Source organism: Novispirillum itersonii (genome assembly GCF_014205675.1).
GTDB lineage: Bacteria > Pseudomonadota > Alphaproteobacteria > Rhodospirillales > Rhodospirillaceae > Novispirillum > Novispirillum itersonii_A.
The window spans coordinates 1-226,474 of sequence record NZ_JACIIX010000004.1; the positions used below are offsets into that span (position 1 = coordinate 1).

Here is a 226,474-nt window from a genome sequence, read left to right on the forward strand (position 1 = left end):
GCCGACGCGAACGCCGTCACCACCGCCAGCGGGTTGGAGCGGGCCGCGTCGTCGAAGGACCGTCGCAGCGTCTTGCCGTCGATGGCGATCACACCCTCTCCGGCTGCCCCCAGCTCATTGAGGAAGCGCCCGAAACACGCCGCAAAAGCCGCCGGGTCAAGCAGCCGAAAAATGCGCGAGAAGGTGTCGTGGCTTGGCACCCCATGCTCCAGCCGCAGGAACTCGCGGAACAAGTCCTCTCGGTCCACGGCAAAGTCAGCAAAATCCGAGCAGCTTTCCGCTCCGCACACTGTCGCCGTCAGCGCAATCGTCAATATCTCAAGAAGATCATGCCGTGTGGCATTGCCGGTCCGAGGGTCCGGCAGCGCGTCGAACGCCTTGTCAAACCATGACATCAGGGGGGCTCCTGCCTTCGCTGAGGGAGCCCCCTAAAGAATCCTTTTTAGCGCTCAGCGCTACTCGCTTCTTTCAAATGCGATGACCGTGGCCCCGGTTTCGACCGGATCTCCGGGAAAAACGGCAGGGAGATCTGCCCGCATGGGGAGGTGGAATCCGCGCTGGCATCATTGCTGACGATTGGGGCGTTCTGATGGCGGGGTATGTGGAATATTATACTTGATTAAAAAAGTCGGTTATAATGAATGGCGCGGGTCTGATCCGCTGTGTGGCTGTGTTCGTATTGTGTTTTGCATCGAACCGCTGAGCCGTTCGCGAAGAGTTTAAAAATTAATTCGCGAAAAATTTTCCCTTTGATAAATCCTGCAAATTTCATTCAGGAAGCATTCAGGTTCATCCCTGTAGACAGGTACCATGAATTCGGCGGTGAACCGGTCGGCCTCAGGTGGCGTATAGGTTCATGAACTGATGGAGATGGAGGGTTATCCCATGGCAAAATCTGGTGTGAGCATTCCTATGATTGCCGCAGAGGGTGGGTTGACCCGGTACATGGACCAGATCAAGCGCTTCCCGCTGCTGAGCCCTGAGGAAGAGCAGGATCTGGCGCACCGGTACCGTGACAGTGGAGAGGAAGAGGCCGGTCACCGTCTGGTGACCAGTCACCTCCGGCTGGTGGCGCGTATTGCCATGGGCTACCGCTTCTATGGCCTGCCGATGACGGACCTGATCTCTGAAGGCAATGTCGGCCTGCTGCGGGCAGTGAACAAGTTTGAACCGGAAAAAGGGTTCCGTCTCGCCACCTACGCGATGTGGTGGATCAAGGCCTCGATCAACGAATACGTCCTCAGCTCGTGGTCACTGGTGAAGGTCGGGACCGTGGCGGCACAGAAGAAGCTGTTCTTCAACCTGCGCCGCCTGAAGGCCCAGCTTGGCGTCTATGACGACACCAATCTGACCCGGGAGCAGGCTGACTGGATCGCCGAAGAGCTTTCCGTTCCGGTGGATGAAGTGTTCAGCATGAACCAGCGGCTGTCCCGTCAGGACACCTCGCTGAACCTTCCGGTCGGTGAGGAAGGCGACATGCAGCGGATGGATCTGCTGGTCGATGACCGTGCCGATCAGGAAGAGGTTCTCGGAAATCAGCAGGAACGACGCCTCGGCACCGTTCTGCTGCGGGATGCGATGGAGCAGCTGAACGACCGTGAGCGGCATATCATTACCGAGCGCCGTCTGCGGTCTTCGCCGATCACTCTGGAAGATCTCGGCCGTCACTATGGCATTTCGCGGGAGCGGGTCCGGCAGATTGAAAACCGGGCGTTCTCCAAGCTCCAGTCGGCAGTCCGCAAGGCTGCCGAAGCCCTCGAAGGGCGGGGTCGCCGGATTGAGTGTGCCCCGGTCTGATTGCCCCTGTCTGATGCGTTTGGTGTCTGATGTGTCTGGTCCATGAGGGGCCGGGGCGGCGTCTGCCGGAGCGGACAAGGCCCCGGGTGTCAGGTGTACCCTGTTTGGTCATCACTGGGGGCTGATTCCTTGCACGGGATCGGCCCCTTTTTTACGGGGCTCTGCATCCCGCACCGCTTTCCCCTTGCCGGAAATCGCGCTGCCCACCACAGTGGGCGGACCTGCCGGGGTGTCAGGCAAGGCCTGAAGCGTGCGGGCTGGCAGGGAATGAAAAGCGCGGAACGGGAGACGCGGCAATGAAACTGGTTACGGCGATCATCAAGCCCTTCAAGCTGGAAGATGTGCGCGAGGCGCTGGGCGAGATCGGCATTCAGGGGATGACGGTCAGCGAGGTTAAGGGCTACGGGCGGCAGCGCGGCCAGACTGAGATTTACCGTGGCGCGGAATATGTCGTGAATTTCCTGCCCAAGGTCCGGCTGGAGATCGTCGTCAATGATGATCTGGCCGATAAGGTGGTGGAAACCATTCAGGCAACAGCCCGGTCCGGTAAGATCGGGGATGGCAAGATTTTCGTGATGGATATCGGGCGGGCGGTGCGGATCCGCACCGGGGAGCAGGACGAAGAGGCCCTGTAACCTCCTCATCCCTTTTTGCTGAAGGCGGGTTCCGGCGGGGCAATGCTCCGACCGGGCCTGTCAGTCCTGTTTCCCGGGGAGGTGCCCGGTAGGGGGATGGCGGGGCGTCTTCAGCGGCTGAAGCAGCAGGCGGACCGGGGCCTGATCGTGTGGCGACCGAAAGTCGGGCAGCCCGACAGCCATCGTCTCCTGCGGCTGGCGCGGGGTATGGCGCAGGGTCCCGGCCAGACGGTCCCAGAGGGACAGGCAGAAGCCAAAGTTGCTGTCTGTCTCCTGCCGCTCCGGGGAGTGATGAATCCGGTGCAGGTCCGGCGTGATCACCAGCAGGCGCAAAAACCGGTCCAGCCGCTGCGGCAGCCGGATGTTGGCATGAGTCATCAGGGCCGTGGAGCTGAGAAGGATCTCGAAGGTGACGATTGCCGTGGCGGGAATGCCGAGCAGAATGACCGCCCCACTTTTCAGCAACAGCGAAAGCAAGATTTCCACCGGATGAAAGCGGACCGCTGTGGTGGCGTCCATTTCCGGATCGCTGTGATGGACACGGTGCAGGCGCCACAGCCATGGCAGATGATGGAAGATCAGGTGTTGTGCCCAGATCATGCCATCCAGCAGGACCACGGACACCCAGAATGGCAGAAGGTCCGGCAGCGGAACCAGCCGGAACAGACCGTTTCCGGCCTGCTCGGCCCATAACGCTGCGGCAACCGGCGACAGGCTGCTGATGGCCTGCCCGCACAGGCTGCCCAGAGCGCTCAGGCTGAGATTGCCGACCCAACGCGGCTGCCGGTGCTGTTTTGTGTTGCGGCGGGGCCACAGGGTCTCTGCGGTCATCAGGCAGAGCAGAAGCCCGATGAACAGGAAGAGGCGGGTGGCCGGAAGAGACGGGAGAACGTCGGTCATTGAAGTCAGTGAACGGTATTTTCTGTCTGCCGACAAGAAAAACACGCTGTCATGCGACGTGTAAGACCATGGTATGACGCATAATCGGTTGCAGCGGCGGCGCAGCTGTGCGACGACAGGGGGGCAGTTTGGCATGCCAGCGGGGAGAGATCTGAACGTGGCCGACGAGATTGCGCAGAACAGCCTTGACGGTATTGACCTTCTGGCACCTCTGTCCCCGGATGAGCGGGCAGCCGTGGCCCGTCAGTGCCGCTGGCGGCGTTATGCTCCGCAGGAACAGATCATCGACCGCCAGAGTCAGAACCGCGATGTCTATCTGGTGATCAAGGGATCCGTCCGGATCGTTATCTATTCCCTTTCGGGCAAAGAGCTGACGCTGGACGATCTGGGGGCCGGATATTATTTCGGTGAACTGGCCGCCATCGACGGTCATCCCCGTTCCGCCAGCGTGATGGCACTGGTGGAGACACAGGTGGCGGTGCTGCCTGCGGAAGTCTTCATGCGGTTGGTGACCACCCATGAGGGGATGATGCATATGCTGCTGAAGCGGCTGGCATCCATGGTCCGGACCTCGACGGACCGCATCATTGATCTGTCAACGCTGGGGGCCAATAACCGGGTCCATGCGGAGCTGTTGCGTCAGGCCCGGGTCGCCGGGATCGGCGACGATGGCAGCGCCGTACTGTCGCCGATTCCGGTTCACGGTGATATCGCCAGCCGGGTTTCCACAACCCGTGAAACGGTTGCCCGGGTGCTGAACGATCTGGCCCGCCAGCGTCTGGTGCGGCGGGACCGCGACGCGCTGGTGATTCTCGATGTCGAAAAGCTGGAAGAGATCGTGGAAAGCGTGCGGGGGGAATAACTCCCGGGGGGGGCTTCACGGCTCCGCTTTAGGCCTTCCTCATCGTGCCGGGAGGGCACAAAAAAACCCCGCCGAGTGAGGCGGGGTTTTTGTTGGTGCAGAACAGAGGCTTACTGCCCCATTTCCACGCCTTTTTCCTCGAACAGCTTGGCGAGGTCGCCGCTGGCGGCCATCTCGCGGACGATGTCGCAGCCACCGACGAACTCACCCTTGACGTACAGCTGCGGGAAGGTCGGCCAGGAGGAATATTCCTTCAGGCCCTGACGCATGTCGTCATTTTCCAGAATGTTGACGGTCTTGTACTTCACGCCGAAATGGTTCAGCACCTGCACCACGGCGGCGGAAAAGCCGCACTGCGGAAACATGGCGCTGCCCTTCATGAACAGAAGCACCGGGTTGGCGTCAACTTCAGCCTGAATCTGCTGGAAGAGCGGATTATCCGACATTCTATGTCGCCTTTCGCATGGGCCGGATGAACACCATCCGGGTCAGTAACGGTTGGGTGAGGATATGCGGGGCAAAACCGCCGCCGTCAATAGCTTTGCCGCAGTTGCCCTGCCTTGACTGCTGTCAAGCAGTCTCTGTGCCGGGGGTTTTGCGACGGAGCAGTGGCAGGGAATAGACCACCACGCCAGCCCAGATCAGGCCGAAGGTGATGGCGTGGGCGGTTGTAAAGGGCTCGCGGAAAACAAGGACGGCAACGGCAAGCTGGACTGTCGGGCTCATGTACTGCATCAGGCCGAGGGTGGAAAGGCGGAGGGTGCGGGCACCGACCCCGAACAGATACAGGGGCAGCGCGGTCCACAGCGGGCAACCGATGGCGAGAAGGGCCAGCAGATGCCAGTCAGCCCCCGGCAGCAGCAGCCCGGAGAAGAAACCGGCACCGAGGCTTTCCTTCCAGAGCAGCCAGCCAATCGCAAAGGGGGTCAGCAGCAGGGTTTCAACAAACAGGCCGGTCAGGCTGTCTGCCGGAGCCATTTTGCGGATCAGCCCATAGATGCCAAAAGTCAGGGCCAGAGACAGGGTAATCCACGGCAGTTTTCCCAGACCGGCAATCATCACGCCGACACCGGCGCAGACCAGAAGGACGGCAAGACCTTGCTGGCGGGAGAACCGTTCCTTGAGAAAAACTGCGCCAAGAGCAAGCGTCACCAGCGGGAAAACGTAGTATCCAAGGCTTCCATACAGGGCCTGATGGGAGTTGATGGCATAAACAAAAATAAGCCAGTTCACCGAGACCATTACGGCGGAAGAAGTGAAGACGACAAGCCGCCTCGGGGTCCGGAGGATCTCCAGAACCTGCGCCGGGCGGTTTCCGCGCAGCATGAACGGCAGCATTGCCAGCACGCTCCACAGGATGCGGTGGCTGATGATCTCATCCGGGGGCAATGCCGCCAGAGACCGGAAGAACAGACCGGATCCACCCCACAGGCAATAGGCGCCAAGGGCGGCCAGAAGTCCGGTCCGCTGGGAGGGAGAATGGGCAGAAGACATGGGGAGTCATCCGAGAGGGCAGGGGAACCACACCTACCGGAAGCGGAATAAATCGCAAGGTTTTTTGGGGTGCAGAGCTTTCAGGATGGAGGATTTTCTTAAAGTAAGAGATTAAAAAACTAATCTATTGATCTGTTTTAAATCATATATATATCAATCGCATGGTTCTGCTAAGGGCAACAAAACCGGAGTCTCACCCCGGATCGCGGCGATCCGGGAAATCACCCGGTTTTCTCCGTTGCGGCAAACCGTTCCGGTCTCGTAGGCGATAACCTGCAAGGGATATGTGCGCTCAAGCAGCTCCCCGGCGCGTAAGAGATGGTCGGGGTTTCTGGGGCGACCGAAGTGTTCATTCCCTTGGGCAAATGTTTCGTACAGCAGGATTCCGCCGGGGGAGACGGCCTCGATCAGGGCGGGGAAAAGCGGCCGGTGCAGGTAGTTGGTGACGATCACCGCATCAAAGGCCCCGGGGGGAAAAGGCCAGGACATGCCCGGGCCGTCACCCGGCATTTCCAGATCATGGGCAATCACGGTGGCTCGCCCGGTCAGGTCGGCAACACCGGAAGGGTCGCGGTCTATGAAGGTGACGTCGCAGCCTGAGTCCAGAAACAGCCGACCATGCCGCCCGCGGCCGCAGGCAACATCGATGACGCGGGAGCCCGGTGGGATCAGTGAGGAAAACCGCCGGATCCATCCGGACGGGGGCAGGGCCGGGGCCGGGTGCTGACTTTGGCTTGTCATGATGCCTCATGATGGTTAAATGCTTGTCTCCCCGGCCTTGGGCCGGGGGCGGATGCAAGGGCGATGACGACCGCAGATGATCAAGTACGAACTGCTGTGCGAGCATGACCATACCTTTGAAAGCTGGTTCCGTGACAGTGCGGCCTACGACCGCATGGCGGAGCAGGGGGTATTGCAGTGCCCGGAGTGCGGCAGTACCCGCGTTTCCAAGGCGCTGATGGCACCGCGTCTGGCCCGGAAGAAGGGCCATGATGACCGGGAGGATGCCCGCCGACGGAGCGCCGCGGCAACGGCAGCGGCCGTTGTCGGCCAGATGGCTGCTGCTGCCCCGAAGATCCCTGCGGAGGCCGGAGGGGAGATGCCGGACCCTGCTGCGGTGCGGCAGGTGCTGCGGACCGTCAAGGCCTATGTTGAGCAGAACTTTGATTATGTTGGGAATACCTTCGCCGAGGAAGCCCGTAAGATTCACTACGGCGAAAGCGATGCCCGTGCTATTTATGGCGAAGCAACGCCGGAAGAGCAGGCGTCTTTGCAGGAGGAAGGGGTAGAAATTTACACCCTGCCAGTCCCGCAGGATGATGCCTGAGCCTTGTTCCGGTGTTGGTGTGAAGTGCGGAAACGGCTGAAATCGGGGGATTTCCAAGGGCAGGCCGTTTTCATGACACGGGCGCGGATGGGTGGCTTGCCTGCCTGCCGCCGGAAAAGCTAATCGGGGAGGATGGCGTGACAGGCGCCATCAGCAGGCAACAATCATGAACCAACCCGCATTTACCCTGAAGCCGGTCCTGTTTGTCCTGGGGGAGCTGCTGGCCATTCTGGGCGTGTTCATGGTCGTGCCGGGCCTTGTGGATGCCTGGTCCGGCGATGCCGACTGGATGGGGTTTTTCATCGCCGGTGGCTTCACCGCGCTGATTGGTCTGATGCTGGTGTTTGCCAATTTCGAGCGCCACCTGACCCTCAACCGCCGTCAGGCCTTTCTGTTGACCGTCTTGTCGTGGGTGGGGATTTCCGCTTTTTCGGCGATGCCCTTCACTTTCTCCCGCCTGTCCCTGAGTTATACCGATGCCCTGTTTGAGGCCGTTTCCGGGTTGACCACCACGGGATCTACCGTGATCACCGGTCTGGACGTGGCCCCGCCAGGAATTCTGCTGTGGCGCTCGCTGCTGCACTGGCTGGGGGGGATCGGGATTGTGGTGATGGCCATCTCCCTGCTGCCGTTCCTGCGGGTCGGCGGGATGCAGCTGTTTAAGATGGAAAGTTCCGACACCAACGATAAGGTCGTGGCCCGTGTCAGTCAGTTCACTCTGTCTCTGGTGCTGATCTACGCCGGGTTGACCGCCCTGTGCTGTGTGGCGCTGGTTCTGGCCGGTATGACGTTTTTCGAGGCCATTAACCATGCGATGGCGACCATTTCCACCGGCGGTTTCTCAACCTCGGATGCCTCTGTCGGGCATTTCAACAGTCTGGCGGTAAACTGGATCATTATCATCTTCATGATTGCCGGTGGCCTGCCGATCACCCTGTTCATCCGCGCCCTGCGTGGCGGTGGCTTCTCTGCGTTCAATGAGACGCAGGTCCGTGGTTTTCTGATTTTTGCACTGTTCGCGACGCTGGTGCTGACCGGGGAGCAGGTTTTCCGGGGGGCGGAGGATGTGTTTGCCACCTTCACCCATGTTGCGTTCATGGTGGTGACGATTGTGACCACCACCGGGTTTGCCAGTACGGATTATACCCTGTGGGGGCATTTTGCCGTGGCCTGTGCCTTTGCGCTGACGTTCGTCGGGGCCTGCACCGGATCAACCGCCGGGGGGATCAAGATCTTCCGGTTCCAGATTGCCTGGAAGCTGTATCGCTCCCATATTCACCGGCTGATCAGCCCCAACGCGGTCGAGGTGGCCCGGTTCGGGGATCGCCGCATTACCGAAGACGTTTCCGCCTCGGTGATGCTGTTCTTCTTCGTTTACATCGGCACCGTCGGGGCGATTACCCTGTTTCTGGCCTCTGTGGGGCTGGATTGGGTGACGGCGGTCAGCGGTGCGGCAACGGCGGTGGGCAACGTTGGCCCCGGCCTTGGCAACATCATCGGGCCAGCCGGTAATTTTCAGGCGCTGCCGGATGCCGCCAAATGGGCGCTGTCCTTGGGGATGCTGTTGGGCCGTCTGGAGTTTTTCTCCATTCTGGTCCTGCTATCAGCTCGGTTCTGGAAGGCCTGAGGGGGAATGCTGTATCACTGGAAGGGGTGTTGCGCCCCTTCCGTCAGTGGGTTTTCTCAACAACCACGCTCAGCTGACTGTTCCACACCGGGGTCAGGGTTTTGTCTGCGACGGTGATTTCCGTGACCCCGATGTTTCTGCCGATGATGAACAGGCGGTTTGCGCCCTGAAGGTAAACATCAGCCACTTCCGGATGGGACAGAATAACCGCCTGCCCCGGCTGGGTCAGCCGGATCACCTCGATGGTGCCGACCACCACTTCCATATCTTCCCGCAGATTGGGGTCGATGATCGGTTCTTTCTGCTTCATCTTCTCCCACGGCATCATGAATTCCTGCGCCGAAACCCCGGAGAACGGGGCCAGCAGCAGGAGAATGCTCAGGCATGTTGCTGTGGTGCGGACCGCGCGGGCCATGGGCCGGTTCCCTTCTGTTGCCGGAAATTCCGGGCACTATCATCCAAAAATATTAAAAACACGGCAACAGCGGCGATGCCTGCGTTGAGAAAACCGCCGTCTTGGCCTATAAGGCCCACAGTTTCCCTCCCGGCAGGTCACAGCAGACAGGATAGCAGACATGATTCCTCGTTACTCCCGCCCCGAAATGGTCGCCATCTGGGATCCGGCCAACAAGTTCAAGATCTGGTTTGAGATTGAAGCCTATGCCTGTGATGCGCAGGCCAAGCTGGGGGTGATTCCGGAAAGCGCCGCCAAGGCGGTGTGGGAACGCGGCAATAAGCCCTATACCCCGGAACGGATCGCCCGGATTGATGAGATTGAGGCCGTCACCAAGCATGACGTCATCGCCTTCACCACCGAGCTGGCCGAACACATCGGGGATGACGCCCGTTTCGTCCATCAGGGCATGACCTCTTCCGACGTGCTGGATACCTGTCTGGCCGTGCAGATGGTGCAGGCCGCCGATCTGCTGCTGAAGGATATGGACGCCCTTCTGGCCGCGCTGAAGACCCGGGCGATGGAACACAAGCTGACCGTCTGCATGGGGCGCAGCCACGGCATCCATGCCGAGCCGGTGACGATGGGGCTGAAGTTTGCCGGGTTCCATGCTGAATTCCAGCGTGGGCGGGAACGCCTGCTGCGCGCCCGCGAAAACATTGCCACCTGCGCCATTTCCGGTGCGGTCGGCACCTTCGCCAATATCGACCCGTTCGTCGAAGAATATGTGGCGGAAAAGCTGGGTCTGAAGCCGGAGCCGCTGTCCACTCAGGTGATTCCGCGTGACCGTCACGCTGAATACTTCGCGGCCATGGGCGTGGTCGCCTCGTCGATCGAACGGGCGGCGACCGAGATCCGCCACCTCCAGCGCACGGAAGTGCGTGAGGCTGAGGAGTTCTTCTCCAAGGGGCAGAAGGGCAGCTCGGCGATGCCGCACAAGCGCAATCCGGTGCTGACTGAAAACCTGACCGGTCTGGCCCGGATCGTCCGTTCCGCCGTGGTGCCGGCCCTGGAAAACGTTGCCCTGTGGCACGAGCGTGATATCAGCCACTCCTCGGTGGAGCGGATGATCGGCCCTGATGCCACCATCACCCTCGACTTTGCTCTGGCCCGCCTGACCAATGTGATCGCCAATCTGGTGCTTTATCCGGATGCGATCGACCGCAATCTGAACCAGATGGGTGGTCTGGTGTTCAGCCAGCGTGTGCTGTTGGCCCTGACGCAGGCCGGTGTCAGCCGCGAGGACTCTTACCGTCTGGTGCAGCGCAATGCCATGAAGGTATGGGAAGGCCAGGGGGATCTGCTGTCGATCCTGAAGCAGGATGACGAAGTGACCGCGCGCATTCCGGTGCCGCAGCTGACTGAGCTGTTTGACCTTGGCTATCACACCAAGCATGTCGACACCATTTTCCGCCGTGTCTTCGGCGAAGCCTGAGCGTGTTTTCCCCCGGACGGCCATGCTGTCCGGGGGGACCACATACAAAAAGGGCCAGCTCCATAACGGGGCTGGCCCTTGTGTTATTTACGGACCGCAGAGGACAGATCAGCGGGCGGCATCGCCGTAGATCTGATCGCGGGCAATCGCCATCATCTTTTCCAGTTTGATGCGCAGACGGCCTTCGGTCATTTCAACGTTGTGATCGGTCAGGTCTTTCAGGACCTTGCGGATCACATCGTCATCGCCGGGCTCTTCCAGATCGGCGGCGACCACGGCGCGGGCATAGGCATCGGCGTCGGCAACGCCCATGGTCTCGGCAGCCCACAGGCCCAGCAGTTTGTTACGGCGGGCCCGGGCCCGGAATTCCAGTTCCTGATCCAGCTTGAACTTGGCTTCGAAAGCCTGTTCGCGATCGTGGAAGGCGTCAGCCATGGTGCGCGTTTCCTCGGATTAAACTATATGATACCGGTTTTCCCGGCTAAAAACGGGTCCGTTATACCCTTTGGGCTGCCGGTTCGGTACTTCTTTTTATGCAGTCTGCGGTTTTGGCGCGACAGGCGTTCAACAGGCGGCGGTCTGCGGAGGAACTGCGATGTGTACAGTTGTCATCCTGCGTCGCCCCGGGCATGCGTGGCCGGTCCTGATCGGGGCTAACCGCGATGAGATGCGGGACCGTCCGGTTCTGCCTCCGGGGCGTCACTGGGCCGACCGGCCGGAGGTGACAGCCGGTCAGGATCTGTTGGCCGGTGGGTCGTGGATGGGGCTGAATGATCATGGTGTCATGGCGGCAATCCTGAACCGGTTCGGCACGCTGGGGCCTGCCGCCGACAAGCGGTCCCGCGGTGAGCTGGTTCTGGAGGCCTTGGATCATGCTGATGCTGCCGACGCCGTCATGGCGCTGGCAGAGCTGGATGGCCGGGCTTACCGCCCGTTCAACATGATTGTCGCCGACAACACCCACGGGTGGTGGCTGCGCCATGCCGACCGGGCTGACGGAATTATCGAGGCGTTGCCGTTGCCGGATGGCCTGTCAATGATCACAGGATTTGATCTGAACGATACCGGGGCGGATCCGCGTCTTCGCCATAATCTGCCTGCGTTCCACGCGGCGGCGGTGCCGGAGCCGGAGGCGGGCAGCTGGTCGGGTTGGATGTCCCTGCTGGCCAGCCGCGATGCGGGCGGGGCGGAGAATGATCCCCGCACCGCCATGTGTTTTCTGCGGCCGAATGGGTTCGGGACGGTTTCATCCAGCCTGATGGCTCTTCCGGCCGTGGGGGCGGCGGACCCGGCGGTGTGGCTCTATGCGGCCGGACCGCCGGATCAGGCGGAATGGACACCTGTCCCGATGATGGGGCCGGGCTGAGGCCGGTCAGGCGCGGCCGGGGCGGGCAACCACCAGCACTTCGACGGTCGTTTCCGGAGCCCGCAGCTGAAGGCGGCTGGCGCCGACAACATCGGTCAGCCAGAATACGCCGTCGTCGGTGGTGCAGCGGTAAACCAGCGCGGGGGTGCCATCAAGGGCGCTGACCGGCCCGAAAGCGGTGTTGTGGGGAACGCCGGTCAGGGTCAGGGGGGCGAGGGTGGTGCGGACCATGGTGTGGTCTCCTTATGGCTTTTGTTGTTTGTTTTGGTTTTGCTTGTTTGTGGGGTGGTGTCAGGGGCAGGGTTCTGTGGGGAATGTGCGCACCCTGTACGCTCTTAATATGCGCATACAGTGCGCAAAATTCAATAGACATTATGCACTAAGTGCGCCTAAAGTTGCCACCGGTACCGTGAGTTCCTTCGGGAAACACAGTACATCCCTGTTTTGAAATGACTTCTTGATGCTCTGCCTGCATCATACAGTCCTCTGCCCTTTTTGACCGGAGCGCCGCATGGCTACGATGTCACCGAAGGATTTCCGCCGCTGGCGTAAGGCGATGGATCTGTCGCAGAAAGATGCCGCCGAAGCCCTTGGCCTGAAACGCCGGGTCGTCCAGTATTACGAAAAGGGCGAGCGGGACGGCGAAAGCGTTGATATCCCTAAATATGTCCGCCTTGCCTGCTACGCCCTGATGCAAGGGGTGAAGGACTATAAGGGGCCGCCGAAGGATGAGGCGGACGAGAGTGTGGCGGCTGCCGAATCGGATGTGGTTGAGCCCGCGAAGGCTGAGGCCGTTACCGGCCCGGCCCCGGTCAAGGAAAAACCGGGCAGGGCACCGGGGAAGGGCAGGGTCCGTAAAGCCGCAGGAAAGGCCGCCACGCCAGCACCGGCGGGCAATGTGGAAGATTCTGTCTGAAACCGGATCTTTTGAGTCATTCCCGGACCGAATGGCTGTTCTTCTGTCATAAAGCGCGTCGCAATCATTGTCGGGCGGGCCGACACCTGCTATACCGCACTCGAATCAGGAGACAATGCGCGGTCAGGCTATCGGTTTTACAGCCGCGCGGTCGTCTTTCCCCTCAGTTCATCCGGTCGCGGCGGGGTGTGCCGCTGCCGGGACCACAGCCGGACACCGCTCCATGGTACGTCGCAAGCAGATTTACGAAGGCAAGGCCAAGATCCTGTTCGAAGGGCCGGAGCCGGGGACCATCGTTCAGTACTTCAAGGATGATGCCACTGCCTTCAACAATCAGAAGAAGGGCACCATCACCGGGAAAGGGGTGCTGAATAACCGCATCACCGAGTACCTGTTCCAGAAGCTGGGCGAAATCGGCGTGCCGACCCACTTTATCCGTCGCCTGAACATGCGGGAGCAGCTGGTGCGGGAAGTGGAGATCATCCCGATCGAAGTGGTGATCCGTAACATTGCCGCGGGTTCGATCAGCAAGCGTTTCGCGATTCCGGAAGGCACACAGCTGCCGCGTTCCATCGTCGAGTACTATTACAAGAACGATGCCCTCGGCGATCCGCTGGTGTCGGAAGAGCATGTCACGGCTTTCGGCTGGGCAACCATCCAGGAACTCGACGAGATCCTGTCCCTCAGCCTGCGCGTCAATGACTACCTGTCCGGTCTGTTCCTCGGCATCGGCCTGAAGCTGGTTGACTTCAAGCTGGAATTTGGCCGGGTGCAGCACGAAAACGGGGAAGTGCAGATCATTCTGGCTGACGAGATCAGCCCGGATAACTGCCGCCTGTGGGACACCAAGACCAACGAGAAGATGGATAAGGACCGCTTCCGCCGCGATATGGGCGGTGTGGAAGAGGCTTATCAGGAAGTTGCCCGTCGCCTCGGCATCATGCCGGAAGGTGGCCCGCGTGATATGCCGGGTCCGGCAACCATGCAGTAAAGACGACAGGGGCCGCCGTGCGCGGCCCCTTCGCCTATTGTTCCCCCTGTTTCTCCCCCTTTCCATTTTTTGATCTTTCCTGACGAGAGGATTTTCCCGTGAAGGCCAAGGTACACGTCACTCTGAAGAACGGCGTTCTCGACCCGCAGGGCAAGGCGATTCAGCATGCTCTGGGTTCGCTCGGTTTCTCTGGCGTCGATGACGTGCGCCAGGGCAAGTACATTGAACTCGATCTGGCGGAAACCGATGCCGCCAAGGCCCGTGAGGCCGTCGAGCGGATGTGCAAGGAACTGCTCGCCAATACCGTGATCGAGAACTACGCCATCTCCATCGAGGGCTGATCGGCGCGGATGCCGGAGGCGGAGCCGGAGGATGTTCCGTGGCTCGCCGACCCCCTGCGCTGACTTCTCAATCCACTGATATTGAAGCGAGACGTGACATGAAAGCCGCCGTCATTGTCTTCCCTGGTTCCAACTGCGACCGTGACCTCGCAGTGGCCTTGGAAAAAAGTTCGGGCAAGGCCCCGATCATGCTGTGGCACCGGGAAACCGAAGTGCCGCAGGGTCTTGACCTGATCGCCGTCCCCGGCGGGTTCTCCTACGGGGATTACCTGCGGTCCGGCGCCATGGCCGCCCACAGCCCGGTGATGCGTGAAGTGAAGCGCATGGCCGAAAAGGGCGTGCGCGTTCTGGGCGTCTGCAACGGCTTCCAGATCCTGACCGAAGCCGGTCTGCTGCCCGGTGCGCTGATGCGCAACCGTGACCTGAAGTTCATCTGCCGCGATGTGCACCTGAAGGTCGAAAACACCGAAACCGCCTTCACCCGCCCTTACACCAAGGGGCAAGTGGTGCGTTTCCCGGTCGCCCATCATGACGGCAACTTCTTTGCCGATGACGAGCTGCTGAAGCGGATTGAGGGCAACGGGCAGGTTGCCTTCCGCTATGCCGGTGCCGATGGCACGGTCTCCGACGCCACCAACATCAACGGCAGCCGTAACAACATTGCCGGGATCGTCAACGGGAAGGGCACCGTGCTCGGCATGATGCCGCACCCGGAACGCCTGATCGAGCCGAAGCTTGGCGGCGCTGACGGCAAGCCGATGTTTGACGCTCTGGTGGAGGCCCTGTCGTAATGAGCAAGATCACCCCTGAAATCGTCGCTCAGCACGGGCTGACCGCCGATGAATACAAGCTCGTGCTCGACATTATGGGCCGCGAGCCGAACCTGACCGAACTGGGCATCTTCTCGGTGATGTGGTCGGAGCACTGCTCCTACAAGTCTTCGAAGAAGTGGCTGAAGACCCTGCCGACCAAGGCGCCGTGGGTCATCTGCGGTCCGGGTGAAAACGCCGGTGTCATCGACATCGGGGAAAATCTGGCCGCCATCTTCAAGATGGAAAGCCACAACCACCCGTCGTTCATCGAACCCTATCAGGGTGCGGCGACCGGTGTCGGCGGCATTCTGCGCGACGTGTTCACCATGGGGGCCCGTCCGGTCGCCAACCTGAACGCCCTGCGTTTTGGCTCGCCGGACCACGCCAAGACCCGCCATCTGGTGTCCGGCGTGGTGTCGGGCATCGGTGGTTATGGCAACTGCGTCGGCGTGCCGACCGTTGGCGGGGAAGTGAACTTCCACTCCTCCTACAACGGCAACATCCTCGTCAACGCCATGACCGTTGGCGTCGCCCAGCAGGATAAGATTTTCTATTCCGCCGCTGCCGGGATCGGCAATCCGGTGGTGTATGTCGGCTCCAAGACCGGCCGCGACGGTATTCATGGGGCCACCATGGCCTCGGCGGAATTCAATGCGGATTCCGAGGAAAAGCGCCCGACCGTGCAGGTCGGCGACCCGTTCACCGAAAAACTGCTGATCGAAGCCTGCATGGAACTGATGGCCACCGATGCCATCGTCGCCATTCAGGACATGGGCGCTGCCGGTCTGACCTCCTCCTCCTTCGAAATGGCGTCCAAGGGCGGCATGGGCGTGGAGCTGGAGCTGGACAAGGTGCCGATGCGTGAAACCGGCATGACCCCGTATGAGCTGATGCTCTCGGAGTCGCAGGAACGCATGCTGATGGTGCTGGTGCCCGGCAAGGAAGACATGGCCCGCGCCATCTTCGAAAAGTGGGAACTGGACTTTGCCGTTATCGGCACCCTGACCGATACCGGCCGGATGGTGCTGAAGTGGCACGGCGAAGTGGTCGGTGACCTGCCGATTGATCCGCTGGCCGCTGCCAGCCCGGAATATGACCGTCCGTGGATTCCGACCCCGAAGGCACCGGAAGTTCAGCCGTCTGACGTGACCGAGCTGGCGTGGAACGAGGCTCTGGCCCGTCTGATCGCCTCGCCGGACCTCGCCAGCCGCCGCTGGATCTGGGAACAGTACGACCACATGGTGATGGGCGACACCGTCGGCCGCCCGGGTGGCGATGCCAGTGTGGTGCGCCTGCACAGGTCCAACCGTGGTCTGGCCGTGACCACAGACTGCACCCCGCGTTATGTGAAGGCCGATCCGGTCGAGGGCGGCAAGCAGGCCGTGGCCGAAACCTGGCGTAACATCACCGCCGTCGGTGGCCGTCCGCTGGCGATCACCGACAACATGAACTTCGGCAACCCGGAAAAGCCGGAGATCATGGGCCAGTTCGTCGGGGCCTGTCAGGGCATCGGCGAAGCCTGTATCGCGCTGGACTATCCGGTCGTGTCGGGCAACGTCTCGCTGTACAACGAAACCGCCGGTCAGGCCATTCTGCCGACCCCGGCCATCGGTGGCGTCGGTCTGGTTGATGACCTCGACAAGACTGCCAGCATTCCGTTCAAGGCCGAAGGTCAGGTTCTGGTGCTGTTCGGGCAGGGCGATCGCAAGGGCTGGCTGGGTCAGTCCCTGTACCTGCGTGAAATCGCCGGTCGTGAAGAAGGTGCTCCGCCGCCGGTGGATCTGGTGCTGGAACGCAAGGTCGGTGACTTTGTCCGTGGCGTGATCACGGCGAGTGATACCAATACCGTGCATGACATTGCCGATGGCGGTCTGCTGGTGGCGGTTGCCGAAATGGCGATGTCCTCGGGCATCGGCGCGGCGTTGACCGTCGATTTCGGCGGCCCGCTGCATGCGGCGCTGTTCGGTGAAGATCAGGCCCGTTATGTGGTTGCCGTTGATGCCGCGAAGGTTGATGCGGTGCTGGCGCAGGCTGCCGCTGCCGGGGTTCCGGCGGTGAAGATCGGCGTCACCGGCGGTGATGCTCTGTCGGTCAACGGTGGTGTTGCCGTGCCGGTTAAGGCCCTGCGCGATGCCAACGAAGCCTGGTTGCCTGAGTACATGTCCCACGGTGCCTGATGTGGCACCCCCTCCGGCTCCATGATGGGACCGGGGGAGGGATTACCCCTTGCTGATGCCCCGTCCGATGGCTATCTCCAGTGCGTCAGCACCGGCCATCGGGCGGGGCATCTGCCGTTCCGGCCCTCCGTTTCGGCTCCCTGTTCCGGCCCGTTGCATTTCCTGCTGCCGTTCAGCGGGGAAAACAGTGTAGTCTTAGAAGCGGTTATCTAACCGCATAAAACCAAATGCGCTTCAGAGGGAGACAGACCATGGCCATGGATGCCGCCGATATCGAAAAGATGATCAAGGAAGCGCTGCCGGATGCCGATGTGACCATCGAAGACCTGCGGGGCGATGGCGATCACTATGCCGCGCTGGTGATTTCCAAGGAGTTTGTCGGCAAGAGCCGCGTGCAGCAGCACCAGATGGTTTATGCCGCGCTGAAGGGAAAGATGGGCGGGGAACTGCATGCGTTGGCGTTGCAGACGCAGGCCCCGGCCTGATTTTCCGCAGAATACCCGGATGAATGCAGGGGCGGGCAGCCATGGGTGCCCGCCCTTTTGAAACAGGCGGATCCCGGGACATCTGTTCCGGGGTGATAAAGGATCAGGGCTTTGGTTCATCAGGTCTTTGACCGTCGGGCGGTATCCCGGCATCAGGCCCGCGCCGCAGGGGCCTTTCAGGAGTTCTCCTTTCTGGCGGAAGAGGTTGCCGACCGTTTGACCGAGCGCCTTGAGGATATCACCCGCAGCTTTCCCATTGCGGTTGATCTCGGCAGCCACGGCGGACTTCTGGCCCCACGCCTGCGCGGGCAGCACGGCATTGAGACCCTGATTTCCACCGATCTGGCCCCGGCCTTTGCAGCCCGGAGCCGTGGCCCTGCCGTGGCCTGCGATGAAGAAGCGCTGCCGTTTGCCAGCGGAACGCTGGATCTGGTCCTGTCCTCGCTGGCCCTGCATTGGGTCAATGACCTTCCGGGGGCTTTCGTCCAGATCCGTCAGGCGCTGAAGCCGGATGGCCTGTTCATCGGGGCCATGCTGGGGGGGGAAACCCTCAAGGAGCTGCGGGAGTGTCTGGTTGATGCCGAAGTTGAGCTTGAGGGGGGGCTGTCACCCCGCACATCCCCGCTGACCGATGTGCGGGATCTGGGGATGCTGTTGCAGCGGGCTGGCTTTGCCCTGCCGGTGGTTGATACCGACCGCATCACCGTCACCTATGGCTCCGCCCTGAAGCTGATGCAGGATCTGCGCGGCATGGGGGAAAGCAATGCCGTGTTGGAGCGGCGGAAAACCTTTTCCCGCCGGAACACCCTGCTGCGGGCGGCGCAGCTGTATCATGAGCGGTATGCGGGCCCTGACGGCCGGATTACCGCAACCTTTCAGGTGCTGTGGATGCTGGGCTGGGCCCCGGCAGAGAATCAGCCGCAGCCGAAGAAACCGGGCAGTGCCACCCACAGCCTTGCCGAAGCCCTGGGGGCGCAGGTCTGCGGTGTGGAGGCGTCCAGCCCTCTCGACGACACCAGCGGAAACGGCTAGGGTATTTGCATGCAATTCTCAACAGACCTGATCTCCGGCACCCTGATCAAGCGGTACAAGCGGTTTATGGCCGATGTTACGCTGGATGACGGGACCGTGGTGACCGCCCACACCGCCAATTCGGGCTCTATGCTCGGCTGCTCAACCCCGGGGTCGCGGGTGTGGCTGTCGCCAGCCAGCAACCCGGAGCGCAAGCTGAAGTACACCTGGGAAATGGTGGAGGTGGACGGGGCCCTGATCGGCGTTAACACCAGCCATCCCAATGCACTGGCGGCTGAGGCGATTCAGGCCGGTGCCATTGCCGAACTGACCGGTTACACCGGCCTGAAGCGGGAAGTGAAATACGGCAAGAACAGCCGCATTGATGTTTTCCTGACCGCAGACGGGCGCCCGGACTGCTATGTCGAGGTGAAGAACGTCACTCTGTTCCGGGATATGGCGGGCGGGCAGGGGGTTGCCCTGTTCCCCGATGCCGTCACCGAACGCGGGGCCAAGCATCTTCAGGAACTTTCCGATATGGTGGCTGAAGGCAAGCGGGCGGTGATGCTGTATATGGTGCAGCGGTCAGCGGTCGGGCTGGAACGGTTTGCCATTGCGGAAGACATTGATCCGACTTATGCCGAAGCCCTGCGCCGTGCCCGTGCCGCCGGTGTGGAGGCGCTCTGTTACACCTGCACTCTCAGTCCGCTGGGGATTGATGTTGGTGCGCCCCTGCCGGTTACCGTATAAACCGACGGTGCCCGTATCCATCTGTTTTTTGATCTGCTGAAAGCTGACTCCCGATGACCCGATCTGCCCGCCGCTCCGAAATCACCCTGCATGGCCCGGAAGGCTTCGCTGCCATGCGGGAAGCCGGACGCGTTGCCGCCGAGCTGCTTGACCACCTGACCCCCCATATCGTTCCGGGGATTACCACGGCGGCGATTGATGATCTGGTGGTGGCCTGGACTCAGGAGCGGAAGGTCCCGAACGGGCCGTTCGGATACCGGGGGTTTCCGCGTTCGGTCTGCACATCGGTCAACCATGTCGTCTGTCACGGGATCCCCGGTGATAAGAAACTGGATGATGGCGATATCATCAACATTGACGTCACCCCGATCGTCAATGGCTGGTATGGCGATACCAGCCGCATGTATTACGTCGGCAATCCCGGGGTTAAGGCCCGCAAGCTGGTGGAAGTGACCTACGAGTGCCTGATGCGGGGGATTGAGGCGGCTAAGCCCGGGGCGACGCTGGGCGATATCGGCCATGCCATTCAGACCTATGCCGAAGACAACCGCTTCTCGGTGGTCAAGGACTTCTGCGGGCATGGCGTCGGGCAGGTGTTCCACTGCGAACCGAGCGTGCTGCACTATGGCTCGCCCGGCACCGGGCTGGAACTGAAGCCGGGGATGATTTTCACCATCGAGCCGATGATCAATTCCGGCAAGGCCGATACGAAAGTTCTGGCCGACGGCTGGACCGCCGTGACCAAGGATCGGTCGCTGTCCGCCCAGTTTGAGCACACCATCGGCATTACCGAGGACGGCTGTGAAATTTTCACGCTGTCGCCGAAGGGCTGGCATTGCCCGCCGTATGCCTGATCTGCTGCCCGGATCCTTCCGATGTCTGAGACACCTGCCCCCCTTCACGCTGGCCACCGGCAGCGCCTGAAAGAACGCTTTCTCGCGTCCGTCCGGGCTGAAGCGCCGGAGGGGTTGCAGGATTATGAATATCTGGAGCTGCTGCTGTTCCTCGGGATTCCCCGCAAGGATGTCAAACCTCTGGCGAAGCAGCTGCTGGCCCGGTTCGGGTCTGTCGGGGCGGTGCTGACAGCGGAGCCGGATCAGCTGATTCCGATCACCGGTGAGTCCGCCGCCGTGGCCCTGAAGGCCGCCGCTGCGGCGGCACAATGGATGTTGCGGGAAGAGGTGGTCGGGCGGCCGATCCTCGGCTCGTGGGACCGGTTGCTTGATTACCTGCATGCAACGATGGCCTTCCGCGAAAAGGAGTGCTTCCGGCTGCTGTTTCTGGATCGTAAGAACAGATTGATCGCCGATGAGTTGCAACAGAAGGGGACCATCGACCACACGCCGGTATATCCGCGGGAAGTGGTGAAGCGGGCCTTGGATCTGGCCGCCAGTGCCATCATTCTGGTGCATAACCACCCCAGCGGCGACCCGCAGCCGTCGAAAGGGGATATCGCCATGACCCGGCAGATCCGTGATGCGGCGTTGCCTTTGGGGGTGATCGTTCACGATCACATCATTCTGTCGCCAACCGGCTACACGTCGTTTAAATCTGACGGATTGCTGTGAATTTTACGAATTTTCTTGTCGACCCGCCGCGTGGAGAGTAAGTAGCCGTAGTGGCAGTTTTGGGCAGCATGGGGTCAGTGCGTAAGATGTCCGGCTTAAGCGATACGACTTTCGGTCTGGTGCAGATTATTGAGCGTCTGCACCGCCATTATCTTGATGTCCTGCGGACCGAGCTACGGCGGCTGGGGATCGAAGAGATCAACGCGGTGCAGGCTCTGCTGCTGGCCAATATCGGAACCGAGGAAGTGGTGATCCGGGACCTGAAAGATCGCGGCTATTATCATGGCTCCAACGTTTCCTATAACATCAAAAAGCTGACGGAACTCGGCTATATCGGGCAGGAGCGTTGCTCCCACGACCGGCGGGCGATCCGGGTTGGCCTGACCGATAAGGGCATGGATCTGTGTGAGCGGATGCGGGAACTCCAGAAGCATCTGAGCGCCGAGATGGACGCTCTGGGCCTGCCGGATGCCAAGCTGACCGATGCCATGCGCGATCTGGAGACCGTGGAACGCTGCTGGACCGACTTTATCCGCTACGGGCGGCGCTGAGCCGGGTTTGCACAGCAGCGGGGTGAGGGCAGATGCTGTCTCCCGTCAGGCCGATCCTGCGGTTTGCTCTCAGCCTGATTATGCCGCATCGCTGCCTGCGGTGCGGCGAGACGGTGGGGGCGGCACCGGGGCTGTGTGCGGTCTGTTTTTCCAAAGTTGACTTTCTGGGAGAGGAAGGCTGCCCCTGCTGCGGGGTTTCCGTTCCTCAGCCCGGCCTGCTGTGCGGTGCCTGCCTGAAGCAGCCCCCGGTCTGGAGCCGGGCGCGCTCGGCATTTTCCTATACACCGGCCAGCCGGGACCTGATCCTGCGTTTCAAACATGCGGACGCCACCCATATGGCGCCAGTTCTGGCGGCCTGGCTGCACCGCGCCGGCGGAGCTCTCCTTCCGGAGGCCGATCTGCTGGTGCCGGTCCCTCTGCATTGGCGACGCCTGTTTTTCCGGCGGTACAATCAGTCGGCTCTTCTGGCCCGGCACCTTTCGGCCCTGTGTGGGGTGCCGGCCGATGTGACCGTTCTGAAACGGATCCGCCATACCACCCCACAGGGAACCCTGCGCCGGGGCCAGCGGCAAGACAATGTGCGCACGGCCTTCCGTGTGACTGTGCCATCCCGGGTGGCGGGAAAGCGGATTGTTCTGCTGGATGATGTTCTGACGACCGGCGCCACCGTGTCGGCCTGTGCCCGTGCCCTGCGGGCGGCGGGGGCGGCGGATGTGGCGGTGCTGACGCTGGCGCGGGTGATGCGGCCATAGGGCGGGGCATGCACCCGGTGCGCGGCAGCCTTGCCGCCGGGCTTTCACCTTTTCCTGTGGCCGCAAACTCTCTACAGTCAGGGTGTTTTTATGACGCCAACTCCCCGACCGACAGGACTGACGATGGCTTCTATCGAAATTTATACGTGGTCGCATTGCCCCTACTGCATCCGGGCCAAGGCCCTGCTGGACCGGAAGGGGGCTGCCTACACCGAGATTGACGTGCTGCACGACAGCGTCCGCAAAGCGGAAATGGAACAGCGGGCCGGGCGGACGTCCGTTCCGCAGATTTTCATCGATGGCAGGCACATCGGTGGCTGCGATGACCTGCATGCGCTGGATGCCAAGGGCGGCCTTGATCCGCTGCTGGGGGCGTAAATACCATGACCAAGGGTGCTTTTACCGCTGCCTGCATTCAGGTCAATGCGCTGAACGACATGACGGCGAATATCGCCGAAGCCGAACGGCTGATCCGTCTCGCGAAAGAGAAGGGTGCCGATATGGTGTTCATGCCGGAAAACGTGGTGATGATGGAATGGGGAAAGGCCAATATTCTGGCCAAAGCCTATTCTGAGGAAGACCATCCCGGTCTGGCCCGGTTCCGGGCGCTGGCGAAGGAACTGAACCTGTGGCTGCACTGCGGTACGCTGGCGATCCGGGTTGATGGCGGTGACCGGGTGGCCAACCGCACCTATGTGGTCAATCCGGTGGGGGAGGTTGTGGCCTCCTACGACAAGATTCACATGTTTGATGTCGATCTTGATAACGGTGAAAGCTACCGGGAATCAGCGACCTTCCGCCCCGGCGAAAGCATGACGGTGGTGGATCTGCCGTGGGGCCGTCTGGGGCTGGCGGTGTGCTATGATATCCGCTTTCCGTATCTGTTCCGGGCGTTGGCCAAGGGCGGGGCGGATTTCCTGACCATTCCGGCCGCCTTCACCAAGGTGACCGGCGAGGCGCATTGGCACATCCTGCAACGGGCCCGCGCCATTGAAACCGGCTGTTATGTGATCAGCCCGGCCCAGACCGGCACCCACATCAATGACCGGAAGACCTACGGCCATGCGGTGATTGTTGACCCGTGGGGCGATGTGCTGGCCGATGCCGGGACCGAGCCGGGGCTGATCATGGCCCGCATTGATGCCGCCAAGGTGGCTGAGGTCCGTGGCAAGGTGCCCAGCCTCCAGCATGACCGGCCGGTGTGCTGAGGCAAAACTGTCTGCGCAGACAAAAGGCTGCCCTGTCAAAACGGGGCAGCCTTTTGTCTGATCCGGCCTGTCTTATTCGGCGGGAACTGCCGTCAGCAGATAGTTCACCGACAGGTCGCCGGTCAGAGACCAGCTGTTTTCCAGCGGATTGAAGGTCAGGCCCTTCAGGCTGTTGACCTCAAGCCCCCCGGCGCGCAGACCGGCGGCGAACTCACTGGGCTTCAGGAATTTCTTCCAGTCGTGGGTACCGCGCGGCAGCCAGCGCAGGATATATTCCGCCCCGATTTTCGCCATGACCAGAGACTTCATGGTCCGGTTCATAGTAGCGCCGACCAGCATGCCGCCGGGCTTGACCAGCCGGGCGCAGGTGGTCAGAAACAGGTCAACATCGGCGACGTGCTCCACCACTTCCATGCACAGCACGACGTCGAATTTTTCTCCTGCTGCCGCCAGATCCTCGGCCAGACAGGCGCGGTAATCAATATCCAGTCCGACCTTCTCCGCGTGGACGGAGGCGGTGCCGATGTTCTTGGCCGTGGCATCAATGCCGGTGACGGCAAAGCCCAGACGGCGCATCGGTTCCGACAGCAGGCCGCCGCCGCAGCCGATATCGACGAGGGACAGCCCGGTGAACGGCTGATCGGCAGCGATCTCCCGCCCGAAACGGGTGGCGGCCGCATCGCGGATAAACTCCAGCCGGACCGGATTAAAGGTATGAAGCGGCTTGAACTTTCCGTTGGGATCCCACCAGGAGTCCGCCATGGCTTCAAACTTGGCCACTTCTTCCGGTGAAGCGGTGGTGCGGACATCGGCCATCGGCTACTCCTTTCATTATACTTTTGACACGGAATGCGCCGGGCAATCCTTGCGTCAGGCAGGGTGACAGAGTATGTATACCCGCCCGCCGGTTACGGCAACCGATGGCGCATGATTTTTGATCTGTTGAAGGGATCGCTTCCCATGGCCCGCATTGTAATGAAGTTCGGCGGCACGTCGGTCGGTGATGTTGACCGTATCAAAAACGTGGCCCGCCGTGTCAAAGCCGAGGTGGACGCAGGCAACGAGGTGGCCGTGGTTGTGTCGGCCATGTCGGGCGAGACGAATAAACTGGTCGCCTATTGCCGCGAGATCGCGCCGCTGCATGATGCGCGCGAATACGATGCGGTGGTCGCGACCGGCGAACAGGTGACCATCGGCCTGCTGGCGCTGGCGTTGCAGGAAATCGGCGTCAATGCCCGGTCGTGGATGGGCTGGCAGATTCCGATCCGCACCGACGGTGCCCATTCCAAGGCCCGCATCACCGAGATCGAGACGGATGATCTGATCCGGCGGATGCAGGACGGTCAGGTGGCGGTTGTCGCCGGGTTCCAGGGCATCGGCCCGGATAACCGGGTGACCACGCTGGGCCGTGGCGGCTCCGATACGTCGGCAGTGGCGCTGGCGGCGGCCCTGAAGGCGGATATCTGCGACATTTACACCGATGTCGACGGGGTTTACACCACCGATCCGCGGATTGTCGCCAAGGCCCGCAAGCTTGATAAGATCACCTACGAGGAAATGCTGGAAAGCGCGTCCCTTGGCGCCAAGGTCCTGCAGGTCCGTTCGGTTGAAATGGCGATGAAGCATGGCGTGCGGGTGCAGGTCCGCTCCAGCTTCTCCGACGCCCCCGGCACCATCATTTGCGATGAGGAAGAAATCGTGGAACAGGAACTCGTCAGCGGCATCGCCTATTCCCGTGACGAAGCCAAGATCACCCTGGTGAAGGTCGCTGACCGCCCGGGCGTGGCTGCGGCCATTTTCGGTCCGCTGACCGCGGCCAACATCAACGTCGACATGATTGTGCAGAACGTTTCGCACGGTGGCGGTGCCACCGACATGACCTTCACCGTCTCCAAGGGCGATCTCGACCGTGCCGTCAAGGTGCTGGCCGAAAAGAAGGGCGAGCTGGGCTATGAAGACCTGTGGGCTGATGCCAATGTGGTCAAGGTGTCGGTGATCGGCGTCGGCATGCGCAGCCATGCCGGTGTGGCGCAGACCATGTTCCAGGCTCTGTCGGCCAAGGGCATCAACATTCAGGTGATCTCGACCTCCGAAATCAAGGTTTCGGTCCTGATCGCCGAGGAATACACCGAACTGGCCGTCCGTGCCCTGCATACCGCCTACGGGATGGATGCGGCGTAACAGCCTGCCGGAACCCTAAAAACACAATAAACCTTGATAAAGAGGGCAAGCATGGACGCACAGGCGCAACTCTCCTCGCTGTGGAGCCGGGGCCGGGATTTTCTTGGGACGGAGGTCGCTATTCTCGGCGGCGCGATGTCCTGGGTCTCGGAACGCCATCTGGTGGCGGCGATCTCCAACGCCGGGGGCTTCGGGGTTATCGCCTGTGGGTCCATGTCGCCCGACCTTCTTGATGCCGAGATCAAGGGCACGCAGGCCCTGACGGTGAAGCCGTTTGGCGTCAACCTGATCACCATGCATCCGCAGCTGGATGCCCTGATTGACGTCTGCCTTGCCAACAAGGTGTCGCATGTGGTGCTGGCCGGTGGCCTGCCCAGCGGTGCGTCGATCAAGCGGGCCAAGGATGGCGGTGCCAAGGTGATCTGCTTTGCTCCGGCGGTGGTGCTGGCGAAAAAGCTGGTCCGCTCCGGCGCTGATGCGCTGGTGATCGAGGGATCGGAAGCCGGTGGTCATATCGGGCCGGTGGCGACCAGTGTGCTGGCGCAGGAAATCCTGCCGGTGATCCGCGATGTTCCGGTGTTCGTGGCTGGCGGAATCGGGCGTGGCGAGGCCATCGTTTCCTATCTGGAGATGGGGGCGGCGGGGGTGCAGCTTGGCACCCGATTCGTCTGTGCGACGGAATGTATTGCCCACGAGAACTTCAAGAAGGCCTTCCTGAAGGCCAATGCCCGGGACGCGATGCCGACCGTGCAGCTGGATGCCCGTTTCCCGGTGATTCCGGTGCGGGCGCTGGTTAATAAGGGCACGGACCTGTTCATGGAAACCCAGCGGGTGGTGATCGAGCGCTTCAATAAGGGTGAGCTCGATCAGAAAGAAGCCCAGCTGGAGATTGAACATTTCTGGGCCGGGGCGCTGCGCCGGGCCGTGATTGATGGCGATATCGAGAATGGTTCGGTGATGGCCGGTCAGAGTGTTGGACTTGTGACCCAGGAACAGCCTACAGTGGATATCATTAAAGAGCTGGTTGATCAGGCTGTTACCGCGTTGCAGCTGCGGGCGGCCTCCTGAGGCTGCCGCTTTCCAGCACTGACCCTTCGCCGGAAAGGAGGCGGGCAGAATGACCACAGACGCCGACATCGCACGCCGCCTGCTGGCCCGCCTGCGGGACGTCATGGCCGGGACCGGGGATACCCAGACCCGGCTCGATAAGGTCACCCATGCCATTGCCGACTCTTTCCGGGCGGATGTGTGTTCCATCTACGTCATGCGTGCCGGGGAAGTGCTGGAGCTGTTTTCCACCGAAGGTCTGAAGCAGACTGCGGTGCACCAGACCCGCCTGCGCGTCGGTGAAGGTCTGGTCGGCGAGGTGGCGGCCCATGGCCGGGCGGTGGCTCTGGCGGATGCGTGGTCGCATCCATCGTTCGCCTATCGCCCGGAAACCGGTGAAGAACTGTTCCATTCCTTCGTCGGGGTGCCGGTGGTGCGCGGGTCGCGCGTGATCGGCGTTCTGGTCGTCCAGAACCGCGAGGAACGGGTCTATTCTGACGTCGAGGTCGAGACGCTTGAAACCATTTCGATGGTTGTGGCGGAACTGATGGCGACGGCGGAGGTGGTCAGCCGTGACGAACTGATTCCGGCTGACGGGATCGGTCTGCTGCCGCTGCGTCTGGAAGGGGCCGGTCTGGCCCCCGGTGTCGGTATCGGCACCGTGGTGCTGCACCAGCCGCAGATCCGCGTCAAAAAGCTGGTGGCGGAAGACCCGGAGCTGGAGCTGGAGCGGCTGAAAACCGCCCTGTCGGCCCTGCGCACGCAGGTCGATGCCATGCTGGCGGCGGACGACGCCAGCGACACCGATTTTCTTGATGTTCTTCATGCCTACCGGATGTTCGCGCAGGACAACGGCTGGCGGAACAAAATGTCTGATGCCATCCGCACCGGCCTGACGGCCGAGGCGGCGGTGGTGAAGGTGCATGACGACACCCGCGTGCGCATGCAGCAGGTGACGGATCCCTATCTGCGCGAACGCCTGCACGATCTGGAAGATCTGGCCAACCGTCTGCTCAGTCATCTGGTGGGGGAAGACGGGCAGGGTGGAGCCCGTGATCTGCCGGATGATGCCATTCTGATCTGCCGTAATCTGGGGCCGACGGAGCTTCTTGACTACGACCGCACCAAACTCCGTGGTCTGGTGATGGAAGAAGGCTCCCGCACCATGCATGCGGTGATTGTTGCCAAGGCACTGGGAATTCCCGTGGTGGCCCGGATTGAGAACATTTTCTCGATCGTCGAACCTTGGGACCCGGTGATCATTGACGGCACCCACGGGCAGGTTTTTGTCCGTCCGTCGGAGGATGTGCGGCGGCAGTTCACCAAGTCCCTGAAAGTCTATCGTCGGAAGCAGGCTGAATACGCCCAGCTCCGGGATGTTCCGGCGGTGTCGCTGGACGGCACGGAAGTGTCGCTGATGCTGAATGCCGGGCTGATGATCGACCTGCCGCATCTGGATGAAACCGGGGCCAGCGGAATTGGTCTGTACCGGACTGAACTGCCGTTCATGGCCCGCCCCTCGCTGCCGGATGTATCGTCGCAGCGGGCCCTGTATTCCAAAATTCTGGATCAGGCCAACGGTCGCCCGGTGGTGTTCCGGACCCTTGATGTCGGGTCTGACAAGGTTCTGCCGTACTGGCATGGCACCCCGGAAGATAACCCGGCCATGGGCTGGCGGTCGATCCGCATCACGCTGGACCGCCCGGCAATCCTGCGCGAACAGCTGCGGGCGCTGATTCAGGCGGCCAGCGGGCGGGAACTGCGGGTGATGTTCCCGATGGTTGCCGAAGTGGATGAACTGCTCCAGTCGAAGAAAATCCTGAAAATGGAGCTGGAAGAGCAGGCGGGAGCCGGGTTTATCCCGCAGTCGCTGAAGGTTGGCACCATGCTGGAGGTTCCGGCGCTGGTCTGGCAGCTCAAGGCACTGTTGCCGGAAATCGACTTTCTGTCTGTCGGCTCCAACGACCTGATGCAGTTTCTGTTCGCCTGCGACCGGGGCAATCCGCGCATGTCGGAGCGGTATGACGTGCTGTCTCCTGCGGCCCTGAGTGTGCTGAAGCAGATTATCGATGCCTGTAACGAGGCCGGAGTAAGTTGCTCGGTCTGCGGTGAGATGGCAGGGCGTCCGCTGGAGGCGGTGACGCTGGCGGCGCTGGGGGTGAAGACCCTGTCGATGTCGGCCTCCGGCCTTGGCCCGGTCAAAGTGGCGTTGCGCTCTGCCGATCTGGGTCGGGTGCGCGATTATGTCACACAGCAGCTGCAAACGGCCCCGCATTCCCTGCGGTCCCGGTTGCGGAACTATGCGGTGGACATGGGCATCCGCCTCAGCTGACCACGGGCGGCACCTCTGTGGGTGATTATTGTTTTAATTCATGATCGTGTCATGGCGGATGCCCGTCCGGCGCAGCGGTAACTGTTGCGGCGGCTGGGGGCATTTGTTAGCGTTGCCCTCGCAAGTTAAACGGGCCTGAAAGCGGGCTCAGCACCGGGATCATCAGAATGACCGCTGAAAACCAGATGACGGGAAAAACCGGAGAAGTCGGCCGCCTGCTGAAGGCTGCGCGGGAGGAAAGCCGCCAGAACCTCCGCGATGTGGCAGAGCGCCTGCGGATCCGGTACCAGTTTCTGGAAGCGATCGAAGAGGGCCGGTATCAGGATCTTCCCGGGGCTGCCTATGCCAACGGGTTTGTCCGGGCCTATGCTGAATATCTCGGCCTTGACGGGCTTGAGATCGCCCGCCGTTTCAAGGAAGAGGGCGCGGTCGGCAAGGTCGGGAATGAACTGTCTTTTCCGGTCCCGGCTGCTGAAAGCGGTCTGCCGTCCCGGTCCCTGCTTCTGGCAGGGGTGGCGATGTTGGGCGTTGTTTACGGTGTGTGGCATTATGTCGGCAGCCCCGACAAGCCCTTGGCCGACGTGGTGCAGGATATCCCGGACCGGATTGCCGCGCTGATGCGCAGCACCCCGGATGCGGAAGATGCGCTGAAGCGGGAACCGGTGATTGCTCCGGCCTCCCAGAGCCCGGCTCCGGCCCCGCAGGTTGCCGTCGCCCCGGCAGCGCCGCCTGCTCCGGTAACCCCGGTGGTTGCCCCGGTGGTTGTTCCTCCGGCACCGCCGCCGCCTGCGGCTCCGGCAAAACCGGCGCATTCGGAAACGGCACAGGAACCGATCAGCACTGCTGAGGCTGATATTGAGCCTCCGGCTGAGGAGCACGAAGATCCGCCTGCCGCCGTGGCTCCGCTGCCTGCCCCGACGGCGGCCCTGCCATCAGTTCCGGCAGCCCCCGCAACGGGGTCAGCTCCGGCGGTTCTTCCGGCGGTGAAGCCCGTGGTTCCGCCCTCAGCGGCGCATCCGTCTTCTCCGGCGACCCCTCCTGCTCCGGCTGCCGTCCCGGCCGCAAAGCCGGTCACGGCTGCCCCTGTTTCCGTTCCGGCGGTGCCTCCGGCCTCCGCTCCGGCCTCCGCTCCGGCGGCGCAGACCGCAGCCGCACCTGCCAAGCCGACAGCACAGTCGCCCGCTCCAGTTGTGCCTCCGGCTCCGGCCGCTGCGGGGAAGCCTGTTACGGCACCTGCCTCTCCTCTGGCGGCGCTTCCGTCCCAACCCTCTGCTGCACCGACGCCACCGGCTCCGGCGGCCGCCTCTCCGGCTCTCGCAGCCACCCCGGCGCGGGTTGAACCGACCACGGCCCCGGTGGAACGGCAGGGAACCGATGCGGGCGCGGATGGGGCTTCCTCTCAGGGCCGGGTCTTCGGCGAGGAAAACGGCGGGGCCCGTGTCGTCCTCCGGGCCCGGGCTGACTCCTGGGTTCAGGTCCGCAACGCTGACGGTCTGCTGATGAGCCGCCTGCTGCGCAAGGGCGACAGCTACATGGTTCCCAACCAAGGGGGGCTGGAGCTGATGACCGGGAACGCCGGAGGTCTGGATATCGTGGTCGATGGCAAGACATTGCCGACGCTGGGGAAGGCGGGGGAAGTGCGGAAAGGGATTCCGTTGCAGCCCGAGGCCCTGAAGGCGGGTGCCGCTCAATAATCGGGAACACCCGGGCCGTATTCTCCTGCGACAGGGGCGGTCCGGGGTTCCGCCCGGACCGGGGACAGGCTATATAGCGCGTGTCCCCGGTGTCGTCGGCCCCTGTGCCGTCGGGTCCGGGGCAAACTCCCCGTCGCGTTCACAGCAGGCCCGTCATGAGCAGCGCTCCCGAATACCGTCAGATTCTCCGCCGTAAGTCGCGCCAGATTTTTGTGGGTTCGGTCCCGGTTGGCGGTGGTGCACCGATTTCGGTGCAGACCATGACCAATACCCTGACCCATGATGTGAAAGGGACGCTGGCCCAGATCCTGAAGTCGGCGGAAGCCGGGGCGGATATTGTCCGGGTGTCTTGCCCGGATGAGGCGTCAACGGCGGCGCTGAAGGAAATCGTCCGGGAATCCCCGGTGCCGATCGTGGCGGATATTCACTTCCACTATAAGCGTGCGATTGAGGCTGCCGAGGCCGGAGCTGCCTGCCTGCGGATCAATCCCGGTAACATCGGGTCAGAGCAGCGGGTGCGGGACGTCATCAAGGCGGCCAAGGATTACAACTGCTCGATGCGGATCGGTGTCAATGCCGGGTCGCTGGAGCGGGATCTTCTGGAGCAGTTCGGCGAACCGAACCCGGCGGCGATGGTGGAAAGCGCCCGTCGCCATATCCGCATTCTGGAAGACAACGACTTCTTCAATTTCAAGATCAGCGTCAAGGCTTCTGACGTGTTTCTGGCGGTTGCCGCCTATCAGGAACTGGCCGAAGCCTGCGATTATCCGCTGCACCTTGGCATCACCGAGGCCGGGGGCCTGCGCGGCGGCACCGTCAAGTCCTCCATCGGGCTCGGCATGCTGCTGTGGTCCGGCATCGGCGATACCATCCGGGTGTCGCTGTCGGCCCCGCCGGAAGAGGAAGTGAAGGTCGGCTTCGATATCCTGAAGTCGCTGGATCTGCGCCATCGTGGGGTGCGGGTGGTGTCCTGCCCGTCCTGTGCCCGGCAGGGGTTTGACGTGATCAAGACGGTGGCGATGCTGGAAGACCGCGTCGCCCATATCCAGACCCCGATCACCCTGTCGATCATCGGCTGTATCGTCAATGGCCCCGGCGAGGCGCGGGAAACCGACATCGGCCTGACCGGCGGCGGCAACGGCACCCACATGGTCTATCTGGCCGGACGGCAGGATCACCAGACCAGCACCGAGCAGATGGTCGATCATCTGGTGGAGCTGATTGAAAAGAAGGCTGCGGCGGTGGAAGCGGCCAAGGCCGAGGCGGCAATGGCGGCTGACAAGCCGTCTGCCGCAGAATAATATCTTTCTTTATTTGTTTCTCAGATAACGGAGTACGGATCGTGGCTTCCCTGCAACCTGTTCGTGGTACGCATGACCTCCTGTTCGAAGACATGCGCCGCCATCACGCCGTGATCGAACGGGCGAAGGGCATTGCCGGTCTGTATGGCTTCGAAGAGGTCATCACCCCGATCTTTGAATTCACCGAGGTGTTCACCCGCACCATCGGAGAAACCTCGGACATCGTTTCCAAGGAAATGTATGCCTTTGAACGGTCCGGCGATCAGCTCTGTCTGCGCCCGGAAGGGACGGCGGGCGTCTGCCGGGCGTTCGTTTCCAACGGGTTGCAGCAGCAGGTGCCGTTCAAGGCGTTCTATGCCGGGCCGATGTTCCGCTACGAACGCCCGCAGAAGGGCCGTCAACGCCAGTTCCACCAGATCGGGGTGGAGCTGATCGGTGCCGATACCCCGAAGGCGGATGTGGAAGTACTGGTTCTCGCCTCGCACATTCTTGATGCGCTTGGCCTGAAAGGGCAGGTGACGCTGGAGCTGAACACGCTGGGCGATACCGCCAGCCGGGCCGCTTACCGTGACCGTCTGGTGGAATTCCTGACCCCGTACCGCAATGATCTGTCCGACGACAGCAAGGTGCGGCTGGACAAGAACCCGCTGCGGATTCTGGATTCCAAGGATGAAGGCGACCGCCGCCTGATCGCCGAGGCCCCGAAGATGGAAGAGAGCCTGAATGCGGAATCCCGCGCTTTCTTCGAGACCGTTCAGGCTGGCCTGACCGCCCATGGCATTTCCTATGTGGTCAACCCGAAGCTGGTGCGCGGTCTGGATTATTACTGTCACACCGCCTTTGAATTCGTCACCACCGCCCTTGGGGCGCAGGGGACGGTTCTGGCCGGTGGCCGGTATGATGGCCTGATCGAGGCCATGGGCGGTCCCTCCACCCCCGGCGTTGGCTGGGCCGGTGGCATCGAACGTCTGGCCCTGTTGCTGGCTGATGTGCCGGGTAAGGCCCGCCCGATTGCTGTCATCCCGATGGGGGATGCGGCGGAAGGGGAAGCCGATGCCATCACCGGCCGTCTGCGCCGGGCCGGGTATGCGGTGGATCTGGCCTATTCCGGCAACATGAAAAAACGGATGAAGCGGGCCAACACCGTCAACGCCCGGGTCGCCGTAATCCTCGGCGAGGATGAGCTGAAGCAGGGTGCGGCGGCGGTCCGTGATCTGGACAGCGGCGAGCAGGTTCTGGTGCCGCTGGCGGCTCTGGAAACGGATCTCGCCCGGTTCCGCTAGGATCGGGCAGGGGCCGGAGGGATGACCCACCGCGCCGCCGCCCGGCTCTGCATTGTCGGCCTCAACCACCGGTCCAGCGCCCTGTCCCTGCGGGACGCGCTGGCGGTGGATGACCCGGTCATGCCGCAGGCCCTGTCGGAGGCGCGGGCCCTTGGCCTGACCGATACTATTCTGTTGTCCACCTGTGACCGGGTGGAACTGATTGGCTGCGGGGATGACAGTGCAGCCACCCTTGCCGCCATGACCCGTTTTTTTGCCAGCCGGGCCGGACGGGATGAAACCGATCTGGCCGGGCATGTCTATGCCCTGACCGGGGTTGATGCCCTGCGGCATCTGTTCGCGGTGGCGGCATCGCTCGACAGCATGATTGTCGGGGAGCCGCACGTACTGGGGCAGGTGAAGGCCGCCCATCGCATGGCGCGGGATGCCGGTCTTCTCAGTGGCGATCTGGATACCTGCGTGCAGGCGGCTTTTTCCGCGGCCAAGCGGGTCCGGCACGAAACCACCATCGCGGAAGGTCCGGTTTCGGTCACCTCGTCTGCGGTGCAGACGGCCCGGGACCTGTTCGGTGATCTGAAGCGCTGTACGGTCCTGCTGGCCGGGGGGGCCGATATCGGCCCCCTGACGGTGGAGGCTCTTCAGGCCGCCGGTGTGCAGCGCCTGATGGTCACCGCCCGCCGTCCGGTGCGGGCTGAACAGATTGCCCGGACCCTTGGCGGCCAACCTGTGCCGTTTGATCAGGTGTCCCGGCTGATTGCCGAGGCGGATGTGGTGGTGACCTCCATCGGCAGCCGGACCCCGGCGGTAACGCCGGAAGCGGTGACCGCCGCCCTGAAGCAGCGGCGGCAAAAGCCGATCCTGTTTCTGGATGTCGGCGTTCCCGGCGATGTGGAACCGGCAGTCAACCGTATCTCCAACGCATTTCTCTATGATCTGGAAGATCTGGAGCGGGTGGCCCATCAGGGCCTGTCCCGGCGGGAGGCCGCAACCTCGGCAGCGTGGGGGATCATCACCGCTGAAGTCGAAGGTTTCCTGAAGGCGCAGGCGGAGCGGGCCGCCGTTCCCGCTATTGCGGCTTTGCACCGGCTGTTTGAGGCGGAGCGGCAGCGGATTTTGCATGACGGGCACCCCGATGCGGAAAAAGCCACCCACCTGTTGGTGGCGCGGCTGCTGCACGGTCCGTCGGAGGTTCTGCGTCATCTGGCGGCAGGATCGGCGGAGGAACGGGCGCAGGCGGCACAGGCCGAGGCGCTTCTGCTGCGGCTGTTCCAGCCTTCCGGCGCGATACGACACCGGGGCGGCACGGCTCCGGCGGACAATGAAGACGAAGGATGACACCGCGTGTCTCTGGATGAAAAGCTGACCCGGGTTCTGGCCCGGCATGATGAACTGAGCGATCTGCTGGCCCACGACCCGAAGGCCGATATCGCGAAGCTGTCGAAAGAGCTGTCGGATCTTGATCCGGTGGTGGAGCAGATCCGTGCCTTCCGCAAGGTTCAGGCCGACTTTGCCGATGCCGAGGCCCTGATGGCCGACCCGGACATGAAGGATCTGGCGGAGGAAGAGTTCCATCGCCTGAAGAAGCTGATCCCGGAGATGGAGCAGGCCGTCCGTCTGGCCTTGCTGCCGAAGGATGAGGTGGATGAGCGCAACGCCATTCTGGAAGTCCGGGCTGGAACCGGGGGCGAGGAAGCCGCCCTGTTCGCCGCCAGTCTGCTGCGGATGTATGAGCGTTATGCGGCCAGTAAAGGCTGGCGGTTTGAGGTGATGGACGTCAACGAGACCGGATTGGGAGGATATAAGGAAGCGGTGGCCCAGATTACCGGGCGCAACGTTTTCGGTCGCCTGAAGTATGAGTCCGGTGCCCATCGGGTGCAACGGGTGCCAGAGACGGAATCCGGCGGCCGGATCCACACCTCGGCGGCGACGGTGGCAGTGCTGCCGGAGGCGCAGGAGGTTGACGTGCAGATCAATGAAAATGATCTGCGGATTGACACCTACCGCTCGCAGGGAGCCGGGGGGCAGCATGTGAACACCACCGATTCCGCAGTCCGCATCACCCATGTCCCGACCGGCGTGGTCGTGGCCTGTCAGGAAGAGCGCAGCCAGATCAAGAACCGCGCCAAGGCGATGTCGATGCTGCGGGCGAAACTGTATGACGAGCAGCGGCGGCGGCTGGATGCCGAGCGCTCGGCGGACCGGCGGTCGCAGGTCGGCTCCGGGGACCGCTCGGAACGGATCCGCACCTATAACTTCCCGCAGGGCCGGGTGACCGACCACCGCATCAACCTGACCAGTTACACCCTTGAAAAGGTGATGCAGGGCGAAGGTCTGGATGACTTCATCGACGCCCTGACCGCCGAGGATCAGGCCAGCCGTCTGGCGGAGCTGGACTGATGGTTACGGTTGCCGCCGCCGTTTCGGCGTTGACGCCCCGCTTTGCCGCCGCCGGAATTGACACCGCGCGGCTGGATGCCCGGCTGCTGGTGGCGGCGGTGGCGGGGATCCGGGCGCAGGATATTTTGCTGCGGCCGGATCTGGAGCTGACGGTGGAGGCGGAGGAGCGTCTGGCGGAGTTTGCCCGGCGGCGGGAGGGGCGGGAGCCTGTCAGCCGCATTCTGGGGGCCCGGGGGTTCTGGACACTGGATCTGGAAGTCGGGGGGGCAACCCTTGATCCCCGCCCTGACACAGAAACCGTCATTGAAGTGGTGCTGGAGCGCCGGAAGACGCCACCGGGCCGGATCCTTGATCTTGGCACCGGCACCGGGGCCATCCTTCTGGCACTGCTCAGCGAGTATCCGCAGGCGGTCGGGGTTGGGACCGACCTGATGCCTGCTGCGGTCGATCTTGCCCGCCGCAATGCCGCCCGCTGTGGTCTGGGCGGGCGGGCTGAGTTTCTTCTGGGCAGCTGGACGGATGGCGTTACCGGCCCCTTCGAGGTGGTTGTGTCCAATCCCCCGTATATTCCGGCGGCGGACATCCCGGTACTGGAGCCGGAGGTCCGGAACCATGACCCCCTGACCGCATTGGTCGGGGAGGATGAGGATGGCCTCGGCTGCTACCGGATCCTGATCCCGAAAGCGGTGGCGGTTTTGGCCCCCGGCGGCCTTCTCGTGCTGGAAGTCGGGATCGGGCAGGCTCCGGCGGTTACTGACCTGATGAATGCGGCAGGCTTTGAGCATCTTCAGGTCCGGGCCGATCTGGGTGGGGTTGACCGCTGTGTTTCCGGGCTTTTGCCCTCCTGAGACCGATGGGAGAGGCCGCAGGACCCAATCCATTAAAAAAATCAGTCAAAGATGCAAAAAGAGCTTGGAACCCGGTCCCCGCCCGCTTAGGGTAGCGAAATGCGGCGCCGAAACCGACAGGGGCGCGCAACCAAGCCAATTCCACACAGACAGGCAGCCCCGATGACAGATCCTGTCATGATGGCGGGATTGTTCTGGGCAGACGGACTGATGGTCCCTCTGCCGGGCTGGCTTCAGGATAAAAGCCCCCTGCACCGGCGCCACATACCATTCATCTCCCTGTGAGATCGCCCCCCGCCGCCAGCGCGGCGGGATCATGGGTTCCGCGAGGAAACCGGCGGGGAACGGCTGTGTTAACGCGGTCTGCCCTTTTTTGTGGTGGCAGCCGCCTGCATGATGTTGACGGAGTCATGAAGTCAGGCTCGAACAATAAAGGCCGCATGCGCGGCCGGAACAACAATCCGCCCCCCAAAGGGCGTGGTCCGTCCCGCAATCACGTTTACGACAGCAACGGCCCCGGCATCCGGGTGCGCGGTAACGCCCATCAGGTGGTCGAGAAATATCAGGCCCTTGCCCGCGATGCGGCGGCACAGGGTGACCGTGTGCTGATGGAAAACTACCTCCAGCACGCCGAGCATTACTACCGTATCATCGTCGCGATGAACCAGAACAACCCGCAACGGGTGATCCATCTGGTCGATCAGGCTCAGCTGGGCGACAGCCCGGATGACTTCTATGATGAAACCGAAGAGGCGGTGGTGGAGCCGATCGGTGCCGCCACCGCATCGCTGATGGCTGCCGGGCAGTCCCATTCCGTTGCCAGTGATGACGGTTCTTACGGAGATGGCGACGGCTACGAGACTGAAGAAGGCTATCGCCGGGACAATCGTGGCAACCGGGGTGAATACCGTGACCGGGGTGACCGGCAAGGGAACGACCGGCAGGGCAACGATCGACAGGGCGGTGACCGGCAGGGTGACCGTCGCGACCGCAACCGTCCGCGCGGGGAAGGCGGTGACAACCGTGAAGGCCGCCGCGACCGGGATAATCGTGATAACCGGGACCGGGATACCCGGACGGATCGGCCTGAACGGGGTGACCGCGATAACCGGGATCGGGGTGAAGGCCGCGATTTCGAACGTCGCCGCGATCGCAACCGCAACCGCCGGGATCCGCAGCCGTCTGACGCCCCCGAGGGCGTGACCGACATCGCCGCCGTTACCGAGGCCCCGGCTCCGATTAATGCTCCGGTTATGGTTGAGGCTCCGGCTGTGGCGGCTCCGGCCGTTGCGCCGAAAGAGGAGCCGGTGGCTGTGGTCCCGGCCCCGGCTGAAGCCCCGCCGACCGTGCAGCAGGATGCTGAGGCGGCCCCGGTCAAGGCTCCGCGCCGTCGCCGGACACCGGCTGCCGCAGTGGTGGAGGAGGCCGCTCCTGCGGCTGCTCCGGCAGAAGCCGCCCCGGTTGCCGCCGCTGCTGAGGACGGTGCCGAACCGGTGAAAAAGCCGCGTCGTCGCCGTGTTGCCACTCCGGAAGCCACTGAGGGCTGATCCGGTCACAGGCAAGACAAAAGACAGTAAAAAAAGGCCGGAGAGCATTTCTCCGGCCTTTTTGTTCAGGACGTTTCCGTGATTCGCCGGGGTCACGCTGTCGGAACAAGGGCTTGGGGGCAAGCCTCCGGGCCTTGGGTCAGCGCTCGACGGGGCCGTGGATCACCACCGGATCCCCCAGACGGATGTCTCCGCCCTCAATCACCCGGGCGTAAACGCCGAAGCAGCTGTGGCCAAACCCTTTTTTCAGGGTCAGCGGAACATTGATGTCGATACTTCCGCTGTCGAGGTCAACGCTGGTGGCCGTGCAGCGGCCGATCTTTTCCTTCACCCACAGCCGGGTGGAGCCGATGCTGATATCGCAGCCGATCCAGTTGAACTCATCCCACGCTGCCGGGCCGCTGACGGTGACGTTGCCGCGGAACCGGCGCATGTCGAGAGGCCGACCGGCCACCCGTTCCAGATCCGCCAGACTGGCCGAGTTCAGCAGGGCCACCACCGGCTCATCATGGTCGGAGAAAACCACGCTGTCGCCGCCGTCAATCACCTTCGGCGTCCCCCGGACCTCATCCTTCAGGAAGGCGGTCAGAAAGTCAGACAGCCGGGTCCGTCCGATCGGGCTGCCGATATTGGCCGAGGCCACTTTGCGGCCATCCCGTTCGATGGTCAGGGTGGTGGTGGCTTCGTCCCACACGGTGGTCAGGGCGGCCAGACGCGGGTTTTTCGCCAGCATCAGGAAGTTTTTCTTGGCCAGCCATTCCGGGGCGGCGGCATCAATGGCCGTCGATCCGTGGGCGATGGCAAAGCGGCGGTCTCCGACCATCCCCTGACCCGGCCGCAGGGCGGCGGAGGAGAGGGGTTCCGGGCTCAGTCCCTTGACGGGATAGCGGTAAAGCTGTGTGACAGTGTTCATGATGTCCGATCATTTGCCGCGACGCAGCGTAAGTCAACGGACTAGAGCGGTTCCAGCCAAAGAAAAATGCGATTTGCGGCGGCTCGCGATGTCTTTTGCAAATACCCCTTGCAGGGGAAGGGAGACCGCCTATCTCAAGGACTGTGGTATACTGTCGTTGTGACGGTAAACCGGGGTTGCCGAGACCGGGGCCCCACCCGTATGTCGCTCATTCCGAGGGCAAGAGATCATGAATTTTGAGACTTTTACCGACCGTGCCAAGGGGTTCATTCAGGCGGCGCAGACCATTGCGCTGCGCGAGGGCCATCAGCAGGTTACGCCGGAACATCTTCTGAAGGCGCTGCTGGATGACCGCGAGGGTGTGGCATCCGGGCTTCTGACCAAGGCCGGGGCCTCGGTCGATGCCCTGCGCCAGAAAAACGATGAGACCGTCAACCGCCTGCCGAAGGTGGAAGGCGCCAACCAGATGTATTACTCGCAGCCGCTGTCGCGGGTGCTGGTAATGGCGCAGGACATGGCGGAGAAGGCGGGAGACAGCTTTGTCACCGCTGAATATCTGCTTCTGGCTCTGGCATCCTATCCCGGGACCGACGCCGGAACGGCGATGAAGCAGGCCGGTGTCACCGTCAACGGCCTGAATGCCGCCATCAAGGAGATGCGGAAGGGCCGCACCGCTGACAGCGCCGGGGCGGAAGGCCAGTATGACGCCCTGAAGAAATATGCCCGGGACCTGACGCAGGCGGCGCGGGATGGCAAGCTGGATCCGGTGATCGGCCGGGATGAGGAAATCCGGCGGGCGATTCAGGTGCTGTCCCGGCGGACCAAGAACAACCCGGTGCTGATCGGGGAGCCTGGTGTCGGCAAGACCGCCGTGGTCGAAGGGCTGGCGCTGCGGATCGTCAATGGCGATGTCCCGGAATCACTGGTCGGCAAGACCCTGATGGTGCTGGACCTCGGCTCGCTGATCGCCGGGGCCAAGTTCCGCGGAGAATTCGAAGAACGCCTGAAAGCGGTTCTGAACGAGGTGACGGCAGCCGAAGGCGGCATCATCCTGTTTATTGATGAAATGCATACGCTGGTCGGGGCGGGGAAGGGCGACGGCGCGATGGATGCCGCCAACCTGATCAAACCGGCGCTGGCCCGTGGGGAACTGCATTGCGTCGGCGCGACCACCCTTGATGAATACCGCAAGCATGTGGAGAAGGACGCGGCGCTGGCCCGCCGGTTCCAGCCGGTGTTCGTCAACGAACCAAGCGTTGAGGATACCGTTTCGATCCTGCGCGGGATTAAGGAAAAATACGAACTGCACCACGGGGTGCGGATCGCCGATGCGGCGCTGGTGTCGGCAGCGACCCTGTCCAACCGCTATATCGCTGACCGCTTCCTGCCCGACAAGGCGATCGACCTTGTCGATGAGGCCTCCAGCCGTCTGCGCATGGAAGTGGATTCCAAGCCGGAGGATCTGGATGAGCTGGACCGCCGGGTGATCCAGCTGAAGATCGAACGCGAGGCCCTGAAACGGGAAACCGACGAGGCGTCTCACGACCGGCTGGAAAAGCTGGAAAAGGAACTGGCCGACCTTGAAGAGAAATCAGCAGCGCTGACCGCCCGCTGGCAGGCCGAGAAGGATGTTCTGGCCGGGGCGACCCGCCTGAAGGAAAGTCTGGATCAGGCCCGTCTGGAGCTGGATCAGGCCCGTCTGGAGCTGGATCAGGCCCTGCGCAACAGCCAGTACGAACGGGCCGGGGAGTTGCAGTATGCCGTTATTCCGGCCCTGCAACGGAAGCTGGACATCGCCGAGGACCGTCAGGGCAAGGGCGGGCTGGTGCAGGAAACCGTCACCCCGGAACTGATTGCCGCCGTGGTGTCCCGCTGGACCGGGATCCCCGTTGATAAGATGCTGGAAGGGGAGCGTGATAAGCTGCTGCGGATGGAGCAGGCCCTGTCCCGCCGGGTGATTGGTCAGTCGGAGGCGGTGACGGCGGTGGCCAATGCCGTCCGTCGGTCGCGGGCCGGGCTGGGGGATCCCAACCGTCCGATCGGGTCTTTCCTGTTCCTCGGCCCGACCGGGGTCGGGAAGACCGAGCTGACCAAGGCGCTGGCTGCTTTTCTGTTCGATGACGAAACGGCGATGGTCCGGATTGATATGTCGGAATTTATGGAAAAGCATGCGGTGTCGCGCCTGATCGGGGCCCCTCCCGGCTACGTCGGTTACGAGGAAGGCGGAACCCTGTCGGAGGCGGTTCGGCGGCGGCCCTATCAGGTGGTGCTGTTTGACGAAGTGGAAAAGGCCCATCCGGATGTCTTCAACGTGCTGTTGCAGGTGCTGGACGATGGCCGCCTGACTGACGGACAGGGGCATACGGTCGATTTCCGGAATACTCTGATCATCCTGACCTCCAACCTTGGGGCGGAAATTCTGGCGCATCAGCCGGAAGATCAGGACTCTTCGGCAGTTCGTGGCGAGGTGATGGAGGTGGTCCGGGCTTCGTTCCGGCCGGAATTCCTGAACCGGCTGGACGAAGTCCTGCTGTTCCACCGTCTGGGGCGGACCCATATGTCCGGCATTGTTGATATTCAGCTTTCGCGTCTCCGTCAGCGTCTGGTGGACCGCAAGATGGAGCTGGAGATTGATGACAAGGGCCTGCACTGGCTGGCCGATAAAGGCTATGACCCGGTCTACGGGGCACGTCCCCTGAAGCGGGTGATCCAGCGGCATCTGGAAAATCCGCTGGCGATGCTGCTGCTGGAAGGGGCGATCCGCGATGGCGGGATTATTCACGTCAGCGCACAGGACGGGCGGCTGACTATCAATGGCACTCCGGTGGTGGTGGATCTGGATACCGCGCCGACCCCACCGACCCGGGCGGTCCACTGAGTGTGAAACCTTAAAAAAGGGGAGCAGGGAATTGTCTCTGCTCCCCTTTTTTCTTTACTCTGAAACCGGCATCATCACGGTTGCCACGGCCTGACAGGCGATGCCTTCCCCGCGCCCGGTAAAGCCGAGCTGTTCGGTGGTGGTGGCCTTGACGCTGACCTGGGCGGCGGAGATCCCCATGGTGTCCGCCAGCCGCTGTACCATCGCCAGCCGGTGCGGGCCGATTTTCGGCATCTCGCAGATTAACGTCAGGTCCACATTGCTGATCCGCCCGCCGCAGGCGGTGATCAGGGTGGCGGCATGGCGCAGAAAAATGTCGGACGGTGCGCCTTTCCAGCGCATATCGGTTGGCGGGAAGTGTTTGCCGATATCCCCAGCTCCGATTGCCCCATACAGGGCATCGGCCAGCGCATGGATCCCGACATCGGCATCGGAGTGTCCGGCCAGCCCATGGGTATGCGGAACCTCCAGTCCACAAAGGGTTACGAAGGTTCCTTCGCAGAAGGCATGCACATCAAATCCGCTTCCGGTCCGGGGCTCCAGCAGAGTCGGGGCCTGATGATCCAACCCGGAGAGGTCATCGCGGGTGGTCACCTTCAGGGTTCCGGGGTCGCCTTCGACCATCACCACCGTTCCGCCTGCCGCTTCCAGAACGGCGGCGTCATCAGTTAGGGCGCGGTCGGCGAAGTGGCGGTGGGCGGCAAGAATTTCGGCAAACCGGAAGGCCTGTGGGGTCTGGGCCCGCCACAGGCCTTCCCGTGGCTGTGTGGCGACGATGCGCCGGTCACCGTCCACTTTCTTCACCGTATCCACCACCGGCAGGCCGGGAATTGCACCGGCTGTTTCCTTCAGGGCGGTCAGCAGGCTGTCAATCACCCGGCGGCTGATGAACGGTCGGGCGGCATCATGGATCAGAACAGCATCAAAGTTCTTTCCATCAAGGGCTTCCAGTCCTTTTCTCACACTGTCCTGACGTTCAGCGCCGCCATGCACCGGCGGTAGAACGGTCAATCCGGCGGCGGCGACCTCGTACAGGGCCTGATCGTCGGGGTGGATGACCGTCACCACCCCCCGGACCGCCGGATGGGCGCAGAAGGCTGCCAGACTGTGCCGCAGCAGCGGTTGACCGTTCAGGGGCAGATACTGTTTCGGAATGGTGGATCCAAAGCGCGATCCGCGCCCGGCGGCAACGACGACAACGGCAACTTTCATGGCGGACACGTCCGGTGGCAGGCGAAGAAAGAGGGCGCCACTTTACCGCCTTCCCCTTGGCGGGCAAGACCGGTGTTTGGATGTTGCTGTCAGGTTGTCTTTATGGCGGAACCGGGTATGATCGCGCCATGTCCGCAGAAACTCTTCATTCCCTGACGGCCCTTGCCACTCTGCTGCCCGCCGTACTGCTGACGTTTCGCCCCGGGGCGAAGCGGGGCATGGCTTTTTGGGCCAGTCTTGGTCTGGCCCTGACCGGGACCACGGCCCAAAGTGCGTTTGTGCTGCGGGCGGGCTGGGTCAGCGGCCTTGCCCCGGCCCTGTGGGTGGTGATTGCCATTACCTGGGCGATGTTCCTGATCGGCGCGGTGATCCTGCGGCAGGGCTGGCGGCTGATGCCGCTGCTGGCACCTTACCTGCTGTTGCTCGGGCTGTTTGCTACGGTGTGGCAGCATGCGGTGGGTAAGCCGCTGACAATGGAATTCCCCACCGGCTGGGTGGTCCTGCATATTGCCGTCGGGGTGATGACCTACGCCTTCCTGACCTTTTCGGCGGTGGCGGCCTGCGCCGCCTTCATTCAGGAACGGGCGCTGAAACGCAAGCAGCCCAATGCCTTCAGCCGCCAGCTTCCTTCTGTGGCTGACAGCGAACATCTGTCCACCTCCATGTTGATCCATTCCGAAGTGGTTCTGGGGGTCGGTCTGCTCTCCGGGATGGCGGTGGAGTGGATGGAGCGGCACCGGCTGCTGACGCTGGATCACAAGACGACCCTGAGCATTCTGGCCTTTCTGGTGATCGGGGCGCTGTTGGCGGCCAAACGGCTGATCGGTACCCGGGGGCGGGTGGCAGCGCGGATTGTGCTGTTCGCGTACCTGCTGCTGACCCTTGCCTATCCCGGGGTGAAGTTCGTCAGCGAAGTTCTCCTCAGCCGCGCGTAAAAGCGGGGGTGGTGCGGGTGCCATTTTTTTTGGCGTCCCCCGGGTGCTTTTTCATTGCGCTGATCGCTTCTGCCTAATTACCATGCATGGTCTTGCAGGTGTGTTCCGTCTGGCGGTCTGGTGACCGGCCGACCCTTTTTTTGGATGACTGTTCCGGCTATGTCCCTTCTGCCAGCCCTGAAGATCGGCCCTCTGGTGATCGACCATCCGGCCCTGATGGCCCCGATGTCCGGGGTGACTGACCGTCCGTTCCGGCGGCTGGCCCATCGTTTCGGGGCCGGATTGGTCTATTCGGAGATGATCGCCAGCAGCCAGATGATCCGTGCCCACGCCGACACCCTGCGGATGAGCACCCCCTGTGACGACGAATTCCCGATGGCGGTGCAGCTGGCGGGGAACGAGCCGGAGGTGATGGCCGAGGCGGCGAAGATGAATGCGGATCGGGGCGCCGCCCTGATTGACATCAACATGGGTTGCCCGGTGAAGAAGGTGGTCAAGGGCTATGCCGGATCGGCCCTGATGAAGGACGAGATCCTTGCCGGGCGGATTATGGAAGCGGTGGCGAAGGCGGTATCTGTTCCGGTGACGGTCAAGATGCGTCTGGGCTGGGATGCCGATCACCTCAACGCTCCGTCTCTGGCCCGGATCGCTGAAAACAGCGGCATGCGGATGGTGACGGTCCATGGCCGCACCCGCTGCCAGATGTATACCGGCACCGCCGACTGGACACAGGTGCGGGCGGTGAAACAGGCCATTTCGCTGCCGGTGACGGTCAACGGCGATATTCTGGATGTTGAAACGGCCCGGCAGGCATTGGAACAGTCCGGGGCTGACGCGGTGATGATCGGGCGGGGGGCGCAGGGGCGCCCGTGGCTGCTCGGCCAGATCGGGGCCGCCCTGCGCTATGGCGCGGCCCCGCAGGAGCCTTCCGTGGCGGAACGGCTGGAAATCCTGCTGGAACATTTTGATGAGATCCTCGTCCACTATGGGCGGGAAAAGGGCCTGCGGGTGGCGCGGAAGCATGTTGCCTGGGGGATCCATGGTCTGCCCGGCAGCAAGGACTTCCGCGAAACCTTCCAGACCGAGGACTGCGCCGACACCGCCCGCCGCAAGATCGTTGATTTTATGTCAGCGCAGGGCGGCGGCGGTGACCGGCAGCAGGCGGCATAAGGGGGAACGATGAGCGACAGGACACCACAGGCGCGCATCGGCGCGGATCTGGGGGCGGTGCTTTCCACCCTGCCCAATGCCATTCTGGTGATTGATGACCGCACGGTCATCCGCGATGCCAATCTGTCGGCGGAACAGCTGTTTGAGGCCAGCGCCACCATGCTGCGCGACCGCCGTCTGGATGAGCTTCTGCCGGCGGATTCGATTGTCTGCGCGCTGGTGCGGCAGTCTCTGGAAACCGGAAGCCCGGTGTCGCAGCACGGGGCGGTGCTGGATTCCCTGCGCACCGGCCAGCGGGAAGTGACCTTGCAGGTTTCGCCGATGGTGGACCGCTCCGGCTGGGTGGTCTTGTCGATTGTCGAACATACTCTGGCGATGAAGATCGGGCAGCAATTGGTCCATCGCGGCGCGGCACGCTCGGTGACGGCGATGCTAGCCCACGAGATCAAAAACCCGCTGTCGGGCATCCGGGGGGCGGCCCAGCTGCTGGAGATGGTGGTCAGCGAGGAAGATAAGACCCTGACCAAGCTGATCCGGGACGAGACGGACCGGATTGTCAAACTGGTTGAGCGGATGGAGGTGTTCTCCGATGAACGGCCGCTGGAACGGACGCCGGTCAACATCCATGAGGTTCTGGAGCATGTCCGCCGGGTTGCCGAGAACGGCTTTGGCCGGGCTGTGCGATTTATTGAGCGTTATGATCCGTCGCTGCCGCCGGTCTCCGGCAACCGCGACCAGCTGATTCAGGTGTTCCTCAATCTGGTCAAGAATGCGGCGGAGGCCTGCCCGGAGGAGGGGGGGGAAGTGGTGATCAGCACCGCCTACCAGCATGGGGTCCGTGTCGCCCTGCCGGGGGCGCGGACGATGATGAGCCTGCCGCTGGTGGTCGCCGTGCAGGATAACGGCAGCGGCATCCCGGAAGACCTGCGGGAAAACCTGTTTGATCCGTTCATCACCAGCAAGCCGAAGGGCTCCGGCCTTGGTCTGCCGCTGGTGGCCAAACTGATCAATGATCATGGCGGGATCGTTGAGTTTGAGAGTACCCCCCGGCGCACCGTCTTCAAGGTGATGCTGCCAATTGTCCGCAGCCGCCCGGCCCCGGATTGGGCCGCCCCTGCCTCCACTACTGGAAATGCCACCCGATGAGCAGCACCATCCTCGTTGCCGATGACGACCACGGGATCCGGACCGTTCTGACGCAGGCCCTGACCCGGGCGGGCTATGATGTGCGGACCACCAGCAACGCCGCCACCCTGTGGCGCTGGGTCAGTGATGGCGATGGCGATCTGGTGATCACCGATGTGGTGATGCCTGATGAAAACGGGCTGGACCTGCTGCCGCGGATCAAAAAGTTGCGCCCGGACCTGCGGGTGATTGTGATGAGTGTGCAGAACACCCTGCTGACGGCGGTGAAGGCCAACGAGCGCGGGGCGTTTGAATATCTGCCGAAGCCGTTTGACCTTCAGGAACTGGTGGCGGTGGTGCGCCGGGCCCTGTCCCTGCCCAAATCGGCCCCTTCCGCCGCGGCGGTGGCCGAGGACGAGGAACGCCTGCCCCTGATCGGCCGCTCCACGGCGATGCAGGATATTTACCGCACGCTGGCCCGCCTGATGAACACCGATCTGACGGTGATGATCACCGGGGAATCCGGGACCGGGAAGGAACTGGTGGCCCGCGCGCTGCATGAATACGGCAAGCGCCGCAACGGCCCGTTCGTGGCACTGAATATGGCGGCGATCCCCCGGGAACTGATTGAGTCGGAGCTGTTCGGCCACGAGCGCGGGGCCTTCACCGGGGCCACCGCCCGGGCACAGGGCCGGTTTGAACAGGCCGAGGGCGGAACGCTGTTTCTCGATGAGATCGGCGATATGCCGATTGAGGCGCAGACCCGCCTGCTGCGGGTTCTTCAGCAGGGCGAATACACCACGGTCGGCGGCCGGTCGGCGATCAAGACCAATGTCCGCATTGTGGCGGCCACCCACCGGGACCTGACCCAGCTGATCCGGCAGGGCCTGTTCCGCGAGGATCTTTACTACCGCCTGAATGTGGTGCCGATCCGCCTGCCGCCGCTGCGGGAGCGGTCGGAGGATATCCCGGAGCTGGCCCGGCATTTCCTCAGCAAGGTTGCCGAGGAAGGGCTGCCCCTGAAGGCCATGGACAATGCGGCGATGGAGCGCCTGAAGCGCCACCGCTGGCCGGGCAACGTCCGTGAACTGGAAAACCTGATCCGCCGTCTGGCGGCCCTGCATGCCGAGGAAGTGATTCCGCTGGATGCGGTGGAGATGGAGCTGGTTAATCTGGAGGCTCCGCCGCCGCAGCAGGGGGATGTCAACGAAGGCCTGTCCGAGACCATCGAGCGGCATCTGCGGGCTTACTTCGATGCCCATCCGGGCAGTCTGCCGCCAAGCGGCCTGTATGACCGGATCCTGCGGGAGATGGAGCGCCCGCTGATTGCCCTGACGCTGGAGGCGACCCGGGGCAACCAGATCCGCGCCGCGCAGGTTTTGGGCTTGAATCGCAACACATTGCGCAAGAAGATCAAGGATCTTGAAATTTCCGGGCTGAAGGGCCTGAAGTAATCCGATGTTGCAGGCCCTCAGCCAGCTGATGAAGTCCCCCCGGTTCCTTATGCGCCTTGGGGTGTGGGGGCGGCGTATGCATCTGGGGCGGAAACTGGCGATTGGCCTGACGCTGGCGGCGCTGACCTCGGGCATTGCCACCTATGGGGTGATGACCGGGGTCTGGGCACCATCCAACCCGGATTCCAATGCCCTGCTGGTGCTGATCAATCTGGATCTGGTGCTGCTGCTGATTCTGGCGGCGGTGGTTGCCCGCCGGTTGATCCGGCTGTGGCTGGACCGGCGCAGCGGTGGGGCCGGGACCCGCCTGCATCTGCGCTTCGTCGGCCTGTTCAGCGCGGTGGCGGTGACCCCGGCGATTCTGATGGCAGTGTTTTCGGCCCTGTTTTTTGATATTTCGATCCAGTCATGGTTCGGCGAGCGGGTGCGGACCGCCCTGTCCGAATCACAGGCGGTGGCACAGTCTTACCTGCGGGAACACCAGCAGCAGATTGCCGGACAGGCGCTGGTGGTGGCGAATGACCTGCAACGCAACTGGGCCCGGCTGTCGCTGTCCCAGCAGAATCTGGAACGGTTTCTGGCCAGTCAGGGCAATCTGCGCGGGCTGACGGAAATTGTCGTCTTCGACACCGCCGGGAAAGTGCAGGCCCGGGCGGGGTATACCTTCTCGCTTCAGTTTGAGGATGTGCCGTTCTGGGCGATTGAACGGGCGCAGAACGGGGAAGTGGCGGTCCTGACCAGCGAGAACGACGACCGGGTCCGGGCGCTGATGAAGCTCGATACCTTCCCGGAGCTGTACCTGTATGTCGGGCGGTTTGTTGACCAGTCGGTCATCCAACATATTTCCCGCACCAACCGGGCGGTGAAGGATTACCAGTCCCTCCAGACCGGCCGGTCTGACCTTGTGATCAAGTTCTCGCTGATTTTCGTGGTGGTGGCGCTGCTGCTGCTGTTTGCGGCGGTCTGGGTCGGCCTGAGTATCGCCACCCGCCTGACCCGCCCGATCGGGGAACTGATTGATGCCGCCGAGCGGATGCGCACGGGAGACCTGTCGGTCCGGGTGTCCGAGATGACGGCCTCAGATGAGATCGCCGCCCTGTCACGGGCCTTTAACCGCATGTCCCGGCAGATTTTCTCCCAGCAGCAGGACCTGCTGAACACCAACCGGGTTCTCGATGAACGGAACCGCTTTACGGAAACCGTTCTTGCCGGAATGACCGCCGGGGTGATCTCCATCGCACCGGACAGTACCATCACGCTGGTCAACCGGTCGGCATCACAGCTTCTGCATCTGGAGCCGGAAGCGTTGGTCGGCTGTCCGCTGGCTGACTGCCTGCCGGAATTCGTTGATCTGCTGGAACAGGCGACCCGGCGGGAGGACCTGACGGCCCAGACCCAGATGGAGCTGACCCGCGATGGCAGCCGCCGGATCCTGCTGGTCCGGGCGGCGGGGGAAAGCCTGTCGGGGGAAGTGATCGGTACGGTGTTCACCTTTGATGACATCACCGCCCTTCAGGCCGCTCAGCGCACCGCCGCCTGGGCGGATGTTGCCCGCCGGATTGCCCATGAAATCAAAAACCCGCTGACGCCGATCCAGCTGTCAGCGGAACGTCTGGAACGGAAATACCTCAGGCAGATTGCCGAGGATCCGGAAACCTTTTCGCTCTGCACCAAGACGATCATCCGCCATGTCGGCGACATCGGCCGGATGGTGGATGAGTTTTCCTCATTCGCCCGGATGCCGCAGCCGGTGATGCGGGCGGAAAATCTGAATGAACTGCTGTATCAGGCTGTTTTTCTCCAGAGGACCGCGTATCCTGCCATCACCTTTACGCTGGAGCAGCCGGAGACGCCGGTGCGCTTGCTCTGTGACGGGCGGTTGCTGGTGCAGGCCTTCACCAACCTGTTGAAAAATGCGGTCGAGGCGATTGATGGGCGGGATAGCCCGGTTGATCCGGGGCGGATTGCGGTGGTGATGCGGGCTGATCTGCTGGAGGCGCAGCAGGTGCGCCAGATCCGTATTTCCATCACCGATAATGGCAAGGGGCTGCCGAAGGAAAACCGCTCCCGCCTGACGGAACCGTATGTGACGACCCGGGCCAAGGGGACAGGTCTTGGACTGGCCATCGTCAAGAAAGTTATGGAAGACCATGGGGCTGATCTGATACTTGAAGATGCAGAGGGGGGAGGGGCGCGCATCAGCGTGCTTCTGAGCAGTCCAATGGAAACAGAACCGTCTTTGACTGAAAACACTGGCAGCGTGACCGACCATGGCGCGTGAAATTCTCATTGTTGATGATGAGGCGGATATCCGCCTGATGCTCTCCGGTATTCTGGAGGATGAGGGATACGTCACGCGGGAAGCCGGATCCGCCGAGGCGGCCCTGTCTGCGGTGAACGAGCGTCGCCCCGGGCTGGTTCTGCTGGATATCTGGCTTGAAGGCTCGAAAATGGACGGGCTGGAGGTTCTGGAAACCATCCGCCGCGATCATCCGGATGTACCGGTGGTCATGATGTCCGGGCACGGCAATATCGAGACGGCGGTTTCCTCGCTGCGCCGGGGAGCTTACGACTTCATCGAGAAGCCGTTCAAGACCGACCGCCTTCTGGTGACGGTTGAGCGCGCGATCGAAACCACGGAGCTGAAGCGCGAAAATCAGCAGCTGAAGTCTGTTGCCGGCGGCCCTGATGATCTGCATGGCACTTCCACCGCTATCAATCAGGTCCGCAATGCCATTGCCAAGGTCGCCCCGTCCGGCTCGCGGGTGCTGATCACCGGCCCGGCCGGATCGGGGAAGGAAGTGGCGGCGCGGATGTTGCACGCCAAATCCCGGCGGGCCAATGGTCCGTTTGTTGTCGTCAACTGCGCGGCGATGCATCCGGACCGGATGGAGACCGAGCTGTTCGGCACCGATGGTGAAGGCCCGGCGCGGAAAGTCGGGTTCTTCGAACAGGCGCACGGCGGAACCCTCCTGCTGGACGAGGTGGCTGATATGCCGCTGGAAACGCAGGGGAAGATCGTCCGTGTCTTGCAGGATCAGGTATTTGAGCGCGTTGGTGGAAACACCCGGGTTTCGGTGGATGTGCGGGTGATTGCCACCACCACTCGGGACCTGCAAAGCGCGATTGTGTCCGGCGATTTCCGCGAAGATCTGTATTATCGGCTGAACGTGGTGCCGCTGAAACTTCCGGCGCTGCGGGAACGGCGGGATGACATTCCGGTTCTGGCTGCCCATATGATGGAGCGGGCGGCGGTGGCGACGGGGACAACCCCCCGGCGGATCGGGGATGATGCGATGGCGGCGCTTCAGGCCTATGACTGGCCGGGCAATGTGCGTCAGCTCCGGAATGTGATTGACTGGCTGCTGATTATGGTGCCGGGCGATAACCGCGATCCGATCCGGGCTGAAAATCTGCCGGCCGAGATCGGTTCGATTGCTCCGGCGGTGTTGCGGCTGGAAAACTCGACGGAAATCATGGCACTGCCCCTGCGGGAAGCCCGGGAAATGTTCGAGCGGGAATATCTGTTGGCGCAGGTCACCCGGTTTAACAACAATATTTCCCGCACCGCTGAATTCGTGGGGATGGAACGCTCCGCCCTGCACCGGAAGCTGAAGTCGCTGGGGGTGACCGGCGATGAAAAACCAAAGGCATAAGGCCCGCAGCCCGTCCGCTGACGATTACAGGAACTCTGACAGATGAAAGTCTTGATCTGCGGGGCCGGACAGGTCGGCCACAATATCGCACGCTATCTGGCAGCGGAAAAAACCAACGATATCACGGTCATCGATCAAAGACCTGAACTGATCCGCAAGATTCAGGATACGCTGGATGTCAAGGCCGTGGTCGGCCATGCCAGTCACCCGGATGTTCTGGAGCAGGCCGGGGCCCGTGATGCCGATATGCTGATTGCCGTCACCTATGCGGACGAGGTCAATATGGTGGCCTGTCAGGTGGCGCACTCTCTGTTCAATGTGCCGACCAAGATAGCCCGTGTCCGCAACCAGTCCTATCTTGACCCGGTGTGGGGGACTCTGTTCTGCCGGGAACATCTGCCGATTGACGTGATCATCAGTCCGGAAATTGAAGTGGCGCGGGCCGTCATTCGCCGCCTGAAGGTGCCGGGGGCGACGGATATCATCCCGCTGGCCGACAATAAGGTGCAGCTGATCGGGGTGCGCTGCCATGAGCAGACGCCGGTGGTCAATACCCCCCTGCGGCAGCTTTCGGCTCTGTTCCCCGATCTTCAGCTGGTGGTGATCGGCATTGTCCGCGATGACGTTGCCATCGTTCCGGCGTCGGAAGATCAGATGCTTCCGGGGGATCAGGTCTATTTCGTGGTCTCCACCGCCCATGTCGCCCGGGCGATGGAAGCCTTCGGGCAGGTTACCGGCGATACCCGGCGGGTGCTGATCCTCGGCGGCGGAAACATCGGCCAGTTTCTGGCCCAGTCGCTGGAAAAGAACCACCCGCAGATCTCTGCCAAGCTGATCGAGGTCAATAAGGAGCGCGCCGAGGCCGTCGCCCGTGGCCTGAACCGCACGGTGGTGCTGAACGGGGACGTTCTGGACCTTGACCTGCTACAGGAGGCCAATATCGGGTCCGTCGAGGCGGTGGTCGCCGTGACCAACGATGACGAGACCAATATCCTCGCCTCGCTGCTGGCCAAGCGCTATGGTGCCAAACGGGCGATCACCCTGCTGAACAAGACCGCCTATAACTCTCTGGTCAATCCGCTGTCGATTGATGTGGTGGTCAATCCGCGGTCGATCACGGTCTCCAACATCCTGCTGCATGTGCGGCGCGGCCGGATCCATTCGGTGCATTCCCTGCACGAGGGATTCGGGGAACTGATCGAGGCGGATGCCATGGAAACGTCGCCGCTGGTCGGCAAGCCGGTCAAGGATGTGAAGCTGCCCAACGGGGTGGTGCTGGGGGCGGTGGTGCGTGGGGATACGGTGATCACCCCGCGCGGGACGACGGTGATTGAAACCGGTGACCGGGTGGTGCTGTTTGCCGCTGCGGATGCGGTGAAGAAAGTGGAAAAAATGTTTTCCGTCCGACTGGAATACTTCTGATGGCTGCTGTGTCCTTCCCCCGGGCCGTCCTGTTCGACTGGGATAATACGCTGGTTGATACCTGGCCCTGCCTGATCGCCGCCCTGAACCGGACGCTGGTGAAGATGGGGCAGGAGCCGTGGACGGAAGCCTATGCCCGGGTTCATATCGCCAAATCCCTGCGCGACAGCTTTCCGGAGATGTTCGGGGCGCGGTGGGAGGAGGCGAGGGACTTTTTCTATAAATCCTTCGCGGAAATCCATCTGGAACAGCTGGTTCCGCTCAGCAGTGCGAAGGCGGTGCTGGAGGAGTTGCAGGGGCTTGGTGTCTGGATCTCCGTCGTCAGCAACAAAACCGGCACCTTCCTGCGGCAGGAGGCTGACCATCTCGGCTGGACCCCCTTGTTCCGCCATCTGGTCGGGGCGGGAGATGCCGAGCGGGATAAGCCGGATCTGGCCCCGGTGACCATGGCGCTGGAAGGATCCGGGATTGTGCCGGGGCGCGATGTCTGGTTTGTCGGTGACAACCGCATCGATATGGAATGCGGGCATGGGGCCGGATGCTGGCCGGTGCTGATCAACCCCGATCCCCCGGGAGGCGATCACTTCGTGCCCTACACTCCCGGGCAGGTATTTCGCAGTTGCGATGAGTTTCTTATCTTCTTGCGAAATCTTGCAGTTTCCAAGTGACCTTAGAAATGATACCAAAGGAGCCCCGGATGCGTGATGCCGGGGTTTAAGCCGGATGCTCCGGCAACACACGACCCCTACAGGGGCAACAATAATCAGCGGAAGGTGTGAAGACATGTCGAATGAAAAGACACAGAACGTGCAGGATGTTTTCCTCAATTATATCCGCAAGAACAAGACTCCTGTGACCGTGTTCCTGGTGAACGGGGTTAAGTTGCAGGGTATTGTCACGTGGTTCGATAACTTCTCGCTGCTGCTGCGTCGGGACGGGCATACTCAGCTTGTTTACAAGCATGCCATTTCCACCATCATGCCGGGCGGTCCGATTCAATTGTTTGAACCCAACAAGGATGATGGCGACGCCTGAGGCGGCCAACCCTTGTCCGGGGCTCTGAAAGTTTCCGAGTGTCTGAAGACTCGCGTAATGCTCCCGTAAAAGCGTGTGTGATCCACCCGGCCCTGCGAAAAGGGCCGGGGGTTTCCATGCGTGATCCGCAGGCCCGGCTTGAAGAAGCCGTTGGCCTTGCCCTCGCCATCAACCTTGACATCGTTCTGTCAGAAGTGGTGCCGGTTTCGGCGCTCAAGCCTGCCACCTATCTGGGGGGTGGTGCGGTCGAGCGTCTGGCACAGGAACTTGCTGACGCCGATATCAGCGTTGTCATCATGGACTGCCACCTGACCCCGGTGCAGCAGCGTAATCTGGAACGGGACTGGAAGGTGAAGGTCATTGACCGCACCGGCCTGATCCTTGAAATCTTCGGGGAGCGTGCCCGCACCCGCGAAGGTCAGCTTCAGGTGGAACTGGCCCATCTCAACTATCAACGGTCCCGTCTTGTCCGGTCGTGGACCCACCTTGAGCGTCAGCGGGGCGGCTTCGGCTTCCTTGGTGGTCCGGGGGAAAGCCAGATTGAAATTGACCGCCGCCTGATCGGTGAGCGGGTTGCCCGCCTGCGGAAGGAGCTGGAAGAGGTCAAACGGACCCGCCATCTGCACCGTCAGGCGCGTCGTCGGGTGCCGTACCCGATCGTGGCGCTGGTTGGCTATACCAACGCCGGAAAATCGTCCCTGTTCAATACCATGACCAAGGCCGAGGTCTTCGCAGAGGATCTTCTGTTCGCGACGCTGGACCCGACCATGCGGGCTCTGGAGCTGCCATCAGGCCGTAAGATCATCCTGTCCGATACCGTCGGCTTCGTCTCTGACCTGCCGCATGAACTGGTTGCCGCTTTCCATGCGACGTTGGAAGAGGTGCTGGAAGCGGACGTGGTGGTTCACGTCCGCGACATCGCTCACCCCGACAGCGAAGCCCAGAAGGCGGATGTAGAGCGGGTTCTGAAGCAGGAACTGGGGCTGGAAGAGGAGGTCGAGCACGGCCTTCTGGAAGCCCTGAACAAGATCGACCTGCTGGATGAGGATGGCCTGACCGAGGTGCGGACCCTTGGCAGCCGCAGTGACTCACTGGTACCGGTTTCCGCCCGCACCGGCGAAGGGCTGGACCGGCTGATGCGGACCATCGACGAGCGTCTGAATCTCGCCCGGGTGGTGCTGGAAGTGACGGTGCCGGTGCAGGATGGGGCAACGCAGGCATGGCTGTACCGCCGTGGCGAAGTGCTGTCGCGCACCGATGCTGATGATGTGGTGACGTTTCTGGTCCGCCTTGATCAGGCTGATGCCGGACGGTTCTCCGAACGGCGGGAGAAAGAGGATGCCTGGGCCTCCGGTCCATGGGATTCCCTTGCCCAGCAGGCTGACGGCGACACAACACCCTGAGCCCGGGTTTCCGCCGGGAATAAGCAGGAGGGCCCGTTCCGATGGCAACGACCGCCGCCCAGACCCGTTGGCGGAACCGGAACCGTTTCAGCAAAAAACAGCTGAACGTGATGGCCCGTCTGGAAACCCATCAGGCCCTTGAAGACATCGCCTCTGCCTTTGCCCTGCGGGGCAAGGCGGAGGCGGTGACGTTTTCCTGCTTCGTGCTCCGCTGGCTGATGCAGCAGCAGGACCTGAATGAGGAAGCCCGCCGTCTGCTTGCGTTATTGACCGAGTCCTATCATAACGACCGGGATATTTACGCTCCCTGATTCTCTGGCTGACGGTTCCGATGATCCCGCCTTTTGACCATGTTGCCGCCCTGATCCGGGATGTCGCCCATCGGGAAATCCTGCCGCGCTTCAAAACGCTGGGGGCGGAAGCGATTCATGCCAAATCCCACGCCAATGATCTGGTGACGGATGCCGATCTGGCAGCCGAAAAGGCACTGACGGCCGGTCTGCTTGCTCTGCTGCCCGGATCGCGGGTGGTGGGGGAGGAAAGCGCCTATGACGATCCGGCGCTGCTGGACCGGCTGCGGGACGCAGGCTGGATCTGGATCGTCGATCCGGTTGATGGCACATCCAATTTTGTGCATGGCCGACCCACGTTTGCCGTGGCGGTGGCGTTGGTACGGGATGGCCAGACCGTGGCCGGATGGCTGTATGCGCCGATTGGCGATGAAATGATCCATGCTGAACTGGGCAAGGGAAGCTGGAGCGCGGACCGCAGGCTGACCGTGGGCGCACCGGACCGCCCCCTGTCGGCGCTGACCGGCAATGCGGGATATCGAGTTCCCGCGGCCCTTCAGGGGCGGATCGGGCAGCAGATGCGCCATGGCAGTGCCGCCCATGATTACATGGCGATTGCGACCGGACGGATGGATTTCGCGGTGTTCCGCCGCCTGATGCCGTGGGATCACGCGGCGGGCGTCCTGATCTGTCAGGAGGCCGGGGCCTACGTTGCCCTGCTGGATGGCAGGCCCTATGCCCCCAGCATCCGCGAAGGCGCCATCCTGACGGCACCGGGGATCATCCCCTGGCAGCAGATGGCAGCCGCCCTGAAGCCCTGAAACGCTTCAGCCCTGACAGCAAAAAGCCCCGCCAGATGATCTGACGGGGCTTTTCTATGGCTTCAGAACGGATTACTTCGCGTTCTTGAAGTTTTCGTTGACGAAATCCCAGTTGACCAGATGGTCGAGGAAGGTCGCCAGGAAGTCCGGACGGCGGTTCTGGAAATCCAGATAGTAGGCATGTTCCCACACGTCGCAGGTCAGCAGCGCGGTCTGGCCGTGCACCATCGGGGTTTCGGCGTTCGGGGTCTTGGTGATCTTCAGTTCACCGTTTTCGACCACCAGCCAGGCCCAGCCGGAACCGAACTGGGTGGCGCCAGCCTGCTTGAAGGCATCCTTGAAGGCATCATAGGAACCGAAGGCGGCGTTGATGGCATCGGCAATCGCACCGGTCGGGGCGCCGCCGCCATTCGGCTTCATGCAGTTCCAGAAGAAGGTGTGGTTCCACACCTGCGCGGCGTTGTTGAACACGCCGGCGTTCTTGTCCTTCCAGGAGGACAGAATCACGTCTTCCAGCGCGGCATCGGCCTGCGGGCTGTCCTTCAGGAGGTTGTTCAGGTTCACCACATAAGCGTTGTGGTGCTTGCCATGATGGAAGTCGAAGGTCTGGGCCGACATATGGGGCTCCAGAGCGGTCTTGTCATACGGCAGGGCCGGAAGTTCAAAAGCCATAACAAACCTCTCTCTATCCACGAAGGTCCCGGCAGGCTGTGTGCTGCGGAGATGGCGAAAACATAGGGGGAGAGTCGGCTTTTGTGAAGCCCGGAGTTTGAAGAATCCCAGAGATTGAACGGTTCAGCAGGTTTTTTGCATGTTCGGAAACCATAGTGGTTTCAGTAGACACCAAGACCGGCTTTGCTGTTGAAAAGGTTCTAACTTTTTAAAAACAGGGCATTTTCTTCGAACGGGCATCATCTACGTGATTGGTACAGCTCACGGTCGAAGGTGCCGTATTACCGCCAGCGCAGCCATCCGGCCGGAGCGGGCTGCCCCTTCGAGGGTACAGGGTAATCCGGTCTGTACCCAGTCTCCGGCCAGCCACAGGGTTTCCGGCCACCCGGAGACGGTGGGGCGGGTCTGTGGGCGCAGGCGGTCGGTGTCCGGGGTTTGCAGCAGGGTGGCCCGGCGTTCGGTCAGCAGGCGGGCGTCCGCCGGGCACCGTAGGGGAAGGTCGGGATAAACCTGCCGGATCTCCCGCCACACGGTCCCCGGAAGATCTGGATCCGCGAGAAGATCCGCCCGGGGAGCACTGATGGTGACGGCACAGTGGCCGGGGCGGCGGAGGATCCATTCCGCTGCCCCGCCGCACAGGCCGGTGAGCTCCGCCAGAATCTCCGGCCCCCGGTCCGGCATGGGATAGTGCAGGTTCAGGATCGGACTTTGCGGCAGATCGGGCAGCAGATCGGGCAACAGGCGGTGGGCCTGCGCCGGATCGATTGCTAAAATCACCGGATCCCGACCGCAAAAAACCGGCCCGGCGGGGCCAGACAGGCGAAGCCCCTCCGGGGTCTGCTGAAGTTCAGAAACCGCAGACCGCAGGCGGATTTCTACCCCGGCGGCAGACAGGGCCTCGGTCAGGGGCGTAATCAGATCCTGCTCCAGAGATGTGCGGCACAGCAGCGGGGACAGGGCCTGACCACCCCGATAGAGGCTGTCCCGGAGGGTGCGGCGCAGCAGGGGCAGAGAAGCGATCTCTGCCGGAGTGTTGAGTAGTGCAACCGTCAAAGGGCCGATCAGACGGCGTCCGGCGACAGACCGGAGATCCAGAGCTGCCCCGACTGTGTCGGCACGGCTGGTTTCCAGCGTCAGCAGAGCGCGCAGATGGCCGGTCAGGCCCAGCCCGGCCACCCGGCGGGTGGGGTCCAGCAGCCACCCCGGCCAACGTCCGGCACCGGGATAGAGGTTCCAGTCCGTTCCCTCTGCCAGATCCCGGAAGCGGAACCGGGGCGGCAGCCGGATCCAGTCTTCAGCCCGGCCATAGCGGCGGATCAGGCCGCAGACCGTGTCATTCCCGGACAGAAGCAGATGGGTGCCCCGGTCCCGGCGCGGCGCTCCGGGGGCCGGAGACCAGCCCCCGCACCGGCCGCCGGGGCGGCTGTTAGCATCATACAGGCGGGGGCGCAGCCCCTGCTCCTGAAGGAACAGGGCGGCGCTCAATCCGGCCAGTCCGGCCCCGATGATGTGCACCGATGTCATCGCCAGCTGTCCACGAGGGTACGGGTAGCAACCCGGATCAACCGCCATCGCGGGATCCTGACCGGATTCCTCAGGACGGATGGAGAGAACCCCCGGTGACAGAGTTCCCGTAAAAGATCCTGATAAATCAGAATAAACCCGGTGGCGGCGGCCATCTTCCGCTGCCGCTGACGGGGCAGGGTCGCCCGTTGCATCAAACACTGCCGGAACAGCCGCCCGGCTTCTGCCGCCAGCTCTTCCGGGGCCATTCCGGCGGGAAGATAGCAGCGGCCCCGGTCCCGGTCTTCGGCGAGATCCCGCAGGATGTTGGTGTATTGCAGGGCGCGCCCGGCGGCCTGCGCAAAACCGGGCGGGTCGGAGGGCGGGAAGCCGCTCAGGCACAGGATCAGGGTTCCGACCGCACCGGCAACCCGGTCGCAATACCGGTTCAGTTCCGCCTGCGACGGATGGGACAGCGGATTGGTAATATCCTGCTGGCATCCTTCAATCACCGCCAGCAGGGCAGGCATGGGCAGGTCATACCGCTGCCGCAGGGCAAAAACGGCCCGGGCCAGCACCGGATCATCCGGGTTTTCTCCACTGTCGAGCGCCCTCTGCCAGACCTGCAACCGGGCAAGCCCTCCGCCGGATCCATCGTCGGCGCAATCGTCAACGGCCCGGCAGTACAGATACAGAATGGTCAGGGACTGCCGCAGCGCCGGAGGCAACAGGAAGATCAGATGCCGGAAGCTGGATCCGCTGCGGTGCAGGCGCGGGGCGAGGGCTTTCGCGAAGGAACGGAGATCCGAGGTCATGCCCGCCACCGTAGCCGCAGAAACAGAAAGAGGCCATGGCCGACGGCGGCAGACAGGCTGAAAAAGCCAAAGTGCGGGGGCTGGCGCCAGTCTCTCCGCCGCCGCAGCAGCCCGGCCAGCCGGTCGGCGCAGGCCAGTGTCACCGCCGCCTGAAAGGCAAGGCGGGGATCGCGGATCTGCCGGATCAGGGGGCGGGCGGCGGTCAGGAGCGGGCGGGTTTCCGCCAGCATCCGGGCCAGCACCGGGGCCGGATCCTGCCCGGCCTCCCTCAGCCAGTCCAGTGGCAGATAACTGCGGCCAAGGGTCTGCCGGTCGGCCTCGGCATCGCCGATATGATTCAGCAGTTGCAGGGCGGTGCACAGGGCGTCGGCGGCAGCGGCGGCGTGCTGATCGTCCCCGTCATGCAGGATCAGCAGCATCCGCCCGACCGGAGCCGAGGACCGGCGGGCAGAATGCAGGGTCGCGGCCCAATCCGGGCAGGGTGGGTTGGCGCAGTCTTCGGCAAAGGCATCAATCAGGGCTTCAGCGCAGGGGGCAATCTGTGTCGGCAGGGCGGATGCGGCCTGCCGGAAGGCTGACAGGGCGGCCCTCTTTTCCGGGACCGGAAGGCCGGGCGCATCCGCCAGATCGTCAGCCGCCCTGACCAGCTGATAGAACCGCCGGACCGTGGGCCGGTGCCGCCGGGCCAGCAGCATCGCCACCGGAAACGCCTCGTCAGACTCTGTCTTTCCGGCAGAGGAAACAGGAAGCCTGCAAGGGGCAGCAGCACTCTTTGATTGACCGGACTGATTAAAAAGTGTCATTCGGGGATCCCTATTCCGCCGCGCATCCCTATATACCGGGAAGACGGCGGGTCCGGCACGGCCGGGTCCTGCGGATACTCTTGTGCCAGACGATAAACGAGCCCCCCTGTCGATGACCACCCCCGTTCTGTCTTCCATTGCCGACGACCTGCGTCAGCGTGACCCGGACCGCTTCTTCACCAGCCTGCTGGCCCCGGCTGACCGTCGGGATGACCTGATGGCGCTCTATGCACTGGATGCCGAACTGCGGCAGATCCGGGCGCTGGTGTCGGAACCGATGCTGGGCCGGATACGCCTGCAATGGTGGTTCGAGCGGGTGTCGGCCTTGCAGACCGGAGAGGAACAGCCGAGCGGCCCGCCGCTGATGTATGCGCTGGATGCGCTGATCCACCGCACACCGATGCCGGAAAAACGCTTCTGCGACTATTTCTGTGGCCGCAGTAATGACATGGAGGAAGCGCCGATCCTCGATACGGCATTCTTCCAGCACTATACGCAAGGGGTGGGCGGCAGTCTGGCGGTGCTGGCTTACCGCGTGCTCGGCGGTGATTTCGATCATCCTGCGGCCGAGGCTGCCCGCCTCAGCGGCGCGGTGTGGGAAACCGCCTATGTTCTGCGGTCGGTGCTTCAGCACAGCCAGAAAGGTATTATGATGCTGCCGCTGGCGGATCTGCCGGAAGCGATCCTGTCTTCCAGTGATATTGACAGCCCGGAGGCGGTGCGGTCTTTGGGGCCGCTGATGGTGCAGCTGGCGCAGCAAGGACTGGATCAGGCCCGGCAGGCCCGGGCCCTGTGCCCACGCCCGCCGGAAGGAACGCTGGCGGCATTTCTGCCGATGGTCATCGCCGAGGCGTGGCTGACCCGGCTGGTGCGCAATGGCGGTGATCTGCTGGATGCCCGGCTGGCCCTGCCGCACCGCCGCCCGCTGGTGATGCTGTGGCGGCGGATGCGGGGGGTCTACTAGGAGATTCCTGATCCATCCCTGAGCCCCCCGTCTCCGAAGCGCCCCGGCTGATCAGCCAAGGGCGATGCCCTGACGTCCGGCGAGATCCTGAATATACTGCCACGCCACGCGGCCGGAGCGGCTGCCCCGGGTCATTGCCCATTCCACCGCTTCGCGCTTCAGGTCTTCTTCGCTGATCGTCAGGCCAAAAGCCGCGACATAGCCCCGCAGGACATCGAAGTAGGTATCCTGATTGAAGTTGTGGAAGCCAAGCCACAGGCCGAAGCGGTCAGACAGGGAAACCTTTTCCTCCACCGCTTCCCCGGCATGGATCGCCGTGGACTGTTCGTTCTCGATCATCTGCCGGGACAGCAGATGGCGGCGGTTGGAGGTGGCATAGAAGATCACGTTCTTCGGGCGGCCTTCGACCCCACCTTCCAGAACCGCCTTCAGGGATTTATAGCTGTTGTCATCCTGATCGAAAGACAGGTCATCGCAGAACAGGATGCAGGGGCGACCGCTGGAACGCAGCAGGGTCAGCAGCTGCGGCAGGGTGGGGATGTCTTCCCGGTGGATTTCCACCAGCGCCAGCCGTCCGTCGGTGGCGGCATTGACAGCGGCATGCACCGCCTTGACGAGGGAGCTTTTGCCGGTGCCGCGTGCCCCCCACAGCAGGGCATTGTTGGCCGGAAGGCCTTTTGTGAAGCGCAGGGTGTTGTCAAACAGTTGCTGCTGTTGCAGTTCAACACCTTTCAGCAGCCCGATATCAACACGGTTGACCTGTAGGATCGGTTCCAGCCACTGGCGGTCAGCATGCCAGACGAAGGCGTCGGCCGTGTTCAGGTCGTTGGCGGGCAGGGCCGGAGGGGCCAGCCGTTCGAGGGCTGACGCGATCCGTTCCAGAACGGGCAGAAGATCGGGGTTGAAGGTGGTCACTGGCAACCTCATCTGATGCGGAACAGGGGCGGGGACGGTAACACAGCCCTCCGGGCTTTCCCAAGGGGGGTTCTGTGGGAAACCGCAGGGGCAATCATGGGAATGTTGCTGATTTAAGATGTCTGCACCTGATTGCCCTTCAGGCGGCATGTCCTCCGGTTTGGCTTTGCTTTCGCGTATTGTCCCGGTATAGTCCCGCCAACCCGTATCCCTCCGGCACGCGTGGCCTGTTGTGGCCCGCCGGGGGCTGACTGACCCAGTGGAGATTTCCTGATGTTCATTTCGCCAGCCTATGCTCAGGCCGCTGCTGCCCCGGGTGCCGAAGCCGGTCTCATGCAGTTTGCGCCGCTGGTTCTGATCTTTATCGTCTTCTACTTCCTGCTGATCCGTCCGCAGCAGAAGCGCATGAAGGCCCACAAGGAGATGCTGTCTGCCGTCAACCGCGGTGACCGTGTTGTGACCAACGGCGGCATCGTCGGCGTGGTGCAGAAGGTGAACGAAGGCGAGAACGAGCTGGTCGTTGAAATCGCCGAGGGCGTGAAGGTGACCGTGATGCGCGACATGATCGCCGCCGTCACCTCCAAGACCAAGCCGGTTTCCGGTCAGCCGGCGGCTCCGGCCAATGATGCCAAGACCGAAGAAAAGCCGAGCGGCCTGAAGAAGCTGTTCGGCGGCAAGTAAGACCGGCCCGGTCTGTTGCCCGTCTGAAAAAAAGGAAGGTCGTGCCGCTGGCGCGGCCTTCTTTTTTGCTCCATATCTGCGGGGCTTCCTCCGTCCTTCCTGTCTGGGACTGCCGCCATGAAAAATTCCTCCTCCGGCTTTATGGATATCACCCCGGCGATCCCGGAAGGGCGGCAGGTGATCAGTGCCTATGGCGATGGCCGGTTCCGGATTTCCGGAACGGTGTGGGAGCAGCCGGTGCTGGTGTTTCCGACCCGGACCATTCCGTGGGAGGTCAGCACCCTCTCTGATGTCACGGAAGACAGTCTGGCCGCCGTTTTTAGCGCTGATCCGGCGGTGGAGGTGCTGCTGCTGAGCACCGGCCTGAAGATGGCCCTGCCGCCGCCAGCCCTGCGGCAGGCCTTGCAGGCGCGGGGGCTGGCCTTTGATGTAATGGATACCGGGGCCGCCTGCCGGACCTATAACGTGCTGGTGGCGGAAGACCGCCGGGTGGCGGTGGCCCTGCTGCCGGTGTGATCCCGGCCGGGATATAAGACAGAAAAAGGCGGCTCCCGGCGGGCCGCCTTTTTCTGTCTATCGTTCCTCCTGATCCGGCCGGATCAGGAATGCATGGACTTCAGGAATTCACCGACCCGGCTGTCCAGACCGCTGGCCTGACCGGACATGCTGTCCGCCGCATGCTTGACCGTATTTGCCGCCGATTCCGCCTGATCGCTGACCGTCAGCACCGCGTCCATATCGTTGGCCATGCCGTGGCTGTCGTCTGATGCCTTGGAGACGGAAACCCGGATCTGCTGGGTGAAAGCGCTCTGGTCTGCCACGGCGGAGGAAATGGCGGTGGTGATCTGTTCCATCTCGGCGATGGTTCCGGCCACCTGTTCAATCACCTGCGCCGCCTCGGTGGAAGCCTCCTGCACATTGCGGATCAGGGTGCCGATGTCTTCCGTCGCGGTACTGGTCTGGTGCGCCAGCTGTTTCACCTCGTTGGCAACCACGGCGAACCCTTTGCCGATTTCTCCGGCGCGGGCGGCCTCGATGGTGGCATTCAGCGCCAGCAGATTGGTCTGATTGGCGATGGAGGAAATCAGGCGGGTGGCCTCGCCGATCCGGCTGACCGCATCTTCCAGCCCGGTGATGACCAGTCCGGCTTCCCGGGCCTGCTGAACGGCGCGTTCGGCGACGGTGGTGGCATCATGCACCCGCTGCTCAATCCCCTCGATCACCTGCACCAGTTGCGCGGTGGCCGAATGGATGGTCTGGACGTTGTTAATGGTCTGGCGCACCGCTTCCGATGCCGCACCGGACCGCTGACGGACATCACCGACCGAAGACGTCATGCCATGGGCGGCTGTCGCAAGCCGGGCGGCGGCCATCTGTACCACCTGTGCCACGCCTTTGACCTCCTTCTCGAAGTCGTCGGCCAGCTGCACATAGGAAGAGACGTCATCCCAGTTGATCATCGCCCCCAGAAAACGCCCGGAGCGGTCGTAAATGGCGCTGACGGTGCTTTCCACCGTGACATCCCCACGCCGGAACTTGACGGCATAGGGAAGCTGTGCCGGATCGGCCAGACGGTCGGGGATCACCGCCGGATTATCGAGGAACACAGACACCGGCTTCCCGACAATCTCTTCCGCCGGGCAGCCGATGTGATCCTGCATCCGCTTCAGCAGGGCAATCGCCGCATCGTTGGCATAGGTGATGGTCTGCCCCTGCGGGTCGCACAGCATGACGCGGGCGGGCTGTACCCCAACCATCTGCCGCAGGCGGTAGGCTTCCGACACCGAGGTTTTCAGGGTGCCGAGGGCCCGCGCCATGCTGCCGATCTCATCCCGCCGCCCCATGCCGGGGACGTGGGTGGCGTCATCCCCTCCGGCAAGGTCCAGCAGGGCAGCGCTGATGGCATTGATCGGGCGGTAAATGGAATTGGCAATTGCCATCGACAGGGCGGCAATCAGCAGGGCGACGGCCACCGCCCCGATCAGCATGATCCGCTTGGTGACGGCGCGGCCGGTTTCGGCATCCCGCTCCGCTTCGGCGGCGTGGCTGCCAGCGGTGGTGATCGCGGCATCGGCCAGTCCGGTCAGGGTCCGCAGGGTCTGCTGAAGGCTCTCCAGCGATGTTTTCCGGCGGTTGACCGCCTCGGTATAGCTTTTCAGGGCTTTGGAATAGCGGGTGATTTCGCCGGACAGCGCGGTTTTGGTCTCCTGCCCGAAGGAGAACCCGAAAATCTGGAAGTCCAGCTCATTGGCTGTTTTTTTCAGTTTTCCGAGGCTGTCATCATTGGGATCGATCAGAAACTGCTGCTCAAACCGTTTCAGCCGTTGCAGAACCCCCATCAGGCTGCCGACATTCGGCCATTGGGAGAATTCCGTTTCGATGGCGGCCACCGGTTTCGACAGGTCCCCCCGGATCCCGGTGTCGGCGGACAGGCCGATGGCCAGCGTCTGATCGGCATAGGCGGTGAAGGCGTCTTCCGAACGGTTCAGCATCTCCTGCATCTGTTGCAGGGCATCGGTCATGCCGGAGGCGGCGATGTCGGCCTGCGTGAAGCCGAGGGCCCGGTCGATATCAGCCCGGGCGGTTGCCAGCTCTTCCGAAAAATCCTTCCGGGCCTGATCCGGGGCCTGCGTGAAGCGGGTCACCGCCAGCTCCATCCCGACGATATGGCGCTGTGCTTCCCGGGTGGCGGTGGCAAGAGAGGCCATCACCGTGCTGCGGATGCGTAAGGAATCCTGTGCCGCATCGCTGATGAAATGAACGGCTCCACCACCGATCAGCCCCAGCATTCCGAGGCCAAAGATCAGATAGATACGGACCGCGATGGGAAACCGGGCCCAGAATGACTGCGATCCGCCGTCACGGGGCGGACGGGTACGGGCGGAAGGGGATGCCTGCATCGTCATAATCCAAAAGTCGAAGCCTGCCGCCCGTCCTCTCCCCCCCTGGGAGACCGACTGCCAGCAGGCCCGACCGGATGTGACTCCGTCGCCCCTGACCCGCTGCTAACGGCGGGCGCAGAGTATGCGTTCGCGCATGCACATAACGGTTAATCTTCCATGAAACCTATCGACAACCTGTCATGTCGTCTAATCAGGGGGTTGGAAATTCTATCCGAGGTCGTAATTATCGTGGAGGGGATCCGGTCAGGGTCCGCAGGCGTTCAATCAGGGCCGGAACGGCATCGGGCGTGACCCCGTTGAGAAGATCATGACCGACAATGCGCAGGTTGGGGCCAACCGAGCAGTAGCCAAGGCAGGGGCCGGTTTCCACCCGGACCTGCCCGTCAAGACCGGCCTCTGTCAGGGCCGAGCGCAGGGCGGTGAGGGTCTCGGCCGAGCCCTTGCGGTGGCAGCAGTCGGCGTATTGGGAATACCGGTTGGTCTGGCATGACAGAATGCGGATCGCTGCCATATTTTGCGACATCTTTGGCCCCATAGTCTGGCCCGGCGGGTCTGGTCTCAGCCGGGCTGTCCCGATTAGGTTTCCCCTGCATCAGTTTACCCTGTAGCATCGTCCTCAAGCAGTAGAAAAGACTGCATAATCACAGAAGGCAGTGTGATGACCGACTCCCCGAGCGCTTCCCCTCCCGACGGGGCCAAAACCCCGATTGTCCGCATAACTCTCGGGGCGCGGCTGAAGGCCTATCTGTTCGCCGGGATGCTGGTGACGGCCCCGGTGGCGGTGACGCTGTATATCGCCTGGAACCTGATCAGCTTTGTCGATGAAAAAGTCGGCAGTGTGCTGCCACACGGCTATTCCCCCAACGACTACCTGCCATTTTCCATCCCTGGGGTTGGCCTGCTGGTGCTGCTGGTGTTTCTGGTGCTGGTCGGCATGCTGGCAGCCGGTTTCCTTGGTCGTTTCGTGATCGGCCTGAGTGAATCAATCTTGGCCAGAATGCCGGTGGTGCGCAGCATTTACTCGGCGGTGAAACAGATTTTTGAAACTGTGCTGAAATCTCAGTCCAATGCCTTCCGGCAGGTGGTGCTGGTGCAGTTTCCCCACCCGGGGGCGTGGACGCTGGGCCTGATCTCCGGCTCCACTCAGGGCGAGGTGGCGGAAAAACTGGGACAGCACCATGGCGGAGCATCGCTGGTGACGGTTTTTGTACCGACCACCCCCAACCCGACCAGCGGCTACATCCTGTTTGTCCGCGAAACGGATGTGATCGCGCTGGATATGACCGTCGATGACGGGCTGAAGTTCGTCGTCTCCGGTGGGATCGTTACCCCGCCGATGCGCGACAAAATCGCCGAATATGAAAAGAACGCGGTTCCCTGAGGCGATTGGGGGGCGTCAGCCGGAACGCAGGGTCTTCACCGCCGCATCCCGCTCAAACAGATACAGCAGGGTACGCAGGGCCGGGCCGCGCGGCCCGCTGAGGTCGGGGTCCCGCAGGCAGATCAGCCGGGCATCATCCCGCGCCGTCGCCAGAAGCTCCCCATGCACCGCCAGATCGGCGACCCGGAATTCCGGCAGGCCGCTCTGGCGGGTGCCCAGCACCTCGCCGCCGCCGCGCAGGCGCAGGTCTTCTTCGGCGATCAGGAAGCCATCCTCGCTCTGGCGCATGATTTCCAGCCGGGCCTTGCCGGTTTCTGACAGGGGGCCGCCATACAGCAGCAGGCAGGTGGAGGCCTTGTCGCCGCGCCCGATCCGGCCCCGCAACTGATGCAGCTGAGCCAGCCCGAACCGTTCGGCATGTTCAATCACCATCACCGTCGCCGCCGGAACGTTGACGCCGACCTCAATCACCGTGGTGGCGACCAGCACATCCAGCCCGTCACCGGAGAAAGCCGCCATCACCGCATCTTTCTCGGCGGCCTTCATCTTGCCATGCACCAGCCCGATCCGGGAGCCATAAAGGTCCTGAAGGACAGCATGCCGCTCCTCGGCAGCGGCCAGATCACTGGTCTCGCTTTCTTCCACCAGCGGGCAGACCCAGTAAACCTTGGCCCCGGCGGCGACGGCCCGGCCAACCCCGGCCATCACCTCTTCCAGCCGGGACAGGGAAACCAGCCGGGTGTCCACCGGTTTCCGGCCCGGCGGCTTTTCATCCAGTTTCGAAACGTCCATGTCGCCGTACAGCGTCAGGGTCAGGGTCCGGGGGATTGGCGTGGCGGTCATCACCAGCACGTCGGTCATCCGGCCCTTGGCCGTCAGCTCCAGCCGCTGCTGCACCCCAAAGCGGTGCTGTTCGTCAATCACCGCCAGCCCGAGATCGCGGAACTGGACATCGCTCTGGAACAGGGCATGGGTGCCGACCAGAATATCAATCTCTCCCGCCGCCAGCGCCTCCAGCAGGGCGGCACGGGGCTTCCCCTTATCCCGCCCGGTCAACACCGCCAGCCGGATGCCGATCGCTTCGGCCAGCGGGTGAAGCGTTTCGGCATGCTGACGGGCAAGAATTTCTGTGGGTGCCATCAGCGCCGCCTGACTGCCGCATTCCACGGCATTCAGCATCGCCATCAGCGCCACCACTGTCTTTCCGCTGCCGACATCCCCCTGCACCAGCCGTAACATCCGCTGCGGCGTCTGCATGTCGACATAGATTTCCTCAAGAGAGCGGCTCTGGGCTCCGGTCAGGGAAAAGGGCAGGGCGGCGGCGGCGGCGGCGCGCAGGCGGCCATCCCCGGCAAAGCTGCGGCCGGAGATGGCGCGGCTGGCATTGCGGACCAGCAGCAGGGCCAGCTGGTTGGCGAGAAGTTCATCATAGGCCAGACGCTGCCGGGCCGGGGTCAGGGCTGACAGGTCATCCTCTCCGGCCGGGCTGTGGGCGGTGCGCAGGGCCTCCGTCCAGCCCGGCCAGTTCTGCCGGGCCTGATAAGCGGGGTCCAGCCATTCCGGCAGATCCGGGACCCGGGCGAGGGCGGAGCGGGCGCATTTGGCCGCCACCTTGCCGACGATCCCGGCGGTCAGCGGGTAGACCGGCTCGACGGTCTGGATTTCCTCCCGCTTCGCCGGGCTGACCACATGGTCCGGGTGCGGCATCTGCCGTTCCCCGCCGAACACTTCCACCCGGCCCGAAATCACCACGGTGGCCCCGACCGGCAGGGTGCGTTCCAGCCAGTCGGCGCGCGGATGGAAGTAGGTGAGGGTGATGAAGCCGCTGTGATCCCGGCAGCGCACCCGGTATGGGCTGCGGCTGCGCGGCGGCGGCGGATAATGGGTATCCACCTGCACGGTCAGGGTGGCGATCCGGCCATCCGGGGCCTCGGCCACCGCCGGGGAATAACGGCGGTCAATCAGCCCGACCGGCAGGTGCCACAGGGCATCCACCACATGCTCCCCGCCGACCAGCCGGGCATAGAGCGGGGCCAGCCGCTTGCCCAGTCCGGGCAGGCTTTCGAGGGGGGAAAACAGAGGATAAAGGCTTTCCGGGCGCATGGTTCCGTTCGGGGCTTTCCTGAAAGGTCGGAACGCTTTATACCAGCATCAGGAAAAAATGGAACAAATGCAGGACGGATTTCCATGGCTGACCAGACCCACGCCCCGCTTGACCTGTCCACCCTGCCGGAACGCCGCAAGCGCCTGCTGTACCGCAGCACCCACCGTGGCATGAAGGAAGCCGATGTGCTGCTCGGCGGGTTCGTCACGGCCCATATCGGTACCCTGTCCGATGATCAGCTCGACCGGCTGGAAACCCTGCTGGAGGAACTCGACGTTGATATCATGGACTGGGTGATCGGCAAGCGTCCGGTGCCGCCGCAGTTTGATACCGATGTCTATCAGATGATCCTTGCCTTCAAGCCGTATGCTGACTGATCTGCTCCCGGCTGCTTCGCATCCCTGACCATTCTGTTTCGCTGATTGAGGACTCCCCCGTGTCCGCTGACCAGACCTTCCGCTTTGCCTCGCTGTTGCCTGCCCGCCTGCCTGCCGCCGTTGCCCATGGGCCGCAGCGCCTCGCCCTTGGCGGCGTCCCGGAAGGGTTTGATGCCCTGCTGCTGGCAGCCCTGCATCAGGATGGACTGGCGGCTGATATCCTGCACGTCTGCCGGGATGACGTGCGGCTGGCGACGCTGGCCTCGGCGCTGCGGGCCCTGCGGCCGGGGGCGGCGGTGCTGGAGTTTCCGGCGTGGGACTGTGTGCCCTATGACCGGGCCTCGCCGAGTGTGGAAGTGGTCGGGCGGCGGGTGGATACCCTGACCCGGCTGGCCGGGCCGCGCCCGAAGGGGGAGGAGGGACGGCGCATCGTGCTGACCACCGTCGCCGCCGTCACCCAGCGGGTGCCACGGCGGGAGGTGTTCAACGGTGCGGTGTTCCGGATCATCGCCGGTAAAGACGTCAACATGGATGCCCTGATGGGCTATCTGGTCCGCAACGGTTACGTGCGGTCGGAACAGGTGATGGAACCCGGCGAATACGCCGTGCGCGGTGGCATCGTTGATCTGTTTCCGCCGGGGGGAGAGGAGCCGTTCCGCCTCGATTTCTTCGGGGATGAGGTTGACAGCATCCGCACCTTCGACCCGCTGTCGCAGCGGACCACCGGCACGGCGAAGGAACTGCTGCTGAAGCCGATGTCGGAAGTGATCCTGACCGAGGACAGTATCTCGCGCTTCCGCACCCAGTACCGGGAGCTGTTCGGCGCGGTATCCCGGAAGGATATGCTTTACGAGGCGGTCAGCGAAGGCCGCAAGATGCAGGGGATGGAACACTGGCTGCCGCTGTTCCATTCCGGTCTGGATACCCTGTTTGCCTATCTGCCCGATGCGGTGATCACGCTGGACCATCAGGCCGAGGAGGCATGGCAGTCCCGCGTTGAGCTGATCCGCGAATATTTCGATGCCCGTATCCAGCTGGAACAGCAGGGGATCGAGGAAGACGGCCAGATTTACCATCCGGTTCAGCCGGAGCGGCTCTATCTGTCGCCGGAAGAATACGCCCGCCTGCTGGCGGCCCGTCCGGGGGCGGCGTTCTCTCCCTTTGCCGCCCCGGATGTCGGCAGCGCGGCGCAGGAAGCTTCTGGCCGGGCCGGACGGGACTTCGCCGATGTCCGCGCCCGGACCGGGGAAAATCTTTATGATGCCGTCCGCCAGTTTGTGGTGGCGGAACAGGGGCGGGGGCAGCGGGTGATCCTGACCTCTGTCTCGCTGGGATCGCGGGACCGGGTCAGCGGTGTGCTGCGCGATCACGGCACCCCCGGCCTGCTGGCGGTGGACAACTGGCAGGATGCCTTCACCCAGCCTGCCGGAGCCGTCCCGGTGCTGGTGGCGGGGATGGATCACGGCTTCACCTGCCCCGGCCTGACGGTGCTGACCGAACAGGACATTCTGGGCGACCGCCTGTCGCGTCCGGCCCGGAAGAAGCGCAAGGCTGATAAGTTCATTCAGGATGCCTCGGCACTGGCCCCCGGCGATCTGGTGGTGCATGTGGAACATGGCATTGGCCGGTATGACGGGCTGGAGACGCTGGATATCGCCGGGGCCCCGCATGACTGCCTGAAGGTGATCTACGACGGCGACGACAAACTGTTCGTGCCGGTCGAGAATATCGAGGTCCTGTCCCGCTACGGCAGCGAAACCGCAGGAGTGCAGCTGGACCGGCTGGGCAGCCCGGCATGGCAGGCCCGCAAGGCCCGCCTGAAGGAACGCATCCGCGACATGGCGGAAAAGCTGATTCAGGTCGCCGCCCTGCGCCAGCTGAAACAGGCCCCGGCCCTGCTGACCCCGGAAGGGCTGTATGATGAGTTCTGCGCCCGCTTCCCCTACACCGAAACCGAAGACCAGCTGAAGGCGATTGCCGACACGCTGGAAGATATGACCAAGGGCCGCCCGATGGACCGTCTGGTCTGCGGTGATGTCGGTTTCGGCAAGACGGAAGTCGCCCTGCGCGCCGCCTTTGTCGCCGCCATGAGCGGGGTGCAGGTGGCGGTGGTGGTGCCGACCACCCTGCTGGCCCGTCAGCATTACCTGAACTTCTGCCAGCGGTTTCAGGGCATGCCCCTGCGCATTGCCCAGCTTTCCCGGCTGGTCAGCCCGAAAGAGGCCGGACTGGTCAAGGCAGAGCTGGAAAAGGGCACCATCGATATCGTGGTCGGCACCCATGCCCTGTTCGCCAAGTCGATCAAGTTCAAGTCCCTTGGCCTGCTGATCGTTGACGAGGAGCAGCACTTCGGCGTTGCTCATAAGGAACACCTGAAGCAGCTGAAATCTGACGTTCACGTTCTGACCCTGTCGGCAACGCCCATTCCGCGGACGCTGCAACTGGCGCTGACCGGGGTGCGGGAACTGTCGATCATCGCCACCCCACCGGTGGACCGTCTGGCGGTGCGCACCTTTGTGCTGCCCTTCGACGGCGTGGTGATCCGCGAGGCGATCCTGCGGGAACGCTACCGGGGTGGCCAGTGTTTCTACGTCTGTCCGCGCCTGTCGGATATCGACGGTGTGGTGGAACGGCTGCACCGTCTGGTCCCGGAGATCCGCACCGTGGTCGCCCACGGACAGATGAGCCCGACCCAGCTGGAAGACGTGATGCAGGCCTTCGCCGAGGGCGAATACGATATTCTGCTGGCCACCAACATCATCGAAAGCGGCCTTGATATGCCGCGCGTCAATACCATCATCATCCACCGGGCCGACATGTTCGGTCTGTCGCAGCTCTATCAGCTGCGGGGCCGCGTCGGCCGGGGCAAGCAGCGGGGCTATGCCTATCTGACCCTGCCGCCGGGCCGGGCAATGACTCCGGCGGCGGAAAAGCGGCTGACGGTGATGCAGACCCTGGATACGCTGGGGGCCGGTTTCAATCTGGCCTCGCATGACCTCGACATCCGTGGGGCCGGGAACCTGCTGGGGGATGAACAGTCCGGCCACATCAAGGAAGTCGGGATCGAGCTGTATCAGCATCTGCTGGAAGAGGCGGTGGCCTCCGTCCGCAATGGCGATGGGGCTGAGGACAGTGCCGAAGGCTGGTCGCCGCAGATCAGCCTTGGCATGCCGGTGCTGATCCCGGAAAGTTACGTTAAGGATCTGGGGGTGCGGCTGGGCCTGTACCGGCGGATTGCCGACCTGACCGAATATACCGAAACCGAATCCTTTGCCGCCGAACTGATCGACCGCTTCGGCAAGCTGCCGGAAGAGGTGAACAACCTGTTGCAGGTGGTGGCGATCAAAAATCTCTGCCGGACCGCCAATGTTGAGCGGTTCGACAGCGGCCCCAAAGGGGCGGTGCTGACCCTGCGCGACAACAAATTCCCCAATCCGATCGGGCTGGTGCGCTTCATCAGCCAGAATGTGGCGCTGGTCAAAGTCCGGCCGGATCACAAGATTGTTTACATGCGCAACTGGACCAACCCGGCGGACCGCCTGACCGGCCCCCGCCGCCTGATGGAGCAGTTGGCCCAACTGGCGCAGGAAACCGCCTGAGGACAGCAAAAAGGCCCCGCGCTCTGCCGGGGCCTTTTTGCTGCTGACACATTTCTTGAAAGAGGTGGCTTATTCCGCTGCCGGGGAAGACAGCGGGGTCGGCTGAAAATTCTCCAGCGCCAGATCAATCATCCGCAGCAGCACATCGGTATCCTGCGCCCCGGCAATGCCATAGGCCCCGCCGAAGATGAAACAGGGGACGCCGTTGATGCTCATCCGGTGGGTCTGGCTGTTTTCCGCCAGAACATCCTGCCGATAATCCGCATGCAGATGATCGGTGAAAAAATCTTCGTCAGGAAGATCATTCTCGCGGGCAACCCCCTGGAGAACAGCCGGATCACCGATGTTTCTGCCTTCAACAAAATAGGCCTGAAACAAACGTTCCACCACCGCACCGGCCTTGCCGTAACGGGCGGCAAAGGCGACCAGACGGTGGGAATCCACGGTGTTGGGGGTGATGTCGATGGCATCAAAATTAAAGGTGATACCCTCGGCGGCGCCGATATCGCCCAAGGTTGCCAGCATCCGGCTGACCCGGGCCGGGCCGCCGAACTTCCGGTCCAGATAAACCCGGCGGGAGATTCCTTCCGCCGGGGCATCCGGATTGAGGAGAAACGGCCGCCACACCAGATCGGCACTGACCGCCGGGCGCAGGGCCAGCGCCTTTTCCAGACGCCGCTTGCCGATAAAGCACCACGGACAGACCGTGTCGAATATCACTTCGATCCGCATTGCAGTTCCTCCACAGCGCATCCGGGGCGGTCGGTTACCAGGGGGCCATGTCTTCCCCAACCACAGCCGTGGCCCGTGCCAGCAGGCTGGCCGGGGTATCGCCCGCCACCACTTCGGCCGCATTGACGAAGGGCCACACCGTCACCACCCGGTATACATCTTTCGCGGCGAATTCCGTATTGGAAATCACCCCGGCGATGCGGTGCATCACCACCTGTGCTTCCGAAAGCGGGGTATCCGGCAGCACCACGGCAAACCGGGACCCGCCGAGGGAGGCCACCATGTCTTCGGCCCGGACCAGCAGGGTCAGCCACTGGCCAATCTGCGAAATCAGGCTGAGTTCACTTTCCTCACCGAATTCATGGCGGATGGATTCCACCCCGGCAAAGGCGAACTCAATCACCGAAAACCGCCGGATCCGGGTCTCGGCACCACTGAGGCGGGCGGACAGGCACAGATCAAGGAATGCCTGCGAATAAACCCCGGGGATTACCGGGTCAACCGTCGCCGGGGTCAGCTGACCGCCAAGGCAGCGGCGCAGCGCCCAACGCAGACGCTGGCGGCGCACCAGAACCCGCAGGGTGAAGCGCAGCTCCGCCACCCCGGCATCAGCGCGCAGGGCGGAGCTGGCTCCCATCGACATGGCGGTGTTCAGGTCATCCGCCCCATCGGCAGGGCTGACGAACACTACCGGCAGATTGAACAGGCGGACATTGCGGCGGATTTGCAAACATAGATCCAGATAGGGCTGTGGGTTGCCGCCGGGGGCCATCACCGCCGCATCAAACAGCCGTTCATCCATCAGTTGCTGGGCTTCGATCAGATCGGCGGCAACCATCACCTGTGCATCGGTCAGGGCGTGGGTGACGGCCTGTACGGTGTCATCCCCGCCGATGACCAGAATGGACGGGGGACTGTCGCTGATCACGGCTTCCGGGATTTCCGGGGACAGGCTTTCCGCATCCATCACCGCCCGGCGGGCCATATATTCGGTGCGCATGGTGGCCACCCGCGCCAGCGGCCGCAGGCGGGCCAACACCAGATCGGGGGTGCCCGGCCAATGGACCGCGTCATCAATCCCCAGATCCAGCAGGCCGTCACCGGTCTGATCCAGCGGGTCCGCCGACAGGTAAAACAGCGGAATCCCCCGGGTGGCCGGGGCCGCCTTCAGGTGCCCGGCCAGTTCTTTCTGGTCAATACCCGACAGCCCGGGGCCAATGATCAGCACGTCCGGGGAATGGGTGACGACCAGTTCATCCACCGCCGCACCGTCTGCCGTATGAGTGCAGGTGTACCCCTGCGCCGACAGGGCCCGGCTGAGGGCTTCAGCGGCCTCGGACTCCCCGATGGCGATCAGGGCTTTCGCCAGATGAATCATGCTGTTTATTTCCCCCCTTGGAGCGCTTTCAGCAAAAATGGACACCGGTTTTGCGACTGAAAACGCTCCGTCGGGATCCTGTTCCAGATTATCGGTAAGACTAACCGCTTGCGGATGAGTTTGGTAGAACCCATGCACGCGGAAAACGATAATCAGTCCCGCTCGAAGCGGGCCACCAGTTCCAGATGCGGCGACCAGACGAACTGATCGACCGGCACCACCTGTACCAGCCGGAAGCCCCCGTCACACAGGGTGCGGGCATCGCGGGCAAACGTGGCGGGGCTGCAGGAGACCATCACCACCCGGCGCACCGAAGCCCCGGCCTTTTCAGCCAGTGCCCGGCACTGGGCATCGGCCCCGGCCCGGGGCGGATCCAGCACCACGGTGGTGACGTCTTTCAGCTCTTTTCCTTCGACCGGATCCCGGAACAGATCGCGGACGGTGGCCGTCACCGGGCGTTTCAGGGCCTTGGCGGCGCGGGAGAGGGCGGCGATGGCGGTTGTTTCGCTGTCAAAGCCTTTGACGGCACGGCCCTCAGCCGCCAGCGGCAGGGCAAAGGTGCCCAGACCACAGAACAGATCCAGCAGGGGTCCTTCGGTTCCGCTCAGGGCCGCCCGGACCGCCGCCAGAAGGGCATCGGCCCCGGCCCGGCTGGGTTGCAGGAAGGCCTGCGGCGGCAGGTCAACCGAGGCCCCGTCAAACCGCACCAGCGGCGTGCGCGGGGTGAGAAGAGGGTGGTAAACGCCGTCAATCCGGGCCCCGATCCGTGCTGCCGCGTGGGTTTCGCTCCAGCGGCCGATCTGCTCCAGCGCTTCAAGTCCCGGATAGTCCGGCAGATCCAGACAGAGATCAATGCCGCTGTCAGTCAGGGTGACAGACAGATCTCCCATGCTGCCCACCGGGGCGACATCGGCCACCAGAGTGCGCAGGGCCGGGAGCACGTCAGCCAGCGGGGTTTCCAGCAACAGACAGGCCTGAAGATCAATAATCTGATGCGAGGCGCGCTGATTGTACCCCAGCACCACCCGGTCCCGCAGGCGACGCCACGCGAAAGTGGCCCGCTGCCGGGTTCCGGCACCGATACGGATCACCGGGTCCACCACCACCGGGTCAAGCCCCCGGGTGCGCAGGGTCTGGCGCAGGACCTCCCGCTTCCAGTCCGCTTCCGCCGCCGGGGCATAGTGTTGCAGGCTGCATCCGCCGCAGGCGCTGAAATGGGGGCAGGGCGGCTCCACCCGGTCCGGCGAGGCGCTGTCCACCGAAACCAGATCGGCAGCCAGTCCGTCCCCTTTTTTGCCGCTGGCCCGGGCGGTGACGGTTTCCCCCGGCAAGGCCCCGGCGATGAACACCGGAGTGTCGCCATGGCGGGCCAGCCCATCCCCCTGCGCCCCAAGGCCGCTGACCGTCAGGGTCATCGGCTCCTTCGGCAGGGTGGATTTTGCCTTCTGGGGCTTTCCGGCCGGACGGAAACCGGAATGGCGGCGCTGGGACATCGTATGAACTCTGATTCAGAGGGAAGGGGTGGCCTTGGCAATACCGGGCCACCCCTTTCTCCGTCAAGCCAAGATCTCAAGGGGCGAAAATCCGGCCTGACTTATCTTTTCCGCGCGGGCAGCAGAACGCAGGCGACCCCGGTCAGGATCAGGGCCAGCGCAATCACCAGCGTCGGGGTCAGGGTATCCCCCAGCAGCAGGACCGATCCGCTGACCCCCACCACCGGAATCAGCAGGGTGCTGACCGCCGCCTGACCGACGGACACCCGGCTGACCACCACGAACCACAGCACCTGTGCCGCACACAGCGACAGCAGCAGGTGCCAGCTGATGGCAACCCACACCGGCAGGGGGAAGGTGGCGGGATCCGGCGGGGTTTCGAGCAGGCTGGCCAGAATCACCATCGGAATGGCTGAGATCACATACTGCCAGCCGGTCACGGCCATCACCGCGCCGCCCCAGACGTGGCGTTTCATGACGATGGTGCCGATCGCCCAGGAGACGGCAGCAATCAGCATCAGTCCCGGCCCGAAGCCCTGTTGCAGGCCATTTGGCCCCAGCAGTACCGCCAGACCGGCCATACCACAGACCAGACCGGCGATCTGCTGGCGCCGGGGCCATTCCTTCAGCACCGGAATGGCCAGCAACGTGGCCCACACCGGCATGGTGAAGGCAATCACCGCCGCCCGGGATGTCGCCATCCCCAGCTGCGCAAAGGCCGTACACAGATTAAACACCAGCACATTGCAGACCCCGGCGGCCACCAGAGACGGCCAGTCCCGGCGGGGAATCGCCAGAGACCGCCCGCTCAGGCGGGTCAGCGTCAGAATAATCACCGCGCCCAGCGTAAACCCGACAGCGCGCAGGGTCAGGGGCGGAACCTGCGACAGGATGGTCTTCACCGCTGGCCAGTTCAGCCCCCAGAACAGGCTGATCGCCAGCAGCATCAGATATTTGGTCAGGTCCCGTCTGGGCTGGGTGACTATTCCATCACTCATGATGCCGGGCTTTCCTTCAGTTCCACCTCGACGAAGGCGAAAGCGGTGCCACCGGTATTGACCACATTGTGGGCCGTCCCCGCCGGACGGAAGTAGGAGACGCCGGGAACCAGCGTCACCTCCCGCACGTCTCCGTCCGGCCCGGTCAGCCGCATGGTGCCGGGGTTGAGGGGGACAATGGTGTAATCATACTCGTGAACATGAAAGCCGGTCTCCGCACCGATGGCGAAGCGCCATTCCGTCACGCGGACACGGTCGTTATCGACATGCTGGACCGGAACAGCGGTGGCAGTGGTGGAGCACATGGGTGTTTCCTCCCGAAACGTTTTCTTCTGTTACCGATCAAACGCCCTCGAACCCGTCAAGGAAGCTGCCGAGATTGGCGGCCAACGCATCAACGGCATATCCGCCTTCCTGCACCAGAACGGTCGGCAGACCGGCACGGGCAATCATCTCCCCCATCACCCGGAAGCCCGGCGTGGTGACGCCGAAGGCCGCCAGCGGATCATCCTTGAAGGTGTCAAACCCGAGGGAAATGAACAGGATTTCCGGCGCGAAACGGGCGACGTCGGCCAGACTGTCGGCGATGGCGGCAAGGACCGTGGCTTCGTCCGAGCCCATCGGCAGCGGGCGGTTGATGGTGTAGCCCTCACCGGTGCCGGTCCCGCGCTCATGGGCATGACCGGCCATATAGGGATAGAACACGTTGGGATCGGCATGGACGGACAGGAACAGCACATCATTGCGGCTGTAGAAAATGTCCTGCGTGCCGTTGCCATGGTGGACATCGACATCAAGGATGGCAACGCGCGGCGGACGGCCCTGTCCGGTCAGCAGCGGCAGGGAAGCCTGTGCGGCAATGGCGACATGGTTGAGGTAGCAGAACCCGCCGCCCATATCGCGGGTGGCATGGTGCCCCGGCGGACGGCACAGGGCATAGGCGCTGCGGGTCTCGCCGGTGGCGACCAGCACCGCCGCATGGGTGGCGGCATGGGCGGCGGCCACGGTGGCGGTCCAGGTGTCCGCCGCAATCGGGGCGGAGGTGTCGTACAGGTGATATCCGGCCTGCCCGACCACATGGGTCGGGTAACTGGCCGGAGCATTGGAGCGGTGAACGTTGGGGGTTACCACCTCGCTGGCGCCGGGTAAGGCCACCCACCGGTCATGGACCGATTCCAGAAAGGCCAGATACTCCGGGGTGTGCACGGCGGCGCGCGGGCCGGGACCGTAATCGGGCGGGGTTTCCAGCACCCCGCCACGGGCGGTCAGCACGCTGGCGAGAGCTTCGGCCCGTTCCGGCTTTTCCGGCATCGGGCGGCGTTCGCCGCGCTGGATGTAGTTGGGCGGACGGTGGCCGAGGGCGTCGGGATGGAAGATGTAACGCATGATCGGGTCCTCCTGTCAGTGGCCAGCGGTGGCCAGCAGCACATCAAACAGCACGGATGCGCCGCGCTCCGCCTGATCCGGGCTGATATTTTCAACTTCGTTGTGGCTGATCCCGCCTTCGCAGGGGATGAAGACCATGGCGGTCGGCACCTTGCGGGCGATGTAGACGGCATCGTGTCCGGCCCCGGAAACGATATCCCGGTGGCTGTATCCCCGGCGGGTGGCGCTGTCACGCACCCGGCTGACCAGAACCGGGTCAAACGGAGTGGTCGGGAAGTTCCAGAACTCGCTGATGCTGACCGTCGCCCCGGCGGCAGCGGCCAGACCGGTGATCTGCTGCCGGAAGGCGGCTTCCATCGCCGTCAGGGTGGCGGTATCAGGATGGCGGAGATCCACGGTGAAGAACACCTCACCGGGGATGACGTTGCGGGAATGCGGGCGGACATCGAGAATGCCGACGGTGGTGCAGGCATCCCCCGGCGTGGTCATGCCGATCTCATGAATGGCCTGAACCATCCGCGCGGCCGCCACCAGCGCATCGCAGCGCAGGCGCATCGGCGTCGGCCCGGCGTGGGCTTCGCGCCCGGTGACGGTTACTTCAAACCAGCGCTGGCCCTGTGCCCCGGTCACCACGCCGATCTGTCTGTTCTCCACCTCCAGCACCGGGCCCTGCTCGATATGGGCTTCCAGATAGGCGGCCATCGGATGATCGGTGGCGGAACGGCTGCCGTTGTAGCCATGACGGATCAGCTCATCGCCCAGCCGGGCCCCGTCCTGTGCGATCTGATCGAGGATTTCCTGCACGGTGAAGACTCCGGCCACCACCCCGGATCCCATCATCGGCGGAGAAAAGCGGCTGCCTTCCTCGTTCATCCATACCGTCAGCTCCAGCGGGTGGCGGGTGGTGATGCCATGGTCATCAAGGCTGCGCAGCACTTCCAACCCGGCCAGAACCCCAAAGATGCCGTCAAAACGGCCCCCGGTCGGCTGGGTGTCCAGATGGCTGCCCATCACCACTGGCGGCAGGCTGTCATCCTGCCCGGCGCGGCGGGCAAACAGGTTGCCGACCTGATCGACCGACAGGGTATAGCCCGCCTCGCGGCACCAGCGGCTGAACAGATCCCGCCCGGCCTTATCCTCGTCAGTCAGGGCCAGACGGCAGCTGCCCCCGGCGACGCCGGGCCCGACCTTGGCCATCTCCATCAGGGTGTGCCACAGGCGGTCAGCGTTGATGCTCAGGCTGCCGGGCAGCCCGCTGTTCAGGGAGTCAGTCATGGCGGGGAATCCTTAAGATGTACGGGTCAGGCCGCAATACCGGGGGGATAGGTCCGGGTCCGGGCCCGCAGGTCGGTCAGGGCCAGAACGGACCGCAGCGTCGGCACATCGACACCGACCCGTCCGGCCAGTTCAATAACGGAACCAATGATCGCTTCCAGCTCCAGACGGTTGCCCGCCTCGTAATCCTGAAGCATCGAGGTTTTGAAGTCGCCGATGGTGGCGGCCATGGCAATCCGTTCATCGGCGGTGATGGGGAACTGGATGCCCAGCCGTTCCGCCACTGCCTGTGCCTCCAGCATCATGGTGCGGCCGACGCCCCGGGTTCCGGGGTCGTTGCACAGGGTGCCAAGGGTGGCGGAGGTCAGGACGCTGAGGGGGTTGAAAGCCAGATTGCCCCACAGCTTGACCCAGATCTCATCGCGGATACGGTCGGTGGCGCGGGCGGCAAACCCGGCCTTGCCGAACAGGTCCACCAGCTGCTTCACCTGCGGCCGGTTGCGCCCGGCGATATCGCCGAACACAAACCGCTGGTCGTTGATGTGCCGGATCCGGCCCGGCCCATGGTTTTCCACCGCCACATAGGTGGCAACGCCGATGATCCGCTCCGGGGCTACAGTCCGCCACAGCACCCCGCCGGGATCGACCGAGGTCAGGGGCTGGTCGGCCAGTGGGGCGGGCTGGCTGTAGGGATACCACCACGGAATGCCGTTGACGACAGGCACCACAATGGTTTCCGGCCCCAGCAGCGGATGCAGGCTGTCGATCACTCCGCGCAGGGCATAGGCCTTGACGCAGAGGAACACCACATCCTGCGGCCCCGGCTCCAGCGGGTCATCGGTGACGGTGGGGAAGGAGCGGAGCACCCGGTTGCGCGGGGTGATCAGCGAGATGCCATCACGGCGGATGGTATCCAGCGGGGTCCCGCGGGCCAGCAGGGTCACGGTGGCCCCGGCATCGCCGAGGCGGGTCGCCAGCAGGCAGCCGATGGCCCCGGCCCCGATCAGCGCAACTTTCATGACGGATGTCCCCCGGCTGAGTGCCCGGCCCGTTCCGCCAGAAGTTCCGCCGGGATTTCCCACGCCTTACCGGGAATGGCGTCCAGCAGGGTGCGGGTATACTCATGCTGCGGATCGCCGAACACCGACCGCGACGGGCCGATTTCCACGATCTTGCCCCGCCGCATGACGGCGATGGTATCGCAGACCTGCGCCGCCACCCGCAGATCGTGGGTGATGAACAGCATCGACAGGTTCAGGCGATGCCGGATGTCATCCAGCAGTTTCAGGACCTGCGTCTGAACGGAAACGTCCAGCGCCGAAACCGGCTCGTCCGCCACCAGCAGGGTCGGGTCCATCGCCAGCGCCCGGGCGATGGAGATGCGCTGACGCTGCCCGCCGGAAAACTGATGCGGATAGCGGTCAGCGGCGGAGCCATCCAGCCCCACCAGTTGCAGCAGCTCCCGCGCCCGGGTCAGCGCCTTGCCCTTATCCTCGCCAAAGGCCACCGGCCCCTGCGAGATGATATCGCCGACTTTGTGCCGCGGATTGAGGGAGGCATAGGGATCCTGAAACACCATCTGAATATCACGGCGGAACGGCCTGAATTCCCGGCGCTTCAACCCCAGCAGGTTCTGGCCCTTGAACAGGATCTGCCCGGAATTCGGGGTCATCAGGCCGACAATACTGCGGCCAAGGGTGGACTTGCCGGAGCCGGATTCCCCGACCAGTCCGACGGTTTCCCCCGGATGGATGGTCAGGCAGATGTCATCCCCGGCAACCACCTGACGGCCCTTGCGCAGAAAGCCGCCGCCGACATTGAACACCTTGTTGACGTTCCGGGCTTCCAGCAGGGCATCGCCGGATTTGGTGAAATCGGCACGGTGTTCAATGTAGTGGGGGACCGAGGCGATCAGGTGGCGGGTATAGGGGTGGGTCGGGGCATTCAACACCTGCCGGGCCGGGCCGATTTCCACCAGCTTCCCGTGCTGCATCACCGCCACCCGGTCGGCGATTTCCGCCACCACGCCAAAATCATGGGTGATGAACATCACCCCCATGTGGCGTTCGGCCTGAATGGACCGGATCAGTTCCAGAATCTGCTTCTGGGTGGTGACGTCCAGCGCGGTGGTCGGTTCGTCGGCGATCAGCACATCCGGTTCACAGGCCAGCGCCATGGCGATCATCACCCGCTGGCGCTGCCCGCCGGACAGGCGGAAGGGATAGGACTTTGACAGGTCAGCCGGGTTAGGCAGGCCGACCTGCGTCAGCAGTTCCACCACCCGGGCGGCCCGGGCCGCTTTGTCCAGCGAGGTATGAACCCGCAGGCTTTCCTCAATCTGATCACCGACCTTTTTCAGGGGATTCAGGGCGGTCATCGGCTCCTGAAACACCATGGCGATCCGGCCACCGCGCAGGGCGCGCTGTTCCGTTTCCGACATGGTGAAAACGTTGTGGCCCCGGAACAGAAGCTCCCCGCCGGTCACCTTGACGTGCGGCTTCGGCAGCAGCCCCATGGTGGCATGGGCGGTCATCGACTTCCCGGAGCCGGATTCCCCGACCACACAGAGGATTTCATTGGGGTTAAGGGTGAAGGTCAGGTTCTCCACCGCATACGGGCGGTCAGCCCCGTCAGGCAGGGAAATGGTCAGGCCGCGCACGTCCAGCAACGGTTCGACGGCGGTGGCAACAGAACTCGGAGACATGGCGGAACCCTCGGTCTGGGGGGCGGAGGCCCGGCGCGGGGCCGGGAAGGGGGTAACGGTGCCGGTCATGCGGTGTTACCTCCCCTTGCGGGCCAGTTTCGGGTTCAGGGCGTCGTTCAGGCCTTCGCCGATCAGGTTGAGGCTGAGGACGGTCAGCAGGATCGCCAGACCGGGGAAGAAGCTCATCCACCACGCCTGCCGGATCACCGTGCGGGCGGCCCCGACCATGTAGCCCCAGCTCATCTGATTGGGGTCACCAAGGCCGAGGAAGGACAGGCTGCTTTCCAGCAGGATGGCGGTGGCCACCATCAGCGAAGCGGAGACGATGATCGGCGACAGGCTGTTGGGCAGGATCTGGCGGACGATAATCGTCAGGTTCGACTGGCCGGTGGTGATGGCAGCCTGCACGAATTCCCGCGACCGCAGCGACAGGAACTCACCCCGGGCCAGACGGGCCAGCGGCGGCCACGAGACGATGGCGATGGCGGCGACGATGCTGGTGCTGCTGGGGGTGAAAATGGCCACCAGAACAACGGCGAGGACGAAGTTCGGAATGGTCTGGAACAGTTCGGTGAAGCGCATGATCGCATCATCGACCACGCCACCGAAGAACCCGGCCAGTGCGCCCAGCGAGACCCCGATCAGCAGGGCAACCCCGGTGGAGACCAGGCCGATCCACAGCGACATCCGCGCCCCGTGGGCAATTCCGGCGGCAATGTCGCGGCCCAGCGTATCCGTCCCCAGCAAAGCACCGTCACTCATCGGCGGCAGGAAGGGCGCGTTGACCATTTCCCACGGGCTTTCCGGGAACAGGACACCGGAGAACAGCGCGAGGACGATCACCACCGCCACGATCAGCAGGCCGAACACCGCGCCCTTGTTGCGGGCATAGGCCGCCCAGAAACCGGAAGAGGTCTTCATTTCGCCACCTCGATGCGCGGATCAACAAGCGTGTAAACAAGATCGGTCAGGATGTTGAAAACAATCACCATCACCGAGCTGACAAAGAAGATGCCCAGCAGAACCTGATAGTCGCGCTGCAACACCGCATCAAAAGCCAGACGGCCGATGCCGGGCCAGGCGAACACGGTTTCCACCAGAATGGAGCCGCCGATCAGATGGCCGCCCTGCACCCCGGCGACAGTGATCACCGGCAGGATGGCATTGCGCAGGATGTGGCCGAAGACGATCCGGCTTTCGCGCAGGCCCTTGGCGCGGGCGGTCTTCACAAAGTCCATATCGCGGACTTCAAGGATGGAGGCACGGGTCATGCGGGCATAGACGGCCATATAGAACAGGCCGAGGGTGAATACCGGCAGCACCAGATGGGCAAGGATATCGCCAAGGCGGTCCAGTCCGGTCAGCCCGGCGCCGACGGTTTCAAACCCAAAGGCGGGCAGCCAGCCGAGGGAGACCGAAAACAGCAGGATCAGCATCAGGCCGACCCAATAAATCGGGGTGGCATAGGCCAGCAGGGCAACAACGGTGATGGCGCTGTCCGACCACTTTCCGGAATTGATGGCCGCCAGTGTGCCGAGGAGAATCCCCCCGACCAGCGCCACCACAAAGGCCGACAGGGTCAGCATCAGCGTGGCGGGCAGGCGGTCGGCGATCAGGTCCCACACCGGGCGCTGCTGACGGTAGGAAAAGCCGAGATCGCCCTGCGCCACGGTGCCGACATAGGTCATCAACTGTTCGTGCAGGGGCTTGTTCAGGCCAAACTGCTCCCGCAGCTGTTCGACAAACTTGGCGTCGGCGGCACCGGCTTCCCCGGCCATCACCATCGCCGGGTCACCGGGGGCGGCATGAACCAGCAGAAAGTTGAGAACGACAATCGCGAACAGGATGACGACGGCCTTGACCATCCGGCCCGCAAGAAACGGGACTAAACCGGCCATGCGCGGGATCTCCTTAAACAACAGGGCGGGAAAAAATGGGGCGGAACCGGTAGGGGAGTAGTCTGGGAGACCTTGGTTCCGCCCCGAGGGGGGGATAGGGCTATGTTTACGGTTTGCTCAGGTAAACCGATTCATAGCTCTCATTCACCCCGATTCCGGTGGTGATGACATTGTTGAACTTCTTCGACACGAAGGTCGGGAACTGCATTTCCAGCAGCCAGACCACCGGCACGTCATCGACCAGAACCTTCTGGACCTCGCTGTACATCGCCTGACGCTTGGCCGGGTCATTTTCCTTGGCGGCGGCGGCGAACAGTTCATCCACCTTCGGGTTGGAATAGCCCATGGTGTTGGAGAACATCACACCCTTGCGGATGTTGTCAGACACATAGGTGCGGGACACGCCCAGCGCCGGATCACCGTACTGATAGGTGAAGTTGGTGGTGATTTCGTAATCCCAGTTGGAAACGCGCTGCACCCACCCGGCAACGTCGGTGCTTTCCAGCACCACCGCGATGCCGACCTGCTTCAGGGACTGCTTCAGGTATTCACCCAGCCGCTGCCAGGTTTCGCCATAGGGCATCGGCATCAGCTTGACGGTGGCGCGGACGCCTTTGGCATCAGGCTTCAGGCCCATTTCGTCCAGCAGGGCCTTGGCCTTGTCGACGTTTTTGGCATAGGGGACGATGCTGGAATCAAACCCCTTGGTGGAGGAGTTGAACGGGCCGGAGGCAACATTGCCCAGACCGAACCAGATCTTGTCGCGGATGAATTCGCGGTCGATGGCGTACATGATCGCTTTACGGAACCGCTTGTCATCCAGCGGCTTCACCCGGTGGTTGATTTCCAGCCACGACACCGGGGCGACGAACTCATAGCCCTTGGTGGTGAAGTTCAGCGACTTCACTTCCTTCAGGCGGGCCACGTCGAACGGCTCGATATCGTTGTACTGCGACTGGTCAACCTGACCGCTTTCCAGCGCCAGCGCGCGGGAAGCCGCATCCGGGATCACACGGAAATAGATGTTGTCCAGATACGGCAGGCCCGGCTTGTAATAGTCCTCGTTGCGGACGAGGTGAATGTAGCTGCCCTTGACCCATTCCTTCAGCTTGAACGGGCCGGTGCCGATCGGGGTGGCATTGGCCGGGTTGTTGCGGAAGTCGGTGCCTTCATAGAGATGCGCCGGGATCATCGGGGCCGAGGCCACTTCGAAAGCGCGGATGAAGGCCGGGAACGGCTCTTTCAGCTTGAAGACGACGGTATAATCATCCGGTGCGGTGATGGATTCACAGCGGGCAAAGTTCGCCCGGGCGCGGGAATGCACTTCCGGCAGGAACTTGGTGGTGGAGAACAGGACGTCCTTGCTGGTGAAGGGCTTGCCATCATGCCACTTGACGTTTTCGTGCAGCTTGAAGGTATAGGTCAGGCCATCATCGGAAACCGTCCAGCTTTTGGCCAGCGACGGCAGCGGGTCCAGCTTCTCATCATAGGTCAGCAGACCCTGATAGATCTTACCGGCGACGGTCTGGGTCGGGCCCTGCTGATTCAGGCCCAGTTGCAGCATCGGCGGCTCCGGCTGCACGATGATGTTCATGGTGCCACCCCGGGCAGGGTCAGCCGCCAGCGCCGGAGAGATAAAGGACGGCACGGACGGAGACAGGGCCGGAACAGCCAGGGCCAGAAGGCTGGCCGCGGCGAGGTGACGGAAGCGGTAGCTGATAAAGCTCATTGCAGGGTCCTCTCCAGAGTGTCGTTACAGACGTTCAGCTTCCCGTGCTGATCAGAAAATGGGACGGGCGGTTTCCGCTCCGGGTGGGTGCGCAGGGGCAGGGTGGGCAGGCTGCGGCGGCACACCGGCGCCGCAGCCACTGGGGAACTGTCAGGCGCGGAAACCGGTGCCGCCCTTGTTTTCAATCCAGCGCAGCACGGCGTCCCATTCCAGAACCCCGGCGCGCGGATATTTGTGCTCGTACTGCTGCGCGGTCCGTTCGCAGACCTCCGGGGTCGGCAGATAGAGATCGCGGCCACCGGCCAGCGTCGCCACCTGACACTTGCAGGAATCCTCAAGGTAATACATCAGCACTGCCGCTTCCGGCACGTCAGCGCCAACTGTCAGCAGACCATGGTTGCGCAGGATCATGCTGTGATGGTGGCCAAGGTCGGCGGCCAGACGTTCCCGCTCCTCCAGATCCAGCGCGATCCCTTCGTAATCGTGATAGGCAATGCGGTTGTACCAGCGCAGGCTGTGCTGGTTCAGCGGCAGAAGACCATCGGCCTGACTGCTGACCGCCATGCTGGCAACGGTGTGCAGATGAATGGCGGCCCCGATATCCGGGCGGGCATGGTAGAGGGCGGAATGGATGGTGAACCCGGCCGGGTTCATGCCGAATTCACTGGGTTCCACCAGATTACCGTCGATGTCCACCTTCACCAGATTGGAGGCGGTGATCTCGTGGAACATCAGGCCATAGGGATTGATCAGAAAGTGATGCGGTGCATCGGGGACCCGCGCCGACATATGAGTGTAGATCAGGTCGGTCAGACCCAGAAGATCAAACCAGCGGTAGGCGGCGGCAAGATCGACACGGGCTTTCCATTCAGCATCGGACATGCCGGGGCGCGGGGCGAGCTCAACAGCGGAAACGGACATGGCGGGGAGACTCCGGTCAGGAAGATCGCAGGGCAGGGCTTTGTTATTGTTCAACAATCGGCTCAAGGCCGCACCAGCGGGCGATAAACAGGGCCAAAACGGCAGTGACCTCCTGTACCGAAGCCAGATCGACGGACTCATCAATGCCGTGGATGCGGCTGGCATGCGGGCCATAGCAGGTGGCCGGGGTATCCCCGTACAGGGCGAAGAAGCGGGCGTCGGTGGTGCAGGTCATTGCCACCCGGCGGGGGATGCCGCCGGTAACGGCGTGGTGGCTTGCTTCCAGCTCGGCCAGTACTTCGGCATCTTCCGGCAGGGCAAACCCTTCTGCCTGAAAGCCGCCATAGCTGACCTCGGCCTTGACGCCGTTTAAGGCAGGATCGGTGCGCAGGGCCTGCGCGATGGTGTCTTCCACCGCAGCCCGGACGGCGGCGGGATCCTGCCCCGGGTGGAAACCGATCCGCATATCCAGCGTGCAGCGGGTGGGGACGGAGGAAGCCCACTCCCCGCCCTCGATTTTTCCGAGATTGAAATGAATCGGGTGGTTGTGGCCGTCAAAGGCAGCGTGACGGTGCGGACAGGCCCGGTCGTTCCAGGCCTGTTCCAGCGGCTTCAGATGCCCGGCAATGGCATAAGCCGATTCAATGGCGTTGCGCCCGGCCCCGGTATCCAGCACATGGGCCGGGGTGCCGGTGACGACGATCTGTAGCCACATCACCCCGACCTGTGCCGTCATCAGGGTCTGGCCGAAGGGCTCCGGGATAACCGCCGCATCGGCACGGTATCCCCGGTGCAGGCAGGCCAGCGCGCCGTTGCCGGTACACTCTTCCTCGACGACGGACTGGAAGAACACCGGGGCAGCGGGTTGATACCCCATGCGGCGCAGGGCGGAAAAGGCGGCAATGTAGGCGGCGATCCCGGCTTTCATATCGCCGACGCCGCGCCCGTACATGCGGCCATCGCGGATCACCGGATCAAACGGATCCGCCGACCACAGATCCGCCGGGCCGGTGGGCACGACATCAATGTGTCCGTTCAGGATCAGAGAGCGCCCGCTGTGGACGCGCGGCTGATAAATCCCGACCACATTATCCCGCCCGTCCGGAGCGGTAACGGCAGGGGAAAAGCCGGGCATCGACCGCAGGGCATCAAGATCAATGGAAAAGCGGTCAACGGTCAGGCCGAGGCCGGTAAAAACACCGGCAATCAGATCCTGCGCTGACTGTTCCTGCCCCAGCAGGGACGGATGGCGGACCAGATCAGCCAGAAGGGTGATACAGGCTTCATGACCATCCGCAACCGCTTGGGTCAGGGCAGGGAGAAAACCGGGGGAGCCGGCAAGGGACATCGGATCGCTGGCGGGGGCCATCAGCGTTGTCTCCTGTGATCGGGCAATCCATCAGTGGTCCCGGGCCGCAGGGATGGGCCGGGGTGATGGATGTCCGCAGATGTGAAAACCGTCCTGTCGGGCGCCGTCCGGTTTTTGTCTCGGCCTGTTTGGTGGCCGGTCCGGTATCGGTTTATGCCCTGTTGCTATGATTAGGCCCGTGGAGAACCGGGGTCGCAAATTGTCATTTTTCATTTGCCATATAAACTGTATTTATGGGAACCCCACCCCGGAGACCGCCGATGCCACCATCCCGCCCCGATGATCACGCCTTTGACCGCTTAAGCCATGATCTGGACTGGAATCTGCTGCGCACCTTCATGGTGATCGTGCAGGAAGGCAGCATCACCGGGGCCGCCGCCCGCCTTTACATCACCCAGCCTGCGGTCAGTCTGGCCCTGAAGCGGCTGGAAGAGCGGCTGGGGCGACGGCTGATTGACCGTGGCGCCGGAAAATTCCGGGTCACCGCCGCCGGGGATGTGGTGTTTAACGAGGTGGTGGAGGTGTTTGGCGCCGTTTCCCGCCTCGGCTCGCTGGTGCGTGATGTGAAGGAAGAGGTCACCGGCCATGTCCGCATTCTGATGACCAGCCGTATCCAGACCGACATTCTGGATTACGTGCTGCGGACCTTCCATCAACGTTACCCGCAGGTGACGACGCGCATTGACGTCATGGCCTCGGCTGATGTTCACATCGCACTTCAACAACGGGTCGGAAGCTTTGGAATTTGCCTGATGCGGGAACCCATTCCCGGATTAACCAGCGAGGTTCTGGTCCACCAGACCTACCGCCTTTACTGCGGACCGGACCATCACCTGTTCGGCAAAAAGGATATCAATCTGGCGGAGCTCCGGCACGACAACTTTGTGTCGTTCACGTCTGACCAGATTGACGGTGCGCTGTCACCGCTGGCGCTGTTCCGGGCCCGGGAAGGCTTTGCCGGACGGGTGATCGGCGCATCGGCCAATCTGGAGGAGGTCCGGCGGATGATCGTCTGCGGGCTGGGGATCGGCCCGCTTCCGGAACATATTGCCGCCCGCGATGTGGATGCCGGCCTGCTGTGGGAGCTTCCACCCTATGAGGGTATTGCCCCTGTTGATGTGCATATAATCTGGAATCCTGACGGGCGCTTCAACCGGGCCGAGCGGGCCTTTATTGATGAGTTGGTCGGCCACGTCAAAGGCCGCCCGGTGGAGGAACGGGTACCGTCGATGAAGCCCCGCGAGTCACCATAGCCCATAAAGTGGCCTTATCTCCCCGCCGGTCAGAACATGTACCGCAGGGAGAAAACCAGTTCGGTGGCGGAAAAGCCGCCGAAACCATCACTCAGCAGGTTGCGGCTGGCCGGCATCCCCCAGTCGGCCTTGCCGAGATCAACATACCGCAGCTCGATATCATTCATCACCTGCGGACCCAGCTTGAAACTGGCACCGACCCCGGCGCTCCAGGCCAGACTGTCTGTCGCATGGGTGTTCTTGACCATAGTGCCGCCGGTGGGCGTGAATTCGCTTTTGACGGTGTTGCGTGACAGTCCGACCCCACCGGAGACAAAGGGCCACCACATGGTGCTGCCAACCGGAAAATACCAATACCCCTTGGCCATCACCGTCACATTCTGCACCGAACTTGCCAGTGCGCCGGGCTGACCCGCAAGGACGGGGCTGGCATTATAGGCCATGTCTGTCCGGTTCATGAACTCCAGCTCGGTCCGCAGCGGGATGCGGTAGCGGTGAGCCCACTCGTACCCGGCAGCCATCCCGAAGGCTCCGACGACATTGGCGGCATCGCTCTCGGTCGGAGATCCGCCCCCAGTGGCGGCGACACCGCCCAGTGCGGTAAACGACGGTCCGCCCTTCCCCTGAAAATACCAGCCCCGATCCGAATCTGTCTGCACAACCGGTTTTGCCGGGGCGGGCTGCGGTCCTGATCCGGCAGCCAATGCAGATGATGCGGCCAGACAGGTTGCCAGCGAGACAGGCAGAATGTGCAGAAGACGAAGGGAGAGGGTCGGCATGGCGCAGGCTTTCACAGGAAGGGGGCTGTTCTCCGCATCTAAGTGCATCTTGCTGACAGTAACCTGACAGGCAACCTGACTGTTGTAGGGGCTGGTTGGGAAAGGGGGATGCCCCTATGCAGCCGCCTTGGGCGCCACCTGCGATCCGCGTCGGGTCGCGACAAGGATCAAGGGGATCACCAGCAGATTGAGACCGGCCACCAGTAACCAGACCGCTCCGGGCCAATCGGTGCGGATGGTGGAGTAGAAATGAGAAAATCCCAGCGGGCTGAGGATGGAGGCAAGGCTTGCCATGGAGGTTAAAAGCCCCTGAAATTGTCCTTGCCGATCAGCGTCTACGCTCCGGGTGACCAAAGCCAGCAGGGCAGGCATGCCGATGCCGCTGAGAACAAAGACAGGCATGCTGGCATAAACAACCCAGCTCTGCCGGGTAAACGCCAGAAGCGTCAGGGCGCAGCCGCCGCAGATTATGCCGGTGATCGCGGCCCGCCGCTCCCCCAGCCAGCGCGACAGCCGACCCGGCAGGCTGGCTTGTGCAACGGCCTGACAGACCCCGAAAGCACCGAGAGAGAGCCCGGCCTCCAGCCCGGACCACTGGAACGTGTCGGTCCCCCACAGGGTCCAGCAGACACCATAGGCTTCTCCGGCCCCGGCCATGATGAAGGAGACGAGCAGAATGGGCGTGACACCGCGCAGGATCCGGATATCAAGAAAGGGACGCAGCGGATTGATATGCATAAACCCAATCTGGAGGGGGGACGGCTGTCGCGTTTCCGGTAACGAAAATAAGGCCAGCAGGAGGGTGCCTGCCGTTAGCGCGGCGGCGGCGATGAAGGGAAGCCTGATCCAGAAATCCCCCAGAATACCCCCAAGAACAGGCCCGACGATAAATCCGGCCCCGAACATGGCATTGAACAGACCGAAGCGGCTGGCCCTTTCCATTGGTGGGGTTATGTCGGTGATATAGGCTGATGCCACAGACATATTGGCACTGGTGAGTCCCGCAATGGCCCGGCCCGCCAGCAGCATCCAGAAAGACGGCGCCACTGCCATGATGGCATAATTGATGGCGGCCCCGGTCAGCGACAGCAGAAGCACCGGGCGGCGGCCAAAGGTATCGCTAAGGGCACCGAGGGCCGGGGACAGCAGGAACTGCATAGCCGCATACAATGCCGCCATCAGCCCGATCCCGGAAGCGGCATCCTGCCCGTGGGTCACTTCGGCAAGAAGCTGCGGCAGGATCGGGAAAATCAGACCAATGCCGACGGCATCAAGGAAGATGATCGCATAAGCGATGATAAGGGGGCTGGCGGCAACGCGGGGTGGCCGATGCGGCATTTTGGACTCGTCATAAAAATAGACTCAGTACATTTATGCGTATCCAGCCCAGGTCCTGCCGTCAATGCAATTCTGTACTCAGTCCATCTTTCCGTGGTATGCAGGAGCCATGACTGACACCACAGACCGCCGCAGCCGGAAGCGTCAGGCGACCCGGCAGGCCATCTCCAATGCCGCCACCCGCCTGTTCTGGGAACGCGGCTTTGATGCCGTCACCATCGACGAGATCGCCGCCGCCGCCGATGTCGGGCGGATGACGGTGTTCAATCATTTCCCCCGTAAGGAAGACCTGTTCTTTGACCGGGAGGCAGAGGGGCGGGAGCTGTTGCGGACAACAGCCTTGCATCGGGAGAAGGGGGTTTCTCCGCTGGAGGCGTTCCGCAGGCTGGCGCACCGGCTGATCGCGGAACAGGCCCCTTATGTCGTCTTCTCTGCGGAAAGTCAGGCGTTTATCAGGACCGTCGAGGAGAGCCCGACCCTGAAAGCCCGCGCCCGGGCGATCCGGGATGAACTGGCGGCCGAAATCGCCTCAGCGCTGATTGATGCAACCGGAGCGCAGGGGGCCGATCCCCATGCCCGGCTGGCGGCATCTTTGCTGCTGGCGGCATGGACAACCGCTTTTATCGAAGCACATCGGACCTATCAACAGACGCAAAGTGCTGAAGCGGCGCAGGCGCAATTCCTGCACCTGATTGACCGGGCAGGGCAGGGGATTGCTGTAGCCCTGCAGGGGACGGCTTATGCTTAGGCTGCCTCTGCTAGATCGTTTAATAGTGCCCCCACTCACCTAGAATGGGTACAATTTACGACGAATGGGTTTCCGTCCGGCGATGTGTAGCCGTATATAGACGGAGCGCCCTCTTAAACTATTGTGATTGACTGAAAAGTACGATTCGTCCGCGAAAATCAATGTGTGCGTTGATGCAGGCGCTATAGTGGTATCGGGGTCGATGTTGCCAAAATCCCTGTCGCTGACGAGCTCTTCTTTTTGGAAAGGACAGACGCTCGATCCGTAAAAAACATCCCAATACTTTAAAATAAATGGTTTAGTTGATAGGTTTCGAATACGTATTTCGTGCCCGACTTCAGGGTTGCCAACGAAGGTACAGCCGATATCCAATCGGAAGCGGTCGCGCCAGATCTCCCAAACTTTGACTACGGCTAAAACAGTAGAAAGCGCAGCGCCATATAATGCTATAGTGATAGCGTCAGGGAGTCTGATCATTAATTCAGGCATCTCTGTGGCTTCCTGCTCAACAGGTTTTTATAAAGGACTGATATAATATTTTCCGGGATATATTTTTTTATTGAGAATTTGGCGGAGGGGGTGGGATTCGAACCCACGGTAGGCTTACACCTACGGCGGTTTTCAAGACCGCTGCCTTAAACCACTCGACCACCCCTCCGCAGGGGGCCTGTGCGGGGGTCATTCCCGGCAAAAGCCTGAGTGGATTTCCTATCTAGCCGGGAAATCCGTTGCCGTCCAGAGGGTTTCTGACAGAAACCCCGCTAAAGTTCCGGGGTTGGGCTGCGGGAAATGCGGTGCGTCAAGGGTTGAACCCACCATCGGCCTGTGCCACAGATGGTCTGAAAGCGGTGTCGGCTTTGCTGCCGATGCCGGAGGAATGACTGTACTGTATGGGGCAGGGCGGATGATCAGCCATAAGGTTCCGGGAGTATCCCCGATCTGGAAAAACGCGGCTTTGGCGTGTGGGGTGGTTGCGCTCCTGTCCGGCTGCGCCGCCAATGGCCGCGAAACCCCGAAGGCTGCTGCATCCGGCACCGTTCCACCTGCGGCAACAGCCGTCGCCCCCGCTGCGGCGGCGGGGCAGTCCGCCCCGGCGGAACGGCAGGACCTTTCCTTCGCCGAATGGAAAGCCCAGCTGCGGGCTGAAGCCCTGAGCAAAGGCATCTCCGCCCAGACGTTGGACCGCGCCCTGCCGGGCCTGACCTTCCAGCCCCGGGTTCTGGAACTGGACCGCACCCAGCCGGAACTGGCCCAGACGGTCTGGACCTACCTGCGCCGGGCCGTCAGTGACCAGCGGATCAGTCAGGGCCGGGCGTTGCTGCAAAAGCACAAGACGTTGCTGACCCGGATCGAGGGGCAGTATGGCGTTCCCGCGCCGGTTCTGGTGGCGTTCTGGGGGATGGAAACCAATTACGGCAGCAATTTCGGCGGCTTTTCTGTCCTGAGTGCGCTGGCGACGCTGGCCTACGACACCCGCCGTTCTGCCTTCTTCCGGAAGGAACTGTTTGATGCGCTGGCCATCGTGCAGGCCGGTCATATTACCCCGGATAAAATGGTTGGCTCCTGGGCCGGGGCCATGGGCAACATGCAGTTCATGCCATCCACTTTCAAAGCCTATGCCGTTGATGGCGACGGAGATGGCAAAATTGACATCTGGAACAGCCTGCCGGATGCCTTTGCCTCAGCCGCGCACTATCTATCCTCGGTTGGCTGGAAGGCGGGGGAAACATGGGGGCAGCAGGTCTCGCTGGCCCCCGGCTTCAATCCGGCACTGGCCGATTCCGAGATCCGCCGGTCTTTGACCGAATGGCAGGCCGCCGGGGTCCGCCCTCTGATCGCCGGTCAGGCGGCAGCTCCGTCCGCAAATCTGGGGCTGTCCCTGCCTGCTGGACTTGACGGCCCGGCCTTTCTGACCGGATCTAATTTCCGGACGATTATGGTCTGGAACCGGTCGGCCCTCTATGCGCTGGCCGTCGGATCCATTGCAGATCAGCTAACCGGTGGCCCGGCCATTCGGCTGGAAGGGTATCCGGAAAAGCGGGCCTTAAGCCGCACTGAAACGCTGGAATTACAGGATCTTCTCGGGCGTCTTGGGTATGACGTGGGAGCCCCGGACGGCGTTTTCGGGGCGCGCAGCCGCGCCGCCCTGAAGGCGTTTCAGGGGGCGCAGGGTCGCCCTGCCGATGCCTATCCGGATGATGAAGAGCTGGCAGCCCTGCGACGCGCGGCCGGGCGCTGAGGCCGGGTGTTATTACGGTTCCGCATCGACCGTATTTTTTATTGATGACATGCCGCATTGCGCGGGTTGCAGCCGGAAGGGCAGGGCGCGTATAGTGTTGACCAGACTGATACCCCGGGAGTACGGGCCGCTCCGATGATGCCGATCCTGCTGACCTTGACCCGATGGGGTCGCTCCTCTGCCTGTTCGACTTCCGGTGCCGGTGGCACGGGAGAGGCTACCATGCCTGCACGCCCGACTGCGGCCCTGCGGGCCGCCCTTCTGTGTGCCACCGGGATGGCCCTTGCCGGGTGTGCAGAAACCCAGTTCGCCGCCCAGTCCGCCAAATCCATCAGTGGCAGCACCAATGAATGGGGGAAGGTCGGGGCCTATAAAGTCGGCAACCCTTATCAGATCAATGGCCGCTGGTATTACCCGAAGGAAGATTGGGACTATCAGGAAGAGGGTGTCGCCTCTTGGTACGGTGCCGAGTTTCAGGGAAAAGACACCGCCAATGGCGAACGCTTTGACCAGAACGCTCTGACGGCGGCCCACAAGACCCTGCCGATGCCCAGTCTGGTGCGGGTGACCAACCTGCAAAACGGTCGCGCTCTGGTTCTGCGGGTCAACGACCGCGGCCCGTTCTCCAATGACCGGGTGATTGACGTGTCCCGCCGGGCATCGCAGCTGCTGGGCTTTACCGATCAGGGGACGGCAAAGGTCCGGGTTGAGGTTCTGGCCGAAGAAAGTCAGGCCCTGAAGCAGGAAGCGATGGGCGTGCAGACCGGCACCCCGGTCGCAACCAGCGGTGCCCCCAGTGTGGTGCCTGCGCCGCGCCAGAAGGTGGCAACGGCGGAAAGCCTTGATGCCCCGTCCGGGACCCGGGCTTCGACATCGGCCCCGTCCTCTTCCTCTCTGCCGCCGCCGTCCGCCGCCGTTCCCCAAACGCGTACCGCGCCTGCGCCGCAGCAGGCCGGGGCGACGAATAAGACCGTCTCGGCCCCGGTCGTCGCGTCTCCGGCGCTGGCGTCCAGCGTGGCGGCGGCATCCGGCCGGGGCACATATGTGCAGGCCGGGGCGTTCTCCAGCAAGGTGACGGCGGAGGCCCTGCGCGGCAAGCTGGCATCTGTCCACAAGGGGGCCATCTCGCCGGTCAAGGTCAATGGCCGGGAGATGTACCGCGTCCGCCTTGGCCCTCTGAACACATCGGCGGAAGCTGACCGTATTCTGGCGGCCGTCAAGGCGCAGGGTGTGAAGGATGCCCGCGTTGTCATCGACTGAGCCGACGGGAAGGGTGATCTGCCTTTCCCTTGCCACAGTTGCCTGATACGAGGCTCCTGAGATACTAGAGTCCCGTTTTCCGGGCCCTTGCACCCCGTGGTTCACATTCTTGATTAAAGTAGGTCTGCCCCATGCTCGTTTCTGCCCTCTGCCAGTCTGTGTCTGCCCCCCGGAAGATCCTGCGTCATCTGGCTCTGGCGGCGGTTTCGGCAGCCATGCTGTCTTCCACTGCCCTGATTGCCCCCGCCGGGGCCGTCACGCTGGAAACCAAGGCGCGGGAAGCCTATCTGGTCGACTTCGAAACCGGTGCCGTGCTGTTTGACAAGAACGGCACCACCCAGATGCCGCCGTCGTCGATGAGCAAGCTGATGACCGCCCTGATGGTGTTTGAACGCCTGAAGGAAGGATCGCTGTCGTTTGAGGAAAAGTTCCGGGTGTCGCAGAATGCCTGGAAAAAGGGCGGGGCCGCCTCCGGTGGCTCGACCATGTTCCTTGATCTGAACAGCGAGGCAAAGGTCGAAGACCTGCTGCGCGGCATGATCATTCAGTCCGGGAACGATGCCTGCATCGTTCTGGCGGAAGGCCTGATGGGCACCGAAGACGCCTTTGCTGAGGCGATGAACCGCAAGGCCAAGGAAATCGGCCTGAAGGACAGCCACTTCGCCAATGCCACCGGCCTGCCGGACCCCAATCACTATATGACCGCCCGTGATCTGGCGACGCTGGCGCGGTACCTGATTGTCACCTTCCCTGAATACTACCGGATCTATTCGGAAAAAGAGTTCTATTACAATAAGATCCGGCAGCAGAACCGCAATCCGCTGCTGTTTACCATGCCGGGGGCCGATGGCCTGAAGACCGGGCATACCTCGGTTGCCGGATACGGCCTGACCGGGTCTGCCCAACGCGGCGAACGCCGCCAGATCATGGTGATCAATGGCCTTAACTCCATGGCTGAACGCTCTGAGGAATCTCAGAAAATCATGGACTGGGGTTTTGCCAACTTCGAGAACAAGACCCTGTTCACCGCCGGGGAGAATATCTCGACCGCCGAAGTCTGGCTTGGGGATGTTGATGAGGTTCCCCTGACCGCCCAGAAGGATATCCGCCTGACCCTGCCGCGCCGTGCCGCCCAGAACCTCGATGTCCGGGTGGTCTATAACGGGCCGATCCCGGCCCCGATCCAGAAGGGGGCGCAGATTGCCACCCTGCGGGTCAACGGGCAGGATATGGATGCGCCGATTGATGTTCCGCTGTATGCCGCTGCGGATGTGGAGCGTCTGGGCTTTATGGGCCGGATTGCGGCAGCCCTGCGCCACATGGTGGTTGGTCCGGCCAGCCAGAATGTGACGGATATGACCAGCAAGGCCCTGACGGTTCCGTCAACGGCCCAGCCTGCGAAGTAATCCGGCGTGCGCGGCCGGTTCATCACCTTTGAAGGCGGCGAAGGGGCGGGGAAATCCACCCAGATTTCCTTTCTTGCCGCCGCCCTTGAGGCGCAGGGCCTGCCGGTGCTGCAAACCCGGGAACCGGGAGGCTCGCCGGGGGCTGAGGAAATCCGTGGCCTTCTGGTGCGGGGAGAAGCCGGTCGCTGGGATGGCGTCAGCGAAACCCTTCTGCTGTATGCCGCCCGCCGCAACCACCTCCAGACGGTGATTCTGCCCGCGCTGGAGCAAGGGCGCTGGGTTCTCTGTGACCGTTTCAATGATTCCACGCTCGCCTATCAGGGCTATGGACGCGGCCTTGCCATGGATTGGTTGGACAGCCTGTATCAGGCTGTTTCCGAAGGACTTCAGCCGGATCTGACGCTGTACATTGATGTTCCGGTTGAGGTCGGTCTGGCCCGAGCCGGTCGGCGTGGGGATGACGAAAACCGTTTTGAAGGGCTCGCGGACAGCTTCCACCTGAAAATCCGGCGCGGCTTTCAGGAGATTGTCCGGAATAACCCAGACCGCTGCGCGACGATTGACGGTATGGGAAGCGTGGACGAAATCCGCCGTGTCATCCTTGAAACCGTTCTGTCGCGGTTGCCCCATCATGGCCGTTAACGGAAGCGGCGATGACTGACTCCGGTCTGCTCCCTCCCAAAGAAAACAGCCTCCTCCTCGGCCACGCTGATGCCGAACATCAGGTTCTGGACGCGTGGAATGCAGGCCGGATGCACCATGCCTGGCTGATCACCGGTCCCCGGGGGATCGGCAAGGCCACTTTCGCATACCGGGTGGCCCGGTTTGTCCTGTCGCAGGGAGATGGTCCATCGGGCCTGTTCGGGCCACCGGATACACTGGATATCCCCCCGGAGTCCCCGGCTTTCCGTCAGATCGCGCAAGGGGCGCACGGCGACTTCCGGGTGGTTGAACGCCAGTGGGACGAGAAGAAGAAACGCTTCCGGGGTGAGATTATTGTCGACAGCGTCCGTGGCGTCGGCGAATTTCTCGCCATGACCGCCGGGGGCTGGAAGGTGGTGCTGGTTGATGCCGCCGATGAGATGAACCGCAATGCAGCCAATGCGATCCTGAAGGTTCTTGAGGAGCCGTCAAAACGGTCCCTGCTGCTGCTGCTGGCGCATAACCCGGCCCGCCTGCTGCCCACCATCCGGTCCCGCTGCCGCCATCTGGCCCTGCGCCCCCCGTCAGAGGCTGATGCCCTGACTCTTCTGGCCCGGGCCCGGCCGGATCTGCCCCGGGATGATGCGGAAGCCATGCTTCGGCTGTCTGACGGCAGCATCGGCCGGGCGCTGGAGCTGGCGGATGAAGGCGGGCTCCAGCATTATCACGCCATGATCACCCTGCTGCGCAGCCTGCCGAAGCTGGACGGCATGGCCCTGCATGCCTTTGCGGATAAGGTCTCGCGCAGTGAGGAAACCTTCACCATCACCGCCGACCTGCTGCAATGGTGGCTGGCCCGTGCCATCGCCGCCGGAGGGCGCAGGCAGGAACCGGTGGAGATCATTCCCGGAGAAAACGGCCTGACCCGCAGCCTGCTTGCTGCGGCGCCTCTTGATCGCTGGGTGGAGGTGTGGGAAAAGATCGGTCACCTGTTCGAGCGGACAGGGGCCGTGGCGCTGGACAAAAAAACCGTCCTGCTGAGTGTCTTCGCGCAGATTGAGCGCGAGATGACCCGCCGCTGACCGTCACGCCGCCCCGACAAGACCGCACCCCACGCCCAACCGGGAGATACCGCGATGGCCGGGCAAAAGCCCTTTTATGTCACCACGCCGATCTATTACGTGAACGACAAGCCGCATATCGGCCACGCCTACACCACGCTGGCGTGCGATGTTCTGGCCCGGTTCAAGCGGCTGGATGGCTACACCGTCAAGTTTCTGACCGGCACCGATGAGCATGGCCAGAAGGTCGAGAAGTCGGCGATGGCCAAGGGGATTGCTCCGCAGCAGTTCACCGATGACGTCTCGCAGAACTTCCGCGATCTGGCTGCCGCCATGGGCTACAGCAACGACGACTTCATCCGCACCACCGAAGTCCGCCACAAGGCCGCCTGTCAGGCGCTGTGGACCCGGCTTCTGGAAAAGGGCGACATTTATCTGGATAAGTATGCCGGGTGGTATGCGGTCCGTGATGAGGCCTTTTATTCCGAGTCCGAACTGAAAGCGGGCCCGAACGGCGAGAAACTGGCCCCGACCGGTGCCCCGGTGGAGTGGGTGGAAGAGGCCAGCTATTTCTTCCGTCTGTCGGCGTGGCAGGACCGTCTGCTGGCTTTCTATGAAGCCAACCCCGATTTCATCGCCCCGGAAAGCCGCCGCAACGAAGTGCTGAGCTTTGTGCGGGGCGGCCTTCAGGATCTGTCGGTGTCCCGCACCACCTTCAAGTGGGGCGTCCCGGTGCCCGGCGATGATGCCCACATCATGTATGTGTGGCTGGATGCGCTGACCAACTACATCACCGCCGTCGGCTATCCGGATACCGACGCCTCTGACTATAAGCAGTTCTGGCCCGCCAACCTGCATATGGTCGGCAAGGATATCCTGCGGTTCCACGCCGTTTACTGGCCGGCGTTCCTGATGGCGGCCGACCTGCCGCCGCCGCAGCGGGTATTTGCCCATGGCTGGTGGACCAACGAAGGCCAGAAGATCTCCAAGTCCCTCGGCAACGTGATCGACCCGTACCAGCTGGTGGAGCGGTATGGGCTGGATCAGGTGCGGTTCTTCATGCTGCGCGAGGTTCCGTTCGGCAATGACGGAGACTTTTCGCATCAGGCGATGGTCGGCCGCATGAACAGCGAGCTGGCCAACGATTTCGGCAACCTGTCGCAGCGGGTTCTGTCGATGATCAACAAGAACTGCAATGCCGCCGTGCCAAACAAGGGCCCGCTGACGGAAGACGATGAAGCGATGCTGGGCAGTGCCTATGCGCTGCTGGAAACCGTGCGCGGTCAGCTGGACCGGCAGGTGTTCCACGAAGCGCTGGAAAGCATCTGGGTGGTGATCCGTGCCGCCAACGGTTACGTCGACCGGCAGGCTCCGTGGGGCCTGAAGAAGACCGATCCGGCGCGGATGGAAACCGTCCTGTGGGTGCTGGCGGAAAGCATCCGCAATCTGGCCCTGCTGATGCAGCCGTTCGTTCCGACCAGCGCCGGAAAGATGCTGGATCAGATGGCGGTTGCCGCGGATGCCCGTTCCATGGCCCATTTCGGTGCCGCCGGGGCGCTGGTGCCGGGTTCGGCCCTGCCGAAGCCGGAAGGCGTGTTCCCGCGTTATGTTGAAGCTGAAGCGACCGCTTCCTAAGCAGAGAGTTACCCGGTCCCATGCTGGTGGATAGTCACTGTCACCTTGATTTTCCTGACTTTTCTGAAGAACTGCCGGATGTGATCGCCCGGGCCGAAGGGGCAGGGGTCAGCACCATGCTGACCATCTGCACCCATCTGTCCCGGTTTGAGCGGGTCCGTGCGGTGGCGGAACGGTTTGATAATGTCTGGTGTACGGTCGGTATCCACCCGCATGAAGCGGGATCGGAAACCCTGCTGGATGCCGGGACACTCCTGACGCTGGCCGATCACCCCAAGGTGGTCGGCTTCGGCGAGACCGGGCTGGACTATTTCTACGAGCACAGCCCGCGGGACGATCAGCAGCGGGCCTTCCGTCTGCATATCGAAGCCGCCCGACAGGCGGACCTGCCGGTGATCATTCACACCCGTGATGCCGACGAGGATACGCTGGCCATCCTGCGGGAAGAGATGAAAGCCGGTCCGTTCCGGGGCCTGATCCACTGCTTCAGTTCCTCCCGCGCACTGGCGGAGGAATGCGTGGAGATGGGGCTGTATATTTCGCTATCCGGCATCGTGACCTTCAACAAGGCGGAAGAATTGCGGGAGACTGTCCGCGACCTGCCGGTGGAGCGCCTGCTGGTGGAAACCGATGCGCCGTATCTGGCCCCGATTCCCAAGCGTGGGAAGCGGAATGAGCCAGCTTTCACCGCCTATACTGCTGCAAAGGTCGCAGGCCTGAAAGGTCTGTCAGCAGAAGACTTTGCGGCGGTCTCGACCGCCAATTTCCACCGCCTGTTCAGTAAGGTTGTCGCCTGACTTTCAGCCGGGCAGGGCAGCCTGAATATCTCCTAGTAGACGATCAAGGCGGGCCGGAGGGTTCATGAAGGTCACAATTCTTGGCAGTGGTCCCTCCGGCGGCATACCGGCCCTTGATCATGGCTGGGGGGCCTGTGACCCCGCCAATCCGCGCAACCGCCGGACCCGCTCCTCAGCCCTGATTGAGGCGATTTCGCCGCTGGACGGGCAGGGGAAGCGGATCCTGATTGATACATCTCCGGATCTGCGGTCCCAGTTTCTGGATAATGGCATCCGCACACTGGACGGGGTGATCTTTACGCACGGCCATGCTGACCACACCCATGGGGTTGATGACCTGCGGGCCATCAACCGCAATATCGGTGGTCCGCTGCCAATCTGGGGCGACGGTCCGACGCTGGACAAGCTGCGGGATTCATTCGGCTACGTCTTTGGCGACATTCCCCACGGGAAGCCGATTTTCCGGCCATGGCTGGAACCGCATCTGATCGGGGATAGCCCGTTCTCAGTGGCGGGAATTCCCGTGATCCCGTTTGAGCAGGATCATGGCTGGGGGCTGACGCAGGGCCTGCGGATTGGGGATTTTGCCTATTCAACCGACCTGATGCATTTGCCGGAAGAGGCATTTCCGATTCTGGAAGGGATCAAGGTCTGGGTGATTGGCGTCTTTGGTCCCAAGCCGCACCCGACACATGCCCATGTCGATCTGGCCCTTGAGTGGATTGAGCGGGTTAAACCGGAGCGGGCCTGGCTGACCCATCTGGGGCCGGGACTGGATTATGCGGCGCTGGAGGCCTCTTTGCCATCCCATGTCCGGCCAGCCCATGATGGTCTGGTGATCAGCATCGATTGAGACCGGAACTGCCAATTTAACAGATCATATTCGTTATATATATACGGTTAGCAGAATTTGCGACCGCTGAGGACTTTGCCATTTGCCTTCCATTCCGGATTCAATGCTCTTCATAATATATATTATGCGACAATAACTGATTTGGTTATCTCTGTAATATCAATGTGCTATTAGGGCATTTCCATCAATCTCTGCGGATCTTGCCCCGCTCAGGGTCGGGTTGAGCCCGAAGAATGATCTCTTAAAAGGCAAGTTCCGCGCTGTCGGCCAGCCGCATTCCCCGGGCTTTCATCGTCGAGAGAAAGTCACGACCAAGCTGAGGAAAGTCAGGGCCGCCGGGTAAGGCCGGAACCGGGCTCATGCAATCCGTCAGCAGCGTAAAGCGGCGGCAGCTTTCCGGGCCAACCATATCGGCAATATCCGTCACCGTTGCCTTGACGCAATGACTGAGGGCTTCACCCGCCACCAGAACCTGCCCTGCCCGCTTCAGCTCCTCCAGAAGAATCCGGTTCGGCTGTGTTGCCGGATCAGCGCTATCCGGAACCTCGGCAGCAATTGCCGAATAATGCTCGGTGTATGGATTCAGGCCCTTCAGGACAAAATTGACCGACCGCTGATACGTTTCCTGCCACGTCATCAGGGCCGCCAGAAGATCAGGATGCACGGCATGTCCGGGGCTGCCGATCAGGCAATGCGGTGGCCAGATCACCAAAGCGTATTTTCCCCGGCGTTCCAGATCGAGGAGATAGGCCTCGGACCGGTGTTGGGCTGCGGGATTGGCCGCCCGCCACAGACCATCGGCCACCGACCCGGCGGTGATCACCGTAAACGGAGCCGGTGACTGCCCCTCCGCATCCTGCCACCATGCCGGATGGGCGATATCCAGCAGATTATGACTGTCCAGCGTGACATGGATGGCGTCAATCCCCTGCCCGGCCCTCCGGATCAGCTCCGCCAGCCGCCGCATATCAGCGTCCGCGCCGGGAACCGCCAGAGCCCCGTCGCATGGGCCATCGCAAAAATCCCGCTGCGGATCGATCACCAAAAGGTGGACACCAGTCGCTATCATTGCCCTGCCTTCCGTACTGCTGTGGCATTCTTCACCAATATCCCGGATCAGGGCCGCAGGTAAACCCCTGCCCGGTGCTAAGCTTTTCTTGCAAAGCCCCTGCGTTCACGGGAAAGTCTTCCCCTGATTATCCCGCCTGAGGGTCCAAGGGGTCCCCCGTTATGATGTTGAATCTGGCGTCCCGCGCCTATGACCGCCGCTGGCGGATTGACCCGATCGTCCGGTCCCTGCTGGATACGGATTTTTACAAGCTGCTGATGCTTCAGATGATCTGGAAGCATCATGCCGACGTACCCGTTACGTTCTCCCTGATCAACCGCTCGACCGACGTCCGGCTGGCCGAGATTATTGAGCGGCGGGAGCTGGAGGCCCAGCTTGACCATGTCCGCTCTCTGGCCCTGACCAATCAGGAACGGATCTGGCTGGCCGGGAATACGTTCTACGGCACTGAAGGGATCTTTCAGCCGGATTTTCTGGCGTGGCTGAAAACACTGCGGCTGCCTGAGTATGAACTGCGGATCCTTGATGGCCAGTACGAGCTGCGGTTCTCCGGCCCCTGGTCACAGGTGATGCTGTGGGAGATTTACGCTGTCACCATCGTCAATACCCTGCGCAACCGCGCCGGTCTGGCCCGGCTGTCGGAGCTGGAGCTGGATGTTCTGTATTCCCGCGCCAAAACCCGCCTGTGGGAAAAGCTGGACCGTCTGGCTGAGGCCGGTGTGACCGGGATTGCCGACTTTTCCACCCGGCGCCGGGGTGATTTCCTGTTTCAGGAATGGGCGGTTCTGGCGGCACAGGACCGGCTGGGAGCCGCCTTCAACGGAACATCCAATGTCTCTCTGGCTCAGAAACATGGGATTGAGGCGATCGGGACCAACGCCCATGAACTGCCGATGGTGCTGACCGCCCTTGCCGATACGGATGAGGAGATGCGGTCCGCCCAGTACCGTGTTCTGGATCAATGGCAACAGATGTATCAGGGGCGGCTTTTGGTCTTTTTGCCGGACACCTACGGCTCCACGCAGTTTCTGGAAGAGGCTCCTGACTGGGTTGCCGACTGGACAGGCCTGCGCGTGGACAGCAAGGACCCGTTTGAAGCCGGTGAGGAGGCAATCCGCTGGTGGCAGGCCCGGGGCCGGGATCCACGGGAGAAGCTGGTTCTGTTCTCCGACGCCCTTGACCTTGACGACATTCTCGCCCTCGACAGGGCCTTCCGCGGGCGCTGTCGCCTTGGTTTTGGCTGGGGCACTCTGTTTGCCAACGATTTCCGGGGCTGCCATCCCCGTCATCGGGATGACCTGAACCCCCTCAGTCTGGTCTGCAAGATTACGGAGGTGCGGGGTCGCCCTGCCGTAAAGCTTTCCGACAATATTGCCAAACCCACCGGGCCGGAGACGGAAATTACCCGGTACCGGCGCCTGTTCGGCGATGCCGGGGCCGCCTTCCGGCCGATTGTCGCCTGAAAGCGGCGATCCTTTCCTTGCTGCGGCGACAGTGCTAAACAGTCCCCCACTTTACGTGAAGAAGGCACCGGACCAATGACCACAGAAATCATTGTCTGCGAAACCTGCCGTCATCCGGATGGCACCCGGGAAAAAGACGGCCGTACCGGCGGCGACGCACTGACAGAGACGCTGCGGGATGCCGTGGCGTCGGAGGACGGCATCGTTATCCGCACGATGAAGTGCCTGATGGCCTGTGACCGGAACTGCACAGCCCATGTCCGCGCCCCCGGCAAGATGGCCTACACCCTTGGCCGTCTTTCGGCCGAGGATGAATCGGCGGGGGCGCTGCTGGAGTATGTCCGGGCTTATCAGAAATCTGAAACCGGTGTGGTGCCGTTCCGCGACTGGCCGCAGGGGGTGAAGGGAAAGTTTGTTTCCCGCGCCCCGGCCATCGGCTATGACGGTTAACCCCCTTCCCCATCGCCTCAGAAAACCCTTCTAACAGGTTGAAGAATGTCGGATTCACAGACTTCCGTTAATGCCGTGCATGTGGTTGGTGCCGGACTGGCTGGCAGCGAGGCCGCATGGCAGCTGGCTGAAGCCGGGGTGCCGGTGATCCTGCATGAAATGCGCCCGGTGGTGAAGACCGAGGCCCATCAGACCGATGGCTGCGCCGAACTGGTCTGTTCCAATTCCCTTCGCTCGGATGATGCGGAATACAACGCCGTCGGCCTGCTGCATGAAGAACTGCGCCGCTGTGGATCCCTGATCCTGTCCTGCGCTGATGCCACCAAGGTTCCGGCCGGCGGGGCGCTGGCGGTGGACCGTGACGCGTTTTCGGCGCTGGTGACGCAGAAGCTGCATACCCATCCGCTGATCACCGTTGACCGGGCCGAGGTCATCAGCCTGCCGCCGGTGGAATGGGGCCCGACCATCTTTGCCACCGGCCCCCTGACATCAGGGAAACTGTCGGCGGCAGTGCAGGCAGAGACCGGGGAAGACTCGCTGGCCTTCTTCGATGCCATCGCCCCAATCCTCTACAAAGAAAGCATCAACTTTGACCGGGCATGGTTCCAGTCCCGTTATGACAAGGGGACCGGGACCGACTACATCAACTGCCCGATGACCCGTGATGAGTACGAGGCTTTCCTCGATGCGCTTCTGGCCGCCGAGAAAACCGAGTTCAAGGACTGGGAAAAAGACACGCCGTACTTTGAAGGTTGCCTGCCGATCGAAGTGATGGCGGAGCGTGGCCGCCAGACTCTGGTTTATGGCCCGATGAAACCGGTGGGGCTGACCAACCCGCATACGCCGGGAGTCAAACCTTATGCGGTGGTTCAGCTTCGGCAGGATAATACGCTGGGAACGCTGTATAATATCGTCGGTTTCCAGACCAAGCTGAAGTATGCGGAACAGGCCCGGATCTTCCGGATGATCCCGGGGTTGGAGAACGCGGAATTTGCCCGTCTGGGCGGGATTCACCGCAATACCTTCCTGAACAGCCCGCGCCTGCTGGACCGGACCCTGCGGCTGAAGACCCTGCCCCGCCTGCGCTTTGCCGGGCAGATCACCGGCTGTGAAGGATACGTCGAGAGCGCTTCTGTCGGGCTGATGGCCGGCGTTTTCACCGCCCGTGAGGTTCTCGGCCTGCCGGAGGCCCTGCCCCCGGAAACCACCGCTCTCGGGGCGATCCTCAATCACATCACCCTCAACGCGGCCGCAGAAACCTATCAGCCGATGAACGTGAATTTCGGCCTGTTCCCGGAGCCGCCGGAAGAAAAAGATGCCCGTGGCCGCAAGATCCGGGGCCGGGAGCGTAAAGTGCTGTACAGCCGCCGGGCATTGGCCGACCTGCCGCAATGGACTGCGGCAATTCCGGCCCTGAACAAGGCCTGAGTCTTGCTCGTTTGAGCACTGAAAAAGCGCGGAGCCCTTTCAGGTTCCGCGCTTTTTCTTATCGGCCAGAAGCCGTGGCGTTATCGCTTTTCCATGTACTGCGTCGGATCGACAGCTGCCCCATCCTTCCGGACTTCGAAATGGACCTGCGGCGAGGTGACGGAGCCGGTAGCCCCGGCTTTCGCGATCACCTGCCCTTTTTTAACGATATCGCCGCGCAGAACGGCCAGCTCGGCATTGTGGGCATAGGCCGTCATCCAGCCATCGGCATGTTTGATCAGCAGAAGGTTGCCGAAGCCCTTCAATTCATTGCCCGCATAAACGACCACACCATTCTCGGCCGCCCGGACACTGCTGCCCGGCGACGCCTGAATGTTGATCCCGTCATTGCGCAGCCCGGCGGCATCAACGCCAAATCCGGTCAGGACCTTGCCCTTGATCGGCCAGGCGAACAGTGACCCGGCCCGCTTCGGCGGTTCAACGGACATATCTGCCTTTGCAGGAACCGTTGATCCCGTCTGTGCCGCAGGCTGAGGTTGAGCGGGCTGGGCCTGCGGTTCAGTCGCCGGAGCCGGAGTGGCAGCCGGCGGCTGACCGACTGGGGCCATATCCCGCGCAGCGGCAGGGAGTGGCTGCTTCGGCTCATTCTGGGGGATGCCCAGAACCTGACCGACCTTGACCCCGTAAGGGGCCGGAATATCGTTGATCCGCGCCAGCTGGGTCATATCCACGCCGTAGCGGTTGGAAATGCCGGTCAGCGTTTCCCCGGAAACCACGGTATGGGAACGGATCGCCGGAACCTTCAGAACCTGCCCTTCTGACAGGGTATAGGGGCTTTTCAGGTCGTTTTCAGCGATCAGAAAACGGGACGGAATATCCAGCCGTCGCGCCAGCGAAGGCAGCGTTTCGCCTTTTCCGACGGTCACGGTGCTTGCCTGTGCCGTTGCGACCGGGGGCCCGGATGCTGCCGGAGCAGGAGCAGGTTGAGGTTTTTTAGCGGAGGTCGTCGCCGAAGCAGACGGTGCGGACGCGGTCGAAGAGGTGCTGTGCGGCTGCTGGGACTGCAACCAGGGCGGATTATACTGATCCGCCGGTCCACAGGCGGCCAACGCCAACGGCCCGGCGACCGTCATCACAACACCCATGAATCTGGCGGAAACTGCTGTCATGGCTCGCACTGTTGACCCCGATTAACTGTTCCAAGGCCGGAACGGTGTCCCGGTCTGGAACACGCCCCGTCAGGCACCGTAGCGACCCGCTCCCGGAAGCCCCTGAATCATTGGCACAAAGCGGACCGGGAACATCCGTTCTCCGGCGCAATGGCCTGTCTCAGGATCCTTCACAAAGCGCCACAGCTCCTGTGTGTCGAACTCAGGCCCGATCGGGATCACCAGCACCCCGCCCGGCGCCAGCTGCTCAATCAGGACCTTCGGCAGCTCGACGGCGGCTGCGGTCACAATGATCCGGTCAAATGGTGCCTGCTCTGGCCATCCCTTCCAGCCATCGCCCACCTTGGTCGTAATGTTACGGTACCCTAATGACTTAAACCGCTGTTCTGCCTGAAGATGCAGGTCACGGTGACGTTCCAGACTGTACAGACGACGGCACAAACGCGCAAGTACCGCCGCCTGATATCCTGATCCCGTACCAATTTCCAGCACCCGGTGCCGGTCACCGATGGCAAGGGCCTGAGACATCAGCCCGACCACCACCGGCTGGCTGATGGTCTGGCCGGAGCCAATCGGCAGGGCCCGGTCCTCATAGGCCTCCGCATCCAGATGCGGGGGAACAAACAGGCTGCGCGGCACCATCTCCATCGCCGTCAGCACCCGGGGATCGGTGACCCCGGCCTGCCGCAGCTCCATAATCAGACGGGCGACGCGCGCATCCTTCACGCCAGACCTCCAGCCCGCAACCGGTCCAGAGTGCTCTGCGCTGTCAGGTCAACACACAGCGGGGTAACGGCGATCTGCCCGGCCTGAATGGCGGCAATATCGGTTCCCTCGTCCGCCCGCTCCCGGGATCGCTGCGGTCCGATCCAGAAATAGGGCCGACCGCGCGGATCGAAGCGCTGATCAAGATCATCACCGATCTTGCGGGAGCCCTGACGGGCAGCGACAACCCCTTTGACCGCATCAGCGGCAACATCGGGGAAGTTGACATTCATCAGCTCCGTCGTCGGCCAGCCGAGAGAGGTCAGGGTCCGGATCACTGCCGGGCCATGGGTCTCAGCCGTTGCCCATGGCACCGGGTTGTCATCGGTATAGACCTGTGACAGGGCAATGGACGGAATGCCCAGCAGGGTCCCTTCCATGGCGGCGGCAACCGTGCCGGAATAGGTGACATCCTCGCCCAGATTGGCCCCCCGGTTGACCCCGGACAGAACCAGATCCGGACGATGATCCTTCAGCAGGTGATTGACCGCCAGCAGAACGCAGTCGGTCGGGGTGCCGGAGACGGCATAGACCCGGTCCCGCACCTGCCGCATCCGCAGGGGGTGGTGCAGGGTCAGGCTATGCCCGGCCCCGCTCTGCTCGTGTTCCGGCACCACCACCCAGACATCGTCGGACAGGCTTTCGGCGATGCGGATCAGCACCTCCAGCCCCGGCCCATGCAGACCGTCGTCATTCGAAACCAGAATCCGGGAGTTTTTCAGATCGGTGATCGGTTCAAACATCGGTACGGATCACTTCCAGCCCACCCATGTAGGGGCGCAGGGCCTCCGGCACGAGGATGGAACCATCCGCCTGCTGATAGTTTTCCAGAACGGCCACCAGACAGCGGCCCACCGCGACGCCGGATCCGTTCAGGGTGTGAACGAAGCGGGTCGCCTTTTCGCCATCCGGCCGGTACCGGGCCTTCATGCGGCGGGCCTGGAAATCGCCGGTGTTGGAGCACGACGAAATTTCGCGATACCGGCCCTGCCCCGGCAGCCAGACCTCAAGATCGTAGGTCCGGCGGGCCGAGAAGCCCATATCGCCGGAGCACAGCGCCAGAACGCGGTACGGCAGGCCAAGGCGCTTCAGCACCTCTTCCGCGCAGGCGGTCATGTGCTGATGTTCGGCTTCCGACTGCTCCGGGGTGCAGACGGTGACCATCTCCACCTTTTCGAACTGATGCTGACGGATCATGCCGCGGGTATCTTTCCCCGCCGAACCGGCTTCAGAGCGGAAACACAGGGTGTGGGCTGTCATGCGGATCGGCAGCTTGGCCGGATCCAGAATGCTGTCGGCCACCGTATTGGTCAGGGTGACTTCCGCCGTCGGGATCAGCCAGTGGCTGCCGGTGGTGCGGAACAGATCTTCGGAGAACTTCGGCAGCTGGCCGGTGCCGACCAGCGGCGCGTCCAGAACCATCACCGGGGTGTTCATTTCGGTGTAGCCATGATCGCCGGTGTGCAGATCCAGCATAAACTGCGCCAGCGCCCGGCTCAGGCGGGCCATCGCCCCTTTCAGGATCACGAAGCGGGCACCGGACAGCTTGGCGGCCCCTTCAAAGTCCATCAGGCCGCCGCCGAGGTCAAAATGCTCTTTCGGCTCAAAGTCGAAGGTTTTCGGCTCACCCCAGCGACGGATTTCGCGGTTGTCATTCTCATCCGCCCCATCCGGAACCTGATCGTCCGGCAGGTTGGGAATCCCCAGCATCAGGGTGTCCAGATCCGCGACCAGAGCGCGCTCTTCGTCCTCAAGGGCCGCCATCCGGTCCTTGATCGCAGCCACTTCATCCATCAGCGGCTGGGCATCGCCGCCGGACTTCTTCACCGCGCCGATCTGACGGGACGCATCGTTGCGGCGGGCCTGAAGGCCCTGCAGCTCGGTGGTGACCGCCCGCTGCTTCTCGTCGAGAGCCACAATGGACGCCGCCAGCGGTTCCTTACCCCGACGGGCCAGACCGGCATCCAGAAGGTCCGGGTTCTCACGAACCCATTTCAGATCAAGCATGGTTATCCTCAATACACACGGAAGACATTCAGGGGACGCTGACAGCCTGTGTCGGCAGAAAAAGACAGGCCCCCGCGATCTTTATACGCGAGGGCCCGGTCATTCAGCGATTAAAATCTGTTTCCCCGACCCCAAGTTCCGGGTCGATGGTCTGCGATGGTGCCGGAAGGGCGGCATTGGCCTCCCCGGCCTCTGCTGTGGCCGCCCGGGCAGCCTCGGCGTCTGCCTCAGCCGCTTCAGCCGCAGCCAGCTCGGCGGCCTCGGCCTCCTCCGCCTTGCGACGGTTGCGTTCAATCAGCCGGGCCGACCAGATCGAGGCTTCATAGAGCGCCATCAGGGGAACTGCCAGACCGATCTGGCTGATCACGTCCGGGGGGGTTAGGACCCCGGCGACGATGAACACGCCAACGACCGCATAGCGGCGCTTGGCGGCCAGACCGGCGCTGGTCACCACCCCGACCTTGGCCAGCAGGGTCAGCAGCACCGGCAGCTGAAAACAGATGCCGAACGCGAAGATCAGCTTCATCACCAGACCGAGGTATTCACCGACCTTGGCTTCCAGCTCGATCGGCAGAACGGTCTGCTCAGCATTGGTCTGGAACCCGAGCAAAAAGCGCCAGGCCATTGGAATAACAAAATAGTAGACCAGCGCCGCACCAAGCGCGAACAGGATCGGCGACACGATCAGATAGGGCATGAACGCCCGGCGCTCATGCTTGTACAGGCCGGGCGCAACAAACATCCAGATCTGGGTGGCAATCACCGGAAAGGTAATTACTCCGGCACCAAACATCGCCACGGTCAGATAGGTGAAGAAGGCTTCGGTCAGGGCGGTATAGATCATCCGCTGCGAACCGCCGATCTCATGCATGATGTCGGCGAGCGGCTTGATCAGAAAGCCGTAAATATGGGTGGAAACGGCGTAGCAGAGGAAAAATGCCAGAACGAAGGCAATGGCCGAATACAGCAGTCTGCGGCGGAGCTCCAGCAGGTGCTCCATCAACGGCATTTTGTTGTCTTCGGGATTATCCTGATAGCTCACGTTTCACCCTGACATAAAAGAAAGCATCGCGCCGGCCGGCCCCATCGGGCCGCCGGAAACAGGACCGTCACCCCTGCGGCGGAGGCTCTGCCGGGCCGGAAGACGGCCGGATCGGCGGCAGCGGGGATGGCTTTACGGGCTCTGCGGCAACCGCCGGGCGGGCGGCAGGCGGCAGAGACGGCAGCGCTGAAGACGGGGTCGAGGCCGTGGGGGCCGAAAAGGCCCCCGGGGATGGCGGCATCCCGCTGAATCCCTTCTGGATTGATCCGTCAGGGTCGAGCAAAGACCGCGCCTGTTCATTCAGGGTTCCGGGGGAGATGATCCGGGCCTGATCGCGCAGTTCGTGCAACTCGGTCTCCCGCATCAGATCGTCCATCTGTTTATGGACTTCTGATGTCAGGGACCGGACCTTCCGCAGGGCCTGCCCGACCATACGCAGGGCCTGCGGCAGCTCTTTCGGCCCCAGCGCGACCAGAGTGACGATCCCGATCAGAAGGATCTCGGACCAGCCCAGATCAAACATGTGTTAAACCCCGAAAACAACAGCCCGGCCGATGCGACCGGTGCTGATAGGACCGGTGACAATGGATACATCAAGGACACCGGCGGGCAGGAACCCCGCCGGACGGGGTCTTCCTGCCACCGGCCGGTGGCCATCATCGTCTCAGGCAGACGGGGTCTTGTCTTTGGCATCCGCCTTGGCGGTGTCGGTCGCGGTTTCAACGCGCGGCTGGGCCGGAACGTCCGTCTTGGCCGGATCGGCCTTGGCCTCATCTTCGTTAAGACCGCTCTTGAACGCCTTGATACCCTTGGCGAAGTCACCCATCAGGCGCGGAATCTTGCCGCCGCCGAACAGCACCAGAACGATAACGAGAATGACAAGCCAGTGCCAAATGCTGAAAGTACCCATGACGTCAGAAAACTCCGCGCAACTGTGGTCGGCAAAGGGGGTTGGGCGCGGATCATCGCAGAAAGCCTGCCGCGCCGCAATGTTACAAAGTCAGTCGCAGAGTTACAAATCTGCGTCAGCCGCGAAAACGAACACCTGAGAGCGGTCCGGGACAACAGCCAGAGGCTCCCCCGGCGGGGGCAGAAACAGCCCCGGCATCCGGGAGTGGAGATGGAGCGGACCGGCACCGGTGTCAATGCGCAGATGCACCAGACTGCTCCGCCCCAGCATCCGGCTCTCGGCGACTGTCGCCAGAACGGCAGGCTCCTCGCCATCCTGAACCGCGTCCAGACGCAGCCCCTCGGGCCGGATCAACACCTCGACCACGCCGTCACGCAGTCCATCCGGAGCCTCAAAAACCCCCAGCGGTGTTTCCACCCTGCCATTGCGGCAGGATGCGCGCAGGCTGTTGACCTCTCCGAAAAAACGGGCGGCAAAGGCTGTCTTCGGGCGACAGTAGAGTTCCACCGGGTTTCCGACCTGTTCCAGATGGCCATCCCGCATCAGCGCGATGGTATCGGCCATGAACATCGCCTCTTCCGGGTCATGGGTGACCATCAGGGTTGAGACGCCGCTGTCCTTCAGCAGATGCAGGGTCTGATCCCGGACCTGATCGCGCAGCCGTTTATCCAACCCGGAAAACGGCTCATCCAGCAGCATCAGGCGCGGTCGCGGTGCCAGCGCCCGCGCCAGCCCGACACGCTGCTGCTGCCCCCCGGACAGCGTATGCGGGTACACTCCGGCGTAACCGTCCATGCCCACCCGCTTCAAGGCCGCCATGGCGTTTGCCACGCCCTCCGCCCGGGGAAGATGGGTCATGCCGAAGCGTACATTCTCCAGAACGGTCAGATGGGGAAACAGGGCATAATCCTGAAACAGAAATCCAATGCCCCGCTGCTCCGGCGGGATAAACACGTCAGGCCCGGCGACAGTCCGGTCGCCGATCCAGACCGTGCCGCCCGCCGGTTCTTCCAACCCTGCGGCGATGCGCAGGGTTGTGGTCTTGCCGCAACCACTGGGCCCCAGCAGACACAACAGTTCCCCGTCGGCGATCTGGAGTGACAGATCGTGCACCACCTGCCGGGTTCCGTAGGCATGACGGACCCGGTCCATGGTCAGTCCGGTCTTCTGGAGAGACGGTGTTTCCCTCAGGCGGGTCGGGCGTACCGGATCAACATGCATCGCTGCGCAACCTCTGTCAGAGCCCCTGCGGAGACACCGGGGCGCGTTTGCAACTCATTCTCCATCTTTCTTCCCACAGGACTGACGGTAAAGGCAAACGACAATCGCAGCGGAAGGCACCCCGATCAGATATCCGGCAGATCCATCTGATCGGGATCCGGACCGTCCTCCCCATCCATATCCACCAGCGGCCCTTCATCCCGGGCCCGGGCACCGTAGGCAGCAATCGAGGGCCGCTGATCCAGCAACCCGGCCGCCCGCAGATCCTCCAGCCCCGGCAGATCCCGCAGGGAGTTGAGACCGAAGTGATCCAGAAAGGCATCGCTGGTGCCCCACGTCAGCGGCCGCCCCGGCGATGCCCGGCGGCCACGGGGCCGGATCCATCCGGCTTCCAGAAGAATATCAAGCGTCCCCTTGGAAACGGCAACACCGCGGATATCCTCGATCTCCGCCCGCGTCACCGGCTGGTGATAGGCGATGATCGCCAGCGTTTCCAGCGCCGCGCGCGACAGCTTCCGGGTTTCCTGCTGCTCCACCACCATGTGCGGGGCAAGGTTTTCCGCAGTGCGGAAAGCCCAGGAGGATCCGGTCTTCCGCAGCTCAACCCCCCGCCCCTGATACTGTTTCTGCAACAGATCCAGCAGGCCGGGAACATCCGCATCCGGCAGCCGTGCCTTCAGGTCTTTCTCTGCCTGCGCCTCCGGGGCTGAGAACAGGATCGCCTCCAGCAGGCGAAGGTGAAAAAGGTCTTTGTCCGTCAGGCCGGGATCGGAAAAACCGGGTCCGTTACTCATGATTTGGCAGATCCTGAGGGTGGGGAGCATCGATGGCGTCGGCGGTGGCATCGCGGGCGCGGATCAGCAGCGGAGAATAGGCTCCGCCCTCCTGCCGGATATCGAGCCGCCCCTGTTTTGCCAGCTCCAGCGAGGCAATGAAATGGGCACAGACCGACGACCGCCGCATCAGTGGATCCGCAATATTTTCCGGCAGATACCGGCGCAGGTCAACCCAGGCTGGCAAAGCCCCCACATTCAGGAGCGCCTCCAGACGGCTGAGGGCCTCATCGACGGAAAACAGGGTCAGCGGCTCAATATGCAGGGCCGAGGCCCCTTCCCGCCGCTTGTGGTCGGCATAGGCTTTCAGAAGGTCGTACAGCGTGACATCCCACACCGATGTGGTGGACAGCCGCACCCCTTCCGCCGAGCCTCGGGCGAAGACATCCCGCCCGCGCACCGGCCGGGATGTCAGGGCCTGCGCCGCCTCCTGCATCGCTTCCAGACGTTGTAACTGGAACTGGAGGGCCGCCGCCATCTCCTCGGCGGAGGGTTCCGGTCCTCCCGGTTCCGGCGGCAGGAGCAGGCGGGATTTCAGATACGCCAGCCATGCCGCCATCACCAGATAGTCAGCCGCCAGCTCCAGATGCTCCTTCCGGGCTTCGGCAACAAATTCCAGATACTGTTCGGCCAGATGCAGGATCGAAATTTTCGCCAGATCAACTTTCTGGTCCCGCGCCAGCTGAAGCAACACATCAATCGGGCCATCGTAGCCGTTGAGATTGACCACAAGGGCATGGACCGGATCCGCCCCCCCCGCTTCCCCTTCAAAGGAAAGCGGTGCTCCTCCGGCCTCCGGCTCAGCAACCATCAAGGGAGCCCTACCAGAGACAGCAGCCCCCCGCTGAGGGCCCGCACCGTCGGGCCGATCAGCCAGGACAGGATGTTCAGATTCATTCCCAGCTGGCTGCCGATCATCGGCAGGATCATCACCACCCCGATCATCACGCCCATCCCGAACCGCTCCATCCGGGCCAGCGGCACCGCCAGCGCCTGCGGCAGAATCCCGACCGCCACGCGGCCACCATCAAGCGGCGGCAGTGGGATCATGTTAAAAATCGCCAGCAGGCAATTGAACTGTAAGGCATTAACGAGGTTAAGCCCCACCCATTGACCGAAATCAGTGGAGACACCCCGGCCCCCAAGCAGAAATGCCAGACCAAACGCCGCAGCGGTCGCCATCAGGAGATTGCTGCCCGGTCCGGCGGCAGCAACCAGCACCATATCCCGGCGCGGGGACCGCAGGCGCCGGAAATCAACCGGCACCGGCTTGGCCCAGCCGAACAGAAACGGCGCACTGAACAGCAGCAACAGGCCCGGCAAAATCACCGTCCCCATCCGGTCAACGTGCCGCAACGGATTCAGCGACAGCCGCCCCAGCATCCGCGCGGTCGGATCACCGCACAGGGCCGCGACATAGCCATGGGCAACCTCATGCAGGGTAACGGCCAGCAGAACCGGAAGCACCCATGTCGAGGCGGTATAGAGCCATTCGGCATTAAAAATATCGGTGATCACGGCGCTGTCAGCTCCCGGCGTCGAGGCAATATCTGGCCTCAATATAACGCCCCTCCGGCAGGGTGCCAGAGGGGCGCTTCTCGTTGCGGCACAAAAGAAAGGGGTCAGGCGGCCGCCAGCGGCAGTCCCAGCCCCCGGGCGATCTCGCGCCGGGCCTCTTCCACATCAAAATCCGGGGCTGCCGCAGGCAACAGCGCCCGGGCCGCCAGCCACTGCGACCAGCAACCTGCGGTCATCGCCCGCATCCCTTCGGCGACAGCGGTCATTTCCGCCATATCGCCGTTGCAGTGCAGAACCAGATCACAGCCCGCATCCAGTGCGATCCGTGCCCGGCTGGTAAAGTCCCCTTTCAGGGCCTTCATCGACAGGTCGTCCGTCATCAGAATGCCGGTAAAGCCCAGCTCCCCCCGGATAATGTCGCGGATCACCGTTGCCGACTGCGTTGCCGGGATATCCCCGTCGATACTGGGGAAGACGATATGGGCCGTCATGCCGAAGACCGCATCCTTCAGATCGCGGAACGGCAGGAAATCTGACCCGCGCAGCTCGGGCAGAGGGGTATCAACAACCGGAAGGGTATGGTGGGAATCCACATGGCTGCGGCCATGGCCCGGCAGATGCTTGATCACCGGCAGGATCTGCCCTTCCAGACAGGCGTCATAGGCCACCCGGCCCAACGCCGCAACGCAGGCCGGGTCCGTGGAAAAGGCACGGTTGCCGATGACGTCATGGGCCCCTTCGACCGGAACATCCAACACCGGCGTGCAGTTGACCGAAATGCCAACGGCCCGCAGATCCGCATCCAGCAGCAACGTGTTCAGGCGCAGCAGCCGGGCGGCCTCCGCCGGATCCCGCCGCCAGAGGTCCCCGAAGGGCCGCATGGACGGATACTCCGCCCAGACCGGCGGGCGCATCCGCCGGACCCGCCCACCTTCCTGATCAATCAGTACCGGGGCATCAGCCCGCCCGACACTGTCCCGCAGGTCATCCGTCAGGCGGCGCAGCTGATCTTTATCCTCAACGTTACGGGCGAAGAGAATGAATCCAAACGGATCTGCATCCCGGAAAAACCGCTTCTCTTCCACACTCAGGCGGGGCCCGGCGCAGCCATAGACCACAGCCTGCGGCAGATGGTTACTTCCCGACAAAGAGGCACCCCACTTTCTGCTTGGCCAATTCAGTACACAGAACCCGGGCGGACTCCTCCGTCGGCAGGCCGGTGGCCCGCAGGCGGTAGAACACCCCCTTTTCGCCCAGATCCGCCTTTTCAATGCCCATGGAATACGGGCCGAGCAGATCCGGATACTTCGTCTTCAGGCTGTCCCACTGCTTCCGCACCGAGACTTCATCCCGCAAGGCCGCCAGCTGGACCGAGAACGAACCGGTCGCCGCCGTCCGTGCGGGCGGAGGTGTCACCGGAGCCGCAGCCTGCGGCGCAACGCCGACAGTTGCGGTGGCTGTGCCGGATGGCCCGGTAACCGGCGGCCCCAAAACCGCCGGGCCACGCGGCACTTCTGCCACCGCAGGCTGCGGCGACGAGAAGGACGGCGGCGGCGTGGTGGGAACCGGAGCAGGAGGAGACGCCACCATCGGCGGGGCCGCGACCTGCCCGACCGACACTGCGCCGCCCGGAGCCGGAGGTGCAGAAGCCGCCGGGGCCGGAGCCGCAGACGGGGCCGGTGCAGCGGCTGTTTCCATCGCATGGGGACCAGCCGGAATCACCGCCTGTGCGGGGCGTTGCGGTTCGCTGACCTCCGGGGCGCGCGGCACCGTCGGCTCCGGCAGCAGTTTTTCGATCCCGGGCTGCTGGGCCTCATCCGGACTGATCCGCTCATAGACCATCTTGTCCTGATTGGCGACCTGCATTCCCCCCGGGTCCGCCGGACGGACCTTATAGGGCGACGGATCCGCCATAATGGTCGGCGCGCCCAACTGCCCGTCAGCTCCGGCCCGGCTGTGCATCAGGAACCACCCGGCACCCCCGGCGGCCAGAACCCCGGCGGCCACCGCCATCCACAGCATCAGCTTGCTGCGCTGCTGCGGAGTTCCCGGAAGATCGGTGATCGGGAATGGCGACGCCATGCGCGGCTTGCGCGGGTCAATGTTTTTCAGACGCAGGCCACTCAGAGGGCCACTGCGTTCCTCTGCGGCAGGGGCCGCCGACGGCTCCCGCCGGGGCGGCGGACGGCGCGGTGGCCCCTCACCACCCACCGGTGGCTCATTGAAGGACGGGTCCCGAAGCTGAGGGGCCATTGGCGGCTCAGACACCCCCTGAGAGGCACCGCGACGCGGGCCAGCAGGGAAAAAGGCATCCTCATCCTCGACGGCATAGCGGTCCGGCTCAGGCGCGGGGCGTGCTGCCGGGGTAACCGGTCGGCCTCCCCAGGCGCTGTCGTCCGGTTCTTCGTATCCGCTGTCGTAACGGACTTCGCCATAGGGATCCTGCGGAAGCTGGGCCCGGAATGGCGGTTCCGCAGGCACGGCGCGACGCGGCTCCTGCGGCACCATGACCGGCTCCCGGCGCATATCAGCAGACGGATCAAGGGCCGGGCGGGACGAAAACGGCGTTGCCGCCGGTTCATCCCATTCCGGATCATGCCATCCCGTTGCCGCGGGGTCCGTGCTCAGCGGGGCCGGATGGAACGGATCGCGGGGATCGACAGCAGAAACCGGCCCCACACTATAGGCGGCGGTGGCCGGGGCACGCTGTGGCCGGTTCGGCTGTATCTGCGGCTGCGGCTGGGGCGCCATCTGCTGCGGGCTGCGGCCGAACGGGTCCGGATAGTCCTCAGCCGGACTGAAGGCCGCATTCCGCGAAGCCGGGGGCACCGCATAAGGATCGTGCCCGGCAGGCGTCTGCGCCACGGACGGATCCGGATACGCAGGCGTCTGCGGCGGATAAGCGTCCCCGTCCCAGCCCTGCGGGTCATTCCGGCCGGGGAACAGATCGAACAGGTCAGGCTCCTGCCGCGCCGGACGGGCGGGACGCCCGAAGGCAGCTTCCCGTCCCGCTCCCTGCTGCGGGGTCGGACGTGTCAGACGCGGCTCCCGGGGCTCGCGCATAGTTTACATCTCCTCAACCGGAACCACACCCAGAACCTCCAGACCGGAGGCAATCACCGTCGCCACCCCTTCCAGGAGGGCCAGACGGGCCAGCGACAGCGCGGCATTCTCTGCGATCAGGAAGCGGAGATCGGCATTCTCCCGGCCCTTGTTCCACAGGGCGTGGAACGCGGCGGCGACTTCCCCGAGGGCAAAGGCAATCCGGTGCGGCTCGTGCACTTCCGCCGCCGCCTCAACCAGACGCGGCCAGCAGGCGATCAGCTTCACCAGCGCCTGTTCGTCACTGTCGGTCAGCAGCGCAAGATCAGCCCCGGCCAGAGCCTGAGGAGACAGATCGGTGTCCGGCATCGCCGCCACAAAATGGCGCTTCACCGACTGAATGCGGGCATAGGCATACTGGACGTAGAAAACCGGGTTATCTTTGCTCTGTTCCGTGACCTTGGCGTAATCAAATTCCAGCGCCATGTCATTTTTACGGCTGAGCATGATGAAGCGCACGACATCCTTGCCGACACGCTCCACCACCTCGCGCAGGGTGACAAACGTCCCGGCGCGCTTGGACATTTTCACCGGCTCGCCGTTATCCATCAGCTTCACCAGCTGGCACAGCTTGACGTCCAGCTCCGCCTGATGGTCAGACAGGGCCCGCACCGCCGCCTGCATGCGCTTGACGTAGCCGCCGTGGTCAGCCCCCAGAACGTCAATCATCTGGGTGAAGCCCCGCCGGTACTTGTCGGCGTGATAGGCGATATCGGAGGCGAAATAGGTCCAGCTGCCATCGCTTTTCATCAGCGGGCGGTCAACGTCGTCGCCGAAGTCGGTCGCCTTGAACAGGGTCTGCGGGCGCGGTTCCCAGTCTTCCGGGGTCTTACCTTTCGGCGGCTCCAGCACGCCGACATACAGCAGGCCTTTGCCGTCAAGCAGCTCCTTGGCCCGCACCACTTCGCCCGACTTGACCATTCCCAGCTCGGACGTGAAGACGTCATGCTGAACACCAAGAAGATCAAGGTCTTCGCGGATCATCTTCATCATTTCGGCGATGCCGAATTCCCGCAGGGCCGGGATCCACTCTTCCTCGGTGGCAGTGACCCAGCGGTCGCCGTCACGGTCCTTCAGGATCTGTGCGGTTTCTACCAGATATTCGCCGCCATACTGAATTTCCTTGGCAGCCAGCTGGCGGTCAAATTCGTCCTGGGTGATCGCGCCGCAGGCGACCAGATAGCGCGCCCGCAGGGCCCGGGCCAGCACATCCACCTGCGCCCCGGCATCGTTGATGTAATATTCCTTGGTCACATCAAACCCGGCCTTGGCCAGCAGATTGGCCAGCGCGTCGCCGATGCAGGCCCCACGGGCATGGCCGACATGCATCGGCCCCGTCGGGTTGGCGGAAACGTATTCAACGTTGACCTTTACCCCCTGACCGACGGTGGAATTGCCAAAGGCCGTCCCGGATCGCAGGGCATGCCGCAGGACATCCGCCCACAGGCCAAAGGCAACCCGCAGGTTGATGAAGCCCGGCCCGGCGATATCCACCGCCGTCACCCCGTCCACCGCCTTCAGTCCGGCAGCGATATGGTCGGCCAGATCGCGCGGCTTCATCCCCGCAGCCTTTGCCAGCACCATCGCCGCGTTGGTCGAAATGTCGCCATGGCTGGGGTCGCGCGGCGGCTCCACCGTGACGGCGGCGGTCTTCAACCCGGCAGGCAGGGTGCCCGCAGAGACAAGACCGTCGATGACGGCGAGAACGTGGGAATGAAAGAGAGTGAAGAGATTCATGGCTTTACCGAAGGGTCAAAGAGGCGGCGATGCTCATCAAGAGCGAAACGGTCAGTCATTCCGGCTATATAATCCGCCACCCGGCGGGCGGTGCGCGGGTGGTTAACCCCCTCGCAGCCCCGCTGCCAGTCCGGCGGCAACAACCTTGGTTCTTGCAGGAAAAGAGTAAATAAATCGCGCACAACGCGGCGGGCTTTGCTGGTCATCCGGTTGACGCGGTAATGGCGGTACATGTTGGGGAACAGGAAGCCTTTGAAAGCTCTGTCATTTTCCACCATTTCCGCCGAAAACGAAACGATCGGCCGATGATTGCGCCGCACGTCCTCCACCGTCTGCGGACGGTCTTCCTCCAGACGGCGGCGGGTTTCGGCCAGAAGATCATACACCATGGCGGTGATCAGGCGGCGCACTGTCTCATACACCAGCCGGGTCCGTTCCAGATCCGGATGCTTCTGCCGCAGATCTTTCAGGATCGGGCCGACCAGCGGCACGTCATACAGCGCGGCCTCTTCAAACAGCCCGGCCCGCAACCCGTCGTCGATATCATGGGCGTTATAGGCGATGTCATCGGCCAGTGCCGCCACCTGTGCCTCCGGACCGGCAAAGGTGTCCAGCTCCAGATCATGCAGGGTGGCGTATTCGGTGATCGCCAGCGGCAGGGGCTTCAGATCCTTGCCCCGCTCCGCCGCCATGGCCTGCGCCAGCGGTCCGGTCAGGGGGCCATTGTGCTTGACCACCCCTTCCAGGGTTTCCCACGTCAGGTTCAGGCCGTCAAAGCCGACATAGCGGCGTTCCAGCTTGGTCAGGATCCGCAGGGACTGGGCATTATGGTCAAACCCCTGATACTCCGCATCCATACAGGCCTTCAGGGCATCCTCCCCGGCATGGCCGAAGGGGGTATGGCCAAGGTCATGGGCCAGCGCCAGCGCCTCGGCCAGATCCTCGTTCAGAAACAGGGACCGCGCCACGGAACGGGCAATCTGCGCCACCTCCAGACTGTGGGTCAGGCGGGTGCGGTAGTTTTCCCCTTCATGGTAGACGAAAACCTGCGTTTTATACTGGAGGCGCCGGAAAGCCCCGCAATGGATAATGCGGTCGCGGTCACGCTGGTAAGCGTCGCGTTCAGCGGTTCCGTCTTCCGCGTACAGGCGGCCGCGGGTCTGGCGCGGATCTGACGCGTAAGAGGCCAGCGGCGGGGGCGTCTGGGTCATCATGTGCGCACACTACCCCCAAGCCCACCGCGGAGGCAACCCTGCCCATGCAGCCCGGCCTTGCCAGTCTGCGGAAAGGGCCCTAAGTTTGGAATAAATCCACTGTCTTCTGATCGGGTATTCCATCATGGCTCAGGCCCTGTCCCCCCAAGATCTTGACCTGTCTGAATCGGCCGCCCGGCGGATCGGCCAGCTGATCACGCAGGAAAACAACGCTGCCCTGATGTTACGGGTCGAGGTTTCCGGCGGCGGATGCTCCGGCTTCAAGTACGGGTTTGATCTGGACGCAAAAACCCGCGACGATGATCTGGTGCTGGAACGCCACGGCGTAAAGGTGGTCATTGATGAAGGATCCCTTGACCTGCTGCGGGGCTCGGTGATTGATTTCAGCGAGGACCTGATGGCGGCGGCCTTTGTCATCCGCAACCCCAATGCCACCTCGACCTGCGGTTGCGGCACGTCCTTCGCCGTCTGATTTCTCTCCGTCCGGACATTTTTATGATCACCATCGCCACCTGGAACGTCAATTCGGTCAAGGCCCGCCTCGATAACGTGCTGGACTGGATCGGATCCGCCGCGCCGGATGTTCTGCTGTTGCAGGAACTGAAGTGCATGGATGAGGCGTTCCCTTTCAGCGCGCTGGAGGCGGCGGGCTATGACTGCCACGTCCACGGGCAGAAGGCCTATAACGGGGTGGCTCTGCTCTCGAAGCTGCCGGTCAGTGATGTGATGCGTGGCCTGCCCGGCGATGACACCGATGTGCAGGCCCGCTATATCGAGGCCACCATCGCCGGAGCGGTGCGGATCGCCAGCCTCTACCTGCCGAACGGAAATCCGGTCGATACCGAAAAGTACCCCTACAAACTGTCGTGGATGGAACGGCTGTATGACCGTGCGCAGGCCCTGCTCGGCTGCGGTCTGCCGGTGGTTCTGGGGGGCGATTACAATATCTGCCCGACGGATGAGGACGTCTACGACCCCACCGGCTGGGCCAATGACGCGCTGTGCCGCCCGGAAAGCCGGGCCCGGTTCCGCGCCCTGCTCCACCTTGGCTATACCGAAGCCTTCCGGGCGGTGAACAAAGAACCCAACCGCTATTCGTTCTGGGATTATCAGGCCGGAGCATGGCCGAAAGATAACGGCCTGCGGATTGACCATTTCCTGTTGTCCCCCGCCGCCGCCGATTCCCTGGAAAGCTGCGAGATTGACCGGGGGCCGCGCGGGAAGGAAAAAGCATCCGACCACACGCCGGTTGTGTGCCGTCTGCGGCTGGACTGACCCTGAGATACGTCTCCCCCGACACAGAATGTGACCGAAATCACTGAAGCAGCGGCTGTCCGGGGTATACTCGGACATTCCCTGTTCTTAGTACCGGCCCCCATGGTGCCGGTGGAGGTCGCAATGCATTCCTCCCCCTGGGATGTCCTGACAGCCTTTGCTGCCGCCGATCGGGCCGTATGGCCGGAGATCGACCGCGGTCAGGTGGCTGAAGCTGTTTTCTCGCTGTGTGCAGACGGTGACACGCCGCTGACACCGTCGGAAAATGCCATCGCCTTTGAAATCCTTGAAAGGCTTTACCCGCAGATTGAGCGGACGGTCCGGCGGGTGCTCGCCGACCGGCTGGCAGACCGCGATACGGTCCCCGCATCGCTGGTTGCGCTTCTGGCACGGGACAGCATCGACATCGCCAGACCGGTTCTGGTCCGCAGCCCGCTGCTGGATGACACAGCGCTGATTGCCATTGTGATGGAACGCGGCGTAGACCACCGCCTTGCGATCAGTGAACGGAAAAGCCTGTCAAGCCCGGTGACCGACGTTCTTCTGGTTTTGGGCGATGATACCGTCGCAATGCTGATTGCCTCAAACCCGCAGGCCGCGATTTCCTCCAACGGAATGTTGCGCCTGACCGAACGCGCAGCCCATGCGCCTGACCTGCACTGGCCTCTGGCCCGACGGGCGGAACTGACCCCGGTTCTGGCGTCCCGGCTGTCTCTGTGTGCCGGATCTGCCGTCCGGGCTTTTCTGGCCGATCTGTTTGGGCCGACTCTGCCCTCCGGCGTCGAGCAGGACCTGTTTGCCGCAGCGGAGGATGCTTCGGGCATTTTCGCTACTAGGCGGACGCCCGGAACAGCGGCAAGTCCCGATGTTCCGATGAATTCGCTGCTGGATGCTTTCCTGAAAGCCCTGCGGGATGGGCAGTCCGAGCGGGCTGATGCCCTGATGGCGCAGGTAACACGCCTGCCGGCCTCCGCCGTGGCGCAGGTCCTCTACACGCCTGCGGGCCGGGCGCTTGCCGTCATCTGCCGGTCCGGCGGCGCATCCCGCACGGTCTTCGCCGAACTGTACGCCCGCCTGAACGGAATAGCCCCTTATGGCACCAGCCAGAGGTCTGATGGCCTTCTGGCCGCGCTGCGGGTGTTCGACCGTATCACATCTGCCGAAGCCGACCGCATCCTGGATGGATGGCGGGCCGACCCCGGCAGTGTGTGGGAATAACCGGTAATCAGCCGCGCGGATCGTTGCGGCTGATGTCGTAGCGGTGCAGGCAGGAGTCGATGGTCTGGCTGGTGATACCGCGCCAGAAGTCCAGCGCCTGCTGGCGGGCGAACGGACCATAAACTTCCAGCTTCTTACCGGCGGCGATTTCATGGAAATCGCTGTCGGCATATTCGCCGCCCACCACGTAATACTGGCTGTCTTCCAGATCCTCGTCCGCCTTCACGACATAGCGCACCATGGCGTTGTCAACCGTGCGGCCGGTGATGTCGCGCCAGAAAGCGCGTGCCTCATCGGCGGTATACGGACCGTACTTCTCAAGGGTCTTGCCCGTGGCAATCCGGGTAAACGCGGAATCGGCGTATTCACCGCCAATGACGTAGAACTTTTTCTCACTCATACCGGTCATCCCTTGGCCGATGGAAGACATGCACAAACCCGCGTTCTTATACGTCCTCCGCGCCCGGAAGAAAACCCTTCCCGCATCATGCCGATCCCCCTCTATCGCAGATGCGGCAACCTCTGCTATCACAGTGCCATACCGTGCATTTCCTTTCCACACAGAGGACCCTGCCCATGTCCCGCTCCCCGCTGCCGATCCCGACCCATTCCGATCCGGTGCAGCGTCTGCTCGCCATCATGGAAAGCCTGCGCAACCCTGACGGCGGCTGCCCGTGGGATCTGGAGCAGAGCTTCGCCACCATTGCCCCCCACACCATCGAGGAAGCTTACGAGGTGGCGGAAGCAATCGAGCGGAGCGACATGGAATCCCTGAAGGATGAGCTTGGAGACCTGCTGCTTCAGGTGGTCTTCCATGGGCAGATTGCCAAAGATGCCGGGGCCTTCAGCTTCACCGATATCGCGGAACGCTGCGCGGACAAGCTGATCCGCCGCCATCCTCATGTTTTCGGGGACAGTGTTGTGGCTGACGCCGAGGACCAGACCCGGGCGTGGGAGGATATCAAGGCGGCCGAACGGGCGGCGAAGGCCAAGAGCCCCGATCACAGCGTGCTGGATGACCTGACATCCACCCTGCCCGCCATGACCCGGGCCCTGAAACTGCAAAACCGTGTTGCCCGGGTCGGGTTTGACTGGACGGATGCAGCGGATATCCTTGGTAAAATTGAGGAAGAGCTGGAAGAAGTCCGGGTCGAATTCAGCGCTGCGGAGCAAAATCCATCGCGGATCCGCGATGAAATCGGTGATCTGCTGTTCACCGTGGTCAATCTGGCCCGCAAGGCCGGAATTGAACCGGAAGGGGCCCTTCGCAGTACCAATATCAAGTTTGAACGGCGCTTCCGCCGGGTTGAGGCCCTGCTGAAAGACCGGGGCCGGACCCCCGAACAGTCAACTCTGCCGGAAATGGATGCCCTGTGGACCATTGCCAAGGAGGAAGACCATGCCAAGGAGGAAGACCATGCCAATGGCCTTTAAGAGGATCACCGGCTGGATCAGTCTGCGCTACCGGTCCCTGCGGGCAGTTCTGGTTTTGCTTTTTCTGGCACCGCTGGCCGCCAGCTGTTACATGCCGGACGACTTCCTGACTGAAATCAGAATTGCAAAAAATGGCGATTATGCGCTGATCTTCAAGGGAAAAATGGTCTGGGTCCCCTTATACAAAGACATCGTGACGGGAGCCCTGAAAGACGTCTCGGAAATCCGGGACAAGGAAGCCGCCATCCTGCGGGACCTTCAGCGGGACGAGGGGTTCAAGCAGGTCCGCCCCATCGGGCGGGGCACCTTTGATGTGTATTATGAACGTCTGGGCCGCTTCACCGGAACGTCTCAGGTCAGCTTCCCCCGCCGGGGCATGGAAATCCTGCGGATGGAAGTCCGCAAAAATGGTGTCCTCTACGTGGTGGCTGCGACCGGTGCCAAACCTGGGGCCCGGGAAGAGCTTCAGGCGCTGGGCCTGACCCCGAACGGCAAGGTCCGGGTCATGACCGACGCCACCGTCATCAAAACCAACGCTGAGAACAAATCAACCGGCATCCCCGGTTATCCCGGCTGGGTTGTTTATGACTGGTCTGTCAACGGACCGAACCAACCCGCCCCGATCGTCCACATTCAGATGTTTCCCCCACCACCTGCGCAGGGTGCGAAATAAGGCAGGGTCTTAGGCATTCTGTCGGTAGGCCTGCAATTGATGGCTCTATCCTTCAGGATAAGAAAACAACATTTGTATTGGCTTTCCTCCTCCCTATAATCGACATCACCGAATCGGCCCGCCAGGGGAATGGTTTTGTTGCGGAAGAATACGGATTTTTCGTCTGTGCGCCGCATCACACCGGATGATGGTGCCGACCGGGTTAATGGCAACAAATTTGACCATTGAGGCGCCCGTGATTGAATTTTTGGTGTTCGCCTTGCTTCTGACCGTGCCGTTCGACCTGTTGCGGAAACGGTTTCTTCGCCGTCAGAGGCGCCTTGATGAAGCGTTTAACCGGGCCCGCTTTCTTGGTATTGGCCGTGCCCGCTGACACTGCTTCCTGACGGATAAAACTGCCCGGGGCCGCATCCTCAGAAGATGCGGCCCCGGTCGTTTTTGGCGCATGCCTCCTCACCTTTCCGGCTCAGGCCAGAAAGCGCTGCATCAGCAGGGCTGCACAGTCCTCCGCCCCGGAAGTCCTCAGGCCAGAGGGGCCGGGATATCCGGCGAGGCGGGTGGAAATAGGTTTGCTGGCAGCCAATCCAACAAGCGGCCCGGCTTCAGAGAAACTCTCTTCCGGCACATCTTCCGCCGGCAGCCCCAGCCCCTGATACCAACGGATCAAGCCAGTGGTCTCCGGCCAATCAGGCCTTGAGCGGCTGATCAGATGAGCCCAGGCAAGAGCCGCCTCGACATAGGTTCCGTAGCCCGGCTTGGTCACCACAGCAGACGCAGAGGCGATCAGATCGCTGATGCGCAGACCCGTGCGGGAGGCATCCTGCTGCGTCAGCAGCCTCCATCCAGAAGGGCAGAGCCAGCGCTGATACGGAACATCTTCCTGCATGCCGCCCAGACTGGCAAACACCACCCGCTCCCCATCCCGAACGATCCCGCGCCGCAGCAATTCGGTCCGCCGGTCAAAGCCACCAAGGCCAACCGGCCCCACCGTCAAGGCTTCAGGGCCGGAAACGGTTGGCTTGACGTGCGGCGTCGTTAACAGGAATGCGGATGCGGCCTGATAGCCAGCGGCCATCTCGCTCAGAACATCAACAGCTCCGGGGGCGTATGCCTGTATAATATCGTGCCACAGGAACGGGCCGGCCGTAACCGCAGGAACGGAAAGAGAAGATGCCGCCGCAACCGCCATATATGACGCCGAGGACACCACGAGAGAGGGCTTGAGACGTCCAAGCAGAGAGCGCCATTCCAACAGGGCTTCACTGCCCTGCGCATGGACTGTGCGATAGCGGTCGAGTGTCTCAGGCAGCCTGATGCGGGTGGTGGATGACATCATCATGCCGAAATCTGTCGGGCACTGATGCGGCACCACCTCATAAGCACCAGAGAAGCGCTCCCGCAGCACAGCTTCCGGGACTGTGGTCACCAATGTCTGGCGAACGGCCGGATACCGTACCGCGACAGACGCCATGACGGCGGTCAGAATGGCCGCATGGCCAAAACCATGAGGTGTCGCTGTATAAACAATGCGCCGGGTCACAGCTCTGTCAGCGCTTCAAGTTATCTGAATACCATCACGCAACCATCTGAAAAACTTCAGCAGTCCGGACGAAGCTATAATCACCGGATGCCATCTGCCCTTGTGCATAAACAGATTTTGCACGCTGAAGCCGGACAAGGAACGCGCTGCGATCGGGCTCCGCACTGACCGCATCTTCATTGGTCACAGATGCGCCCTCCGCTACGGCACCACCTTGCGCGGAGGTTTCCTTTGGCCGGAGCCCTCCGGCAGCCCCTGACAAGCCACCTTGCCCCACGGAAGCGTCATTTTCTTCCGACGCATCGCTGATGCCCTCAGATTCAGCCTCAGCGTCATCCTCTACGGACTTGCGCTTTTTATCAAGGGCAGCCCCTTGCGTCTCTTTTTCAGGTGTTACTGTTGCCTGCGTCTGGGCAGGAAGGGCCATATGCCGCCCCAGCTCTGCCAGCAGCGCTGACGACAGGAGGGTGGCTGATCCGCCGAACCCGCGCAGGGCCTGTTCCTGGGCTGCGGCACCCCGATCGGCCTGCTCCCTTTTTCGGGAAGCGGCAGTATCCTGTTCGGGCGCAGAAAATGGGTGCTCATTCGCCCGCCCGATCCGGGGAGCTGGCCGCACCTGTTCATAAAGCTGAACCGGAGAGAATGGCGAGAGCGAGAACATACCTTCCACCCTGAAGGGAAAACCCTAAAGGGAAGTATATCCTTCCTTCCGCTTAAAAGAGAAGGATATTTACACTGCTGTGTCAGTGGGAAATTTGGGGGAGAAATGGTCGGAGTGGCGGGATTTGAACCCACGGCCCCTTGACCCCCAGTCAAGTGCGCTACCAGGCTGCGCTACACTCCGACCGTTTCAGACTGCTGCTTTCGCGGCAGTGCCCGCCATCAGCGGGGAACGGGACTATAGCCAGACCGGGCCATAAGCGCAATGCCTGATTCTGGCATTTTCTCAAAAAAGTCGCGTCAGCGTCAGCGGGGGCACTTCCAAAGCAACCCTCTGAACAAAAAAAGAAAAGGGCTGCCTTTTGCGGCAGCCCTTTCCGAACGGGTGAGATCAGGCCATCACGAAAACGCTGAACTCAACAAACGCTGTACCGACGTCAGCTCATCAATAATGGCACTCAGTTCGCGCCGCTGCCTGTCTTGCAGGCCTTCAGCGGCAACCTGACGCTCGATCGCCATAAAAATGTCGATCTGCTCCGGCTCTTCAGGGGCCTCAAGAGACGGTTCGGCCGGAGAGGGGGCCTCCTCCTCCGGTGCAGAAGCAACGACAGACGCAGTACCGGCGACAACGGTCTCGGCATCCAGCAAAGCGGCGGCGACCGGCTCTCCCGGTGCAACACCCCCTTCCCGCAGAAGTTTCTGAACCCCCTTAATGGTGAAACCATCATCATACAAAAGGGCCCGGATCCGCCGGAGCAGGGTAACATCTTCCGGCCGGTAATACCGCCGCCCGCCGCCCCGCTTCATCGGGCGGATCTGCGTGAACTTGGTTTCCCAAAACCGGAGAACATGCTGCGGCACATCCAGATCGTCCGCAACCTCACTGATCGTCCTGAATGCCGTATCCGATTTTGCGGAACGGCGAGTATCCTGCTGAACCATTGCGTATCCCATGCCGCCTCCTCACCCATTTCTGTAAGCAGGACGCGGTAAACCCCGGCATCATCACGGGAGGTGAAGGGGAAAAGCCCCCTCCCCTCTTCCAGTCAGTCGCCGAGCCCCGCGTTAATCTGCGCTTTCAGAAGTTGTGACGGGCGAAAAACCAGAACCTTCCGCGGAAGGATTGGCACTTCATCCCCTGTCTTAGGGTTGCGCCCGACGCGCTGCCCCTTCTGCCGGACCGAAAAACTGCCAAAGGAAGAGATCTTCACAGCCTCTCCTTCCGCCAGAGCCTGCGAAATTTCATGCAACACCATCTCAAGGAGTTCGGACGACTCGTTCCGAGACAGACCGACTTCCTGATATACAGCTTCACTCAGCTGGGCCCGCGTAATGGTATGTCCCGACATAATCCGACCTCACCGAAAGGAGATGATCCTTTGCAACGGTATCCCTGATATGGAAATCCGTCAATATCAGAGGTTTGAGGATGCCTCTTACAGTGCGCAGAAAAGCTTTCGCCTTAACTTGGAACGGCTTTCCCGCTGAAATGATTAGTCTTTTAAAAAAGAATACGGGTGCCGGAAGGCCCTCAAAGCCCTCCGGCACCCGGTCTTAAGAGGAAAGCCCGCTGAGGCTTACATCCGAATCAGGGCAGACCCCCACGTGAAACCACCCCCCATGGCCTCCAGAATGACAACCTGTCCTTCCCGGACGCGGCCATCCCGGACAGCCTCATCCAAAGCAAGCGGGATGGAGGCGGCAGAGGTATTGGCGTGGCGGTCAACGGTGATTACAACCTTATCCGGGCTGACCCCCAGCTTCTTGGCGGTGCCATCAAGGATGCGGCGGTTCGCCTGATGCGGAACCAGCCAGTCGATATCAGCGGAGGTCAGTCCGGTTGCCTTCAGGGCTTCATCCACGACAGCGGCCAGATTGACCACGGCATGACGGAACACTTCACGGCCCTGCATCCGCAGGTATCCGGTGGTCTGGGTCTTCGACGGGCCGCCATCAACGTACAGGAGATCATGCTGACGCCCGTCAGCATGCAGGTGCGTGGTCAGGATGCCCCGGTCAGAAGAGCTGCCATCCCCCTCTTCAGCCTTCAGCACCACGGCACCGGCACCGTCCCCGAACAACACGCAGGTGGTGCGGTCATTCCAATCCAGAATACGCGAGAACGTCTCAGCCCCAATCACCAGAGCCGTCTTAACCTGCCCGGCTTTGATGAAATTATCGGCAACCGTCAGGGCATAGACAAACCCGGAACAGACGGCCTGCACATCGAACGCCGGAACACCGGCGCACCCGAAATGGGCCTGAACGGTAACGGCTGTCGAGGGGAAGGTATAATCCGGGGTCGCCGTCGCGAGAACGATCAGGTCGATGTCCTTGCCATCAACGCCAGCCGCAGCCAAGGCACGCTCAGCCGCCTTGATGGCGAGATCGGAGGTGCACTCGCCTTCCGCAGCGACATGGCGCTGGCGGATCCCGGTCCGCTCGATGATCCAGTCATCAGACGTATCAACACGCTCTGCCATTTCGGCATTGCTGACGATCCGTTCCGGAAGGTATGACCCTGTGCCTGCAATAACCGAACGCCAGACCATGCTGTTTCAGCCTTCCGCATCAGTACGTGAAGGGCCACCCCAAGCCATAGGGACAGACCCCGCACTGGATATCCGTCACGAATTACAGAGCCTGCGCAGCACCATCAGATGCAGCAGGTCCCGTGGGTGATCCGGGGAGAACAACAGCATCCACAGGCTGCCCGGCTTCTGCCGGGGCAGCGGCACGCTGTTGGACACGTTCGCCAAGGTGGCGGCACTCTTCCTTGATTTTTTCGTTCAGCTCATTGCTGACGAGATCAACGGCAACGCCGATGGCATTGGCAAAGCCGACATGATCGGTGCCGCCATGACTCTTCACGCAGATCCCATTCAATCCAATGAACATCGCGCCGTTATAACGGCGGGGGTCGGTGCGCTTCTTCACACGGTCCATTGCGCCCTTCGCCAGAAGATACCCGATCTTGGCGAGGAAGCTTGCCTCAAAGGCAGACTTCAGGAACGTGCTGTAAAGCTTCGCGGTCCCCTCTGCGGTCTTCAGCGCAACGTTGCCGGTAAAGCCGTCGGTGACAACGACATCCACCGCACCGGCACCGATATCATTACCTTCGACGAAGCCCTTGAACTCCATGCTCTCAGGCGCATTGTCGCGCAGCATCTGGGACGCAAGGCGCAGGGTGTCGGTGCCTTTCAGGTCCTCGGACCCGATATTCAGCAATCCGACCGTCGGACGGTCAAGCCCGAGAAGCGAGCGGGCGAAAACTTCGCCCATAATCGCGAATTCCACCAGATTATTGGCGTCGCATTCCGCGTTGGCGCCAAGATCCAGCATCACGCTTTCCCCCCGGATTGTCGGCAGGAGAGTCGCGATGGCCGGACGGTTCACGCCCGGCAGGGTCCGTAAAATCAACTTGGCCATCGCCATCAGGGCGCCGGTGTTTCCGGCAGAGACGATACCGGCCGCCTCCCCATCCTTCACCGCCTTGATGGCCAGCCACATACTGGAATTCCGCCCCTGACGAACAGCCTGAGACGGCTTATCGTCATTGGTAACGGCATCCGGGGTGTGGCGGATGGTGCAATATGGACGAAGCTTCTTTTTCAGCAGTGGCCGAATTTTAGCTTCATCTCCAAACAGCAGGTAATGCACGTTTGGATAGCGTTTCCGCGCAATTTTAATGCTCTTGACCACCATCTTCGGGGCAAAGTCCCCTCCCATGGCATCAAGCGCGAGAACGAGCGGAGCGCTCAAAGCACCACCTCACACCTGTCGGTCAGACGCATCCCGAGGCCTTAAGCGGCCTCGGACGCCACGACTTCACGACCGTCATAGTGGCCGCAGGAGCCGCAAACGTGATGCGGGCGCTTCATTTCGCCGCAGTTCGGGCATTCGTTGTGGGCATGAGCCACGACGCCATCGTGCGAACGACGCATGTTGCGACGGGACTTGGAGGTCTTCTTCTTAGGAACGGCCATTTTCTGCTACTCTCAATCCGGTTCTCAGGGCCAGTCTGGCGATGGCACCGGCACGGTGCCCTTGGCTGCCCTGACTGGAAGGTCAGCCTTATTATACAAAAAGGCGGTGGACCGCAACTGCCACCTTACTCTTTAAGCGGATTTTTATTCTTCAGCCCGGCAAGGGCGGAAAACGGATTCTCTTTTTCCGGTCCGTTGACGGTCACACCGATTACCGCATCAGGCACGGTAAAGGCAACCCCTTCTGCCCGCGGGTAAGGATCAATCGACAGCGCCAGCTGTTCAGCGACAATTTCGCCAAGATCAATCATGCCGTCAACCACCGGGTCAGGAAGATCTTGATCCTCCACGGTCCACTCCACTTCCAGCGGCAGCTCCTTCGGGGCATTGAAGCTGAAAATCCGGTCAATTTCTTCAGAAATCGTAGTGCTCAGCGGTTGCAGGGTCACCACGCAGTTCTGTTCCACCACAGCGGTCATGGTCCCCGTCACCTTCAGGAGACTGCCACCGGCAAAAGGCTTGACGTGCAGCACCCCCTTCAGGGATGTCAGGGCAGTCAGGCTAAAGCGCCCCGCCAGCGCCAGCGCCTCCTCCGCCGTGGGCTCCACCGTCCAGTGGCGGCCAAGATCAGGCAGACGCTCCACATTGACAGGGCGGGAAAACTCCGGGGCGGCCGGGGTTGCGCTCCCCGTTTCTGGCTGGTTCTGGGTCATCACACCCTCCCTCATCCTTGCGCCAGCGTGCCGAATGGCAGCCATGGCGTACAATAACGTTTCAATGAAATCTTGCCCCATACGATCTCGGCAATGGAGCAGACATGAATGATGCTCAGCGGGCGCGGAAGGAAACCTTCCCAGCGATCAGCTCACCGATGGGCTGATCGGCAAGAGCGGCAGCCTGCGCCCGGACATAAGACGACATCCTGTCAATCTGAGCCGGATCGGGTTCGGTCCCGCGGTAGAGATTCCGCGTCAGCGCATCAGCCAGCGGGCCGGGTTCCGTTACCGTCACCCCTTCCTCATAGGCAGCGATACGGCCATAGAGGGCTTTCGCCATCCCCTTGATATGTTTACCGACGGACAGATCTCCGACCCCCATTTCACGGAGGTTGCGATCCATATCCTGAAACATAAGGTCGAAGACGGCCTGCGCCAGCTCCGCCGCATCCGGCGTCTGCTCCGCCTTCAGGCGGCGCAGCACGAGAAAGGCATGCAGACAGATCATGTCAAAACGGCCGTCGACAGTATCTGGCACACCATCCCCGACATAGAACTGCTCCTGGCGGGACTGCGCCACCAGGGACAGATACAGCCCCTCGGCGGGCTTCTGCCAGCGGCGCTTCCTGAAAAAGCCGAACATGGAGGTTCCTTCTTTACGGTCGTCAGTATCGTTAGCCCTGCATTTAGCCCAGCCACCCTGTGGTGTCGAGCAAAAGGGAGCGGAGCCGGTCCCAGCTTTGCAAATGAAGTGCGCTGCTGCTATAAGGTTGCGTGGCTTGGCATCTGCCGCAAGAGGCGGGCCACCGAACGCCGAACCCTTTTTTAGGATGAGTCTGGACAGATGGCCTTAGGTACGAGTCGGATTGTCAGATTGACCGCCATCCCCGCCCTGATGGCCTGCGGAATTCTGCTGGCTGCCTGCTCTCCGGAAGTCCGCACCCATGGGGCCATGCCCCCGAAAAGCGCCCTCTCCCAGATTGAACCGGGCAAAAGCACCCGCGCCGACATCGCGCAGGTTCTGGGTACACCGTCTACCACGTCGATGTTTGATAACGGAGAGGTCTGGTACTACATCGGCTCCCGCCATCAGCAGGTTTCATTTCATGCGAATGAAGAGCTGGAGCGTCAGGTGATCATTTTCACCTTCGACAAAAGCGGCGTGATGGACGAAATGAAGACCCTCGACAAAAACTCCGGGAAGGAAATCACGCTGGTTTCCCGCAAGACCCCCAGCGCCGGGCATGAGCTGACGATCATGGAACAGTTCCTTGGCAACATCGGCCGCTTCAACAGCGGCGGCCAGGGGTCCAAGTAACGGCCACCCGCTATCCAGCAATACAGACGGGGCCCTCCACAGCGGAGGGCCCCGTCTGCTGTGCGCTCTATGACGCGATCAGCGCCAGCAGCAGAATGGCCACGATGTTGGTGATCTTGATCATCGGATTAATGGCCGGGCCTGCCGTATCCTTGTACGGATCCCCGACGGTATCGCCGGTCACCGCTGCCTTATGGGCATCGGATCCCTTACCGCCGAAATGACCGTCCTCAATGTACTTTTTGGCATTATCCCAGGCACCACCGCCCGATGTCATCGAGATGGCGACAAACAGCCCGGTGACGATGGTTCCCAGCAGCATCGCCCCCAGTGCCGTAAAGGCAGCAGCCTGCCCCGAAAACAGCCAGACCACCCCTGTCAGGATCACTGGTGACAATACGGGCAGCAGGGACGGCACGATCATTTCCCGGATGGCAGCCCGGGTCAGCATATCGACGCAGGTTCCGTATTCCGGTTTGGCGGTCCCCTCCATAATCCCCGGGATTGTCTGAAACTGGCGTCGGACCTCCAGCACCACAGCCCCGGCCGCCCGCCCGACAGCCTGCATGCCGAGGGCACCGAACAGATACGGTAAAAGTCCGCCGATAAACAATCCGACCACCACATAGGGGTCCTGCAACGAAAACTGCACCGACAGATCCGGAAAGTAGTGATGCAGATCCTCAATATACGCCGCAAACAGCACCAGAGCAGCGAGACCGGCGGATCCAATCGCATATCCTTTGGTCACGGCCTTGGTGGTATTTCCAACCGCATCAAGGGCATCCGTAATCTTTCTGACCTCCGGGGGAAGGTTTGCCATCTCGGCGATCCCCCCCGCATTGTCCGTCACCGGCCCATAGGCATCCAGCGCGACGACAATCCCCGCCAGCGCCAGCATAGTCGTGGCAGCGATGGCAATGCCATACAGGCCAGCCAGACCATAGGCGACGAGAATACCGATACTGATCACAGCCACCGGCAGGGCAGTCGCCTCCATCGACACCGCCAATCCCTGAATGACATTGGTTCCGTGCCCGGTTTCCGAGGCCCGGGCCACCGAATGAACCGGCCGGTGATTCGTTCCCGTATAATATTCGGTGATCCAGACAATCAGCCCGGTAACGGCCAGTCCCGTAAAGGAACATCCGATCATCGCGGCAGCACTGATCATCTGCCCGCTGCGGGTGACGGCACCGTCCGGAAACATCAGGAGGGTAACGCCGATGATCAGCACCGCAGAAACTCCGGCGGCACCGATAAATCCCTTATACAGCGCCTGCATGATATTGCCCGAAGGCCCCAGATGAACAAAAAACGTGGCGATCACCGATGCCACGATGCAGACAGCCCCGATCATCAACGGAAACATCATCATCGACGCGGCCTGTCCGTCGGGGAAGAAAATTGCCCCCAACAGCATGGTCGCCACCACCGTAACGGCGTAGGTTTCAAAGAGGTCCGCCGCCATCCCGGCACAGTCGCCGACGTTGTCCCCGACATTATCGGCGATGACGGCCGGATTGCGGGGATCATCCTCGGGAATTCCGGCCTCAACCTTGCCGACCAGATCGGCCCCGACGTCGGCCCCTTTGGTAAAGATCCCCCCGCCCAGCCGGGCGAAAATCGAAATCAGGGATGCCCCGAAACTGAGAGCGACCAACGCTTCGAGAATCTGCCGCTGCGCCAGCCCCCCGGCCAGCAGAACGGCATAGTAGCCCGCCACCCCCAGCAGGCCGAGACCAACAACCAGCAGACCGGTAATCGCCCCGGAGCGGAACGCCACCTGCAATGCCGGAGCAAGGCCACCACTGCGGGCTGCCTCTGCCGTACGGACGTTTGCCCGCACCGAAACATGCATTCCGGCAAAGCCGGTGAGGGCGGAAAGCCCGGCCCCGATGGCGTAACCGACGGCCACATGAAGGCCAAGGCGAGCCCCGAGGAGAATCCCGATCAGGGCCCCGACAACGGCGATGGTTTTGTATTGTCGCTTAAGATAGGCCGCAGCCCCTTCCTGCACGGCGGCGGCAATTCTCTGCATTTCAGCAGTGCCGGTTCCGGCGGATAAAATCGACCGGGTGGCGAAGGCAGCGTACCCAATCGCCAGCAAGCCACAGGCGATGATGAACACGAATGAGGCGGCCATCGGACCCTCCCCTGCCAGTTATGTCAGGTCAATGGTCGCAAAAGCCCGCACAGACCGCAAGGTTACAGAATCCACACTCTTCGGAGGTTATTCGCGAATCGGGTCCGCCCGCCATAATCCCCCGCCCAGCCTCACGGCACGGGCAGTCTCAGGTCCGGTCACTGCAAGTCTTACCGGATGAAGGCCGACATGATGATGATCTCCTTCACCTGCCCTGTCCCGACGACTCGCTCGGTAATGACTTTCAGGCGATCTTTGATTGCCCGGAAATCAGGGGTGGTCCGCCGCTCCATCATCTCCGGCACCATCTGGAACAACGCCCGCAGATACAGGTCATGCAGCTGCGGCAAAAACTTCGCGACAGCCGACTCTGTTCCGGGAGCCAGTTCCAGCCGGAGGGCAAAGTAGATATTGCTGCTGACGGTCTTGTTCTGGATGATCGGCACCGAGAACGGCGCCATTCCCAGAAAAACCGGATCGACACGCGGGGGCGGCCCCGGCGGCGGGGCAGTCTCGGCTTTTTGATCGACCGGCTTGATCAGGCCCCCGGTAATATCCGGAATAACATTGAAGTGAACCAGCCCACCCAACCCCAGCATAACGGCGACAATCAGCGCCACAACGATCACCAGAACCCGGATCATCGCCGCCTCCTTAAAAGTGGGTAAAGCCCGTCCGGACAGGCGTCCATGCCTGACCGGCAGGGTCGGTCAGGTGCAGCCCGGTTCCTTCGGTAAAGGTGCCGATCACCGTAACCGGTGTGCCCCCTGAGGCATTCCATGCCGCAATGATGTGGGCCGCAGACGCGGGAAACGCCATCAGCAGCTCGTAATCATCACCGCCGGTCATAATCTGCTCCCAGCTCCCTCGGCCCTCGGCAAGCCACGCCTGAGCCGCCGCAGACAGAGGAACCCGGGCCATATCAACGGTCGCGCCGACGCCGGAAACCTCGCAGACATGCCCCAGATCCTGCACCAGACCGTCAGAAATATCCATACAGGCGTGCATATGCCCTGCCAGCCCTGCTGCGACATCAAGGCGGGGCTGCGGGACCCGGTAACGGTCTGCAAGAAACGCCTGATGCGCCCCCCCGGAGCCATCAGCCTGACGGGCCGCAAGCAGCCCCAGCGCCCCGTCACCGATGGTTCCGGTCACAGCCAGAAGATCTCCGCCGCGTGCCCCGGAGCGCAGCACCGCTGTTCCGGCCGGAACCAGACCAAGAGCCGTCAGGGTAAAGGTCGCAGGGCCGGGGGTGGAGACAGTATCTCCCCCGGCAATCGGCATCGCAAAGGCCGCCACATCTGCGGCAAGCCCTGAGGCAAAGGCCTCAATCCACTGATCGTCAAGGCCTTTCGGGAAAGCACAGGTCAGGAACGCAGCGCGGGGCTTCGCCCCCATGGCCGCCAGATCGGACAGATTGACCCGCATCAGCTTCCGGGCAATCGTCTCCGGGGGATCATCCGGCAGAAAATGAACGCCCGCAACGATCGCATCCACCGTTGTCACCAGCTGATACCCGGCAGGAAGATCCAGCACCGCGGCATCATCGGTAAGCGCAAGCGCCCCCGGCTCCGACGAAGCCAGGGGCGCAAACAGATCGGCGATCAGGCCAAATTCGCCACGACGGCTCATGGTCCTTCCGTCACGCCATTACGCGCCGTCAGCCGGGCGCGGCCGACGGGCGGCTTCCATCTCGTCCGGGCGGATCTGGCGGGCCAGCTTATCCAGAACGGCGTTGACCATCCCCGGCTCAGCCCCTTCAAAGAAGGACCGGGTGATATCAACATATTCCGAAATGCAGCCGCGCGCCGGCATGGTCGGACGCTCCAGCAGCTCATACAGGCCACAGCGCAGGATCGACCGGGTCAGCGGCTCCAGCCGGGTGGCATCCCAGCTGGTCCCCAACGAGGCGTCAATCACCTCGTCAAGGCGCTTTTTCATGGCATCAACGCCGCGCACCAGAACGGAAAACAGTTCAGCGTGCATCTCGATCAGCGGCACGACCTCTTCCGTTTCCAGATCCGGGTTCTCGGCGATAACTTCGCCGCCGATGGCACCGCTGATCAGGTCGGACAGAGCATCTTCCAGCCGACCGTCGGTCAACGACAGCTGATAGGTGGCCTGAACCGCCGCCAGACGGGCGGCACCGCGGCGCAGCGCCGCATCGGAGGGTTTTTTCTGTGTCGTCATGGGGTCCGGGGGCCGATTACAGGCCCAGTTCCTTTTTAATTTCAATCATACGCATGCAGGCGGCGGCAGCTTTGCCGCCAAGGTTCTTGCCGTCCACGCGCGACCGCACCACTGCCTGATCCCAGGTCTGGCAGGTCAGGATGCCGTTGCCGATGGCGAGGGAATAATCCAGCGCAAGCTGCTGAACGCCCCGCATCGCTTCGTTGCAGACGTGTTCGTAATGGTCGGTTTCGCCTTTGATCGCGCAGCCCAGCACGATGTACCCGGCATAGCGGGTATCGGTCGCCCGCAGCTCCATGGCGCGGATAGCAAAGCGGATCACCGCCGGAATTTCCAGAATTCCCGGCACGATGACGCGCTTGTAGCCAGCGCCGCGGGCCGTCAACTCCTGCACCGCACCCTTCACCAGCTGATCGGCCAGCTCATCATAAAAACGGGCCTCAACGATCAGGATGCGCGGACCGGAAGCAGAACTCATGGTGTCACCTTTTCCGTGGCAGGAGAGGACTTAATCAGTACAGAAATGGTACAGGAGCAACAGGCAGGATCACACAGAAATCGGCTTGCGCCCGGTGACCCGCAGGCCGTAGCCGTCCAGACCGATAATGTGGCGCTCGGTATTCGACAGCAGGATCATGTCACGGACCCCAAGATCCAGCAGGATCTGCGCCCCCACACCATAATCCACCAGCCGCGACCCGGCATCCGGGGCCCCCAGCCGTTCCTTCAGGCGGTCAGACAGAGTGGTGCGGTTGGCTTCCCGCAGCAGCACCACAACGCCCCGGCCTTCCGCCGCAATCATTTCCATGGCGGCCTGCAACTGCCCATGGCGGCCGCCGTGGGTATCCCCCAGCACATCGTCCAGAACATGCATCGCATGCATGCGCACCAGAACCGGTTCATCCGCCGCCTGAAGATCACCCTTTACCAGAGCAATATGTTCAGCATAGCCGATGGTATTGATGTAAACATTGAGTGACCATTCACCGCCGAAAGCCGACTCAAAACGGCTCTCGACCTCTTTGCGCACCAGCTTTTCGGTCCGGCGACGATAAGCGATCAGGTCGGCGATGGTGGCAATCTTCAGGCCGTGTTTCTGGGCAAACGGAATCAGGTCCGGCATCCGGGCCATGCTGCCGTCGTCATTCATAATCTCGCAGATCACGCCGGACGGATTCAGCCCGGCCAGACGGGAAATATCGACCGCCGCCTCAGTATGCCCGGCCCGGACCAGTACGCCGCCATCCCGCGCCATCAGGGGGAAGACGTGGCCGGGGGTGGCCAGATCATCCTTCCCCTTAGACGGGTCAATCGCCACAGCGATGGTGCGGGCGCGGTCAGACGCGGAAATACCGGTCGTCACCCCTTCTTTCGCTTCGATCGACACCGTGAAAGCGGTGGCAAGGCGCGACTGGTTATGGCTGTCCATCATCGGCAGCTTCAGCTGATGGCAGCGGTCCGCCGTCATCGACAGGCAGATCAGGCCACGGCCATACATCGCCATGAAGTTAACCGCCGCCGGAGTGGCAAACTGCGCCGGAATGACCAGATCGCCTTCATTTTCCCGGTCTTCATCATCGACCAGAATGAACATGCGGCCGTTGCGGGCGTCTTCGATAATGTCTTCGATCGGCGACAGGTGCGCAGCAAGAGAGGTGGTCACGGGCTTATTCCTTCTCCAGAAGGCGGGATACATAGCGCGCCAGCATGTCAATTTCCATGTTTACCCGCTTGCCCACAGCCAATTCCCCCAATGTCGTCGCCGTCTGGGTGTGGGGAATGATGTTCACGCCGAACCGCCGACCGTCAACCTCGTTCACCGTCAGCGAAACGCCGTTGATGGTCACAGAGCCCTTGGGGGCGACGAACTTCTTCAGGGCTTCCGGGGCTTCAAACACAAGGCGGCGGGATTCATTGTCCGGACGGATCTCGACAACCGTCGCCACGCCATCAACGTGACCGGAGACGATGTGCCCGCCCAGCTCGTCACCGACCTTCAGGGCGCGCTCCAGATTGACCCGGGTCCCGGAAGCCCAGTCACCGAGCGTGGTCTTCGACAGGGTCTCTTCCGACACTTCCATCACAAACCAGTTTCCGCCAGCGTCGCGGCCCTTTTCAACCACGGTCAGGCAGACACCGTCACAGGCGATAGACGCCCCCAGATCAATACCATCCGCGTCGTAGGCGCAGGAAAACACAAAGCGGGCCTCGCCGCTGCGGTCAACGGAGCGGACCTGCCCCACATCAGTGATAATGCCGGTAAACATTTCCTGCCTCAGATCTTTCGTTCCAGAAACTCTACACTGTCTTCCCCGGCCGTGACCAGCCTGACGCGCCGGTACTGCGGGCTATCGCTCAGACGCGTCAACCCCAGCGCACCAATCCCGGTACGGGCGTCGCCGCCCAGGATCTTCGGAGCCCGGAACCACACGGCACGGTCAATCAGACCCGCCTGTAGGAAGCTGCCCGCCACCTGCCCACCCCCTTCGATCATCACCCGGGTCAGCCCCCGCGCGCCCAGTGCTGCGGCCACAGCGTGACAGTCATGCGGATCGGAAAGCGGGAGGATCTCAATCCCGGCGATTGTCAGCTGATTGACTTTTGCAGGCTCTGCCTTCAGAGCTGCGTCCGAAGTCACGACCCATACCGGAGCCTCTGCCGCCGAGCGCACCAGCGCTGCGTCCGGTGGCATCCGCAGGCGGGCATCCAGAACCACCCGCACCACCGGGCGCGGGTCCACCCCCGGCAGACGGCAGCGCAGGTCCGGATCATCGGCCAGAACCGTCCCGGAGCCGACCAGAACCGCATCATGTTCGGCCCGCAGGCGATGGGTCAGGGCCCGGGCTTCCGGCCCGGTGATCCACTGACTGGTGCCATTGGCCAGCGCAATCCGGCCATCAAGGCTGGTCGCCGTCTTCAGCGTGAACAGTGGCCGCCCTTGCTCCACCCGCAGGAAAAACCCCAGATTATGCGCCCGCGCCTGATCGGCCAGAAGACCGTTCTGCACCAGAATTCCAGCGGCACGGAGGCGTTCCAGCCCACGCCCGGAAACCCGGGGATCACTGTCGGTCAGGGCGGAAACACAACGGCTGATCCCCGCCTCCACCAGCGCATCGGCACAGGGCGGAGTTTTGCCGAAATGGCTGCACGGCTCCAGCGTCACATAAGCCGTTGCCCCCCGGGCCTTCTCCCCGGCCTGCCGCAGGGCCATCACTTCGGCATGGGGGCGTCCGCCCGGCTGGGTCCAGCCCCGGCCAACCACCAGCCCATCGCGGACAATCACGCAGCCGACAGCCGGATTGGGCCATGTATTGCCCAATCCCCGGCGTGACAGCCGCAGAGCGGCTGCCATGTGGGCACGGTCAGAGTCAGAGAAATTCGACATCGTGGGCAGCCCTCAGGACAGCAGGTAACTCAGCAGACCAACCGGTGTCAGGCGCTTTTTTCAATTCCGCCAAGGCTTTCCACAAACTCCTCAAAGTCACGGGCCTCGCGGAAGTTCTTGTAGACCGAGGCATAACGGACATAGGCAACCGGGTCGAGGGCCTGCAAGGCCTCCATCACCATTTCGCCGATGCTGGTGGACGGGATATCGCTTTCCCCGGAGCTTTCCAGACGCCGCTGAATGCTGTTGACCACACGCTCGATCCGTTCTTCATCCACCTTGCGCTTGCGGCAAGCGATGCTGATCGAGCGCACCAGCTTGTCGCGGTCAAAGGGAACCCGCTGGCCATTCTTTTTGGTGATGATCAGGTCCCGCAGCTGAACCCGCTCAAACGTGGTGAACCGCGACGAACAGGCCGGGCAGAACCGCCGCCGCCGGATTGCCGAATTATCTTCGGTCGGGCGGGAATCTTTGACCTGTGTATCATCGTGACCACAAAACGGACAGCGCATCCATCATCCCCGTAACTGCGGCGGCTGGCCGGATACCCCGGCGAACCCCCGATGATGTGGGTATATCGCCAGACCCTACACCATCTTGTTGAAAAGAGTGAGAGCCTTTCCCCGTGCCCGGCAGGAAAAGGCCCTGAAAAGAAAAGACCGGCGCGGCAGGGCACCCCCACCGCGCCGGTCCCGCAGAAAAAATTACAGGGTCGGGTAAATCGGGAAGCGACCGCACAGTTCCGCCACTTCCGCCCGCACCGCAGCCTCAACCGCCGAATTGTCTTCACGGTTGGCGGCCAGACCGTCGAGGACGCGCACGATCAGGCGGCCGATCTGACGGAACTCTTCTTCCCCGAAGCCACGGGTGGTGCCCGCCGGGGTGCCCAGACGGACGCCGGAGGTAACAGTCGGCTTTTCAGGGTCGAACGGGATCCCGTTCTTGTTACAGGTGATCCCGGCCTGCTCCAGAGCATGCTCGGTGATGTTGCCGGTCAGGCCCTTCGGGCGCAGGTCCACCAGCATCACATGGGTGTCGGTGCCGCCGGAGACGATATCCAGACCGCCCTTGACCAGTTCCTCGGCCAGTGCCTTGGCATTGGTGACGATCTGGGCGGCATAATCCTTGAATTCCGGCTTCAGCGCTTCGCCGAAGGCAACGGCCTTGGCGGCGATGATGTGCATCAGCGGGCCGCCCTGCAACCCGGGGAACACCGCAGAATTGAACTTCTTGCCCAGATCCGGGTTGTTGGACAGGATCATGCCGCCACGCGGACCGCGCAGGGTCTTGTGAGTGGTGGTGGTGACCACGTCGGCGTAGGGCAGCGGGTTCGGATGGGCACCACCGGCGACCAGACCGGCGAAGTGAGCCATATCGACCATCAGATACGCCCCGACCTTATCGGCAATGGCGCGGAAACGGGCGAAATCGATCTGGCGCGGAATGGCCGAGCCACCGGCGATGATCAGCTTCGGCTGATGCTCAACAGCCAGACGCTCGACTTCATCATAGTCGATCAGGCTGTCTTCCTTGCGCACACCGTACTGCACGGCCTTGAACCACTTGCCGGACTGGGCCGGAGCGGCACCGTGGGTCAGGTGGCCGCCGGCGGCAAGGCTCATGCCGAGGATGGTGTCACCCGGCTGGAGCAGGGCCATCATCACCGCGCCATTGGCCTGGCAGCCGGAATGCGGCTGAACGTTGGCATATTCAGCGCCGAACAGCTTTTTGGCACGGTCAATCGCCAGCGCTTCGGCCACGTCGACGAATTCACAGCCGCCGTAGTAGCGCTTGCCCGGATAGCCTTCAGCGTACTTGTTGGTCAGCACGGTTCCGGCGGCATCCAGCACCGCCTTCGACACAATGTTTTCCGAGGCGATCAGCTCGATCTGGTCCTGCTGACGGCCCAGTTCGCTGGTGACGGCCGCCATCAGCTCCGGATCAGCATCCGCGAGGGAGGAGGAAAAAAAGCTGGAGGGCACTGCGTACGTCATGAGTGAGTGTATCCTCTGACAGAAACCCCGCTGAGGGGCGAAATTCCGGGACCGGGCGGCAAAGACACAGGATCAGGCTGCGCCCACAGTCAACTGAAAGGCTTGAATAAGCCCTCCCGCCGTCAGCTCATCTTCTCGATGCGGCGGGCATGGCGCCCCCCGGCGAACGGGGTCGACAGGAACAGGTCAAGGCAATCCTTGGCCGTTTCCGGGCCGGTGGTGCGGCCCCCCATCACCAGAACATTGGCGTCGTTATGTTCGCGGCACATCCGCGCCCCGTAGCCGTCGTGCACCAGAGCGGCGCGGACATGACGGTGACGGTTGGCAGCAATGGAGATGCCGATGCCGCTGCCGCACAGCAGCACACCCCGGCTGGCGCGGCCATCCTTCAGAGCCCCGGCGACAGCGTCGGCAAAATCCGGATAGTCGACCGACTCAGTCCCGTGGGTGCCGAGATCCAGAACGGTCAGACCCTTCTGTTCCATGTGCTGCTTCAGCAGCGCCTTCATCTCCAGGGCACCGTGGTCGGAGGCGATCACAATGACGTCATGACTGCTCATCGGGGTAACTCTCTCGTCGGAGCGGCGAAAACTGCGCGTTCCTTAACACAGGATCTGCATCAATTCCAACCGGCGCCTTTACCCTGCGGCGGGAAAAGGCGTCCTACCGGACAATTATCGCAGATTATCCCACCGAAACCGCTTGTCACCGCAGCCACTGCGGACGGGCGACAGACAGTTATCCCGCTCTCTTTGCCAGCACCGACTGCAACCGGCGTAACGCTGCCAGCTGCATCGATGACCGCGCCAGAGTCGCCGGACAGGTCACCTTGACCTCGGTTCCGGTCGCGGCATGGATCGCCGTCACCTGCGCCGCGTTGCCCAGAACCCGGATCTCAAAGTACACAGGGCCGATATCATCGGGTTTAGTGGGCAATCCGGTCATCGCGCAGGCTCCGGCAGAAATGAAAATCGGCAGAGGCCTGACATAACGCTGTCAGCCCCCTGCCGCAAGCCACCCGATTTCTTCGGGGCTTATTTCATATCGCCGTCAAGCATCTTGATAATGCCGGAAAAATCGACCCCGCCGAGCCCGGCATTGCTGAACAGCTGATACAGGGATTCCGCAGCCGCCCCAAGCGGGGTGGAGGCCCCAGCCCGGGCCGCCGCTTCCTGCGACAGCTTCAGATCCTTCAGCATCATGTCCGCCGCAAAGCCGGGGGTATAGCCCCGGTTGGCCGGCGAGGTCGGAACCGGCCCCGGAACCGGACAGTAGGAGGTCATCGACCAGTTCTGCCCCGACGCCTTCGACGAGATATCAAACAGCTTCTGGGCATCCAGACCCAGACGCTTGGCCAGCATAAAGGCTTCAGAGGTGCCGATCATGCAGATGCCCAGCAGCATGTTATTGCAGATCTTGGCCGCCTGCCCGTTGCCCGGCCCACCGGCATGAACGATGGTCTTGCCCATCGCCTCCAGCATCGGGCGGGCGCGTTCAAAGGCCGCATCCGGTCCGCCGACCATGAAGGTCAGCGTGCCGCCTTCAGCCCCGGCGGTGCCGCCGGAGACCGGGGCATCGACCATCGCCATCCCCGCTTCTTCCGCCGCCTTGGCGACCGCCCGGGCGCTGTCGACATCAACGGTGGAGCAGTCAATCATCAGCGCGCCCTTCGGGGCCACCGACAGCACGCCGCCGTCGTTGCAGTACACGGCCCGCACATGCTGACCGGCCGGCAGCATGGTCACCACCACATCGGCCCCGGCTGCTGCCTCCGCCGCTGAAGCCACGGCAACGCAGCCGCGCTCCACCGCCTTGGCAACAGACTCCTTTGACAGGTCAAAAGCCCGCACCGTGTGCCCGGCCTTTGCCAGATTGCCTGCCATCGGGCCACCCATATTGCCCAGACCGATAAACCCGATCACCGCCATGACGTTTCACTCCAGATAGTTCGTTATCAGCCTGTTATCGGCTATTTATAAAAAATTACGCGAAGGTCAGTTCGCCTGCGTCAGCCGGGGCGAAGAAGCCTTCAACCACCGCCGGATCCACATCAGCCAGCGCCGACGGCGACCATTTCGGCGCATGGTCCTTATCAATGATCACCGCCCGCACGCCTTCGGCCAGATCCGCCGTCATGCCAATGCGCGGCGACACCCGGTATTCCAGCTGCATGGCCTCATCGAAGGTTTCCAGCGCCGCGCCTTTGCGAATCTGCGCAAAGGTGATCTTGAGAGAGCTCGGAGACATTTTTCCAAGCAGATGCAGCGTCTTGTCCGCCCATTCTCCACCCTCTTCCTGAAGGGCGGAAACAATCGCCTCGACGCTGTCCTTGCTGAAGCAGCGGTCAATCGCCGCACGCTGATCCGCCAGCGGGGCCGGACCGGGATCCTGATGGAACTGATCGAGAACCGCCGTCACCGCAGCAGAACCGGAAACCCCTTGCAAAGCCGCAATCAGGGCCTCCTGCTTTTCCGCCGGAACATAGTGGGTGGCAACCCCGGTATACAGGCAGTCCGCCGCCTTCAGCCGGGCCCCGGTCAGGGCCATATACATGCCGATGGCCCCCGGCAGACGCGGCAGAAACCATGTTCCCCCGACATCAGGGAACAGCCCGATCGCCGTCTCCGGCATGGCGAACAGCGTCCGCTCGGTGGCAACCCGGTGCGATCCATGCACCGACAGCCCGACGCCGCCGCCCATGGTCACACCATCCATCAGCGCGACATAGGGTTTACCGTAGACCTTGATCAGCCGGTTCAGGCGGTATTCCTCGCCAAAGAACGCCCGCAGATAGGCCACATCCCCGGCGCGGTTGGCTTCCCACATCCGGCGGATATCGCCCCCGGCGCAGAATGCTTTTTCCCCGGCCCCTTCGACCACCACGACGGAAACGGCATGATCCGCCGCCAGACGGCGGAGCAGCGGGTCCATGGCGCGGACACCGTCCAGCGTCAGGGCGTTGAGCGCCTTCGGGCGATTGAGGGTGACACGGGCAACGCCGTTAGTGACGGACGACAGAATTTCGTCAGCAGTTTCAACAGATGACATGGGAGTCCTCAAAATTCAGATCAGAAAGAAAAACAGCACCGCCCGCAGATACCGGATCAGGCATCAAGCATCTTGCGGGCGATGATCACCCGCATGATTTCGTTGGTGCCTTCCAGAATCTGGTGCACGCGAAGATCGCGCAGCAGGCGTTCAATCGGGTATTCCCGCACGTAGCCATAACCGCCATGCAATTGCAGGGCATCGTTGACCACAGTGAAGCCGGTGTCGGTGGCCAGACGCTTGGCCATGGCGCACAGCTTGGTGGCATCCGGGGACCGGGCATCCAGTGCCGACGCGGCGCGGTGCAGCAGCAGCCGGGCAGCCGTCAGTTCCGTCTCCATATCCGCCAGCCGGAATTGCAGGGCCTGAAACTCGGCCAGCGCCTTTCCGAACTGCTTGCGGACCTGCGTGTATTCCAGCGCCGCCGCCAGTGCCGCCTTGGCACCCCCAAGGGAACAGGCCCCGATGTTCAGGCGGCCACCGTCAAGACCCATCATCGCGATCTTGAAGCCCTGTCCTTCTTCGCCAAGGCGGTTCTCCACCGGTACCCGGCAGTTTTCGAAGATCACAGCAGAGGTCGGCTGACTCCGCCACCCCATCTTTTCTTCCTGCTTGCCGAAAGACAGGCCGGGCGTATCCTTCGGCACCACCAGCGTCGAAATACCCTTCGGCCCCTCGCCGCCGGTGCGGACCATCACCACGTAAACATCCGAACGGCCACCGCCGGAGATGAACGCCTTGGAACCGTTGAGGACATAATGATCCCCATCCCGCTCGGCCCGGGTCTTCAGGCTGGCGGCATCAGACCCCGCCCCCGGTTCGGTCAGGCAATAGCTGGCGAAGTGCTCCATGGTGCACAGCTTCGGCAGAAAGCGCTGGCGCTGTTCCTCGTTCCCGAAGCGGTCAATCATCCATGCCGCCATGTTATGAATAGAGATATAGGCCGCCGTCGACGGACAGGCTGCCGCCAGCTCCTCGAAGATGATCGCCGCATCAAGCCGGGTCAGTGACGACCCACCGACATCATCCCGCACATAAATCCCGGCAAAGCCCAGCTCCGCTGCCTTGCGCAGGGTGGCTTCGGGGAACGTATGGTTTTCATCCCAGTCTTTGGCAAACGGGGCCATTTCGGTCTGGGCAAAATCACGAGCCACGTCCTGAAACTGGCTCTGCTCCTCGGTGAGGGCGAAATCCATCGGTTTCCTCCTGGGGGTCCCCCGCCTGTGGCTCTGGCCACGCCGGGATGTGTGTTTTGTCCGATGATACCGCCTTCCCGGCCGCTGTCAAATCTTGCATACAATTTGCCGAGACATTCCATACACAGCGGCAATGACCGCCATAACACAGAATCACCTTGTTGTATGTTTTCCTAAAACAGCATGCGGCGATACTATGTCTCCTTGACAGGCGATCCCGGGTCCGCAACTCTCGTGGCGGAATAGCAAGAACTGTCACCCCGGAGCGCCCAAAGAATGGATTTCAAGAGCACCAATCCCGAGACGCTGGCCCTGCACGCGGGATACCGCGCCGACCCCACCACCGGGGCCGTCGCCGTGCCGATTTACCAGACCACCTCCTACCAGTTCCGCGATACCGAGCATGCGGCCAACCTGTTCGCCCTGAAGGAACTGGGCAACATTTACACCCGCATCATGAACCCGACGCAGGACGCGTTCGAGCAGCGCATTGCCGCCCTTGAAGGCGGGGCGATCGCGCTGGCGGTGTCCTCCGGGCAGGCGGCCTCCACGTTTGCCGTTCTCAATCTGTGTCAGGCCGGGGACAATTTCGTCACCTCCACTGACCTTTACGGCGGCACCTGGAACCTGTTTGCCAACACCTTCAAGCAGTTTGGCATCGAAGCCCGCTTTGTTGATCCGTCTGACCCGGAAAACTTCCGCCGTGCCGTCGACGACAAGACCCGGCTGTTCTATGCCGAGACCCTGCCGAACCCGAAGCTGAACGTCTTCCCGATCGCCGAAGTGGCGAAAATCGGCCGGGAAATCGGGGTGCCACTGATCGTCGATAACACCGCCGCCCCGCTGATCTGCCGCCCGCTGGAACACGGCGCGGCCGTGGTGATGTATTCGGCCACCAAGTTCATCGGCGGCCATGGCACCTCCATCGGTGGCGTGGTGATCGACGGTGGCAACTTCCCGTGGGAACAGTACCCGGACCGCTTCCCGACCCTCAGTCAGCCGGACCCGAGCTACCATGGCGCGGTGTGGACCGAAGCGGTGAAGCCGCTGGGGCCGATCGCCTATGGCCTGCGCATGCGCGTCACCCTGCTGCGCGACGTCGGTGCCTGCATCAGCCCCTTCAACGCCTTCCAGCTGATTCAGGGCCTTGAAACCCTGCCGCTGCGCATGCGGGCCCATGCCGAGAACGCCGCGAAGGTTTCCGCCTTCCTGTCGGCCCACCCCAAGGTCAGCCGGGTGATTCACCCCAGCCGTCAGGACGGCGAGCTGAAGCGCCGCGCTGACACCTACCTGAAGGGCAGCTACGGCTCCCTGCTTGGGTTCGAACTGACCGGCGGTGCCGAAGCCGGGCAGAAATTCATCAATGCCCTTAAGCTGTTCTACCACGTTGCCAACATCGGGGATTCGCGGTCTCTGGCCATTCACCCGGCTTCAACCACCCATTCCCAGCTGTCGGCGGAGGAACAGCTTGCCTCCGGCGTGACGCCGGGGTATGTCCGTCTGTCTGTGGGGATTGAGCATCCCGACGATATTATTGCCGATCTGCAACAGGCTCTTGAACAGGTCTGAGGCAGACCTGTTCAGGAGGGACGCCCGTGACCACCGAGACCGTTTTCGGCCCCTTTCCGCGCACCCGGATGCGCCGCAACCGTCAGACTGACTGGTCGCGGCGTCTGGTGCGGGAAAATACCCTGACCGTCGATGATCTGATCTGGCCGGTCTTCATCATCGACGGCGAAGACAGAACGGAACCGGTGCCGTCCATGCCCGGCGTCGTGCGTTACACCATTGACCGTCTGGTGGCGGCCGCGGGTGAGGCACGGGCGCTGGGCATTCCCTGCATTGCCCTGTTTCCCAAGACCGATGCCTCGGTGAAGGATACTGTCGGCACCGAAGCCGCCAACCCGGACAATCTGGTTTGCCGGGCCGTCCGTGCCCTGAAGGCGGCTCACCCCGACCTTGGTGTTCTGTGCGATGTGGCGCTGGACCCTTATACCGACACCGGCCATGATGGTATCTGTCGTGACGGCATTATCATCAATGATGAAAGCGTTGAGGCCCTGATCCGTCAGTCGGTATCGCAGGCCAAAGCCGGGTGCGACATTGTTGCCCCGTCGGACATGATGGACGGCCGCATTGGACAGATCCGCGATGCGCTGGACGCCGAAGGGCTTCAGCATGTGCAGGTCGTGTCCTACGCGGCGAAATACGCTTCCTGCTTCTACGGGCCGTTCCGCGATGCGCTGGGCACCGGCGCATCGTTGAAGGGTGGTGACAAGAAGACCTATCAGATGGACCCGGCCAATTCCGATGAAGCGCTGCGCGAAGTGGCGATTGATCTGGAAGAAGGCGCTGACGTGGTGATGGTCAAACCGGGCATGCCCTATCTCGACATCATCCGCCGGGTGAAGGATCAGTTCGGCGTGCCGACCTTCGCCTATCAGGTCAGCGGCGAATATTCGATGCTGAAGGCCTCCATCAACAACGGCTGGTTTGATCATGACCGCACCGTTCTGGAAAGCCTGATGTGCTTCAAGCGTGCCGGAGCCGATGCCATCCTGACCTATTTCGCGGTGGATGCCGCCCGCCTGCTGGCGGCGCGGGGCTGACCCGTTCCACGATACCGAAGAAAACGGCGGCTCTGTCACGGGCCGCCGTTTTCGTTTAACTCAGACCGATACAGACATCAGCCAGTCGCGGACCAGAGCAATCTGGGCCGGATCCATCAGCGCTGGGGCATGGCCGCAGCCGGGAACTTCCGCCACCGTCACCCCGGGACGTTCCGCCATTCTCGCCAGCATGTCCCGGTCCAGCAACGGGGACTCCGCCCCACGCAGAACCAGTGTCGGCACCCTCGCCGCATCCCAGACCGCCCACAGATCCACATCCTGCTCCGGCAGGGCCTGCAACGGCACCGCCAGTGCCGGATCATAGGCCAAGCGGAATCCACCGGTTTCCACCGGGCGCACCGACTCCCGCGTCAGGGCCGCCCACTGCGGGTCGGTCAACGCCCCAAACCCGGCATGGGCAAAACGGAAGAACCGCTCCGCCTCCTCCAGTGTCGCAAAGCGCGGGTCCGTCCCGACATAGGTCTTCAGAAAGCGGATGAAGTCAGCCCCGATCACCGGGCCGACATCGTTCAGCACCAGCCGCCGGATCGGCGTGTTGTGGCTCGCCGCCAGAAACAGACCGATCAGCCCACCCATCGACGTTCCGATCCAATCGACCTCCGCAGCCCCGCTGCGGGCAATCAGGGCTGCCATATCGCTGACATACCCGTCGTAAGCGTAGCCTGCCGGCATTGCCAGCCACTCAGAGTCCCCGCGCCCCAGTACATCCGGACACAGCACCCGATATTCTGACGACAGTGACTCCGCCAGCGGATCAAAATCAGCCGCATTCCGGGTTAACCCGTGAACGCAAACCAAAACCGGGCAATCCTCTCCGCCATCCCCTCTCCATTCCCGATAGGCCATCTGGCGGAACCCTTCCGGGCGCAGGCAGGGCACTGTTTTCCGGCTGACTTTGGACACACTTTCCTCCATGGCTTAATAGATTGTTTTTTCTGATGAATATTCTTACAGAAGCGCTTTTAGCCGAGCATTGTGCGCCGCAATGTCATTTTTTGAATACCAATTCCCCGCTTTATGTATACAATTATAGTCGAGGAAACGGAACAGATTGGCGGCAAGCCCCCGCACCGCCCGCAAGACGGGCCTTCCCTTAGGGAAGATAATCAGCAACAACAGGGGCCTCCGTTGATCACCAAGAAGGTACCAAGGGCCAATGCCCAAGCAAACCCCCACCCGGGCGGATTTCCTCCGCCGTACGCTGGAAGAAGACATCTTCAACGGCCGCCTGAAGCCCGGCGACCGGCTGGATGAGCAATCCCTTGCCCAGCGGTTCAACGTCTCGCGCACCCCGGTGCGGGAAGCGCTGCGCCAATTGTCCGCCTCCGGCCTGATTGAGGTCCGGCCCCGGCAGGGGGCTGTCGTATCTGTCATCACCCTGCCCCGCCTGATCGAGATGTTTGAGGTGATGGCGGAGCTGGAGGGCATGTGCGCCCGCCTTGCCGCCCGCCGGATGACCGAAGCGGAACGCCAGTCCATTTCCGACGTGGTGACCGAAGCGGAAGGCTTCGCCGAACAGGTCGATCTGGATTCCTATTACATCAATAACTGGAAATTCCATGATGCCATCTATTCCGGCAGCCACAACCATGTGCTGGAAGAGATGACCCGCAGCCTGCATCACCGCACGGCCCCCTACCGGCGGCACCAACTCAATCGCCCCGGCCGCGTTCATGAGTCGCTCGCCGAGCACAAAAAGGTCGTCGAGGCTCTGCTGGCCGGGGATGCCGAGGCCGCCGGAAAAGCCATGTACCGCCACGTCAACGTGCAGGGCGATGTCTTCGCCGACTTCCTCTCCACGCTGCCGACCGGCTACCTCAAGGGTTAGTTTTATTATCCATCCACCGGCGGAGCCTGCCTCCGCCCCTTCGTGAGATCACCGGAGAATCCCATGAGCGGAACCCTTACCCTGAATACCGACCCCTTTGCTCTGGCCAAGGAACTCTCAGGCAAGCACCTGATTAACGGCACCCTTGTTGCCGCCGTGTCCGGGCAGACCTTTGACGTGGTCAATCCGGCCACCGGGCAGGTGGTGGCGCAGGCCGCCAAAGGGGATGCCGCCGATGTGGATGCCGCCGTTGCCGCCGCCGTCGCCGCCCAGAAAGAATGGAAGCGCCGCCCGGCCCGGGAGCGCGGCAAGCTGGTCGCCGAATGCGGCCGCCGCCTGACCGAGCACACCGAGGAACTGGCCCGTCTGGTCGCGCTGGAAACCGGCAAGGCCCTGCGGACGGAAAGCCGTGTCGAAGCCGGTGTTCTGGCGGATGCGTTCGTGTTCTATGGCGGTCTGGCGTCTGAACTGAAGGGAGAAAGCGTCCCCTTCAACCCGGATATGCTGACCGTCACCGTGCGGGAGCCGATCGGCGTGGTCGGCGCGATCATTCCGTGGAACGTGCCGCTGATGCTGATGGCGCTGAAAATCGCTCCGGCGCTGGTGGCGGGGAACACCGTTGTCGTCAAGTCGGCGGAAGAAGCGCCGCTGACTGTGCTGCGGGTCTGCCAGATCCTGAATGACGTCCTGCCGCCCGGCTGCTTCAACATGCTGTCCGGCTTCGGCCCGGACTGCGGCGCCCCGCTGGTGGCCCACAGGAATGTCGGCAAGATCACCTTCACCGGTTCCGTTGAGACCGGCAAGATCGTCTACAAGACCGCCGCCGAGCGCCTGATTCCGGTAACGCTGGAACTGGGCGGTAAGAGCCCGATGATCGTGATGGGCGATGCTGATCTTGACCGCGCCGTCGGCGGGGCCATTTCCGGCATGCGCTTCACCCGTCAGGGCCAGAGCTGCACCGCCTCCTCCCGCATCTATGTGCATGCGGACCTGCACGATGCCTTCGTCGCCAAGCTGACCGAGAAGGTCAACGCCCTGAAGATGGGCGACCCGCTGGACGAGGCCACCGATATCGGCACCATCATCTCCCGTGATCAGTACGAGAAGGTGAAGGGCTACGTTGAGGCCGGTATCAAGGCTGGCGGCACCGCCAATGCCTGCTCCGCCCTGCCGACCGATCCGGCACTCGCCAAGGGCCTGTTCCTCCAGCCGGTGATTTTCACCGATATCGCCCGCGATGCTCCGCCCGCACGGGAAGAAATCTTCGGCCCGGTCTGCTGTATCTTTAAGTTCACCGATTATGAAGACGTGATCACCGAAGCCAACAACAGCGAATACGGCCTTGCCGCCACCATCTGGACCCGCGATCTGCGCACCGCCATGAACGCCGCGCAGCGTCTGGAGGCCGGGTTTGTACAGGTGAACCAGAATCTGGTGGTGCAGCCGAACCTGTCTTACGGCGGCATCAAGGCCTCCGGCCTTGGCAAGGAAGCGACGCTGGAAGCGATGCTGGAACACTTCACCGAAAAGAAGACGATCATCATCAACATGACCTGATCGCCTGCCACGCTGACCGGATGCCCGCATTTCATCCGGTCAGCGTGTATCTCTGATGTCAAAGAAAAAGCGGCAGAGACGGTCTGCCGCTTTTTTCTATTCTGCCGACCTGTTCAGGCGGCAGGGGCTGTAGTAACGCCTCAGGCCCCGTCTTTCAGGGTGGCATAGGCCCCCCGATAATACAGAAGCGGCTGACCACCGGCCTGCGCATCCAGATGCTCGACCCGCCCGATAATGATGGTGTGATCGCCGCCATCCACCACAGACTGCACCGAGCAGTCAAAGTGCGCCAGACAATGATCCAGCACCGGAACATCATCAGTTCCCTTGTGCCAACCGATCTCCGACCAGTTCTTTCCTTCGCGGCTGGCAAAGGCAATCGAAACTTCCTTCTGGTCTTCCCGAAGGATGTTGATCACAAAGCGCCCGCGGCTGAAGGCCGGAAGGGCACTGCTGCGCTTGTCCAGACAGAACAGGACGAGGGGCGGATCCAAAGAAACAGAGGTGAAGGAATTGACCGTAACTCCCACCGGAGCCCCGCCCGCATCCACGGTGGTTACAACGGTCACGCCGGTGGCAAAGCATCCCATCGCTTTGCGGAACGTGCGTTCATCAAATGGCATCGGCGGGCATCCAATTGCTTACCGTCGGGCATTCTCTCCCGACCCGGACTCTCCGGAGAATAACAGATTTCCATGCCGCAGTAGCACAAAAGCCCCTGCTCCGTCATCAGGTTTTTCCGGTTCCGGTTGCAAAGGCGTGAATAGCGTCTTGATTTTACCGGTATAACAAGGCTCCCGATTGATGTTTGCGGAAACCTTGGGTACAACAGTCCTGAGACGATGGACTGGACAGAAGGTCTGGCCCTTCTGGACCTCCCGGAGAACTGGACTGGTGGCCGCATGCTGATCATCATTGGTACACTTATCGTTCTGGGCAGCGTGATCGGCGGTTACATGGGTGGCGGCGGTCACCTTGGCGTCCTGTGGCAGCCCTTCGAATTCATCATCATCTTCGGCGCCGCGCTGGGATCTATGGTCATTGGCAGTCCCAAGACCGTTCTGGTCGGCATCGGGAAGGCCATGGGCCCGATGATGAAGGGGCCCCGCCATCACAAATCCAGCTATCTTGAGCTGCTCAGCATGCTCTATTCGGTCTTCCGCCTGGCCAAAACCAAGGGCGACCTGGCCCTTGAAAGCCACGTCGAACGCCCCGACGAAAGCCCCCTGTTCCAGAAGTTCCCCGGCTTCGCCGGAGATCACCATGCGCTGGTATTCCTCTGCGACTATCTGCGCCTGCTGACGCTGGGCACCAACAATGCCAACGAGGTCGAAACCATTATCGGTGAAGACATCGAGGCCCACCATCATGAACACCATGCCGTCTCCACCGCCGTGAACAACATGGCGGACGGGATGCCGGCACTGGGGATTGTGGCTGCGGTGCTCGGCGTTATTCACACCATGGGCTCGATCACCGAGCCGCCTGAAGTCCTCGGGCATCTGATCGGTGCGGCGCTGGTAGGAACCTTCTCCGGTGTGCTGCTGTCTTACGGCTTCTTCGCGCCGTTTGCCCGCGCCATCGAATCTGCCTACAACTCCGAAACCGAGTACCTGAACTGCATCAAGGCTGCCCTGCTGGCCCATATGCAGGGCTACGCCCCGCAGGTCTCGATCGAGTTCGCCCGCAAGATCCTGCCGCCGCACGTGCGCCCGACCTTCCAGGAAGTGGAAGAAACGGTCACCAACCTGACGCATGATTAACGTCTGACCACGTCAGGGCAGCGCTGCGGTGCGCCCTGACAGCAGAGACCTGTTCCGGTCCGGGGACTGGAAAATAAAGAGGACGGCATGGCCGAAGAAGAAGGCAAAGCGCCAATTATCATCAAACGCATCAAAAAGGGCGGCCATGCCGCCCATGGTGGTGCGTGGAAGGTTGCATACGCCGACTTTGTGACGGCAATGATGGCGTTCTTTCTCCTGCTGTGGCTGCTGAACTCCGTCACCGAGGAACAGCTTCAGGGGATTTCCAACTATTTTGCTCCGACGGCCGTCTCGCAGAGCCCCAGCGGGGCCGGTGGCATTCTCGGCGGTCAGGTCATCGGCGAGGGCGCTTCGCAATCCCGCTCGTCCTCTCCTGCCACCAGCATGAACCTGCCACCGACAACCGTCGGCTCCGGCGGATCTGACTTCACGGATCCGAAGGAAGGGCAATCTGATAAGAAGCAGGATGCTTCGGCAGACTTCAACGATTCAGAAAATGCTCAGTCTGTCTCTGCCAAGGTGCAGGAAGAAGAGCAGGCCAAAAAGTTGGAAGCGGAGCTGAAGCAGGCCCTACAGGCCTTGCCGGAGCTGAAAGCCCTCCAAAACAGTCTACAGGTGGATACCACACCGGAGGGAGTGCGGATTCAGATCATTGATCAGGATCAGATTCCGATGTTCCCGGCTGGATCTTCGGCGATGTACGAGCGGACCAAGCAGCTTTTGTTGCTGGTCAGCAAAGTCATCAAACTTCTGCCCCAGCAGATCGCCATTGCCGGACATACGGATGCCATGAGCTTCAGCGACCCAACCGGATACGGAAATTGGGAGCTGTCGGCTGACCGCGCCCTGGCTGCCCGGCGCGTGCTGCTGACCGGCGGCGTGGCTGACCAGCGGATCAACCGTGTTTCCGGCCGGGCCTCGGCAGAGCCCATGCCGAAAGAAAACCCGGACAGCCCGCGCAACCGGCGGATCAGCATCATCCTGCTGCGCGATACTCCGGTTCCGCCCGGAGGGCCAGATCCACGGGCCCCGATTCCGAGCATTCTCAAGACCAACTGATCGGGACGTCTTCACGTTCCGCACCGACAAGCCCCGGACGGCCCTCCCCGTCCGGGGCTTGTTTTTTCAGCCTATTTTTCAACAGACATCGTCCCTCTAGTGCCGTAGCACTGGTTTACAAAGGCAGGCCTGACACTCCATAGTCATAGAATGAGTTGGTACGGGAAGGCAGATACAAGGGTGCGCCATGGAACACTTACCCCTTCTCAGGCCCCATTTTTTCTTCACGACGGCCCCAATGCCCTGCCCGTATCTGGACGGCCGCATGGAGCGCAAGATTGTCACCGAACTGACCGGCAGCGACGCCCGCGGGTTCCACGATCAGCTGTCCCGGGCCGGTTTTCGCCGCAGCCACTCTATCGCCTACACCCCGGCCTGTGTCGGTTGCAACGCCTGCGTCCCCGTGCGGGTGGCGGCTGATTCTTTCAAGATGAGCCGGACATTCCGCCGCCTGTGGGAGCGGAACGCCGATCTGCGTCCGCGTATTGTCCCCGCCCGCGCTACAGCCGAGCAATACCGCCTGTTCAATACCTATCAGGAAAGCCGGCATGCAGGCAGTGATATGGCTTTGATGGGGTTTTACGATTACCGCGCGATGGTCGAAGACAGCCCGATTGACACCAGTCTGGTGGAGTTCCGCGACGGAGAGGGCAGCCTGAAGGCGGTTTGCCTGATGGACCGCATGGATGACGGAGTTTCCGGGGTCTACAGCTTCTATGAAACGGTGGATCCGTCCCGGAGTCTGGGAACCTATGTAATCCTCTGGCTGATCAAAACCGCCCGCAGTCAGTCCCTGCCCTATGTGTATCTGGGGTACTGGATCAGCAACAGCCGTAAGATGGCATACAAAACCCGATTTCAGCCGCTGGAGACTTACGGGCCGGGGGGATGGACCCCTATGCCATCAAGCCCTTAAGGGGTTTTCGCGTAAGACTCAGCCATTGCCCGTAACTTTCTTTCATTTATACTGACATCGAAGCGTCAGCCTGACTGTCCTGCTGCGGCTGGCTGGAATTCTGTTTCGCCCATAAATATTCCGAGGAAACGTCTGACATGAAACGTCGTGAGTTTTTGAAGGGTGCCACTGTCGGTGGGGCCGGTGCCGTTGTTGCCGCCGCCGCTGCGTCGTTCCCTGCCCCGGCCATTGCCCAGACCATGCCGGAAATCAAGTGGCGCCTTGCCTCCTCCTTCCCGAAGAGCCTGGACACCATTTATGGTGCCGCCGAAGTCATGGCGAAGTATGTCAGCGAAGCGACTGACGGCAAGTTCCAGATCCGCGTCTTTGCCGGTGGCGAGCTGGTTCCGGCCCTCCAGGTTCTGGATGCTGTCCAGGCTGGCACCGTGGAAATGGGGCACAGCGTTTCTTACTACTACGTGGGGAAAGACCCGACCTTCGCCTTCGCCGCTGCCGTTCCGTTCGGCCTGAACGCCCGCCAGCAGAACGCCTGGATGTATGAAGGCGGCGGGATGCCGCTGCTGCGGGAATTCTTTGATGGCTACAATGTCGTCAACATGCCCTGCGGGAACACCGGCGTGCAGATGGGCGGCTGGTTCCGTAAGGAAGTGAAGACCGTCGCCGACATGCAGGGCCTCAAGTTCCGCATCGGCGGTCTGGCTGGCCGGGTGATTTCCAAGCTGGGCGTCGTTCCCCAGCAGATCGCCGGGGGCGACATTTATCCGTCCCTCGAAAAGGGCACCATCGACGCCGCCGAATGGGTCGGGCCGTACGATGATGAAAAGCTGGGCTTCAGCAAGGTTGCCCCGTTCTATTATTACCCCGGTTGGTGGGAAGGCGGCCCGAACGTCGATGCCTTCATCAACAAACAGCAGTTTGAATCGCTGCCGAAGCACTATCAGACCATCCTCCAGATGGCCTGTGATCATGCCAATATCGCCATGCAGGCGCGGTATGACGTCGTCAACACGCAGGCCATGAAGCGCCTGATCGGTTCCGGCACCCAGATCCGTCCGTTCTCCAAGGAAATCATGGAAGCCTCCTATAAGGCCGCTCATGAACTGTACGACGAACTCGCGGCCACCAATCCGAAGTGGAAGAAGATCTACGAACAGTGGAAGCCGTTCCGTGACGATCAGGTGTCGTGGTTCCGCGTTGCGGAGTTTAACTACGACGCCTTTATGGGCGCGATGTTTGCCCGCAAGTAACCCAGCCCTTCAGGCTGTTCCGGAAAACCCCCGCATGAAAGTGCGGGGGTTTTTCTTTTGCGATTGGTCAGACCCAATGACCAAAGCCGAGAACCTTCCGCCGTCATAGTCCTCCGGGGAAATTGCATGCAATCTTGTCTTTAAATGCACATTTATCAAAATCCCCTCAAATTCTGCCAATCCTGAAACTTTCCATACGTCTGTGAATCATTCTCACCACCATAATGGGTGCTAACTTACGATAAGCCTCTTCCCTGCTGCTGTGCTGCCTGATGGAATTTTCTTGCTAAAAATTGACTATGAAATAATTAAATATAATTTTTTCAATAAGATACAGTGATATGGCCTTACCATTTAACCATTGCAACCGCTCTTGGGTTGATTATAATCCTAGCCATGCCAAAAGCGCAGCTCTGCAATGCAAAAATATGCGGCTGCGTATGCAAAACTAAAATAATTGTGTTCTTTCAATGAACCTCTGTCATTTACGGAGCAAGGGAGCGTCCAGAATGAAGCGTCGTGAATTTTTGAAAGGTGCGGCCGTTGGTGGGGCGGGCGCAGTCGTCGCCGCTGCGGCTTCTTTCCCGAAGCCGGCCATCGCCCAGTCCATGCCGGAACTGAAGTGGCGCCTTGCCTCTTCCTTCCCCAAAAGCCTCGATACCATTTACGGCGCCGCCGAAACCATGGCCCGCTTCGTGAACGAAGCCACTGACGGCAAGTTCCAGATCCGCGTCTTTGCCGGTGGCGAACTGGTTCCAGCATTGCAGGTTCTGGACGCCGTGCAGGCCGGAACCGTCGAAATGGGGCATACCGCCTGTTACTACTACGTCGGCAAGGATCCGACCTTTGGTCTGGCCACGGCAGTTCCGTTTGGCCTGAACGGTCGCCAGCAGAATGCCTGGCTGTATCAGGGCGGCGGGATGCAGGTTCTCCGGGAGTTTTTCGCTGACTACAACAGCGTTAACCTGCCCTGCGGGAACACCGGCGTGCAGATGGGCGGCTGGTTCCGGAAAGAAGTCAAGACCCTCGCCGACATGCAGGGCCTGAAGATGCGCATCGGTGGGCTGGCTGGCCGCGTGGTCGCAAAGCTGGGTGGCGTCCCGCAGCAGATCGCCGGTGCCGACATCTATCCGTCCCTTGAAAAAGGCACCATCGACGCCGCTGAATGGGTTGGCCCCTACGACGATGAAAAGCTGGGCTTCAACAAAGTTGCCCCGTTCTACTATTACCCCGGCTGGTGGGAAGGCGGCCCGACCCTCGACGCTCTGATCAACAAGCAGCAGTGGGAATCCCTGCCGAAGGCTTATCAGTCGATCCTGACCGCCGCCGCCGCCTATGCCAATACCGATATGCAGGCCCGCTACGACGCCCAGAACCCGGCAGCCCTGAAGCGCCTGATCGGCTCCGGCACCCAGATCCGCCCGTACTCCAAGGAAATCATGGAAGCCGCCTATAAGGCCGCCCATGAACTGTACGACGAACTATCGGCCAGCAACCCGAAGTGGAAGAAGGTTTACGATAACTGGAAGCCGTTCCGCGACGATCAGGTTTCGTGGTTCCGTGTTGCCGAATTCAACTACGATGCCTTCATGGGTGCCATGTCGGTCCGCAAGTAAGCCCAACGCCACCACGTCATCCACCCCCGTGCCATCAGGCACGGGGGTTTTTCTTTGCTCTTTCCTCAATACTGACCTGAACAGAGATGGAAAGAGCCCGATGCCACAAAAGAAAACGCCCCGCAGCAGACCTGCGGGGCGTCAGGATCAGATGACAGGTGTCATCAGTTCTCATACGGGTTGGCAGAGCCCCCGCCGTAATCAATTTCCGGCACCTGAATGGTGATGGTGCTGGTATCGATCTTCTCATGCTTATCCAGACCGGCTTCCACCAGTTCGGGGAACGCAATCACAATACCGACCATGATCAGCTGAATGATCACATACGGCACCGCACCCCAGTAGATCTGGCCAGTGGTAACCTTGGCGATCTTTTTGCCAGTAATTTTATCCAGATAATCGGCCTTCGGTGCCACACTGCGCAGGTAGAACAGTGCAAACCCGAACGGCGGATGCATGAAGGACGTCTGCATGTTGATGCCCAGCAGCACCCCGAACCAGATCAGATCAATACCCAGCTTATCGGCCACCGGGGCCAGCAGCGGGATGACGATGAACGCAAGTTCGAAGAAGTCAAGGAAGAAGGCCAGCAGGAAGATCATGATGTTAACCACGATCAGGAAGCCGACTTTCCCACCCGGCAGGCTGGTCAGCAGGTGTTCAACCCACAGATCGCCGTTCACCGCACGGAACACCAGACCAAAGACGGTGGCACCAACCAGAATGAACACCACAAATGCGGTGAGCTTGGTGGTGGAATCCATCGCCTGCTTCAGCAGCGACAGACTGAGCTTGCGCTTCATCAGCGCCAGAATCAGCGCCCCGGCAGCCCCCATGGCACCCCCTTCGGTCGGGGTGGCAATGCCAAGGAAGATCGTCCCGAGCACCAGGAAGATCAGAACCAGCGGCGGCACCAGAACAACCAACGACTTGACCAGAAGCTTCAAGCCACGGTCCGTCCGCGCTTCAGGCGGCAGCGCCGGAGCATAGCTGGGACGGAAGATGGTCACCAGCACGATGAAACCAAGATAAAACATCGTCAGGGTCAGCGCCGGAATGATTGCCCCGGCATACATATCCCCGACCGAACGGCCAAGCTGGTCAGCAACAATGATCAGAACCAGGCTGGGCGGAATGATCTGCGCCAGCGTCCCGGACGCCGCAATAACGCCAGCGGCAATGCGGCGGTCATAGCCATAGCGCAACATGATCGGCAGCGAGATCAGCCCCATGGAGATCACCGAAGCGGCAACCACACCGGTGGTGGCCGCCAGCAGCGCCCCCACAAAAATCACCGCAAAGGCAATGCCCCCACGGATCGGCCCGAACAGCTGGCCGATGGTATCCAGAAGGTCCTCTGCCATCCCAGACCGTTCAAGGATCAGCCCCATGAAGGTGAAGAAGGGGATCGCCAGAAGGGTATCGTTGGCCATAATGCCGAACACGCGTTCCGGCAGAGCCTGGAACAGCACCGGATGTAGCAGCCCCAGCTCTATGCCGACCAGGCCAAACAGCATGCCGTTGGCAGCCAGCGCGAAGGCAACCGGAAAACCGCTGAGCAGGAACAGAACCAGCACAGCAAACATAACCGGTGCCAGATTGGCAGCGAGAAATTCCATTATTTCGCTCTCCTGTCCGGCGTTACGGTTTCTGCGCTGCGGTCAGGTCTTCGGCTTCATCAACCGAAGGCGGATGACCGCCGTGACCGCCCGGCAGCTCGGCCAGATGGCCGGTCAGGAAGGCGACGCGCTTAATCAGTTCCGACACGGCCTGAAGGGTCAGAAGACCAAATCCAACCGGCACCAGAAGACGGGCAGGCCAACGGATAAGGCCACCGGCATTCCCCGAAATTTCCATGGAATGGAAAGAGTTCATGAATACCGGCCACGACAGAACCAAGATCAGCCCCGCCATTGGAAGCAGGAAAAACAGCGTTCCGAAAATATCCAGCCAGGCATGGCCACGCGGCGACAGCCGGTGCGACAGAATGTCGATGCGGATATGCTCGTTACGAAGATGCGTGTAGCCAGCCCCCAACAGGAAGACACCGGCAAACAGATACCACTGTGCTTCCAGCCAAGCATTTGAACTCATGCTGAAAGTGTAGCGGACGCTGGCGTTGACAGAACTGATCACCACAGCGATCAGCACCAGCCAGGTTACGGACTTGCCAACCATCTCGTTAAGACGGTCGATAAGCCGACTGAAGAGCAATAGCAGGGACACAGCGCCTCCTCCCAGTCACGGCAGAACCATATGCGTTCAGGTATGCGCGGATTTTTCCGTCGCAGATCTCCAACAGATCCACCTTGTATACACATGGTCAGACCACTTTTCCAGTAAGCAACACCGAAAAAGCGGCCATGCCATGCCAAAAAAACGCTTGTGTTATCCGTCAAACCTATTGCTGCGCGGGAATCCCGTCGGCGGCAGCTTACCCTGCGTCCCGCGGGCCGCCCGCCATGGCGTCAGGTCCGTCTCAGTCCGGACCTGCTCACCCCGGCGGTAACTCAGCCCCCCCTCCCCGGCAAAGACCTTAATGTCAGAGACCCCGCCGTCCTTATATTTCTGAAGGATGACGCCACGCCCCTTGGCCATGACCGGAACCTCTTCCAGCGCAAAGACCAGCAACTTACGGTTCTGGCCGATGATCGCCACGGTATCGCCATCCACCGGCAGACAGAAGGCCGCCGCCTCCCCTTCATCGCCCAGCGTCATGACCTGCTTTCCGGCCTTGGTCTGGGCAACCACGTCATCCTCGGAAACCCGGAAACCGCGCCCGGCGGAGGTTGCCAGCAACAGCTGACGTCCCGGCGCATGCACAAGGAAATGAGCCACCTCGGCATCCACCGGCAGATCAATCATCAACCGCAGCGGTTCGCCAAAGCCGCGCCCCCGAGGGACCCTCTCGCCGGTAAGAGTATAGAAGCGGCCATTGGTGCCCAGCACCAGAATCTTGTCAGTGGTAAAGGTTTTAACGGTCAGCTTCAGCTGATCACCATCCTTGAACTTGGCGTCTTCCAGATCGTCAGTATGCCCCTTCACCGCACGGATCCACCCCTTTTCGGACAGCAGGATGGTGATCGGCTCCTTCTCGATCACCGCCTCCAGCGGCACCACAACCCCACTGGGGGCATCCGCGATATCAGTACGCCGCCGCCCGAGGGCCGTGTGCTGGCCAAACTTCTTCTTCGATTCCTTAACCTGCACGGCAATGACGTGCCAGCGGCGGGTTTCATCGCCGAGCAGGTCAACCAGATCCGCCTTTTCGGCCGCCAGAGTGTCGTGTTCGGTCCGGAGCTCCATTTCCTCCAGACGGCGCAGGGATCGCAGCCGCATGTTCAGGATGGCTTCCGCCTGCACATCGGTCAGACCAAATGCCGCCATCAGGGCCAGCTTGGGCTCATCTTCCTCCCGGATAATGCGGATCACCTCATCAAGGTTCAGATAGGCAATCAGATATCCGCCGAGAACCTCCAGACGATGTTCGATTTTTCCCAGCCGGTGGCGGGAACGCCGGATCAGAACCTCATGCCGGTGATCCAGAAACGCCCGCAGCACCTGCTTCAGGCTCATCACCCGGGGGATGCCATCGCCCCCCAGAACGTTCATGTTCAGGCCGAAGCGAATCTCAAGATCGGTCTGGCGGAACAGATGCTCCATCAGCAGATCGGGGTCGACGGTCCGGTTCCGGGGCTCCAGAACAATCCGCACATCTTCTGCGGACTCATCCCGCACGTCAGACAACAGCGGAAGTTTTTTGGCGTTCAGCAGGTCCGCGATCTTTTCAATCAGCTTGGACTTCTGAACCTGATAGGGGATTTCCGTCACCACCACCTGAAACAGGCCATGGGACATCCGCTCCACCGTCCAGCGCGCCCGCAGACGGAAACTGCCGCGCCCGGTGGCATAGGCCTCCCGCACCGCCTCAGCACTTTCCGCCAGAATCCCTCCGGTCGGAAAATCCGGCCCCTTCACATACGCCAGCAGCGCGTCATCGGCGCAGGCGGGATCCTTGATCACATGCAGCAGGGCGTCACACAGTTCCCCGGCATTGTGCGGCGGGATGTTGGTGGCCATGCCCACCGCAATCCCGGTTGCCCCGTTGGCCAGCAGGTTCGGAAAGGCAGCCGGCATGACAATCGGCTCCTGCTCCTCCCCGTCATAGGTAGAGCGGAAATCAACCGCATCCTCATCCAGGCCATCCATCAGGGCGATGGCGACCTCGGTCAGCCGGGCTTCGGTGTATCGCATCGCCGCAGCGCTATCACCGTCGATGTTGCCGAAGTTGCCCTGCCCTTCAATCAACGGATAGCGGACGGCAAAGTCCTGCGCCAGACGGACCAGCGCATCATAAACCGCCACGTCCCCGTGCGGATGATATTTACCGATCACATCGCCGACGACACGGGCACATTTCTTAAAACCCGTCGCCGGATCAAGCTTCAGCAGCCGCATCGCATACAGCAGCCGGCGGTGGACCGGTTTCAGGCCATCCCGCACATCCGGCAGAGACCGGGAAACGATGGTCGACAGGGCATAGGCCAGATACCGTTCCGACAACGCATCCTTCAGTGGCTGAAGGCGGATTTCCTCTCTGGGCTGAGCATTGGTCATTGGTATGATGCCCCTGTCTGGCAGATCCTGTCACGGCAGGCGGCCGCTCTCCGGCCGACCCTGCCCCTGAAAACGCACTATATAGTCTGTTCCCGATGTGTCCCGTCAATCGGGCAGAGTCATTTCTTTCACGCCGCGCTCTGCCAACCGCTGCAAACGGGACAGCAGGAGGGTCCGGGCTTCCGGCAAACCGGGCCGGGTCTGCCGTACCGGGAGAAGAGCATGGCGGACAAGGAAAAACCCGGTCAGGGTCAGCCCCTGTTCCAGCATCAAGGCATCTGCGGGGGTTTCATTCCGGCCGGGGCGTAGAAACTCCGGCAACGGCAGAAGGCGATCACGGTAAACACCGGCTGCCGCAGCGGAAACCGCCCGCCCGGTGCGCGGAGAAACGTACTGCAAGTCCTCAGCGGAGCCGGAAACCGCACAGACACCCAGATCCAGCCCAAACCCAAGCCCGGACAGAAGAGCCAGCTCCCAGCGGACGTAAACTTCCAATGGAGCCCCGTCGCGCAGGGCTGCCAAAAGGGCCAGCGTGGCGTCGTACAGCTCGGGGACCGGCATACGCTCGCTCGCTGTCGCCTCCAGCATCGCACAGGCGGAAGACAGTGCGAACAGGCGGTCAGGGTCAGACAGCAGATCCGGGGCGGTTGCCTCTAAGGGCTCAAACGACAGAGACCCGAGCTGATCTTCCAGCCGGGCCTGCCACGTCGCGACACCGATGGTACCGGGCTCCAGTTGCCCCCGGCGGTTCCGGCTGGCACCGCCTTTGATCAATCCGGACTGCCGTCCGTGGGAGGCGGTCAGCAGAGAGGCGACTACATGGGCTTCCCCATGCCGCCGCACCCGCAGGACAATCCCGGCGTCCCGCCACTCCATTCCGCCTCCTCAGCCTCAGACGTCGAACTCAAGGCCCCATTCGCCATAATGGCCACGGTCATCGGCCCAGTTTTCCTGCACGGAAACATGCAGGAACAGGTGGACCCGGCGCTCCAGCAACCCTTCCAGCTCTTCGCGGGCGGCGGCACCGATGGAGCGGATCTTGACCCCACCCTTACCGAGAACGATCATCCGCTGGCTGTCCCGCATCACCACGATGGTCTGCTGGATTTTGACCGAGCCATCAGAACGTTCTTCCCAACTGTCCGTATGCACGGCAATGCTATACGGCAGTTCCTGATGCAGCAGCAGGAAGACTTTTTCGCGGGTCAGTTCAGCCGCCAGAAGGCGCTGCGGCAGGTCGGAGACCTCGTCCTCGGGGAACATCCACGGACCAACCGGGGCATGGGAGGACAGATAATCCAGCAGAGCCCCGATCCCGTCCTCTTTCAGGGCCGAGATCATGAAGACCTGCCCAAAAATCCCTTCCTCATTCAGGCTGGCGGCCAGCCCCAGCAGCGTCGAGCGCTCCACCAGATCGACCTTGTTCAGAACGAGGATGACATCGCGCTGGCCGTCTTCCTTCATCCGCTCGATAATCGCGCGGGTATCGTCACTGACTCCACGCTGCACATCGACAACCAGCATGGCGTGGTCGGCATCCGCCAGACCACCCCAGGCCGCCGACACCATCGCACGTTCCAGCCGCCGCTTGGCAGTCCGGAAAATACCGGGGGTGTCAATAAAAACAATCTGGGCACCACCGCGCATGCACACGCCGCGCACGCGGCTGCGGGTGGTCTGCACCTTGTGTGACACAATGGTCACCTTGGTGCCGACAAGGGCATTGACCAGCGTGGATTTCCCCGCGTTGGGGGCTCCGAGGACGGCGACGAAAGAGCACCGCTGCTGTTCTTGTTGTTCTTGGATACCGGTCATGACGTCAACCTTTTCAGCAGGGCTTGGGCCGCAACCTGCGCCGCAACCCGCTTCGAATTTCCCGAAGCATTTTCAGGGGGATACCCCTTAACACTCACCTGAATCCGGAACACCGGACTATGGTCCGGGCCGGATGTTTCCAATGTATCATAGTCCGGCAGCGGCAGGCCGCGCTGTTGCGCCCATTCCTGCAACGCCGTCTTGGCATCTTTCGGTGGCGCGGCGCTTTCTTCCAGCATCGGCAACCAGTTGGCGCGGATAAAGGCCTGAGCAGGCCCCAGACCGCCATCCAGATACGAGGCACCGATCACCGCTTCGCAGGCATCGGCCAGCATCCCCGCGTTACTGCGGCCACCGGCATCTTCTTCTCCGCGTGACATCCGCAGATAGCCCCCAAGACCGATTTTCTCAGCGACCCGGGCCAAGGCCTCTTTCCGGACCAAAGCAGCATGACGGCGCGCCAGCGCCCCTTCGGCCTCATCCGGAAACCGGCCATACAGAAGCTCGGCAATCACCAGACCGAGAACCCGGTCCCCCAGGAACTCCAGCCGTTCGTTATGGTGGCTGCCTCGCCCATTTCCGAAGCTCCGGTGGGTAACAGCCTGCTGTAAAAGCAAAATATCCGAGAAGGAATGCCCGATTGCATCCATCAGCGGGGTCAAGGACTGTTTCATTGCGGCGCCTGCCCCAGATCTCCGCCCTTTTTCAGACTGTTAAACAGGCGCTCCCAGCGGATTGCCGAAGGCCATTTCCACAGTTCCCAGATCCGGGCGGATCCGTTGGTCGAGAAAAAGAGAACCTCGGCCCGACCCACAAAATTTTCCGCCGGAACAAACCCGACATCCGCACGGCTGTCCGCAGAGTTGTCCCGGTTATCCCCCATCATAAAATAGTGACCGGCGGGTACTGTATACTCCGGGGTATCATCATAAGGACCATGGTCGGTGACCTCGATGATCCGATGCCGGATATCACCGGGAAGGGTTTCCATGTACTGGGCGAAACGCAGGACGTTGCCCCGCGGATCAACATAAACATAGTCCTCAATCCGTTCCCGCAGCACTTCAGCGCCATTCAGGAACAGACGCCCCCCCTTCATCTGGACCCGGTCGCCGGGCAGGCCGATCACCCGCTTGATGTAATCAATGCTGGTGTCGCGGGGGAACTTGAAGACAGCGATATCGCCGCGTTCCGGGGTGCTTTCAAGAACGCGGCCATCAAACGCCGGGACGCCGAACGGCAGGGAAAACCGACTGTACCCATACGAATACTTCGAGACGAAGAGATAATCCCCGATCAAAAGGTGAGGAATCATCGACCCTGACGGAATATTGAACGGCTCGAAGGCGACGGTCCGGACCAGCAGGGCGACGACAACCGCATACACCACCGTCCGAATGGTTTCCCCGATACCGCCGGGTTTCTTATTCGACATCCTGATCGCTTCTCTTGCTCTTGTTACACCTTACCACCGGCACGGAACCGGTGGCATCAGATTTTCCTCATGCCCCGGACTTACAGCGCCGCGCGGCGGGCATCATCCATCCGGCGCCGCATTCCGGCAATCGCCTGTTCCAGACCGACGAAAACCGCCTCGCCGATCAGGAAGTGCCCGATGTTCAGCTCCGCGATAGTCGGAATGGCCGCGACCGGGGCGACGGTCTCATAGCTCAGTCCATGCCCGGCATGGCATTCCAGCCCGAGCACCTCGGCGTGGGCGGCAGCCTGAACGATCCGGGCCAGCTCACGGTCACGGTCTGCGCCCGAGGCCGCATCACAATAACTGCCGGTATGCAGCTCGACAACCGGGGCACCAATGGCCCGGGCCGCATCAAGCTGCCGGGGGTCAGCCTCAATAAACAGGGAAACCCTGATCCCCGCCGCAGCCAGCTCTCCAACCATCGGTTCCAGACGGTCACGGCCACCGATAACATCCAGCCCGCCTTCCGTCGTGCGCTCCTCGCGCTTCTCGGGCACCAGACAACAGGCATGCGGACGAGTCTTCAGCGCAATGTCCACCATTTCACGGGTTGCCGCCATCTCAAAATTCAGCGGACGCGAAATGCTGTCCATCAGCCGGGCAATATCACTGTCAATAATGTGGCGGCGGTCTTCCCGAAGGTGTGCGGTGATTCCGTCCGCCCCGGCCTCAATCGCCAGCAGCGCGGCACGCACCGGATCAGGCGTCAGACCGCCCCGGGCATTCCGAACCGTCGCAACATGGTCAATGTTGACCCCAAGACGCAGCTTTCCCGGCACAATGCCCTCCACAGTCATCAGATCCGGCGAATATCCGGACCGGCAGCAAAACCCACAATCACCGGCCCGAGGTGAACCGAGGCTTAAAATTACCGGCCCGCCCCGGACGGAAAGAAATCAGCCCGATCATAAACCAGTGCCGGACAGATGCAGAGATATTGCACTGCCGCCCGGCTGTCCAGCCCGGCCTTACGGGACGGCAACGCCCTGCCCCATCCGTCCGGACAGCCCGGCACGTGCGCCACAGCACTGTTGCACAGCAGCAACAGATTGTGGAAAGTTGATAAAGGGACAGCCCTTAGGGCCGTGTTTTCCTTGTATCTCAGAAGCCCATCCTTAAGATGGCTACAGTTTTCTATGATTCCGCGTGGGGAGTTACCACTATGCGTTCCATTAAGGTTCTGGTTACGGCGGGCCTGCTCGCCGCTCTGCCGGTCGCTGCCCAGGCCGAATGGTATCTGGGTGCCGATGTCGGTGCCTCCTACCTGCAGGACTCCGACAGCAACATCGGTGCCAACGGCTTCACCACCGATTTCGACTGGGGTCCGGTCGTGCTGGGTCAGCTCGGCTATTCCTTCGGCCGCTTCAAGGTTGAAGGCGAACTCGGCTACCGTAACAACGGCATTGACTCCGTCAAGGGCTCGGGCATCACCTCCAGCTCTTCGGGCGATGTGTCCTCGTTCTCCACCATGGCGAACGTCGTTTACGACCTGATGCCGCAGAGCAAGTGGCATCCGTTCCTCGGCGCCGGTATCGGTGCTGCCGACGTCATGGTTGACGGTGTCCGTACCAACACCTTCACCGGCAAGGACAGCAACAGCTGGGAATTCGCCTATCAGGGCTTCGCCGGTGTTGCGTATGACCTGAACGATAACTGGTCGCTGAAGGGGCAGTACCGCTACTTCGCCACCACCGACTATGACGTCAAGACCACTGCCGGTCAGAGCTACGACGGCGAATACCGTCAGCACGCCCTGCTGGTTGGCCTGACCTACCGCTTCAACAACCCGGCTCCGACCCCGGTTGCCGCTCCGGCCCCGGCTCCCGCCCCGGCCCCGGCTCCGGCCCCGAAGATGACCCCGCCGCCGAAGAACTACATCGTGTTCTTCGACTTCAACAAGGCGGATCTGACCCCGGAAGCCGTGGCGATCCTGACTGAAGCCGCTGCCGCCATTAAGAAGGGCCAGCTGGCTTCCGTCGACCTGACCGGCCACGCTGACCGTTCCGGCTCTGACGCCTACAACCTGAAGCTCTCCCAGAAGCGTGCTGACGCTGTGAAGGGCTTCCTGGTCAAGCAGGGCGTTGCCGCTAAGGACATCAATGTTGCTGCGAAGGGCGAAAGCGCTCCGCTGGTTACGACTCAGGACGGCGTGCGTGAACCGCAGAACCGTCGCGTCGAAATCAAGCTGCCGAAGTAATCCGGTCAGTTTTGATGTGGAAAACCCCGCTTCGGCGGGGTTTTTCATTTTCAGGGCAGCTGTCACCGCATTCTGAAGCCCCTGCGCGACGAGCACAAAAAAAGACCGGCCTCCGTCAGGAGCCGGTCTTTTTGAGTCTCCGCAAGGAGATCAGATACCAATCGCCATGCGGTACAGGGTCAGCAGCTGCTCTTCCTCTTCCAGCTCATGGGGCTGCTTCTTCCGCAGACTGATCACCTTTCGGATGATTTTTGTATCATAACCCATTGATTTTGCCTCTGAATAAACATCTTTAATGTCAGAGGCGATATTGGCCTTTTCTTCCTCAAGGCGTTCAATGCGTTCAATAATGGAACGCAGCTGCTCGGCAGCCGAGTTGTCCATGGTTTCCATTTTTTGTCCCTTTAATGCGCGGGTGCCGAATTTCAGCCCCGTGTAAACCTCAACCAACCGCCGGGGTCAAGGGCAACAATCACAGCAGCAGGTCACGCCCGGTCTCTTCAATCAGAAACTCAGCAACCTCCCGTAAGGCCTCTGCGTCCGTACGGCCCGCCGAAATCGCCTGCTGATACAGTGCCACCTGCCGGTGGGCACTGGTGCCCCGTTGCAGAATGGTTCTGCATCCCGCCAGCTCAGCCTGACAGTCCAGTGCAGCGGCATCCTCGGCGATCAGCTGGAACAACTCCTCCAGAAGGTCGGCATACGGAATGATCCGCCCCTTGCCGAAATCGACCAACCCTTCATCCGTGCCATACCGCTGGGCCCGCCAACGGTTTTCTTCCACCAGCATATGGGCATACATGCGCCAGCGCTGATTGGACCGGCGCAGCCGCCACAGCATCCGCAGAATGCAGACGTACAGGGCCGCCACCGCCGCCGCGTCGTCAACCGTCGTGCAGACATCACTGATCCGCATTTCCAGCGTCGGAAAGCGGCAGGACGGACGGACATCCCACCACAGCTTGCTGGCATCCTGAATCAGACCGGCATCGACCAGAACATTAACGTGCCGCTGATACTCCCCCCAGCTGTGAAACTGCTCCGGGAGCCCGGTCCTTGGCAATTCCTTGAACACCGACAGCCGGTAACTCTTGAGGCCGGTATTCCGCCCCCGCCAGAACGGCGAGGATGTCGACAACGCCAGAAGATGCGGCAGGAAGTAGCTCATCTGGCTCATCAGATCGATGCGCAGATCCGGATCTTCGATCCCGACGTGTACATGCATCCCACAGATCAGCAGACGCCGCACCGGTGCCTGTAAATCCTGCGACAGGGCGTTGTAACGCTCTCTGTCGGTGTGCTTGACCGCATCCCACTGCGCGATCGGATGGGTCGAGGCCGCCACCGGAGCCAGCCCATAATGCCCGCAGACCTCCCGCGCCCGATGGCGGAGCTGACCCAAGGCCTTCCGGGCGTCCCGCACCGTGGTGCAGACCGGCGTTCCGACTTCCAGCTGCGACCGCAGAAACTCCGGGCTGAAGGTTCCGTAATCAATCGACTGACCGCATTCCTCCACCATCCCTTCCGGCGGATCAATCGCCAGATCGCCGGTGGCGCGGTTCACCAGAAAATATTCTTCTTCAATACCAACCGTAAAGCGTGGCTCTGCGTGCATCATGGCCCTCAGAAATGAATGACCCGATGGAGATCCGGGCGCCCGAGAAGCGGGCTCAGCACGGTTGCCAGACGCTCCGCCCACTGTTCAGCACCGGCCTGATCCCCGATCAGATCCTGCCGGATTTCCAGCCCGACATGGGCCAGCCCCGCCGCCGTCGCATGGGCATCCAGAGTATAGGCGCTGTCCTTGCCGCTGTACGGCTCATTCAGGCCATAACAGACATCCGGATAGATTGCGCTAAAGCGCTCCGCCATCGCGTGCGTTAACCGTTCATCCCGGTTGAACAGGAAGCCAAGATGCCACGGCCGGGGCGTCCCGCTGCGCATGCAGGGGGTAAAACTGTGCACCGAGATCACCACCGGGGGCGTCTGCGGCTGGCGACGCCAGATATGCGCCAGCGCGTCGCCAACCGTCTGATGGTATGTCCAGAAAATTTCCGCCGTCCGCGCTTCTTCCTCAACCTCGCTCAGGCCCTGATTGCCCGGCACCGGAGTGGTGTCGGACACCGGCGGAATGGAGGTTGGCTCCCCCGGCTGACGGTTGCAGTCAATCACCAGACGGGAATACTGGCAGAGGACGGCCGGGGCGTTCAACAGGGCGGAAAGCCTGCGGGTCACGTCTGCCGCACCGATATCCCAGCCGATATGACGGCCAAGCTCATCCTCTGTCAGGCCAAGAGTGCCCAGAGACCGGGGAACCCGGCGGCTGGCATGGTCACAGACCAACAGCAGCGGCGCACTGCCCTCCGGGCATAAAACGTCAAACGGGCGCGGCTCATCTTCCGCCAGAAGCGCCGGATAGGGGGACGGGGACTGAACAGTCATGGGGAGTTCCTGTCGGCAAAACCCGGCCTCGCCGGGGGATCTGCTGTCACTGACATCGGCACCGGTCAGGCAAGGTGCCATTACCGTTCTGTGATACGGCGGCTTTGCGGCAGGAGCAAGAGGGAGAAGGGATTACCCCCCCACCCCTACCCCACCCGCGCGGATAGGTTCTTTTTGTTTTTATAAGCGTTCGTTTTTGTGCAAAAATATGCGAACGAAATATAATTATCACACCAAGCCCCCTCTCCGGCGAATTTTCCATGACAGAAACCCGCCTTCGCCGCAGTAACTTCCTGAAAAACAACAAAATTCTCCGCTTTTGTCCTCAGGCCGGATCTGCGCCCACCCCAACGGGCGGCTCGTCAGAAGGTGAGTTTTCTGCTAAGACTTTGACGTAGCATAGAATAAAATTTCACTCTGCTTCGGGAAAGCTGGCCTGCCCGTCATCGCCGCCCCTAAAAGCCTCCTCCCGGATCCGTTCGGCGACGCGGGGCTTCTCACTGGAAACGGACATCGAATAAAGCCATGAAGCGCGACCGCCACGCCAAGATTATCGCCACACTCGGCCCCGCCAGCTCGACCCCGCAGGCCATCGAAGCTCTGTTCCGCGCCGGTGCTGATGTGTTCCGCCTGAACTTCAGCCACGGAACCCACGACGATCACCGCGCCCGCTACGAGATGATCCGGCAGGTAGAAGCCTCCATTGGCCGACCGATCGGCATTCTGCTCGACCTTCAGGGGCCGAAACTGCGTGTCGGTCAGTTCGCCGCCGGAAAAATCGAACTGGCTCCGGGGCAGGAGTTCCGCTTCGATATGGATAAAACCCCGGGCGATGAAACCCGGGCCTGCCTGCCGCATCCGGAAATTTTCTCGATCATTCAGGTCGGCACCGAGCTGCTGCTGGATGATGGGAAGATCCGGGTGCGGGTGGAAAACCACGGCCCGGATTATGCCAACGTCCGCGTATTGACCGGGGGTCCGCTGTCGGACCGCAAGGGCCTGAACGTTCCGGGCGAAGCCCTGCCGATCTCCGCCCTGTCCGATAAGGACCGCAGCGATCTGGAATTCGGCCTGTCGCTGGGCGTGGACATTGTCGCTCTCAGCTTTGTCCAGCGCCCAGAAGACGTCGCCGAAGCCCGCAAGCTGGTTGCCGGGCGGGCATTGATCCTGTCCAAGCTCGAAAAGCCGCAGGCGATTGATTTCCTTGATGAGATCGTCGAACTCTCCGATGCCATCATGGTTGCCCGCGGCGATCTCGGGGTTGAATGTCCGCCGGAAGTGGTTCCGATCCTGCAAAAGCGGATCATCGAGACCTGCCGTCATCAAGGCAAGCCGGTGGTTGTCGCCACCCAGATGCTGGAAAGCATGATCAGTGCCCCGGCCCCGACCCGGGCCGAAGCGTCTGACGTTGCCACGGCTGTTTATGATGGCGCGGATGCGGTGATGCTGTCCGCCGAAACCGCTTCCGGGAAATATCCGCTCGAAGCGGTTTCGATCATGAACAAGATCATTTGCAGCGTTGAGCGGGATGGTTATTACCAGCGCATCATGGATGCCCGTGCCGAGGAGCCGGAAACCACAGCGGCTGACGCCATCTGCGCCGCCGCCCGTCAGGTCTCCGCCACCATCGGCGCCAAGGCGATTGTCACCTTCACGTCTTCCGGCTCGACAACCCTCCGCGCCGCCCGCCAGCGCCCGCCGGTGCCGATCCTGTGCCTGACAGCCGACATTAAGGTGGCCCGGCGTATGGCTCTGGTCTGGGGGGCCCACGGCGTGGTCACCGCCGACATCTCCTCCTTCGCCGATATGGTGCAGAGCGGATGCCGGATTGCCCACCGCGATGAATTTGCCCATGCCGGGGAACGGGTGGTGATTATTGCCGGGGTTCCGTTCGGCACGCCGGGCACCACCAACATCCTTCGGATCGCCTGGATCTCTGACCAGCACTGACCCTGTTCCGGAAAGCGGCCACTCAGGCCGCTTTCTGTTTATCCGGCGAATGCAGACAAACAAAAAAGGCACAGGGCATATTCCCTGTGCCTTTTTTACGCTCCGGAAACCAGCCGGTCAGTGCGGCTTGGCAGCCTGATCAGCAGGCTTAGCAGCCGGTTTCGGCTTTGCCGCCGGCTTCGGCTGGGTCTTGGAGGCATCAGCCACCTTCACCGGCTTTTCAGGGGCTTTCTTCGGGGCTTCGGCCTTCCGCTGCTCGGTCTTGGTGCAGCGGCCAACTTCTGCCGGAACCGCGATCACTTCCCGGGCGAGGTCATCCACCTGATTGGCCGGCAGGGCAACAGCCTTGTGCAGCAGTTCCAGATTGCTTTCACAATAGCCCATCTGGGTCTGGGCCTGACTGGAGGCATCGTTGGCCAGACGGGTGATAAAACGGTCAAACTGGCGGCTGCTGTCCCCGCCGTAGGTCTTCTGGAACAGGGACCGCAGGCTCTGCGCATTCCCATTCAGCACCGAGTTATGCTTGCTGACGTAAGCGCCGTAGCTGTCCCGCAGCCCAAGGGAGTCATCACACTTCAGGGCGGCAACCATCAGCTGCACATGCATCTGGCGGATCTGAACCGCATTGCGGTCAGACGCGGACAGGCACTCCCCCGCCGATGCGAAGGCCGGGGCAGCGGCCGACATCAGGGATGCTGCAACGAACATGGCAGTAGCCACGGATTTCATGGTCATCGGACTCACCTGTAGTCACCGGGTCAGGCATGGCAATTCAGGATCCTCTTTTACATGACTTTTGTCAGGCTGCAACCACCCGCCGCCATCAATTTGCTGCAAATCCGTACGATCAGCGGAAAAGCCATTCCTGCCCGGCGAATCCATCGCCGCGCCCGATAGTCCGGGCGGAATGAACAAACGGTCGCGACCGGACACCTTCCGCTTGCCCCTGGCACCCGGCATGTTTATTGTTCATTCCCTTCAACCACCACTCCACGACCCAACGGAGTTCACCATGCTGTTGCAAGGGTCCATTACAGCCCTCATTACCCCGTTCACCGCTGACGGGGCCATTGACGCCAAGGCCTTCCAGGACTTTGTCGCCTGGCAGATAGCCGAAGGAACCGACGGCGTCGTGCCGGTCGGCACCACCGGGGAATCGCCTACCCTCAGTCATGACGAGCACAAACGGGTCGTGGAACTGTGCATCGAAGTGGCCAAAGGGAAGGTGCCGGTGATCGCCGGGTCGGGTGCCAACAGCACCCACGAGACGATTGACCTGACCCGCCATGCGCAGGAAGCGGGCGCCGATGCGGCGCTGCTGGTGGTTCCTTACTACAACAAACCGACGCAGGAAGGGCTGTATCAGCACTTCAAGGCCGTCCATGATGCCACTGACATTCCGCTGGTGCTCTATAACATTCCGGGCCGCAGCGTCGTCGATATGTCGGTGGAAACGATGAAGCGTCTGGCAGATCTGCCGCGCATTGTCGGCGTCAAGGATGCCACTGCCGATCTCGCCCGCCCGCTGCGCACCCGCGTGGTGATCGGCACCGAGTTCATCCAGCTGTCCGGCGAGGATGCCACCGTCACCGCCTTTCTGGCGCAGGGCGGGCATGGCTGCATCTCCGTCACCTCCAACATCGCGCCCCGCCTGTGCGGCGACCTGCACGATGCCTGGGCTGCCGGGGACTACGCCAAGGCCTTTGAGATCCGTGACCGGCTGATGGCGGTGCATGATGCCATGTTCTGCGAAACCAGCCCGGCCCCGGTGAAGTACGCCGCCAGCCTGCTGGGCAAGTGCACGGACTATGTGCGCCTGCCGATGCTGCCCGCCACCGAAGGCGCCCGCGCCAAGGTGCGGGAGGCGATGGAGCAGGCCGGTCTTCTGTAAAGTTCGTTTTCTTTCATAAAAGGTTTATCTGTACGCTATGTCTGGCAGCGGCCTCATTACCACGGGCACCGTCGCGCAAAACCGGCGCGCCCGTCACGATTTCTCGATCGTTGAAACTTTCGAGGCCGGGATCGTGCTGACAGGGACTGAAGTCAAGTCCCTGCGGCACGGTCGTGCCAACGTCGCCGAGGCTTTTGCCGGGCGGAAGGACAGCCTTACGCCGGAAATCTGGCTGTATAACGCCTACATTCCGGAATACCAGTCCAAGACCCCCTTCAGCCATGAGACCCGTCGCCCGCGCAAACTGCTGATGCACAAGCGGGAGATCCGCCGCCTGCTGGCCGCGGTGGCGCGGGATGGTATGACCCTTGTGCCGATGTCGCTGTACTTCAACGACCGTGGCATGGCCAAGATCCAGATCGGCCTCGCCAAAGGTAAAAACAAGGTCGACAAACGGCAGTCCATCAAGGAACGGGACTGGAACCGCCAGAAACAGCGGCTGATGCGCGATAAGGGCTAACCCCCGGTCGCATCTGCGTGACAGCGTGACCGCCCGGCTGGACTTCCCCTGCCCCCGTGCCATTCTGAACGGGTTCCGCAGCAAGGACGCACCCGCCGTGACTGATGACGACACCGCCCCTCCGCCCCCGACAAAACTGACCGCCACCAAAACCGACTGGGCCAGCAGCCGACGGGGCATCGCAGCCGCTGCCCCTGAACGCCAGAGGCTGCCTCCGGGACAACATCTTACCAGCAGCGGTCTGCCGATCCTTGATCTTGGCACCCAGCCTAATCTGGTTCCGGCGGACTGGGCCCTATCCTGTGGCGGGCTGGTCGATGCCCCCCTGCGCTGGTCCTGGGCAGATCTTCTGAAACAGCCACAGATAACACTGACCGCTGATATCCATTGCGTGACATCATGGAGCAGTTACGACAACACCTTCACCGGCGTGCCGTTCCGTCATTTCTTACGGCAGATCCACCCCCGCGCCGGAGCCACTCACGCGATGCTCCGCAGTTTTGACGGTTATTCCACCAATCTGCCGCTCAGCGATCTGGACCGTGATGACGTCCTGATCTGTCACCAGTGGAATGGCAAGCCCTTACCGCGGGAAAACGGTGGCCCCGTCCGGCTTCTGGTACCCCATCTCTATTTCTGGAAAAGCGCAAAGTGGCTGCGGCACATCACGGTTATGGACCGGGATCAGCCGGGCTATTGGGAAGCCCGTGGATACCACATGCGCGGCGATCCGTGGCGGCAGGAGCGGTACGGGGATTAAGTAAAAAAGAGAGCGGCACGCCATTCCACACAGGAAACGGCCGATGACGAAAATGGCGGCCGGTTGGCGAAAGCACTCCCCACCCAAAAGAATGTCGGAGCGCTTTCCCCAGAAATCTCACGATCCACATTTGCAGATAAAAAGGTCAGCCATCAGCAAGGGCAGGCAAAAGCCCCGCCACCACAGCCTCGAACATCCCGACGGTCAGCCGCCCGGTGTTCACGTTATAGCGGGACGTATGATAGGTATCGGCCAGAACCATCCCATTCGGCAGGCGGTGCCGGGCCCCATGCGCAAAAACGTACTCAGCCTTCCGCAGGGCGAGCGTGCTGAGAACGGCATCATGGGCGATCCGCCCCAGCGCCAGCAGCACCCGCAGATTTGGCATTGCTGCAATCTCGTCCTTCAGGAACGGACGGCAGGTTTTTTGCTCCTGCGGGGTTGGCTTATTCTCCGGCGGCACACAGCGGACCGCATTGGTGACCCGGGCCCGCAGCAGGGTCAGCCCATCCTGCGGGTCTGCCAGAAACTGCCCATCGGCCAGCCCGAACTTCAGCAGGGTCGGATACAGCAGTTCTCCGGCATAATCACCGGTAAAGGGCCGACCGGTCCGGTTGGCTCCGCGCAGACCGGGGGCCAGCCCCACCACCAACAGCTCCGCCGTCAGCGGGCCAAAAGACGGAACCGGCGCATTATGCCAGTCCGGCTGCGCCACCCGATGCCCGGCGATGAAATCCGCAAGGCGCGGACACAGGGCACAATCGCGCCCCGGACCGGCAAAGACACTGTCAGCAAACATCAGGATCAGCCCGCATCATCCGTTGACGGCTGCGGGGCCACCGCCGGACGCTCGGTCCGGTCCTCATGATTGACCCGGTAATTCTGGCGGGCAATCACCGGACCCAGCTCCTGAAGTTCCTGAAAGCTGTCGGCCTGTCGGCGAAGCTCATCGGCAACCATCGGCGGTTGGGACTTTATGGTCGAAACCACGGTGACCCGCACCCCTTTGCGCTGTACGGCCTCGACCAGACGGCGGAAATCCCCGTCGCCGGAAAACAGGACAATGTGATCGACATGCTCGGCCATTTCCATCACATCGATGGCCAGCTCGATATCCATGCTGCCCTTGACCTTACGTCGCCCGGCCGCATCGGTGAACTCCTTGGTCGGCTTGGTGACCATGGTGTAACCATTGTAATCCAGCCAATCTACCAGCGGGCGGATCGGCGAATACTCCTGATCTTCCACCAGAGCCGTGTAGTAAAAAGCCCGGATCAGTTGACCTTTCGCGGCAAAAAGTTCCAGCAAACGCTTGTAATCAATATCAAACCCCAGAGAGCGGGCGGCAGCATAAAGGTTGGATCCATCAATAAAAAGAGCAATCTTTTCCTGCGGATAGAAGATCATCATAAACTCCGGTCAATATACATTGGTGACGAAAACGGGGGGATCCGAAAAGGGGAGCCGGATAACGGCAACCGCCCCTGCCTGTCTGTTGCCACACGAAAGATGGGCGTGACGGCTCGGTTGCTTCAATCGGTATCAGCGCAAGGCCGTCATCAAACCGCCGCAGGCCCGCCCCCCGCCTAATGGCAAAGACATTAAAGCAAACCCGCGCGGCTGATACCAAGCGGCATAATAGTTATAGAGTAGGTTTACGTCCGGTCAAGGTCGGACCCCAAACATATTGCCCCAATGGACAGCCCACTCGCTTCCCGCCATACTCCGCCTCCATTTCCCCGCCATGAGTTACCTGATGAAACTGATCGCGATCGGCGCCAATCTGCCAAGCCGGTATGGCACACCGCAAGAGGCCTGCCAGGCCGCACTGGCCCTGCTGGAAGCCACCGGAACCATTCAAGTCACCGCATGCTCGGGGTGGTGGGAAACCGCTCCGGTTCCGGCTTCCGATCAGCCTTGGTACGTCAATGGCGTTGCCGTGATTGAAACCGCACTCTCGGCATCAGACCTGCTCCATCAGCTGCACATGGTCGAGGCTGAGATGGGCCGGGTCCGTACCGTTGCCAATGCGGCCCGGGTGATCGACCTGGATCTGATCGCCTATGACCACGTCCTGTCCGATGACAGCCACCTCCAGCTGCCGCATCCGCGCATGCATCTGCGGACCTTCGTTCTGGCGCCCTTGTGTGACATCGCCCCCGGATGGATTCATCCTGTTCTGCTGAAGGATGCCCGCAGCCTGCTGAACGCCCTGCCCGCCGGGGAAAAGGGTCCGCAGGCCCTCAGGCGGGCCGCCCAGCCGGAATGATCAATCCCCACCGTTGATGCAGACTTGCATTCCGGGGGCACACGCGATATATAGCGCCTCTTGCAATATATTCCTGCGTCCAGGTTCCGGGAGTTTCCCCCTATGGCTCGAGTTACCGTCGAGGACTGCGTCCTCAAGGTTCCCAACCGCTTCGATCTGGTGCTGCTGGCTGCCCAGCGTGCCCGCGAAATTTCCTCCGGCGGCGCCCTGACCGTGGACCGCGACAACGACAAAAATCCGGTCGTCTCCCTGCGTGAAATCGCTGAAGAGACCGTCGGCGTGGAAATCCTGCGTGAGTCTGTGGTCCAGAGCCTTCAGAAGCACGTCGAGGTTGACGAACCGGAAGAAGACGATTTCGACAACCTGTCTCTTGATGTGGTCGGCGAACTCAGCGCCATGGTCGTCGCCGATACTGACGAAGACCTGCTGACCATTCAGGACGAGCCGGATTCCGGCCCGATCGAGACCGAAGAATAATCTGGCCGCATAGCCGGAACTGTCTGAAAAGCCGGGTGATCAGCACCCGGCTTTTTTTGTTTTCAGTCTCTTGCAGGATGCGCCATCCATCGTCACTATAGAGAGGTGACGCCCGGCGGAAGCGGAGATGCCCCACGAATGATGCGCCAATACGAACTGGTTGAACGGGTACGGTCCTATGACCCCAACGCGGATGAAGATGCCCTCAACCGTGCGTATGTTTATGCGGTGCAGAAACATGGGGCACAACTGCGGGCCAGCGGCGACCCCTATTTCTCCCATCCGGTGGAAGTCGCAGGCATTCTGACGCATTACAAGCTGGATGCGTCCACCATCATCACCGCCCTGCTGCATGACACCATTGAAGATACCGATGCGACCTATGAAGAAATCCGCTCCCTGTTCGGGGAGCAGGTTGCGAAGATGGTTGATGGCGTCACCAAACTGACGCGCCTGCAACTCCAGTCCGACCACACCAAGCAGGCGGAGAATTTCCGAAAACTGCTGCTGGCGATGAGCGAGGATATCCGCATCCTTCTCGTCAAGCTGGCCGACCGTGTGCACAACATGCGCACGCTGCATTACATCAAAAAGCCGGAAAAGCGTCGGCGCATCGCGCTGGAAACCATTGAGATCTACGCCCCGCTGGCCGAACGCATCGGTATTCAGGAGTTCAAGACCGAACTCGAAGAGAATGCCTTCGCCGAGCTGCACCCCGATGCCCGCGATTCCATCATGGCCCGCCTGCGGTATCTGGAAGAACAGGGCAGCAGCCTGATCGACCGCATCATGGACCGGCTGCGCGCCACCCTGAAGGAAGCCGGGGTCGAAGCGACCCTGTCCGGACGCGAAAAGACCCCCTATTCGATCTGGCGGAAAATGCAGCGCAAGGACGTGGCGTTCGAGCAGCTGTCGGACATCATGGCCTTCCGGGTCATGGTGAATTCGCTGGAAGACTGTTACCGCGCCCTTGGCGTCCTGCACTCGGCGTTTCCCATGGTCCCGGGCCGGTTCAAGGATTACATCTCAACCCCCAAGCCGAACGGGTACCAGTCCCTGCACACCGGGGTGATCGGGCCGGAACAGCACCGCATTGAAATCCAGATCCGCACGCAGGATATGCACGGCGTGGCGGAAATGGGGGTGGCCGCCCACTGGCGGTATAAGCAGAAGGGCAATTCCGAAACCGCCGACGGGCCGCAGACAGAAGGCAAGCAATACCGCTGGGTGCGGGAACTGCTGGAAATTCTGGAGCACACCAACAATCCGGAAGAGTTTCTGGAACACACCAAACTGGAAATGTACCAGGATCAGGTGTTCTGCTTTACCCCGAAAGGCGATCTTTACGCCCTGCCCCGTGGTGCCTGCCCGGTGGACTTTGCCTATGCCGTGCACACACAGGTCGGGGATACCTGTGTCGGTGCCCGGGTCAATGGCCGGATGGTTCCCCTGCGCTCAGAACTGAGCAACGGCGATCAGGTTGAAATCATCACCAGCCCGAAACAGACCCCCAATCCGGAATGGGAACGCTTCGTCGCCTCCGGTAAGGCCAAAGCCCGGATCCGCCGTTACGTCCGCAACCAGCAGCGCGACCAGCATATCGACCTTGGCCGGAAGATCCTGTCTCAGGCCTTCAAGGCTGAAGGGTATGACCTGACGGAAAAAGGTCTGCAAGGGGTTGTCAAAAAGTTCAAGGTTGATGCGGTTGATGACATTCTGGCCGAAGTCGGATTGGGTCACCTGACCGCCAGTGAAGTGGTTCTGGCGGTTTATCCGGGCATCCGGATGTCCAAAACTCAGCCTGTTACACAGGAAACCGTGATCCGCAGCCCGTCCGGCCCCAAAGGCAAGGATGGGTATCCCGCCCGCCATGCCGTGCCGATCAAGGGGCTTATTCCCGGCATGGCCCTGCATTACGCCCGCTGCTGCCATCCTCTGCCGGGGGACCGTATCGTCGGTATTGTTTCCACCGGCCGCGGAGTCACCATTCACACTATTGACTGTGATCAGCTCAGCCAGTTCTCTGAACAACCGGAACGCTGGCTGGATCTGGCATGGGATGTTGACAACAACACCCACAATCACGTTGGCCGGATCAGTCTGGTCGTCTCCAACGAACCCAGCAGCCTGGGGACCCTCTCGACAATCATCTCCAAGAATATGGGGAACATCACCAATCTGAAGGTGACCAATAGAACATCAGATTTTTATGATATGATTGTTGATATTGATGTCCGCGACGCTAAACACCTGATCAACATCATTGCCGCCCTGCGGGCAACGCCGGAGGTCAACTCCGTGGAACGTGCCCGGCACTAATATCGCACTCACCGGCCACGGTCCCGAAGCGGCCCCTTTTCCTCAAGGGGCGGCACCGGTACACTGTGGCCGGTTTATTCGCTTTCCCTGAAGCAGCCCCCCGCATCCGGAGCTGACATGTCTTTCCGCACCACGCCCTCCCTGCATGCCCAGATTTCCCGCACGGCTCTCGCCTCAGCTTTGGCTGCGTCCCTGCTCGTTGCCCCGGCGGTGATCGACGCCGCCTTTCCGGGCATGAAGGGGATGGTTTCCGTTGCGCAGGCCGCGGTCCTGTCCGACTCTGACCGGCAGGCCTATGCCAATGCCTTCGATGCGGCTGACGCCGGTCAATGGGGCCGGGCGGAGCAGTGGGCTGCACAGGCGCGGTCGCCGGTTCTGCGGGATGTCATCCTCGGCCGGTCGCTGATCGCTGCGGGAAACACTCCGTCTTTTGCTGACCTTCGGGCTTTCATCGGAGATCATCCCGGCTGGCCGGAAATGGCCGCTCTGAAACGTCGGACCGAAGAGGTCCTGACCGGTCAGGAGTCCGCCCGCGAGGTTCTGGATTGGTTTTCCGCCAATCCTCCCCGGACCGGGCATGGCAAACTGATGTATGCCATCGCGCTCGACACACAGGGAAAGCACCAACAGGCGGCAGCGGTCGCGCTGGAGGCATGGCATAATGAAGCTATGTCAATGGCCGATGAAAAGAAGCTTCTCAGCTTGTTTGGGGATAGTTTTTCAGGGGCTGACCATCAAAAGCGGGCCGATGTTGCGCTGTGGGAAGGTCGGGCATCGGACGCCCGGGAAATGATGGAACGGGTCGATGCAGGGTATAAGGCGCTGATTCAGGCCCGCCTTGCCTTTCAGGACGGCAAAGGCAATGTCGATGCGCTGGTGAAGAAGGTTCCCGCCTCCCTCAGTGCGGATCCCGGCCTGCTGTTTGACCGTATCGAATGGCGCCGCAAAAAAGATATGGATCAGGATGCCGCCGCCCTGCTGAAGAGCCCCGGCGCCGATAAGGCCTTCCCCGAGCGCTGGGGCAAAGAGCGCCTGATCATCAGCCGGTCTTTACTGGAAAAGGGGCTGGTCTCGCAGGCCTATGAAACCGCCCGCCGCCACCGGCTGACCTCCGGCGCGACCTACGCCGAGCTGGAATGGCTGGCCGGATGGATCGCATTCCGTCACCTGAAGGACGCCAAAAGCGGACTTACCCATTTCCGGGCATTTGAGGAAGCGGTCAGCACCACTATCAGTATTGGGCGTGGTGCCTATTGGCATGGCCGCGCCGCCGAAGCCCTTGGGATGACGGAACAGGCCCGCAGCGCCTATCTCAAGGCCGCCGAGGAAGGCACCACCTTCTACGGTCAGCTGGCGGCTGAAAAGCTGCGTCAGCCCCTGACCTTGCCGGCAACCCCGATGCCATCGGCAGAAGACCGGGCCGCCTTTAACCGCAACCCTCTGGTCAAGGTGGTGCAGGCTCTGGGGGACCTTGACCGCAACCGCGACATCCTCCTCTTCAGCACCCGTCTGGTAGAGGATGCACCGACCCCGGGGCAAAGGACGCTGGCCCTTGAACTGGGCCGCACGGTCGGCGGCGTGGACACCGGGGTCGCCCTGTCCCGCAAGGCCGCCCTGAAGGGGCATATCAACCTTGATATTGCCTACCCACTGCCCGGCTTTGATCTGCCGGACAGCCCGGAGTCTGCCCTGACACTGGCGATTATCCGGCAGGAGAGCAATTTCTCGACCAATGCCACCTCCCGGGTCGGGGCCAAGGGCCTGATGCAGCTGATGCCTGCCACGGCAAAAGGTGTGGCCAGCAAGCTTGGTGTCGGCTTTCAGGAAGCCAGCCTGACAGCAGAGCCGCGCTACAACGTCCGCCTTGGCTCGTCCTATCTTTCCGATCTCGTCGATCGCTTCAGCGGATCTTATGTGATGGCGATTGCCGGATACAATGCGGGCCCGGGCCGACCGGCCAAATGGGTAAAAGAGTTCGGCGATCCGCGGGCCGGTGAGATTGACGTGATCGACTGGATTGAGTCGATCCCATTCACAGAAACCCGCAACTATGTCCAGCGGGTTCTCGAAGGGGTGCAGGTATACCGGTTCCGTCTCGGGCACGGGGAACGCAGCCTGCGGCTGACCAACGACCTCCGCTGATCCCAGAGGACTTCCAGGTCAGGGCTTCACGTTCCCCGAAAACACACCCCTCCGGCCATTTTGCGGACGGCACTCACGACACTCTCAGAGACAGCCCCAAAGACACAAAAGGGGCCGCACCCAATGCCGGTGCGGCCCCTTTTTTCATCTGAAACGTGACTGATGACAGAGGCAATCAGCTGGCCGCAGCGGCAACAGCCTTATCCGCAAGCAGGCCATCCACCTTGCCATCCCCTTTGCTGGCGTTGGCAAGCTTCAGGTCACCCTTCCGGCTTTCCAGCGCAGCGCTGTCGGTCATGCGGCGGCAGTGCCCTTCCATAAAAGCACCCGGCTCAATTGCCAGACTCTCATGGGTGACGTCACCGATCATCCGCGCCGTCGCCGCCAGGAACACGGTGGCAGCCCGGACCTGCCCGGTCACCCGGCCATGCAGGCGCACCGTTTCTGCCTTGATTTCCCCGGTCACGCTGCCATTCACTCCGACAATCAGGACGCTGCACTGAATGTCGCCTTCGACGGCACCGTCAATCTGGATCTCGCCGGAACTGGCAAGATCACCGGTGATGGACAGATCGGCGCTGATGATGGACGGCACAGGGCGCCCCGACGCCTGCTGACGGTCCACGGCATGCGATTTGCTAGCTTTCGAAAACATTGCTTCCCGCCTTGATGAATCTGTCCGGATTGCGCGGCCTGTCGTTAACAATCACCTCGTAATGAAGATGAGCGCCGGTCGATCGTCCGCTGTTCCCCAGGAGCCCGATCAGGGACGTTCTGTCCACCTGCTCCCCCTTCTTCACCAGCACCCGATTCAGGTGCCCGTACCGCGTTTTAAGACCGTTCCCATGGTCAATTTCGACCAGACGGCCATATCGCCCTCGCCACCCTGCGTATATAACCTTTCCCGAACCCGTTGCATAGACGGGAGATTTATACTCCGCTGACATATCCATCCCTTCATGGATGGCCGCCGAGCCATTGATCGGATCTTCCCGCACGCCAAACCCGCTGGTGACATGCCACGCCACTTCCAGCGGGGAGGCCAGCGGCAAACCGTCCACCAGCGACTGCAACGATGTCATATGCAGAACCTTGGTATTCAGGGCCCCCAGCGTCTCCTTCACCGCCGGGCTGCTCTGCACCCCCAGCTCAGCCGGAATAAAGGGGCCACCCTGCCCGTCCTTCCCCCCGGCGTCTTCCGGCATGTCATCCAGAAGATCCTGCGGGTTCAGGCCCGCCTTGCTGACGGCCGCCCGCAGCTTGGAGGACCGGTCCGAGGCAAGGTTGGTGAACTTCTGAACCAAAGCCAGCTGCTGTTCCTCCATCCCGACCAGACGGGTCTCCAGCTCCTTGACCCGGGTCCGGGCCTGCTCACGCTCCCCGATTGCCAGATCGCGTTCCAGCGTCACTTTCTTCAGCTGAACCTCAACGCCGTCCAGCGCCTTCTCCATTGCCGCACGCTGGGCCAGAGACGCCATTTCCGTATCAAGGCGGGCCAGCTCGCCATACAGGGCTTCCCGCTCCCGCTGCGCGTGAGTCTGATACAGTTCGCGGCTGACCGCCGGATCAACGGATACATCGCCAAGGGCTGACGCAGCCTTCGCAGGATCTGCCTCAGCCTTAGCCTCAGGCTTCTGATCGGATTTCGGGTCGGGTTTGGGGTCAGGTTTTCGGGCCGGAACAGAGGCCGCAGCCGGTTCCGCCTTCGCAAGCTGGACGGCCCGGGCGTGATTCCGCTCCAGATCCGCCGTCACGTCAGAAATCTTGTTCCGATAAACGGAAACCTGCGCCAGCAGCCCTTCGTACGCTGCCTGTGCCGCAACCCGGCCGGCGTCATGCTCCGCCACAACCGCCTGCTGCCGGACCATCGCCGTGGTCGCGAACGCCGCCCACCCCAGAAAAAGAGCAGTCAGAGCCAAAAATCCGATCTGCCCGACAGGGGTCAGCCGGACAGTCCGCAGGCCACCCTCACTCCGCAGGATCAGCTGCCGCTCCGGAACGATCCTCCGGAGAAACAGACTGGCCCGACCGACATTGCGGTCCCGAGGATCATAAATCGACATGCCTTGCCTTGCTGTTGCCGGTCACAACTGCCCTGCGGCTCCCGCGCTGACGGACCTCCCCCGCACCGCGCACAGAACACCCGTGACCGCCCGTCATCCTATCCGCGGCGCATCGCCTGCCCACGGTCGAAACGTACCCATCTGCGGTTTCGGTCACAGCCCGGACAGGCCCCACCGAAAAGAACAGCATCCCCCGCCCACCCCCGGCACAGAGGCAGGCACAAACAAAACGACAGATCCCCGATCATTGCCCCGGCAATGACAGACCCGGAGACAGACTCAGGCTGTCGATTTTCCCTATTCCCCGCAGTTGAGGAGCGGAGTAAACCTATCCCTCCAGACGCGCGGCGTGCAAGAAAAAGGTTTCCTGCTTGAGTCGCAGGCGTTTGCACCCGGTTTTTCGAAACAGGATATTCTGATGTCCACCGGCCCTGATGCCGAGTCCCGCCCCTCCGGCGCTGCCGGGGCACGGCGCGGACACTCTCCGGTCCTCGTCACCCTGCTGGCCACATGGTTCGGCTGCGGCCTGTCCCCGAAGGCGCCGGGAACGGTCGGCTCCCTCGGGGCCATTCCCCTTGCCGCTGCCCTGTCAGCTCTGGCCGGGCCGGATCTGTCACCGGTCGTCCTGACTGCTGCCGCCGTTCTTTTGTTTCTCATCGGCATTCCGGTTTCTGCCCGCTATGCCGATGCGATCGGACGGGAAGACCCCGGAGCCGTGGTGATTGACGAGGTTGTCGGCATCCTGCTGACGCTGGCCGTCGCCCCGCTGGATCCGTGGGCTTATGCGATTGGCTTTCTCGCCTTCCGGGCCGCAGACATTGCCAAGCCCTTTCCGGTCAGCCTTGCCGACCGCCGGGTGGGGGGTGGACTGGGCATCATGCTGGATGATGTTGTGGCGGCCGGATATTCGGCGCTGGCCCTATGGGCCTTTGTTCGGTATGGTCTTCCGATAATCCATTCATAAGCTATGGGTAAGCCATGTTTCCCGATGCCCTGATCCAGCAGGCGGAGGCCGTCCTGTACCGTTGCCGCGCCAACGGCATCCGTCTGGTGACGGCAGAATCCTGCACCGGCGGCCTGATTGCCGCCTGTCTGACTGCCGTTGCCGGAAGTTCCGACGTTGTTGAAGCGGGGTTTGTCACCTACGCCAATGACGCCAAGGAGAATATGCTGGGCCTCGCCCCATCCCTGATCCGCCGCCACGGCGCGGTCAGCGAGGAAGTGGTTCTGGAAATGGCCCGCGGGGCCTTACAGAACAGTTCTGCCGGGATCGTCGTGGCTGTGTCCGGCATTGCCGGACCCGGCGGCGGCAGTCAGGAAAAGCCGGTCGGGCTGGTCCACATCGCCGCGATGCGGGAAGACGGCCAGCATCTGCACCGGGCCCCGGTTTTTGCCGGAGACCGCCAGCAGGTCCGGCTTCAGGCTGTCTCAGAAGCATTCACGATGCTGATCACTCTTCTTGAATCTGAATAAAATCAGCGTCCTGTACTCAGTTTTCAACAAATCACCTGAGAAGACGACACCACCCCTGCATCCGTAGATTGCACCTACATATGCAGGATTAGCCATAGAGGGCTTTTGCCCGCTCTTCAAACGCGGTGACCATCCGGACCACGGCCTCGCCGAACAGCGCGCCCATCAGCTTCTGAAGCAGAACGGAACGGAATTCAAAATCGACGTAAAAATCGATCCATGTTCCGCTGCCATCCGGGTCTTCAATAAAAACCCAATGGTTATTCAGATACTTGAAGGGGCCTTCGGTATAGGTCACATCAATGCGGGATGGCGCATGCAAAGCAACCCGCGAGGTGAAGCGTTCCTTCACCATCTTGAAACCGATCACCAGATCCGCCCAGAACACATCGCCGTCGCGCTTACGGATCCGTGATGCCTGACACCACGGCAGAAACTCCGGATACTTTTCCACTTCGGCGACCAGAGCAAACAACTGGGCCTGCGTGTAGGGCAGCTTGCGCTTTTCGGCGTGTGTCGGCATGACCTGTCCCGGAACATCTGTGTCTAAAGAAGAAGGGCTCCGGCGAGATACTGCCGAAGCCCTGATTCCGTCAAGGATAATCGCCCGGCCTGAGAGGGCTTCAACCCTGCGCGGCCTTTTCTTCCAGCAGCTTGCGACGGTTTTCCCGCAGGGTCGCGAAGTCACGGTCGGCATGGTACGACGACCGGGTCAGCGGCGTGGAAGAGATCAGCAGGAAGCCTTTGGCCCGCCCCATGGTGGCGTAGTCGGCAAACTCGTCCGGCGTCACGTAACGCTCAACCGTCGCATGCTTCGGGGTCGGTTGCAGGTACTGGCCAATGGTCATGAAATCGACATCGGCCGCCCGCAGGTCGTCCATCAGGTTCAGTACTTCCTGACGGTCCTCGCCCAGACCGACCATGATGCCGGACTTGGTGAAGATGGTCGGATCCAGTTCCTTCACCTTCGCCAGCAACTGAAGCGAGCCGAAGTAACGGGCCCCGGGGCGGATGGCGTTGTACAGGCGCGGCACGGTTTCAAGGTTGTGGTTATAAACGTCGGGCCGGGCCTCGACCACCACCTGCAACGCGCCGTCCTTATGCCGGAAATCCGGGGTCAGCACTTCGATGGTGGTATTGGGGCTGGCAGCCCGAACGGCCCGGATGACCTTGGCAAAATGGGCAGCGCCGCCGTCGTCCAGATCATCGCGATCGACGGAGGTGATCACCACATGGTTCAGCCCCATGTTGGCAACCGCTTCCGCCACATTTTCCGGCTCACGCGGATCCAGCAGGTTCGGCTTGCCGGTCTTGACGTTGCAGAAACGGCAGGCCCGGGTGCAGATTTCCCCCATGATCATCATGGTGGCGTGCTTGCGCTTCCAGCACTCCCCGATGTTCGGGCAGGCGGCTTCCTCGCACACCGTATGCAGGGATTTGGACCGCATCAGTGCCCGCGTCTCCGCGTATTCCTTCGAGGTCGGGGCTTTCACCCGGATCCAGTCCGGCTTGCGCTGAACCGGCTTTTCGGCGGAGTGCGTATCAACAGTGGTCATGCGGTCCTCACCTTTACTGCCAGAGGGCAGTATCTTTTTATTGCACATCATTCCAGTGCCGAAGGGGGCGGAGCCAGACAGCCCCGCCCCCGACCGGCATTAGAAATGGATGGCCCGCCCGTAGGCGTCAAGTACGGATTCATGCATCATTTCCGACAGGGTCGGATGCGGGAATACCGTATGCATCAGGTCTTCTTCAGTGGTTTCAAGGGTTTTGGCAATACCATAGCCCTGAATCAGCTCGGTCACTTCCGCGCCGATCATATGTGCGCCCAGCAGTTCGCCGGTCTTGGCATCGAACACCGTCTTGATCAGGCCTTCCGGCTCGCCAAGAGCGATAGCCTTGCCGTTGCCGACGAACGGGAAGCGCCCGACCTTGACCTCGTATCCGGCCTCTTTGGCCTTCTTCTCGGTCAGCCCCACCGACGCCACCTGCGGGTGGCAGTAGGTGCAGCCCGGAATGGTGGCGCGGTTGAGCGGGTGGACACCCTTCACCCCGGCGATCTTCTCGACGCAGATCACCCCTTCATGGCTGGCCTTATGCGCCAGCCACGGGCCCTGTGTCAGATCGCCGATGGCATAGACGCCCGGCTCATCGGTTTCACACCACTCGTTGGTCAGGATGAAGCCGCGATCCTGACGGATCTTGGTGCCTTCCAGACCGATCCCCTCAACGTTCGGCTGAATGCCCACGGCGAGGATCACGCGGTCAACGGTGATATCCTGCACCTTGCCGTTCTGTTCGACGCTGACCACGGCGTTGGTGGCGGAGGTTTTGATCCCCTTCACCCCGGCCTTGGTCATGATCTTCAGGCCCTGCTTCTCCAGAGACTTCTTGAGTAGACCGGAGATTTCCTCGTCTTCGGCCGGAACGATGCGGTCCATCACCTCCACCACCGTCACATCCGCGCCGAGGGCGTGGTAGAAGCTGGCGAATTCAATGCCGATCGCGCCGGACCCGACCACCAGCAGAGACTTCGGCATGGTGTTGGGAACAAGGGCGTTCTTGTAGGTCCAGACGATGTTACCGTCGGGTTCCAGCCCCGGCAGCACGCGGGCGCGGGCACCGGTGGCCAGAATGATGTGCTTGGCAGCCAGAGAGGTCACCTTGCCGTCCTTTTCGACGGCAACGGTGCCTTTTCCGGCCAACTTGCCCTGACCGTCAAAGACAGTGACCTTGTTCTTCTTCAGCAGGTGCTTGACGCCACCGGACAGCTGCGAGGCAACGCCGCGCGACCGCTTGACGATGGCGTCCAGATCGAACGAGGCCCCCTGCACGCTCAGACCGTAGTCCTTGGCGTGCTTGAAGGTGCGGTACACATCAGCCGAGCGCAGCAGCGCCTTGGTCGGAATGCAGCCCCAGTTGAGGCAGATACCGCCAAGATGTTCCCGCTCCACCACGGCGGTCTTCAGACCCAGCTGAGCGGCGCGGATGGCGGCCACATAGCCGCCGGGACCCGCGCCCACCACGATGACGTCAAAAGAAGTGTCAGACATCAATGATCTCCTTCAACGTCCCGGATCACAGCATCAGCTGGATCGGATCTTCCAGCAGCGGCTTCAGCGCGCTGAGGAATTCCGCACCGACCGCGCCATCGACGGACCGGTGATCGACCGACAGGGTGACGGTCATCATCTGGCGGATCGCGACGGCACCGTCACGCACCACCACCCGTTCCTCACCGGCCCCGACCGCCAGAATGCAGCTCTGCGGCGGATTGATGATGGCGGAGAAGGTCTTGATGCCGAACATGCCGAGGTTGGAGATGGTGAACCCACCGCCCTGGAACTCTTCCGGCTTCAGCTTGCCGTCGCGGGCCTTCTTGGCCAGACCCTTCATCTCGTTGGAGATGGTGGACAGGCCCTTACGGTCGGCATTGCGGATCACCGGAGTGATCAGCCCGGCATCGGTCGCCACCGCCACCGAAACGTCGACGTCGTCGAAGGTCAGGATGGCTTCATCGGTCCACATGGCATTGGCGGCCGGAACCTTCTTCAGGGCCAGCGCGCAGGCCTTGATGATGAAGTCGTTGACCGACAGCTTGTAGTCCGCGCCCGGGCGGTCGTTCAGCTGCTTGCGCAGGGCCAGCAGGCCGTCCAGCTCGATATCCACCGACAGGTAGAAATGCGGCACGGTCTGCTTCGATTCCGCCAGACGGCGGGCGATGGTCTTGCGCATGCCGGTGTTGGCATGTTCGGTGTAGCTCTGCCACGGCATCGGCTTCAGGGCCGGGGCCGGTTTCGCAGCCGCCGGGGCCGGAGCCGCCGCCACCGGAGCAGCAGCCGGGGCTGCCACAGCCGCCGGAGCCGCCTTGCCGACGCCCGCCGCCAGAGCGGCTTCCACGTCATGCTTGACGATCCGGCCACGCGGACCGGACCCGGCAACCTTGGTCAGGTCCAGACCGGCGTTCTTGGCAATCCGGCGGGCCAGCGGGCTGGCGAACAGACGGGTGCCATAGGCGCCCATCGGCACCGGCTGGGCCGCCACCGGGGCCGCAGAAACCGGCACGGAAGCCGGGGCAGCAGCTGCCGGAGCCGCTGCCGGAGCGGAAGCCGCAACCGGAGCAACGGCGGCCGAGGCATCGTCGCCTTCTTCCAGCAGGATGGCGATCGGGGCGTTGACAAGCACGCCCTCGGTGCCTTCAGCCACCAGAATCTTGCCGATCACGCCTTCATCGACGGCTTCGAATTCCATCGTCGCCTTGTCGGTTTCGATTTCGGCGATGACGTCCCCGGCGGCGACGCTGTCGCCTTCCTTCTTCAGCCACTTCGCCAGCTTGCCCTCGGTCATGGTCGGCGAGAGGGCCGGCATCAGGATGTTTTGAGCCATTGTTTCAGTCCTCTCGCGCTCAGGCCTTGTAGCAGACGGCCTTGGCGGCATCAGCGATGCGCTTGGCGTCCGGCAGAACCATCTTTTCGAGGTTCACGGCATAGGGCATCGGCACGTCGATACCGGTGACCCGGCGGACCGGCGCATCGAGATAGTCGAAGGCGGATTCGGTAACGACGGCAGAAATTTCCGAGCCGATACCGGCGTACGGCCAGCCTTCTTCAACGCTGATGCAACGGTTGGTCTTCTTGACCGAAGCCAGAATGGTCGGAACGTCCAGCGGGCGGATGGAGCGCAGGTTGATGACTTCGGCATCAATGCCCTCAGCCGCCAGCAGGTCCGCCGCTTCCAGCGAGGTGCCGACCATGCGGGAATAGGTGACGATGGTCACGTCCTTCCCGGCGCGTTCGATCTTGGCCTTGCCGATCGGCAGCACGAAGTCCGGATCATCCGGCACATCGAAGCTCTGACCGTAAAGCATTTCGTTTTCGAGGAACACGACCGGGTTCGGGTCGCGGATCGCCGCCTTCAGCAGGCCCTTGGCATCCGCCGCCGACCACGGGGCCAGAACCTTCAGGCCCGGGCAGTGGGCATACCACGAGGCATAGCACTGGGAATGCTGGGCGGCAACGCGGGCCGCGGCACCGTTCGGGCCACGGAACACGATCGGGCAGCCCATCTTGCCACCGGCCATATACAGGGTCTTGGCCGCCGAGTTGATGACGTGGTCAATCGCCTGCATGGAGAAGTTGAAGGTCATGAATTCCACGATCGGACGCAGACCCTTGAAGGCTGCGCCGGTGGCCAGACCGGCAAAGCCCATTTCGGTGATCGGGGTGTCGATCACGCGGCGCGGGCCGAACTCGTCGAGCAGCCCCTGCGACACCTTGTAAGCGCCCTGATACTGGGCCACTTCCTCGCCCATCAGGAACACGGCATCGTCGCGGCGCATTTCTTCGGCCATGGCGTCGCGCAGGGCTTCGCGCACGGTCATCCGCACGAACTTGTCGTAGGTCTTTTCCGGAATGTCGGTGGTGGTATAGGCGGTGGTGGTCAGCACTTCCGGCTGGAAGGGCTCAACCGTACCGGCAGCCACCGGCACAGAAACCGGAGCCGCAGCAACGGCAACCGGAGCAGCAGCCACCGGAGCCTGGGCAGCAGCCGGAGCGGCGACCGGGGCCGGAGCAGCGGCGGCATCAGCGGCAGAGGCATCCTCGCCTTCCAGCAGCAGCACGGCGATGGCGGCATTCACGGCCACGCCTTCGGTGCCTTCAGCCACCAGAATCTTGCCCAGAACGCCTTCATCGACGGCTTCAAATTCCATCGTCGCCTTGTCGGTTTCGATTTCGGCAATGATGTCACCGGCGGCGATGGCGTCGCCTTCTTTCTTCAGCCACTTGGCCAGCTTGCCTTCGGTCATGGTCGGCGACAGCGCCGGCATCAGTACGGTAATCGGCATGGTGTTTCGTCCTTGGAAGAAGGGGCCAGCGTTCTCAGGCGTCGACCAGAATGTCGGTGTACAGTTCCGACGGATCCGGTTCCGGGCTGTTCTGCGAGAACTCGGCGGCTTCGGTGACGATCACCTTCACCTCGCGGTCGATCTCCTTCAGACCGGCTTCGTCGATCGCGTTCAGCTCCAGCAGCTTGGCCTTCAGCTGGTCGATCGGGTCATGCTCGGTCCGCATCTTGGAGACTTCTTCCTTGCTGCGGTACTTGGCCGGGTCAGACATGGAATGACCACGGTAACGGTAGGTATTGGCTTCCAGAATGTACGGGCCCTTGCCGGACCGGGCATGTTCGGCGGCCTCAAGGGCAGCATCCCGCACGGTCAGGATATCCATGCCATCAACCGGGGCACCCGGAATGCCATAGGCGGTGCCGCGCTCGTACAGGGCGGTGGAGGCCGAGGCGCGCTCGACGCTGGTGCCCATGCCGTACTTGTTATTTTCGATCACATAGACCACCGGGAGCTTCCACAGCGCGGCCATGTTGAAGGATTCATAAACCTGCCCCTGGTTGACGGCACCGTCCCCCATGTAGGCAAAACAGACGCCGCCGTCACCGGAATACTGGTGAGCAAAGCCCAGACCGGTTCCCAGCGGGATCTGGGCCCCGACGATGCCATGACCGCCGAAGAAACCCTTCTCCAGCGAGAACATGTGCATCGAGCCGCCCTTCCCCTTGGAATAGCCGCCGATGCGGCCGGTCAGCTCGGCCATCACGCCCTTCGGGTCCATGCCGCAGGCCAGCATATGGCCATGATCACGGTAGCTGGTGATGACGGTGTCGACGCCTTCCAGCGCCGCGGCCTGCATGCCGACGACCACCGCTTCCTGCCCGATGTACAGGTGACAGAAGCCACCGATCAGGCCCATGCCATAAAGCTGCCCTGCCTTTTCCTCAAAGCGGCGGATCAGCAGCATGTCACGGTAGTAGCGGACCAGCTCTTCAGTATCCGGCACTTCGGAAGATTTTGCGGAACGGGGTTTGCGACGGGGTGTGGTAGCCATGGTCCCTCCGTGTCTGGGGGCTTGAGACTCAACGACAGCGTCCGGCAGCGGTGTCCGCAGCGGACAGGATCTGGCTGGACCGGCCTTCATTACAAGCCCGCCCCTTACTTGCACTAACGAACCTGAAATCCTGTCCGGCGTACCGACGATCCCAATTCGGGCGAGCGTAACGGGGCAAGCCTGCTACGGCAGGTGCCAACACCGTCACAGTATGCAAACCGCTGTCGGTTGCAAGTCAGAAAATCGTGCTAAGTGCTTGTATCGCAATGCACAATGATAATTTAACTGATTTCTGGTTAAATCCCGAAAATCCCACACTTTCCACAAAAACCTACCCGCAGGCGATATAATTTTATATCTCAATGGGAGGCAGACTGGAAATTTATGGGAACATAACTGTGCAGTGCGGAAATTTTTATGAAAATCCCCGACCTCCTCAGGAAAGGCAGAAAAATGAAAAACCCCGCCGGGTAGGGCGGGGTTTCCGTCAACCTGCCTGACTGAAGATCAGGCCAGACCGGGAGATCGAATCACGGGGTGTCTTTTTCAGCCCCGGCATCCGGCGGCAGCAGGATCACCTTCTCACCCCGGTACCCCATATTCAGCATCACCCGGGCCCGCTCTTCCAGAATATCCGGATCCATGGCCTCCGGCTGCATCAGGGCCACCCGGTTTTCCAGATCCTTGCGGCGGGCCGAGACCGTTTGATGCAGGGCTTCTGCCTTGGTGATTTCCTGCCGCAGCTGCCACCAGGCAAAAAGACCACGGTCCCCCTGCACAGCATGGAACAGAAAATACGCCACCCCAGCAGCCCCCAACAGGGGCCCCAGCGCAGTGTGCATCCAACGGCGGATCAGATCATAGCTCAGCATGTTTTAAGAGGATCACGGATCCGCCCCGTCGGTCAAGATCAACCAGCTGAAACTCAGACGGAATTCTGCGGCAGATCACCGCCCCCGGCCCAGACTTCCACCGTCAGGTGAGAAACCAGCCCGATGGCAGCAACCTGCCGATGCACGGCAGCCACGACATGTTCCCCCTGCCCGACCCGCACCCCGACAGAAACCGCACAGGCCCGGTCATCGGCCCCAACCCGCCACAGATGGAAGTCATGGATCGCCGCCACACCGTCAACAGCCGCGATCTCCTGACGCAATTTTTCTACTAGTAGAGAATTGTCACCTGTATCCAGAAGCGCCGATCCGGCATCCCGCAACAGCCCCCATGCCCACAGCAGCACCAGAACGGCCCCGACAATGCCCATCAAGGGGTCCAGCCACGCCAGCCCCCACAGCTTGCCACCAATCAGAGCAATGATCGCCAGCACCGATGTCGCCGCATCCGCCATGACATGGACATAGGCCGAGCGCAGATTGATATCCCCGGTGCCATGGTGATGCCCGCCTTCAGAATGCGGATGGTCGTGATCGTGATCGTGATCGTGATGATGGTGGTGGTTGTGATGCGCATGATGATCGTGATGGTGATGCCCTGCACCCGGCCGCGACAGGATCCAGCCACACAGCAGGTTCACCAACAGCCCGACCACCGCCACCATCATCGCCTGATCATACAGCACGAGATCCGGGGTCAGCAGTTTCTCGACCGACTGCACCGCCATGCCCAGTGCCACCATCACCAACAGCAGCGCGCTGGTATATCCCCCCAGAACCTCAATCTTCCAGCCCCCGAACGGAAACCGCCCCGAGCCGGAAAACCGGCGGGCCAGCGCGTAGGCTAACGCGGAAATCCCCAACGCGATGGCATGGCTGCCCATATGCCAGCCATCGGCCAGAACCGCCATCGATCCGGTCACTGTACCGCCGACGATCTCGGCAGCCATCGTGATGACCGTCAGACCCAGCGCCCAGCGCGTGGCCCGCTCCGCCAGCGGCGTTCCCGCCGGGGCGGGATGGTGATGGAGCCTCTTGTCGAAAACCGCATCTGTCTGCATGGTAAGGATCCGGAGAAAACTGAAAATATACTATACCCCAGTATCCTATGAATCAGAGACCGTCAAGACATGCCCCATACCATTAAAGACCAAAAGAAGCTGCTCGCCCGCGTCCGCCGGATCAAAGGGCAGACAGAAGGCCTTGAACGGGCTTTGGAATCCGGGACTGACTGCTCAGCCATCCTGCAACAGATTGCCGCCATCAGAGGGGCGGTCAACGGCCTGATGGCGGAGGTTCTGGAAGGGCACATGCGGGATCATCTGGGGGCGGAAGACCGCACCCCGCAGCAACGCCACGACGATCTGGAGCAGGTGGTTTCGGTCCTGCGGTCTTACCTGAAGTAAGCCCGACCCGCCATCATCGCCGGGAATACCCCCCGGGGGTATTCACTATACTCCTCCGGGGTATCCCCCCCCCCGGAGGCATCAGGCCGGACGCCGGAACGCCTGCCGTGCCGCCTCCGCCATCGGCCGTTGGACGCAGCCGAGCACATGGTCATTGATCAGCCCCATCGCCTGCATGAAGGCATAGACAGTGGTCGGCCCGACAAAAGCCCACCCCCGCTTTTTCAGATCTTTCGACAGAGCAACCGAGGCCGCAGACGTACTTTGCGTCTGCGGCTCCCCCAGATCCTCCGGCTTCGGCTCGAACCGCCAGACATAAGCCGCCAGCGACCCTTCCGCCTCCACCAGTTCGCAGGCCCGCCGGGCGTTGTTGATCACCGCCTCAATTTTCCCCCGGTGGCGGACAATCCCGGGATCTGCCAGCAGGCGGAGAACATCCTCTTCGGTAAAGGTTGCCACCACCCGAAAATCAAACCCATGAAAAGCCGCCCGGAAGTTCTCCCGCTTGGCCAGAATGGTCCGCCAGCTCAGGCCGGACTGGAAGCTTTCCAGACAGAGCTTCTCAAACAGGCGCTGATCCTCGCCGACCGGGAAGCCCCATTCCCGGTCGTGGTATTCAAAGAATTCCGGCGCGGACGCGCACCAACGGCAGCGCGGCAATCCATCCGGCCCCTCTACAGTCCGCTCAGAAAAGTTCTCTTTTTGTTCCGACACAATACCGTCCTCCCTGCTAATCAGGCTTGTTCTTCAGCATGGCATAGCCTTCCGTCTCCGACAAGAAACGGTGGGAACAAAATAAAAACATTCATCCTCTGTATGGGACGGGGGTGAATAAAAAGATTAAAAGCCCGCCCCGGTCTCCGGAGCGGGCTCTTCAATAGCCTCCGCCGTAAAACGCCTCAGGCGGCGCGGCGGCGCAATTCATCGAGGGAAGCGACGCGGGTCGAGGTCAGCACCACGCTGTCGCTGACATTCACCCACGCCGCTGAGGCACAGCCATTGAAGCGGGTGGACAGCGCTGAGGAATAGGCGCCAAGACGGCCGATCTCGATCCAGTCGCCTTCCCGCACATCATCGGACAGCCAGAACGGACCGGGCATGGTATCGACGGTGTCACAGGTCGGGCCGAACAGATCAAACCCGGCAGGCGCACCCATCGCCGGATTCTCGCCCTGCGGACGGACCACCTGCATCGGGAAGCAGTTGCCAAGGTATTTCAGCTCAGCCAGAGACCCATAGGTGCCATCGTTGATGTACAGCTTGTTGCCCCGGCGCAGCTCCACCCGGGCAATCACCGAGACCGCGTCAGCGACCAGCGCCCGCCCCGGCTCACACTGTAACCGGCAGGTGTCGGGCAGGCCGATCCGCTTGCACCCGGAGACAATGGCCGCGACAAAGGCGGCAAACTCCGGCTCTTCCCCGGTGTAATAGCCGGGAAACCCGCCGCCGACATCCAGCACATCCAGTGTCACTCCGGCCTGCCGGATCACGGTACCGCACAGGTCGATGGCGTGGGAGAAAGCGGCGGTGTCAACGCACTGCGACCCGACATGGAACGTCAGGCCGGTGCGGTTGCCACTGGCGGCAACACCGTTCAGCAACGTGGCGGCTTCCGCCGGGGTGGCCCCGAACTTGCCGTGCAGCGACATCATGGCATTGCGGTTGGGAATCTCCAGCCGCACTGACACGGTCATATCCGCCGCGCCCTCGGTCACATCGAGGATTTTTTCCAGCTCATCCGGATGATCGACCACAAAGGAGCGCACCCCATGCACGAAATACGCTTCGGCGATGGCGTCACGGCTTTTCACCGGATGCATGAAATGGCAATCCGCATCGGCGTAGCGGTCAGAGACCTGACGCACTTCGGCAATGGTAGCGGTGTCGAAATGGCGGACGCCACCGGCATACAGGGCATCCAGCACCGGCTGACCGGCGTTGCACTTCACCGCATACAACACATCCCCGGGGAATGCCGCAATCATCCGCCGCGCGTTCTGTTCCAGAACGCCGGGGCGGACACACAGGACGGGATCCCGGGGACGAAGAGTGTTTACAACTTCCTGCGCGGAAGCGAACACTGGGCTCATGGCTCCTACTCCCAACCAAACCGGACCGGCGGGTTATGGCCCCGCAAGGCACAAATTCGATCGAAGAGCCGGTCGCCGTGCGTGCTCTGCATGGAGACAACACTCCATGGGCCGATGAGCAGCCGTGCTTAGGGCAATCTTTCGAGGGGGTGTATATGCCCAACCCCTGCCCCCGGGTAAAGCCCTAAATACAGGTTTCACATGTTTTTAACGGGAATGGCATGCCACAGGCCCGGCGGACGGAACTTCCTTACGCCATCCGCCGGAGTATCGGCCTTATGCGGGCAGCAGCCGCTGAATCCACGCAGGCAGGGCAAAAGCCGCCGCATGCAGCGCCGGAGTATAATGGTCGGTGACAACACCGGAGCGGATAAAGCGGTCCGCCACCACGGCGGGAGCGGTTTCGCCCAGCCGGGTCCCCTTGGAGGCCCAGGTCAGGGCCATGTAGCCGCCGACATAGGTCGGTGTCACGGTCAGGTAAACGCCGCTGTGCGGAAACACCGAGCGCAGCTGCCGCAGGGTGTCGGTCAGTTCCTCCGGCTGCAACAGCGGCGCGCCATTCTGGAACACCACCACCCCGGTCTCGGTCAGGGAATCCCGCAGCAGTTCGTAGAACTCGGTCTGGAACAGGACCTCCGCCGGGCCGACGGGGTCCGGGCGGTCAGCGACAATCACGTCATAGCGGTTGCGGTTTTCTGCCTTTTTCATAAAGGCAAAGGCATCTTCCAGATAGAGGTGAAAGCGCGGATGATCGAAGGCCCCGTTGTTCACATCGGCAAAATGGGTCTTGCAGGCGGCAACCACGGCGGCGTCGATCTCGCACATCTCCACCTCGACCCCGTCATGCTTCAGGGCCTCTTCCGCCACCGCGCCATCCCCGCCGCCGACGATGAACACCCGCTTCGGGGCCGCCTGCTCGAACAGCGGCACATGGGTCATCATCTCGGAATAGCTGGCCTCATCCCGCGCGGTGATCTGCACCACCCCATCCAGCGCCATGGTGCGGCCCATGCGGACACTGTCGAAGATCTGGATGTGCTGATACTCCGACCGTTCATCGACCAGCATCGCGCCGTCGATGTCCAGCGACTGGGCATAACCGGGGTGCAGGGTTTCGGTAAAGCGGGCGGTCATGGCAGCATCCTCTTTCTGGTCTTGAACTCTGGGAACGTGAACTTTGGGGGAGTGGGCTGCGGGAAAAACGGACGGGGTCAGCCTTCGCCAACCAGCCAGCGGCCGGTCCAGCGGGCTCCGGGCTGCTGTTCCAGCACAGCCGTCAGCCACGGCATCACCGCTTCCGCCGCCTTCAGCACCCCCCACGGTGGGTTGATGAAGACAAAACCGCAGCCGTTCAGCGTATCAGACCAGCGCGGCGGACGGACCATCAGGTCCAGCGCCCACGCCGAGGTCACGCCATCCGCCGCCAGCCCGGCCACCGCCTCATGAAAAGCCATCGTCGCCGCCGGATCCTTAATCGGGTACCAGATGGCATAGCTGCCGCTGGCCCAGCGCTTCACCGCGCTGCGCAGGGCACGGATGATCACATCAATTTCATCGGTGCGCTCAAACGGCGGATCAATCAACACCAGCCCGCGCCGTTCCGGCGGCGGCACCTGCCCTTTCAGAACGGCATAACCATCGGCATTTTCCACCCGCACCCCGCCGAAGCGACGCAGGTTATGGTCCAGTGCCGGGGCATCCTCCGGGTGCAGCTCGCAGGCGATCAGGCGGTCTTTCTGGCGCAGGGCCTTAGCTTCCAGCCATGGGGAGCCGGGATACCAGCGCAGACCGCCATCGGGGTTGAGGTCACGGATTGCCTGCACATAGGGCTGAAGCGGCTGCGGCAGGTCATCCCGCCCGGTCAGGCGGCCGATGCCCTGTTCCCACTCCCCGGTCTTCCCCGCCTCTGTTCCCGCCAGATCGTACAGGCCGATCCCGGCGTGGGTATCCACCACCACAAAGGGCTTATCCTTGGCGCGCAGGGTTTCCAGCGCCATCATCAGGAAAGCGTGTTTGAACACGTCGGCAAAGTTGCCTGCGTGGAATGCGTGGCGGTAATTCATCGGGGACCGTCGCTGTCAGGAAATCAGGACCGGAGAAAGCCGGATCCGTCTGCCCCTGCTTTACCTGCTCCGTGGCGGTAAGACAAGACCCGGCGCATGTTCACCGGCGGGCCTCAGCCCGGCCACACCGCCAGCCCGGTCACCGCCTGCCGCAGCACCTGCCGCCCCCGGAACAGGACCATCTCCTTCCAGTCCGGAGTATCCGGGTAAAATGCCCGGCGGATCCGCTTCTTCACCGCCTGCACATCGGGGTCATACCAGTCCAGCGCCTGCTCCCCCTTGGCAACCCGGGCATGCAGCCAGTGGTCCGCCCGCAATGCCCCGAAAACATCATCAAAGGGATAAGTGCCGAACTCCAGCGTCAGCATACAGCCATGATCCTCGATAAGGCCGTGCCAGAAATAGTCCGCCAGCCCCCGCTTGGGGCCGGACGTGGAGGTGCCGAGGAAGGCTTCGGTAACACTCTGGCCGAACCAGCGGCGGGCCAGCCACGCCGACCGGCTTTCCGGCTGATGGTCGCTGATCAGCTCGCCATAGCCGAACGGGCCAAGGCCGGTGTGAAGATCAATCACGCACAGGGCGGCACGCCCGGCCAGATCATAATCCTGCGCAATGGTTTCCAGGGTCCGGCGGGACCATGTCGGTGCATCGCCGCCATAAAACAGCCCCAAAGGATGGGTGTACTGCCCGCTGGTCAGGGCGTTTTCATAGGCGCGCTGACCGTGCAGCAGCTTATAGCGGTCCAGCGCATCCTGTGCGCCGAACACCGGCTCCCCGATCAGGGCCTCCGGAATCAGGGCGTCGGCCAGTTCGGCATAGCCTTCGTCCTGCGGCAGGGGGGCCGAGAAATCAACAAAGTTCCGGTTCAGGTCCACCCCGTCCTCGGTGGTGCGGCGCAGCCACGCAAACCCCCAGGGATTGATGCCATGCACCAGCAGCACCGCACAGCCATCCGGCAGGGACGACGGCCCCTTGCCCAGCAGCCAGTCGGTCTGTACCGCCGACCCGGCAAACCCTTCCACCCCATGGGTCCCGGAAATCACCACCAGCACCCGGCGGGCGGCGCGGGGACCGATCCATACGGTGTCACAGGCCAGCGCCTCGGCCACCGGCCCGGCCAGCGGATGGCGGTGATGCCCCGCACTCAGGCCCTGCCCGTCCACGGCAAACAGAAACTCCCGCCGCGCCTGCGCGTAATCATCGGCGAAGGCCGCCAGCGATGCGGTGTAATAGATGTTATCCGCACGGGCATCACACAGCATTCACGTCATCTCCGTCAGCAGGCCAGAGGCAGGCGGCGTTACAGGTCAGCCCCCCATTAACCCCCAGATCTGTAACAAGGAGTATCAGCAAATCTGCATAGCCTCCCCGCAGCTGACGCTTACCGGGGCGGTTTCCGGCTTTACGTCCATCCTCCGTCGGCATACTTTGGATACATTATGAATTCCGCTTTTCTGTCCGTCATCGCCGTCGTCCTTGGTGTCACCCTGCTGCAAGGGGCCAATGGCGTTCTGACCGCCCTTCTGCCACTGCGGATGGTGGGGGAAGGGATGGGCGCGATCAGCGTCGGCATCATGGCCACCGGCTATTCCGTCGGCTTTCTTGTCGGCTGCCTGATGGCCCCGACTCTGGTGCGGGCGGTCGGGCATATCCGCGCCTACGCTATTGCCGCCGCCGCGCTGTCGGTGATGGTGCTGTCTTTCGCCATTGCCGTTGATGCGGCCCTGTGGACAGCCCTGCGCAGCGTGACCGGGGTCTGCATGGCCGTGCTGTATACCGTGGCCGACAGCTGGATCACCGACCGGGCACCGCAGGATCAGCGGGGCCGGGTCCTGTCGCTGTATCTGGTCGCCACCAAGATCGCCTTGATTGCCGGGCCGCTGCTGCTGGCGGTGACCCCGGTGGCCGGACCGGGGCCGATGATGGTGATGGCCGCCCTGATCTCCCTGTCGCTGATCCCGGTGGCGTCCACCCGATCCAGCAGCCCGACCCTGCCGGATTCCCGGCCGATGGGCCTGCTGACGCTGTTCCGCATTGCTCCGGCAGCCGTGACCGGGGCCTTTGCCGCCGGGCTGACCAACACCGCCACCATCAATATTGTTCCGGCCTGGGGGGCACAGATCGGCCTGACCACGGTCTATTCCGCCGGTCTTCTCGCCGCCATTCAGGTCGGCAGCCTGCTGGGTCAGTGGCCGCTGGGCTGGTTGTCGGACCGCACCGACCGCCGCCGGGTGATCGTCTATGCCACCATCGCCGCCGCACTGGCCTGTCTGGCCACCGCCGCCCTGCCGCTGCTGTGGCCGGGGGCACCGGGATGGATGGCGTGGATCCTGCTCGGCCTGTGGGCAGCGGGGTCGATGTCGGTCTATTCCATCTGCGTCGCCCACGCCGGGGACCGCTGCCAGCCGGAACAGATCGTTCCCGCCACCAGCGCCCTGCTGCTGTCGTGGGCGGTCGGCTCTGCCGCCGGGCCGACACTGGCCAGCCTGACCATGCAGGCGATGGGTCCCTCCGGGCTGTTTGTTTACTCCGGGGCGGTCGCCCTTCTGGTGGCAGCCTTCACCCAATGGCGACTCCGCCGCCGTGCCGCGCCGCTGCCCGAGGAGCGGAACAGCTTTGTTGCCATGCCCACGGCAAGCCCGGCGGCGTCAGGCCTTAACCCGTCAGGACAGCCCCCTGAGAAAAAATCCTGATTTTCGACTTTAATTACCTGCCCATACGTTACCTTTCTGACGCTTGACAGGTTTTCCTGCCCTATGGCGCCCTTATGTGCAGGCCACGTCAAGATGGCCCTTCAGCATAGTCAGGGAGACGGCGGCCCCACCCCGCCCACGTCAGAAAAGGACACCAGAATGACCATGATCCACAGCGCTGCCCTGCGGCGCGGGCTTCTTGCCGCCGGAATGATTGCCAGCCTCGCCGGGACCGCCTTGCCCGCCGATGCCGCTGATCCAGCGGCCGGAACGTGGCGCTACACCGTTTTCCGCGATGGCTCCCCGATCGGGGATCACGCCATCACGTTTACTCCGGCCGGTGATCAGCTTCAGGTCGATATCAAGACCGACATCGCGGTGAAGATCGCCTTTGTCACCGCCTTCCGCTTTGAGCATTCCTCGCGGGAGGTCTGGCAGGGCGGGCGCCTGCAATCCCTGACCGCCACAACCAATGACGACGGCAGCAAACACACCGTCACCGCCAAGGCCGAAGGCGGAGTGTTACAGGTGACGGCAGATGGCGGCACATCCAGCCGCCCGGCAGAAACGTTGATCCATGATCAATGGAACACGGCCAACCTGAAGGCCCCGGCCCTGCTGTCCGCCTTCGACGGCACCGACTACAAGGTCAGCACCTCCGGCCCGCAGGCCGAAACCGTCGAGATCGGCAGCCACAGTTTCAAGGCCCGAAAATACAGCGTCAGCGGCGATCTGGTCCGCTCCTTCTGGTTTGATGATCAGGACCGCCTGCTGAAGGTCGCCTTTGAATCCCGGGGCTCCAATGTGGTGTACGAGTTTAAGCCATAAGCCGGGAGGCTTACCGGTTCGGGGTAGAACATTCTACCCCGGATGAGCGGCGCGGATCCTGTTAAATCCCTGGCCCCAGGGTCCGCGCCCGTTCAATCGCCGCCTGCCGGGCACTGTCCCCCAGCGGCACCAGCCCGAGGGAGGTCAGCCGTCCGTCCGGGCCGATCATTCCGTTCGACAGATAGGTCGAGACAAAGCGCCCCAGCCCCGGCGTCCGTGGCAGATGGGCTGCCTTCACATACAGATACAGGGTCCGCACCAGCGGGTAGCTGCGGTCCTGTACGGTGGCAGCGGTCGGTGCCACCCCGTTCAGGGTCGCCGCCTTCAGGCCCCGGTGCTGATCCAGCACCTGATGGCCGACAATCCCCACCGCTTTAGGATTGGACAGCAAACGGCGGGACAGCATTTCGTCTGATTCACCGGCGTGGATATAGGCCCCGTCCTCGCGCAGGCGTTCGCAGGCATCAAGGCGCTCACGCAGGGGCAGCCCGACCATGGCCGGGTCCTCATGGCAGGCCACATCAAGGATCATCCCCAGCAGGGCATCGTGGGTCCCCGACGTCGGCGGCGGACCATAAACCTGAATCGGCAGATCCGGCAGGGCCGGATCAATGGACCGCCATGTCCGGTACGGATTGGTCACCAGCTTACCGTCCACCGGCACCTTCGCCGCCAACGCCAGCCACAGATGCCGCAGGGAGAGCGGATAGGACGGCGCATCCGCCGCCATCGCCACAATCACCCCCCCGGTGCCCAACGGCAACGCTTCCGCTGCCGTCACCCCGGCAGAATCGCACTGCTGGCGCTCCCCCTCCGTCATCGGGCGCGATGCCATGGCGATATCAGGGGTCCCGGCGCCATTTCCCGCACAGAACAGCTTGAAACCACCGCCGGTGCCGGTGCTTTCCACCACCGGAGCCGGATACCGGGTCCCTTTTCCGAACAGCTCCGCCACGTCAGAGGTCATGGTATAGAGCGTTGAGGATCCGACGATCCGGATTGCCTGCTGCGGCCCCTCGGCCCGCAGCTCCGCCAGCGGCGACAGCGCCAGCAGGCCGGACAGGGACAGAGCCGCCCGCAGGAGGGCGCGTCGGGAAAAGGCGGCAGACATCATCCGAGTAAACCTGTCAGCGAATTGGCACGGCGTGCGCCGAAGACGGCACCGTCTCCAGGGCGGTCCCCGGCGCGCAGACAATGGCACGCGCAGCCCGGAACCGGCCTCCCCATGGCGGGGACACCCTAGATATGGCGCACTCTGTGCGTTCGTTCAAGGAAAACTCACCACGGCAGCGGTGACACGCCGATAACCGGCTGATGCAGCCCCAAAAGCAGAGCATAAAGCAGGGTTGCTGCCGCACAGCCCACCCAGAACAGCGGGCCGGACCGAAGCAGTGCGGGCAATGCCCGCAGGTTCAGGCGTGGGGCCTGATCGGCCAGCTCCTGCCACACCTGCGCCCCCAGACTCCGGCGGCGGCGGACATCCATCATCCCCATCCCGCCCAGCGCCAGCCCCCCCATCAGGCCAAACAGGATCAGGCTGGCCGCATCGCCGTTGGCAATCATGTGGAGCAGCGCCCACAGAGCCAGCCCGATCAGCACCGGATGACGGCTGACCCGCAGCAACGGCGGCATAGCCCGGTCCCCCATCCCCCCCCGGAAAGTCAGTGACAGCGCATTGGGGGTCACAAGACCGGCACAGATCAGCAGGCAGACCACCGGCATCCCCAGCACCGGCACCCAGTGCAGCCTAATATCTGGCCCCCACAGGCCGACATAGGGGGCCTGCCGGTAGGCGACGGCAACCCACACCACCAGCAACAGGGACAGCAGAGAATAGGCGGCAAGGTACACCGGGCGGCCAAGACGGCGGATCAACGCCCCCCGTACGGCCGGAGATGCCGGAATGCTGTGTGCGGCAATGAAGACCAGAACGGCAAGAATCAGCGGGGTCATGTCTGCTCCTGCGGCGGGTTTCAGCGGGCCTTGCGACTGCAAGCCTACTGTATCGGCGTCAGTCCACACAGGGGTTTCGCATAGGGTCGTGCCCGCAGGCCTTGACCGTCATCAAGGTACCTCCGGCCCGGCTGCCGCACGCTGCCTTCAGACAATTCCCCCGATCCATCAGGTGCCCCCTCATGCCTGCCTCCCCCCGCGTTTATGCCCCCGACCGCCGCCCGTCTCTGACTGCCCTCCTCAGCGGTGGCTTCAGGCCCTTTTTCCTTGCCGCCGGTCTCCACGCCGCCCTGTCGCTGGTATTCTGGATGGTGTGGCTGGGAGTGCATCATGCCGGGGGGGCCTTCGTAAAAATTTCTGTCAGCCCGCCGCCCTATGTCTGGCATGCCCACGAAATGCTGTTCGGGTTCGCCGGGGCAGCGGTCGGTGGCTTTCTGCTGACCGCCGTCCCCAACTGGACCGGGCACCGCCCGGTGGCCGGAATGCGGCTGGCGGCGCTGGTGTGGCTGTGGCTGGCCGGGCGGATTGCCCTGTGGTCCTCCGCCGTTCTGCCGGGGCCGGTGGTGGCCGGGCTGGATCTGCTGTTTCTGCCCGCGCTGATCAGCACGCTGGCCGGGCCGGTGATCCGCAGCGGCAAACGCCAGAACATGGCGGTGATCGGGGTGATCACCCTGCTGTGGGTGGCCCAGCTCCTCAGTCATCTCGGCATGCTGGATATTTTGCAGGATGGTGGCCGGGCCGGACGGCTGATGGCGCTGGATGTGCTGACCCTGCTGATGACGGTGATCGGCGGGCGGATCACCCCGGCGTTCTCCCGCAACTGGCTGTCGGCGCAGAGGCTGCCCCTGCCCCCGGCGGTGCCGCTGATGCCGTGGACCCCGGCGGCGATTGCCGGAATTCTGCTGGTGCTGGCCGGAGACCTGAACAGCCAGCCGATGCTGACCGCAGGCGGTGCCCTGCTGGCAGCGGTGGCCCTGCTGGTCCGCCTCGCCCTGTGGCAGGGCTGGCGGGTGCGGTCCGAACCCCTGCTGCTGGTGCTGCATATCGGGGCCCTGTGGATGGGCATCGGCTACCTGCTGCGCGGGCTGGCAGCACTGTCCTTCCTGCCGGAAGCCGCATCTCTGCATGCCCTGACCACCGGGGCGGCGGGCACCCTGATCCTCGGCGTGATGTGCCGCGCCTCCCTCGGTCATACCGGCCGCCCCCTCAGCAGCTCCCCCGGCCTGACATCAGCCTTCGCGCTGGTATCGCTGGCGGCAGTGGTCCGCGTCGTGGTGCCGATTGCCCTACCCGGCTTTTATATGGAAGGCATGCTGCTGGCCGGAGCCGCCTGGGTGATCGCCTTCGGCCTGTTCACCGCTCACTTCCTGCCCATCCTGACCACACCACGGTAAGATCACCGCGCTTCTGTGGCCGACGGCTTCTGTCTGGCCCGGCGCTGCGGCGGCTGCTTCATCTCCTTCAGCACAAACCGGGAGGGCAGCACCGCCGCAAACAGGTCTTCCTCCAGCGGCAGCGGACTGCCACTGCACAGGGCGGCCAGTGTCTCCGCCATCAGGGCCGCGGTCTGGAACCCACGGGACCCCAGCGCCCCCAGCACATACAGGCCGGGCACCCAGTCCGCCGCCGGATAACGGCTGTGGGGCCAGCCATGATGCAACCCGTCATACAGCTCCCGCCAGCGGGCGGCGTCGAACAGCGGGCCGGTCATCGGCATATGGTCAGCAATGGTCGCCCGCAGGCTGGACCGGCTGGCGATCACCGGGCGCTCCGCCCACGGCGTGGAAAGCGGCACCTTGTCCTCCGCCACCTCCATGTTCCGGGCGTCGTCGGCAGCAGTCGGCTGATCCCATCCCGGGCGCTGCGGATCGCCCCAGCGGTCATAGGTGGCCCCCACCACGCGCTGCCCCGGCAGGGCGGCACGCGGTGACAGATACCCGCCAAAGGACAGCGCCCCGCCCGGAAGATCGGCGCTGTCGGCAATCAGGGTGATCTGGCCGCGATTGGAGCGGATCGGCAGATCCGCCTGCGGCCACAGCAGCGGCGTCACCGCCCCGGCGGCCAGCACCACCGCATCCACCGTCAGATCCGCCCCGGTAAGATGCCAGCGGGACCCTTCGGCCGTCAGGGCCGTTACGTCGGCCTCAATCAACGGGATCTCCCCGCGCAGGGCGCTACAGACGGCAGGCGGGTGCATCGCCCCGGCATCGGGCATCCACAGGCCGCCCCGACTTCCCTTCAGGCCGGTCAGTGCCCCCGCTTCCGGTCCATCAACCCAGTATCCGATATCCTCGGGCAGGGTTGCGGCCAGCGCCCGCAAATGCTCTTCCTCCTGTTCCTCCGCCGCGACCGTCAGGATGCCGGGAAAAAAGGCAACCGCCTCCCCAAGGTCTCCTAGTAGACGCTTCATATGCCGGAAGGACGCCCCGTAAAACCGGGAATGGACCCCACCATCCAGCGTCACCCGGGGCTTCAGCAGGCCGCAGGGGTTGCCGGAGCCTTCCCGACCCTCCTGCCCGTGGCGGTCGACCAGCACCGGATCAAACCCGGCCCGGCGCAGGGCACGGGCAGCCGCACAGCCCGCGACCCCGGCCCCGATCACCGCAATCCGTGCCCCCGGTGCCAGCGCAGGCGGCAGCCGCAGCCACGGCGCTCCGGACGGCTCCGGGGCCTGTGGCAACACTGCCGTCAGGCAATGCTTCTTATACCGGAAGCCCTTGCGCCGCTCCGTCACAAACCCTGCCGCCTGCAAATCCTGCCGGACCTGCGTGACGGCGGTGAAGCTTGCCAGCCTTGCCCCGGGGGCAGACAGGGCCGCCACCCGCCGCAGAACCGCAGCCGACCACATATCAGGATTTTTTGCCGGGGAAAAACCGTCGAGAAACCAGCTATCAACCCGCGCCATCAGGCCCGACAGCATCGGCAGAACCGGCCCGAACAGCAGCAGCAGGCGGACCCGCCCCCCTTCAAACGACAGCGTATGGATGCCCGGCACCGGAGCGGGCCAGTGCCGCAGGAGTTCCTCCACCAGCGGAGACAGCTCCGGGAACAGGGCCAGTGCCCGGCGCAGATCCTCCCGCCGCAGCGGAAACCCTTCGACCGAGCAGTAGGACAGATGGCCGCAGCGCTGCGGATCCTCCCGCCACGCCTGCCACGTCAGCAGGAAATTGAGGCCGGTCCCGAAACCGGTTTCCGCCACTGTCCAGCGGTCCCGCCCCTGCCACGCCTGCGGCAGCCCGGTCCCTTCCAGAAACACGTAGCGGCTTTCGGCCAGACCATGGCCGATGATGAAGTAGACATCATCGAAAGTCCCCGAGCAGGGCGTTCCGTCCCCGGCCCACTTCAGCGCCGGGCTGCTCAGTTCACGCGTATCCATGGCATCGGCTTCCGCTTCACAGAAAAAGGGCCCCCGACAGCACGCCGGAGCCCCTTTCTCTTACCTGCTGATCCGCTTCAGGGAAAGAGGATCAGGCCGCAACCCACCAGTACATGAACACAAACAGGAAGACCCACACCACATCAACAAAATGCCAGTACCATTCCGCGAACTCGAACCCCAGATGTTTATCCCCGTCAAAATGCCCCCGCATCGCCCGCAGCAGCATCACGCCCAGCATGCAGACTCCGACAAACACATGGAACCCGTGGAACCCGGTGGCCATGTAGAAGGTGGACGGGTAGATGCCGTCCCGGAACGCAAAGGCCAGATGGCCGTATTCAATCGCCTGCAACACCAGAAAGCAGATCCCCAGCGCCACCGTCAGCGCCAGACCGCCCACCAACCGCCCCCGCTGCCCGGCAGCGATACCGCCACGCGCCCACATCAGCACCACACCGGAACTGAGCAGGATCACCGTGTTGATCAGCGGCAGGCCGAAGGGATCCGCCGTTTCAATGCCCGCCGGGGGCCACACCCCCTGCGTGACCGGCCCGATGTGCAGGGCGTTGTGGAAATAGGCCCAGAAGAAAGCGACGAAGAACATCACCTCGGACCCGATGAACAGCCCCATCCCCATCCGCAGGCCGGTGCGCACCGGCCCGGTGTGGGCGCGGTCCACCCGGCTTTCGCGGATCACATCACGCCACCAGAGGGCCATGGTCAACAGCACCAGCCCGAACCCGGCCAGCATCAGCCATGGCGGGCTGCCGTGAAAATACTGCACCGCCCCGACGGCGAGGACAAAGGCCCCAAGGGAGCCAAGCGCCGGCCATGGACTGGGGGCGATGATATGGAACGGATGCTTGCGGACACCGGCTGCACTCATGATCGGGTCTCCCCTGTCTCCGTGCCGGGCATAACCGGCCGGGGCTCAGCTTTTCTTTTCGAAAAAGGTGTAAGACAGCGTCACCGTACGCACATCGTTAACCAGAGGATCGCTCAGCAGGGCCGGATCAATAAAGAACTGAACCGGCATCTCCGCCGTTTGCCCCGGTTGCAAGGTTTGTTCAGAAAAGCAAAAACACTCAATCTTATTAAAGTATTGCGCGGCTTTCATCGGGGTGACGTTGAAGGTGGCCGTCCCGGTGACCGGCTGGGTGCCGGTGTTGGTCGCCCGATATATCGCCAGCACCGGCTCTCCGGCGTAAAGGGCCATCTGCGTCTGTCCCGGAGCGAACTGCCATGGCAATCCCGCCGCGACATTGGCATCAAACCGCACCGTCAGCCGGACCTGTGCCGCCTGTCCGCCTGCCCCGGTATACGCGGCCACATAGGATCCGCTCTTCGGGGTTCCTTCCAGCCCGGTTATCGCGCAGACCAGACGGTAGAGCGGAACTGCCGCGAAGGCCGCGCCGACCATGGCCATCGCAAGACCGGCAAACAGAAACGCGATACGCCCATTGCCGCTGTGGGTCTGCATGATGGTTCCTTCCCCGCGCTGAGGGGGCCTTGAGGGGTCCCTGAGGAGTCAGTGATGCCCTGTTGAAGCCAAAACCGGCGGTTCTTCAAAACAGTGCTCCGGCGGCGGGCTGGACAGGGTCCATTCCAGCGTCGTCGCCCCTTCGCCCCACGGGTTGGCCGCCACCTGCCGTCCGGCGGCAAAGGTCCGCCACACCACGAACAGAAAGAACACCGCCCCAAAGGCCGAGATATAGGCCCCGACGGACGACACCAGATTCCACCCGGCGAATGCATCCGGATAATCCGGAATCCGGCGGGGCATCCCCGACAGCCCCAGGAAATGCTGCGGGAAGAACGTCAGGTTAACGCCGGTGAACATGATCCAGAACTGGATCTGCCCCAGCCGCTCCGGATACTCCCGCCCCGACATCTTGCCGATCCAGTAATAGAAGCCGCCGAACATGGCAAACAGCGCCCCGAGGGACAGCACGTAGTGGAAATGTGCCACCACGTAGTAGGTGTCATGCAGGGCAATATCGACCCCGGCATTGGCCAGCACCACCCCGGTCACCCCACCAATGGTAAACAGGAAGATGAAACCGACAGCATAAAGCATTGGAGTCTTAAAGGTAATCGACCCACCCCACATGGTGGCGATCCACGAGAACACCTTGATTCCGGTCGGCACGGCAATGCACATGGTGGCGGCGAGGAAATAGGCCCGGGTGTTCACATCCAGACCGGTCGAATACATGTGATGTGCCCACACCACGAAGCCGATACCGCCGATCGACACCATCGCATAGGCCATCCCGAGGTAACCGAACACCGGCTTACGGGAAAACGTCGAGATGATATGGCTGATGATCCCGAAGGCGGGCAGGATCATGATGTACACCTCCGGATGCCCGAAAAACCAGAACAGGTGCTGGTACAGCATCGGGTCGCCCCCGCCTGCCGGATCGAAGAAGGTGGTGCCGAAATTACGGTCGGTCAGCAACATGGTCAGCGCCCCGGCCAGCACCGGCAGGCTGAACACCAGCAGAAAGGCCGTCACCAGCATCGACCACACGAACAGCGGCATGCGGTGCAGGGTCATCCCCGGTGCCCGCATATTGATGATGGTGACCAGAAAGTTGATTGCCCCCAGCACTGACCCCACCCCGGCGATATGCAGCGCCAGAATGCCCAGATCAACGGCGGAGTCCCCCATGTGCCCGAGCGTTGACAGCGGCGGATACATGGTCCAGCCGGTGCCCGGCCCGACACCGGTCAGCCCGGACATCACCAGCAGCAGAAAGGCGGGCGGCAGCAGCCAGAAACTGATGTTGTTCATGCGCGGAAACGCCATATCCGGTGCCCCGATCATCAAGGGAACGAACCAGTTGCCGAAACCGCCGATCAAGGCGGGCATGACCACGAAGAAGATCATGATCAGGCCATGCGAGGTGACGAACACGTTGTAGCGCTGGAAATCATCACTGAAAAACTGCACCCCCGGCGTTTGCAGTTCCAGCCGGATCAGAACCGACATCCCGGCCCCGATCAGCCCGGCAATCACCGCGAACACCAGATACATGGTGCCGATATCTTTGTGATTGGTCGAATACAGCCACCGCCGCCAGCCGGTTACCCGGGGGTGATCGGCATGCCCGCCCGGTGCGGTGTGTGCGTGGTGATCATGGTCATATGCGCTGTGCATGATCGTCTTTCTCCCTGTGTCCCCCCGGCAACCGGCGGCAACGGTCCTTTATGGCTTCACAGAGGCCACTTCCGTTGTCCCGGCGGTTCCCAGACGGGCCTGCGTCTTCTGCACCCAGCCCTTGAACTCCTCGGCGCTGACCGCCCGCACCGCGATCGGCATGAACCCGTGATTGACCCCGCACAGCTCGGAACACTGTCCATAGAAAGTGCCAGCCCGGTCAGCCCGGATCCAGGTCTCGTTCAGCCGGCCGGGCATACTGTCGGTCTTGACCCCCAGCGCCGGAACCGCCCACGCGTGAATGACATCCTGCGAGGTCATCACCACCCGCACCGTGGCCCCGACCGGGATCACCACTTCATTGTCCACCGCCAGCAGGCGCGGATCATTGGGCTCCAGCGCCGACGCATCCTTCATGAAGCTGTCGAAGGACAGATTGTGATCCGGGTATTCGTAGGACCAGTACCACTGGTGGCCGGTGACCTTCAGAGTGAAGTCGGCGTCACTGGTCCGGTCCATGAAATACAGCAGCTTGAACGACGGCACCGCGATCACCAGCAGGATCAGCACCGGAATGGCGGTCCATGCCACTTCCAGCACGGTGTTATGGCTGAAGGTCTGCGGTTTCGGGTTGGCCTTGGCATTAAAGCGGACCATCACGATGGCCAGCAGGGCCATCACCAGCACCACCACCAGAATCATCACCACGGTGATGTAGTTATGCAGGCTGGTGATCCGCTCCATCACCGGAGAGGCCGCAGCCTGAAAGGTCATCTGCCATGGCTGCGGCTGACCGTCTGACAGGGCGGCCCCACTGCTGAAGCCCAGAATCAACAGGGCCCCGGCGCTGGCTTTGGCAGCACGGAACACAGCGGCGGCCACACGGCCCCATGAATCAGCGTTTGTCATCGCGTCTGTTCTCCCCGGGCGTCAAAGACCCCTGAGCCGTCCGGCCCCGGTTTTCCCGGCCCGGATCCCTTGTCCAGAAACGACAGCGACGTGACAGCACTCTGCGGAAAAGCGGGCTTCAGCCGGTGTCGGAGAAACGCAGCAAACCGTTCTGTCATACAGTGCATTAAGCCGGATCAGCTTATCTGTGATCCTTGCCCGGTCCCGCCGTTCCTTCTCCAGACACGACGCCCGAAGCGACAGTTATCTGGTCAGAAGAAGCGGGGCACGGACTTACGGATACACACACCCCGACCTTTTAAAGAGCAGAGCGTTTTTCTGGATCAGCCAAATTCTGTTTAATCAGGAACGACCAACCCTTCAGGATTGATAACAATCGATTTATGTCAATTCACGGCAATCCGGCCATAAATGACACTGTGGCAGCCCCATCACCCTGCATAACAATGATTGGTTTACTTTCCACAGCTTGGCAATACCCAATAAGTTTTGTCTGTTTTTAACATCAGTATTAATGCGGACTTTCGCCTGCGCAGCAGAAACAGCCCGTTGGAATGCTTATCTTTTCCGAAATCCAGAAACGCACCTGCACACTCAGCAGGCATGCAGCACCCGAATACCACCCTCCGACTCCCTGAAAACAAACAGGAACGGCGCCGGAGTTTCCCCCGGCGCCGTTCCGTCTTACAGACAGGTCAGATCGGATCAGCGGACCCGAACGTTGCGGAACTGCCACGGATCCTGATGATCAACATCTTCGGGGAACAGCTTTTCACGGCCATCCAGCGGGGTCCAGTCGGTATACTCACCGACAACCGGGCCCAGATAAGGCCCGGCAACCGCAAGAATATCCTCATGCGGCAGTTCATCAGCCTCAATCAGCCCGACATCCGGATTGTTGATCGCCCAGACCATACCGCCCAGCACCGCCGCCGTGACCTGAAGGCCAGTGGCGTTCTGATATGGGGCCAGATCGCGGGCTTCCTGCACGCTCAGGTGAGAGCCATACCAGTATGCATTCTTTGCATGGCCGTACAGCAGCACACCCAGCTCATCCCGGCCTTCGGTCAGTTCGCCGTTCAGCAGGCGGTACACCGGCTGTTCCGCCCACTCCTTCCCAGCCAGCTCATGCAGGCTGAGAACTGCGGCATCGCAGGGATGGTAGGCATAATGCACGGTCGGACGATAGCGGACCGCACCGTTTTCCCGCACCGTCAGGAAGTCAGCGATGGAAATCGCTTCATTATGGGTAATCAGGAAACCATGGAACGGGCCTTCCATCGGCGTCCACGTCCGCACCCGGGTGCTGGCCCCCGGACGGCCCAGATAAATGGCGGCGTCACAGCCGAAATCATGCCGGAAACCATCTTCCGGCAAGCCCTTTTCATGGGTGCCCCAGCCGAGTTCAGCCGGTTGCATGCCTTCGCCGACAAACCCGTCAATCGACCAGGTGTTCCAGAACTCCCCCCGCACTTTCGGGCGGGCGGTGGTCTGGGTGTCGCGCTCGGCGATATGGATCCCCTTGATCCCCAGCGTTTCCGCCAGCGCCGCCCAACCGGAACGGTCCGTCGGCACCGGAGTGTCAACACCGGTGTCCGCCGCAACGGTCAGCAGGGCCCGCTTGACGAAATGGCTGACCAGCCCGGGATTGGCGCCATGGGCCATCACCGCAGTTTTCCCGCCGGGGAACTGCGCCTGCACGGCCAGAGCCTCTTCCCGCATAGAATAGTTGGACCGCTGCGACGCCGACTTGCTGGTATCGGTGTAGCCGCCTTCCCACGGTTCAATGCAGGTGTCGATGTAGAGGGCACCCCACCCCTGCGCCAGACGGATCAGATCCAGTGAGGACACATTCACCGACATATTGACGATAAAGCCGGGAGTGCCCGCCAGAATCGGTTCCAGAACCGAACGGACATTGTCCCGGGTCAGGGCGGTTTGCAGGAAACGGATGCCTTCGGCGTCTGCGATGGCCCGGTCACTGTCATCGGGCGCGATGATGGTAATGGCGTCACGGGGTGCGTCGATATGACGCAGGATCAAAGGCAAAATACCCTGACCGATGCTGCCAAAACCAATGATGACGATCGGACCATCAAAACGGGCAAGCCGCTTCCATTCACTCATTCAAACAAGCTCCTAAATCAACGGCGACCTTTGCAGACTCCGGCCGCCGGGACACCTCACAAGCGAGACGGGGTGAAAGGGGAAACGCACAGCGCCGACGACAGTGCCAGCGACGGCAGATCATCCCCCGTTTCAACGGGGGTGATCATGCCACGGGCATCGGTCAGAGCGCCATGACGTAGCTCAAGAGCGAGAAACCGTGCGCGGTCCACCGGGCCGGGCAGATCCATATCAAGGGTCAGGCCGGCTTCGAATCCGAAGCGGCGGTAGTAGGGTTCATCCCCCACCAGCACCACACTGCCATGGCCAAGCGCCGCCGCCTGATTGATCCCGTAGCGGATCAGGCGGGAGCCGAGGCCAAGGCTCTGAAGGCGCGGATGCACCGCCAGCGGGCCGAGCAGCAGCGACCGGGTTTCCCCGCCGATGCTGATCGCCCAGAAGCGCAGGGTGGCAATCACCTGCTGGGCGGAATCCCGGATGACGAACGCCAGCCCGTCAACCGGGGCCTGACCGTCGCGCAGGCGCTGGCAGGTCTTAAGAGTACGATCCGGCCCGAAGCAGAGGTCGAGCAGAGTTTCGATACCGGCGTGATCAGCGGCGGTTTCGTGGGAAATCTGGATCATGTCTGTGGGCCTCCCTGGCCCATCCCGGCCTGGGCGGCCGGGTGCCCTGTGATTGCAGACAGAAACGATATAAATCGGATCAGATGTAGAACGACTGCAACGGAGCAAAGCCGTTGAACGCCACCGCCGAATAGGTGGTGGTGTAGGCCCCGGTCGCCTCGAACAGCACCTTGTCACCGATTTCCAGCGACACCGGCAGCGGGTACGGGGTCTTCTCGTACAGCACGTCGGCGGAGTCACAGGTCGGACCGGCAAGGATGCACGGCTCGGTGGAGTCCCCGTCATGGGGGGTGCGGATCGGGTAGCGGATCGCCTCGTCCATGGTCTCAGCCAGACCGCCGAACTTGCCGATATCCAGATACACCCAGCGCAGTTCCCCTTCTGTGGTGGACTTGCGGGAGATCAGGATCACCTCGGATTGCAGGACACCGGCATTGCCGACCATGCCGCGGCCGGGTTCAATGATAGTTTCCGGCAGATTGTTGCCGAAGTGACGGCGCAGCGCAGTCTCAATGGCATCGCCGTAGGCCTGCACCGCCGGGATATCCCGCAGGTAACGGGTCGGGAAGCCACCGCCCATGTTGACCATCGACAGCTCAATCCCGCGTTCCGACAGGGTGCGGAAGATGCTGCCGACAATGCTCAGCGCACGGTCATAGGTGGTGACGTCACGCTGCTGCGAGCCGACATGGAAGGAAATGCCATAGGGCTTCAGGCCCAGGCGCCGGGCCTGTTCCATCAGATCCACCGCCATTTCCGGGGCGCAGCCGAACTTGCGGGACAGCGGCCATTCGGCACCTTCGCAGTCGAACAGGATGCGGCAGTACACCCGCGATCCCGGCGCGGAGCGGGCGATCTTTTCCAGCTCCTCGATGGAATCAAAGGCAAACATGGTCACGCCCATGCCCCAGGCGCGGGCGATGTCGCGTTCTTTCTTAATGGTATTGCCGTAAGAAATACGGTCCGGGGTCGCCCCGGCGGCCAGCGCCATCTCGATTTCCGCCACCGAGGCGGTGTCGAAGCACGACCCCATTTCCGCCAGAAGCGACAGAATCTGCGGGGCGGGATTGGCCTTTACGGCATAGAAAACACGGGTTTCCGGCAGGCAATTGGCAAAAGCCTGATAGTTCTGGCGAACCACATCGAGGTCCACCACAAGGCACGGGCCTTCCGGTCGACGGGTTTCGAGGAACTGGCGGATACGGTCGGTCATTGCAGCACGTCCCTTGACGAAGCAGTGAAGATAAGTCGGGGACCGGAAAGCCATCCGGGGCCGGGGCGGCTGGTGGAAATGCCGAATACCGGGCCGGATCCCGACAGCTCCGGCGCCGTCGGAATAAAGGCATGTTGTGCTTGCTGTTCGTGGCCAACGCACAGACGCCCGGGGGTTGCCGGACGTTTACCCATGCGCGTTGGTTTTTCGGATTGGGGAGTGCAATCCGCACGCTTGGCAATGAAGTAAAGTGCCTCTTCAGTAACGCCGACCTGTGGAGAGCCGACAGAGACCAAAAAAGCCGCGTTACGTCGTTGCTTTAAGCTGCCATCCCGGTTGATTTCTCCCTAAGCCTACAGGGGCTTAACAGCGGAAGAGCCGGGCAGTCCGGCAGCGACGGGCACGTGCGAATACGGACTGACGCTGATTTATTATCCAACGACCCCGATTGCAAATTAAATTTTCGCCCCAGGGCAAAAAAATTCACCTGCATTTAGATACCGCGCACCCCGTGCGGCAGAACCGGGAAAAATGCGGAATCAACCGGCAAAACCGGCAGAATGCGCGGGCCTAAAGCGACGGGGGCGTGCAGGCCGAAACGACCACGCAATCCTCGTCCCCGACATTGCGGAACCGGTGCGGAATCCGGCTGTCAAACAGATAGGCATCCCCGGGGCCAAGAATCCGCCGCTGCTCCCCCACCGTCACCTCCATTCGCCCACTGATGATAACACCACCCTCTTCCCCTTCATGGCTCAGCAGGACCTTGCCACTGTCGGTACCGGGGGCGTAGCGTTCATGGAGGATCTGTAGGGCCCGGCGGGTCATGTCGGTGCCGACCTGCCGGTAGCTGATCTTGCCGCGCCCGATTTCGACCAGTTCAGCCGCCGGGAAGAACACCCGCTCCGCCCCCTCCTCCGGCATTTCCAGTGCAAAGAACTCGGCCAACCCCATCGGAATACCATCCAGCACCCGCTTCAACGATCCCACGGACGGATTGGTGCGGTCGGATTCAATCAACGAAATGGTGGCGTTGGTCACCCCGGCCCGGCGCGCCAGCTCCCGCTGGCTGAGGTTCTGCCGTTCACGCACCATCCGCAGGCGGGCCCCCACACTGGCATCCATCGGTGTGTCCTTTTCTGTATCGGGCTGTATCCGGCCGTTTCAGGCGTTCACGATCCTGAACATGATGCAGTGCATTTTGATGTTTTTCAACGTGATAACCACATAGAAGAAAACGTCTTGTTAAACATATGCCGACACCGCAAGGTGGAGCCTGACAGTTCCCGCCGTTTGTCTTCCGCCCGTGGAGCGCACCATGCCCGACAGCCTGAATACCCCGAACGATCTGGCCCCATTCTGGATGCCGTTCACCGCCAACCGTCAGTTCAAGAGCAACCCGCGCCTGTTCGTGAAGGCGGAGGGGATGCATTACACCACCAGCGACAACCGTCAGGTTCTGGACGGCACGGCCGGTCTGTGGTGCGTCAATGCCGGTCACGCCCAGCCGAAGATCGTCGAGGCCATTCAGCAGCAGGCGCAGGAGCTGGATTACGCCCCGGCCTTCCAGATGGGGCACCCCAAGGCGTTTGAACTGGCCGCCCGGCTGGTGGCGATGATCCCCGGCGATCTCGATCACGTCTTCTTCACCAATTCCGGCTCGGAAAGCGTTGATACCGCACTGAAAATCGCGCTGGCCTATCACCGCGCCAAGGGCGATGCCTCCCGCACCCGTCTGATCGGGCGCGAACGCGGCTATCATGGCGTTGGCTTCGGCGGCATTTCCGTCGGCGGCATTGTCAACAACCGCCGCTTCTTTGGCTCGCTGCTGGCCGGTGTCGACCACATGCGCCACACCCATGATCCGGCGCGCAATGCCTTCAGCCGGGGCCAGCCGGAACACGGGGCCGAACTGGCTGACGATCTGGAACGGATTGTCGCCCTGCATGGTGCCGAAACCATCGCCGCCGTGATCGTCGAGCCGATGGCCGGATCCACCGGTGTGCTGATGCCGCCGAAGGGCTATCTGGAACGCCTGCGGGCCATCTGTGACAAGTACGGCATCCTGCTGATTTTCGACGAAGTCATCACCGGGTTCGGCCGCCTTGGCTCCCCCTTCGCCGTCGATCATTTCGGGGTGATGCCCGATATCGTCACCACCGCCAAGGGCGTGAGCAACGGCGCGGTGCCGATGGGCGCGGTGTTCGTCCGCAAGGGCATCTATGATGCCTTCATGAACGGCCCGGAAAACGCCATCGAGCTGTTCCACGGCTACACCTATTCCGCCCACCCGCTGGCCTGCGCCGCCGCTCTGGCGACGCTGGACGTTTACCGCGAACAGGATCTGTTCCAGCGCTGCGCCGATCTGGCCCCGTACTTCGAAGATGCCGTGCACTCCCTGAAGGACCTGCCGCACGTGATCGACGTCCGCAACATGGGTCTGGTCGCCGGGATTGAGCTGGAAGCCCGCCCGGGTGCGCCGACGGCCCGCGCCTTCGAAGCCTTCCTGAAATGCTATGACAAGGGCGTCCTGATCCGCACCACCGGTGACATCATCGCGCTGAGCCCGCCGCTGATCGTCGACAAGGCGCAGATTGATACCATTGTCGGCACCATCGCCGATGTGCTGAAGGATATCGCCTGACCCCTTAATAGGGGATCCGCCCGGCGGATCCCCCTGTCCATAAAGCAGCAGGGTCCATAAAGCAGCAGGGCGGCCCCACCGGACCGCCCTGTTGTTTTTTATGCGGCTCCCTGCTCCGCTGGCCGGAACGTCCAGATGCGGTTCAGCAGGTAATGCCAGACCAGCAGAAGCCCGGTGGTCATCGCCTGCGCCAGCAGATAGGGCAGACCGAGACCGTCGGTCATCGCCGCCATCAACAGCATGGTCCAGACCAGACCGGTCGCGGCGATGGCGAAAAACCGCGGCAAGGCTTCCGTGTGGGAACGGTCACTGCGGAACACCACGGTGCGGTTCAGAACATAATTGACCAATCCGCCAACCACAAAACCGGCGGCGGCTCCGGCCATCGGCGACAGCCGGGCCACTTCCACCAGACCGATCAGCACCGCGTAGTGCGCCAGCGTTCCCCCTGCCCCAACGCAGGCGAACAGAAGAAACTGACGGGACAGCAGCATGCCGCCCCCTTTCCGAAGCAATGACATCACCATAGGTTATGGCCCCGCCGGACGTTTGGCCAGCTGCTGTCGCTCCAGCAGCGCCCGCCTGTCTTTCACCACCGCCAAGGGTACCCCCATCCGGCGGACCGAGGCAACAACCGCCCCGCTGAGCGTATCGTCACACCCCATCTGGGTGGCCGAAATAAAGAACTCGGCAGAATCCCAGACATGGGTGATCTCAAACCGCGTATCGAGAACGTCGTTGGCCTGAAAGCCCTCAGCACAGACCGCGACCAGATGACGCCTCTCCCCCAGCTTGCGTGGCCCCAGAACCCGGTCCAGTTCCTCGCCCGCTTCCCGCAGGCTGGATGACCAGTAATCGGTCTCCCAGCCGCCATAGGCCCCCGGCAGCCAGCCGACCAGACTGTTGAACCCGGCATAGCCATACGGATGCATCAACGCCAGAGGCACCGCCGCCAGAAGGACAAAACCGGCAACCGCCCCCCGCAGGCACAATGCCCCCCATCGGAGCGACCGCACAAAGGCAAACAGAAAATCCCATCCGGCAGACGCCAGAACGACCAGTGGTGGAACTGTGAAGAGAAAATGCCGGATCCCGTTGTACATCGGCGGACGGCTGAGGGTGGCGTAGACCACCGGAAACAGCGCCGCAAACACCACCGGCAGCCACCGCGCCAGCGTCTCCAGTCCGGCCCGGCCATTCCGTTCCCGACGTTTCAGCCAGAAGGCCAGCGCAACCGGCGCCAAGGCCAGTCCGGCCAGCGTCATTTCCGGGAGTTTAACCAGCAGGTATTGCGGCAGATAGGTCCGGGGCACGTCCGACAGCTCCACCTCCGCACCCCCGACCATCGTGGTCATGCTGAAAGCGAAGTGCGAAAACGTTCCCAATGCCTTCAAAATATTGCCGGGATCCTGCACCGACCACGGCCAGAACACCGCCATCATCACCACGGTCAGGCTCAGCCCCGGCAGCAGGGACACCACAGACAGCAGCAGAAAACGCAGGCGGGCCGCGATCCCGCCGGAATGAAGGACCATTGCCCCCAGAACGGCAAGGCCGATGAAACCGATGGACAGCACCGCACCGACCCGCAGACCGATGGCACAACCGACAGCAAGGCCCAGCTTCAGCACCAGCCCCATCCCCGGACGGGGCAGAACGGCAGCACAGCGCAAAGCATAGTACAGGGCCCAGACCATGGCCGTCGCAAAGGGGACATCCTTGGTATGGGTGAACATCGCCCCTGACCACATACCGGTCAGCAGCAGCAGCACCATGGCAATCACCCCGGCGCGGTCGCCCATCAGCAGGCGGGCGACCCGGGCGGTGCCGATCAGACCGACCACACCGATCAGACCGGACAGCAGATGCCGCAGATGCCAGACATCAACAACCGGCACCAGTTTCTGCAGAAAGACTGCGACCAGATCAAACAGGCCACCGTACAGATACAGATTCTTATACGAAAAGGCCGCCAGATCAGTCATGCCGGAGGCATAGTAACGCCAAAGCAGCTCCCCATAGGTGTGCTGCACCAGCTCGTCATTGCTGGCGCCATGCAGAGGAAACGTTGCCAGAACGAAAGCAACGGTCAGCCACGGGATCATCATCAGGGCATCGCGCAGCGTCAGCGCACGCAGCACTGCCGTCATCCTCAGCCGCGCTGCCGCAGCCTTCTCCCGGATGGTCATTTACCGTCCTCCGCCACCCCTGCGGGGTGTTTACCGACCTGATCGGCAACGATATACAGCGGACGTCCTTTTACTTCGTTAAAAATACGGCCGATATATTCACCCAGCGCGCCAAGGCTGATCAGCTGAATCCCGGACATAAACAGACCGGCCACCATCAGCGAGGCATAGCCGGGCACATCAATCCCCCAGATCAGGGTGCGGATCACAAGCCAGCTGCCATAAACAACTGACAGCACGGCAATTGCCAGCCCGATCAGGGACCACACCCGCAGCGGCACCATCGAGAACGCGGAAATACCGTCCAGCGCATATTTGAACAACCGCAGAAACGGCCATGCCGACTGCCCGCCAACCCGTTCCGCCGGCTCAAAATCGATCAGCACCTGCCGGAAACCGACCCAGCTGGTGATGCCTTTCATGAAACGGTTGCGTTCCGGCAGGCTGTTGATGGCATTCACCACCGCCCGGTCGAACAGCCGGAAATCTCCGGCCCCTTCCGGGATCTCGACATCAGAGACGTAATGGAACAGCCAGTAGAACATCCGGCTGGCAAGGCGGCGCGTCGTCGGGTCAGTCTGCCGGGAGCGGCGGACCGCCGTCACCATCTGCGCTCCATCCCGCCAGCGGGCCAGCATATCCGGCAACAGCTC

216 protein-coding genes and 2 tRNA genes (1 of these 218 cut by a window edge) are annotated in these 226,474 nt (G+C 62.2%); 95 read left to right on the forward strand and 123 right to left on the reverse strand.

Features of this window, described 5'->3' with window-relative positions:
- A partial coding sequence (locus FHS48_RS06650; protein ID WP_184263008.1) for an ISAs1 family transposase occupies positions 1-398 on the reverse strand: 398 nt, incomplete at its 3' end.
- A gap of 487 nt (positions 399-885) precedes the next feature.
- Between FHS48_RS06650 and rpoH the strand changes: the two genes are divergently transcribed.
- On the forward strand, positions 886-1,797 hold the full coding sequence (rpoH, locus tag FHS48_RS06655; RefSeq protein WP_184262644.1) for an RNA polymerase sigma factor RpoH: 912 nt from the start codon (positions 886-888) through the stop codon (positions 1,795-1,797).
- Between the two features lie 296 nt (positions 1,798-2,093).
- Positions 2,094-2,432 (forward strand): P-II family nitrogen regulator, encoded by a 339-nt coding sequence (locus FHS48_RS06660; protein ID WP_184262646.1) that lies wholly within the window; start codon positions 2,094-2,096, stop codon positions 2,430-2,432.
- A 60-nt stretch (positions 2,433-2,492) separates the two neighbouring features.
- On the opposite strand, the gene FHS48_RS06665 is transcribed toward FHS48_RS06660, so the two are convergent.
- On the reverse strand, positions 2,493-3,332 hold the full coding sequence (locus FHS48_RS06665) for a sterol desaturase family protein (RefSeq protein WP_184262648.1): 840 nt from the start codon (positions 3,330-3,332) through the stop codon (positions 2,493-2,495).
- A 157-nt stretch (positions 3,333-3,489) separates the two neighbouring features.
- On the opposite strand from FHS48_RS06665, the gene FHS48_RS06670 reads away from it, so the two are divergent.
- A complete protein-coding gene (locus tag FHS48_RS06670; protein ID WP_311769097.1) occupies positions 3,490-4,194 on the forward strand; it encodes a Crp/Fnr family transcriptional regulator in 705 nt (234 codons plus the stop codon).
- Positions 4,195-4,304: 110 nt separating this feature from the next.
- Here the strand turns inward: FHS48_RS06670 and grxD are convergent, their stop codons facing one another.
- The 3 genes from grxD to FHS48_RS06685 form a co-directional block, all read right to left on the reverse strand.
- Positions 4,305-4,640 (reverse strand): Grx4 family monothiol glutaredoxin, encoded by a 336-nt coding sequence (gene grxD, locus FHS48_RS06675; RefSeq protein WP_184262654.1) that lies wholly within the window; start codon positions 4,638-4,640, stop codon positions 4,305-4,307.
- Between the two features lie 124 nt (positions 4,641-4,764).
- The gene (rarD, locus tag FHS48_RS06680) at positions 4,765-5,688 is read right to left on the reverse strand and encodes an EamA family transporter RarD (protein WP_184262656.1); all 924 of its coding nucleotides are present in this window, start codon (positions 5,686-5,688) and stop codon (positions 4,765-4,767) included.
- Positions 5,689-5,841: 153 nt separating this feature from the next.
- Positions 5,842-6,429, reverse strand: coding sequence for a class I SAM-dependent methyltransferase (locus tag FHS48_RS06685; RefSeq protein ID WP_184262658.1), 588 nt, complete (start codon positions 6,427-6,429; stop codon positions 5,842-5,844).
- A 76-nt stretch (positions 6,430-6,505) separates the two neighbouring features.
- Here FHS48_RS06685 and FHS48_RS06690 point away from each other — a divergent pair, with 76 nt between their 5' ends.
- Both FHS48_RS06690 and FHS48_RS06695 read left to right on the forward strand, forming a co-directional pair.
- On the forward strand, positions 6,506-7,015 hold the full coding sequence (locus FHS48_RS06690; RefSeq protein ID WP_184262660.1) for a DUF1178 family protein: 510 nt from the start codon (positions 6,506-6,508) through the stop codon (positions 7,013-7,015).
- 166 nt (positions 7,016-7,181) lie between these two features.
- The gene (locus tag FHS48_RS06695) at positions 7,182-8,642 is read left to right on the forward strand and encodes a TrkH family potassium uptake protein (RefSeq protein ID WP_184262662.1); all 1,461 of its coding nucleotides are present in this window, start codon (positions 7,182-7,184) and stop codon (positions 8,640-8,642) included.
- A 43-nt stretch (positions 8,643-8,685) separates the two neighbouring features.
- On the opposite strand, the gene FHS48_RS06700 is transcribed toward FHS48_RS06695, so the two are convergent.
- Positions 8,686-9,057 carry a pilus assembly protein N-terminal domain-containing protein gene (locus FHS48_RS06700; protein WP_184262664.1) on the reverse strand — a complete coding sequence of 124 codons (372 nt, stop codon included), beginning with the start codon at positions 9,055-9,057 and terminating at the stop codon, positions 8,686-8,688.
- A 160-nt stretch (positions 9,058-9,217) separates the two neighbouring features.
- Here FHS48_RS06700 and purB point away from each other — a divergent pair, with 160 nt between their 5' ends.
- Complete coding sequence (gene purB / locus FHS48_RS06705) at positions 9,218-10,531, forward strand: adenylosuccinate lyase (RefSeq protein WP_184262666.1); 1,314 nt, start codon at positions 9,218-9,220, stop codon at positions 10,529-10,531.
- 108 nt (positions 10,532-10,639) lie between these two features.
- Here purB and FHS48_RS06710 read toward each other — a convergent pair whose 3' ends face one another.
- Positions 10,640-10,966 carry a DUF1476 domain-containing protein gene (locus FHS48_RS06710; RefSeq protein WP_184262668.1) on the reverse strand — a complete coding sequence of 109 codons (327 nt, stop codon included), beginning with the start codon at positions 10,964-10,966 and terminating at the stop codon, positions 10,640-10,642.
- Between the two features lie 160 nt (positions 10,967-11,126).
- On the opposite strand from FHS48_RS06710, the gene FHS48_RS06715 reads away from it, so the two are divergent.
- Positions 11,127-11,897: an NRDE family protein gene (locus tag FHS48_RS06715; protein WP_184262670.1), complete on the forward strand. Its 771-nt coding sequence runs from the start codon at positions 11,127-11,129 to the stop codon at positions 11,895-11,897.
- Positions 11,898-11,903: 6 nt separating this feature from the next.
- Here FHS48_RS06715 and FHS48_RS06720 read toward each other — a convergent pair whose 3' ends face one another.
- Positions 11,904-12,128: a hypothetical protein gene (locus FHS48_RS06720; RefSeq protein ID WP_184262672.1), complete on the reverse strand. Its 225-nt coding sequence runs from the start codon at positions 12,126-12,128 to the stop codon at positions 11,904-11,906.
- A 280-nt stretch (positions 12,129-12,408) separates the two neighbouring features.
- On the opposite strand from FHS48_RS06720, the gene FHS48_RS06725 reads away from it, so the two are divergent.
- The 14 genes from FHS48_RS06725 to FHS48_RS06790 all read left to right on the forward strand — a co-directional run bounded on the left by FHS48_RS06725 (position 12,409) and on the right by FHS48_RS06790 (position 23,459).
- Positions 12,409-12,813: a helix-turn-helix domain-containing protein gene (locus tag FHS48_RS06725; RefSeq protein WP_260402382.1), complete on the forward strand. Its 405-nt coding sequence runs from the start codon at positions 12,409-12,411 to the stop codon at positions 12,811-12,813.
- Positions 12,814-13,036: 223 nt separating this feature from the next.
- A complete protein-coding gene (gene purC, locus FHS48_RS06730; RefSeq protein ID WP_184262674.1) occupies positions 13,037-13,804 on the forward strand; it encodes a phosphoribosylaminoimidazolesuccinocarboxamide synthase in 768 nt (255 codons plus the stop codon).
- A gap of 98 nt (positions 13,805-13,902) precedes the next feature.
- Positions 13,903-14,145 (forward strand): phosphoribosylformylglycinamidine synthase subunit PurS, encoded by a 243-nt coding sequence (purS, locus tag FHS48_RS06735; protein ID WP_019643728.1) that lies wholly within the window; start codon positions 13,903-13,905, stop codon positions 14,143-14,145.
- A 98-nt stretch (positions 14,146-14,243) separates the two neighbouring features.
- Positions 14,244-14,936 carry a phosphoribosylformylglycinamidine synthase subunit PurQ gene (purQ, locus tag FHS48_RS06740; protein WP_184262676.1) on the forward strand — a complete coding sequence of 231 codons (693 nt, stop codon included), beginning with the start codon at positions 14,244-14,246 and terminating at the stop codon, positions 14,934-14,936.
- Positions 14,936-17,134, forward strand: a complete 2,199-nt coding sequence (gene purL / locus FHS48_RS06745) for a phosphoribosylformylglycinamidine synthase subunit PurL (protein WP_184262678.1) — start codon at positions 14,936-14,938, stop codon at positions 17,132-17,134. The genes purQ and purL overlap by 1 nt, the downstream gene beginning before the upstream one ends.
- A 251-nt stretch (positions 17,135-17,385) precedes the next feature.
- Entirely contained in the window at positions 17,386-17,619 is a 234-nt protein-coding gene (locus FHS48_RS06750; protein WP_184262680.1) for a BolA family protein, read from the forward strand.
- A gap of 111 nt (positions 17,620-17,730) precedes the next feature.
- A complete protein-coding gene (locus FHS48_RS06755; protein ID WP_184262682.1) occupies positions 17,731-18,651 on the forward strand; it encodes a methyltransferase domain-containing protein in 921 nt (306 codons plus the stop codon).
- Between the two features lie 9 nt (positions 18,652-18,660).
- Positions 18,661-19,380 carry a DNA/RNA nuclease SfsA gene (sfsA, locus tag FHS48_RS06760; protein WP_184262684.1) on the forward strand — a complete coding sequence of 240 codons (720 nt, stop codon included), beginning with the start codon at positions 18,661-18,663 and terminating at the stop codon, positions 19,378-19,380.
- A gap of 53 nt (positions 19,381-19,433) precedes the next feature.
- Positions 19,434-20,234 carry a type I methionyl aminopeptidase gene (gene map, locus FHS48_RS06765; RefSeq protein ID WP_184262686.1) on the forward strand — a complete coding sequence of 267 codons (801 nt, stop codon included), beginning with the start codon at positions 19,434-19,436 and terminating at the stop codon, positions 20,232-20,234.
- A 21-nt stretch (positions 20,235-20,255) separates the two neighbouring features.
- Positions 20,256-20,948: a RadC family protein gene (gene radC, locus FHS48_RS06770; RefSeq protein ID WP_184262687.1), complete on the forward strand. Its 693-nt coding sequence runs from the start codon at positions 20,256-20,258 to the stop codon at positions 20,946-20,948.
- Between the two features lie 86 nt (positions 20,949-21,034).
- Entirely contained in the window at positions 21,035-21,499 is a 465-nt protein-coding gene (locus FHS48_RS06775; protein ID WP_184263010.1) for a MarR family winged helix-turn-helix transcriptional regulator, read from the forward strand.
- Positions 21,500-21,531: 32 nt separating this feature from the next.
- Positions 21,532-22,251, forward strand: a complete 720-nt coding sequence (locus FHS48_RS06780; protein ID WP_184262689.1) for a ComF family protein — start codon at positions 21,532-21,534, stop codon at positions 22,249-22,251.
- A 123-nt stretch (positions 22,252-22,374) separates the two neighbouring features.
- Entirely contained in the window at positions 22,375-22,629 is a 255-nt protein-coding gene (grxC, locus tag FHS48_RS06785) for a glutaredoxin 3 (protein WP_184262691.1), read from the forward strand.
- Between the two features lie 5 nt (positions 22,630-22,634).
- Positions 22,635-23,459, forward strand: coding sequence for a carbon-nitrogen hydrolase family protein (locus FHS48_RS06790; RefSeq protein ID WP_184262693.1), 825 nt, complete (start codon positions 22,635-22,637; stop codon positions 23,457-23,459).
- Positions 23,460-23,531: 72 nt separating this feature from the next.
- Here the strand turns inward: FHS48_RS06790 and ubiG are convergent, their stop codons facing one another.
- A complete protein-coding gene (ubiG, locus tag FHS48_RS06795) occupies positions 23,532-24,275 on the reverse strand; it encodes a bifunctional 2-polyprenyl-6-hydroxyphenol methylase/3-demethylubiquinol 3-O-methyltransferase UbiG (RefSeq protein ID WP_184262695.1) in 744 nt (247 codons plus the stop codon).
- Between the two features lie 144 nt (positions 24,276-24,419).
- On the opposite strand from ubiG, the gene FHS48_RS06800 reads away from it, so the two are divergent.
- From FHS48_RS06800 to FHS48_RS06845, 10 genes are all read left to right on the forward strand, one after another.
- Positions 24,420-25,640, forward strand: coding sequence for an aspartate kinase (locus tag FHS48_RS06800; protein ID WP_184262697.1), 1,221 nt, complete (start codon positions 24,420-24,422; stop codon positions 25,638-25,640).
- Between the two features lie 51 nt (positions 25,641-25,691).
- Complete coding sequence (locus tag FHS48_RS06805; RefSeq protein ID WP_184262699.1) at positions 25,692-26,708, forward strand: NAD(P)H-dependent flavin oxidoreductase; 1,017 nt, start codon at positions 25,692-25,694, stop codon at positions 26,706-26,708.
- A 49-nt stretch (positions 26,709-26,757) separates the two neighbouring features.
- On the forward strand, positions 26,758-29,019 hold the full coding sequence (gene ptsP, locus FHS48_RS06810; RefSeq protein WP_184262701.1) for a phosphoenolpyruvate--protein phosphotransferase: 2,262 nt from the start codon (positions 26,758-26,760) through the stop codon (positions 29,017-29,019).
- 167 nt (positions 29,020-29,186) lie between these two features.
- Positions 29,187-30,713, forward strand: coding sequence for a helix-turn-helix domain-containing protein (locus FHS48_RS06815; protein WP_184262703.1), 1,527 nt, complete (start codon positions 29,187-29,189; stop codon positions 30,711-30,713).
- Between the two features lie 155 nt (positions 30,714-30,868).
- Positions 30,869-32,014: a flavodoxin-dependent (E)-4-hydroxy-3-methylbut-2-enyl-diphosphate synthase gene (gene ispG, locus FHS48_RS06820; RefSeq protein ID WP_184262706.1), complete on the forward strand. Its 1,146-nt coding sequence runs from the start codon at positions 30,869-30,871 to the stop codon at positions 32,012-32,014.
- Between the two features lie 41 nt (positions 32,015-32,055).
- Positions 32,056-33,297, forward strand: coding sequence for a histidine--tRNA ligase (gene hisS, locus FHS48_RS06825; RefSeq protein ID WP_184262708.1), 1,242 nt, complete (start codon positions 32,056-32,058; stop codon positions 33,295-33,297).
- A 21-nt stretch (positions 33,298-33,318) separates the two neighbouring features.
- Complete coding sequence (hemA, locus tag FHS48_RS06830) at positions 33,319-34,632, forward strand: glutamyl-tRNA reductase (RefSeq protein WP_184262710.1); 1,314 nt, start codon at positions 33,319-33,321, stop codon at positions 34,630-34,632.
- Between the two features lie 6 nt (positions 34,633-34,638).
- Complete coding sequence (prfA, locus tag FHS48_RS06835) at positions 34,639-35,694, forward strand: peptide chain release factor 1 (protein ID WP_184262712.1); 1,056 nt, start codon at positions 34,639-34,641, stop codon at positions 35,692-35,694.
- Positions 35,694-36,542: a peptide chain release factor N(5)-glutamine methyltransferase gene (gene prmC, locus FHS48_RS06840; RefSeq protein ID WP_184262714.1), complete on the forward strand. Its 849-nt coding sequence runs from the start codon at positions 35,694-35,696 to the stop codon at positions 36,540-36,542. The genes prfA and prmC overlap by 1 nt, the downstream gene beginning before the upstream one ends.
- A 410-nt stretch (positions 36,543-36,952) precedes the next feature.
- The gene (locus tag FHS48_RS06845; protein WP_184262716.1) at positions 36,953-38,089 is read left to right on the forward strand and encodes a DUF4167 domain-containing protein; all 1,137 of its coding nucleotides are present in this window, start codon (positions 36,953-36,955) and stop codon (positions 38,087-38,089) included.
- A 139-nt stretch (positions 38,090-38,228) separates the two neighbouring features.
- Here the strand turns inward: FHS48_RS06845 and FHS48_RS06850 are convergent, their stop codons facing one another.
- A complete protein-coding gene (locus FHS48_RS06850) occupies positions 38,229-39,002 on the reverse strand; it encodes an MOSC domain-containing protein (RefSeq protein WP_184262718.1) in 774 nt (257 codons plus the stop codon).
- A 229-nt stretch (positions 39,003-39,231) separates the two neighbouring features.
- On the opposite strand from FHS48_RS06850, the gene clpB reads away from it, so the two are divergent.
- Positions 39,232-41,880, forward strand: a complete 2,649-nt coding sequence (gene clpB / locus FHS48_RS06855; protein WP_184262720.1) for an ATP-dependent chaperone ClpB — start codon at positions 39,232-39,234, stop codon at positions 41,878-41,880.
- A 54-nt stretch (positions 41,881-41,934) separates the two neighbouring features.
- Here the strand turns inward: clpB and FHS48_RS06860 are convergent, their stop codons facing one another.
- The gene (locus FHS48_RS06860; RefSeq protein ID WP_184262722.1) at positions 41,935-43,092 is read right to left on the reverse strand and encodes a bifunctional 2-C-methyl-D-erythritol 4-phosphate cytidylyltransferase/2-C-methyl-D-erythritol 2,4-cyclodiphosphate synthase; all 1,158 of its coding nucleotides are present in this window, start codon (positions 43,090-43,092) and stop codon (positions 41,935-41,937) included.
- A gap of 128 nt (positions 43,093-43,220) precedes the next feature.
- Between FHS48_RS06860 and FHS48_RS06865 the strand changes: the two genes are divergently transcribed.
- The 12 genes from FHS48_RS06865 to FHS48_RS06920 all read left to right on the forward strand — a co-directional run bounded on the left by FHS48_RS06865 (position 43,221) and on the right by FHS48_RS06920 (position 56,403).
- Entirely contained in the window at positions 43,221-44,027 is an 807-nt protein-coding gene (locus FHS48_RS06865) for a cytochrome C assembly family protein (RefSeq protein ID WP_184262724.1), read from the forward strand.
- A gap of 159 nt (positions 44,028-44,186) precedes the next feature.
- On the forward strand, positions 44,187-45,197 hold the full coding sequence (gene dusB / locus FHS48_RS06870; RefSeq protein WP_184262726.1) for a tRNA dihydrouridine synthase DusB: 1,011 nt from the start codon (positions 44,187-44,189) through the stop codon (positions 45,195-45,197).
- Between the two features lie 9 nt (positions 45,198-45,206).
- Positions 45,207-46,343 carry a two-component system sensor histidine kinase NtrB gene (locus tag FHS48_RS06875; RefSeq protein WP_184262728.1) on the forward strand — a complete coding sequence of 379 codons (1,137 nt, stop codon included), beginning with the start codon at positions 45,207-45,209 and terminating at the stop codon, positions 46,341-46,343.
- Positions 46,340-47,776: a nitrogen regulation protein NR(I) gene (gene ntrC, locus FHS48_RS06880; protein WP_184262730.1), complete on the forward strand. Its 1,437-nt coding sequence runs from the start codon at positions 46,340-46,342 to the stop codon at positions 47,774-47,776. Before FHS48_RS06875 ends, ntrC begins: the two co-directional genes overlap by 4 nt.
- Positions 47,777-47,780: 4 nt before the next feature.
- The gene (locus FHS48_RS06885) at positions 47,781-50,057 is read left to right on the forward strand and encodes a sensor histidine kinase NtrY-like (protein ID WP_184262732.1); all 2,277 of its coding nucleotides are present in this window, start codon (positions 47,781-47,783) and stop codon (positions 50,055-50,057) included.
- Positions 50,047-51,432, forward strand: coding sequence for a nitrogen assimilation response regulator NtrX (ntrX, locus tag FHS48_RS06890; RefSeq protein ID WP_184262734.1), 1,386 nt, complete (start codon positions 50,047-50,049; stop codon positions 51,430-51,432). The genes FHS48_RS06885 and ntrX overlap by 11 nt, the downstream gene beginning before the upstream one ends.
- Positions 51,433-51,474: 42 nt before the next feature.
- Positions 51,475-52,854: a Trk system potassium transporter TrkA gene (gene trkA, locus FHS48_RS06895; protein ID WP_184262736.1), complete on the forward strand. Its 1,380-nt coding sequence runs from the start codon at positions 51,475-51,477 to the stop codon at positions 52,852-52,854.
- A complete protein-coding gene (locus tag FHS48_RS06900) occupies positions 52,854-53,522 on the forward strand; it encodes an HAD family hydrolase (protein ID WP_184262738.1) in 669 nt (222 codons plus the stop codon). The genes trkA and FHS48_RS06900 overlap by 1 nt, the downstream gene beginning before the upstream one ends.
- A gap of 115 nt (positions 53,523-53,637) precedes the next feature.
- Positions 53,638-53,889: an RNA chaperone Hfq gene (gene hfq, locus FHS48_RS06905; protein ID WP_184262740.1), complete on the forward strand. Its 252-nt coding sequence runs from the start codon at positions 53,638-53,640 to the stop codon at positions 53,887-53,889.
- A gap of 116 nt (positions 53,890-54,005) precedes the next feature.
- Positions 54,006-55,292: a GTPase HflX gene (hflX, locus tag FHS48_RS06910; protein ID WP_184262742.1), complete on the forward strand. Its 1,287-nt coding sequence runs from the start codon at positions 54,006-54,008 to the stop codon at positions 55,290-55,292.
- A 41-nt stretch (positions 55,293-55,333) separates the two neighbouring features.
- A complete protein-coding gene (locus tag FHS48_RS06915) occupies positions 55,334-55,603 on the forward strand; it encodes a hypothetical protein (RefSeq protein WP_184262744.1) in 270 nt (89 codons plus the stop codon).
- Positions 55,604-55,623: 20 nt separating this feature from the next.
- Entirely contained in the window at positions 55,624-56,403 is a 780-nt protein-coding gene (locus tag FHS48_RS06920; RefSeq protein WP_184262746.1) for an inositol monophosphatase family protein, read from the forward strand.
- A 72-nt stretch (positions 56,404-56,475) separates the two neighbouring features.
- On the opposite strand, the gene FHS48_RS06925 is transcribed toward FHS48_RS06920, so the two are convergent.
- The 4 genes from FHS48_RS06925 to FHS48_RS06940 all read right to left on the reverse strand — a co-directional run bounded on the left by FHS48_RS06925 (position 56,476) and on the right by FHS48_RS06940 (position 60,196).
- Positions 56,476-57,075 carry a superoxide dismutase gene (locus FHS48_RS06925; protein WP_184262748.1) on the reverse strand — a complete coding sequence of 200 codons (600 nt, stop codon included), beginning with the start codon at positions 57,073-57,075 and terminating at the stop codon, positions 56,476-56,478.
- A 261-nt stretch (positions 57,076-57,336) separates the two neighbouring features.
- Positions 57,337-58,599, reverse strand: coding sequence for a hydroxysqualene dehydroxylase (locus FHS48_RS06930; RefSeq protein ID WP_184262750.1), 1,263 nt, complete (start codon positions 58,597-58,599; stop codon positions 57,337-57,339).
- On the reverse strand, positions 58,596-59,393 hold the full coding sequence (locus tag FHS48_RS06935; protein WP_184262752.1) for a phytoene/squalene synthase family protein: 798 nt from the start codon (positions 59,391-59,393) through the stop codon (positions 58,596-58,598). Before FHS48_RS06935 ends, FHS48_RS06930 begins: the two co-directional genes overlap by 4 nt.
- Complete coding sequence (locus tag FHS48_RS06940; RefSeq protein WP_221443408.1) at positions 59,390-60,196, reverse strand: squalene/phytoene synthase family protein; 807 nt, start codon at positions 60,194-60,196, stop codon at positions 59,390-59,392. Before FHS48_RS06940 ends, FHS48_RS06935 begins: the two co-directional genes overlap by 4 nt.
- A gap of 112 nt (positions 60,197-60,308) precedes the next feature.
- Here FHS48_RS06940 and FHS48_RS06945 point away from each other — a divergent pair, with 112 nt between their 5' ends.
- Positions 60,309-61,160, forward strand: coding sequence for a phytoene/squalene synthase family protein (locus tag FHS48_RS06945; protein WP_184262755.1), 852 nt, complete (start codon positions 60,309-60,311; stop codon positions 61,158-61,160).
- Positions 61,161-61,211: 51 nt separating this feature from the next.
- Here FHS48_RS06945 and FHS48_RS06950 read toward each other — a convergent pair whose 3' ends face one another.
- Positions 61,212-62,075: an ATP-binding protein gene (locus tag FHS48_RS06950; RefSeq protein ID WP_311769098.1), complete on the reverse strand. Its 864-nt coding sequence runs from the start codon at positions 62,073-62,075 to the stop codon at positions 61,212-61,214.
- A 273-nt stretch (positions 62,076-62,348) separates the two neighbouring features.
- Here FHS48_RS06950 and yajC point away from each other — a divergent pair, with 273 nt between their 5' ends.
- Both yajC and FHS48_RS06960 read left to right on the forward strand, forming a co-directional pair.
- Positions 62,349-62,756 carry a preprotein translocase subunit YajC gene (gene yajC / locus FHS48_RS06955; RefSeq protein ID WP_184262758.1) on the forward strand — a complete coding sequence of 136 codons (408 nt, stop codon included), beginning with the start codon at positions 62,349-62,351 and terminating at the stop codon, positions 62,754-62,756.
- Positions 62,757-62,873: 117 nt separating this feature from the next.
- A complete protein-coding gene (locus FHS48_RS06960; protein ID WP_221443409.1) occupies positions 62,874-63,272 on the forward strand; it encodes an Mth938-like domain-containing protein in 399 nt (132 codons plus the stop codon).
- Between the two features lie 83 nt (positions 63,273-63,355).
- Here the strand turns inward: FHS48_RS06960 and FHS48_RS06965 are convergent, their stop codons facing one another.
- Positions 63,356-65,656: a methyl-accepting chemotaxis protein gene (locus FHS48_RS06965; RefSeq protein ID WP_184262759.1), complete on the reverse strand. Its 2,301-nt coding sequence runs from the start codon at positions 65,654-65,656 to the stop codon at positions 63,356-63,358.
- Positions 65,657-65,882: 226 nt separating this feature from the next.
- On the reverse strand, positions 65,883-66,170 hold the full coding sequence (locus FHS48_RS06970; protein WP_184262760.1) for a (2Fe-2S) ferredoxin domain-containing protein: 288 nt from the start codon (positions 66,168-66,170) through the stop codon (positions 65,883-65,885).
- A gap of 147 nt (positions 66,171-66,317) precedes the next feature.
- On the opposite strand from FHS48_RS06970, the gene FHS48_RS06975 reads away from it, so the two are divergent.
- Entirely contained in the window at positions 66,318-67,040 is a 723-nt protein-coding gene (locus tag FHS48_RS06975; protein WP_184262761.1) for a DUF502 domain-containing protein, read from the forward strand.
- Between the two features lie 15 nt (positions 67,041-67,055).
- Here the strand turns inward: FHS48_RS06975 and recG are convergent, their stop codons facing one another.
- Positions 67,056-69,143: an ATP-dependent DNA helicase RecG gene (gene recG / locus FHS48_RS06980; protein ID WP_184262762.1), complete on the reverse strand. Its 2,088-nt coding sequence runs from the start codon at positions 69,141-69,143 to the stop codon at positions 67,056-67,058.
- 84 nt (positions 69,144-69,227) lie between these two features.
- Here recG and FHS48_RS06985 point away from each other — a divergent pair, with 84 nt between their 5' ends.
- Both FHS48_RS06985 and mfd read left to right on the forward strand, forming a co-directional pair.
- Positions 69,228-69,521 carry an FAD assembly factor SdhE gene (locus FHS48_RS06985; protein ID WP_184262764.1) on the forward strand — a complete coding sequence of 98 codons (294 nt, stop codon included), beginning with the start codon at positions 69,228-69,230 and terminating at the stop codon, positions 69,519-69,521.
- Positions 69,522-69,580: 59 nt separating this feature from the next.
- Positions 69,581-73,120 (forward strand): transcription-repair coupling factor, encoded by a 3,540-nt coding sequence (gene mfd, locus FHS48_RS06990; RefSeq protein WP_311769099.1) that lies wholly within the window; start codon positions 69,581-69,583, stop codon positions 73,118-73,120.
- A 69-nt stretch (positions 73,121-73,189) separates the two neighbouring features.
- Here the strand turns inward: mfd and FHS48_RS06995 are convergent, their stop codons facing one another.
- The 14 genes from FHS48_RS06995 to FHS48_RS07060 form a co-directional block, all read right to left on the reverse strand.
- Positions 73,190-73,852 carry a DsbA family oxidoreductase gene (locus FHS48_RS06995; RefSeq protein WP_184262766.1) on the reverse strand — a complete coding sequence of 221 codons (663 nt, stop codon included), beginning with the start codon at positions 73,850-73,852 and terminating at the stop codon, positions 73,190-73,192.
- A gap of 34 nt (positions 73,853-73,886) precedes the next feature.
- Positions 73,887-75,230, reverse strand: coding sequence for a diguanylate cyclase (locus FHS48_RS07000; RefSeq protein ID WP_184262768.1), 1,344 nt, complete (start codon positions 75,228-75,230; stop codon positions 73,887-73,889).
- 152 nt (positions 75,231-75,382) lie between these two features.
- Positions 75,383-76,723, reverse strand: a complete 1,341-nt coding sequence (locus FHS48_RS07005; RefSeq protein ID WP_184262770.1) for a class I SAM-dependent RNA methyltransferase — start codon at positions 76,721-76,723, stop codon at positions 75,383-75,385.
- Between the two features lie 101 nt (positions 76,724-76,824).
- Positions 76,825-77,721, reverse strand: coding sequence for a DMT family transporter (locus FHS48_RS07010; protein WP_184262772.1), 897 nt, complete (start codon positions 77,719-77,721; stop codon positions 76,825-76,827).
- Positions 77,718-78,026, reverse strand: coding sequence for a cupin domain-containing protein (locus tag FHS48_RS07015; protein WP_184262774.1), 309 nt, complete (start codon positions 78,024-78,026; stop codon positions 77,718-77,720). Before FHS48_RS07015 ends, FHS48_RS07010 begins: the two co-directional genes overlap by 4 nt.
- Before the next feature lie 37 nt (positions 78,027-78,063).
- Complete coding sequence (locus FHS48_RS07020) at positions 78,064-79,107, reverse strand: histone deacetylase family protein (protein ID WP_184262776.1); 1,044 nt, start codon at positions 79,105-79,107, stop codon at positions 78,064-78,066.
- 15 nt (positions 79,108-79,122) lie between these two features.
- Complete coding sequence (locus FHS48_RS07025; protein ID WP_184262778.1) at positions 79,123-80,382, reverse strand: Zn-dependent hydrolase; 1,260 nt, start codon at positions 80,380-80,382, stop codon at positions 79,123-79,125.
- Between the two features lie 26 nt (positions 80,383-80,408).
- Positions 80,409-81,401 (reverse strand): 2-dehydropantoate 2-reductase, encoded by a 993-nt coding sequence (locus tag FHS48_RS07030; RefSeq protein ID WP_184262780.1) that lies wholly within the window; start codon positions 81,399-81,401, stop codon positions 80,409-80,411.
- Positions 81,398-83,086, reverse strand: coding sequence for an ABC transporter ATP-binding protein (locus FHS48_RS07035; protein WP_184263013.1), 1,689 nt, complete (start codon positions 83,084-83,086; stop codon positions 81,398-81,400). The genes FHS48_RS07030 and FHS48_RS07035 overlap by 4 nt, the downstream gene beginning before the upstream one ends.
- Positions 83,087-83,161: 75 nt before the next feature.
- The gene (locus FHS48_RS07040; RefSeq protein ID WP_184262782.1) at positions 83,162-84,007 is read right to left on the reverse strand and encodes an ABC transporter permease; all 846 of its coding nucleotides are present in this window, start codon (positions 84,005-84,007) and stop codon (positions 83,162-83,164) included.
- Entirely contained in the window at positions 84,004-84,984 is a 981-nt protein-coding gene (locus FHS48_RS07045; RefSeq protein ID WP_184262784.1) for an ABC transporter permease, read from the reverse strand. The genes FHS48_RS07040 and FHS48_RS07045 overlap by 4 nt, the downstream gene beginning before the upstream one ends.
- 106 nt (positions 84,985-85,090) lie before the next feature.
- On the reverse strand, positions 85,091-86,713 hold the full coding sequence (locus FHS48_RS07050) for an ABC transporter substrate-binding protein (RefSeq protein WP_184262786.1): 1,623 nt from the start codon (positions 86,711-86,713) through the stop codon (positions 85,091-85,093).
- Positions 86,714-86,863: 150 nt separating this feature from the next.
- The gene (locus tag FHS48_RS07055; RefSeq protein WP_184262787.1) at positions 86,864-87,634 is read right to left on the reverse strand and encodes a class II aldolase/adducin family protein; all 771 of its coding nucleotides are present in this window, start codon (positions 87,632-87,634) and stop codon (positions 86,864-86,866) included.
- 43 nt (positions 87,635-87,677) lie between these two features.
- The gene (locus tag FHS48_RS07060) at positions 87,678-89,003 is read right to left on the reverse strand and encodes a M20 family metallopeptidase (RefSeq protein WP_184262789.1); all 1,326 of its coding nucleotides are present in this window, start codon (positions 89,001-89,003) and stop codon (positions 87,678-87,680) included.
- 260 nt (positions 89,004-89,263) lie between these two features.
- Here FHS48_RS07060 and FHS48_RS07065 point away from each other — a divergent pair, with 260 nt between their 5' ends.
- The gene (locus FHS48_RS07065; RefSeq protein WP_184262791.1) at positions 89,264-90,256 is read left to right on the forward strand and encodes a LysR family transcriptional regulator; all 993 of its coding nucleotides are present in this window, start codon (positions 89,264-89,266) and stop codon (positions 90,254-90,256) included.
- A 29-nt stretch (positions 90,257-90,285) separates the two neighbouring features.
- On the opposite strand, the gene FHS48_RS07070 is transcribed toward FHS48_RS07065, so the two are convergent.
- Together FHS48_RS07070 and FHS48_RS07075 are read right to left on the reverse strand one after the other, a co-directional pair.
- On the reverse strand, positions 90,286-91,083 hold the full coding sequence (locus FHS48_RS07070; protein ID WP_311769100.1) for an outer membrane protein: 798 nt from the start codon (positions 91,081-91,083) through the stop codon (positions 90,286-90,288).
- A gap of 66 nt (positions 91,084-91,149) precedes the next feature.
- Positions 91,150-92,373, reverse strand: a complete 1,224-nt coding sequence (locus FHS48_RS07075; RefSeq protein ID WP_184262795.1) for a TCR/Tet family MFS transporter — start codon at positions 92,371-92,373, stop codon at positions 91,150-91,152.
- A gap of 109 nt (positions 92,374-92,482) precedes the next feature.
- Between FHS48_RS07075 and FHS48_RS07080 the strand changes: the two genes are divergently transcribed.
- Positions 92,483-93,121 carry a TetR/AcrR family transcriptional regulator gene (locus FHS48_RS07080; RefSeq protein WP_184262797.1) on the forward strand — a complete coding sequence of 213 codons (639 nt, stop codon included), beginning with the start codon at positions 92,483-92,485 and terminating at the stop codon, positions 93,119-93,121.
- A 568-nt stretch (positions 93,122-93,689) separates the two neighbouring features.
- Here FHS48_RS07080 and FHS48_RS07085 read toward each other — a convergent pair.
- Positions 93,690-93,779: transfer RNA gene (locus FHS48_RS07085), tRNA-Ser, on the reverse strand.
- Between the two features lie 219 nt (positions 93,780-93,998).
- On the opposite strand from FHS48_RS07085, the gene FHS48_RS07090 reads away from it, so the two are divergent.
- The 8 genes from FHS48_RS07090 to FHS48_RS07125 all read left to right on the forward strand — a co-directional run bounded on the left by FHS48_RS07090 (position 93,999) and on the right by FHS48_RS07125 (position 103,014).
- Positions 93,999-95,360: a lytic murein transglycosylase gene (locus FHS48_RS07090; protein ID WP_260402384.1), complete on the forward strand. Its 1,362-nt coding sequence runs from the start codon at positions 93,999-94,001 to the stop codon at positions 95,358-95,360.
- Between the two features lie 222 nt (positions 95,361-95,582).
- Positions 95,583-96,620 (forward strand): septal ring lytic transglycosylase RlpA family protein, encoded by a 1,038-nt coding sequence (locus FHS48_RS07095; protein ID WP_184262798.1) that lies wholly within the window; start codon positions 95,583-95,585, stop codon positions 96,618-96,620.
- 131 nt (positions 96,621-96,751) lie between these two features.
- Entirely contained in the window at positions 96,752-98,026 is a 1,275-nt protein-coding gene (locus FHS48_RS07100) for a D-alanyl-D-alanine carboxypeptidase family protein (RefSeq protein ID WP_184262799.1), read from the forward strand.
- A gap of 6 nt (positions 98,027-98,032) precedes the next feature.
- A complete protein-coding gene (tmk, locus tag FHS48_RS07105) occupies positions 98,033-98,668 on the forward strand; it encodes a dTMP kinase (protein ID WP_184262800.1) in 636 nt (211 codons plus the stop codon).
- A gap of 11 nt (positions 98,669-98,679) precedes the next feature.
- Positions 98,680-99,750, forward strand: coding sequence for a DNA polymerase III subunit delta' (locus FHS48_RS07110; protein WP_184262801.1), 1,071 nt, complete (start codon positions 98,680-98,682; stop codon positions 99,748-99,750).
- 54 nt (positions 99,751-99,804) lie between these two features.
- Positions 99,805-101,364 (forward strand): methionine--tRNA ligase, encoded by a 1,560-nt coding sequence (gene metG, locus FHS48_RS07115; RefSeq protein ID WP_184262802.1) that lies wholly within the window; start codon positions 99,805-99,807, stop codon positions 101,362-101,364.
- Positions 101,365-101,384: 20 nt separating this feature from the next.
- A complete protein-coding gene (locus tag FHS48_RS07120) occupies positions 101,385-102,161 on the forward strand; it encodes a TatD family hydrolase (protein ID WP_184262803.1) in 777 nt (258 codons plus the stop codon).
- A gap of 64 nt (positions 102,162-102,225) precedes the next feature.
- Complete coding sequence (locus FHS48_RS07125; RefSeq protein WP_184262804.1) at positions 102,226-103,014, forward strand: MBL fold metallo-hydrolase; 789 nt, start codon at positions 102,226-102,228, stop codon at positions 103,012-103,014.
- A gap of 241 nt (positions 103,015-103,255) precedes the next feature.
- On the opposite strand, the gene FHS48_RS07130 is transcribed toward FHS48_RS07125, so the two are convergent.
- Positions 103,256-104,083 (reverse strand): cysteine hydrolase family protein, encoded by an 828-nt coding sequence (locus tag FHS48_RS07130; protein WP_184262805.1) that lies wholly within the window; start codon positions 104,081-104,083, stop codon positions 103,256-103,258.
- Between the two features lie 161 nt (positions 104,084-104,244).
- Here FHS48_RS07130 and FHS48_RS07135 point away from each other — a divergent pair, with 161 nt between their 5' ends.
- The 3 genes from FHS48_RS07135 (at position 104,245) to trmFO (ending at position 107,424) form a co-directional block, all read left to right on the forward strand.
- Complete coding sequence (locus tag FHS48_RS07135) at positions 104,245-105,546, forward strand: nicotinate phosphoribosyltransferase (RefSeq protein WP_184262806.1); 1,302 nt, start codon at positions 104,245-104,247, stop codon at positions 105,544-105,546.
- Between the two features lie 75 nt (positions 105,547-105,621).
- Complete coding sequence (locus tag FHS48_RS07140) at positions 105,622-105,996, forward strand: DUF1636 family protein (RefSeq protein WP_184262808.1); 375 nt, start codon at positions 105,622-105,624, stop codon at positions 105,994-105,996.
- 45 nt (positions 105,997-106,041) lie between these two features.
- Complete coding sequence (gene trmFO / locus FHS48_RS07145) at positions 106,042-107,424, forward strand: methylenetetrahydrofolate--tRNA-(uracil(54)-C(5))-methyltransferase (FADH(2)-oxidizing) TrmFO (protein WP_184262810.1); 1,383 nt, start codon at positions 106,042-106,044, stop codon at positions 107,422-107,424.
- A gap of 80 nt (positions 107,425-107,504) precedes the next feature.
- Here the strand turns inward: trmFO and FHS48_RS07150 are convergent, their stop codons facing one another.
- The 15 genes from FHS48_RS07150 to FHS48_RS07220 form a co-directional block, all read right to left on the reverse strand.
- Positions 107,505-108,350: a peptidoglycan DD-metalloendopeptidase family protein gene (locus FHS48_RS07150; protein ID WP_184262812.1), complete on the reverse strand. Its 846-nt coding sequence runs from the start codon at positions 108,348-108,350 to the stop codon at positions 107,505-107,507.
- Between the two features lie 312 nt (positions 108,351-108,662).
- Positions 108,663-109,319 carry a protein-L-isoaspartate(D-aspartate) O-methyltransferase gene (locus FHS48_RS07155; protein ID WP_184262814.1) on the reverse strand — a complete coding sequence of 219 codons (657 nt, stop codon included), beginning with the start codon at positions 109,317-109,319 and terminating at the stop codon, positions 108,663-108,665.
- On the reverse strand, positions 109,316-110,101 hold the full coding sequence (gene surE / locus FHS48_RS07160; protein WP_184262816.1) for a 5'/3'-nucleotidase SurE: 786 nt from the start codon (positions 110,099-110,101) through the stop codon (positions 109,316-109,318). Before surE ends, FHS48_RS07155 begins: the two co-directional genes overlap by 4 nt.
- A complete protein-coding gene (gene serS, locus FHS48_RS07165) occupies positions 110,094-111,365 on the reverse strand; it encodes a serine--tRNA ligase (protein ID WP_184262818.1) in 1,272 nt (423 codons plus the stop codon). Before serS ends, surE begins: the two co-directional genes overlap by 8 nt.
- Before the next feature lie 103 nt (positions 111,366-111,468).
- Complete coding sequence (tatC, locus tag FHS48_RS07170) at positions 111,469-112,374, reverse strand: twin-arginine translocase subunit TatC (RefSeq protein WP_184262821.1); 906 nt, start codon at positions 112,372-112,374, stop codon at positions 111,469-111,471.
- Positions 112,375-112,474: 100 nt separating this feature from the next.
- Positions 112,475-112,930, reverse strand: coding sequence for a Sec-independent protein translocase protein TatB (tatB, locus tag FHS48_RS07175; protein ID WP_184262823.1), 456 nt, complete (start codon positions 112,928-112,930; stop codon positions 112,475-112,477).
- 141 nt (positions 112,931-113,071) lie between these two features.
- Positions 113,072-113,317 (reverse strand): twin-arginine translocase TatA/TatE family subunit, encoded by a 246-nt coding sequence (locus FHS48_RS07180; RefSeq protein WP_184262825.1) that lies wholly within the window; start codon positions 113,315-113,317, stop codon positions 113,072-113,074.
- A 102-nt stretch (positions 113,318-113,419) separates the two neighbouring features.
- Complete coding sequence (locus FHS48_RS07185) at positions 113,420-114,538, reverse strand: ABC transporter ATP-binding protein (RefSeq protein ID WP_260402385.1); 1,119 nt, start codon at positions 114,536-114,538, stop codon at positions 113,420-113,422.
- Positions 114,539-114,663: 125 nt separating this feature from the next.
- On the reverse strand, positions 114,664-115,332 hold the full coding sequence (gene scpB, locus FHS48_RS07190; RefSeq protein ID WP_184262827.1) for an SMC-Scp complex subunit ScpB: 669 nt from the start codon (positions 115,330-115,332) through the stop codon (positions 114,664-114,666).
- Positions 115,325-116,182, reverse strand: coding sequence for a segregation and condensation protein A (locus FHS48_RS07195; RefSeq protein ID WP_260402386.1), 858 nt, complete (start codon positions 116,180-116,182; stop codon positions 115,325-115,327). The genes scpB and FHS48_RS07195 overlap by 8 nt, the downstream gene beginning before the upstream one ends.
- Entirely contained in the window at positions 116,182-116,889 is a 708-nt protein-coding gene (locus tag FHS48_RS07200; RefSeq protein WP_184262829.1) for a site-2 protease family protein, read from the reverse strand. The genes FHS48_RS07195 and FHS48_RS07200 overlap by 1 nt, the downstream gene beginning before the upstream one ends.
- Before the next feature lie 104 nt (positions 116,890-116,993).
- Positions 116,994-118,037: a beta-N-acetylhexosaminidase gene (gene nagZ / locus FHS48_RS07205; protein ID WP_184262831.1), complete on the reverse strand. Its 1,044-nt coding sequence runs from the start codon at positions 118,035-118,037 to the stop codon at positions 116,994-116,996.
- Complete coding sequence (locus FHS48_RS07210; protein WP_184262833.1) at positions 118,024-119,952, reverse strand: SPOR domain-containing protein; 1,929 nt, start codon at positions 119,950-119,952, stop codon at positions 118,024-118,026. Before FHS48_RS07210 ends, nagZ begins: the two co-directional genes overlap by 14 nt.
- 3 nt (positions 119,953-119,955) lie before the next feature.
- Positions 119,956-121,728: an arginine--tRNA ligase gene (gene argS, locus FHS48_RS07215; protein WP_184262835.1), complete on the reverse strand. Its 1,773-nt coding sequence runs from the start codon at positions 121,726-121,728 to the stop codon at positions 119,956-119,958.
- Complete coding sequence (locus FHS48_RS07220) at positions 121,725-122,942, reverse strand: deoxyguanosinetriphosphate triphosphohydrolase (protein ID WP_221443410.1); 1,218 nt, start codon at positions 122,940-122,942, stop codon at positions 121,725-121,727. The genes argS and FHS48_RS07220 overlap by 4 nt, the downstream gene beginning before the upstream one ends.
- A 124-nt stretch (positions 122,943-123,066) precedes the next feature.
- Between FHS48_RS07220 and erpA the strand changes: the two genes are divergently transcribed.
- The 3 genes from erpA to FHS48_RS07235 all read left to right on the forward strand — a co-directional run bounded on the left by erpA (position 123,067) and on the right by FHS48_RS07235 (position 125,435).
- The gene (gene erpA / locus FHS48_RS07225; RefSeq protein WP_184262837.1) at positions 123,067-123,414 is read left to right on the forward strand and encodes an iron-sulfur cluster insertion protein ErpA; all 348 of its coding nucleotides are present in this window, start codon (positions 123,067-123,069) and stop codon (positions 123,412-123,414) included.
- 23 nt (positions 123,415-123,437) lie between these two features.
- A complete protein-coding gene (gene xth / locus FHS48_RS07230) occupies positions 123,438-124,217 on the forward strand; it encodes an exodeoxyribonuclease III (RefSeq protein ID WP_184262839.1) in 780 nt (259 codons plus the stop codon).
- Positions 124,218-124,340: 123 nt separating this feature from the next.
- Positions 124,341-125,435 (forward strand): DUF2336 domain-containing protein, encoded by a 1,095-nt coding sequence (locus tag FHS48_RS07235; RefSeq protein WP_184262840.1) that lies wholly within the window; start codon positions 124,341-124,343, stop codon positions 125,433-125,435.
- A gap of 7 nt (positions 125,436-125,442) precedes the next feature.
- On the opposite strand, the gene FHS48_RS07240 is transcribed toward FHS48_RS07235, so the two are convergent.
- The gene (locus tag FHS48_RS07240; RefSeq protein ID WP_184262841.1) at positions 125,443-125,835 is read right to left on the reverse strand and encodes a DUF4170 domain-containing protein; all 393 of its coding nucleotides are present in this window, start codon (positions 125,833-125,835) and stop codon (positions 125,443-125,445) included.
- 176 nt (positions 125,836-126,011) lie between these two features.
- On the opposite strand from FHS48_RS07240, the gene mazG reads away from it, so the two are divergent.
- The 3 genes from mazG to FHS48_RS07255 all read left to right on the forward strand — a co-directional run bounded on the left by mazG (position 126,012) and on the right by FHS48_RS07255 (position 127,915).
- Positions 126,012-126,869 carry a nucleoside triphosphate pyrophosphohydrolase gene (mazG, locus tag FHS48_RS07245; protein WP_184262842.1) on the forward strand — a complete coding sequence of 286 codons (858 nt, stop codon included), beginning with the start codon at positions 126,012-126,014 and terminating at the stop codon, positions 126,867-126,869.
- A complete protein-coding gene (locus FHS48_RS07250; protein ID WP_184262843.1) occupies positions 126,859-127,542 on the forward strand; it encodes a hypothetical protein in 684 nt (227 codons plus the stop codon). The genes mazG and FHS48_RS07250 overlap by 11 nt, the downstream gene beginning before the upstream one ends.
- Before the next feature lie 184 nt (positions 127,543-127,726).
- Positions 127,727-127,915: a hypothetical protein gene (locus FHS48_RS07255; RefSeq protein WP_184262844.1), complete on the forward strand. Its 189-nt coding sequence runs from the start codon at positions 127,727-127,729 to the stop codon at positions 127,913-127,915.
- Between the two features lie 93 nt (positions 127,916-128,008).
- Here the strand turns inward: FHS48_RS07255 and FHS48_RS07260 are convergent, their stop codons facing one another.
- The 10 genes from FHS48_RS07260 to FHS48_RS07305 form a co-directional block, all read right to left on the reverse strand.
- Complete coding sequence (locus FHS48_RS07260) at positions 128,009-129,082, reverse strand: hypothetical protein (RefSeq protein ID WP_184262845.1); 1,074 nt, start codon at positions 129,080-129,082, stop codon at positions 128,009-128,011.
- A gap of 34 nt (positions 129,083-129,116) precedes the next feature.
- Positions 129,117-129,743, reverse strand: coding sequence for a hypothetical protein (locus FHS48_RS07265; protein WP_184262846.1), 627 nt, complete (start codon positions 129,741-129,743; stop codon positions 129,117-129,119).
- A gap of 106 nt (positions 129,744-129,849) precedes the next feature.
- Positions 129,850-129,926 (reverse strand) — tRNA-Pro (locus FHS48_RS07270).
- Positions 129,927-130,141: 215 nt separating this feature from the next.
- Positions 130,142-130,684: a MerR family transcriptional regulator gene (locus FHS48_RS07275; RefSeq protein WP_260402387.1), complete on the reverse strand. Its 543-nt coding sequence runs from the start codon at positions 130,682-130,684 to the stop codon at positions 130,142-130,144.
- A 104-nt stretch (positions 130,685-130,788) separates the two neighbouring features.
- Positions 130,789-131,091 carry an integration host factor subunit alpha gene (locus tag FHS48_RS07280; RefSeq protein ID WP_184262848.1) on the reverse strand — a complete coding sequence of 101 codons (303 nt, stop codon included), beginning with the start codon at positions 131,089-131,091 and terminating at the stop codon, positions 130,789-130,791.
- Between the two features lie 228 nt (positions 131,092-131,319).
- Complete coding sequence (locus FHS48_RS07285; RefSeq protein ID WP_184262849.1) at positions 131,320-132,294, reverse strand: beta-ketoacyl-ACP synthase III; 975 nt, start codon at positions 132,292-132,294, stop codon at positions 131,320-131,322.
- A gap of 82 nt (positions 132,295-132,376) precedes the next feature.
- Positions 132,377-133,504 carry a phosphate acyltransferase PlsX gene (plsX, locus tag FHS48_RS07290; RefSeq protein WP_416046507.1) on the reverse strand — a complete coding sequence of 376 codons (1,128 nt, stop codon included), beginning with the start codon at positions 133,502-133,504 and terminating at the stop codon, positions 132,377-132,379.
- Positions 133,505-133,545: 41 nt separating this feature from the next.
- Entirely contained in the window at positions 133,546-133,728 is a 183-nt protein-coding gene (gene rpmF / locus FHS48_RS07295) for a 50S ribosomal protein L32 (RefSeq protein WP_081628399.1), read from the reverse strand.
- Between the two features lie 125 nt (positions 133,729-133,853).
- Positions 133,854-134,441, reverse strand: coding sequence for a YceD family protein (locus tag FHS48_RS07300; RefSeq protein WP_184262851.1), 588 nt, complete (start codon positions 134,439-134,441; stop codon positions 133,854-133,856).
- Positions 134,442-134,556: 115 nt separating this feature from the next.
- Positions 134,557-135,087, reverse strand: a complete 531-nt coding sequence (locus FHS48_RS07305; protein WP_184262853.1) for a ubiquinol-cytochrome C chaperone family protein — start codon at positions 135,085-135,087, stop codon at positions 134,557-134,559.
- A 231-nt stretch (positions 135,088-135,318) separates the two neighbouring features.
- Here FHS48_RS07305 and FHS48_RS07310 point away from each other — a divergent pair, with 231 nt between their 5' ends.
- Positions 135,319-135,762, forward strand: coding sequence for an outer membrane protein assembly factor BamE (locus FHS48_RS07310; protein ID WP_184262855.1), 444 nt, complete (start codon positions 135,319-135,321; stop codon positions 135,760-135,762).
- Between the two features lie 67 nt (positions 135,763-135,829).
- On the opposite strand, the gene FHS48_RS07315 is transcribed toward FHS48_RS07310, so the two are convergent.
- From FHS48_RS07315 to FHS48_RS07385, 15 genes are all read right to left on the reverse strand, one after another.
- On the reverse strand, positions 135,830-137,908 hold the full coding sequence (locus tag FHS48_RS07315; RefSeq protein WP_184262857.1) for a sodium-translocating pyrophosphatase: 2,079 nt from the start codon (positions 137,906-137,908) through the stop codon (positions 135,830-135,832).
- A 170-nt stretch (positions 137,909-138,078) separates the two neighbouring features.
- Entirely contained in the window at positions 138,079-138,552 is a 474-nt protein-coding gene (locus tag FHS48_RS07320) for a hypothetical protein (protein WP_184262859.1), read from the reverse strand.
- A gap of 10 nt (positions 138,553-138,562) precedes the next feature.
- Complete coding sequence (thiL, locus tag FHS48_RS07325; RefSeq protein WP_184262861.1) at positions 138,563-139,540, reverse strand: thiamine-phosphate kinase; 978 nt, start codon at positions 139,538-139,540, stop codon at positions 138,563-138,565.
- Positions 139,541-139,558: 18 nt separating this feature from the next.
- Positions 139,559-140,098, reverse strand: coding sequence for a transcription antitermination factor NusB (nusB, locus tag FHS48_RS07330; protein WP_184262863.1), 540 nt, complete (start codon positions 140,096-140,098; stop codon positions 139,559-139,561).
- A 16-nt stretch (positions 140,099-140,114) separates the two neighbouring features.
- On the reverse strand, positions 140,115-140,576 hold the full coding sequence (ribH, locus tag FHS48_RS07335) for a 6,7-dimethyl-8-ribityllumazine synthase (RefSeq protein ID WP_184262865.1): 462 nt from the start codon (positions 140,574-140,576) through the stop codon (positions 140,115-140,117).
- Between the two features lie 69 nt (positions 140,577-140,645).
- Positions 140,646-141,761, reverse strand: coding sequence for a 3,4-dihydroxy-2-butanone-4-phosphate synthase (gene ribB / locus FHS48_RS07340; protein WP_311769101.1), 1,116 nt, complete (start codon positions 141,759-141,761; stop codon positions 140,646-140,648).
- A 4-nt stretch (positions 141,762-141,765) separates the two neighbouring features.
- Positions 141,766-142,365: a riboflavin synthase gene (locus tag FHS48_RS07345; RefSeq protein ID WP_184262869.1), complete on the reverse strand. Its 600-nt coding sequence runs from the start codon at positions 142,363-142,365 to the stop codon at positions 141,766-141,768.
- 8 nt (positions 142,366-142,373) lie between these two features.
- Positions 142,374-143,483 carry a bifunctional diaminohydroxyphosphoribosylaminopyrimidine deaminase/5-amino-6-(5-phosphoribosylamino)uracil reductase RibD gene (ribD, locus tag FHS48_RS07350; RefSeq protein WP_184262871.1) on the reverse strand — a complete coding sequence of 370 codons (1,110 nt, stop codon included), beginning with the start codon at positions 143,481-143,483 and terminating at the stop codon, positions 142,374-142,376.
- Positions 143,484-143,530: 47 nt separating this feature from the next.
- The gene (gene nrdR, locus FHS48_RS07355) at positions 143,531-143,995 is read right to left on the reverse strand and encodes a transcriptional regulator NrdR (RefSeq protein ID WP_184262873.1); all 465 of its coding nucleotides are present in this window, start codon (positions 143,993-143,995) and stop codon (positions 143,531-143,533) included.
- 192 nt (positions 143,996-144,187) lie between these two features.
- Positions 144,188-145,477, reverse strand: coding sequence for a serine hydroxymethyltransferase (gene glyA / locus FHS48_RS07360; protein ID WP_184262875.1), 1,290 nt, complete (start codon positions 145,475-145,477; stop codon positions 144,188-144,190).
- Between the two features lie 122 nt (positions 145,478-145,599).
- A complete protein-coding gene (gene rpiB / locus FHS48_RS07365; RefSeq protein ID WP_184262877.1) occupies positions 145,600-146,037 on the reverse strand; it encodes a ribose 5-phosphate isomerase B in 438 nt (145 codons plus the stop codon).
- A 178-nt stretch (positions 146,038-146,215) separates the two neighbouring features.
- Positions 146,216-146,422, reverse strand: a complete 207-nt coding sequence (locus FHS48_RS07370; protein ID WP_184262879.1) for a DUF6898 family protein — start codon at positions 146,420-146,422, stop codon at positions 146,216-146,218.
- An 89-nt stretch (positions 146,423-146,511) separates the two neighbouring features.
- Positions 146,512-147,405, reverse strand: a complete 894-nt coding sequence (gene mmsB / locus FHS48_RS07375) for a 3-hydroxyisobutyrate dehydrogenase (RefSeq protein ID WP_184262881.1) — start codon at positions 147,403-147,405, stop codon at positions 146,512-146,514.
- Between the two features lie 55 nt (positions 147,406-147,460).
- Positions 147,461-148,525, reverse strand: coding sequence for an enoyl-CoA hydratase/isomerase family protein (locus FHS48_RS07380; protein ID WP_184262883.1), 1,065 nt, complete (start codon positions 148,523-148,525; stop codon positions 147,461-147,463).
- 56 nt (positions 148,526-148,581) lie between these two features.
- Positions 148,582-149,721, reverse strand: coding sequence for an isobutyryl-CoA dehydrogenase (locus tag FHS48_RS07385; protein WP_184262885.1), 1,140 nt, complete (start codon positions 149,719-149,721; stop codon positions 148,582-148,584).
- Positions 149,722-149,997: 276 nt separating this feature from the next.
- Between FHS48_RS07385 and FHS48_RS07390 the strand changes: the two genes are divergently transcribed.
- Both FHS48_RS07390 and hemB read left to right on the forward strand, forming a co-directional pair.
- Positions 149,998-151,290 carry an O-acetylhomoserine aminocarboxypropyltransferase/cysteine synthase family protein gene (locus FHS48_RS07390; RefSeq protein WP_184262887.1) on the forward strand — a complete coding sequence of 431 codons (1,293 nt, stop codon included), beginning with the start codon at positions 149,998-150,000 and terminating at the stop codon, positions 151,288-151,290.
- 26 nt (positions 151,291-151,316) lie between these two features.
- Positions 151,317-152,330 (forward strand): porphobilinogen synthase, encoded by a 1,014-nt coding sequence (gene hemB / locus FHS48_RS07395; RefSeq protein WP_311769102.1) that lies wholly within the window; start codon positions 151,317-151,319, stop codon positions 152,328-152,330.
- 60 nt (positions 152,331-152,390) lie between these two features.
- Here hemB and FHS48_RS07400 read toward each other — a convergent pair whose 3' ends face one another.
- A complete protein-coding gene (locus FHS48_RS07400) occupies positions 152,391-153,266 on the reverse strand; it encodes an alpha/beta fold hydrolase (RefSeq protein WP_311769103.1) in 876 nt (291 codons plus the stop codon).
- A 241-nt stretch (positions 153,267-153,507) separates the two neighbouring features.
- Here FHS48_RS07400 and FHS48_RS07405 point away from each other — a divergent pair, with 241 nt between their 5' ends.
- On the forward strand, positions 153,508-154,179 hold the full coding sequence (locus FHS48_RS07405; protein ID WP_019643858.1) for a GntR family transcriptional regulator: 672 nt from the start codon (positions 153,508-153,510) through the stop codon (positions 154,177-154,179).
- 63 nt (positions 154,180-154,242) lie between these two features.
- Positions 154,243-155,736, forward strand: a complete 1,494-nt coding sequence (locus FHS48_RS07410) for an aldehyde dehydrogenase family protein (RefSeq protein ID WP_184262889.1) — start codon at positions 154,243-154,245, stop codon at positions 155,734-155,736.
- A 140-nt stretch (positions 155,737-155,876) separates the two neighbouring features.
- Here FHS48_RS07410 and FHS48_RS07415 read toward each other — a convergent pair whose 3' ends face one another.
- Complete coding sequence (locus FHS48_RS07415) at positions 155,877-156,359, reverse strand: flavin reductase family protein (protein ID WP_184262891.1); 483 nt, start codon at positions 156,357-156,359, stop codon at positions 155,877-155,879.
- A 279-nt stretch (positions 156,360-156,638) separates the two neighbouring features.
- Here FHS48_RS07415 and motA point away from each other — a divergent pair, with 279 nt between their 5' ends.
- From motA to FHS48_RS07440, 5 genes are all read left to right on the forward strand, one after another.
- Entirely contained in the window at positions 156,639-157,499 is an 861-nt protein-coding gene (gene motA / locus FHS48_RS07420) for a flagellar motor stator protein MotA (protein WP_184263020.1), read from the forward strand.
- A gap of 87 nt (positions 157,500-157,586) precedes the next feature.
- The gene (locus FHS48_RS07425) at positions 157,587-158,558 is read left to right on the forward strand and encodes a flagellar motor protein MotB (protein ID WP_184262893.1); all 972 of its coding nucleotides are present in this window, start codon (positions 157,587-157,589) and stop codon (positions 158,556-158,558) included.
- 187 nt (positions 158,559-158,745) lie between these two features.
- Positions 158,746-159,474 carry an arginyltransferase gene (locus FHS48_RS07430; RefSeq protein ID WP_184262895.1) on the forward strand — a complete coding sequence of 243 codons (729 nt, stop codon included), beginning with the start codon at positions 158,746-158,748 and terminating at the stop codon, positions 159,472-159,474.
- Positions 159,475-159,611: 137 nt separating this feature from the next.
- Positions 159,612-160,721 (forward strand): TRAP transporter substrate-binding protein, encoded by a 1,110-nt coding sequence (locus FHS48_RS07435; RefSeq protein ID WP_184262897.1) that lies wholly within the window; start codon positions 159,612-159,614, stop codon positions 160,719-160,721.
- Between the two features lie 509 nt (positions 160,722-161,230).
- Positions 161,231-162,337 carry a TRAP transporter substrate-binding protein gene (locus FHS48_RS07440; protein WP_184262899.1) on the forward strand — a complete coding sequence of 369 codons (1,107 nt, stop codon included), beginning with the start codon at positions 161,231-161,233 and terminating at the stop codon, positions 162,335-162,337.
- Between the two features lie 164 nt (positions 162,338-162,501).
- On the opposite strand, the gene FHS48_RS07445 is transcribed toward FHS48_RS07440, so the two are convergent.
- The 8 genes from FHS48_RS07445 to FHS48_RS07480 form a co-directional block, all read right to left on the reverse strand.
- Positions 162,502-163,956 (reverse strand): TRAP transporter large permease, encoded by a 1,455-nt coding sequence (locus tag FHS48_RS07445; protein ID WP_184262901.1) that lies wholly within the window; start codon positions 163,954-163,956, stop codon positions 162,502-162,504.
- 22 nt (positions 163,957-163,978) lie between these two features.
- Positions 163,979-164,563 (reverse strand): TRAP transporter small permease subunit, encoded by a 585-nt coding sequence (locus FHS48_RS07450; RefSeq protein ID WP_184262903.1) that lies wholly within the window; start codon positions 164,561-164,563, stop codon positions 163,979-163,981.
- A gap of 162 nt (positions 164,564-164,725) precedes the next feature.
- Positions 164,726-166,954 carry a DNA topoisomerase IV subunit A gene (gene parC / locus FHS48_RS07455; RefSeq protein WP_184262905.1) on the reverse strand — a complete coding sequence of 743 codons (2,229 nt, stop codon included), beginning with the start codon at positions 166,952-166,954 and terminating at the stop codon, positions 164,726-164,728.
- A 105-nt stretch (positions 166,955-167,059) separates the two neighbouring features.
- Positions 167,060-167,830, reverse strand: a complete 771-nt coding sequence (recO, locus tag FHS48_RS07460; RefSeq protein ID WP_184262907.1) for a DNA repair protein RecO — start codon at positions 167,828-167,830, stop codon at positions 167,060-167,062.
- Positions 167,831-167,845: 15 nt separating this feature from the next.
- Positions 167,846-168,769: a GTPase Era gene (era, locus tag FHS48_RS07465; RefSeq protein WP_184262909.1), complete on the reverse strand. Its 924-nt coding sequence runs from the start codon at positions 168,767-168,769 to the stop codon at positions 167,846-167,848.
- Positions 168,766-169,443: a ribonuclease III gene (rnc, locus tag FHS48_RS07470; protein WP_184262911.1), complete on the reverse strand. Its 678-nt coding sequence runs from the start codon at positions 169,441-169,443 to the stop codon at positions 168,766-168,768. Before rnc ends, era begins: the two co-directional genes overlap by 4 nt.
- Positions 169,440-170,204 carry a signal peptidase I gene (gene lepB / locus FHS48_RS07475; protein WP_184262913.1) on the reverse strand — a complete coding sequence of 255 codons (765 nt, stop codon included), beginning with the start codon at positions 170,202-170,204 and terminating at the stop codon, positions 169,440-169,442. Before lepB ends, rnc begins: the two co-directional genes overlap by 4 nt.
- An 80-nt stretch (positions 170,205-170,284) precedes the next feature.
- Positions 170,285-171,046 carry a pyridoxine 5'-phosphate synthase gene (locus FHS48_RS07480; protein WP_221443411.1) on the reverse strand — a complete coding sequence of 254 codons (762 nt, stop codon included), beginning with the start codon at positions 171,044-171,046 and terminating at the stop codon, positions 170,285-170,287.
- 365 nt (positions 171,047-171,411) lie between these two features.
- Here FHS48_RS07480 and FHS48_RS07485 point away from each other — a divergent pair, with 365 nt between their 5' ends.
- The gene (locus tag FHS48_RS07485; RefSeq protein ID WP_184262915.1) at positions 171,412-172,446 is read left to right on the forward strand and encodes an OmpA family protein; all 1,035 of its coding nucleotides are present in this window, start codon (positions 171,412-171,414) and stop codon (positions 172,444-172,446) included.
- Between the two features lie 150 nt (positions 172,447-172,596).
- Here the strand turns inward: FHS48_RS07485 and FHS48_RS07490 are convergent, their stop codons facing one another.
- From FHS48_RS07490 to FHS48_RS07500, 3 genes are all read right to left on the reverse strand, one after another.
- Positions 172,597-172,839 carry a DUF2312 domain-containing protein gene (locus tag FHS48_RS07490; protein ID WP_019643876.1) on the reverse strand — a complete coding sequence of 81 codons (243 nt, stop codon included), beginning with the start codon at positions 172,837-172,839 and terminating at the stop codon, positions 172,597-172,599.
- Between the two features lie 79 nt (positions 172,840-172,918).
- Positions 172,919-174,061, reverse strand: coding sequence for a carboxylate-amine ligase (locus tag FHS48_RS07495; RefSeq protein WP_184263022.1), 1,143 nt, complete (start codon positions 174,059-174,061; stop codon positions 172,919-172,921).
- 8 nt (positions 174,062-174,069) lie between these two features.
- Positions 174,070-174,888, reverse strand: coding sequence for an N-formylglutamate amidohydrolase (locus FHS48_RS07500; RefSeq protein WP_184262917.1), 819 nt, complete (start codon positions 174,886-174,888; stop codon positions 174,070-174,072).
- 525 nt (positions 174,889-175,413) lie between these two features.
- On the opposite strand from FHS48_RS07500, the gene pyk reads away from it, so the two are divergent.
- On the forward strand, positions 175,414-176,838 hold the full coding sequence (gene pyk / locus FHS48_RS07505; RefSeq protein WP_184262919.1) for a pyruvate kinase: 1,425 nt from the start codon (positions 175,414-175,416) through the stop codon (positions 176,836-176,838).
- Between the two features lie 117 nt (positions 176,839-176,955).
- On the opposite strand, the gene FHS48_RS07510 is transcribed toward pyk, so the two are convergent.
- Complete coding sequence (locus tag FHS48_RS07510) at positions 176,956-177,573, reverse strand: hypothetical protein (protein ID WP_184262921.1); 618 nt, start codon at positions 177,571-177,573, stop codon at positions 176,956-176,958.
- 280 nt (positions 177,574-177,853) lie between these two features.
- Here FHS48_RS07510 and dapA point away from each other — a divergent pair, with 280 nt between their 5' ends.
- From dapA to FHS48_RS07525, 3 genes are all read left to right on the forward strand, one after another.
- Positions 177,854-178,729, forward strand: a complete 876-nt coding sequence (gene dapA / locus FHS48_RS07515; RefSeq protein WP_184263023.1) for a 4-hydroxy-tetrahydrodipicolinate synthase — start codon at positions 177,854-177,856, stop codon at positions 178,727-178,729.
- Between the two features lie 37 nt (positions 178,730-178,766).
- Positions 178,767-179,249 (forward strand): SsrA-binding protein SmpB, encoded by a 483-nt coding sequence (gene smpB / locus FHS48_RS07520; RefSeq protein ID WP_184262923.1) that lies wholly within the window; start codon positions 178,767-178,769, stop codon positions 179,247-179,249.
- A gap of 97 nt (positions 179,250-179,346) precedes the next feature.
- Positions 179,347-180,009: a sulfite oxidase-like oxidoreductase gene (locus FHS48_RS07525; protein ID WP_184262925.1), complete on the forward strand. Its 663-nt coding sequence runs from the start codon at positions 179,347-179,349 to the stop codon at positions 180,007-180,009.
- Between the two features lie 145 nt (positions 180,010-180,154).
- Here the strand turns inward: FHS48_RS07525 and FHS48_RS07530 are convergent, their stop codons facing one another.
- Both FHS48_RS07530 and FHS48_RS07535 read right to left on the reverse strand, forming a co-directional pair.
- Entirely contained in the window at positions 180,155-180,808 is a 654-nt protein-coding gene (locus tag FHS48_RS07530) for a uracil-DNA glycosylase (protein WP_184262927.1), read from the reverse strand.
- Between the two features lie 5 nt (positions 180,809-180,813).
- Entirely contained in the window at positions 180,814-181,416 is a 603-nt protein-coding gene (locus FHS48_RS07535) for a LabA-like NYN domain-containing protein (RefSeq protein WP_184263024.1), read from the reverse strand.
- A gap of 349 nt (positions 181,417-181,765) precedes the next feature.
- On the opposite strand from FHS48_RS07535, the gene folK reads away from it, so the two are divergent.
- The 4 genes from folK (at position 181,766) to FHS48_RS07555 (ending at position 187,216) form a co-directional block, all read left to right on the forward strand.
- Positions 181,766-182,278 carry a 2-amino-4-hydroxy-6-hydroxymethyldihydropteridine diphosphokinase gene (gene folK / locus FHS48_RS07540; protein WP_184262929.1) on the forward strand — a complete coding sequence of 171 codons (513 nt, stop codon included), beginning with the start codon at positions 181,766-181,768 and terminating at the stop codon, positions 182,276-182,278.
- A gap of 102 nt (positions 182,279-182,380) precedes the next feature.
- Complete coding sequence (gene rpoZ / locus FHS48_RS07545) at positions 182,381-182,755, forward strand: DNA-directed RNA polymerase subunit omega (RefSeq protein ID WP_184262930.1); 375 nt, start codon at positions 182,381-182,383, stop codon at positions 182,753-182,755.
- 138 nt (positions 182,756-182,893) lie between these two features.
- Positions 182,894-185,074 (forward strand): RelA/SpoT family protein, encoded by a 2,181-nt coding sequence (locus FHS48_RS07550; RefSeq protein ID WP_184262932.1) that lies wholly within the window; start codon positions 182,894-182,896, stop codon positions 185,072-185,074.
- Between the two features lie 117 nt (positions 185,075-185,191).
- Positions 185,192-187,216: a lytic transglycosylase domain-containing protein gene (locus FHS48_RS07555; protein ID WP_184262934.1), complete on the forward strand. Its 2,025-nt coding sequence runs from the start codon at positions 185,192-185,194 to the stop codon at positions 187,214-187,216.
- A 175-nt stretch (positions 187,217-187,391) separates the two neighbouring features.
- On the opposite strand, the gene FHS48_RS07560 is transcribed toward FHS48_RS07555, so the two are convergent.
- Together FHS48_RS07560 and FHS48_RS07565 are read right to left on the reverse strand one after the other, a co-directional pair.
- Positions 187,392-187,871 (reverse strand): bactofilin family protein, encoded by a 480-nt coding sequence (locus FHS48_RS07560; RefSeq protein WP_184262936.1) that lies wholly within the window; start codon positions 187,869-187,871, stop codon positions 187,392-187,394.
- Complete coding sequence (locus FHS48_RS07565) at positions 187,855-189,279, reverse strand: peptidoglycan DD-metalloendopeptidase family protein (protein WP_184262937.1); 1,425 nt, start codon at positions 189,277-189,279, stop codon at positions 187,855-187,857. Before FHS48_RS07565 ends, FHS48_RS07560 begins: the two co-directional genes overlap by 17 nt.
- A gap of 418 nt (positions 189,280-189,697) precedes the next feature.
- Here FHS48_RS07565 and FHS48_RS07570 point away from each other — a divergent pair, with 418 nt between their 5' ends.
- Together FHS48_RS07570 and FHS48_RS07575 are read left to right on the forward strand one after the other, a co-directional pair.
- Complete coding sequence (locus tag FHS48_RS07570) at positions 189,698-190,243, forward strand: phosphatidylglycerophosphatase A family protein (protein ID WP_184262939.1); 546 nt, start codon at positions 189,698-189,700, stop codon at positions 190,241-190,243.
- A gap of 14 nt (positions 190,244-190,257) precedes the next feature.
- A complete protein-coding gene (locus FHS48_RS07575) occupies positions 190,258-190,752 on the forward strand; it encodes a CinA family protein (protein WP_184262941.1) in 495 nt (164 codons plus the stop codon).
- Between the two features lie 88 nt (positions 190,753-190,840).
- Here FHS48_RS07575 and FHS48_RS07580 read toward each other — a convergent pair whose 3' ends face one another.
- From FHS48_RS07580 to dmeF, 8 genes are all read right to left on the reverse strand, one after another.
- On the reverse strand, positions 190,841-191,275 hold the full coding sequence (locus tag FHS48_RS07580) for a type II toxin-antitoxin system RatA family toxin (RefSeq protein ID WP_184262943.1): 435 nt from the start codon (positions 191,273-191,275) through the stop codon (positions 190,841-190,843).
- A 100-nt stretch (positions 191,276-191,375) separates the two neighbouring features.
- Positions 191,376-192,308, reverse strand: a complete 933-nt coding sequence (lipA, locus tag FHS48_RS07585) for a lipoyl synthase (protein ID WP_184262945.1) — start codon at positions 192,306-192,308, stop codon at positions 191,376-191,378.
- 99 nt (positions 192,309-192,407) lie between these two features.
- On the reverse strand, positions 192,408-193,805 hold the full coding sequence (gene lpdA / locus FHS48_RS07590) for a dihydrolipoyl dehydrogenase (protein WP_184262946.1): 1,398 nt from the start codon (positions 193,803-193,805) through the stop codon (positions 192,408-192,410).
- Between the two features lie 25 nt (positions 193,806-193,830).
- A complete protein-coding gene (locus tag FHS48_RS07595) occupies positions 193,831-195,138 on the reverse strand; it encodes a pyruvate dehydrogenase complex dihydrolipoamide acetyltransferase (RefSeq protein ID WP_184262947.1) in 1,308 nt (435 codons plus the stop codon).
- Between the two features lie 19 nt (positions 195,139-195,157).
- Positions 195,158-196,597 carry a pyruvate dehydrogenase complex E1 component subunit beta gene (locus FHS48_RS07600; protein WP_184262948.1) on the reverse strand — a complete coding sequence of 480 codons (1,440 nt, stop codon included), beginning with the start codon at positions 196,595-196,597 and terminating at the stop codon, positions 195,158-195,160.
- 34 nt (positions 196,598-196,631) lie between these two features.
- On the reverse strand, positions 196,632-197,648 hold the full coding sequence (gene pdhA / locus FHS48_RS07605; protein ID WP_184262949.1) for a pyruvate dehydrogenase (acetyl-transferring) E1 component subunit alpha: 1,017 nt from the start codon (positions 197,646-197,648) through the stop codon (positions 196,632-196,634).
- Between the two features lie 530 nt (positions 197,649-198,178).
- Entirely contained in the window at positions 198,179-198,520 is a 342-nt protein-coding gene (locus tag FHS48_RS07610; RefSeq protein ID WP_184262950.1) for an FtsB family cell division protein, read from the reverse strand.
- A 53-nt stretch (positions 198,521-198,573) separates the two neighbouring features.
- A complete protein-coding gene (dmeF, locus tag FHS48_RS07615; RefSeq protein ID WP_184262951.1) occupies positions 198,574-199,602 on the reverse strand; it encodes a CDF family Co(II)/Ni(II) efflux transporter DmeF in 1,029 nt (342 codons plus the stop codon).
- Positions 199,603-199,671: 69 nt separating this feature from the next.
- On the opposite strand from dmeF, the gene FHS48_RS07620 reads away from it, so the two are divergent.
- Positions 199,672-199,947 (forward strand): metal/formaldehyde-sensitive transcriptional repressor, encoded by a 276-nt coding sequence (locus FHS48_RS07620; RefSeq protein WP_184262952.1) that lies wholly within the window; start codon positions 199,672-199,674, stop codon positions 199,945-199,947.
- 81 nt (positions 199,948-200,028) lie between these two features.
- Here FHS48_RS07620 and FHS48_RS07625 read toward each other — a convergent pair whose 3' ends face one another.
- The 5 genes from FHS48_RS07625 to FHS48_RS07645 all read right to left on the reverse strand — a co-directional run bounded on the left by FHS48_RS07625 (position 200,029) and on the right by FHS48_RS07645 (position 205,362).
- Positions 200,029-200,607 carry a DNA-3-methyladenine glycosylase I gene (locus FHS48_RS07625; RefSeq protein WP_260402388.1) on the reverse strand — a complete coding sequence of 193 codons (579 nt, stop codon included), beginning with the start codon at positions 200,605-200,607 and terminating at the stop codon, positions 200,029-200,031.
- 239 nt (positions 200,608-200,846) lie between these two features.
- Positions 200,847-202,037 (reverse strand): type III PLP-dependent enzyme, encoded by a 1,191-nt coding sequence (locus FHS48_RS07630; RefSeq protein WP_184262954.1) that lies wholly within the window; start codon positions 202,035-202,037, stop codon positions 200,847-200,849.
- Between the two features lie 276 nt (positions 202,038-202,313).
- Complete coding sequence (gene speE / locus FHS48_RS07635) at positions 202,314-203,171, reverse strand: polyamine aminopropyltransferase (protein ID WP_184262955.1); 858 nt, start codon at positions 203,169-203,171, stop codon at positions 202,314-202,316.
- A 77-nt stretch (positions 203,172-203,248) separates the two neighbouring features.
- The gene (locus FHS48_RS07640; RefSeq protein ID WP_184262956.1) at positions 203,249-204,100 is read right to left on the reverse strand and encodes a 23S rRNA (adenine(2030)-N(6))-methyltransferase RlmJ; all 852 of its coding nucleotides are present in this window, start codon (positions 204,098-204,100) and stop codon (positions 203,249-203,251) included.
- Positions 204,101-204,213: 113 nt separating this feature from the next.
- Positions 204,214-205,362: a M14 family metallopeptidase gene (locus tag FHS48_RS07645; protein WP_184262957.1), complete on the reverse strand. Its 1,149-nt coding sequence runs from the start codon at positions 205,360-205,362 to the stop codon at positions 204,214-204,216.
- A 177-nt stretch (positions 205,363-205,539) separates the two neighbouring features.
- Between FHS48_RS07645 and FHS48_RS07650 the strand changes: the two genes are divergently transcribed.
- Both FHS48_RS07650 and FHS48_RS07655 read left to right on the forward strand, forming a co-directional pair.
- On the forward strand, positions 205,540-206,793 hold the full coding sequence (locus FHS48_RS07650; RefSeq protein WP_184262958.1) for an MFS transporter: 1,254 nt from the start codon (positions 205,540-205,542) through the stop codon (positions 206,791-206,793).
- Positions 206,794-206,952: 159 nt separating this feature from the next.
- Positions 206,953-207,621 (forward strand): DUF6134 family protein, encoded by a 669-nt coding sequence (locus FHS48_RS07655; protein ID WP_184262959.1) that lies wholly within the window; start codon positions 206,953-206,955, stop codon positions 207,619-207,621.
- Between the two features lie 61 nt (positions 207,622-207,682).
- Here FHS48_RS07655 and FHS48_RS07660 read toward each other — a convergent pair whose 3' ends face one another.
- Both FHS48_RS07660 and FHS48_RS07665 read right to left on the reverse strand, forming a co-directional pair.
- Entirely contained in the window at positions 207,683-208,735 is a 1,053-nt protein-coding gene (locus tag FHS48_RS07660) for a substrate-binding domain-containing protein (RefSeq protein WP_184262960.1), read from the reverse strand.
- 164 nt (positions 208,736-208,899) lie between these two features.
- A complete protein-coding gene (locus tag FHS48_RS07665; RefSeq protein WP_184262961.1) occupies positions 208,900-209,574 on the reverse strand; it encodes an NnrU family protein in 675 nt (224 codons plus the stop codon).
- A gap of 182 nt (positions 209,575-209,756) precedes the next feature.
- On the opposite strand from FHS48_RS07665, the gene FHS48_RS07670 reads away from it, so the two are divergent.
- A complete protein-coding gene (locus FHS48_RS07670) occupies positions 209,757-210,968 on the forward strand; it encodes an NnrS family protein (RefSeq protein WP_184262962.1) in 1,212 nt (403 codons plus the stop codon).
- Between the two features lie 2 nt (positions 210,969-210,970).
- Here the strand turns inward: FHS48_RS07670 and mnmC are convergent, their stop codons facing one another.
- The 9 genes from mnmC to FHS48_RS07715 all read right to left on the reverse strand — a co-directional run bounded on the left by mnmC (position 210,971) and on the right by FHS48_RS07715 (position 222,113).
- Positions 210,971-212,950: a bifunctional tRNA (5-methylaminomethyl-2-thiouridine)(34)-methyltransferase MnmC2/FAD-dependent 5-carboxymethylaminomethyl-2-thiouridine(34) oxidoreductase MnmC1 gene (mnmC, locus tag FHS48_RS07675; RefSeq protein ID WP_184262963.1), complete on the reverse strand. Its 1,980-nt coding sequence runs from the start codon at positions 212,948-212,950 to the stop codon at positions 210,971-210,973.
- Positions 212,951-213,041: 91 nt separating this feature from the next.
- Positions 213,042-213,839 (reverse strand): cytochrome c oxidase subunit 3, encoded by a 798-nt coding sequence (locus FHS48_RS07680; RefSeq protein ID WP_184262964.1) that lies wholly within the window; start codon positions 213,837-213,839, stop codon positions 213,042-213,044.
- 45 nt (positions 213,840-213,884) lie between these two features.
- Positions 213,885-214,433 carry a cytochrome c oxidase assembly protein gene (locus tag FHS48_RS07685; protein WP_184262965.1) on the reverse strand — a complete coding sequence of 183 codons (549 nt, stop codon included), beginning with the start codon at positions 214,431-214,433 and terminating at the stop codon, positions 213,885-213,887.
- 48 nt (positions 214,434-214,481) lie between these two features.
- Positions 214,482-216,116 carry a cytochrome c oxidase subunit I gene (ctaD, locus tag FHS48_RS07690; protein WP_184262966.1) on the reverse strand — a complete coding sequence of 545 codons (1,635 nt, stop codon included), beginning with the start codon at positions 216,114-216,116 and terminating at the stop codon, positions 214,482-214,484.
- 48 nt (positions 216,117-216,164) lie between these two features.
- Positions 216,165-217,025 carry a cytochrome c oxidase subunit II gene (gene coxB, locus FHS48_RS07695; RefSeq protein ID WP_184262967.1) on the reverse strand — a complete coding sequence of 287 codons (861 nt, stop codon included), beginning with the start codon at positions 217,023-217,025 and terminating at the stop codon, positions 216,165-216,167.
- A 705-nt stretch (positions 217,026-217,730) separates the two neighbouring features.
- Positions 217,731-219,152: a homospermidine synthase gene (locus FHS48_RS07700; RefSeq protein WP_184262968.1), complete on the reverse strand. Its 1,422-nt coding sequence runs from the start codon at positions 219,150-219,152 to the stop codon at positions 217,731-217,733.
- Positions 219,153-219,208: 56 nt separating this feature from the next.
- Entirely contained in the window at positions 219,209-219,775 is a 567-nt protein-coding gene (locus tag FHS48_RS07705; RefSeq protein ID WP_184262969.1) for a GNAT family N-acetyltransferase, read from the reverse strand.
- Between the two features lie 79 nt (positions 219,776-219,854).
- Entirely contained in the window at positions 219,855-220,988 is a 1,134-nt protein-coding gene (locus tag FHS48_RS07710) for a type III PLP-dependent enzyme (protein WP_184262970.1), read from the reverse strand.
- Between the two features lie 570 nt (positions 220,989-221,558).
- Complete coding sequence (locus tag FHS48_RS07715) at positions 221,559-222,113, reverse strand: cupin domain-containing protein (RefSeq protein WP_184262971.1); 555 nt, start codon at positions 222,111-222,113, stop codon at positions 221,559-221,561.
- Between the two features lie 193 nt (positions 222,114-222,306).
- Here FHS48_RS07715 and aptA point away from each other — a divergent pair, with 193 nt between their 5' ends.
- The gene (gene aptA, locus FHS48_RS07720; RefSeq protein ID WP_184262972.1) at positions 222,307-223,632 is read left to right on the forward strand and encodes an omega-aminotransferase AptA; all 1,326 of its coding nucleotides are present in this window, start codon (positions 222,307-222,309) and stop codon (positions 223,630-223,632) included.
- Between the two features lie 98 nt (positions 223,633-223,730).
- On the opposite strand, the gene FHS48_RS07725 is transcribed toward aptA, so the two are convergent.
- The 3 genes in view from FHS48_RS07725 to FHS48_RS07735 are tightly spaced (at most 36 nt apart) and all read right to left on the reverse strand, a layout consistent with a single transcriptional unit that may run on beyond the window.
- Entirely contained in the window at positions 223,731-224,126 is a 396-nt protein-coding gene (locus FHS48_RS07725) for a GtrA family protein (RefSeq protein WP_184262973.1), read from the reverse strand.
- Between the two features lie 36 nt (positions 224,127-224,162).
- Complete coding sequence (locus FHS48_RS07730) at positions 224,163-225,821, reverse strand: hypothetical protein (protein WP_221443412.1); 1,659 nt, start codon at positions 225,819-225,821, stop codon at positions 224,163-224,165.
- A protein-coding gene (locus FHS48_RS07735) for a glycosyltransferase family 2 protein (RefSeq protein WP_184262974.1) crosses the window boundary here: on the reverse strand, positions 225,818-226,474 show its 3' portion. It continues 339 nt past the right edge of the window; 657 of the gene's 996 nt are visible here — the last part of the coding sequence; its start codon lies beyond the right edge, outside the window — the gene reads right to left on this strand; its stop codon occupies positions 225,818-225,820. The genes FHS48_RS07730 and FHS48_RS07735 overlap by 4 nt, the downstream gene beginning before the upstream one ends.

Excerpts from the sequence above, each read along its gene's own strand:
- rpoH (WP_184262644.1), top strand. The coding sequence starts at position 886 with ATGGCAAAATCTGGTGTGAGCATTCCTATGATTGCCGCAGAGGGTGGG.
- FHS48_RS06660 (WP_184262646.1), top strand. The coding sequence starts at position 2,094 with ATGAAACTGGTTACGGCGATCATCAAGCCCTTCAAGCTGGAAGATGTG.
- FHS48_RS06665 (WP_184262648.1), bottom strand. The coding sequence starts at position 3,332 with ATGACCGACGTTCTCCCGTCTCTTCCGGCCACCCGCCTCTTCCTGTTC.
- grxD (WP_184262654.1), bottom strand. The coding sequence starts at position 4,640 with ATGTCGGATAATCCGCTCTTCCAGCAGATTCAGGCTGAAGTTGACGCC.
- rarD (WP_184262656.1), bottom strand. The coding sequence starts at position 5,688 with ATGTCTTCTGCCCATTCTCCCTCCCAGCGGACCGGACTTCTGGCCGCC.
- FHS48_RS06685 (WP_184262658.1), bottom strand. The coding sequence starts at position 6,429 with ATGACAAGCCAAAGTCAGCACCCGGCCCCGGCCCTGCCCCCGTCCGGA.
- FHS48_RS06690 (WP_184262660.1), top strand. The coding sequence starts at position 6,506 with ATGATCAAGTACGAACTGCTGTGCGAGCATGACCATACCTTTGAAAGC.
- FHS48_RS06695 (WP_184262662.1), top strand. The coding sequence starts at position 7,182 with ATGAACCAACCCGCATTTACCCTGAAGCCGGTCCTGTTTGTCCTGGGG.
- FHS48_RS06700 (WP_184262664.1), bottom strand. The coding sequence starts at position 9,057 with ATGGCCCGCGCGGTCCGCACCACAGCAACATGCCTGAGCATTCTCCTG.
- purB (WP_184262666.1), top strand. The coding sequence starts at position 9,218 with ATGATTCCTCGTTACTCCCGCCCCGAAATGGTCGCCATCTGGGATCCG.
- FHS48_RS06710 (WP_184262668.1), bottom strand. The coding sequence starts at position 10,966 with ATGGCTGACGCCTTCCACGATCGCGAACAGGCTTTCGAAGCCAAGTTC.
- FHS48_RS06715 (WP_184262670.1), top strand. The coding sequence starts at position 11,127 with ATGTGTACAGTTGTCATCCTGCGTCGCCCCGGGCATGCGTGGCCGGTC.
- FHS48_RS06720 (WP_184262672.1), bottom strand. The coding sequence starts at position 12,128 with ATGGTCCGCACCACCCTCGCCCCCCTGACCCTGACCGGCGTTCCCCAC.
- FHS48_RS06725 (WP_260402382.1), top strand. The coding sequence starts at position 12,409 with ATGGCTACGATGTCACCGAAGGATTTCCGCCGCTGGCGTAAGGCGATG.
- purC (WP_184262674.1), top strand. The coding sequence starts at position 13,037 with ATGGTACGTCGCAAGCAGATTTACGAAGGCAAGGCCAAGATCCTGTTC.
- purQ (WP_184262676.1), top strand. The coding sequence starts at position 14,244 with ATGAAAGCCGCCGTCATTGTCTTCCCTGGTTCCAACTGCGACCGTGAC.
- purL (WP_184262678.1), top strand. The coding sequence starts at position 14,936 with ATGAGCAAGATCACCCCTGAAATCGTCGCTCAGCACGGGCTGACCGCC.
- FHS48_RS06750 (WP_184262680.1), top strand. The coding sequence starts at position 17,386 with ATGGCCATGGATGCCGCCGATATCGAAAAGATGATCAAGGAAGCGCTG.
- sfsA (WP_184262684.1), top strand. The coding sequence starts at position 18,661 with ATGCAATTCTCAACAGACCTGATCTCCGGCACCCTGATCAAGCGGTAC.
- map (WP_184262686.1), top strand. The coding sequence starts at position 19,434 with ATGACCCGATCTGCCCGCCGCTCCGAAATCACCCTGCATGGCCCGGAA.
- radC (WP_184262687.1), top strand. The coding sequence starts at position 20,256 with ATGTCTGAGACACCTGCCCCCCTTCACGCTGGCCACCGGCAGCGCCTG.
- FHS48_RS06775 (WP_184263010.1), top strand. The coding sequence starts at position 21,035 with ATGTCCGGCTTAAGCGATACGACTTTCGGTCTGGTGCAGATTATTGAG.
- FHS48_RS06780 (WP_184262689.1), top strand. The coding sequence starts at position 21,532 with ATGCTGTCTCCCGTCAGGCCGATCCTGCGGTTTGCTCTCAGCCTGATT.
- grxC (WP_184262691.1), top strand. The coding sequence starts at position 22,375 with ATGGCTTCTATCGAAATTTATACGTGGTCGCATTGCCCCTACTGCATC.
- FHS48_RS06790 (WP_184262693.1), top strand. The coding sequence starts at position 22,635 with ATGACCAAGGGTGCTTTTACCGCTGCCTGCATTCAGGTCAATGCGCTG.
- ubiG (WP_184262695.1), bottom strand. The coding sequence starts at position 24,275 with ATGGCCGATGTCCGCACCACCGCTTCACCGGAAGAAGTGGCCAAGTTT.
- FHS48_RS06800 (WP_184262697.1), top strand. The coding sequence starts at position 24,420 with ATGGCCCGCATTGTAATGAAGTTCGGCGGCACGTCGGTCGGTGATGTT.
- FHS48_RS06805 (WP_184262699.1), top strand. The coding sequence starts at position 25,692 with ATGGACGCACAGGCGCAACTCTCCTCGCTGTGGAGCCGGGGCCGGGAT.
- ptsP (WP_184262701.1), top strand. The coding sequence starts at position 26,758 with ATGACCACAGACGCCGACATCGCACGCCGCCTGCTGGCCCGCCTGCGG.
- FHS48_RS06815 (WP_184262703.1), top strand. The coding sequence starts at position 29,187 with ATGACCGCTGAAAACCAGATGACGGGAAAAACCGGAGAAGTCGGCCGC.
- ispG (WP_184262706.1), top strand. The coding sequence starts at position 30,869 with ATGAGCAGCGCTCCCGAATACCGTCAGATTCTCCGCCGTAAGTCGCGC.
- hemA (WP_184262710.1), top strand. The coding sequence starts at position 33,319 with ATGACCCACCGCGCCGCCGCCCGGCTCTGCATTGTCGGCCTCAACCAC.
- prmC (WP_184262714.1), top strand. The coding sequence starts at position 35,694 with ATGGTTACGGTTGCCGCCGCCGTTTCGGCGTTGACGCCCCGCTTTGCC.
- FHS48_RS06845 (WP_184262716.1), top strand. The coding sequence starts at position 36,953 with ATGAAGTCAGGCTCGAACAATAAAGGCCGCATGCGCGGCCGGAACAAC.
- FHS48_RS06850 (WP_184262718.1), bottom strand. The coding sequence starts at position 39,002 with ATGAACACTGTCACACAGCTTTACCGCTATCCCGTCAAGGGACTGAGC.
- clpB (WP_184262720.1), top strand. The coding sequence starts at position 39,232 with ATGAATTTTGAGACTTTTACCGACCGTGCCAAGGGGTTCATTCAGGCG.
- FHS48_RS06860 (WP_184262722.1), bottom strand. The coding sequence starts at position 43,092 with ATGAAAGTTGCCGTTGTCGTCGTTGCCGCCGGGCGCGGATCGCGCTTT.
- FHS48_RS06865 (WP_184262724.1), top strand. The coding sequence starts at position 43,221 with ATGTCCGCAGAAACTCTTCATTCCCTGACGGCCCTTGCCACTCTGCTG.
- dusB (WP_184262726.1), top strand. The coding sequence starts at position 44,187 with ATGTCCCTTCTGCCAGCCCTGAAGATCGGCCCTCTGGTGATCGACCAT.
- FHS48_RS06875 (WP_184262728.1), top strand. The coding sequence starts at position 45,207 with ATGAGCGACAGGACACCACAGGCGCGCATCGGCGCGGATCTGGGGGCG.
- ntrC (WP_184262730.1), top strand. The coding sequence starts at position 46,340 with ATGAGCAGCACCATCCTCGTTGCCGATGACGACCACGGGATCCGGACC.
- FHS48_RS06885 (WP_184262732.1), top strand. The coding sequence starts at position 47,781 with ATGTTGCAGGCCCTCAGCCAGCTGATGAAGTCCCCCCGGTTCCTTATG.
- ntrX (WP_184262734.1), top strand. The coding sequence starts at position 50,047 with ATGGCGCGTGAAATTCTCATTGTTGATGATGAGGCGGATATCCGCCTG.
- trkA (WP_184262736.1), top strand. The coding sequence starts at position 51,475 with ATGAAAGTCTTGATCTGCGGGGCCGGACAGGTCGGCCACAATATCGCA.
- FHS48_RS06900 (WP_184262738.1), top strand. The coding sequence starts at position 52,854 with ATGGCTGCTGTGTCCTTCCCCCGGGCCGTCCTGTTCGACTGGGATAAT.
- hfq (WP_184262740.1), top strand. The coding sequence starts at position 53,638 with ATGTCGAATGAAAAGACACAGAACGTGCAGGATGTTTTCCTCAATTAT.
- hflX (WP_184262742.1), top strand. The coding sequence starts at position 54,006 with ATGCGTGATCCGCAGGCCCGGCTTGAAGAAGCCGTTGGCCTTGCCCTC.
- FHS48_RS06915 (WP_184262744.1), top strand. The coding sequence starts at position 55,334 with ATGGCAACGACCGCCGCCCAGACCCGTTGGCGGAACCGGAACCGTTTC.
- FHS48_RS06920 (WP_184262746.1), top strand. The coding sequence starts at position 55,624 with ATGATCCCGCCTTTTGACCATGTTGCCGCCCTGATCCGGGATGTCGCC.
- FHS48_RS06925 (WP_184262748.1), bottom strand. The coding sequence starts at position 57,075 with ATGGCTTTTGAACTTCCGGCCCTGCCGTATGACAAGACCGCTCTGGAG.
- FHS48_RS06930 (WP_184262750.1), bottom strand. The coding sequence starts at position 58,599 with ATGACATCGGTGCACATCATCGGGGCCGGACTGGCCGGATTGAGCGCC.
- FHS48_RS06935 (WP_184262752.1), bottom strand. The coding sequence starts at position 59,393 with ATGACCTCGGATCTCCGTTCCTTCGCGAAAGCCCTCGCCCCGCGCCTG.
- FHS48_RS06940 (WP_221443408.1), bottom strand. The coding sequence starts at position 60,196 with ATGACACTTTTTAATCAGTCCGGTCAATCAAAGAGTGCTGCTGCCCCT.
- FHS48_RS06945 (WP_184262755.1), top strand. The coding sequence starts at position 60,309 with ATGACCACCCCCGTTCTGTCTTCCATTGCCGACGACCTGCGTCAGCGT.
- yajC (WP_184262758.1), top strand. The coding sequence starts at position 62,349 with ATGTTCATTTCGCCAGCCTATGCTCAGGCCGCTGCTGCCCCGGGTGCC.
- FHS48_RS06960 (WP_221443409.1), top strand. The coding sequence starts at position 62,874 with ATGAAAAATTCCTCCTCCGGCTTTATGGATATCACCCCGGCGATCCCG.
- FHS48_RS06965 (WP_184262759.1), bottom strand. The coding sequence starts at position 65,656 with ATGCAGGCATCCCCTTCCGCCCGTACCCGTCCGCCCCGTGACGGCGGA.
- FHS48_RS06970 (WP_184262760.1), bottom strand. The coding sequence starts at position 66,170 with ATGGCAGCGATCCGCATTCTGTCATGCCAGACCAACCGGTATTCCCAA.
- FHS48_RS06975 (WP_184262761.1), top strand. The coding sequence starts at position 66,318 with ATGACCGACTCCCCGAGCGCTTCCCCTCCCGACGGGGCCAAAACCCCG.
- recG (WP_184262762.1), bottom strand. The coding sequence starts at position 69,143 with ATGCGCCCGGAAAGCCTTTATCCTCTGTTTTCCCCCCTCGAAAGCCTG.
- FHS48_RS06985 (WP_184262764.1), top strand. The coding sequence starts at position 69,228 with ATGGCTGACCAGACCCACGCCCCGCTTGACCTGTCCACCCTGCCGGAA.
- FHS48_RS06995 (WP_184262766.1), bottom strand. The coding sequence starts at position 73,852 with ATGCGGATCGAAGTGATATTCGACACGGTCTGTCCGTGGTGCTTTATC.
- FHS48_RS07000 (WP_184262768.1), bottom strand. The coding sequence starts at position 75,230 with ATGATTCATCTGGCGAAAGCCCTGATCGCCATCGGGGAGTCCGAGGCC.
- FHS48_RS07005 (WP_184262770.1), bottom strand. The coding sequence starts at position 76,723 with ATGTCCCAGCGCCGCCATTCCGGTTTCCGTCCGGCCGGAAAGCCCCAG.
- FHS48_RS07010 (WP_184262772.1), bottom strand. The coding sequence starts at position 77,721 with ATGAGTGATGGAATAGTCACCCAGCCCAGACGGGACCTGACCAAATAT.
- FHS48_RS07015 (WP_184262774.1), bottom strand. The coding sequence starts at position 78,026 with ATGTGCTCCACCACTGCCACCGCTGTTCCGGTCCAGCATGTCGATAAC.
- FHS48_RS07020 (WP_184262776.1), bottom strand. The coding sequence starts at position 79,107 with ATGCGTTACATCTTCCATCCCGACGCCCTCGGCCACCGTCCGCCCAAC.
- FHS48_RS07025 (WP_184262778.1), bottom strand. The coding sequence starts at position 80,382 with ATGACTGACTCCCTGAACAGCGGGCTGCCCGGCAGCCTGAGCATCAAC.
- FHS48_RS07030 (WP_184262780.1), bottom strand. The coding sequence starts at position 81,401 with ATGAAAGTTGCGCTGATCGGGGCCGGGGCCATCGGCTGCCTGCTGGCG.
- FHS48_RS07035 (WP_184263013.1), bottom strand. The coding sequence starts at position 83,086 with ATGTCTCCGAGTTCTGTTGCCACCGCCGTCGAACCGTTGCTGGACGTG.
- FHS48_RS07040 (WP_184262782.1), bottom strand. The coding sequence starts at position 84,007 with ATGAAGACCTCTTCCGGTTTCTGGGCGGCCTATGCCCGCAACAAGGGC.
- FHS48_RS07045 (WP_184262784.1), bottom strand. The coding sequence starts at position 84,984 with ATGGCCGGTTTAGTCCCGTTTCTTGCGGGCCGGATGGTCAAGGCCGTC.
- FHS48_RS07050 (WP_184262786.1), bottom strand. The coding sequence starts at position 86,713 with ATGAGCTTTATCAGCTACCGCTTCCGTCACCTCGCCGCGGCCAGCCTT.
- FHS48_RS07055 (WP_184262787.1), bottom strand. The coding sequence starts at position 87,634 with ATGTCCGTTTCCGCTGTTGAGCTCGCCCCGCGCCCCGGCATGTCCGAT.
- FHS48_RS07060 (WP_184262789.1), bottom strand. The coding sequence starts at position 89,003 with ATGGCCCCCGCCAGCGATCCGATGTCCCTTGCCGGCTCCCCCGGTTTT.
- FHS48_RS07065 (WP_184262791.1), top strand. The coding sequence starts at position 89,264 with ATGCCACCATCCCGCCCCGATGATCACGCCTTTGACCGCTTAAGCCAT.
- FHS48_RS07070 (WP_311769100.1), bottom strand. The coding sequence starts at position 91,083 with ATGCACTTAGATGCGGAGAACAGCCCCCTTCCTGTGAAAGCCTGCGCC.
- FHS48_RS07075 (WP_184262795.1), bottom strand. The coding sequence starts at position 92,373 with ATGCCGCATCGGCCACCCCGCGTTGCCGCCAGCCCCCTTATCATCGCT.
- FHS48_RS07080 (WP_184262797.1), top strand. The coding sequence starts at position 92,483 with ATGACTGACACCACAGACCGCCGCAGCCGGAAGCGTCAGGCGACCCGG.
- FHS48_RS07090 (WP_260402384.1), top strand. The coding sequence starts at position 93,999 with ATGACTGTACTGTATGGGGCAGGGCGGATGATCAGCCATAAGGTTCCG.
- FHS48_RS07095 (WP_184262798.1), top strand. The coding sequence starts at position 95,583 with ATGCCTGCACGCCCGACTGCGGCCCTGCGGGCCGCCCTTCTGTGTGCC.
- FHS48_RS07100 (WP_184262799.1), top strand. The coding sequence starts at position 96,752 with ATGCTCGTTTCTGCCCTCTGCCAGTCTGTGTCTGCCCCCCGGAAGATC.
- FHS48_RS07110 (WP_184262801.1), top strand. The coding sequence starts at position 98,680 with ATGACTGACTCCGGTCTGCTCCCTCCCAAAGAAAACAGCCTCCTCCTC.
- metG (WP_184262802.1), top strand. The coding sequence starts at position 99,805 with ATGGCCGGGCAAAAGCCCTTTTATGTCACCACGCCGATCTATTACGTG.
- FHS48_RS07120 (WP_184262803.1), top strand. The coding sequence starts at position 101,385 with ATGCTGGTGGATAGTCACTGTCACCTTGATTTTCCTGACTTTTCTGAA.
- FHS48_RS07125 (WP_184262804.1), top strand. The coding sequence starts at position 102,226 with ATGAAGGTCACAATTCTTGGCAGTGGTCCCTCCGGCGGCATACCGGCC.
- FHS48_RS07130 (WP_184262805.1), bottom strand. The coding sequence starts at position 104,083 with ATGATAGCGACTGGTGTCCACCTTTTGGTGATCGATCCGCAGCGGGAT.
- FHS48_RS07135 (WP_184262806.1), top strand. The coding sequence starts at position 104,245 with ATGATGTTGAATCTGGCGTCCCGCGCCTATGACCGCCGCTGGCGGATT.
- FHS48_RS07140 (WP_184262808.1), top strand. The coding sequence starts at position 105,622 with ATGACCACAGAAATCATTGTCTGCGAAACCTGCCGTCATCCGGATGGC.
- trmFO (WP_184262810.1), top strand. The coding sequence starts at position 106,042 with ATGTCGGATTCACAGACTTCCGTTAATGCCGTGCATGTGGTTGGTGCC.
- surE (WP_184262816.1), bottom strand. The coding sequence starts at position 110,101 with ATGTTTGAACCGATCACCGATCTGAAAAACTCCCGGATTCTGGTTTCG.
- serS (WP_184262818.1), bottom strand. The coding sequence starts at position 111,365 with ATGCTTGATCTGAAATGGGTTCGTGAGAACCCGGACCTTCTGGATGCC.
- tatC (WP_184262821.1), bottom strand. The coding sequence starts at position 112,374 with ATGCCGTTGATGGAGCACCTGCTGGAGCTCCGCCGCAGACTGCTGTAT.
- tatB (WP_184262823.1), bottom strand. The coding sequence starts at position 112,930 with ATGTTTGATCTGGGCTGGTCCGAGATCCTTCTGATCGGGATCGTCACT.
- FHS48_RS07180 (WP_184262825.1), bottom strand. The coding sequence starts at position 113,317 with ATGGGTACTTTCAGCATTTGGCACTGGCTTGTCATTCTCGTTATCGTT.
- FHS48_RS07185 (WP_260402385.1), bottom strand. The coding sequence starts at position 114,538 with ATGCATGTTGATCCGGTACGCCCGACCCGCCTGAGGGAAACACCGTCT.
- scpB (WP_184262827.1), bottom strand. The coding sequence starts at position 115,332 with ATGAGTAACGGACCCGGTTTTTCCGATCCCGGCCTGACGGACAAAGAC.
- FHS48_RS07195 (WP_260402386.1), bottom strand. The coding sequence starts at position 116,182 with ATGGTTGCTGAGCCGGAGGCCGGAGGAGCACCGCTTTCCTTTGAAGGG.
- FHS48_RS07210 (WP_184262833.1), bottom strand. The coding sequence starts at position 119,952 with ATGCGCGAGCCCCGGGAGCCGCGTCTGACACGTCCGACCCCGCAGCAG.
- argS (WP_184262835.1), bottom strand. The coding sequence starts at position 121,728 with ATGAATCTCTTCACTCTCTTTCATTCCCACGTTCTCGCCGTCATCGAC.
- FHS48_RS07220 (WP_221443410.1), bottom strand. The coding sequence starts at position 122,942 with ATGATGACCCAGACGCCCCCGCCGCTGGCCTCTTACGCGTCAGATCCG.
- erpA (WP_184262837.1), top strand. The coding sequence starts at position 123,067 with ATGGCTCAGGCCCTGTCCCCCCAAGATCTTGACCTGTCTGAATCGGCC.
- xth (WP_184262839.1), top strand. The coding sequence starts at position 123,438 with ATGATCACCATCGCCACCTGGAACGTCAATTCGGTCAAGGCCCGCCTC.
- FHS48_RS07235 (WP_184262840.1), top strand. The coding sequence starts at position 124,341 with ATGCATTCCTCCCCCTGGGATGTCCTGACAGCCTTTGCTGCCGCCGAT.
- FHS48_RS07240 (WP_184262841.1), bottom strand. The coding sequence starts at position 125,835 with ATGAGTGAGAAAAAGTTCTACGTCATTGGCGGTGAATACGCCGATTCC.
- mazG (WP_184262842.1), top strand. The coding sequence starts at position 126,012 with ATGTCCCGCTCCCCGCTGCCGATCCCGACCCATTCCGATCCGGTGCAG.
- FHS48_RS07250 (WP_184262843.1), top strand. The coding sequence starts at position 126,859 with ATGGCCTTTAAGAGGATCACCGGCTGGATCAGTCTGCGCTACCGGTCC.
- FHS48_RS07255 (WP_184262844.1), top strand. The coding sequence starts at position 127,727 with ATGATGGTGCCGACCGGGTTAATGGCAACAAATTTGACCATTGAGGCG.
- FHS48_RS07265 (WP_184262846.1), bottom strand. The coding sequence starts at position 129,743 with ATGTTCTCGCTCTCGCCATTCTCTCCGGTTCAGCTTTATGAACAGGTG.
- FHS48_RS07275 (WP_260402387.1), bottom strand. The coding sequence starts at position 130,684 with ATGGTTCAGCAGGATACTCGCCGTTCCGCAAAATCGGATACGGCATTC.
- FHS48_RS07280 (WP_184262848.1), bottom strand. The coding sequence starts at position 131,091 with ATGTCGGGACATACCATTACGCGGGCCCAGCTGAGTGAAGCTGTATAT.
- FHS48_RS07285 (WP_184262849.1), bottom strand. The coding sequence starts at position 132,294 with ATGGTCTGGCGTTCGGTTATTGCAGGCACAGGGTCATACCTTCCGGAA.
- rpmF (WP_081628399.1), bottom strand. The coding sequence starts at position 133,728 with ATGGCCGTTCCTAAGAAGAAGACCTCCAAGTCCCGTCGCAACATGCGT.
- FHS48_RS07300 (WP_184262851.1), bottom strand. The coding sequence starts at position 134,441 with ATGACCCAGAACCAGCCAGAAACGGGGAGCGCAACCCCGGCCGCCCCG.
- FHS48_RS07305 (WP_184262853.1), bottom strand. The coding sequence starts at position 135,087 with ATGTTCGGCTTTTTCAGGAAGCGCCGCTGGCAGAAGCCCGCCGAGGGG.
- FHS48_RS07315 (WP_184262857.1), bottom strand. The coding sequence starts at position 137,908 with ATGGCCGCCTCATTCGTGTTCATCATCGCCTGTGGCTTGCTGGCGATT.
- FHS48_RS07320 (WP_184262859.1), bottom strand. The coding sequence starts at position 138,552 with ATGATCCGGGTTCTGGTGATCGTTGTGGCGCTGATTGTCGCCGTTATG.
- thiL (WP_184262861.1), bottom strand. The coding sequence starts at position 139,540 with ATGAGCCGTCGTGGCGAATTTGGCCTGATCGCCGATCTGTTTGCGCCC.
- nusB (WP_184262863.1), bottom strand. The coding sequence starts at position 140,098 with ATGACGACACAGAAAAAACCCTCCGATGCGGCGCTGCGCCGCGGTGCC.
- ribH (WP_184262865.1), bottom strand. The coding sequence starts at position 140,576 with ATGAGTTCTGCTTCCGGTCCGCGCATCCTGATCGTTGAGGCCCGTTTT.
- FHS48_RS07345 (WP_184262869.1), bottom strand. The coding sequence starts at position 142,365 with ATGTTTACCGGCATTATCACTGATGTGGGGCAGGTCCGCTCCGTTGAC.
- ribD (WP_184262871.1), bottom strand. The coding sequence starts at position 143,483 with ATGTCGAATTTCTCTGACTCTGACCGTGCCCACATGGCAGCCGCTCTG.
- nrdR (WP_184262873.1), bottom strand. The coding sequence starts at position 143,995 with ATGCGCTGTCCGTTTTGTGGTCACGATGATACACAGGTCAAAGATTCC.
- glyA (WP_184262875.1), bottom strand. The coding sequence starts at position 145,477 with ATGACGTACGCAGTGCCCTCCAGCTTTTTTTCCTCCTCCCTCGCGGAT.
- rpiB (WP_184262877.1), bottom strand. The coding sequence starts at position 146,037 with ATGAGCAGTCATGACGTCATTGTGATCGCCTCCGACCACGGTGCCCTG.
- FHS48_RS07370 (WP_184262879.1), bottom strand. The coding sequence starts at position 146,422 with ATGACCGGATTGCCCACTAAACCCGATGATATCGGCCCTGTGTACTTT.
- mmsB (WP_184262881.1), bottom strand. The coding sequence starts at position 147,405 with ATGGCGGTGATCGGGTTTATCGGTCTGGGCAATATGGGTGGCCCGATG.
- FHS48_RS07380 (WP_184262883.1), bottom strand. The coding sequence starts at position 148,525 with ATGTCATCTGTTGAAACTGCTGACGAAATTCTGTCGTCCGTCACTAAC.
- FHS48_RS07385 (WP_184262885.1), bottom strand. The coding sequence starts at position 149,721 with ATGGATTTCGCCCTCACCGAGGAGCAGAGCCAGTTTCAGGACGTGGCT.
- FHS48_RS07390 (WP_184262887.1), top strand. The coding sequence starts at position 149,998 with ATGGATTTCAAGAGCACCAATCCCGAGACGCTGGCCCTGCACGCGGGA.
- FHS48_RS07400 (WP_311769103.1), bottom strand. The coding sequence starts at position 153,266 with ATGGAGGAAAGTGTGTCCAAAGTCAGCCGGAAAACAGTGCCCTGCCTG.
- FHS48_RS07405 (WP_019643858.1), top strand. The coding sequence starts at position 153,508 with ATGCCCAAGCAAACCCCCACCCGGGCGGATTTCCTCCGCCGTACGCTG.
- FHS48_RS07410 (WP_184262889.1), top strand. The coding sequence starts at position 154,243 with ATGAGCGGAACCCTTACCCTGAATACCGACCCCTTTGCTCTGGCCAAG.
- FHS48_RS07415 (WP_184262891.1), bottom strand. The coding sequence starts at position 156,359 with ATGCCATTTGATGAACGCACGTTCCGCAAAGCGATGGGATGCTTTGCC.
- motA (WP_184263020.1), top strand. The coding sequence starts at position 156,639 with ATGCTGATCATCATTGGTACACTTATCGTTCTGGGCAGCGTGATCGGC.
- FHS48_RS07425 (WP_184262893.1), top strand. The coding sequence starts at position 157,587 with ATGGCCGAAGAAGAAGGCAAAGCGCCAATTATCATCAAACGCATCAAA.
- FHS48_RS07430 (WP_184262895.1), top strand. The coding sequence starts at position 158,746 with ATGGAACACTTACCCCTTCTCAGGCCCCATTTTTTCTTCACGACGGCC.
- FHS48_RS07435 (WP_184262897.1), top strand. The coding sequence starts at position 159,612 with ATGAAACGTCGTGAGTTTTTGAAGGGTGCCACTGTCGGTGGGGCCGGT.
- FHS48_RS07440 (WP_184262899.1), top strand. The coding sequence starts at position 161,231 with ATGAAGCGTCGTGAATTTTTGAAAGGTGCGGCCGTTGGTGGGGCGGGC.
- FHS48_RS07445 (WP_184262901.1), bottom strand. The coding sequence starts at position 163,956 with ATGGAATTTCTCGCTGCCAATCTGGCACCGGTTATGTTTGCTGTGCTG.
- parC (WP_184262905.1), bottom strand. The coding sequence starts at position 166,954 with ATGACCAATGCTCAGCCCAGAGAGGAAATCCGCCTTCAGCCACTGAAG.
- recO (WP_184262907.1), bottom strand. The coding sequence starts at position 167,830 with ATGGAGTGGCGGGACGCCGGGATTGTCCTGCGGGTGCGGCGGCATGGG.
- era (WP_184262909.1), bottom strand. The coding sequence starts at position 168,769 with ATGACCGGTATCCAAGAACAACAAGAACAGCAGCGGTGCTCTTTCGTC.
- rnc (WP_184262911.1), bottom strand. The coding sequence starts at position 169,443 with ATGAAACAGTCCTTGACCCCGCTGATGGATGCAATCGGGCATTCCTTC.
- lepB (WP_184262913.1), bottom strand. The coding sequence starts at position 170,204 with ATGTCGAATAAGAAACCCGGCGGTATCGGGGAAACCATTCGGACGGTG.
- FHS48_RS07480 (WP_221443411.1), bottom strand. The coding sequence starts at position 171,046 with ATGACTGTGGAGGGCATTGTGCCGGGAAAGCTGCGTCTTGGGGTCAAC.
- FHS48_RS07485 (WP_184262915.1), top strand. The coding sequence starts at position 171,412 with ATGCGTTCCATTAAGGTTCTGGTTACGGCGGGCCTGCTCGCCGCTCTG.
- FHS48_RS07490 (WP_019643876.1), bottom strand. The coding sequence starts at position 172,839 with ATGGAAACCATGGACAACTCGGCTGCCGAGCAGCTGCGTTCCATTATT.
- FHS48_RS07495 (WP_184263022.1), bottom strand. The coding sequence starts at position 174,061 with ATGCACGCAGAGCCACGCTTTACGGTTGGTATTGAAGAAGAATATTTT.
- FHS48_RS07500 (WP_184262917.1), bottom strand. The coding sequence starts at position 174,888 with ATGACTGTTCAGTCCCCGTCCCCCTATCCGGCGCTTCTGGCGGAAGAT.
- pyk (WP_184262919.1), top strand. The coding sequence starts at position 175,414 with ATGAAGCGCGACCGCCACGCCAAGATTATCGCCACACTCGGCCCCGCC.
- FHS48_RS07510 (WP_184262921.1), bottom strand. The coding sequence starts at position 177,573 with ATGACCATGAAATCCGTGGCTACTGCCATGTTCGTTGCAGCATCCCTG.
- smpB (WP_184262923.1), top strand. The coding sequence starts at position 178,767 with ATGTCTGGCAGCGGCCTCATTACCACGGGCACCGTCGCGCAAAACCGG.
- FHS48_RS07530 (WP_184262927.1), bottom strand. The coding sequence starts at position 180,808 with ATGTTTGCTGACAGTGTCTTTGCCGGTCCGGGGCGCGATTGTGCCCTG.
- FHS48_RS07535 (WP_184263024.1), bottom strand. The coding sequence starts at position 181,416 with ATGATCTTCTATCCGCAGGAAAAGATTGCTCTTTTTATTGATGGATCC.
- folK (WP_184262929.1), top strand. The coding sequence starts at position 181,766 with ATGAAACTGATCGCGATCGGCGCCAATCTGCCAAGCCGGTATGGCACA.
- rpoZ (WP_184262930.1), top strand. The coding sequence starts at position 182,381 with ATGGCTCGAGTTACCGTCGAGGACTGCGTCCTCAAGGTTCCCAACCGC.
- FHS48_RS07550 (WP_184262932.1), top strand. The coding sequence starts at position 182,894 with ATGATGCGCCAATACGAACTGGTTGAACGGGTACGGTCCTATGACCCC.
- FHS48_RS07555 (WP_184262934.1), top strand. The coding sequence starts at position 185,192 with ATGTCTTTCCGCACCACGCCCTCCCTGCATGCCCAGATTTCCCGCACG.
- FHS48_RS07560 (WP_184262936.1), bottom strand. The coding sequence starts at position 187,871 with ATGTTTTCGAAAGCTAGCAAATCGCATGCCGTGGACCGTCAGCAGGCG.
- FHS48_RS07565 (WP_184262937.1), bottom strand. The coding sequence starts at position 189,279 with ATGTCGATTTATGATCCTCGGGACCGCAATGTCGGTCGGGCCAGTCTG.
- FHS48_RS07570 (WP_184262939.1), top strand. The coding sequence starts at position 189,698 with ATGTCCACCGGCCCTGATGCCGAGTCCCGCCCCTCCGGCGCTGCCGGG.
- FHS48_RS07575 (WP_184262941.1), top strand. The coding sequence starts at position 190,258 with ATGTTTCCCGATGCCCTGATCCAGCAGGCGGAGGCCGTCCTGTACCGT.
- FHS48_RS07580 (WP_184262943.1), bottom strand. The coding sequence starts at position 191,275 with ATGCCGACACACGCCGAAAAGCGCAAGCTGCCCTACACGCAGGCCCAG.
- lipA (WP_184262945.1), bottom strand. The coding sequence starts at position 192,308 with ATGACCACTGTTGATACGCACTCCGCCGAAAAGCCGGTTCAGCGCAAG.
- lpdA (WP_184262946.1), bottom strand. The coding sequence starts at position 193,805 with ATGTCTGACACTTCTTTTGACGTCATCGTGGTGGGCGCGGGTCCCGGC.
- FHS48_RS07595 (WP_184262947.1), bottom strand. The coding sequence starts at position 195,138 with ATGGCTCAAAACATCCTGATGCCGGCCCTCTCGCCGACCATGACCGAG.
- FHS48_RS07600 (WP_184262948.1), bottom strand. The coding sequence starts at position 196,597 with ATGCCGATTACCGTACTGATGCCGGCGCTGTCGCCGACCATGACCGAA.
- pdhA (WP_184262949.1), bottom strand. The coding sequence starts at position 197,648 with ATGGCTACCACACCCCGTCGCAAACCCCGTTCCGCAAAATCTTCCGAA.
- FHS48_RS07610 (WP_184262950.1), bottom strand. The coding sequence starts at position 198,520 with ATGCTGAGCTATGATCTGATCCGCCGTTGGATGCACACTGCGCTGGGG.
- dmeF (WP_184262951.1), bottom strand. The coding sequence starts at position 199,602 with ATGCAGACAGATGCGGTTTTCGACAAGAGGCTCCATCACCATCCCGCC.
- FHS48_RS07620 (WP_184262952.1), top strand. The coding sequence starts at position 199,672 with ATGCCCCATACCATTAAAGACCAAAAGAAGCTGCTCGCCCGCGTCCGC.
- FHS48_RS07630 (WP_184262954.1), bottom strand. The coding sequence starts at position 202,037 with ATGAGCCCAGTGTTCGCTTCCGCGCAGGAAGTTGTAAACACTCTTCGT.
- speE (WP_184262955.1), bottom strand. The coding sequence starts at position 203,171 with ATGACCGCCCGCTTTACCGAAACCCTGCACCCCGGTTATGCCCAGTCG.
- FHS48_RS07640 (WP_184262956.1), bottom strand. The coding sequence starts at position 204,100 with ATGAATTACCGCCACGCATTCCACGCAGGCAACTTTGCCGACGTGTTC.
- FHS48_RS07645 (WP_184262957.1), bottom strand. The coding sequence starts at position 205,362 with ATGCTGTGTGATGCCCGTGCGGATAACATCTATTACACCGCATCGCTG.
- FHS48_RS07650 (WP_184262958.1), top strand. The coding sequence starts at position 205,540 with ATGAATTCCGCTTTTCTGTCCGTCATCGCCGTCGTCCTTGGTGTCACC.
- FHS48_RS07655 (WP_184262959.1), top strand. The coding sequence starts at position 206,953 with ATGACCATGATCCACAGCGCTGCCCTGCGGCGCGGGCTTCTTGCCGCC.
- FHS48_RS07660 (WP_184262960.1), bottom strand. The coding sequence starts at position 208,735 with ATGATGTCTGCCGCCTTTTCCCGACGCGCCCTCCTGCGGGCGGCTCTG.
- FHS48_RS07665 (WP_184262961.1), bottom strand. The coding sequence starts at position 209,574 with ATGACCCCGCTGATTCTTGCCGTTCTGGTCTTCATTGCCGCACACAGC.
- FHS48_RS07670 (WP_184262962.1), top strand. The coding sequence starts at position 209,757 with ATGCCTGCCTCCCCCCGCGTTTATGCCCCCGACCGCCGCCCGTCTCTG.
- mnmC (WP_184262963.1), bottom strand. The coding sequence starts at position 212,950 with ATGGATACGCGTGAACTGAGCAGCCCGGCGCTGAAGTGGGCCGGGGAC.
- FHS48_RS07680 (WP_184262964.1), bottom strand. The coding sequence starts at position 213,839 with ATGAGTGCAGCCGGTGTCCGCAAGCATCCGTTCCATATCATCGCCCCC.
- FHS48_RS07685 (WP_184262965.1), bottom strand. The coding sequence starts at position 214,433 with ATGCAGACCCACAGCGGCAATGGGCGTATCGCGTTTCTGTTTGCCGGT.
- ctaD (WP_184262966.1), bottom strand. The coding sequence starts at position 216,116 with ATGCACAGCGCATATGACCATGATCACCACGCACACACCGCACCGGGC.
- coxB (WP_184262967.1), bottom strand. The coding sequence starts at position 217,025 with ATGACAAACGCTGATTCATGGGGCCGTGTGGCCGCCGCTGTGTTCCGT.
- FHS48_RS07700 (WP_184262968.1), bottom strand. The coding sequence starts at position 219,152 with ATGAGTGAATGGAAGCGGCTTGCCCGTTTTGATGGTCCGATCGTCATC.
- FHS48_RS07705 (WP_184262969.1), bottom strand. The coding sequence starts at position 219,775 with ATGATCCAGATTTCCCACGAAACCGCCGCTGATCACGCCGGTATCGAA.
- FHS48_RS07710 (WP_184262970.1), bottom strand. The coding sequence starts at position 220,988 with ATGACCGACCGTATCCGCCAGTTCCTCGAAACCCGTCGACCGGAAGGC.
- FHS48_RS07715 (WP_184262971.1), bottom strand. The coding sequence starts at position 222,113 with ATGGATGCCAGTGTGGGGGCCCGCCTGCGGATGGTGCGTGAACGGCAG.
- aptA (WP_184262972.1), top strand. The coding sequence starts at position 222,307 with ATGCCCGACAGCCTGAATACCCCGAACGATCTGGCCCCATTCTGGATG.
- FHS48_RS07725 (WP_184262973.1), bottom strand. The coding sequence starts at position 224,126 with ATGCTGCTGTCCCGTCAGTTTCTTCTGTTCGCCTGCGTTGGGGCAGGG.
- FHS48_RS07730 (WP_221443412.1), bottom strand. The coding sequence starts at position 225,821 with ATGACCATCCGGGAGAAGGCTGCGGCAGCGCGGCTGAGGATGACGGCA.